This window comes from Plantactinospora sp. WMMC1484 (genome assembly GCF_049315195.1).
GTDB lineage: Bacteria > Actinomycetota > Actinomycetes > Mycobacteriales > Micromonosporaceae > Plantactinospora.
In genome coordinates, this window is the sequence record NZ_CP186055.1 from 1,433,501 (window position 1) to 1,664,186 (window position 230,686).

190 protein-coding genes, 4 tRNA genes and 3 pseudogenes (2 of these 197 cut by a window edge) are annotated in these 230,686 nt (G+C 72.0%); 101 read left to right on the plus strand and 96 right to left on the minus strand.

From position 1 onward, the window contains the following. Positions 1-487 carry the 5' portion of a cation:proton antiporter regulatory subunit gene (locus ACN28C_RS06305; protein ID WP_422772621.1) on the minus strand. 14 nt of this gene lie to the left of the window's left edge, so only the first 487 of its 501 coding nucleotides appear in the window; its start codon is at positions 485-487; its stop codon lies beyond the left edge, outside the window. A 246-nt stretch (positions 488-733) separates the two neighbouring features. On the opposite strand from ACN28C_RS06305, the gene clpB reads away from it, so the two are divergent. The 7 genes from clpB to ACN28C_RS06340 all read left to right on the plus strand — a co-directional run bounded on the left by clpB (position 734) and on the right by ACN28C_RS06340 (position 8,026). Continuing rightward, positions 734-3,325 carry an ATP-dependent chaperone ClpB gene (gene clpB, locus ACN28C_RS06310; protein WP_422772622.1) on the plus strand — a complete coding sequence of 864 codons (2,592 nt, stop codon included), beginning with the start codon at positions 734-736 and terminating at the stop codon, positions 3,323-3,325. Positions 3,326-3,483: 158 nt separating this feature from the next. Beyond that, a complete protein-coding gene (locus tag ACN28C_RS06315) occupies positions 3,484-3,861 on the plus strand; it encodes a hypothetical protein (protein ID WP_422772623.1) in 378 nt (125 codons plus the stop codon). 172 nt (positions 3,862-4,033) lie between these two features. Beyond that, positions 4,034-4,810: a hypothetical protein gene (locus ACN28C_RS06320; protein ID WP_422772624.1), complete on the plus strand. Its 777-nt coding sequence runs from the start codon at positions 4,034-4,036 to the stop codon at positions 4,808-4,810. Between the two features lie 231 nt (positions 4,811-5,041). Continuing rightward, complete coding sequence (locus tag ACN28C_RS06325; RefSeq protein WP_422772625.1) at positions 5,042-5,884, plus strand: SDR family NAD(P)-dependent oxidoreductase; 843 nt, start codon at positions 5,042-5,044, stop codon at positions 5,882-5,884. 182 nt (positions 5,885-6,066) lie between these two features. Next, a complete protein-coding gene (gene pyrE, locus ACN28C_RS06330; protein ID WP_422772626.1) occupies positions 6,067-6,606 on the plus strand; it encodes an orotate phosphoribosyltransferase in 540 nt (179 codons plus the stop codon). Positions 6,607-6,663: 57 nt separating this feature from the next. Then, on the plus strand, positions 6,664-7,041 hold the full coding sequence (locus ACN28C_RS06335; RefSeq protein ID WP_007073957.1) for an ArsR/SmtB family transcription factor: 378 nt from the start codon (positions 6,664-6,666) through the stop codon (positions 7,039-7,041). Between the two features lie 94 nt (positions 7,042-7,135). After that, entirely contained in the window at positions 7,136-8,026 is an 891-nt protein-coding gene (locus tag ACN28C_RS06340; RefSeq protein WP_422772627.1) for a class II aldolase/adducin family protein, read from the plus strand. Positions 8,027-8,089: 63 nt separating this feature from the next. On the opposite strand, the gene ACN28C_RS06345 is transcribed toward ACN28C_RS06340, so the two are convergent. The 3 genes from ACN28C_RS06345 to ACN28C_RS06355 form a co-directional block, all read right to left on the minus strand. Further along, on the minus strand, positions 8,090-8,803 hold the full coding sequence (locus ACN28C_RS06345; RefSeq protein WP_422772628.1) for a DedA family protein: 714 nt from the start codon (positions 8,801-8,803) through the stop codon (positions 8,090-8,092). 192 nt (positions 8,804-8,995) lie between these two features. Further along, positions 8,996-11,665 (minus strand): polynucleotide kinase-phosphatase, encoded by a 2,670-nt coding sequence (locus ACN28C_RS06350; protein ID WP_422772629.1) that lies wholly within the window; start codon positions 11,663-11,665, stop codon positions 8,996-8,998. After that, complete coding sequence (locus tag ACN28C_RS06355; protein WP_422772630.1) at positions 11,662-13,146, minus strand: 3' terminal RNA ribose 2'-O-methyltransferase Hen1; 1,485 nt, start codon at positions 13,144-13,146, stop codon at positions 11,662-11,664. The genes ACN28C_RS06350 and ACN28C_RS06355 overlap by 4 nt, the downstream gene beginning before the upstream one ends. A gap of 115 nt (positions 13,147-13,261) precedes the next feature. Here ACN28C_RS06355 and ACN28C_RS06360 point away from each other — a divergent pair, with 115 nt between their 5' ends. The 3 genes from ACN28C_RS06360 (at position 13,262) to ACN28C_RS06370 (ending at position 16,640) form a co-directional block, all read left to right on the plus strand. Next, on the plus strand, positions 13,262-13,747 hold the full coding sequence (locus ACN28C_RS06360) for a SigE family RNA polymerase sigma factor (protein WP_422774550.1): 486 nt from the start codon (positions 13,262-13,264) through the stop codon (positions 13,745-13,747). Further along, positions 13,744-14,841 (plus strand): LCP family protein, encoded by a 1,098-nt coding sequence (locus ACN28C_RS06365; RefSeq protein ID WP_422772631.1) that lies wholly within the window; start codon positions 13,744-13,746, stop codon positions 14,839-14,841. The genes ACN28C_RS06360 and ACN28C_RS06365 overlap by 4 nt, the downstream gene beginning before the upstream one ends. 203 nt (positions 14,842-15,044) lie before the next feature. Beyond that, positions 15,045-16,640: a glycosyltransferase family 4 protein gene (locus tag ACN28C_RS06370; protein WP_422774551.1), complete on the plus strand. Its 1,596-nt coding sequence runs from the start codon at positions 15,045-15,047 to the stop codon at positions 16,638-16,640. Positions 16,641-16,650: 10 nt separating this feature from the next. On the opposite strand, the gene ACN28C_RS06375 is transcribed toward ACN28C_RS06370, so the two are convergent. Further along, complete coding sequence (locus tag ACN28C_RS06375; protein ID WP_422772632.1) at positions 16,651-16,866, minus strand: hypothetical protein; 216 nt, start codon at positions 16,864-16,866, stop codon at positions 16,651-16,653. 136 nt (positions 16,867-17,002) lie between these two features. On the opposite strand from ACN28C_RS06375, the gene ACN28C_RS06380 reads away from it, so the two are divergent. Both ACN28C_RS06380 and fbaA read left to right on the plus strand, forming a co-directional pair. Then, a complete protein-coding gene (locus ACN28C_RS06380; RefSeq protein ID WP_422772633.1) occupies positions 17,003-17,383 on the plus strand; it encodes a phage holin family protein in 381 nt (126 codons plus the stop codon). 132 nt (positions 17,384-17,515) lie between these two features. Continuing rightward, positions 17,516-18,544 (plus strand): class II fructose-bisphosphate aldolase, encoded by a 1,029-nt coding sequence (gene fbaA / locus ACN28C_RS06385; RefSeq protein ID WP_422772634.1) that lies wholly within the window; start codon positions 17,516-17,518, stop codon positions 18,542-18,544. A gap of 221 nt (positions 18,545-18,765) precedes the next feature. Here the strand turns inward: fbaA and ACN28C_RS06390 are convergent, their stop codons facing one another. Continuing rightward, complete coding sequence (locus ACN28C_RS06390) at positions 18,766-19,989, minus strand: LOG family protein (RefSeq protein ID WP_422772635.1); 1,224 nt, start codon at positions 19,987-19,989, stop codon at positions 18,766-18,768. A 299-nt stretch (positions 19,990-20,288) separates the two neighbouring features. On the opposite strand from ACN28C_RS06390, the gene ACN28C_RS06395 reads away from it, so the two are divergent. Beyond that, complete coding sequence (locus ACN28C_RS06395) at positions 20,289-20,717, plus strand: DUF3151 domain-containing protein (RefSeq protein WP_422772636.1); 429 nt, start codon at positions 20,289-20,291, stop codon at positions 20,715-20,717. A 60-nt stretch (positions 20,718-20,777) separates the two neighbouring features. Here the strand turns inward: ACN28C_RS06395 and ACN28C_RS06400 are convergent, their stop codons facing one another. Together ACN28C_RS06400 and ACN28C_RS06405 are read right to left on the minus strand one after the other, a co-directional pair. Further along, positions 20,778-22,481 (minus strand): chromosome partitioning protein, encoded by a 1,704-nt coding sequence (locus ACN28C_RS06400; RefSeq protein ID WP_422774552.1) that lies wholly within the window; start codon positions 22,479-22,481, stop codon positions 20,778-20,780. Positions 22,482-23,349: 868 nt separating this feature from the next. Continuing rightward, positions 23,350-24,381 (minus strand): hypothetical protein, encoded by a 1,032-nt coding sequence (locus ACN28C_RS06405; RefSeq protein ID WP_422772637.1) that lies wholly within the window; start codon positions 24,379-24,381, stop codon positions 23,350-23,352. 126 nt (positions 24,382-24,507) lie between these two features. Between ACN28C_RS06405 and ACN28C_RS06410 the strand changes: the two genes are divergently transcribed. The 3 genes from ACN28C_RS06410 (at position 24,508) to ACN28C_RS06420 (ending at position 28,094) form a co-directional block, all read left to right on the plus strand. Beyond that, on the plus strand, positions 24,508-25,806 hold the full coding sequence (locus ACN28C_RS06410) for an adenylosuccinate synthase (RefSeq protein ID WP_422772638.1): 1,299 nt from the start codon (positions 24,508-24,510) through the stop codon (positions 25,804-25,806). Between the two features lie 105 nt (positions 25,807-25,911). Then, a complete protein-coding gene (gene purD, locus ACN28C_RS06415; protein ID WP_422772639.1) occupies positions 25,912-27,201 on the plus strand; it encodes a phosphoribosylamine--glycine ligase in 1,290 nt (429 codons plus the stop codon). 281 nt (positions 27,202-27,482) lie between these two features. After that, positions 27,483-28,094 carry a hypothetical protein gene (locus ACN28C_RS06420; protein ID WP_422772640.1) on the plus strand — a complete coding sequence of 204 codons (612 nt, stop codon included), beginning with the start codon at positions 27,483-27,485 and terminating at the stop codon, positions 28,092-28,094. 51 nt (positions 28,095-28,145) lie between these two features. Here ACN28C_RS06420 and ACN28C_RS06425 read toward each other — a convergent pair whose 3' ends face one another. The 3 genes from ACN28C_RS06425 to ACN28C_RS06435 form a co-directional block, all read right to left on the minus strand. Beyond that, the gene (locus ACN28C_RS06425; protein ID WP_422772641.1) at positions 28,146-29,798 is read right to left on the minus strand and encodes an AMP-binding protein; all 1,653 of its coding nucleotides are present in this window, start codon (positions 29,796-29,798) and stop codon (positions 28,146-28,148) included. A gap of 114 nt (positions 29,799-29,912) precedes the next feature. Next, positions 29,913-31,127, minus strand: a complete 1,215-nt coding sequence (locus tag ACN28C_RS06430; RefSeq protein WP_422772642.1) for an acyl-CoA dehydrogenase family protein — start codon at positions 31,125-31,127, stop codon at positions 29,913-29,915. A gap of 62 nt (positions 31,128-31,189) precedes the next feature. Next, a complete protein-coding gene (locus ACN28C_RS06435) occupies positions 31,190-31,642 on the minus strand; it encodes an SCP2 sterol-binding domain-containing protein (protein ID WP_422772643.1) in 453 nt (150 codons plus the stop codon). Between the two features lie 122 nt (positions 31,643-31,764). Between ACN28C_RS06435 and ACN28C_RS06440 the strand changes: the two genes are divergently transcribed. After that, entirely contained in the window at positions 31,765-32,388 is a 624-nt protein-coding gene (locus ACN28C_RS06440) for a TetR/AcrR family transcriptional regulator (RefSeq protein ID WP_422772644.1), read from the plus strand. 310 nt (positions 32,389-32,698) lie between these two features. Here the strand turns inward: ACN28C_RS06440 and ACN28C_RS06445 are convergent, their stop codons facing one another. From ACN28C_RS06445 to ACN28C_RS06455, 3 genes are all read right to left on the minus strand, one after another. Continuing rightward, on the minus strand, positions 32,699-33,676 hold the full coding sequence (locus ACN28C_RS06445; RefSeq protein WP_422772645.1) for a pectate lyase family protein: 978 nt from the start codon (positions 33,674-33,676) through the stop codon (positions 32,699-32,701). A 359-nt stretch (positions 33,677-34,035) separates the two neighbouring features. After that, positions 34,036-34,890, minus strand: a complete 855-nt coding sequence (locus tag ACN28C_RS06450; protein WP_422772646.1) for a MaoC/PaaZ C-terminal domain-containing protein — start codon at positions 34,888-34,890, stop codon at positions 34,036-34,038. A 95-nt stretch (positions 34,891-34,985) separates the two neighbouring features. Beyond that, positions 34,986-36,314 (minus strand): 3-oxoacyl-ACP reductase, encoded by a 1,329-nt coding sequence (locus ACN28C_RS06455; protein WP_422772647.1) that lies wholly within the window; start codon positions 36,312-36,314, stop codon positions 34,986-34,988. A gap of 57 nt (positions 36,315-36,371) precedes the next feature. Here ACN28C_RS06455 and ACN28C_RS06460 point away from each other — a divergent pair, with 57 nt between their 5' ends. The 5 genes from ACN28C_RS06460 to purB all read left to right on the plus strand — a co-directional run bounded on the left by ACN28C_RS06460 (position 36,372) and on the right by purB (position 43,264). After that, positions 36,372-37,664: an acetyl-CoA C-acetyltransferase gene (locus ACN28C_RS06460; RefSeq protein ID WP_422772648.1), complete on the plus strand. Its 1,293-nt coding sequence runs from the start codon at positions 36,372-36,374 to the stop codon at positions 37,662-37,664. 180 nt (positions 37,665-37,844) lie between these two features. After that, a complete protein-coding gene (locus ACN28C_RS06465) occupies positions 37,845-38,516 on the plus strand; it encodes an ArsR/SmtB family transcription factor (RefSeq protein WP_422772649.1) in 672 nt (223 codons plus the stop codon). A 5-nt stretch (positions 38,517-38,521) separates the two neighbouring features. Next, positions 38,522-39,859, plus strand: coding sequence for an MFS transporter (locus ACN28C_RS06470; protein WP_422772650.1), 1,338 nt, complete (start codon positions 38,522-38,524; stop codon positions 39,857-39,859). 127 nt (positions 39,860-39,986) lie between these two features. Then, a complete protein-coding gene (locus tag ACN28C_RS06475) occupies positions 39,987-41,777 on the plus strand; it encodes a sugar ABC transporter permease (RefSeq protein ID WP_422772651.1) in 1,791 nt (596 codons plus the stop codon). 62 nt (positions 41,778-41,839) lie between these two features. Next, positions 41,840-43,264 carry an adenylosuccinate lyase gene (gene purB, locus ACN28C_RS06480; protein WP_422772652.1) on the plus strand — a complete coding sequence of 475 codons (1,425 nt, stop codon included), beginning with the start codon at positions 41,840-41,842 and terminating at the stop codon, positions 43,262-43,264. A gap of 78 nt (positions 43,265-43,342) precedes the next feature. Here purB and ACN28C_RS06485 read toward each other — a convergent pair whose 3' ends face one another. Together ACN28C_RS06485 and ACN28C_RS06490 are read right to left on the minus strand one after the other, a co-directional pair. After that, positions 43,343-43,801, minus strand: coding sequence for a YbjQ family protein (locus ACN28C_RS06485; protein ID WP_422772653.1), 459 nt, complete (start codon positions 43,799-43,801; stop codon positions 43,343-43,345). 221 nt (positions 43,802-44,022) lie between these two features. Next, positions 44,023-44,679, minus strand: a complete 657-nt coding sequence (locus tag ACN28C_RS06490) for a S1 family peptidase (RefSeq protein WP_421497510.1) — start codon at positions 44,677-44,679, stop codon at positions 44,023-44,025. Positions 44,680-45,070: 391 nt separating this feature from the next. Here ACN28C_RS06490 and purS point away from each other — a divergent pair, with 391 nt between their 5' ends. The 4 genes from purS to ACN28C_RS06510 are packed head-to-tail and all read left to right on the plus strand — an operon-like array spanning position 45,071 to position 49,741. Then, a complete protein-coding gene (gene purS / locus ACN28C_RS06495; RefSeq protein WP_421496086.1) occupies positions 45,071-45,334 on the plus strand; it encodes a phosphoribosylformylglycinamidine synthase subunit PurS in 264 nt (87 codons plus the stop codon). Beyond that, the gene (gene purQ / locus ACN28C_RS06500) at positions 45,331-46,014 is read left to right on the plus strand and encodes a phosphoribosylformylglycinamidine synthase subunit PurQ (RefSeq protein WP_422772654.1); all 684 of its coding nucleotides are present in this window, start codon (positions 45,331-45,333) and stop codon (positions 46,012-46,014) included. The genes purS and purQ overlap by 4 nt, the downstream gene beginning before the upstream one ends. Then, entirely contained in the window at positions 46,011-48,890 is a 2,880-nt protein-coding gene (purL, locus tag ACN28C_RS06505) for a phosphoribosylformylglycinamidine synthase subunit PurL (RefSeq protein WP_422772655.1), read from the plus strand. Before purQ ends, purL begins: the two co-directional genes overlap by 4 nt. Before the next feature lie 56 nt (positions 48,891-48,946). Next, entirely contained in the window at positions 48,947-49,741 is a 795-nt protein-coding gene (locus ACN28C_RS06510; protein ID WP_422774553.1) for a 2-phosphosulfolactate phosphatase, read from the plus strand. 242 nt (positions 49,742-49,983) lie between these two features. Here the strand turns inward: ACN28C_RS06510 and ACN28C_RS06515 are convergent, their stop codons facing one another. Beyond that, positions 49,984-50,166 (minus strand): DUF397 domain-containing protein, encoded by a 183-nt coding sequence (locus ACN28C_RS06515; RefSeq protein ID WP_422772656.1) that lies wholly within the window; start codon positions 50,164-50,166, stop codon positions 49,984-49,986. Further along, positions 50,147-50,941: a helix-turn-helix domain-containing protein gene (locus ACN28C_RS06520; RefSeq protein WP_422772657.1), complete on the minus strand. Its 795-nt coding sequence runs from the start codon at positions 50,939-50,941 to the stop codon at positions 50,147-50,149. The genes ACN28C_RS06515 and ACN28C_RS06520 overlap by 20 nt, the downstream gene beginning before the upstream one ends. Before the next feature lie 387 nt (positions 50,942-51,328). On the opposite strand from ACN28C_RS06520, the gene ACN28C_RS06525 reads away from it, so the two are divergent. Together ACN28C_RS06525 and ACN28C_RS06530 are read left to right on the plus strand one after the other, a co-directional pair. Beyond that, positions 51,329-51,598 (plus strand): hypothetical protein, encoded by a 270-nt coding sequence (locus tag ACN28C_RS06525; RefSeq protein WP_422772658.1) that lies wholly within the window; start codon positions 51,329-51,331, stop codon positions 51,596-51,598. Positions 51,599-51,601: 3 nt separating this feature from the next. Next, complete coding sequence (locus tag ACN28C_RS06530; protein ID WP_422772659.1) at positions 51,602-51,886, plus strand: hypothetical protein; 285 nt, start codon at positions 51,602-51,604, stop codon at positions 51,884-51,886. 162 nt (positions 51,887-52,048) lie between these two features. Here the strand turns inward: ACN28C_RS06530 and ACN28C_RS06535 are convergent, their stop codons facing one another. Then, the gene (locus ACN28C_RS06535; RefSeq protein WP_422772660.1) at positions 52,049-54,040 is read right to left on the minus strand and encodes a carboxypeptidase regulatory-like domain-containing protein; all 1,992 of its coding nucleotides are present in this window, start codon (positions 54,038-54,040) and stop codon (positions 52,049-52,051) included. 153 nt (positions 54,041-54,193) lie between these two features. On the opposite strand from ACN28C_RS06535, the gene ACN28C_RS06540 reads away from it, so the two are divergent. The 5 genes from ACN28C_RS06540 to amcA all read left to right on the plus strand — a co-directional run bounded on the left by ACN28C_RS06540 (position 54,194) and on the right by amcA (position 59,152). Then, entirely contained in the window at positions 54,194-54,547 is a 354-nt protein-coding gene (locus ACN28C_RS06540) for a sterol carrier family protein (protein ID WP_422772661.1), read from the plus strand. Between the two features lie 147 nt (positions 54,548-54,694). Further along, positions 54,695-56,257: an amidophosphoribosyltransferase gene (gene purF / locus ACN28C_RS06545; RefSeq protein ID WP_422772662.1), complete on the plus strand. Its 1,563-nt coding sequence runs from the start codon at positions 54,695-54,697 to the stop codon at positions 56,255-56,257. Between the two features lie 147 nt (positions 56,258-56,404). Further along, a complete protein-coding gene (purM, locus tag ACN28C_RS06550) occupies positions 56,405-57,550 on the plus strand; it encodes a phosphoribosylformylglycinamidine cyclo-ligase (protein ID WP_422772663.1) in 1,146 nt (381 codons plus the stop codon). Positions 57,551-57,840: 290 nt separating this feature from the next. Beyond that, positions 57,841-58,944: a cyclophane-forming radical SAM peptide maturase AmcB gene (gene amcB, locus ACN28C_RS06555; protein WP_422774554.1), complete on the plus strand. Its 1,104-nt coding sequence runs from the start codon at positions 57,841-57,843 to the stop codon at positions 58,942-58,944. After that, complete coding sequence (gene amcA / locus ACN28C_RS06560) at positions 58,913-59,152, plus strand: multiple cyclophane-containing RiPP AmcA (protein ID WP_422772664.1); 240 nt, start codon at positions 58,913-58,915, stop codon at positions 59,150-59,152. The genes amcB and amcA overlap by 32 nt, the downstream gene beginning before the upstream one ends. Positions 59,153-59,308: 156 nt before the next feature. Here the strand turns inward: amcA and ACN28C_RS06565 are convergent, their stop codons facing one another. Together ACN28C_RS06565 and ACN28C_RS06570 are read right to left on the minus strand one after the other, a co-directional pair. Then, a complete protein-coding gene (locus ACN28C_RS06565; RefSeq protein WP_421496075.1) occupies positions 59,309-59,524 on the minus strand; it encodes a DUF3073 domain-containing protein in 216 nt (71 codons plus the stop codon). 352 nt (positions 59,525-59,876) lie between these two features. Then, the gene (locus tag ACN28C_RS06570) at positions 59,877-60,959 is read right to left on the minus strand and encodes a Leu/Phe/Val dehydrogenase (protein WP_422772665.1); all 1,083 of its coding nucleotides are present in this window, start codon (positions 60,957-60,959) and stop codon (positions 59,877-59,879) included. Positions 60,960-61,165: 206 nt separating this feature from the next. On the opposite strand from ACN28C_RS06570, the gene ACN28C_RS06575 reads away from it, so the two are divergent. Beyond that, a complete protein-coding gene (locus ACN28C_RS06575) occupies positions 61,166-62,005 on the plus strand; it encodes a hypothetical protein (protein WP_422772666.1) in 840 nt (279 codons plus the stop codon). Between the two features lie 265 nt (positions 62,006-62,270). Beyond that, positions 62,271-62,480 (plus strand): BldC family transcriptional regulator, encoded by a 210-nt coding sequence (locus ACN28C_RS06580; protein WP_007073996.1) that lies wholly within the window; start codon positions 62,271-62,273, stop codon positions 62,478-62,480. 102 nt (positions 62,481-62,582) lie between these two features. Here ACN28C_RS06580 and ACN28C_RS06585 read toward each other — a convergent pair whose 3' ends face one another. The 7 genes from ACN28C_RS06585 to ACN28C_RS06615 all read right to left on the minus strand — a co-directional run bounded on the left by ACN28C_RS06585 (position 62,583) and on the right by ACN28C_RS06615 (position 73,350). Next, the gene (locus ACN28C_RS06585; RefSeq protein ID WP_422772667.1) at positions 62,583-63,332 is read right to left on the minus strand and encodes an ABC transporter ATP-binding protein; all 750 of its coding nucleotides are present in this window, start codon (positions 63,330-63,332) and stop codon (positions 62,583-62,585) included. A 32-nt stretch (positions 63,333-63,364) separates the two neighbouring features. Next, positions 63,365-64,387, minus strand: coding sequence for an ABC transporter ATP-binding protein (locus ACN28C_RS06590; RefSeq protein ID WP_422772668.1), 1,023 nt, complete (start codon positions 64,385-64,387; stop codon positions 63,365-63,367). 38 nt (positions 64,388-64,425) lie between these two features. Further along, positions 64,426-67,239 (minus strand): ABC transporter permease, encoded by a 2,814-nt coding sequence (locus ACN28C_RS06595; RefSeq protein WP_422772669.1) that lies wholly within the window; start codon positions 67,237-67,239, stop codon positions 64,426-64,428. Continuing rightward, the gene (locus tag ACN28C_RS06600) at positions 67,236-70,466 is read right to left on the minus strand and encodes an FtsX-like permease family protein (RefSeq protein ID WP_422772670.1); all 3,231 of its coding nucleotides are present in this window, start codon (positions 70,464-70,466) and stop codon (positions 67,236-67,238) included. The genes ACN28C_RS06595 and ACN28C_RS06600 overlap by 4 nt, the downstream gene beginning before the upstream one ends. 321 nt (positions 70,467-70,787) lie before the next feature. Continuing rightward, positions 70,788-71,036 carry a hypothetical protein gene (locus ACN28C_RS06605; RefSeq protein ID WP_421496069.1) on the minus strand — a complete coding sequence of 83 codons (249 nt, stop codon included), beginning with the start codon at positions 71,034-71,036 and terminating at the stop codon, positions 70,788-70,790. Positions 71,037-71,207: 171 nt separating this feature from the next. Next, positions 71,208-71,834 (minus strand): hypothetical protein, encoded by a 627-nt coding sequence (locus tag ACN28C_RS06610; RefSeq protein WP_422772671.1) that lies wholly within the window; start codon positions 71,832-71,834, stop codon positions 71,208-71,210. A 154-nt stretch (positions 71,835-71,988) separates the two neighbouring features. After that, positions 71,989-73,350: an ABC transporter substrate-binding protein gene (locus tag ACN28C_RS06615; protein WP_422772672.1), complete on the minus strand. Its 1,362-nt coding sequence runs from the start codon at positions 73,348-73,350 to the stop codon at positions 71,989-71,991. 171 nt (positions 73,351-73,521) lie between these two features. Here ACN28C_RS06615 and ACN28C_RS06620 point away from each other — a divergent pair, with 171 nt between their 5' ends. The 3 genes from ACN28C_RS06620 (at position 73,522) to ACN28C_RS06630 (ending at position 77,263) form a co-directional block, all read left to right on the plus strand. Next, on the plus strand, positions 73,522-73,911 hold the full coding sequence (locus ACN28C_RS06620; RefSeq protein WP_421496066.1) for a hypothetical protein: 390 nt from the start codon (positions 73,522-73,524) through the stop codon (positions 73,909-73,911). Between the two features lie 189 nt (positions 73,912-74,100). Then, a complete protein-coding gene (locus ACN28C_RS06625; RefSeq protein ID WP_422772673.1) occupies positions 74,101-74,811 on the plus strand; it encodes a DUF2786 domain-containing protein in 711 nt (236 codons plus the stop codon). A gap of 256 nt (positions 74,812-75,067) precedes the next feature. Continuing rightward, complete coding sequence (locus ACN28C_RS06630; RefSeq protein WP_422772674.1) at positions 75,068-77,263, plus strand: FUSC family protein; 2,196 nt, start codon at positions 75,068-75,070, stop codon at positions 77,261-77,263. 82 nt (positions 77,264-77,345) lie between these two features. Here the strand turns inward: ACN28C_RS06630 and ACN28C_RS06635 are convergent, their stop codons facing one another. Next, positions 77,346-77,867 carry an SRPBCC family protein gene (locus ACN28C_RS06635; RefSeq protein ID WP_422772675.1) on the minus strand — a complete coding sequence of 174 codons (522 nt, stop codon included), beginning with the start codon at positions 77,865-77,867 and terminating at the stop codon, positions 77,346-77,348. 184 nt (positions 77,868-78,051) lie between these two features. On the opposite strand from ACN28C_RS06635, the gene ACN28C_RS06640 reads away from it, so the two are divergent. Then, a complete protein-coding gene (locus ACN28C_RS06640; RefSeq protein ID WP_422772676.1) occupies positions 78,052-78,585 on the plus strand; it encodes a hypothetical protein in 534 nt (177 codons plus the stop codon). Positions 78,586-78,769: 184 nt separating this feature from the next. Here ACN28C_RS06640 and ACN28C_RS06645 read toward each other — a convergent pair. The 7 genes and pseudogenes from ACN28C_RS06645 to crtI form a co-directional block, all read right to left on the minus strand. Next, positions 78,770-78,843 (minus strand) — tRNA-Phe (locus tag ACN28C_RS06645). Positions 78,844-78,946: 103 nt separating this feature from the next. After that, positions 78,947-79,023, minus strand: a tRNA-Asp gene (locus tag ACN28C_RS06650). 34 nt (positions 79,024-79,057) lie between these two features. Further along, a tRNA-Glu gene (locus ACN28C_RS06655) sits at positions 79,058-79,130 on the minus strand. Between the two features lie 138 nt (positions 79,131-79,268). After that, entirely contained in the window at positions 79,269-80,057 is a 789-nt protein-coding gene (locus ACN28C_RS06660) for a polysaccharide deacetylase family protein (RefSeq protein ID WP_422772677.1), read from the minus strand. A gap of 91 nt (positions 80,058-80,148) precedes the next feature. Beyond that, the gene (locus ACN28C_RS06665) at positions 80,149-81,075 is read right to left on the minus strand and encodes a MerR family transcriptional regulator (RefSeq protein WP_422774555.1); all 927 of its coding nucleotides are present in this window, start codon (positions 81,073-81,075) and stop codon (positions 80,149-80,151) included. Positions 81,076-81,330: 255 nt separating this feature from the next. Beyond that, positions 81,331-81,904 (minus strand): annotated as a pseudogene (idi, locus tag ACN28C_RS06670) (isopentenyl-diphosphate Delta-isomerase); the annotation flags it as partial. Positions 81,905-81,987: 83 nt separating this feature from the next. After that, positions 81,988-83,478: a phytoene desaturase family protein gene (gene crtI, locus ACN28C_RS06675; RefSeq protein WP_422772678.1), complete on the minus strand. Its 1,491-nt coding sequence runs from the start codon at positions 83,476-83,478 to the stop codon at positions 81,988-81,990. A gap of 164 nt (positions 83,479-83,642) precedes the next feature. Here crtI and ACN28C_RS06680 point away from each other — a divergent pair, with 164 nt between their 5' ends. Further along, entirely contained in the window at positions 83,643-84,581 is a 939-nt protein-coding gene (locus tag ACN28C_RS06680) for a phytoene/squalene synthase family protein (RefSeq protein ID WP_422772679.1), read from the plus strand. Positions 84,582-84,633: 52 nt separating this feature from the next. Here the strand turns inward: ACN28C_RS06680 and ACN28C_RS06685 are convergent, their stop codons facing one another. The 3 genes from ACN28C_RS06685 to ACN28C_RS06695 all read right to left on the minus strand — a co-directional run bounded on the left by ACN28C_RS06685 (position 84,634) and on the right by ACN28C_RS06695 (position 87,952). Then, positions 84,634-85,521, minus strand: a complete 888-nt coding sequence (locus ACN28C_RS06685; RefSeq protein ID WP_422772680.1) for a carbohydrate ABC transporter permease — start codon at positions 85,519-85,521, stop codon at positions 84,634-84,636. Positions 85,522-85,533: 12 nt separating this feature from the next. Beyond that, positions 85,534-86,487, minus strand: coding sequence for a carbohydrate ABC transporter permease (locus tag ACN28C_RS06690; RefSeq protein ID WP_422772681.1), 954 nt, complete (start codon positions 86,485-86,487; stop codon positions 85,534-85,536). 88 nt (positions 86,488-86,575) lie between these two features. Further along, a complete protein-coding gene (locus ACN28C_RS06695) occupies positions 86,576-87,952 on the minus strand; it encodes an ABC transporter substrate-binding protein (RefSeq protein ID WP_422772682.1) in 1,377 nt (458 codons plus the stop codon). A gap of 331 nt (positions 87,953-88,283) precedes the next feature. Between ACN28C_RS06695 and ACN28C_RS06700 the strand changes: the two genes are divergently transcribed. The 4 genes from ACN28C_RS06700 to ACN28C_RS06715 all read left to right on the plus strand — a co-directional run bounded on the left by ACN28C_RS06700 (position 88,284) and on the right by ACN28C_RS06715 (position 93,569). Next, entirely contained in the window at positions 88,284-89,768 is a 1,485-nt protein-coding gene (locus tag ACN28C_RS06700; protein ID WP_422772683.1) for a dihydrolipoyl dehydrogenase family protein, read from the plus strand. Positions 89,769-89,904: 136 nt separating this feature from the next. Continuing rightward, the gene (locus ACN28C_RS06705) at positions 89,905-90,906 is read left to right on the plus strand and encodes a LacI family DNA-binding transcriptional regulator (protein WP_422772684.1); all 1,002 of its coding nucleotides are present in this window, start codon (positions 89,905-89,907) and stop codon (positions 90,904-90,906) included. A 196-nt stretch (positions 90,907-91,102) separates the two neighbouring features. Beyond that, positions 91,103-92,737 carry an alpha-amylase family glycosyl hydrolase gene (locus ACN28C_RS06710; protein WP_422772685.1) on the plus strand — a complete coding sequence of 545 codons (1,635 nt, stop codon included), beginning with the start codon at positions 91,103-91,105 and terminating at the stop codon, positions 92,735-92,737. A gap of 247 nt (positions 92,738-92,984) precedes the next feature. Further along, positions 92,985-93,569: a pyridoxamine 5'-phosphate oxidase family protein gene (locus ACN28C_RS06715; protein WP_422772686.1), complete on the plus strand. Its 585-nt coding sequence runs from the start codon at positions 92,985-92,987 to the stop codon at positions 93,567-93,569. A gap of 59 nt (positions 93,570-93,628) precedes the next feature. Here ACN28C_RS06715 and ACN28C_RS06720 read toward each other — a convergent pair whose 3' ends face one another. The 4 genes from ACN28C_RS06720 to ACN28C_RS06735 all read right to left on the minus strand — a co-directional run bounded on the left by ACN28C_RS06720 (position 93,629) and on the right by ACN28C_RS06735 (position 96,614). Next, complete coding sequence (locus tag ACN28C_RS06720; protein ID WP_422772687.1) at positions 93,629-94,405, minus strand: crotonase/enoyl-CoA hydratase family protein; 777 nt, start codon at positions 94,403-94,405, stop codon at positions 93,629-93,631. A 57-nt stretch (positions 94,406-94,462) separates the two neighbouring features. Beyond that, complete coding sequence (locus ACN28C_RS06725) at positions 94,463-95,020, minus strand: DUF402 domain-containing protein (protein ID WP_422772688.1); 558 nt, start codon at positions 95,018-95,020, stop codon at positions 94,463-94,465. Between the two features lie 81 nt (positions 95,021-95,101). Further along, a complete protein-coding gene (locus tag ACN28C_RS06730) occupies positions 95,102-95,461 on the minus strand; it encodes a nuclear transport factor 2 family protein (RefSeq protein ID WP_422772689.1) in 360 nt (119 codons plus the stop codon). A gap of 91 nt (positions 95,462-95,552) precedes the next feature. Further along, a complete protein-coding gene (locus tag ACN28C_RS06735; protein WP_422772690.1) occupies positions 95,553-96,614 on the minus strand; it encodes an NAD-dependent epimerase/dehydratase family protein in 1,062 nt (353 codons plus the stop codon). Between the two features lie 158 nt (positions 96,615-96,772). On the opposite strand from ACN28C_RS06735, the gene ACN28C_RS06740 reads away from it, so the two are divergent. Then, positions 96,773-97,624 carry a Rieske 2Fe-2S domain-containing protein gene (locus ACN28C_RS06740; protein ID WP_422772691.1) on the plus strand — a complete coding sequence of 284 codons (852 nt, stop codon included), beginning with the start codon at positions 96,773-96,775 and terminating at the stop codon, positions 97,622-97,624. A 58-nt stretch (positions 97,625-97,682) separates the two neighbouring features. Here the strand turns inward: ACN28C_RS06740 and ACN28C_RS06745 are convergent, their stop codons facing one another. The 12 genes from ACN28C_RS06745 to ACN28C_RS06800 all read right to left on the minus strand — a co-directional run bounded on the left by ACN28C_RS06745 (position 97,683) and on the right by ACN28C_RS06800 (position 107,372). Next, positions 97,683-99,047 (minus strand): LysM peptidoglycan-binding domain-containing protein, encoded by a 1,365-nt coding sequence (locus tag ACN28C_RS06745; protein ID WP_422774556.1) that lies wholly within the window; start codon positions 99,045-99,047, stop codon positions 97,683-97,685. 9 nt (positions 99,048-99,056) lie between these two features. After that, positions 99,057-99,458 carry a pilus assembly protein TadG-related protein gene (locus ACN28C_RS06750; RefSeq protein WP_422772692.1) on the minus strand — a complete coding sequence of 134 codons (402 nt, stop codon included), beginning with the start codon at positions 99,456-99,458 and terminating at the stop codon, positions 99,057-99,059. Positions 99,459-99,565: 107 nt separating this feature from the next. Next, positions 99,566-100,168: a TadE/TadG family type IV pilus assembly protein gene (locus ACN28C_RS06755; protein ID WP_422772693.1), complete on the minus strand. Its 603-nt coding sequence runs from the start codon at positions 100,166-100,168 to the stop codon at positions 99,566-99,568. Next, positions 100,165-100,581 carry a TadE/TadG family type IV pilus assembly protein gene (locus ACN28C_RS06760; RefSeq protein WP_422772694.1) on the minus strand — a complete coding sequence of 139 codons (417 nt, stop codon included), beginning with the start codon at positions 100,579-100,581 and terminating at the stop codon, positions 100,165-100,167. The genes ACN28C_RS06755 and ACN28C_RS06760 overlap by 4 nt, the downstream gene beginning before the upstream one ends. A 4-nt stretch (positions 100,582-100,585) precedes the next feature. Further along, the gene (locus ACN28C_RS06765) at positions 100,586-100,813 is read right to left on the minus strand and encodes a hypothetical protein (protein WP_422772695.1); all 228 of its coding nucleotides are present in this window, start codon (positions 100,811-100,813) and stop codon (positions 100,586-100,588) included. 33 nt (positions 100,814-100,846) lie between these two features. Beyond that, positions 100,847-101,716, minus strand: a complete 870-nt coding sequence (locus ACN28C_RS06770; RefSeq protein ID WP_422774557.1) for a type II secretion system F family protein — start codon at positions 101,714-101,716, stop codon at positions 100,847-100,849. A gap of 25 nt (positions 101,717-101,741) precedes the next feature. Then, positions 101,742-102,644, minus strand: coding sequence for a type II secretion system F family protein (locus tag ACN28C_RS06775; protein ID WP_422772696.1), 903 nt, complete (start codon positions 102,642-102,644; stop codon positions 101,742-101,744). Beyond that, a complete protein-coding gene (locus ACN28C_RS06780) occupies positions 102,641-104,065 on the minus strand; it encodes a CpaF family protein (RefSeq protein ID WP_422774558.1) in 1,425 nt (474 codons plus the stop codon). Before ACN28C_RS06780 ends, ACN28C_RS06775 begins: the two co-directional genes overlap by 4 nt. A gap of 319 nt (positions 104,066-104,384) precedes the next feature. Continuing rightward, positions 104,385-105,188 (minus strand): ParA family protein, encoded by an 804-nt coding sequence (locus tag ACN28C_RS06785; RefSeq protein ID WP_422772697.1) that lies wholly within the window; start codon positions 105,186-105,188, stop codon positions 104,385-104,387. A gap of 2 nt (positions 105,189-105,190) precedes the next feature. Further along, positions 105,191-105,850, minus strand: coding sequence for an SAF domain-containing protein (locus ACN28C_RS06790; RefSeq protein ID WP_422772698.1), 660 nt, complete (start codon positions 105,848-105,850; stop codon positions 105,191-105,193). Then, positions 105,847-106,821: a hypothetical protein gene (locus tag ACN28C_RS06795; RefSeq protein WP_422772699.1), complete on the minus strand. Its 975-nt coding sequence runs from the start codon at positions 106,819-106,821 to the stop codon at positions 105,847-105,849. Before ACN28C_RS06795 ends, ACN28C_RS06790 begins: the two co-directional genes overlap by 4 nt. Then, on the minus strand, positions 106,815-107,372 hold the full coding sequence (locus ACN28C_RS06800) for a hypothetical protein (RefSeq protein ID WP_422774559.1): 558 nt from the start codon (positions 107,370-107,372) through the stop codon (positions 106,815-106,817). The genes ACN28C_RS06795 and ACN28C_RS06800 overlap by 7 nt, the downstream gene beginning before the upstream one ends. A 687-nt stretch (positions 107,373-108,059) precedes the next feature. Here ACN28C_RS06800 and ACN28C_RS06805 point away from each other — a divergent pair. Continuing rightward, complete coding sequence (locus ACN28C_RS06805; protein WP_422774560.1) at positions 108,060-108,755, plus strand: prepilin peptidase; 696 nt, start codon at positions 108,060-108,062, stop codon at positions 108,753-108,755. Positions 108,756-108,875: 120 nt separating this feature from the next. Here ACN28C_RS06805 and ACN28C_RS06810 read toward each other — a convergent pair whose 3' ends face one another. Further along, positions 108,876-109,463: a helix-turn-helix domain-containing protein gene (locus ACN28C_RS06810; protein ID WP_422772700.1), complete on the minus strand. Its 588-nt coding sequence runs from the start codon at positions 109,461-109,463 to the stop codon at positions 108,876-108,878. Positions 109,464-109,571: 108 nt separating this feature from the next. Here ACN28C_RS06810 and ACN28C_RS06815 point away from each other — a divergent pair, with 108 nt between their 5' ends. Continuing rightward, positions 109,572-110,174 (plus strand): class I SAM-dependent methyltransferase, encoded by a 603-nt coding sequence (locus ACN28C_RS06815; protein ID WP_422772701.1) that lies wholly within the window; start codon positions 109,572-109,574, stop codon positions 110,172-110,174. 24 nt (positions 110,175-110,198) lie between these two features. On the opposite strand, the gene ACN28C_RS06820 is transcribed toward ACN28C_RS06815, so the two are convergent. The 4 genes from ACN28C_RS06820 to ACN28C_RS06835 all read right to left on the minus strand — a co-directional run bounded on the left by ACN28C_RS06820 (position 110,199) and on the right by ACN28C_RS06835 (position 116,224). Next, positions 110,199-110,765, minus strand: a complete 567-nt coding sequence (locus tag ACN28C_RS06820) for a CGNR zinc finger domain-containing protein (RefSeq protein WP_422772702.1) — start codon at positions 110,763-110,765, stop codon at positions 110,199-110,201. 42 nt (positions 110,766-110,807) lie between these two features. After that, positions 110,808-112,742, minus strand: a complete 1,935-nt coding sequence (locus tag ACN28C_RS06825) for a sigma factor-like helix-turn-helix DNA-binding protein (protein WP_422772703.1) — start codon at positions 112,740-112,742, stop codon at positions 110,808-110,810. Further along, complete coding sequence (locus ACN28C_RS06830; RefSeq protein ID WP_422772704.1) at positions 112,739-113,677, minus strand: trypsin-like serine protease; 939 nt, start codon at positions 113,675-113,677, stop codon at positions 112,739-112,741. The genes ACN28C_RS06825 and ACN28C_RS06830 overlap by 4 nt, the downstream gene beginning before the upstream one ends. Positions 113,678-113,977: 300 nt before the next feature. Then, positions 113,978-116,224, minus strand: coding sequence for an ATP-dependent RecD-like DNA helicase (locus ACN28C_RS06835; RefSeq protein WP_422772705.1), 2,247 nt, complete (start codon positions 116,222-116,224; stop codon positions 113,978-113,980). A 127-nt stretch (positions 116,225-116,351) separates the two neighbouring features. Between ACN28C_RS06835 and ACN28C_RS06840 the strand changes: the two genes are divergently transcribed. After that, on the plus strand, positions 116,352-116,651 hold the full coding sequence (locus tag ACN28C_RS06840) for a hypothetical protein (protein WP_422772706.1): 300 nt from the start codon (positions 116,352-116,354) through the stop codon (positions 116,649-116,651). A 268-nt stretch (positions 116,652-116,919) separates the two neighbouring features. Here ACN28C_RS06840 and ACN28C_RS06845 read toward each other — a convergent pair whose 3' ends face one another. Continuing rightward, a complete protein-coding gene (locus tag ACN28C_RS06845; RefSeq protein WP_422772707.1) occupies positions 116,920-117,231 on the minus strand; it encodes a hypothetical protein in 312 nt (103 codons plus the stop codon). Next, complete coding sequence (locus ACN28C_RS06850) at positions 117,228-117,533, minus strand: hypothetical protein (protein ID WP_422772708.1); 306 nt, start codon at positions 117,531-117,533, stop codon at positions 117,228-117,230. Before ACN28C_RS06850 ends, ACN28C_RS06845 begins: the two co-directional genes overlap by 4 nt. A 225-nt stretch (positions 117,534-117,758) precedes the next feature. Between ACN28C_RS06850 and ACN28C_RS06855 the strand changes: the two genes are divergently transcribed. The 11 genes from ACN28C_RS06855 to ACN28C_RS06905 all read left to right on the plus strand — a co-directional run bounded on the left by ACN28C_RS06855 (position 117,759) and on the right by ACN28C_RS06905 (position 131,190). Next, positions 117,759-118,640 (plus strand): helix-turn-helix domain-containing protein, encoded by an 882-nt coding sequence (locus ACN28C_RS06855; protein WP_422772709.1) that lies wholly within the window; start codon positions 117,759-117,761, stop codon positions 118,638-118,640. 5 nt (positions 118,641-118,645) lie between these two features. Then, positions 118,646-118,885, plus strand: a complete 240-nt coding sequence (locus ACN28C_RS06860; protein WP_422772710.1) for a DUF397 domain-containing protein — start codon at positions 118,646-118,648, stop codon at positions 118,883-118,885. A gap of 167 nt (positions 118,886-119,052) precedes the next feature. Beyond that, a complete protein-coding gene (locus ACN28C_RS06865) occupies positions 119,053-120,057 on the plus strand; it encodes a fibronectin type III domain-containing protein (RefSeq protein ID WP_422772711.1) in 1,005 nt (334 codons plus the stop codon). A 339-nt stretch (positions 120,058-120,396) separates the two neighbouring features. After that, positions 120,397-121,428 (plus strand): LuxR C-terminal-related transcriptional regulator, encoded by a 1,032-nt coding sequence (locus ACN28C_RS06870; RefSeq protein WP_422772712.1) that lies wholly within the window; start codon positions 120,397-120,399, stop codon positions 121,426-121,428. After that, positions 121,425-122,519, plus strand: a complete 1,095-nt coding sequence (locus tag ACN28C_RS06875) for a hypothetical protein (protein WP_422772713.1) — start codon at positions 121,425-121,427, stop codon at positions 122,517-122,519. The genes ACN28C_RS06870 and ACN28C_RS06875 overlap by 4 nt, the downstream gene beginning before the upstream one ends. 99 nt (positions 122,520-122,618) lie before the next feature. Then, positions 122,619-124,961 carry an endopeptidase La gene (lon, locus tag ACN28C_RS06880; RefSeq protein WP_422772714.1) on the plus strand — a complete coding sequence of 781 codons (2,343 nt, stop codon included), beginning with the start codon at positions 122,619-122,621 and terminating at the stop codon, positions 124,959-124,961. A 222-nt stretch (positions 124,962-125,183) separates the two neighbouring features. Next, positions 125,184-127,061, plus strand: coding sequence for an ABC transporter ATP-binding protein (locus ACN28C_RS06885; protein WP_422774561.1), 1,878 nt, complete (start codon positions 125,184-125,186; stop codon positions 127,059-127,061). Positions 127,062-127,349: 288 nt separating this feature from the next. Then, positions 127,350-127,670 (plus strand): hypothetical protein, encoded by a 321-nt coding sequence (locus tag ACN28C_RS06890; protein WP_422772715.1) that lies wholly within the window; start codon positions 127,350-127,352, stop codon positions 127,668-127,670. Positions 127,671-127,889: 219 nt separating this feature from the next. Continuing rightward, a complete protein-coding gene (locus tag ACN28C_RS06895) occupies positions 127,890-129,059 on the plus strand; it encodes a MalY/PatB family protein (protein WP_422772716.1) in 1,170 nt (389 codons plus the stop codon). 307 nt (positions 129,060-129,366) lie between these two features. After that, positions 129,367-130,062, plus strand: a complete 696-nt coding sequence (locus ACN28C_RS06900) for a C39 family peptidase (protein WP_422772717.1) — start codon at positions 129,367-129,369, stop codon at positions 130,060-130,062. Between the two features lie 240 nt (positions 130,063-130,302). Beyond that, positions 130,303-131,190 carry an SMP-30/gluconolactonase/LRE family protein gene (locus ACN28C_RS06905; RefSeq protein WP_422772718.1) on the plus strand — a complete coding sequence of 296 codons (888 nt, stop codon included), beginning with the start codon at positions 130,303-130,305 and terminating at the stop codon, positions 131,188-131,190. A 49-nt stretch (positions 131,191-131,239) separates the two neighbouring features. Here the strand turns inward: ACN28C_RS06905 and ACN28C_RS06910 are convergent. Then, positions 131,240-132,522: pseudogene (locus ACN28C_RS06910) on the minus strand (low temperature requirement protein A). A gap of 261 nt (positions 132,523-132,783) precedes the next feature. Between ACN28C_RS06910 and ACN28C_RS06915 the strand changes: the two are divergent. After that, entirely contained in the window at positions 132,784-133,587 is an 804-nt protein-coding gene (locus tag ACN28C_RS06915; protein ID WP_422772719.1) for a SigB/SigF/SigG family RNA polymerase sigma factor, read from the plus strand. Positions 133,588-133,663: 76 nt separating this feature from the next. Here ACN28C_RS06915 and ACN28C_RS06920 read toward each other — a convergent pair whose 3' ends face one another. From ACN28C_RS06920 to ACN28C_RS06930, 3 genes are all read right to left on the minus strand, one after another. Beyond that, positions 133,664-134,554, minus strand: a complete 891-nt coding sequence (locus ACN28C_RS06920) for an NAD(P)H-binding protein (RefSeq protein WP_422772720.1) — start codon at positions 134,552-134,554, stop codon at positions 133,664-133,666. 117 nt (positions 134,555-134,671) lie between these two features. Beyond that, positions 134,672-135,391 (minus strand): ABC transporter permease, encoded by a 720-nt coding sequence (locus ACN28C_RS06925; RefSeq protein ID WP_422772721.1) that lies wholly within the window; start codon positions 135,389-135,391, stop codon positions 134,672-134,674. Between the two features lie 62 nt (positions 135,392-135,453). Next, a complete protein-coding gene (locus tag ACN28C_RS06930) occupies positions 135,454-136,335 on the minus strand; it encodes an ABC transporter ATP-binding protein (protein ID WP_422772722.1) in 882 nt (293 codons plus the stop codon). Between the two features lie 267 nt (positions 136,336-136,602). On the opposite strand from ACN28C_RS06930, the gene bla reads away from it, so the two are divergent. Then, positions 136,603-137,565, plus strand: coding sequence for a class A beta-lactamase (gene bla, locus ACN28C_RS06935; protein ID WP_422772723.1), 963 nt, complete (start codon positions 136,603-136,605; stop codon positions 137,563-137,565). A 74-nt stretch (positions 137,566-137,639) separates the two neighbouring features. On the opposite strand, the gene ACN28C_RS06940 is transcribed toward bla, so the two are convergent. The 3 genes from ACN28C_RS06940 to ACN28C_RS06950 all read right to left on the minus strand — a co-directional run bounded on the left by ACN28C_RS06940 (position 137,640) and on the right by ACN28C_RS06950 (position 139,774). Then, a complete protein-coding gene (locus ACN28C_RS06940) occupies positions 137,640-138,560 on the minus strand; it encodes a serine hydrolase (RefSeq protein WP_422772724.1) in 921 nt (306 codons plus the stop codon). Further along, positions 138,557-139,489 carry a LysR family transcriptional regulator gene (locus ACN28C_RS06945; protein WP_422772725.1) on the minus strand — a complete coding sequence of 311 codons (933 nt, stop codon included), beginning with the start codon at positions 139,487-139,489 and terminating at the stop codon, positions 138,557-138,559. The genes ACN28C_RS06940 and ACN28C_RS06945 overlap by 4 nt, the downstream gene beginning before the upstream one ends. Positions 139,490-139,698: 209 nt before the next feature. Continuing rightward, positions 139,699-139,774 (minus strand) — tRNA-Lys (locus ACN28C_RS06950). 493 nt (positions 139,775-140,267) lie between these two features. On the opposite strand from ACN28C_RS06950, the gene ACN28C_RS06955 reads away from it, so the two are divergent. The 3 genes from ACN28C_RS06955 (at position 140,268) to ACN28C_RS06965 (ending at position 154,137) form a co-directional block, all read left to right on the plus strand. After that, positions 140,268-146,870 carry a carboxypeptidase regulatory-like domain-containing protein gene (locus ACN28C_RS06955; RefSeq protein ID WP_422772726.1) on the plus strand — a complete coding sequence of 2,201 codons (6,603 nt, stop codon included), beginning with the start codon at positions 140,268-140,270 and terminating at the stop codon, positions 146,868-146,870. A 245-nt stretch (positions 146,871-147,115) separates the two neighbouring features. After that, positions 147,116-153,724 carry a polymorphic toxin-type HINT domain-containing protein gene (locus tag ACN28C_RS06960; protein ID WP_422772727.1) on the plus strand — a complete coding sequence of 2,203 codons (6,609 nt, stop codon included), beginning with the start codon at positions 147,116-147,118 and terminating at the stop codon, positions 153,722-153,724. Between the two features lie 131 nt (positions 153,725-153,855). After that, complete coding sequence (locus tag ACN28C_RS06965) at positions 153,856-154,137, plus strand: hypothetical protein (protein WP_422772728.1); 282 nt, start codon at positions 153,856-153,858, stop codon at positions 154,135-154,137. Positions 154,138-154,287: 150 nt separating this feature from the next. On the opposite strand, the gene ACN28C_RS06970 is transcribed toward ACN28C_RS06965, so the two are convergent. After that, positions 154,288-155,274, minus strand: a complete 987-nt coding sequence (locus tag ACN28C_RS06970) for a LacI family DNA-binding transcriptional regulator (protein WP_422772729.1) — start codon at positions 155,272-155,274, stop codon at positions 154,288-154,290. A 255-nt stretch (positions 155,275-155,529) separates the two neighbouring features. Here ACN28C_RS06970 and ACN28C_RS06975 point away from each other — a divergent pair, with 255 nt between their 5' ends. Continuing rightward, positions 155,530-156,957: a glycoside hydrolase family 43 protein gene (locus tag ACN28C_RS06975; protein WP_422772730.1), complete on the plus strand. Its 1,428-nt coding sequence runs from the start codon at positions 155,530-155,532 to the stop codon at positions 156,955-156,957. A gap of 89 nt (positions 156,958-157,046) precedes the next feature. Here the strand turns inward: ACN28C_RS06975 and ACN28C_RS06980 are convergent, their stop codons facing one another. From ACN28C_RS06980 to ACN28C_RS07005, 6 genes are all read right to left on the minus strand, one after another. Beyond that, entirely contained in the window at positions 157,047-157,214 is a 168-nt protein-coding gene (locus ACN28C_RS06980) for a hypothetical protein (RefSeq protein ID WP_422772731.1), read from the minus strand. 195 nt (positions 157,215-157,409) lie between these two features. After that, positions 157,410-160,283 carry an ATP-binding protein gene (locus ACN28C_RS06985; protein WP_422772732.1) on the minus strand — a complete coding sequence of 958 codons (2,874 nt, stop codon included), beginning with the start codon at positions 160,281-160,283 and terminating at the stop codon, positions 157,410-157,412. Between the two features lie 168 nt (positions 160,284-160,451). Further along, the gene (locus ACN28C_RS06990; RefSeq protein ID WP_422772733.1) at positions 160,452-162,572 is read right to left on the minus strand and encodes a xanthine dehydrogenase family protein molybdopterin-binding subunit; all 2,121 of its coding nucleotides are present in this window, start codon (positions 162,570-162,572) and stop codon (positions 160,452-160,454) included. Continuing rightward, positions 162,569-163,573, minus strand: a complete 1,005-nt coding sequence (locus ACN28C_RS06995) for an FAD binding domain-containing protein (RefSeq protein WP_422772734.1) — start codon at positions 163,571-163,573, stop codon at positions 162,569-162,571. Before ACN28C_RS06995 ends, ACN28C_RS06990 begins: the two co-directional genes overlap by 4 nt. Beyond that, positions 163,570-164,112, minus strand: coding sequence for a 2Fe-2S iron-sulfur cluster-binding protein (locus tag ACN28C_RS07000; protein WP_422772735.1), 543 nt, complete (start codon positions 164,110-164,112; stop codon positions 163,570-163,572). Before ACN28C_RS07000 ends, ACN28C_RS06995 begins: the two co-directional genes overlap by 4 nt. 93 nt (positions 164,113-164,205) lie before the next feature. Next, positions 164,206-164,952, minus strand: coding sequence for a PP2C family protein-serine/threonine phosphatase (locus ACN28C_RS07005; protein ID WP_422772736.1), 747 nt, complete (start codon positions 164,950-164,952; stop codon positions 164,206-164,208). A gap of 63 nt (positions 164,953-165,015) precedes the next feature. On the opposite strand from ACN28C_RS07005, the gene ACN28C_RS07010 reads away from it, so the two are divergent. The 4 genes from ACN28C_RS07010 (at position 165,016) to ACN28C_RS07025 (ending at position 170,003) form a co-directional block, all read left to right on the plus strand. Continuing rightward, complete coding sequence (locus ACN28C_RS07010) at positions 165,016-165,990, plus strand: AAA family ATPase (protein WP_422772737.1); 975 nt, start codon at positions 165,016-165,018, stop codon at positions 165,988-165,990. A 302-nt stretch (positions 165,991-166,292) separates the two neighbouring features. Next, the gene (locus ACN28C_RS07015) at positions 166,293-168,125 is read left to right on the plus strand and encodes an SCO2524 family protein (RefSeq protein ID WP_422772738.1); all 1,833 of its coding nucleotides are present in this window, start codon (positions 166,293-166,295) and stop codon (positions 168,123-168,125) included. Position 168,126: 1 nt separating this feature from the next. After that, on the plus strand, positions 168,127-169,044 hold the full coding sequence (locus ACN28C_RS07020) for an SCO2523 family variant P-loop protein (RefSeq protein ID WP_422772739.1): 918 nt from the start codon (positions 168,127-168,129) through the stop codon (positions 169,042-169,044). After that, positions 169,041-170,003: an SCO2522 family protein gene (locus tag ACN28C_RS07025; RefSeq protein ID WP_422772740.1), complete on the plus strand. Its 963-nt coding sequence runs from the start codon at positions 169,041-169,043 to the stop codon at positions 170,001-170,003. The genes ACN28C_RS07020 and ACN28C_RS07025 overlap by 4 nt, the downstream gene beginning before the upstream one ends. Positions 170,004-170,029: 26 nt before the next feature. On the opposite strand, the gene ACN28C_RS07030 is transcribed toward ACN28C_RS07025, so the two are convergent. Continuing rightward, positions 170,030-174,391 carry a HEAT repeat domain-containing protein gene (locus tag ACN28C_RS07030; RefSeq protein ID WP_422772741.1) on the minus strand — a complete coding sequence of 1,454 codons (4,362 nt, stop codon included), beginning with the start codon at positions 174,389-174,391 and terminating at the stop codon, positions 170,030-170,032. A 189-nt stretch (positions 174,392-174,580) separates the two neighbouring features. Here ACN28C_RS07030 and ACN28C_RS07035 point away from each other — a divergent pair, with 189 nt between their 5' ends. After that, on the plus strand, positions 174,581-175,510 hold the full coding sequence (locus tag ACN28C_RS07035; RefSeq protein WP_422772742.1) for an SCO2521 family protein: 930 nt from the start codon (positions 174,581-174,583) through the stop codon (positions 175,508-175,510). 55 nt (positions 175,511-175,565) lie between these two features. Here the strand turns inward: ACN28C_RS07035 and ACN28C_RS07040 are convergent, their stop codons facing one another. From ACN28C_RS07040 to ACN28C_RS07050, 3 genes are all read right to left on the minus strand, one after another. Further along, positions 175,566-175,802, minus strand: coding sequence for a hypothetical protein (locus tag ACN28C_RS07040; protein WP_422772743.1), 237 nt, complete (start codon positions 175,800-175,802; stop codon positions 175,566-175,568). A gap of 100 nt (positions 175,803-175,902) precedes the next feature. Beyond that, the gene (gene mscL, locus ACN28C_RS07045) at positions 175,903-176,364 is read right to left on the minus strand and encodes a large conductance mechanosensitive channel protein MscL (RefSeq protein ID WP_422774562.1); all 462 of its coding nucleotides are present in this window, start codon (positions 176,362-176,364) and stop codon (positions 175,903-175,905) included. 84 nt (positions 176,365-176,448) lie between these two features. Next, on the minus strand, positions 176,449-176,802 hold the full coding sequence (locus ACN28C_RS07050) for an STAS domain-containing protein (protein WP_422772744.1): 354 nt from the start codon (positions 176,800-176,802) through the stop codon (positions 176,449-176,451). Between the two features lie 178 nt (positions 176,803-176,980). On the opposite strand from ACN28C_RS07050, the gene ACN28C_RS07055 reads away from it, so the two are divergent. Beyond that, positions 176,981-177,979 carry an NAD-dependent epimerase/dehydratase family protein gene (locus ACN28C_RS07055; protein WP_422772745.1) on the plus strand — a complete coding sequence of 333 codons (999 nt, stop codon included), beginning with the start codon at positions 176,981-176,983 and terminating at the stop codon, positions 177,977-177,979. Between the two features lie 60 nt (positions 177,980-178,039). Here ACN28C_RS07055 and ACN28C_RS07060 read toward each other — a convergent pair whose 3' ends face one another. After that, positions 178,040-178,537, minus strand: a complete 498-nt coding sequence (locus ACN28C_RS07060) for a DUF4352 domain-containing protein (protein WP_422772746.1) — start codon at positions 178,535-178,537, stop codon at positions 178,040-178,042. 861 nt (positions 178,538-179,398) lie between these two features. On the opposite strand from ACN28C_RS07060, the gene ACN28C_RS07065 reads away from it, so the two are divergent. From ACN28C_RS07065 to ACN28C_RS07090, 6 genes are all read left to right on the plus strand, one after another. Further along, complete coding sequence (locus tag ACN28C_RS07065; protein ID WP_422772747.1) at positions 179,399-180,355, plus strand: threonine ammonia-lyase; 957 nt, start codon at positions 179,399-179,401, stop codon at positions 180,353-180,355. 105 nt (positions 180,356-180,460) lie between these two features. After that, positions 180,461-181,264, plus strand: coding sequence for an IclR family transcriptional regulator (locus ACN28C_RS07070; protein ID WP_422772748.1), 804 nt, complete (start codon positions 180,461-180,463; stop codon positions 181,262-181,264). A 66-nt stretch (positions 181,265-181,330) separates the two neighbouring features. Beyond that, positions 181,331-181,789 carry a hypothetical protein gene (locus ACN28C_RS07075; RefSeq protein ID WP_422772749.1) on the plus strand — a complete coding sequence of 153 codons (459 nt, stop codon included), beginning with the start codon at positions 181,331-181,333 and terminating at the stop codon, positions 181,787-181,789. A 155-nt stretch (positions 181,790-181,944) separates the two neighbouring features. Then, positions 181,945-183,291, plus strand: a complete 1,347-nt coding sequence (locus tag ACN28C_RS07080) for an Ldh family oxidoreductase (protein WP_422772750.1) — start codon at positions 181,945-181,947, stop codon at positions 183,289-183,291. Next, the gene (locus ACN28C_RS07085; protein ID WP_422772751.1) at positions 183,257-184,693 is read left to right on the plus strand and encodes an MFS transporter; all 1,437 of its coding nucleotides are present in this window, start codon (positions 183,257-183,259) and stop codon (positions 184,691-184,693) included. Before ACN28C_RS07080 ends, ACN28C_RS07085 begins: the two co-directional genes overlap by 35 nt. Continuing rightward, the gene (locus ACN28C_RS07090; protein WP_422772752.1) at positions 184,690-185,457 is read left to right on the plus strand and encodes an SDR family NAD(P)-dependent oxidoreductase; all 768 of its coding nucleotides are present in this window, start codon (positions 184,690-184,692) and stop codon (positions 185,455-185,457) included. The genes ACN28C_RS07085 and ACN28C_RS07090 overlap by 4 nt, the downstream gene beginning before the upstream one ends. A gap of 182 nt (positions 185,458-185,639) precedes the next feature. Here ACN28C_RS07090 and ACN28C_RS07095 read toward each other — a convergent pair whose 3' ends face one another. The 3 genes from ACN28C_RS07095 to ACN28C_RS07105 all read right to left on the minus strand — a co-directional run bounded on the left by ACN28C_RS07095 (position 185,640) and on the right by ACN28C_RS07105 (position 187,616). Beyond that, positions 185,640-186,056: a PIN domain nuclease gene (locus tag ACN28C_RS07095; RefSeq protein ID WP_422772753.1), complete on the minus strand. Its 417-nt coding sequence runs from the start codon at positions 186,054-186,056 to the stop codon at positions 185,640-185,642. Then, positions 186,047-186,271, minus strand: coding sequence for a hypothetical protein (locus ACN28C_RS07100; protein WP_422772754.1), 225 nt, complete (start codon positions 186,269-186,271; stop codon positions 186,047-186,049). The genes ACN28C_RS07095 and ACN28C_RS07100 overlap by 10 nt, the downstream gene beginning before the upstream one ends. A 127-nt stretch (positions 186,272-186,398) precedes the next feature. Further along, entirely contained in the window at positions 186,399-187,616 is a 1,218-nt protein-coding gene (locus ACN28C_RS07105; protein WP_422772755.1) for a family 16 glycosylhydrolase, read from the minus strand. A gap of 173 nt (positions 187,617-187,789) precedes the next feature. Here ACN28C_RS07105 and ACN28C_RS07110 point away from each other — a divergent pair, with 173 nt between their 5' ends. Both ACN28C_RS07110 and ACN28C_RS07115 read left to right on the plus strand, forming a co-directional pair. Continuing rightward, positions 187,790-187,933: a hypothetical protein gene (locus ACN28C_RS07110; RefSeq protein ID WP_422772756.1), complete on the plus strand. Its 144-nt coding sequence runs from the start codon at positions 187,790-187,792 to the stop codon at positions 187,931-187,933. Between the two features lie 61 nt (positions 187,934-187,994). Further along, a complete protein-coding gene (locus ACN28C_RS07115) occupies positions 187,995-188,276 on the plus strand; it encodes a hypothetical protein (RefSeq protein ID WP_422772757.1) in 282 nt (93 codons plus the stop codon). Between the two features lie 40 nt (positions 188,277-188,316). Here ACN28C_RS07115 and ACN28C_RS07120 read toward each other — a convergent pair whose 3' ends face one another. After that, entirely contained in the window at positions 188,317-190,404 is a 2,088-nt protein-coding gene (locus ACN28C_RS07120; protein ID WP_422772758.1) for a S9 family peptidase, read from the minus strand. Positions 190,405-190,495: 91 nt separating this feature from the next. Here ACN28C_RS07120 and ACN28C_RS07125 point away from each other — a divergent pair, with 91 nt between their 5' ends. Further along, the gene (locus tag ACN28C_RS07125; RefSeq protein ID WP_422772759.1) at positions 190,496-192,019 is read left to right on the plus strand and encodes an FAD-binding oxidoreductase; all 1,524 of its coding nucleotides are present in this window, start codon (positions 190,496-190,498) and stop codon (positions 192,017-192,019) included. 173 nt (positions 192,020-192,192) lie between these two features. Here the strand turns inward: ACN28C_RS07125 and ACN28C_RS07130 are convergent, their stop codons facing one another. Then, positions 192,193-194,292, minus strand: a complete 2,100-nt coding sequence (locus tag ACN28C_RS07130) for a SpoIIE family protein phosphatase (RefSeq protein ID WP_422772760.1) — start codon at positions 194,290-194,292, stop codon at positions 192,193-192,195. Between the two features lie 373 nt (positions 194,293-194,665). Here ACN28C_RS07130 and ACN28C_RS07135 point away from each other — a divergent pair, with 373 nt between their 5' ends. Both ACN28C_RS07135 and ACN28C_RS07140 read left to right on the plus strand, forming a co-directional pair. Further along, the gene (locus tag ACN28C_RS07135) at positions 194,666-199,036 is read left to right on the plus strand and encodes a HAMP domain-containing protein (RefSeq protein ID WP_422772761.1); all 4,371 of its coding nucleotides are present in this window, start codon (positions 194,666-194,668) and stop codon (positions 199,034-199,036) included. A 43-nt stretch (positions 199,037-199,079) separates the two neighbouring features. Then, positions 199,080-199,634 (plus strand): response regulator, encoded by a 555-nt coding sequence (locus ACN28C_RS07140; protein WP_422772762.1) that lies wholly within the window; start codon positions 199,080-199,082, stop codon positions 199,632-199,634. A 27-nt stretch (positions 199,635-199,661) separates the two neighbouring features. On the opposite strand, the gene ACN28C_RS07145 is transcribed toward ACN28C_RS07140, so the two are convergent. Beyond that, complete coding sequence (locus tag ACN28C_RS07145; protein ID WP_422772763.1) at positions 199,662-199,997, minus strand: STAS domain-containing protein; 336 nt, start codon at positions 199,995-199,997, stop codon at positions 199,662-199,664. 153 nt (positions 199,998-200,150) lie between these two features. Between ACN28C_RS07145 and hemL the strand changes: the two genes are divergently transcribed. From hemL to ACN28C_RS07195, 10 genes and pseudogenes are all read left to right on the plus strand, one after another. Further along, positions 200,151-201,488 (plus strand): glutamate-1-semialdehyde 2,1-aminomutase, encoded by a 1,338-nt coding sequence (hemL, locus tag ACN28C_RS07150; RefSeq protein ID WP_422772764.1) that lies wholly within the window; start codon positions 200,151-200,153, stop codon positions 201,486-201,488. After that, positions 201,485-202,144: a histidine phosphatase family protein gene (locus ACN28C_RS07155; RefSeq protein ID WP_421495776.1), complete on the plus strand. Its 660-nt coding sequence runs from the start codon at positions 201,485-201,487 to the stop codon at positions 202,142-202,144. Before hemL ends, ACN28C_RS07155 begins: the two co-directional genes overlap by 4 nt. Further along, positions 202,144-202,776: pseudogene (locus tag ACN28C_RS07160) on the plus strand (TlpA family protein disulfide reductase); the annotation flags it as partial. The gene ACN28C_RS07155 and the pseudogene ACN28C_RS07160, both read left to right, overlap by 1 nt. A 71-nt stretch (positions 202,777-202,847) precedes the next feature. Next, positions 202,848-203,750: a cytochrome c biogenesis CcdA family protein gene (locus ACN28C_RS07165; protein ID WP_422772765.1), complete on the plus strand. Its 903-nt coding sequence runs from the start codon at positions 202,848-202,850 to the stop codon at positions 203,748-203,750. Further along, positions 203,750-205,438, plus strand: a complete 1,689-nt coding sequence (gene resB, locus ACN28C_RS07170) for a cytochrome c biogenesis protein ResB (protein ID WP_422772766.1) — start codon at positions 203,750-203,752, stop codon at positions 205,436-205,438. Before ACN28C_RS07165 ends, resB begins: the two co-directional genes overlap by 1 nt. Next, complete coding sequence (gene ccsB / locus ACN28C_RS07175) at positions 205,438-206,457, plus strand: c-type cytochrome biogenesis protein CcsB (protein WP_422772767.1); 1,020 nt, start codon at positions 205,438-205,440, stop codon at positions 206,455-206,457. Before resB ends, ccsB begins: the two co-directional genes overlap by 1 nt. A gap of 456 nt (positions 206,458-206,913) precedes the next feature. Next, positions 206,914-207,102, plus strand: a complete 189-nt coding sequence (locus ACN28C_RS07180) for a DUF397 domain-containing protein (protein ID WP_421495769.1) — start codon at positions 206,914-206,916, stop codon at positions 207,100-207,102. Between the two features lie 206 nt (positions 207,103-207,308). Continuing rightward, positions 207,309-207,650: an ArsR/SmtB family transcription factor gene (locus ACN28C_RS07185; protein WP_421495768.1), complete on the plus strand. Its 342-nt coding sequence runs from the start codon at positions 207,309-207,311 to the stop codon at positions 207,648-207,650. A gap of 3 nt (positions 207,651-207,653) precedes the next feature. Then, a complete protein-coding gene (locus ACN28C_RS07190; RefSeq protein WP_422772768.1) occupies positions 207,654-208,217 on the plus strand; it encodes an SRPBCC family protein in 564 nt (187 codons plus the stop codon). Further along, on the plus strand, positions 208,217-208,882 hold the full coding sequence (locus tag ACN28C_RS07195) for a dihydrofolate reductase family protein (protein ID WP_422772769.1): 666 nt from the start codon (positions 208,217-208,219) through the stop codon (positions 208,880-208,882). Before ACN28C_RS07190 ends, ACN28C_RS07195 begins: the two co-directional genes overlap by 1 nt. 55 nt (positions 208,883-208,937) lie before the next feature. Here the strand turns inward: ACN28C_RS07195 and ACN28C_RS07200 are convergent, their stop codons facing one another. Beyond that, positions 208,938-210,638, minus strand: coding sequence for a glycoside hydrolase family 43 protein (locus ACN28C_RS07200; protein WP_422772770.1), 1,701 nt, complete (start codon positions 210,636-210,638; stop codon positions 208,938-208,940). A gap of 141 nt (positions 210,639-210,779) precedes the next feature. On the opposite strand from ACN28C_RS07200, the gene ACN28C_RS07205 reads away from it, so the two are divergent. The 6 genes from ACN28C_RS07205 to ACN28C_RS07230 all read left to right on the plus strand — a co-directional run bounded on the left by ACN28C_RS07205 (position 210,780) and on the right by ACN28C_RS07230 (position 219,561). After that, on the plus strand, positions 210,780-211,430 hold the full coding sequence (locus ACN28C_RS07205; protein ID WP_422772771.1) for a CGNR zinc finger domain-containing protein: 651 nt from the start codon (positions 210,780-210,782) through the stop codon (positions 211,428-211,430). Between the two features lie 121 nt (positions 211,431-211,551). Further along, positions 211,552-213,033: an ATP-binding protein gene (locus ACN28C_RS07210; protein WP_422772772.1), complete on the plus strand. Its 1,482-nt coding sequence runs from the start codon at positions 211,552-211,554 to the stop codon at positions 213,031-213,033. 337 nt (positions 213,034-213,370) lie between these two features. Further along, complete coding sequence (locus ACN28C_RS07215; RefSeq protein WP_422772773.1) at positions 213,371-213,775, plus strand: hypothetical protein; 405 nt, start codon at positions 213,371-213,373, stop codon at positions 213,773-213,775. Positions 213,776-213,866: 91 nt separating this feature from the next. Beyond that, positions 213,867-215,330: a menaquinone biosynthesis decarboxylase gene (locus ACN28C_RS07220; RefSeq protein ID WP_422772774.1), complete on the plus strand. Its 1,464-nt coding sequence runs from the start codon at positions 213,867-213,869 to the stop codon at positions 215,328-215,330. Positions 215,331-215,438: 108 nt separating this feature from the next. Further along, positions 215,439-216,341 (plus strand): menaquinone biosynthesis prenyltransferase MqnP, encoded by a 903-nt coding sequence (gene mqnP / locus ACN28C_RS07225; protein WP_422772775.1) that lies wholly within the window; start codon positions 215,439-215,441, stop codon positions 216,339-216,341. Positions 216,342-216,519: 178 nt separating this feature from the next. Further along, positions 216,520-219,561, plus strand: a complete 3,042-nt coding sequence (locus ACN28C_RS07230) for a hypothetical protein (RefSeq protein WP_422772776.1) — start codon at positions 216,520-216,522, stop codon at positions 219,559-219,561. Positions 219,562-219,675: 114 nt separating this feature from the next. On the opposite strand, the gene ACN28C_RS07235 is transcribed toward ACN28C_RS07230, so the two are convergent. The 4 genes from ACN28C_RS07235 to ACN28C_RS07250 all read right to left on the minus strand — a co-directional run bounded on the left by ACN28C_RS07235 (position 219,676) and on the right by ACN28C_RS07250 (position 223,239). Further along, on the minus strand, positions 219,676-220,323 hold the full coding sequence (locus ACN28C_RS07235; RefSeq protein WP_422772777.1) for a hypothetical protein: 648 nt from the start codon (positions 220,321-220,323) through the stop codon (positions 219,676-219,678). After that, positions 220,320-220,547: an anti-sigma factor family protein gene (locus tag ACN28C_RS07240; RefSeq protein ID WP_422772778.1), complete on the minus strand. Its 228-nt coding sequence runs from the start codon at positions 220,545-220,547 to the stop codon at positions 220,320-220,322. The genes ACN28C_RS07235 and ACN28C_RS07240 overlap by 4 nt, the downstream gene beginning before the upstream one ends. 8 nt (positions 220,548-220,555) lie before the next feature. Then, the gene (locus ACN28C_RS07245) at positions 220,556-221,800 is read right to left on the minus strand and encodes a GNAT family N-acetyltransferase (protein WP_422772779.1); all 1,245 of its coding nucleotides are present in this window, start codon (positions 221,798-221,800) and stop codon (positions 220,556-220,558) included. Between the two features lie 140 nt (positions 221,801-221,940). Continuing rightward, positions 221,941-223,239: a terpene synthase family protein gene (locus ACN28C_RS07250; RefSeq protein ID WP_422772780.1), complete on the minus strand. Its 1,299-nt coding sequence runs from the start codon at positions 223,237-223,239 to the stop codon at positions 221,941-221,943. Between the two features lie 272 nt (positions 223,240-223,511). Between ACN28C_RS07250 and ACN28C_RS07255 the strand changes: the two genes are divergently transcribed. After that, complete coding sequence (locus ACN28C_RS07255; RefSeq protein ID WP_422772781.1) at positions 223,512-224,141, plus strand: UbiX family flavin prenyltransferase; 630 nt, start codon at positions 223,512-223,514, stop codon at positions 224,139-224,141. Positions 224,142-224,379: 238 nt separating this feature from the next. Here ACN28C_RS07255 and ACN28C_RS07260 read toward each other — a convergent pair whose 3' ends face one another. Further along, complete coding sequence (locus ACN28C_RS07260; protein ID WP_101368527.1) at positions 224,380-224,661, minus strand: BldC family transcriptional regulator; 282 nt, start codon at positions 224,659-224,661, stop codon at positions 224,380-224,382. Positions 224,662-224,909: 248 nt separating this feature from the next. On the opposite strand from ACN28C_RS07260, the gene ACN28C_RS07265 reads away from it, so the two are divergent. Together ACN28C_RS07265 and ACN28C_RS07270 are read left to right on the plus strand one after the other, a co-directional pair. After that, on the plus strand, positions 224,910-225,374 hold the full coding sequence (locus tag ACN28C_RS07265) for an Lrp/AsnC family transcriptional regulator (protein WP_422772782.1): 465 nt from the start codon (positions 224,910-224,912) through the stop codon (positions 225,372-225,374). Positions 225,375-225,400: 26 nt separating this feature from the next. Next, positions 225,401-226,492 (plus strand): PLP-dependent cysteine synthase family protein, encoded by a 1,092-nt coding sequence (locus ACN28C_RS07270; protein WP_422772783.1) that lies wholly within the window; start codon positions 225,401-225,403, stop codon positions 226,490-226,492. Positions 226,493-226,523: 31 nt separating this feature from the next. Here ACN28C_RS07270 and ACN28C_RS07275 read toward each other — a convergent pair whose 3' ends face one another. The 3 genes from ACN28C_RS07275 to ACN28C_RS07285 all read right to left on the minus strand — a co-directional run. After that, positions 226,524-227,144: a putative glycolipid-binding domain-containing protein gene (locus ACN28C_RS07275; RefSeq protein ID WP_422772784.1), complete on the minus strand. Its 621-nt coding sequence runs from the start codon at positions 227,142-227,144 to the stop codon at positions 226,524-226,526. A 76-nt stretch (positions 227,145-227,220) separates the two neighbouring features. Next, positions 227,221-228,939, minus strand: a complete 1,719-nt coding sequence (locus tag ACN28C_RS07280) for a DEAD/DEAH box helicase (protein WP_422772785.1) — start codon at positions 228,937-228,939, stop codon at positions 227,221-227,223. Between the two features lie 226 nt (positions 228,940-229,165). Continuing rightward, positions 229,166-230,686, minus strand: partial view of a hypothetical protein gene (locus ACN28C_RS07285; RefSeq protein ID WP_422772786.1) — the 3' portion only. It continues 480 nt past the right edge of the window; the window shows 1,521 of its 2,001 coding nt (coding positions 481-2,001); the start codon falls outside the window, past its right edge; it ends in the stop codon at positions 229,166-229,168.

Here is a 230,686-nt window from a genome sequence, read left to right on the forward strand (position 1 = left end):
CGGTCTCGGCGAGGATCGCGGTGACACCGTCGAGTCCCTGGCGGGTGCCGACCACGACCACGACATCGCCGGTCTCGAACCGGAAGGTCGGATCGGGTGAGGCGATCACGTCGCGTTCCCGGAGGACCGCGACGATGGAAGCGCCGGTACGGGTGCGAGCCTGCGTGTCGCCGAGCCGCCGCCCGACGTACCGCGAGCCGGCCGGGATGGCGATCTGCTCGGTGAGCAGCCCGGCGGCCTGCTGGCGCAACCCGGAGAGCTGGCCGAGCATCAGCGAGGCGCCGAGGATGTCGGCCAGCGCCTCCGCCTCGTCGTCAGTCAGCGGGATGTCGGCGGTGCAGGAGTCCGGGTCGTCGGGGTCGTACAGGACCAGATCCCGCCGACCGTTGCGGTGCGTCACCACACCGAGCCGGCGCCCGGAGACGGTCACCACGTCGTGGCGTACGCCGATCCCGGGCAGGGCGGTCTGCTCCACACGTACTCGCACGTAACAACCGTACCGCTGTGGATCGAGGACCGGGGCGGGTGGGGCCGTGCCGGGTCGCCGGTGCCGGCGGTCGTCGTCACCGCAGCCAGGTGTGACCGACGTCACTGGCAAGGAGTTGAGTGGAATAGACTCAACTCTGGTTGTGTCGTCAGTACTGGAGGTGGTGTCGCCGGCCGGCGGCGTCACCGCCCGCCATGCTGCCGATGCCGGCCCCTACCACGGCCGGCGGACCGTATTGGGAGCCCCATGAACGCCGAACGCCTCACCACGAAGAGCCGCGAAGTCATCACCGGCGCCGTCGCGACCGCCAACCAGCGCGGACACGCCACGGTCGAGCCATGGCACCTGCTGCTGTCCCTGCTGGACACCGGCGGGTCGACGGCGGCCGGGCTGCTCCGGGCCGTCGGGGCGAACCCGGCCGACATCCGGCGGGCCGCCGCGCGCGCCGTCGAGAACCAGCCGGCCGCCCGGGGGTCCAGTGTCGCCGAGCCGAGCCTGTCCCGCGAGTTCGTCAACGCGATCGGCGCGGCGGAGCAGATCGCCCGGCCGCTCGGCGACGAGTACACCTCCACCGAGCACCTGCTGGCCGGGCTGGCCCGGGTCGGCGGCGCGGTCGCCGGCGTGTTGAAGCAGGCCGGTGCGACCGAGGAGAACCTGGTCGCCGCCTTCCCGGCGGTGCGTGGCGGGGACCGCCGGGTCACCACCGCCGACCCGGAGCAGACCTACCAGGCGCTGGAGAAGTACGGCGTCGACCTGACCGCGAGCGCCCGGGAGGGCAAGATCGACCCGGTGATCGGCCGGGACGCCGAGATCCGCCGGGTGGTGCAGGTGCTCTCCCGGCGTACCAAGAACAACCCGGTGCTGATCGGCGAGCCCGGCGTCGGCAAGACCGCGATCGTCGAAGGGCTGGCCCAGCGGATCGTCGCCGGTGACGTCCCGGAGTCGCTGCGGGACAAGAAGCTGGTCTCGCTCGACCTCGGCGCGATGGTCGCCGGTGCGCAGTACCGGGGCCAGTTCGAGGAGCGGCTCAAGTCGGTGCTGGAGGAGATCAAGAACTCCGACGGCCAGGTCATCACCTTCCTCGACGAGTTGCACACCGTGGTCGGCGCCGGCAAGGGCGAGGGCTCGATGGACGCCGGCAACATGCTCAAGCCGATGCTGGCCCGGGGCGAGCTGCGGATGGTCGGCGCGACCACGCTCGACGAATACCGCGAGCACATCGAGAAGGACCCGGCGCTGGAGCGGCGCTTCCAGCCGGTGCTGGTCGGCGAGCCGACCATCGAGGACACCATCGGCATCCTGCGCGGCCTCAAGGAGCGTTACGAGGTGCACCACGGGGTCCGGATCACCGACGCGGCCCTGGTCGCCGCCGCCGGTCTCTCCGACCGGTACATCACCGACCGGTTCCTGCCGGACAAGGCGATCGACCTGGTCGACGAGTCCGCCTCCCGGCTCCGGATGGAGATCGACTCCCGGCCGACCGAGGTCGACGAGATCGAGCGGGCGGTCCGCCGGCTGGAGATCGAGGAGATGGCGCTGGCCAAGGAGCCCGACCCGGCCTCGGCCGAGCGGCTGGAGCGGCTCCGCCGCGAGCTGGCCGACAAGCGCGAGCAACTCACCGCGCTCAGCGAGCGCTGGAAGCTGGAGAAGGAGCACATCACCCGGATCTCCACCGCCAAGGAGGAGCTGGAGCGGCTCGGCGGTGAGGCCGAGCGGGCCGAGCGGGACGGCGAGCTGGAACGCGCCGCCGAGCTGCGCTACGGCCGGATCCCGGAGCTGCAGGCCGCACTGGCCCGGGCCGAGGGCGAACTCGCCGGCCTGCAGGCCGACGGGGCGATGCTGAAGGAGGAGGTCGGCGCCGACGACATCGCCGCGGTGGTGGCCTCCTGGACCGGCATCCCGGCCGGCCGGCTGATGGAGGGCGAGACCGCCAAGCTGCTCCGGATGGAGGCGTCGCTCGGCGCCCGGGTGGTCGGCCAGGCCGAGGCGGTGGCCGCGGTCTCCGACGCCGTACGCCGGGCCCGTGCCGGGGTCGCCGACCCGGACCGCCCCACCGGCAGCTTCCTCTTCCTCGGCCCCACCGGCGTCGGCAAGACCGAGCTGGGCAAGGCGCTCGCCGAGTTCCTCTTCGACGACGAGCGGGCCATGGTCCGGATCGACATGAGCGAGTACGCCGAGAAGCACTCCGTGGCGCGGCTCGTCGGTGCCCCGCCCGGCTACGTCGGGTACGAGGAGGGCGGTCAGCTCACCGAGGCGGTGCGTCGCCGGCCGTACTCGGTGATCCTGCTGGACGAGGTCGAGAAGGCCCATTCGGACGTCTTCGACGTGCTGCTCCAGGTGCTCGACGACGGCCGGCTCACCGACGGCCAGGGGCGTACGGTCGACTTCCGCAACGCCATCCTGATCCTCACCTCGAACCTCGGCTCTTCGGTCGTCTCCGACCTGACGCTGAGCCAGGACGAGCGCCGGGAGGCGGTGCTCGCGGTGGTCCGGTCGCACTTCAAGCCGGAGTTCCTCAACCGGCTCGACGACATCGTGGTCTTCGCCTCGCTCACCGGGCAGGAGTTGCGTGGCATCGTCGACATCCAGCTCGACCGGCTGCGGCGGCGGCTCGCCGAACGGCGACTCGGCCTGGAGGTCAGCGACGACGCCCGGAGCTGGCTCGCCGAGCACGGGTACGATCCGATCTACGGTGCCCGGCCGCTGCGCCGGCTGGTCCAGTCGGCGATCGGCGACCGGCTGGCGAAGGCACTGCTCTCCGGCGAGGTCCGCGACGGGGACACCGTCCGGGTGGACCTGGCGGAGAACAAGGAGTCGCTGGCCGTGTCCCGGGCCTGAGCGTCACGCCGCGTCCCGGGCTGGGCGGCCCGCCGTGTCCCGGGGCCGACTACCACAGGGCCGGTCCGACCCGCTCTCCGGCGGGCCGGGCCGGCCTTTCCACGCAGTGCGCCGACCGCCGCCGAGCGATCCCGCTCGGCTCGGGTGACCATAGACGCATGGCGGAGTTTCCGGGACACGGCGACGACCTGGCGGCAGCGGTGCGTGAGTTGGCCGAGGCCGACGTCGTCGCGTTCGGCGGGGTGGGCCTGGCGGGGCAGGTGCTGCCGGCCACCGAGGCGTACCGCACCGTCGAGGCGGCGCTCCCCGAGCGGGCCGAGGAGGTCCGGCCCCGGCTGGCCTGGTTGCTGGCGAACGGATCGGCGGCCGGCAGGGCGTACGCGGCGGCCCTGCTCGACCGCCTGGATCCGGCGGCGGCCGGCGCGGCCTGGCAGGAGCTGCGCGACGATCCGGGTGAGCTGACCACCTTCAGTGGTTGCGTGATGGACCGGACCACCCTGGGGGAGTACGCCGCGAACCGTCTCGACCAGGACTGAGCGGCCCCCATCGGGCCCGGCGCCGCGCAACTGGCGGTGGTTCACCCACAATCGGCGGGATCGATACCGATACGGTGGTGCGGAATCTGGGAAGCCTGCTCCGGGAACACCCGATCCGCACCACCCGACCCCGGGAACCCACTTCGGGATCCCGAGCCAGGAAAGGAGAACCGTGTCGGAACCAGCGAACCCCGCGCCGACCGCGAGGCCGCGCCCGAGCACCGTCACCTACGCCAGTTACCTGCTATATCTGGCCGCTGCCCTGATCGTCGTCACGGCGGCGGTCAGCTTCGCCACGCTCGGTACCATCTCCACCATCTTCGAGGAGGAGTACGCCGGCACCTCCCTCGACGGTGCCGAGGGCTTCATCATCGCCGTCACCGTCTTCAGCACGGTGCTGCAGTTGCTGATCGCCATCGGCCTGGTGGTGCTCGGCCTGCTGAACGCACAGGGCCGCAACGGCGCCCGGATCGCCACCTGGGTGGTGGCCGGGCTCGGTGTCTGCTGTAGCGGGCTCGGTGTCGGTGGCAGCGCGTTCTCCGGGATGGGCGCCGGCACCGGCTCCGACGCAGACGTCCCGGACGCGGCGGAGGTGCAGCGACGGTTGGAGGAGGAACTGCCGTCCTGGACCGAACCGGTCAGCATGATCTGTTCGGTCATCGCGCTGCTGGCGCTGATCGCCGCGATCATCCTGCTCGCCCTGCCGGCGTCGAACGAGTTCTTCCGCAAGCAGCCGGCCGGTGCGGAACCGCCGCTGCCGGGTGGCGCCTACCCGGCCGGCGGCACCGACCCCGGCTACCCGGCCGGCGGCACCGATCCGGCCTATCCGTCCTACCCCCCGACCGGCACGCCGCCGGGCACCCCACCGTCGACGAACCCGCCGCCGGGCAACCCGCCCTCGGACGACCCGCCGACCAACCGGCCGCCGGGGAACCCTCCGGCGAGCTGACCGCCCATCCTGGATCCCCCGGCCGGCACCGGCCCGCCGGGGGATCCGGCGCATTCGGGGCTCGACGGGCGATGCAGGACCGATCGCGTGGTGAAGGACTGCTTCCGGCTCCTCGGGAGCGCTGGCGGTGGTCTTTTCCGGCTCCGGCCGCTCGACTAGGTTGTGGAAGCGGTACCGCTTCGGGCGGTATCGCACCGGTACGCCAGCGAAGTCGTCGAGGTGAGCAGATCCGTGGCAGCAGCCGACCCCACGCCCGATCCTGAACCCGGGACGAGTCGGAGCGCGCCGCGTCGCGCGCTGGTCACCGGCGCCACGGCCGGGATCGGTGCCGCCTTCACACGGCGGCTCGCGGCCGACGGATACGACCTGGTGCTGGTGGCCCGGGACGGCGAGCGGCTCGCGCACCGCGCCGCCGAGCTGGCCACCCGGCACGGCACCGTGGTCGACGTCATGCCGGCCGACCTCGCGACCGAGGAGGGGTGCGGTCTGGTCGAGAAGCGGCTCTCCGACGTGTCGGAGCCGATCGACCTGCTGGTCAACAGCGCCGGGATCAGCCTCAACCGGTCGTTCCTGCACTCGACGGTCCAGGACGAGTCCCGACTGCTCCGGCTCAACGTGCATGCGGTGCTGCGGTTGACCCTCGCCGCCCTGCCCGGGATGGTCCAGCGGCGGCACGGGGCAGTGATAAATGTCTCTTCCGTGGCCGGCTTCGGGCCGGTCATGCCGGGCTCGACGTACTCGGCCAGCAAGGCGTGGGTGACCAACTTCAGCGAGTCGGTGGCCCAGTCGGTGCGGCCGAAGGGCGTACGGGTGATGGCGCTCTGCCCCGGCTACACCCGTACGGAGTTCCACGACCGGGCCGGCATCGACATGTCGAAGACGCCCGGGTGGTTGTGGCTGCGCGCCGACGACGTGGTGCGGGACGCCCTGCGTGACCTGGATCGGGACCGCCTTGTGAGCGTCCCGGACTGGAAGTACAAGCTGGCCGTCTTCGGGATGCGACACGCGCCGGGGCGCCTCTGGCGGGCGGTGGCCCGGGATGCCCGGGGACGCACCGGTCGCGCGGAGTCGTGAGCCGGTAACCCTGCCGGACGGCCGGGCCGCTCACCGGAAACGGTGGCGTCGGGACGCGGGCAAGATTCAGTGCGGAGAGTAGCCGATTTTCCGCCCCATCGGCCACCGTCAGACCCCGGCGATCGGCTGTCCTGCCGGGTCGGCCATTCGGTTCTCACCTTGGCGCAGTACCCTTACCGGCCATGGGGGACCACGACGACCTGCGTAAATTCATCACTGACCTTGCCGTGGTGCACGGGCGGGTGGTGCTGTCCTCAGGTCGTGAGGCGGACTGGTACGTCGATCTGCGGCGCGTGACCCTGCATCACGCGGCGGCACCGTTGGTCGGCCGGGTCATGCTCGACCTCACGGCGGAATGGGCGTACGACGCGGTTGGCGGCCTGACGTTGGGTGCGGACCCGATCGCCGTGTCGATGTTGCACGCCGCCTCGGCGGCGCAGCGTCGACTCGACGCCTTCGTGGTTCGCAAGGCCGGCAAGACGCATGGTCTGCAGCGCCGGATCGAGGGTCCGGAGGTGAGTGGTCGCCGGGTGTTGGCAGTAGAGGACACCTCCACCACGGGAAGCAGCGTGCTGGCCGCAGTGGAGGCGTTACAGGAGGTCGGAGCCGAGGTGGTGGGCGTGGCCGTTATCGTTGATCGTGGGGCCGGCGACGCCGTACGAGCCGCCGGATTGCCGTACCGGGCAGCCTATACGTTGGCTGACCTCGGCCTTGTGGCCTAAAAGTTTGCCGATTCGGATCTGCTGATATGCAGGCGGGTCGATGCTGCTGGTGGAAGGATGGAATACGTGGGAACTGCGTTGGCCGAAATGACTATGCCTCAGATCTCGCCGCTTGCCGGCGAGCCGATCGAGCGTGCTGACGCCGAGCGTCTGGCCGGGGTCCTCAAGGCCCTGGCCGACCCCGCTCGGCTTCGGCTGCTCAGCCTGATCCAGTCGGCACCGGAGGGCGAAGCGTGCGTGTGTGACCTCACCGCGCCGCTTGGCCTCTCCCAGCCGACGGTCAGCCATCACCTCCGGATCCTCACCGAAGCCGGCTTGCTGGAGCGGGAGAAGCGGGGCGTGTGGGCCTACTACCGGTTGGTGCCGACGGCGATCGCGACGATCGCCGACCTGCTGACCCCGCCGCGTAAGCGAGCCACCAAGAAGGCTCGCTGACTCAGCGTCCGGCCCGTCTGGTGTCCGCCCCGTCCAGGACGGCGCCAGACGGTCGAGTCGCGGAGAGCGCGGTGCGGCGGGACGGGCCGTCGGCGTGAACTATCTCCGGGGAGACCTGCGGGATCAGCTCGCGTACGTCGGACAGGACGTCGTCCGGACCGGCCTCGTGGTCGGTTCCGGCGGCAACCTGTCCGCCCGGCTGCCCGACGGCGATTCCTGCTGGGTGACCGCCAAGGGCACCTGGTTGGACCGGCTTGACCGCACGTCGTTCGTCCGGGTGCGCATCTCGGACGGTTCGGTGCTCCCGGATCCTCCGAGCCGCTCGGACGATCCGCCACGCCCCGCCGGGGCGACCACCGCCACAGGTGGGCAGGGCACCGAGGGCGGATCGGGCGCCGCGCGCGGGCCGGCAGAGCCGGGCTTGTCGGACGGGCAGGGTCGTACCGTCCAGGACGGCGAAACCCTCCTGGGCGATGCGACGCTGCCCGCGCCACGGTTCGGGCCCGGCACGGAGACGGCCACCGGTCGGGCGATGGGCGGGACCCTGCCGACCCTGCCGACCAGCGAGGTCGAACTGCACCTTGCCGCCTATCGGGCCCGACCGGACGCCCGGGCGATCGTGCACCTGCATCCGCAGACCGTGTTGCTCCTCGACGCGCTCGGCGAACAGATTCGGCTCGTCACCACCGACCACGGGTTCTATCTGCGCCGGGTGACCCGGGTGCCGTTCCGGCTGCCGGGCACCACCGAGCTGGCCGAGCTGGCCGCCGAGGCGACCCGGAACGGCACCAACTGCCTGGTCCTGAGCCGGCACGGCTGCTCCGTGCTGGGTGAGAGCGTGGAACTGGCACACAAGCGGGCCGCCAATCTCGAAGAGGCGGCCCGGTTGACGTACCGGGCTCTCGCCGCAGGGCGGCTGACCGAACTGCCGGAGCTGCCCGCCGAGTTCGTCGACTGGCTGGCCGGCGGCGCAACCGGCGTGTGACGGAGAGGCCGCCCCGACGCGCCGCCGAGGAGTCCGTCCGTGGTCCGCCCCGGTGCCGCCGGCTCAGTAGCCCTGGCGGTGCCGCCGCGCCTCCTGGGCGGCGTGCTCCAGCTCGGCCCGTTCCGCCGGGGTGGTGCCGCGCTTGGCCGCCATCCGGGCCCGGATCAGCTCGATGATGATCGGGACGACCGAGACGAAGACGATGGCGATCAGGATCAGCTCGATGTTGGCCTTGACGAAAGGAACCTGGCCGAGGAAGAAGCCGAGGACCGTGACCCCGGTGCCCCAGAGGATGCCGCCGACCACGTTGTAGACGACGAACGTCCGGTAGCGCATCCCGCTCACCCCGGCGACGATCGGGGTGAAGGTGCGGACGATCGGCACGAACCGGGCCAGCACCACCGACCGGGGACCGTACTTCTCGAAGAAGTCGTGTGCCTTGAGCAGGTTCTCCTGCTTGAACAGCCGCGAGTTGGGCCGGCGGAACAGCGCGGGCCCGACCTTCTTGCCGAAGGCGTATCCGACCTGGTCACCGGCGATGGCCGCGATGGTGATCAGCAGGCACACCAGCCACAGCGGGTAGGTGATGTATTCACCGTCGGCGGTGAGCAGCCCGGCGGTGAAGAGCAGCGAGTCTCCGGGCAGGAAGAAGCCGATCAGCAGTCCGGACTCGGCGAAGACGATCGCCAGGATGCCGAGCAGCCCGAAGGTCGAGATCAACCACTCCGGATCCAGCCAGTCCGGACCCAGGGCCAGCGTGGTGGTGGGCGTCGGCACGAGGAGACCTCCGGAACTCTCGGCATGGCGCGGTGAAGGGACCGCCGGCATAGTGGCGGGTACCACAGCAGTCTAGGCACAGCGTCGCAGCGGTCGCCGCGCGATGTCGGCCCCGGCGGTACACCTCGGACCGGTTCCGGTCCGGGAGGGAGCCGGAATCGGCCCCGGACCGGCCCGAAGCCGTGGATCGGCCTAGAGTCGTGGATCGACCGGTTCCGACTCGCAGGCGAGGATCGCGAAGACCAGCTCGTGCCGCCGCCAGAGCGGCGCGCCCTCCGCCAGCCGGTCGAGCGCGGCCAGCCCCAGCCCGTGCTCTCGCAGGGCCAGCCCTCGCTTCCGCCCCAGCGACCGGTGCCGGAGAACGGCCAACTGCTCTGGTTCGGTGTACTCCGGGCCGTAGATGATCCGCAGGTAGTCCCGGCCCCGGCACTTCAGGCCCGGCTGGAGCAGCCGCCCCGAGGCGTCCCGGGCGCCGAGCCCGGCGTACGGCTTCACCACCATCCCCTCGCCGCCGGCCGCGGTCAGCTCCAGCCACCAGTCGGTCACCGCCGACACCGCAGGCTCGTCACCCAGGTCCACGACCCGGCGCCGGGTCGGGGTGAACAGCTCCGGATCGGCGGCGTGCAGCCGGTCGGCCAGTGCCAGATGCCAGCCGTGGTCCCGGGACGCGTGCGAAGCGCCCTCACTGGCGAGCACGGCGAACGGCGCAAGTGTCACCCCGTCGAGACCGTCGGTCGGCCGCACGTAGCCGCGGTACGCCCCGACGTACCGGTCGAGGTCGGTTGCGCGGCGCTCCATCCGGGCCCGCAGGTCGGCGACTGGCAGCTTTCGCCCGGCGGCCCGGTCGAGCACCTCCCGCACGGCCGGCAGCGCGGCCCGACCCGCCGCGCCGACCGGGGCGTACTGCTCGCGAATCAGGCCGCCGGCCTTGGCCGACCAGGGCAGCAGCTCGCAGTCGAGCAGTATCCAGTCGGTGCCGAGTTCGTCCCAGAGCCCGGCGCTGCCGGCAGCGGCGCGTACCCGTGCGAGCAGCGCCCGGTCCCGTGCCCCGCCGAAGAACGGCCGGCCGGTGCGGGTGTACACCACCCCGTCACCCGGGCCGAACCGTGCGGCAGCGCCCGGCGCGGCCGCACCGACCCGGCTGGCCCCGCCCGGCGTCGCCGGAGCGGCCCCGTCCCGGCAGACCAGGACCACCGCGCGGGAGCCCATGTGCTTCTCCTCGCAGACCACCCGGTCGACACCGGCCTTCCGGTAATCCTCGAACGCCGGTGCGGGATGCTCCAGGAACCCCTCGACGGTCGAGGTGGAGCAGGGTGCCATGGTCGGCGGGAGCCAGGGCAGCCAGCGCGGGTCGACGGCGAACCGGCTCATCACCTCCAGCGCGGCGGCGGCGTTCTCCGCCGCCACGGTCACCGTGCCGTAGCCGTAGTCGATGTGCCGGCGCCCGGTGACGTCCCGCAGGTCCAGCCCGAGACCGTCCCGCACGCCGGCACCGGGCGGTTCCGGCGACGTCGTGGCCGGCGACGTCGTGGCCGGCGACGTCGTGGCCGGCGACGTCGTGGCCGGCGACGATCCCGGCGTCGCGGCCAGCGGGCGGGCCGGCGGGTAGTACTCCCGCGCGGCCGGCACCGAGACGAGTTCCCGGTCGGGATAGCGCAGCGCCGTCAAGGTACCGCCGAAGACGCAGCCGGTGTCGATGCAGATGGTGTTGTTGACCCACTCCGGGGTCGGGGTGGGGGTGTGGCCGTAGACGACCATCGCCGCACCCCGGTAGTCCCGGGCCCACGGATAGCGCACCGGCAGGCCGTACTCGTCGGTCTCGCCCGTCGTCTCGCCGAAGAGCGCGAACGCCCGGACCCGGCCCGACGCCCGACCCTGGTATTCGGCCTTCAGCCCGGCGTGCGCGACCACCAGCCGGCCACCGTCCAGCACGTAGTGGCTGACCAGGCCGTCGACGAACGCGGAGATCTCGGCGACGAAGCTCGGCTCCTCGGCGTCGAGCTGGGCCAGCGTCTCGGCCAGGCCGTGCGACACCGTGACCTTGCGGCCGCGCAGCCTGCGCAGCAGCTTCTGCTCGTGGTTGCCGGGCACGCAGAGCGCGGTGCCGGCGCCGACCATCCCCATCACCAGCCGGAGTACGCCCGGCGAGTCCGGCCCCCGGTCGACCAGGTCACCGACGAAAATCGCGGTACGCCGCTGCGGATGCGTCGCGTTCACCGGCCGCCCGCGATCGTCGCGGTGCAGGGTCCAGCCGAGCCGGAGCAGCAGTGCCTCCAACTCGGCCCGGCAACCGTGCACGTCACCGACGATGTCGAAGGGGCCGGTCAGCTCCCTCCGGTCGTTGAAGAGCTTCTGGAGGCGGATCTCGGCGGCCTCGATCTCCTCGACGCCGCGCAGCACGTGCACCCTGCGGAAGCCCTCCCGCTCCAGCCGCCCGAGGCTGCGCCGCAGGTCCCGCTGCATCCGGCCGATCACCTGCCGCCCGAAGGTCCGCTCGGGCCGCGCCTGCGTACGCTCCCAGCAGAGCGGTTCGGGCACGTCCAGCACGATCGCCACCGGGAGCACGTCGTGTTCCCGGGCGACGGCGACCAGCCCGGCCCGGGCGTGCTGCTGGAGGTTGGTGGCGTCCACCACGGTCAGCCGGCCGGCGCGCAGCCGCTTGCCGGCGACGTGGTGCAGCACCTCGAAGGCGTCGCCCGAGGCGGACTGGTCGTTCTCGTCGTCGGCCACCATCGCCCGGAAGGTGTCCGAGGAGAGCACCTGGGTGGCGGCGAAGTGCCGGCGGGCGAAGGTGGACTTGCCCGAGCCGGAGACCCCGACCAGCGCCACCAGGGCCAGTTCGGGGATGTCGAGCGTACTCATCGGGAACCTCCCTCCCCACCACCGGTCCGGGCGAGGACCGCGAGCTGGGTCGGGCTGCCGACCTGCGGGTCGTCGGCGCCGACGCCGCTGATCGAGACGGTGTAGCCGTAGCTCGCGCCTACCGCGCCGGCCCACCGGGCGAACTCGGCCCGGGTCCACTCGAACCGGTGGTCGGGGTGCCGGAGGCCGCCGTCGGCCAGGCCGGGATAGCGCACGTTGTACTCGGCGTTCGGCGTCGTCACGATCACCGTCCCCGGCCGGGCGTGCCCGAAGACGGCCGCCTCCAGCGCCGGCAGGCGCGGCGGGTCGAGGTGCTCGACCACCTCCATCAGTACTGCGGCGTCGAACCCGCGCAACCGGTCGTCCCGGTAGGTCAGCGCGGACTGCCACAGCCTGATCCGGTCGCGCTGCCGGGGCGGCAGCCGGTCCAGCCGCAGACGCCGCTCCGCCACCGCCAGGCTCCGGGTCGAGACGTCGGTGCCGACGATCTCGGTGTAGCGGCGGTTCCTGACCAGGTCGGTGAGGAGCGCACCGCCGCCGCAGCCGAGGTCGAGGACCCGGGCGGCGCCGGAGCGGTCCAGCGCGTCGAGTACGGCCGCCCGGCGCAGCGCCGCGAGCGGCTGCCGGTCGACGCCGGCCGGCAGCCCCGCCTCCTCGTCCGCCCCGCCGTCGTAGCTCTCCACGACGGTGTCCGGGTCGGTCGGCTCGTCCGCGAGCCGCTGCTCGGCCAGCCGGGCGAGTGCGGCGCCGGCCAGGGCGCGGCGGTGCGCCAGGTAGCGCCGGGTGATCAGGCCACGCTCCGGGTGTGCGGCGAGCCATCCCGCGCCGGCCCGGATCAGCTTGTCGATCTCGTCCGGCGCGACCCAGTAGTGCTTGGCGTCGTCGAGCACCGGCAGCAGCACGTAGAGGTGGTTGAGCGCGTCGGCGAGCCGGAGCGTGCCGGCGAGGGTGAGGTCGACATAGCGGCTGTCGCCCCAGTCGGGACGCGTCGGGTCGAGCGGGATCGGGATGGCGGTCACCATCCAGCCCAGCGGGGCGAAGAGCCGGCCGGCCAGGTCGGCACCGCCCCGGCAGCGCAGCGCCGGCACCCGCAGCTCCAGTGGGATCGCCGTCGCGGCCAGCTCGGGGCGGTCCTTCGAGTCGCCGCGCATCGCCGACCGGAACGCCGTGGACAGTGCCGAGGAGAGCAGGCTGGAGGCGGCGTACCCGCGGTCGTTGACGTACCGGCCGAGGGTGAAGCCCTCCGGAGTGGAGCCGGAGCCCCGGGCCGGGCCGCCCCGCCGGGGCCGGTCGACGGCCAGGGCCAGCGGGTCGATGTCGAGGAGCAGGGCGGCGGTGCAGCGTTCGGCGCCGGCCTCCGGAAACACCACGTACGCCGTACCGGTGGGCACCCCGAAGGCATGCACCCGGTCGGGGTGCTTGACCAGCAGGTAGCCCAGGTCGGTGGCGGGTCGGTGGGTGGTGCTCACAGTGATCAACACGTCGACCATGCTGACAGCCCACCGACGGTTCCGTCGCGGCATTTGCCGCCCGCACCCGGCCGGCAAGCTTCCGCGTCCGTACTCCCGTCTATAGGAGGAGAGGCCGGAGGTGTCCGTGACGTACGAGGAGTTCGTCGACTCCAGACTCACCGCGCTGCTGCGCTACGCGGTGATGCTGACCGGCGATTCCCATCTCGCCCAGGATCTCGTGCAGGAGACGATGGTGCGGGTCCAACTCAACTGGCGGCGGGTGACCCGCGCCGACGCACCGGAACAGTACGTACGGCGGATGCTGACCAACCAGTACCTCGACTGGCAGCGCGGCTCCTGGGTGCGGCGGGTGCTGCTGCGTGCCGAGCCCGAGGAGGCGGTGGCCGTACACGCCGACCACGCCGAGGCGACGGTGGACCGGGACCAGGTCTGGAGCTGGCTGGCCCGGCTGCCCCGGCGGCAACGGGCGGCGCTGGTGCTGCGCTACTACGAGGACCTGCCGGACGCCGAGATCGCCGCGGTGCTCGGCTGCGCGGTCGGCACCGTCCGGTCGATCATCTCGCGCGCCCTCGCCACCCTTCGTGCCGAATTCGTGGGGGCCGGAACATGATCGACGACGACATCCGGCAGCCGATGGAGGACGAGCTGCGGGCCGCGTTCGCCCGGCACGTGTCGCTGGCCCCCGACACCGTCGGCGTGCGCGCGGAGATCGACCAGCGGGTGGCACGCCGACGTCGTCGGCGCCGGGTGGCCCAGGTCACCGCCGCCGCCCTGGCCGTGCTGGGCGTGCTCGCGGTGCCGACGCTCGGCCGTACGGTCCGGGAGTCGCCGCCCGCCGAGGTCGCCGCGCCGCCACCCCCACCCCGGGCGACCGGGGCGGCGGCGCCGCTGAACTTCCTCCTCCTCGGCCTCGACGGCGGGGACGGGCGGAGCAACGGCCACCGCGCCGACAGCGTGCTGCTGGTGCACGTGCCGGCGGACCGGAGCCGGCTCTACCTCGTATCGCTCCCCCGTGACCTCGGCGTCGAGGTGCCGGGCCACGGCTTCGGGAAGCTGGGCACCGCCTTCCACCTCGGCAGTCACCGACCGGGCGGCCGGCCGGACCTGGCGGCCGGGGCCGCGCTGACCGAGCAGACCGTCACGGCGCTGAGCGGAATCCGGTTCGACGCGACCGCGACGCTGACCTACCCGGGGCTGCGGGAGCTGACCGACGCCGTCGGCGGTGTCCGCGTCTGCCTGCCGGAGCAGGTGCGCTCCCACCACACCGCGCGGGTCTTCCCGGCCGGCTGCCAGCGGCTCGACGGCGCCGCCGCGCAGGACCTGCTCCGCCAGCGCTACCACCTCGACCAGGGTGCGCACGACCGCGACCGCAACGGGCAGCGGTTCACCGAGGCGCTGCTGCACGAGCTCACCGATCCGGCCAACGCCGTCGATCCGCTGCGGATCGCGGAGATCGTCGGCGCGCTCGGTCGCAACCTGACGCTCGACCTCGACGGAACGACACCGGCGGAGCTCTTCACCACGCTGCGGGCGGTGGCGGCGGCCGACGCGGTGGGAATCGGCTGGACCTACCATCCCGACCGGGGGCCGGCTGGCCGGGTCGAGACCCTCGATCCGTTGCTGGGTCGCACCCTCTTCGACGCGCTCCGGCAGGACGCACTGGCCGCCTGGGTGGCCCGGCACCCGGACCGGGTCACCGGCTGACAGCCCTGCCGGAATCCGTCGGGTAAGGCTTCGGCCCGACCCTCGCCACCCGGTGTTCACCTCGACGTCATCTCTTCCCGCCCCGGTCGCCGTGGTCGGGCCGTACACTCGCCGGGTCCATCAGGGGTGTGTGCGGGACGGAGACGGCAATGGCACCTGACGATGCCGGGGCGGCGGGTCGCCGCACGCCGGACCGGATCGTCATGCTGGTCGACAACGGCGTGCACGGCGACTCCCGGGTGCAGAAGCAGGCCCGGTCGGCGGCGGACGCCGGCTGGGACGTGATCCTGCTGGGCCGGTCGCCGACCGGGGCGCCGCAGAGCTGGCAGCTCGGTGGGGCGCAGGTCCGGCTCGTGCCGATGCCGGAGCCACTTTTCCGCAAGCGTCACCAGTACCGGCGCGCCTGGCTACGCTGGCCGTTCGCCTATCCGCCGAACGGGATCGCCGAATACCGGGCCCAGCAGGTAGCCGCCTGGCGGGCGGAGCTGCGGTTCCGGGGTGCCCAGCTCGCGCTCGCGGCCCGGGCCGGCCGGCGTGACCGGGCGGCGGAACGCTGGCTCCGGGTCCGGCGGGTCCTCGCCGACCTCGCCGGACACTGGGTCTGGGTCCGGACGAAGATGCACAACCGGGCGCTCTACGCCCGCCGCTACCGCAACCCCTGGGACCGGGCGGTCACGCTCTTCTGGCAGCTCACCAAGGGCGACGGGGCCTGGCGCCGGCTCGAACCGGGGCTCTGGGACTACGAGCTGGCGTTCGGCCCGGTCGTCGACGAGCTGGCTCCGGACCTGATCCACGCCAACGACTTCCGGATGCTCGGCGTCGGTGCCCGGGCCAAGGTCCGGGCGCTGGCCGCCGGGCGGCCGGTCAGGCTGGTCTGGGACGCCCACGAGTTCCTGCCGGGCATCCGCCCCTGGCAGCAGCACATCCGCTGGCTGCCCGCGATGCGGGCGCACGAGCGGGAGTACGCGCCGCACGCCGACGCCGTGGTCACCGTCTCCGAGGCACTTGCCGAGATGCTCCGGGCCGAGCACGACCTCGCCGAGCTGCCGGCGGTGGTGCTGAACGCGCCCGCCGTCGAACACGCCCCGGACGGGGCGGACGGCAGCGTCCCCGACCTGCGCCAGCTCTGCGGGATCGGTGCCGACGTGCCGCTGGTGGTCTACAGCGGCAGTGCCGCCGAGCCGCGCGGCCTGCGGACCATGGTCGACGCGCTGCCGGAGCTGTCGGCCGTGCACACCGCGCTGGTGGTCAACCCCGATCTTCCGTACGTCCGCAAGCTCGTCGCGCACGCCCGCCGGATCGGGGTCGCCGACCGGCTGCACGTGCTGCCGTACGTGGCGCACTGGCAGGTGGTGCCCTTCCTCGCCGGTGCGGACGTCGGGGTGATCCCGATCCACCACTGGCCCAACCACGAGATCGCCCTGATCACCAAGTTCTTCGAGTACGCGCACGCCCGGCTGCCCCTGGTGGTCAGCGACGTGCGGACGATGGCCCAGACCGTCCGGTCGACCGGGCAGGGTGAGGTCTTCCGGGCCAGAGACGTCGCCGACTACGTCCGAGCCGTCCGGGCCGTGCTCGCCGACCGCGAGCGGTACCGGGCCGCGTACGACCGGCCGGGCCTCCTCGCCGGCTGGACCTGGAGGGCCCAGGCGGACATCCTCACCGCCATCTACCGCCGCCTGCTCGACGACGGTGAAAGGAAGGGCCCCCGCTTATCGTTTTCTGTAGAAGCGGGGGCCCTTCCCAACACCTCGGCCGCCGGCGGCGAGCCGGTGCCGGCGGCGGTGGTTCAGCGGTAGTCGTCGTCGGTCAGCGGTAGTCGTCGTCCTGGAGGCCGACGACCCGGGCCTGTTCCATGGCGTCCCACTCGTCGACCTCCAGCCCGCGCTGGACACTCGGCTGGTCCTCGACGCTCGGGTCCGCGACGGTCGCCTGTTCCACGGCGTCCGCGGGCGGCGCCTCGGGGTCGCGCTCGTCGGGTGTGAGGTGGTCGCCGGGAGCGAAGTCCTCGTCGGGCTGGGCCATGTCCTACTCCTACCGGTCGGTGCTTCCTTACCACCGTACGGGCTCGCCGGGCGGCCCGTAGCGGGGAGCACGGTGCCCGGTCCCGGAGCGGGCTAAACCGCCGGTCCGGCCGCCGGCCGCGTGCCACGATGAGGCGGTGGGCTTCCTGGTCAGGCTGGTGATCGGTGCGCTGGCGCTGTGGATCACCACACTGGTGGTGCCCGGCATCGAGCTGACCGGCCGCTCCGCGCTGGAGAACGCGCTGACGGTGCTCGTCGTGGCGTTCATCTTCGGGGTGGTCAACGCGGTACTCAAGCCGATCATCCACGTCGTCGGCTGCATCTTCTACGTCCTGACGCTGGGGCTCTTCGCACTGCTGGTCAACGCCCTGCTCTTCCTGCTCACGGATTGGATCGCGCACCTGTTCGACCTGCCGTTCTCCATCGACGGCTTCTTCCCCGCCTTCTACGGGGCCATCCTGATGGCCGTGGTGAGTTGGTTGATCGGCGTCGTGTGGCCGGGCCGGCCCGAGCGGTGAGTCATGGGCGGGTGGGTTGAAGTGGCGCGAGCGGGCTGCGGGATACTTCGGTACGGAGGACAGCGCGGTCCGGGCGCACCCATCCAGACAGTGGCCGTGCAGGCCGAGAGCGGTTATTAAGGAGCGTTTCACATGCCCATCGCTTCCCCCGAGGTCTACGCCGAGATGCTGGACCGCGCCAAGGCGGGCCGGTACGCGTACCCCGCCATCAACGTGACCTCGTCGCAGACCCTGCACGCGGCGCTGCGCGGCTTCGCCGACGCGGAGAGCGACGGGATCGTGCAGGTTTCCACCGGCGGCGCGGAGTACCTCTCCGGCCCCACCGTCAAGGACATGGTGACCGGCGCGGCGGCGTTCGCCGCGTACGCCCGCGAGGTGGCCAGGAACTACCCGGTCAACATCGCGTTGCACACCGACCACTGCCCCAAGGACAAGCTCGACAAGTTCGTCCGTCCGCTGATGGCGATCTCCAAGGAGCGGGTGGCGCGCGGTGAGGAGCCGCTCTTCCAGTCCCACATGTGGGACGGCTCGGCGGTGCCGGTCGGGGAGAACCTCGAGATCGCGGCCCAGCTGCTCGACGAGGCGGCGGCCGGGCACATCGTGCTGGAGATCGAGGTCGGCGTGGTCGGCGGCGAGGAGGACGGCGTCGAGAACGCGATCAACGAGAAGCTCTACACGACGGTCGAGGACGGCATCGCGATGGTCGACGCGCTTGGCCTCGGCGAGAAGGGCCGCTACATGGCGGCATTGACTTTCGGCAACGTGCACGGCGTCTACAAGCCGGGCAACGTCAAGCTCCGGCCGGAGATCCTGAACGAGATTCAGCAGGCGGTCGGCGCCAAGTACAACAAGGGCGACAAGCCGCTCAGCCTGGTCTTCCACGGCGGCTCCGGCTCGCTGCTGGAGGAGATCCGCGAGGCGCTCGACTACGGCGTGGTGAAGATGAACATCGACACCGACACCCAGTACTGCTTCACCAGGCCGGTTGCGGACCACATGCTCCGCAACTACGACGGCGTGCTCAAGGTCGACGGCGAGGTCGGCAACAAGAAGATGTACGACCCGCGGGTCTGGGGCAAGGCGGCCGAGGCGGGGATGGCGCAGCGGGTCGTCGAGGCGTGCGAGCACCTCCGCTCGACCGGCACGACGCTGTCCAAGTAACCCAGGCGGGAGTACGCCCGGCGGCGGGTGCGCCAGCACGGTTCCGGGATCGACCGGAATCCCTCGGCGGGATCCGCCCCGGGCAGCGGCCCGCCCGCCCCGGGCAGCGGCCCGCCCGCCCCGGGCAGCGGCCCGCCCGCCCCGGGCAGCGCCGAGCCGGCCCTGCGGCGGTGAGGTCTCCGCGCTGATGGCGTGGCGTCTCCGCGCTGATGGCGTGGCGGCTACGCGGTGGTGAGCAGACGGACGGCCTCGTGCACGTCGTCGGTGATGTGCACCGAGCGGGCCAGGTCGCCCGCGGGCGCCAGGGCCAGCAGCGGGCGCAGCAGCGCCTCGATCGGCAGCGTCTGGGTCCAGAAGGCGCTGTCCAGGAAGACGTACGGGCCGCTGGCGCCGTCGGTGCCGTAGAACGTCTTGGTGGCCGCCTGGAACACCTCCTGCACGGTCCCGGCCCGGCCGGCGGCGAAGACGATCCCGCCTCGGGCCAGCCGGAGAATGGTGTCCTCGCGGATGGCGTTGGAGAAGTACTTGGCGATCCGGCCGGCGAAGAGGTTCGCCGGCTCGTGCCCGTACAGCCAGGTCGGGATGGCGAGCCCACCACGCCGGGCCCATCCGTCGGGCTCACCGTCCCGGTGACCGTTGCCGTCCCGGGGTTGCGGCACCACCGTCGCGAACCGGGCCCGGACCTCCAGCGCCGCTGCCGTGTAGGGATCGTGGTCGGTGAAGTCCGGCGCGGCGGCCAGCAGGTCGATCGCCGAGGTGAGGTCGGCCGCAGGGCGCTCGGCGAGGTAGGCGCCGAGGTTGGCAGCCTCCATCACTCCCGGCCCGCCGCCGGTCACCACCAGCCGGCCGGCCCGGGCCAGTTCCCAGCCCAGTGTCGCGGCCAGTCGGTATGCCGAGGTGCCGCGCGGCACCGCGTGCCCGCCCATCACCCCGACCACCGACGCCGGGCCGTGCCGGCTCAGCCAGGACCGGGTGGCGTCGGCCAGCGCATTGTCGATGGCGTGGTCGTGCAGCCGCTGGGCCAGCGCCTCCCGCAGCTCCGGCAACGCGCCACCGTGGTGGCGGAAGTGCTCGTAGACCACCGTGTCGTACATCCCGGCGAATCCGGCGGCGCCGAATCCGGCGGCCAGCTCGTCGGCGGTGTAGAGCCGGGACGGATGCGTCGGGTACGGCAGCTCCGCGAAGGCCGGCACCACGGTCGCGCCACGCCGAACCAGCTCCGCCTCCACCTCGCGGGACGCGAACCGGCATCCGACGAAGAGCGTGCCGGTCAGGTCGACTCCGGTCAGGTCCGGCACCGGTTCGAGGTCCAACCGGAGCCCCTGCACGGCGAGTCCGGCGAGACTGCCGCTCGGGAGGTGGAGATCCAGTTCCGCCCGCGACTCGATCTCGTGAAGGGTGTCGTCGTGCGGTTCGAGCACGTCGGCGGGGGGTGGGGTGGGCATCCCGCCATCTTGCCCCGGCCCGGCAACCTCCCGGCCGCCGGGTGCGAACGAACCGGAACGCCGGCCGCAGAAGGGGACGAAACCGGCGAGAGCCCGGCGACACCAGGTCGCCGGGCTCCCTTCTACCGGGTCCTGGGGAGGCTCCGGATCTTCATTTGTAGTCCAGTTCCGCCGGGACCGCACCGCCCGGCCGCCCGAACCGCACCGGCCGCACGCGTGACGGACGCCTCAGCCGTTCAGCCAGCACGCGTGACACACCCCGCTCGCCAGCGCCGGCGGCGGCCGGGTTGAATGGTCCGATGCAGAACCTCTTGCCCGAACCGCCGCCGACCCTCCTGCCCGGCGACGACGCGGCCGAGGCGGCGCTCGCCGCCGCGCGCAGCGCGGACACCGACGAGGCGTACGCCGCGGCGGCCGCGCAGCACCCGACGTTCAGCGCTGCCTGGGCGGCCCTGGCCGCACGGTCACTCGACTCCGGCGAGGTCGTCGCCGCCTACGCGTACGCCCGTACCGGCTACCACCGGGGTCTGGACCAGCTCCGCCGCAGCGGCTGGAAGGGGCACGGTCCGGTGCCCTGGGGCCACGTGCCGAACCAGGGCTTCCTGCGCTGCCTGCACGTGCTCTCCCGGGCCGCCGGCGAGATCGGCGAGTCCGACGAGGCGGCCCGGTGCGCCCAGTTCCTCCGGGACTGCGACCCGGCGGCCGGCGACGCCCTCTCCGGCACCTGAGCCGGCACCTGAGCCGGCACCTGAGCCGGCACCTGAGCCGGCACCTGAGCCGGGCCGGGTTCAGAGCCCCTCGGCCACGGCGGCGGCGATCTTGAGCCAGGCGTCGCGGGTCGCGGAGGAGAGCTGGGCGTACCGGATCGGTTCGCCGGTGTCGATCAGCCGCTCGTACGGCGCCAGCAGCACCGCCCTGGTGCGGGCGGCGAAGTGCCGCTGGATCGCCGGCAGGTCGATCTCCTTGCGGGACGGCGGCATGGAGACCACCGTGACCGCCTGCCGGACCAGCCGCTGGCGGCCGCTCTGCTCCAGGTGGTCCAGCATCCGGGCGGCGGTCTCGGCGGAGTCGTTCCGGGCCGACATGGTCACCACGAGCTGGTCGGTGGCGTCGATCGCCGCCTGCCAGTTCTGGGCCCGGACGTTGTTGCCGGTGTCCACGAAAATCAGCTTGTAGAACCTGCTGACCACCTCGCGGATCTCCGCGAAGGCGGCGGCGGTGAGCATCTCGCCACCGGTCGCCGACTCGTCGGAGGCGAGGACGTCGAACATCCCCTCGCTCTGCGACCGCACGTACTGCGACAGGTCACCGACCCGGCCGTGCGCCCCCTTGAACTGGTAGAGGTCGCGCAGCATGTCCCGGACCGTGCGGGAGTGGAAGTCCTGCTGCGCCCGCATGCCAAGGGTGCCCTGGGTCTCGTTGTTGTCCCAGGCCAGCACGTAGCCGCCGCGCTTCTGCCCGAAGGTCATCGCCAGCAGCAGGATCGCCACCGTCTTGCCGGCCCCGCCCTTGGGGTTGACGACGGTCACCTGCCGGAGCCCGCCGAAGTTCCGGCGGATCATCTCGATGTCCTGCTTGATCTCCTGCTCGTGCCGGCCGGGCGAGAGCTTCAGCAGGCCGAGGGTGGTTTTGTTCACCGCCGCGCGTACTCCCATCTGCGCCACTGGGTCGGCGGGGCGTGCGGCCCGGCGCCGAGCGAAGTCCTCGGCGGTCGGGGTGTTGCCCTCCGGCGTCCAGAGCGGGTCGGGATAGGGGCCCACCGGCGGGTGCGGCGGCATCCGCCGCACCCCGGCCGACTCGGCGTACGGCTGCTGCGGCACCTCGGTCACCCCGGGGTGCGGGGTCCCCGGGGGTGAACCCGGCACCGGCGGCGTCCCACCGGACTGCGGCCCGCCCGGGCCCGCTACCGGCGGAGGCGGATAGCTCGGATAGCCGGGCTGGCTGGGATAACCCGGCGGTCCGGGCTGGTTCGGCGTCGGCGGTGGGTAGGTGGGCTGGTCCGCCACCGGTGCCGGCGACATCTGCTGTGGCGGGCCCGGCTGATACGGCTGGGGCGACGTTCCCGGCGGGTAGCCCTGCCCTGGCTGTCCCGCCACCGAATACGGACCCGGTGACATCGTGGGCGGGTACGGACCGACCGGCGGCGCCGAGCCCGGACCGGTGCCGGCACCGGCACCGGAGTATGGCGCGACCGGCTGCGGGCTGCCGTGTTGCGGCGTGACCGGTTGCGGGCCGCCGGGGTGTGGCGTGATCGGCTGTGCGGCGCCGTGCTGCGTGCCGATCGGCCGCTGCGGCGGTTGCGCCCACGGTGACTCGGTGGCCGGCCGGGCCGGGCTGCCGCCGTCGGGCTGGGGCCGGCTGGTGGCGGGCAGGGTGGCCCTGCCCCGGGCAGGTTCGGGGGCCACGTCTGGTTGCCGCTGCTCGGCCGGACCGGCGTCGGCAGCGGCGGTCGGGCTGGTGCTTCCGGTACGCGGCGCCGCGCCGTTCGCCAGCCGGTCCGGAGATTCCGGTCGGTCCGGCGACTCGGGGCGGTCCGGGGACTCGGGGCGGTCTGGCGACTCTGGGCGGTCCGGAGACTCCGGGCCTCCCCGGCCGGCGGGCTCCGTTCCGGCGCCCTGCTCCGGTCGGCCGCCGGTGTCGGTGCGCCGGATCTCACCGGTACCCACCGTCGCCCGGCCCTGGTGCTGCGGGACGACAGTGGGCCAGACCCGAGTCGGTGAATGAATCGGGGTGACCGGGTCCGACGCCGGAGCGCCGGCCGTCCCGCCCTGGCCGGGCGCCGGCGGGACCGGGCCGGGGGGTGCCGGTGGCTGCACCGGCACCGCCGACGGTGGCGGACCCGTTGTCGCCCGCGGCATGGGCTGACCCTGCGGCATGGGCTGACCCTGCGGCATGGGCTGACCCTGCGGACCGGGTGGGCCCGGAGCAGTCGCCGGCCCGGACGGTCCGTGCTGGACCGGCGGCGGAGCGAACGAGGGCGGTGCGGACGCCACCGGTGGCGCCGGTGTCATCGGCGGCCCAACCGGGACGGCGGGTGGCGGAGTGGACTGGTAGGGCTGGTGCGCGACCGGTTGCGGAACTCCGGCGAGCTGGCCGGGCGGCGTCGGATCCGGAGGCGGTGGCGGCGTGGGGGCCCAACTGATCGGATTGGACTCGTCGCGAGGCTCGGCGACGATCTCGTCCGGCGGCCAGAGCGGCTCGGCCTCCTGTGGTGCCGCCGGCACCTGACCCGGCATGTACACCCGGTCTCCATGATTGTTCGCCACGGCCTACCTACCTCCCTCCTACTGCCCGAGGATATGCCGTCGATCGGCATCGGGCCGGGCGCGGAGGTCCCCGTCCACAGCCTTCCACAGCGGATCAGCGGTCGTACACCGCCCACGCCCCCGGCTCGATCCACCACGATCGCTTCCGGCTCAGCGTCCCGGGCACCCCGTCGTCCAGGAACGGCACCTCGGGGTCCCGGGGCGTGACCGCGACCGCGCGGCCGCGGGCCCGACGGACCTCGATCCGCATCGTCCGGCGGCCCCACCGGGACCGGGCGAGGACCGGGACGGCGACCGCGACCTCGACGGCACCGTCGGCCGGATCCGCAGTGGAGAGCAGGCGCACCCCGGTCAGCTCGGCGTAGCCGCCCGCGTTGCCGACGACGCACGCCAGCAGCGGATCGTCCCCGCCGGTGAGCACCGTGTCGTCGACCTCGACCCGCCCACGCCAGGCCAGCGGCGTACCGGCCTCGTTGGCGGCACCGAGCAGTGCGCCGTCCAGTGTGACCGAGCCGGCGTCGTTGCGGAGCAGGTCGAGGCGGCGGACGCGACCGTCGAGCAGCGCGGCGGCGACCGCCGCCGGATCGCGGGGTAGGCCGAGTTGTCCGGCGAGGTCACCCGGCGACTCCGGAGCGGACGGCAGACGGCTGCCGGTCGGCCGGCCGGGGTCGCCCGACCGGCTCGGGTCCAGCGGCAGTACCCCGATCGCCGGCAGGTCGGGCAGGGTGCGGTTGTCGGCGAGGTCGGCCGGGCGTCGGCTGGGCGGTGGGGCGTATCGGCGGACCAGCCGACGCATCACGGCACGTAGCTGGGCGTCACTGGCGGTAGCGACTACGAGGCGGGTCTTGCCGTCCGGGTCGGGCCAGTCGAGGCCGTCCAGCCGGGGCGGGCCGTCCAGCCGGGCCAGTACGGCGTCGATCTCCCGATCCGACCGGGCGGTCACGAACTCGACCCGGGCGCCCCGCGAGGTCAGGGCGTCCGCACAGGCCAGCACCGGTACGCGTGGGGTGTCCGCGCAGTCCGCCCGACCGGCCGGCGCAGTGGGCGAGCAGCAGTCGCCGCCCGCACCGCAGCCCGTCGAGTCCTCCTCACCCCGGGCCAGGGTGAGCATCACCACGTCGTACACCGGGAGTCGCCTCCTGCCGCCGTCCGGCCCCTGCCGGCCGGGTCGTCACTTTTTGTTAGCCTGACACCTCGGGCTCGCCACGCGGTCGCCACCTGGCACCCGAGCCCCCTGGAGGCGGGTTTAGAGATGCCGGCGATCGTGCTCATCGGAGCGCAGTGGGGCGACGAGGGCAAGGGCAAGGTTACCGACCTGCTGGGTGACCGGGTCGACTACGTGGTCCGTTACTCGGGCGGCAACAACGCCGGGCACACGGTGGTCACCCCGGACGGGCAGAAGTACGCCCTGCACCTGATGCCCTCCGGCGCGCTCTCGCCGAGCGCGGTGATCGTGATCGGCAACGGCGTCGTGGTCGACCCCAAGGTGCTGATCTCCGAGATCGACGGGCTGGCCGAGCGGGGTGTCGACGTCTCCCGGCTGCGGATATCCGGCGACGCGCACCTGATCATGCCCCATCACCGGGCACTGGACCGGGTCGTCGAGCGCTATCTCGGCTCGTCCCGGATCGGCACCACCGGCCGGGGCATCGGCCCCGCGTACGGCGACAAGGTGGCCCGGATGGGCATCCGGGTGCAGGACCTGCTCGATCCGGGCATCCTGCGCAAGAAGCTCGAACTCGCGCTGCGGGAGAAGAACCAGATCCTCTTCAAGGTCTACAACCGCAAGGCGCTGGACGTCGAGGCGGTGACCGAGGAATATCTCGGCTACGCGGAGCGGCTGCGGCCGTACATCGCGGAGACCCGGGTGATTCTCTGGGACGCCCTCGACCGGGGCGAGACGGTGCTGCTGGAGGGCGCCCAGGCGACCATGCTCGACATGGACCACGGCACGTATCCCTTCGTGACCTCGTCCAACCCGACCGTCGGCGGCGCCTGTGTCGGGTCCGGCATCCCACCGACCGCGATCACCCAGGTGATCGGGGTGACGAAGGCGTACACCACCCGGGTGGGCTCGGGTCCGTTCCCGACCGAGCTCTTCGACGACAACGGCGCGCACCTGCGCAAGGTCGGCGCCGAGTACGGCACCACCACCGGCCGGGAACGCCGGTGCGGCTGGTTCGACGCCGTCATCGCCCGGTACGCCGTCCGGCTCAACGGCATCACCGATCTGGTGGTCACCAAGCTCGACGTCCTCTCCGGACTGGCGAAGGTGCCGATCTGCGTCGGCTACGAGATCGACGGTGAGCGTTACGACGACATGCCGATGACGCAGACCGCGATCCACCACGCCAGGCCGGTCTACGAGGAGCTGGACGGCTGGTGGGAGGACATCTCCAAGGCACGCTCCGAGGCGGAGCTGCCGGAGAACGCCCGCCGCTACCTGGCCCGCATCGAGGAGCTGTGCCGGGCCCGGGTCAGCGTGGTCGGCGTCGGCCCCGGTCGGGAGGAGAACATCGTCCGGCACGAACTGATCCCACCCCGCCGGTAACCCTCGCCGCCGGCAGGGTGGGCAGCCGGCGGGAGATCCCGGCCGGGTGGGAAGGCGGCGGGCGGGCGGCGGGAGATCCCGGCCGGGTGCGTAGGATCGGTCGCCGTGCGCGTACTACTTCTCGGTGGCGGTGGGCGTGAGCATGCTCTCGCGCTCGGCCTGGCCGCCGACCCGGCCGTCGAAGAGCTGATCGCCGCACCGGGCAACCCGGGCATCGCCACGGTCGCGCGACTACGGCAGGTGCAGCCCACCGATCCGGCGTCGGTGGCGGCGCTCGCCGCCGAGGTCCGGGCCGACCTGGTGGTCGTCGGTCCGGAGGCGCCGCTGGTCGCCGGGGTCGCCGACGCGGTACGCGCCAGGGGCATCCCCTGCTTCGGCCCGTCCGGCGCGGCGGCCCGGATCGAGGGCTCCAAGGCGTTCGCCAAGGACGTGATGGCCGCGGCCGGCGTACCGACGGCTCGGGCCCGGGCGGTGCAGAACCCCGGTAGCGGGGTCGGCGCCGCGCTGGTGGCCCAGGCGCTCGACGAGTTCGGCCCGCCGTACGTGGTCAAGGACGACGGGCTGGCCGCCGGCAAGGGCGTGGTGGTGACCGGGGACCGGTCGGCGGCGATCGAGCACGCCGCGGGCTGCGGCCGGGTCGTCGTGGAGGAATACCTTGCCGGGCCCGAGGTCTCGCTCTTGGTGGTCACCGACGGCGAGGCCGCGCTGCCGTTGCTGCCGGCCCAGGACTTCAAGCGGGTCGGCGACGGCGACACCGGCCCGAACACCGGCGGGATGGGGGCGTACGCCCCACTGCCGTGGCTGCCGCCGGGCACGGTCGACGAGGTGATGGCGGCGGTGGTCCGGCCCACCCTGGCCGAGCTGCGGCACCGGGGTACCCCGTTCGCCGGGCTGCTCTACGTCGGGCTCGCCATCACCTCGCACGGGCCACGGGTGATCGAGTTCAACGCGCGGTTCGGCGATCCGGAGACGCAGGTCGTACTCCCGTTGCTGGAAACGCCGCTCGCCGGCCTGCTGCACGCGGCCGCGACCGGCACGCTGGCCGGGCATCCGCCGCTGCGCTGGCGCTCCGGCGCGGCGGTCACCGTCGTGGTCGCCTCGGCGGGATACCCGGGCACCCCGCGTACCGGCGACGTGATCACCGGTGCGGAGCGGACCGGGATCGTGCAGGCCGGCACCGCGCGCCGGGACCCGGACGGCGCGCTGGTCTCCGCCGGCGGCCGGGTCCTGTCGGGCACCGGCCTCGGCGCCGATCTCGACGCTGCCCGGACGGCCGCCTACGAGCTGGTCGCCGGCATCGGCCTGCCGGATTCGCACCACCGGAGCGACATTGCGGCGCTTGCCGCGGCCGGCCGGCTCGCCGCACCCGTACGCACCGCGCCTCCGGCGCACTGACTCATCGGCCTCGGCACCCCGCCGGCCCTATCCCGGCTGGCAACCAGGGCAACCAGATTGGCCGGCAACCAGATTGGCCGGCCCCGCTTCCGGTGGGCGACCAGACCGGGCTCGAGCCCGACCGGGACAACCAGACCGGGCTCGAGCCCGACGGGGCAACCAGACCCGGCCGGCCTGGTGCGGCTGGCACGAAATCGTGATTCGCCGGTCGCGCCGCATTCCTACCGTGGGATCACCCCCGGCCGTCGGCTCTCGGGGGATTCTGCGGCAGAGGAGCGACCATGCACAGGTACCTGACTCGGGCGGCCCTGGTCGCCCTCGGCGGTGTGATCGCCGTCGCGTCCACCGGTTGCGCGACGACCGATCCCGGCCGGACCCCGCCGGCCAGCTCGGCACCGGCCGGGGGTGACGCGGGCCTGGGCAGCGCCCCGGGCGACGGCTCGACCGGCCAGCCGGCCCCGACCGGCGGCCCGGCAGGTGACGGCGGCCAGACCGGCGGCGGCCAGACCGGTGGCGGCAACACCGGTGGCGGCAACAGCAGCGGCAGCGGCACCCACGGCAGGAAACCGAGTGGGCCGACGATCGACCACTACCGGATCAAGCAGAAGCCGCAGTGTGACCAGGGCACCAACGTCAACCGGGTCCAGGGCCTCCCGGTGATCCTGGAATGGAAGGTGACCGGCGCCGACCAGGTCACCATCTCCGTTGACGGATCCGGGGTCTACGACACCTATCCGGCGGTCGGCAGCGCGACGATCAACTTCTCGTGCGGCGACGGCGAACCGGGTGAGTATGTCACGCACACCTATCTGCTCCGTACCGTCGGCGGCGGCGAGGCGCGCTCCAAGACGCTGACCGCCTCGGCCCTGGTCCACGAGATCCCATCGGTCTAGCCCGTCCGGGCCTCGGGTCTCATCCGATCCACCGGGCCAGGCCGACGGCGGTCAGGCCCGGTGGTAGCGGCTCAGTTCCCGGGTCAGCACCTTCCCGGTCGCGTTGCGCGGCAACGCCGGTACGAAGAGCACGTCCCGCGGCACCGAGAACCGGGCGCGGTAGCGGCGGACGTACTCGCGTACCGCCTCCGGGTCGAGCACCTCGCCCGGATGCAGCACCAGGTATGCCGCCAGCCGCTGGCCGTAGGTCCGGTCGGGCACGCCGATCACCGCCACCTCGCGCACCTGGGGCAGCCCGGCGAGCAGGTTCTCCACCTCGGCCGGATAGACGTTCTCGCCACCGGAAACGATCATGTCGTCCGCGCGGCCGTCCACGAAGAGCAGTCCGTCGCCGTCCAGGTGGCCCAGGTCGCCGGTGTCCAACAACCGCCCGCCGGCCCGGTCATCCCGGTCACTCCGCTCTGCCCGATCGTCCCGCGCCTCCCGATCGTCCCCCGCCTCCCGCGCCTCCCGCGCCTCCCGCTCTCTGGCGTCCGCCGTGTATCCCTCGAAGAGCAGGTCGTTGCCGACCAGGATCCGGCCCACCTGGCCAACCGGCGCCGGCTCACCCCTCGCGTCCACTATGGCCAGCCGGGTACCGTGCGGCGCCCGCCCTGCCGTGGTCGGTGCCCGGCGCAGCTCGGCCGGGGTGGCGATGGCGGCCCAGGAGACCTCGGTCGAGCCGTACAGGTTGTAGAGGATCTCGCCGTAGCGGTCCATGAACCGGGTCGCCAGCCCGCCGGGCAGCGCCGCGCCGCTGGTCGCGACGACCTCCAGGGGCGGCCGCCGCGCCGGTGGCGGCGCATCCAACAGCCGCTGCACCATCACCGGTACGGCGAACAGCGCCGTGCACGAGTGCCGCTCCACCGCCTCCAGTGCGGCCAGCGGCTCGAACCTGCGGTGCAGCACGACCGTGCCCCGCAGGGCGAACGCCATCTGCAGCGCGGCATATCCCCAGGTGTGGAAGAGCGGAGCGGCGATCATCATCCGGGTGCCGTGGTGCAGCGGAATCCGGTCGATGATCGCGACGAGCGGGCCGAGGCCGCTCGGGGTGGGGCGGCGGGCGCCCTTCGGCGTACCGCTCGTGCCGGAGGTGAGCACGATGGTCCGGCCGTCCCGGGCCGGCCGGCGCAGCTCGCCCGGGACTGCCCCGGCGACCAGTTCCGAATATCCCCGCTCGTCGAGCCGCTCCACCTCCGCCGGTAACCCGACCACCCGGTCGAGGAACTCGGCGTCGTGTACCAGCAGGCGGAGCCGCTGCTCCTCGGCCACCGCCGCGAGCTGTGCTCCGGAGAGTCCGGTGTTGCCCAGGACGATGTCGGCGCCGAGCAGCCCGCCGGCGAGCGCCGTCTCCACCAGCCCGGCGTGGTTGCGGCAGAGTACGCCGATCCGGTCGCCCGGCCCGATGCCGTACCGGGTCCGCAGCGATCCGGCCAACCGTCCGGCCCGGTCCAGCAGCTCCCGGTAGCTGATCTCGCCCAGCTCCTCGTCGATGAGCGCGGTCCGGTCCGGATCCCGGGCGGCCGCCTGGCGCAGCTCTCCGGCGAGGCTGAAGCCCCAGTTTCGCAGCGCGCCGAGCTGTGCCGCGATCCGCCGTGGCGAACCGGGCTTCAGCAGGCCACGGCGGGTCAGGGTGGCAACCAGAAACGCAAGATCCGAAGGCAAGAAGGGCTCCGCTGTGTGTCGTTCCAGGTCCGGGAGGCGCAGCCTCCACCCGGTCGACCGGGAGGGGGACGGCGGCCGGAGGGACCGGGTGCCGGCGAGCCGGCGTACACCGAGTCAGCGGATCTGACGCCCGGAGATGGCCCGGGAGATCACCAGCCGCTGGATCTCCGAGGTGCCCTCGAAGATGGTGTAGATCTTGGCGTCCCGGTACCAGCGTTCCACCGGGTGCTCGCGCAGGAACCCGGCCCCGCCGAGGATCTGCACGGCCCGCTCGGTGACCGAGACCGCCACCTCGCCGGCCTTGAGCTTCGACATCGAGCCCTCCCCGGCGGTGAACGGGCGGTTGTTGCGCCCCATCCAGGCGGCCCGCCAGACCAGCAGCCGGGCGGCGTCGATCTCCATCCGCATGTCCGCGAGCTGGAACGCGATCGCCTGGTTGTCGATGATCGGGCGGCCGAACTGGACCCGCTCGGTCGCGTACGCCAGGGCGTACTCGTAGGCGGCCCGGGCGATTCCGATCGCCTGCGCCCCGACCGTGGGCCGGGAGAGTTCGAAGGTACGCATCGCCGCCTGGCCGCTGCCGCGCTGGCCGGAGCGGGCCCGGTCGAGCCGTTCACGCAGCGCGTCGTGCCCGCCGAGCAGGCAGCGCCCCGGCACGCGTACCTCGTCCAGGAAGACGTCGGCGGTGTGCGAGGCGCGCAGGCCCAGCTTGCGCAGCTTCTTCGTCGCGGCCAGCCCGGCGGTGCCGGGCGGGACCACGAAGGCGGCCTGGCCCCGGGCGCCGAGTTCCGGCTCCACCGAGGCGGTCACCACGTGCACGGCGGCGATCCCGCCGTTGGTGGCGTACGCCTTCTGCCCGGATAGCACCCACTCGTCGGTGGCGGCGTCGTAACGGGCCCGGGTGCGCATGGCGGCGACGTCGGATCCCGCCTCCGGCTCGGTGCTGCAGAACGCCGCGACGGCCGGCCGGTCGGGGTCGCCGAAGCACTGCGGCACCCACTCGACGAGCTGCTCGGGGGTGCCGGTGCCGTAGATCGCGGCCACCGCCAGGGTGGTGCCGAAGATCGACAGTCCGATCCCCGCGTCGCCCCAGAAGAGTTCCTCACTGGCGAGTGGCAGGGAGAGGCCGCTCGGGTCGGCCCAGCAGTTCGCGATGAACTCGAAACCGTATAGACCGACCTTCGCCGCCTCCTGGATCACCGGCCACGGGGTCTCCTCGCGGGCGTCCCACTCGGCGGCGGCCGGGCGCACGACCTCGGCGGCGAAGCCGTGCACCCAGTCGCGCAGATCCCGCTGCTCTTCGTTCAGGTCGAGCGAGAACTCGGTCACGCCGCCCTCTCTCGTTCGTCGGGGACCAGGTCTTGTCCGTACGGGAGATGCCGTACCGGAGGTCAGGCCTTCGGGATGTCGAAGAGGTTGGCGATGTTGGCCGCCAGCCCCAGGTCACCCTTTGCCTTCAGCTTGCCCGTCATGAACATCATCACCGGGTTTGCGCTGCCGGAGACGACCTTCAGAAACTCGACCGGCCCCATCGTCAGGGTCAGCTTCGGCTCCCGCTGCGGGGTGTCCGAGACCTGGCAGGTCCCGTTCTCGATCACGATCTCGTAGGTGTCGGAGCCGCCGTCCGGCCGGCCGGTGATGGTCCAGTGGATGACCGTGTTGGTGTTGCCGGCCCGGTCGGCCCGGAAGAGCGTCGGCATCCGGGTGAACGTCGCGTCGAGAACCTTGCCGCGCAGGTCGCTGCTCATCACCTCGGCCAGCTTGTCATCCGGGGTGGACTTCACGATCTGGGCGAACTGCTTGGGTTCGAGCGAGAAGAAGGTCGCCGGGTCGAAGTCGGTCATGGCGAGGGCCCTCCAGGCTGCTGGTGGTTGTCGCTGGTCGGTCGGCGTCCGGTCGACGACGACAGGTTCCCAGACAGGTTACTCACGCGTAACCCTACGTCGGAGTAGGTAAGCTGACAAGGGTGTCGACCACGCCCGCCTTCCGGCGGCTGCCCCGGGCTGTCCGGGTGCAGCAGATGCTCGACGCCGCCGTGAAGATCTTCTCCCGGCGCGGCTTCCACGCCGCGAGCATGGACGAGATCGCCGACGGGGCCGGCATCTCCAAGCCCATGGTCTACGCCTACCTGGGCTCCAAGGAGGAACTTTTCATCGCCTGCCTGCACCGCGAGGGGACCCGGCTGATGGAGGCGATCGTCGACGCCGTCGTGCCCGATCTGCCCTTCGAGGAGCGGCTCTACCGGGGCCTGCGGGCATTCTTCCGGTTCGTCGGGACCCACCGCGACGGGTGGGCGGTCCTCTACCGGCAGGCCCGGGGCGAGCGGCCCTTCGCCGGCGAGCTGGCGGCGATGCGCAACCGGATCATCGAGGTCGTGGCGGGCATGCTCGGCCGGGGGCTGGCCGCCGACGGCCGTGAGGTCGGGACGGCCGAGCTGGAGGTCATGGCGTACGCCCTGGTCGGTGCTGCGGAGTCGGTCGCCGACTGGCTGGCCGACCACCCCGACGCCGACCCCGACACTCTCGCCGCCCAGCTCTGCACGGAAGGACCACCCTTCGTCGTTTTCCGCCGAAGGGGGTCCCCGGCCTGACGCCTGCATGCGCTGCCGTGTCCGCTGCGCGTCCGCTGCGTGTCCGCTGCCGTGTCCGCTGCGTGTCCGCTGCCGTGTCCGCTGCGCGTCCGCTGCCGTGTCCGCCGCCGTGTCCGCCGCGTGTCCGCCGTCGGTACCGCCGGCCGGCCAAGCGGCCGGGCCACCAGATCCTCGGCTGAGGATCCCCGCCTTCTCGGTGCTGTGTCGGCGGGGTGCTCCGGTCCGGGAGGACCGGAGCACCCGGGACGTCACCGTGCCGTGGGCCCGGATCGGCTCTGGTCGGCCCGGCGGCGACCGTCCGTGCCGCGGCTCAGATCCGCCCGGTGCCGGCGCCGCCGGTGACGATCGACTTGACGTTGGCGGCCGGGTCGAGGCTGTAGCCGTACGGGATGCCGGCGACGCTGCCGCCGGTCTGGCCCGAGCCGGAGTTCACGAAGTGGTTGTTGCGGGCGACCAGGCCGCCGACCGGCGAGCTGCCCTCACCCCGGTGGTACGGGTCGTCGACGTTCTCGAAGTAGTTACCCTCGACGAGGACGCCCGCGTTGCAGGTCGAGGCGACCCCGTAGCCGCCGTTGCCCCGGTAGAAGTTGTTGTAGACGTGCACCGGGTTGCCGAACCGGACCCGGGGGTGCCGCTGGTTCGACCCGTCGAACCAGTTGTGGTGGTACGACACCCGCAGCCGCCCGACGTCCTCGCTGGAGTTGCTGTCGGAGTGGCCGAGCAGGAACGACTTGTCGTGGCTGAAGACCCGGTTCCAGGAGACGGTGGCGCAGTCGGAGCTGCGCTTGATGTCGACAGCACCGTCGGAGCCGTTGCTGAAGTTGTTGTGGTCGATCCAGACCCTGGTCGAGTACTGCACGTTGATCGCGTCGTCGCCCCAGTTCCGGAAGTTGATGTTCCGGATGATGACGTTGCTGACGCTGGCGACGTTGAGCCCGCCACCGGTGATGGTCGCGTTGGCGCCGACCCCGATGATCGTCTTGTTGGCGGCGACCTTCTGCATGCCGCTGAGCGAGATGGTGCCGGAGAACCGGATCACCCGGGCGCCGCTGGCCTGCATGTTGCTGATCAGACCGTTGGCGTCGCTGACCGTCACCGGGGAGGCGCTGCCGCCGCCGGTGGTGCCGCCGCACTGGGTGGCCCAACCCTCCAGGTTGAACGAGGCGGCCGAGGCGCTCGGCGTCGCGACCAGGCTACTGGCGGCGAGCGTGGCGGCGGTGGCTGCGGCGAGCAGCGGGACCCGGATGAGCCGCCGGGTGCCGCGGGTGGTGGCTTCGGTGCTGGACACAGGGAACCTCCGAGCGGAAGTGGTCCACCCCGGCGGCCGAGTCGCGGGTGGGACGCGGACGCCGCCAGCGGTGAGTGGACGGTGCGGCCGGGGCTGCCGGCCACACCGGGGACGGTCTGCTGGAAAGCGCTTTCCAACATCGAACGAAGACTATCGATACGGACTATCCGTGTCAATGACAAATCTCGATGCATGTTCCCTCTGTCGGGCTTGACCCGGGAGGGTGATCAGTCCGATTCGGTCCGGCGGTGACTCGGTCCGGCGGCTGGCCGGTCCGGCGGTGGCTCGGTCCGGCGGCTGGCTGGTCCGGCGGTGGATCGGTCCGGCGGCTGGCTGGTCCGGCGGCTGGCCGGGCCCGATCAGGGTGTCGCCGGGGTCGCCTCGCCGACCAGGTACGGGCGGCCGCGCGACGGGTCGTGCAGGCCGAAGGTCCAGCCCTCGGCGGCGGAGAAGGCGACCGTGCCGGGCAGCGGCAGCGGTGCCTTGAACGCCACGTCCACCGTGTACGCGTCGGGCAGCCGCCCCTCCAGCGCGGCGAGGCAGCGTGCCTTGCTCCACATGCCGTGCGCGATGGGACGGGCGAAGCCGAAGAGCCGGGCGGCGATCCGGGAGGTGTGGATCGGGTTGTGGTCTCCGGAGACCCTGGCGTAGTCCCGGCCCACCCCGGACGGCACCCGCCACAGTCCGGTCGGGGCCGGCGGTGCCGGACGCTCACCCGGGCCGCGCCCGGCACCCTCCCGCGTCGTACGTTCCCGCCGCAGGTACGTCGACAGCCCGCGCCACACCACATCCCCGCCCGACGAGGCGGTGCAGACGACGTCGAACTGCCGGCCCCGGTCGTGCGGGCGCAGGTCGACGGCGCGTACCGAGAGGTCCAGCGGCTCGGCGGCGTCCATCCGGCGGTACGTGGTGATCCGGTTGGCCACGTGGACCAGCCCGACCAGGGGCAGCGGGAATTCCGGCGCACTCATCAGGCGCAGGGCCAGCGGAAAGGCGAGCACGTGTGGATAGGTCGCCGGCAGCGCGTCGCGGAGCCGGAATCCGCACACCCCGTCGTACGCGGCCAGGTGGTCACGGTCGACGACGACCCCCCGGACCAGCAGTTCGGTCGCCGGGAGCCGGCCGGCGCGCCGGGCCGGGCCGAGCCCCGGAGCCAGCCCGATGGCCGCCCGGCGGTAGAGCGGCCCGACCGCCGGCACCGCCGCAAGCTCCACCTCGGACCCTTCCGGCACTTCGCCGGCTGCGCCCTCGGTGGCGGAGTCTGGCCTTCCGGTTACGCCATCGGTGGCGGGGTGCGGCTGCTCGTTCATCAGGCCCCCAGCATGCTCTGGCCGCAGACCCGGATCACGTTGCCGGTGATTCCGGCCGAGCCGGGCGAGGCCAGCCAGGCGATCGTCTGCGCAACGTCGACCGGCAGCCCGCCCTGCGCCATGCTGTTCATCCGCCGGCCCACCTCCCGGATCACCAGCGGAATCCGGGCGGTCAGCCGGGTCTCGATGAAGCCCGGCGCGACCGCGTTCACGGTGATGCCACGGTCGGCCAGCACCGGAGCCATCGACTGCACCAGGCCGATCACCCCCGCCTTTGAGGTGGCGTAGTTGGTCTGCCCGGGGTTGCCGGCGATCCCGGCGATCGAGGAGACCCCGATCAGCCGCCCACCGTGCGGGATCAGGGCACGGTCCAGCAGCACCTCGTTGATCCGTTCCTGGCTGGAAAGGTTGACCTCCAGAACCGAGTCCCACCGGTCCGGCGTCATCCGGCCGAGCGTCTTGTCGCGGGTGATTCCGGCGTTGTGCACGACGATGTCGACCCGGCCGTGCCGGTCGGCCAGGTGGTCGGCAAGCCTCAGTGGCGCGTCCGGCGCGGTCAGGTCGAGCTGCACCGCCGTACCGCCGACGGCGTTGGCCACTCCGGCGAGTGCGTCACCGGCGTCCGGCACGTCCAGCGCGACCACCCTGGCGCCGTCGGCCGCCAGGACCTCGGCGAGGGTCGCCCCGATCCCCCGGGCGGCCCCGGTGACCAGCGCTATCCGGCCGTCCAGCGGGCGGGTCCAGTCGACCTCCGGCACCTCGGCCGGGCCGATCCGGATCACCTGGCCGGAGACGTAGGCCGAGCGGCCGGAGAGCAGGAAGCGCACGGTCGACTCGACGGCCCGTTCGGCGCCGGGTGCGACGTAGACGAGCTGTGCGGTGGTGCCCCGGCGGAACTCCTTGCCGATGCTGCGGGTCAGCCCCTCCAGCGCGCGCTGGGCGGTCGCCTCACGGATCGACGCGCAGTCCTCCGGCGGGGTGCCGAAGACCACCACCCGGCCGGAGGGGTGCAGGGCCCGGGCCAGCGGGTGGAAGAAGTCGAAGAGGGCCCGCAGCCCGGACGAGTCGGTGATCCCGGTGGCGTCGAAGAGGAGGGCTGCCTGGCGCGGCGTGTTCGGATCGGAGATCTCGACGCCGGCAGAGGTGAGCAGCTTGGCCAGCGGTTCGACCAGGCGGCCGCCGGGAGCCGCGTCGACGCGTACCGGGCCGTGGGTCAGCGGGTCGCCGGGGTGGTACCGGCGCAGCCGGGGCGGGTCGGGCAGGCCGAGGCGCTTGACCAGCGCCCGGCCGGGTGCGGTATGGGCGAAGCTCGCGTACCTGTCACTCATGGTCGTAGCCTACCGGCGGGTAAGGTATGAACAACCCTGCGTTCTGGAGGTGTCACCATGACAGCCGTACGCCGTGTCGCGGTCATCGGAGGCAACCGGATCCCGTTCGCCCGATCGAACGGACGGTACGCCAAGGCGTCCAACCAGGACATGCTGGCGGCCGCCCTGGACGGGTTGATCGCCCGGTTCGGCCTGGCCGGTGAGCGGCTCGGCGAGGTGGTCGCCGGTGCGGTGCTCAAACACTCCAGGGACTTCAACCTCACCCGCGAGGTGGTACTCGGCTCGCGGCTCGACCCGCGCACCCCGGCGTACGACCTCCAGCAGGCCTGTGGCACCGGCCTGGAGGCGGCGATCCTGGTCGCCAACAAGATCGCGCTCGGCCAGCTGGAGGTGGGCATCGCGGGCGGGGTGGACACCACCTCGGACGCGCCGCTGGCGGTCAACGAGGACCTGCGGCGGACCCTGCTGGAGATGAACGCCGCCCGGACCCTCGGCGGGCGGCTGAAGGCCGCGGCCCGGCTGCGCCCGGCCCAGCCGTTCCGACCGGAGATCCCGCGCAACGCCGAGCCGCGTACCGGACTGTCGATGGGTGAGCACGCGGCGATCACCGCCCGGCGGTGGAACGTCGACCGGCAGGCCCAGGACGAGTTCGCGGTCCGCTCGCACCAGCGGCTCGCCGCCGCGTACGAGCGCGGCTTCTTCGACGATCTGCTCACGCCGTACCTGGGGTTGACCCGGGACCAGAACCTCCGGCCGGACACCGATGTGGAGAAGCTCGGCAGGCTGAAGCCGGTCTTCGGCAACCGTGGGCCCGACACCGAGCAGGCGACCATGACCGCCGGCAACTCCTCCCCGCTGACCGACGGGGCGTCGACCGTGCTGCTCGCCTCCGAGGAGTGGGCCGAGGCGCACAAGCTGCCGGTGCTGGCCTGGTTCGGCCCGTCTGCCACCGCCGCGGTCGACTTCGTGCACGGTGACGAGGGTCTGTTGATGGCTCCCGCGTACGCCGTCCCCCGGCTGCTCGCCCGGACCGGGCTGGCGTTGGCCGACTTCGACTATTACGAGATCCACGAGGCGTTCGCCTCACAGGTGCTGGCGACCCTCGCCGCCTGGGAGTCGCCGGAGTTCTGCAAGGAGAAGCTGGGGCTGGACGCCCCGCTGGGCACGATCGACCGGGCGAAGCTGAACGTCAACGGTTCGTCGCTGGCCGCCGGACACCCGTTCGCCGCGACCGGCGGCCGGATCGTCGCGACCCTGGCCAAGCTGCTCGCCGAGCGAGGCTCGGGACGCGGACTGATCTCGATCTGCGCGGCCGGCGGCCAGGGCGTCGTGGCGATCCTGGAACGCTGAGCCCTCGCCCACTGCCGGCTGATCCCCGATCCTCACCTGGACACCAGAGGCGTTATCGCCTGGCCATAACGCCTCTGGTGTCCAGGTGACCAGAAGCCGTCGTCCTGGTGGCGACGGGGGTCGAGCTGACCGCCCAACAAATGTTTGATAGTTGTGTGCGGCGCTCGTACACTCCCAAACATGTCTTTGGCAGTTGATGGTCCCGAGCCCTCGGAGCCACCGGAGTCACCGGAGCGAGAGCCGGGAAGCGACAGCCCTCGGCCTGGGCCGGGCGATCCGGCGGTGGACGCCACGGCCCGGCTCCGCGCACTGGCCCACCCAATCCGGCTGCGAATCCTGTCCCTGCTCACCGCGTCGGCGCTGACCGCCGCCGAGATCGCCCGTGAGCTGGACCTGACCCACGCCAACGCCAGCTACCACCTGCGGCACCTGCTGGCCGCCAACATGATCGAGGTAGCCGGCGAGGAACGGATCCGGGGCGGCACCGCGAAGCGTTACCGCTACGACGCGTCCCGCGACTTCGACTGGCGGCCGGGGCAGGCGGCCGAGACGGCCGAGACGGCCGGGACGGCCGGGACGCCCGAGGTCACGGCCGGCGAAGCAGCCCCCGACCCTCGACTGCTCTACGCCGCGCTCGCCGCCGAGTTGCGCCGTCGCGCCGCTCAAGTCCGCCGCGGGCCCGGCAACTTCCTCACCGACGCCGAGTTCTGGGTCGACGCCGAGACCTGGGCCGAGATCCGCGACACCATCGCCGAGGCGTCGGCCCGGCTGCACGCCGCCGCCAAGCCCCCGCGCACCCCCGGCACGTCCCGGGTGAGCGCCACCGTCGCACTGTTCCGGATGGAGGAGTGAGCTCCGTGCGTACCCGTGAAGCAGTCCTGGCGCCGCTGCGGCACCGGCCGTTCCGCTACCTGGCGATCGGCCGTGCCGCCACCATGCTCGGCAACGCGGTCGCGCCGATCGCGCTCGCCTTCGCCGTACTCGATCTCACCGGCAGCGTCCGCGACCTGGGCCTGGTGGTCGGCACCCGGTCGCTGACCCACGTTCTCTTCCTGCTCTTCGGCGGGGTACTGGCCGACCGGTTCCCCCGGCAGGCGGTGATGGTGGTCTCCTGCACATTCGCCGCCGCCACCCAGGGTGCGGTCGCGGCGCTGGTCCTCACCGGTACCGCGACGATCCCGGCGCTGGTCGCGCTCAGCGCGCTCAACGGCGTGCTGGCCGCCTTCGCCTGGCCGGCCGCCGCCGCCCTCGTCCCGCAGACCGTGCCGGCCGAGTTGCTCCAGTCGGCCAACGCGCTGAACCGGCTCGGTACCAACGCGGCCATGATCGGTGGCGCGTCGCTGGCCGGCGTGCTGGTCGCGGGCGTGGGGCCGGGCTGGGGCCTGCTCGTCGACGCCGCGACCTTCGCGCTGGCCGGGCTGGCGTTCGCCGGGGTACGAGTCGCCCCACTCGCCCGCCGGGCCGGGGAACGGGCCAACCCGTTCCGGGAGTTGCGCGAGGGCTGGACGGAGTTCGTCGCCCGGTCCTGGGTCTGGGTGGTGGTACTCGGCTTCCTCCTCTTCAACTTCGCCTACGCCAGCGCTGTCAACGTGCTCGGTCCGGCCGTCGCCGACGAGACCATCGGCCGCCCGGCCTGGGGCCTGGTACTCGCCGTCCAGACCGGCGGGATGGTGGTCGGCGCCCTTGTCGCGCTGCGGTTGCGGGTACGCCGGCTGCTGCTGGTCGGGGTGCTCTGCATGTTTGCCGACGTGCCACTGGTGGTCGGGCTGGCCTGGGCGCCCTCGATTGCCGTGCTGGTCGTCGCCGCCTTCGTCGCCGGGGTGGCCATGGAGCAGTTCGCGGTCGCCTGGGAGACCTCGATGCAGCAGAACATTCCCGCCGACCGGCTCGCCCGGGTCTACTCGTACGACGCACTCGGCTCGTTCCTGGCGATCCCGCTCGGGCAGATCGCGATCGGCCCGGTTGCCGAGGAGTTCGGATACGAGACGACCCTGCTGGTCGCGGCCGGGATCATCCTGGTCGCGGTGCTCGGCATGCTCGCCGATCCCGGCGTACGCCGGCTCTCCACCCAGCCCACCACCACCGCCGCACCCACCCAGCCACCGTCGTCCGCGGGCGCACCGTCGTCCGCGGGCTCACCGTCCTCGGCTGTTTCGTCCACACCGGGTGGGTCCTCGGTGTCGGTGGCACCGTAGGCGGCGCCGGCTGATCCGGGGTTGCCGGAATCGGCATCGACTGAGCGTTCGTCCGGGCCTTCTCGCGTGTCGGAGCGGAGATCGCTACGGTCTCGATGACCGGCGAGTCGAGCGGGGGTGGGCGGGAATGAGCTATCCGGAACAGCCGATCGGAACGGGGCAGGTTCCACCCGTAGGCCAGCATCCGCCGCAGCAGTACCGGCCCGAGCAGTACCCGCCCCATCAGCAACCGCCCCACCAGCAACCGCCCCACCAGCAACCGCCGCCGCAGTATCCGCCACGGCAGGCGGCCGCGGGTTCGGCAGGCCCGGCGCTGCTCGGCGTCGTGCTGCTGCTGCCGGCCCTGGTCGCACTGATTTTGTCGTACGTCGTACCGACCTTCTCCACGGTGCTGACCAGCTTCCGCCAGGAGGACCTGATCCGGACGCCGCGATCGGCCGGTGTCGACAACTACCGGACGATCTTCGAGGACGGCCTCCTGAGCCAGATCGGCCTGGTCGTGCTGCTCGCCCTGCTGCCACTGGCGTTCGCGCTGGTGCTCGCGCCGCTGCTGGCGCTCGTCGCCGACCGGGCCGGCCGGCGGGCCCGGCTGCTGACCCGGGCCGTACTCGCGCTGCCGGTCGCCGGCTACGCCCCGGTCGCGATGTTCCTGGGTTGGCGGCTGCACCGCAGCGAGCCCGAGTTCTCCGTGGCCGGCGCGCGGTTGGAGTTGACCTGGGTGGTCGCGGCGACATCGTTCGGACTGGTCGTCGCGGTCGCCGCGACGGCGTTCCTGAGCGCGCTGCGTCGACCGGAGTCGGGGCGGTGGCCGTTCCAGGCCGTGCTCACGGTCGCCGGGTTCGTCGGGCTGGCCGTCCTCGCCGCGGTGATCCAGATCTACACCGCCCCGGCGCTGCTCACCGGGGGCGGGCCGACCCGTTCCACCGTGACGCCCGTGCTGGGGGCGGTACAGGTCGGCTTCGTCACCTTCCGGCTGGGCGTGGGGGCCGCCACCTCCACGCTGCTGCTGGTCATGCTCGGCGTACTCGGACTCGTCGCGGCCGGACTGCTGGTGGTCACCCGTACCCGGATCGAGTTCGACGGGTGGCGGGACCGGCCCGGCCCGGCACCCGGCCCGGCACCCGGCCCGGCGGGTGGCCGGTCCGGCCTGTTGTTCGGGATCGTCGTCGCGGCGCTGGTCGTGCTGCTGGCCGTCTTCGCCTGGGCCGCCGCGCCCTGGCTGCGGTACGCCTTCAGCAGCCCGGACATGCCCGGCGGCCCTGGCCTGCCCGAGATTCTCGTCGACACCTGGCTGCCGCCGCTCGTCTCGGCGCTGGTGTCGGTCGGCCTGGCGGCGGTGGCCGGCTTCGGCATCGGCGCGCTGCGGCCACTGGGCCGGTGGAGCGAACTGCTGCTACTGCCGTTCGCGCCGTGGCTCTTCGTCGGCACCGGCCCGCTCGCCATCGCCAACTTCAAGTGGGTCAGCGAGAACGACCTGCTCAACACGTTTCTCGGGCTGATCCCGCCGGTCTGGCTCAGCGTGCCGGCGCTCTTCGTCTGCACCCTGCTGTTCCGGGGACTGGAGCCGAGGTGGCGGTCGGACGGCGACCCCGCCCGTACGGTGCTGTTGCCGGCGCTGCCCATGCTGGCCGCCGCCGTGCTGCTGACCTGGCTGTTCCACGCCCAGCAACTGCTCTGGCCCCTGCTGGTCGCACCCAGTCTGGAGAACGCGCCGGCCCCGTTGCTGGCGAACCTGTGGGCGCAGCAGTTCAGGTCGTCGAGCGGGGAGAGCCTGAGCCTGATACTTCCGCTCCCGTTCCTCGTCCTGTTCCTGCTGGCGTTCGTCGCGCTCCAGGTCGGCTACCTGGATCGGCTTGCCGTCCGGGCCGGCCGCTCGTCCGCAGAGCCGGTACCGCCCCCGCCGGGCGGGGCCGGATAACCGGAAACTCCGTCGACCCGCCCGCCGGGCCGGCACCGGTCGGGATGGTCGAGAATGGTGGGGTGACCGGCATCCCCAACGTCCTCGCCAACCGCTACGCCTCGGCCGAGTTGGCCGCCCTCTGGTCCCCGGAGGAGAAGATCCGGATGGAACGGCGGCTCTGGCTGGCCGTGCTCCGGGCGCAGCGTGATCTCGGCGTACCGGTGCCGGACGGGGTGGTCGAGGCGTACGAGCGGGTGCTGGACGACGTCGACCTCGCCTCGATCGCGGCCCGGGAGCGGGTCACCCGGCACGACGTGAAGGCCCGGATCGAGGAGTTCGGCGCGCTGGCCGGGCACGAGCACGTGCACAAGGGGATGACCTCGCGGGACCTGACCGAGAACGTCGAGCAGCTCCAGGTCCGGGCCTCGCTGGAACTGGTCCGGGACCGGACGGTCGCCGCCCTGGCCCGGCTGGCCCGGCTCGCCGTCGAGCACGCCGACCTGGTGATGACCGGCCGCTCGCACAACGTCGCCGCCCAGGCGACCACGCTGGGCAAGCGGTTCGCCAGCGCCGCCGAGGAACTGCTGATCGCCTACGAGCGGCTGACCGACCTGATCGAGCGCTATCCGCTGCGCGGCGTCAAGGGGCCGGTCGGCACCGCCGCCGACCAGCTCGACCTCTTCGACGGCGACCCGGCGAAGGTCGCCGAGCTGGAGCGCCGGGTCGCCGAACACCTCGGCTTCGCCCGGGTGCTGGACAGCGTCGGGCAGGTCTATCCACGTTCCCTCGACTTCGACGTGATCTCGGCATTGGCGCAGACCGCCGCCGCGCCGAGCAGCCTGGCCACCACGATCCGGCTGATGGTCGGCCAGGAGCTGGCCACCGAGGGGTTCCGGCCCGGCCAGGTCGGCTCCAGCGCGATGCCGCACAAGATGAACACCCGGTCCAGCGAGCGGGTCAACGGCTTCGCGGTGGTCATCCGGGGCTACCTGTCGATGGTCGGCGAGCTCGCCGGGGACCAGTGGAACGAGGGTGACGTCTCCTGCTCCGTCGTCCGGCGGGTGGCGCTGCCGGACGCGTTCTTCGCCGCCGACGGGCTGTTCCAGACCTTCCTCACCGTGCTTGACGAGTTCGGGGCGTACCCGGCGGTGATCGCCCGGGAACTCGACCGCTACCTGCCCTTCCTGGCGACCACGAAGATCCTGGTCGCGGCGGTACGGCGGGGTGTGGGGCGGGAGACCGCGCACGAGGTGATCAAGGAGCACGCGGTGGCGGTGGCCCTGGCGATGCGGGAGAAGGCTGCCGCCGACAACGATCTCTTCGACCGACTCGCCGCCGACGGTCGACTCGGACTGACCCGGGGCGAGATCGACGAGCTGGTCGCCGACCGTACCGGCTTCACCGGTGCGGCGTCCGCGCAGGTCCGGGCCGTCGCCGACCGGGTCGCCGCGGTGGTCGCGGCGCACCCCGAAGCCGCCGCGTACGACCCGGCCCCGATCCTCTGACGGCTCGCACGCGTGTCACGCGTTAGGAGGGGGCCCTTCTTCTACCGAAAGCGATATGCGGGGGCCCTTCCTTGCACGTCAGCTGCGGGGGGTGGGGGTGCCGGCGGCGCTGCCGAGGTCCGGGGCGCTGGGCGCCTCGGCGATGGCGCCGGAGTCCAGCGGTTCGGCCAGGTGGGCGGTTTCGGCGGCGACCTTCGGTTGGTCGGCCGGCGGCTTCTCCGGCGGCTGCCGTACGGCCACCACCGCCGTGCCGTACGCGCAGAGCTCCATCCACATCTCGCCGACCTCGCGGTGGTCGAAGCGCATCCCGATCACCGCATTGGCGCCGAGCCGGGTGGCCTCCTCGCCCAACTTCTGCACGGCGTCGGTACGCCAGCGGGTCAGGTTCTCGGGCGCCTTGGGATCGTAGGCGCCACCCCGAAGGTTCTTGACCCCTTCCCGATAGGGATTCCGGGTCCGGGCCTGGGAAGATACGACCTCGCCGAGTACTGCGCGGATCTCGTACCCCGGTAGATGATCCGTCGTCACGACCAGCACAGCTTCGATGCTGGCAGAGCATCCCCCACCCGTTTGCGAGGGCTGTTCACATCACCCCAGTTTGCGAAACGGCGCGCAGGCCCGGAAACAGCGCGGAGAACCGGATAACCGCAGCGACGCCCGGATACGGCGCGGAGGGCCGCCAACCGCGCGGCGCGGACGTCCCGGCCCAGCCGGGACGTCCGCGCCGAACCCCTGAGGAGGGTTTGGGTGGATCTGTACTAGACCCCGGCGACCGAGGTGATCCAGGACCGGTTGTAGGCGACGCTGCCGTAGTTCTGGATGCTCTGCCCGTCGGCGGTGGAGGCGACCCCCACCTGGGCGCCGTTGTAGACCTGCGGGCCACCGGAGTCGCCGCGCCAGGCGTTGCCGTTGATCCGACTGCTGCGGATCGCCCGCCCGCCGTACGCGTCGGTGACGCTGGTGCTGGTCACCCGCACGGTGGCGGTCTTGAGGGTGGTGGACGCCGAGCAGCCGCTGTAGCAGGTCATGCCCCAGCCGTAGATCGAGTTGGTGGAGTTGACCGGCGGATAGCTGCTGGACAGCGGCATGTAGCTGGTGCTGATCGAGGTGGAGAGGTTGAGCAGTGCCAGGTCGTAGCGGGCGTAGGCGCTCGAGACGCCGCTTGTCACGCCGCCGGAGGACCGGTTGACGCTGCCCACCCGGACCGACATCGTGCCGCTGACGCAGTGCCGGGCGGTGAGCACCCAACGCGCCGCGATGATGGTGCCCGAGCAGGTGAACGAGCCGTTGCTGAAGACGGCCGCGGCCCACGGGGCCGACGAGACGGTGCCGCCACCGATGATGTACGGGGTGACGGGGGCGGCGGAGACGGCGGACGGCGCGACGAGCGCGCCGGCCAGAGCGGTGGCGAACATCACCAGGGTTCGGCGAAGACGCACGGGGGGCTCCTTCCGGGGGGTTTACCCGGGGTCACCGGGTCGGTTGAGCCGCCGTCGGCGGAGGGATGTCCGCCGTACGGATCTGGACAGTCAACGTTCGGAGTGGAGAACCGGACGTTTGACGCCACACGCTAAGCCGTTCGTCACCTATTCACAAGGGTGAACCTCTGCGGCCGGTTTCGACCCCCCTCCGACCCCCCTCCGGCGGCACTCCGGTCCGCCCGGAGCCTCCCGGCGGGCACCCGGAGTCGACCGGTCCGTCGACCGGCTGGCCCGTGCGTCAAGTTGCTGGTCGGCCGGGTACGCTGGCTGCGCTCGCCCCTTTCGTGGGCCGGCACCCAACTGCGTACACAGTCAGGAGTGCCCAGTGCCTCGCGTCGTCGTCGACGTCATGCTCAAGCCGGAGATTCTCGATCCTCAGGGCCAGGCCGTCGCGAATGCGCTGCCGAGGCTCGGAGTCACGGACGTGTCCTCCGTGCGCATCGGCCGGCGGATCGAGATCGAGTTCACCGGCCAGCCGGACCTGGACCGGGCCCGGGAGATCGCGGACAAGCTGCTGGCCAACCCCGTGATCGAGGACTTCTCGATCCGGGTCGCCGACGCCGCGGGCGCCGGGGAGGGCAACCCGTGACCGCCCGGATCGGCGTGGTGACCTTCCCGGGCTCGCTCGACGACCACGACGCGGCCCGGGCGGCCCGGATCGCCGGCGCCGAGGCGATCCCGCTCTGGCACGACGACCCCGACCTGCACGGCGTCGACGCCGTCGTGCTGCCCGGCGGCTTTTCCTACGGCGACTACCTGCGCTGCGGCGCCATCGCCCGGTTCGCCCCGGTGATGGAATCGATCGCCGCCGCCGCCCGGGACGGCCTGCCGGTGCTCGGCATCTGCAACGGGTTCCAGATCCTCTGCGAGGCGCACCTCCTCCCCGGAGCCCTGACCCGTAACCAGCACCTGCACTTCCGCAACCGTGACCAGCTGCTGCGGATCGAGGCGCCCGGCACGGCCTGGACCAACGCCTTCCAGCCCGGACAGGAGATCCTGATCCCGGTGAAGAACGGCGAGGGCTGTTACGTCGCGGACGAGCGCACCCTCGACCAGTTGGAGGCGACAGGCCGGATTGTGGCGCGCTATCTGCACGGCAACCCGAACGGGTCGCAGCGGGACATCGCGGGCATCACGAACGAGGCAGGCAACGTGGTCGGGCTGATGCCGCACCCGGAGCACGCCGTGGAGGCGCTGACCGGCCCCTCCCTGGACGGGCTGGGCTTCTTCACGTCGGTCCTCAAGCACCTCACGGGAGTGCCCGCATGATCGAACAGAGTGAGGTCGTGGGCCAGCCGGCACCACCGGAGTCGTCCGTGCCCGGCCAGGCGGTGCCGGCGGGCGCGGCGGCGGAGCTGCCGGTGAACGGCTACCCGGGCGGCGTCGACACCGTCGCGCACGCCTCGGCCACCTCCGGCGACCTCCAGCCCTACGCCGAGCTGGGCCTCCGTGACGACGAGTACGACCGGATCCGGCAGATTCTCGGCCGCCGTCCCACCCAGTCCGAGCTGGCGATGTACTCGATCATGTGGAGCGAGCACTGCTCCTACAAGTCGAGCAAGGTCCACCTCCGGCAGTTCGGCGAGAAGGCGCCGCCGAGCGACCGGCTGCTCGCCGGGATCGGCGAGAACGCCGGGGTGATCCGGATTTCCGACCAGCTCGCCGTGACCTTCAAGGTCGAGTCGCACAACCACCCGAGTTTCGTCGAACCGCACCAGGGCGCGGCGACCGGCGTCGGTGGCATCGTCCGGGACATCCTGGCGATGGGAGCCCGGCCGGTGGCGGTGATGGACCCGCTGCGCTTCGGTGCCGCCGACCATCCGGACACGGCCCGGGTGCTGCCCGGCGTGGTCGCCGGAATCGGCACCTACGGCAACTCGCTCGGCCTGCCCAACATCGGCGGCGAGGTCGTCTTCGACCCCTGCTACCAGGGCAACCCGCTGGTCAATGCGCTCTGTCTCGGCGTACTGCCGGTGCAGCGCCTGCAGAACAAGGCCGCCGCCGGGCCGGGCAACGTCGTGGTGCTGCTCGGCGCCAAGACCGGCCGGGACGGCATCGGCGGGGTCTCCGTGCTCGCCAGCGCCACCTTCGACGACGGCAGCGAGCAGCGCCGCCCGTCGGTGCAGGTCGGCGACCCCTTCATGGAGAAGCTGCTCATCGAGGCCTGCCTGGAGATGTACGACGCGCAGCTCGTCGTCGGCATCCAGGACCTCGGCGGGGCCGGGCTGACCTGCGCGCTCACCGAGACCGCCGCCGCGGCCGGCACGGGGATGCGGGTCTGGCTGGAGCGGGTGCCGCTGCGCGAGGCGTCGATGCAGCCGCACGAGATCCTGGCCAGCGAGTCGCAGGAGCGGATGCTGCTGATCGTCGCCCCGGAGAAGCTCGACGCGGTGCTGCGGATCGCCGAAAAATGGGGCGTACCGGCGAGTGCGATCGGCGAGGTGACCCCGGCCCGACCGGCGGCCGACGGCACCCCGGAGCCGGGGCGACTGCTGGTGACCTGGCAGGACCGCCCCGTGGTCGACGTGCCGCCCGGGTCCCTTGTGGACGACGGCCCGGTCTACGCGCGGCCGATGCGGGAGCCGGCCGACCTGATCCTGTTGCAGGCGGACCGGGCCGAGACGCTGCCCCGACCGGCCAGCCCGGAGGCGCTCCGGGAGACCCTGCTGCGGATGATCGCCTCGCCCAACCTCTGCGACAAGACCTGGGTCACCGAGCAGTACGACCGGTACGTGCTCGGCAACACCGTGCTGGCGCAGCCGGAGGACGCCGGAATCATCCGGATCGACGAGCAGTCCGGGCTGGGCGTCGCCATCTCGGTCGACGGGAACGGCCGGTACACCCGGCTCGACCCGTACCACGGGGCGAAGCTGGCGCTCGCCGAGGCGTACCGGAACGTGGCGGTGACCGGCGCGAAGCCGGTCGCGGTGACCGACTGCCTCAACTTCGGCTCGCCCGAGGACCCGGGCGTGATGTGGCAGTTCGCCGAGGCCGTACGCGGGCTCGCCGACGGCTGCGCCGAGCTGGGCATCCCGGTTACCGGTGGCAACGTCAGCTTCTACAACCAGACGGGCGCGGCGGCGATCCACCCGACCCCGGTCGTCGGCGTGCTCGGCGTGCTGGACGACGTCGCCCAGCGGGTGCCGATGGGCTTCGCCCGGACCGCCGGCTCCGACCACGACCTGATCTTCCTGCTCGGCGAGACCCGCCTCGAGCTCTCCGGCTCGGAGTGGGCCTGGGTCGCCCACCAGCACCTCGGCGGGGTGCCGCCGCGGGTCGACCTGGCGGCCGAGCGCGCCCTAGCCGAGCTGATCGCCGAGGCGACCCGGGTCGGGCACCTCCGCTCCGCCCACGACATCTCGGACGGCGGCCTGGCCCAGGCCCTCGTCGAGTCGACCCTGCGGTACGGCGTCGGCGCCCGGATCGCCCTGCCGGAGGAGTTCAGCGCCGGCTCGATGCCGTTCGTCTTCCTCTTCAGCGAGTCGGCCGGGCGGGCGATGGTCGCGGTGCCGCTCGGGCACGAGAAGGCGTTCACCGCGCTCTGCGTCGAGCGGGGCGTGCCGTGGACCCTCATCGGGGTCACCGACACCGCCGGGGAAGAGCTGGAGATCCGCGACCAGTTCACGATCGGGCTGGCGGAGCTGCGCGCCGCGCACAGCACGACCCTGCCGGGCCTGTTCGGCGAGGCGGCGGCCGGCGCGACACAGCTTGCCGTCGAGCCGGACCCCGGGCCGGCTGCCGAGCCTGACGCCGAGGCGACTGTCGAGCCGGGTGTCGGGGCGGATGCGGCGCCGGACGCCGGACCGGCATCGGCTGTCGAACCGGTGACCGGGCCGAGCGCCGCCGACCCGTCCGGCCGTGCGCCGGCCGCCGAGACGGAGGCCGCTCCTGCCGGACCCGGACCCGGTCCCGTTCCGGCAGACGCTACTCCGGCAGATTCCGTTCCGGCAGACGCTACTCCGGCCGCCCCGGCCGCTGCGGCCGACGGTGCGTTGGCTGATGCTGCTCCCGCCGACGGTGCGTTGGCTGATGCTGCTGCGGCGGCTGACAGCGCGCCGGGTGCCGCCGCCGAGGCGGAGCAGGATCCGGCCGGGGCGGGTGCCGATCCGGGCCGAGCGGATGCCGGGGAGCGTTCGACGGGTTGACGCGACCGCGCGGCGCTGCGGCGCGTCCCCGGTGGAGGAACCGCATCGTGACCAAAGTGGACGGATTTTCGGGTGGGTCGGGTAGCCCCGGTCAGCCGGCCGAGTCGGTCCATGCCCAGCCCGGCAGCGGGGCCAGACTCGACTGGGGACTGGCCGGCGCGGCCGAGCTGAGCCGGGTCTGCGCGGTGCTGGTCGTCGTCGACGTGCTCTCCTTCACCACCTCCGTCGAGGTGGCCGTCGCCCGGGGGATGCGGGTGCATCCCTTCCCCTGGGGTGCCCAGGCGCCCGAGTACGCTGCCCGGATGGGCGCGGTCGCCGCAGTCGGCCGCCGCGCCGTGACGCCCGAGCATCCGTGGTCGCTTTCGCCGGCCGCCCTGCATGCCGCGCCCGTCGTACCGGAGTTGGTGCTGCCCTCCCCGAACGGCTCGGCGATCAGTGCCGCCGCCAGCGCCACCGGACTAACGGTGGTGGCGGCTTGCCTGCGCAACGCCCGCGCCGTCGGGCGCTGGCTCCTCGACCAGGGGTACGGCTCGACCAGCGCGCCGATCGGGGTCGTGGCGGCGGGTGAGCGCTGGCCGGACGACAGCCTCCGGCCCGCCGTCGAGGATCAGCTTGGTGCGGCGGCCGTCCTGGACGCACTCTCCACCGTGTCCGGTGGGCTCTCGGTCGAGGCGGCGCTTGCGCTGGCCGTGCTGAACAGCGTGCCGGACGTGCCGGCTGCGGTCCGGGGCAGCGTCTCGGGGCGGGAACTCGCCAGCCGGGGTTTCGGGCAGGACGTCGAGATCGCGGTCCAGGTCGGCGTCTCGGACGTGGTGCCGGTGCTCCGCAACGGCGTCTACTCGCCGGCCTGAGTAGCGACCATCCGAGCGGCGACGCTTCCGCTACTGCCCGTAGTGCCGGTATAGCGCAGTGCCGGCTCCGATGCCACCCCCCGACCGGCGGGCCGCTGGCAACGCGGCAAGCATCAAGATCTTCGGAAAGTTATGGTTCGCCACGAACCATGGGTGACCAAGATCTTGATGACTGTGTTCCATAACGTGGGAGGTGGAGGGTGGCGGGGCGGCGTTGCCGCGCGTGGGGACGCGGACCTGCGTCAGCCGTGCGTCTTCGCCAGGTCGACGAACGACCGCCACGCGGCCGGGCCGAAGGTCAGAGTTCCCCCGTCCCGGTCCTTGGTGTCCCGGACCAACACCCGACCGGGCAGGTTGTCGGCAACCTCGATGCAGTTGCCGGCGTTGCTGCTGCTGCGGGACGACTTACGCCACTCTGGAATCATGATTATCGATCGCTTTCAGGATGAGGTCGCGGGACATGTCACAGGGTAGCGCTCGCGCGTTGACCGACTCCCAGGTGACGACGGCATGCCGCACGTCCCGCACGTGGGAGCCCACGACCCCCTCCCCGAGGGCATCGAGGTAGACCACCGTGGTCCCGTCGGGAAGGGTAGCCACGGCGAATGTACCTGCCATCCCGGGATGAAGTCCGGCCGAAAAGGGCACCACCCGCACGTGGACGTTCGGGCGGCATCCGAGGTCCACAAGATGCTCGAGCTGGGCCTTCATGATCGCACCGCGGGGACAGAGAGCGCCCTCTCCGATGATCGCTGTCAGGATGGCCGGATCAGGCCGGTCAAGCACCGTGGCTTGCCGCGCCAGCCGGATCCTGACGGCCTCCTCGATCTGCTCAGGAGTGTGCTCCCCAACTCCGATGATTGCCCGTGCGTATGACTCCGTTTGGAGCAAGCCGGGGATGACGGAATGCTCGAAGGTACGGAGTGCGATCGCGCGACCTTCGTTGTCGGCCCATGAGCGTAGCCACGGAGCGACAGCCTCGCCCCGGGATCGGTCGGCAGCGGACCGAAGTTCGCCTCCGGCCCCAAGCGCCTGCTCCAATCGTTCGGCCATGTCATCGACGGGGACGCTCCGGCCTGACTCATAGTGGCCGATTTGAGAGCCACTGATATGCACTTCTGCGCCCAGGGCATCCTGAGACATCCCGCGTTCCGTTCGAAGCTTTCGCAACAGGTGGCGGAACTCGTTTGTGTCGGCCAACTACGCCTCCCGTCCGAGTGTGGGCCACTACTGGCCCTTCTTCCTGGTTGTAGCCTGCCACTGCCCTGCCGCATTCTTCCGTCACCGTGCCGTCACAGTCCAGGGTGGAATCAGACGGAGGAGCCATCACAGCGGCCCTGCCACATCGCCGGGGAGTGGTCGCGAAGATCCGTCCCGATGGCGGGTCGTCTTCCGTCAAACGGGGGCGGCGCATGTGGAGCGGAGCCATGGCGTCGCCCCTTTCCTATTCGTTTGCGAGAGGAAGGGCAAGAGATGAGACGAGCACGCAGGGACAGACCTCGGCACCGACGCGACTGGCGCCGTCTCTGGCGGTACTGCCGGTGCGGCTGGCGGTGGCCCTGCCCGGACGGGGTCGAGCTGGTGCCGATGCCCTACGCACCGAGGGTCCCGCCGCTTACCCGCGCCGAGTTCCGTGGCGCGGTCCGCCAGGCCGCGAGCGAGGCCAGGATCACCCGCGAGGCTGCCGCGCAGCGGTACGAGGAACCGACGTCCCCGCCCGCGCCGCGCCCCACGCGTCGTTACCGGCGCGATGGCTGGAACGGTCCGACCCGCAGCTATCCCGCGCTGCGCGACGGGCGTGCCGGTCACCTGACACCCGCACAGCAGCATCGCACCCGGCACGCCGAACGGGTGTAGACCGTGATCGGGCCGTGGGCGCGCTGGGCTCGCGCCGAACGCGCGGCGCGGCGCCGCCATCCGGTCGGTCGGCACATGCCGACCGAGACCTACTGCTGCCGGTACTGCGGCGATCCGTGGCCCTGCGGACCCGCACGTCTGGCGCTGTTGATCGGCTTCAAGGGTGACCGGGTGGGGCTGATGATGTACCTCGCGGTGCATCTGCAACGAGCCCTCGAGGCGCTGCCGCACCAGCACCCGACGCTGATCGTCGGCCAGATTCTCTACTGGGTGCCCCGGCGCCAGTGAAACGCCGGTGCGCGGAATCTCACCGGAACGGCGGCGCGACCCAGCCAGGCGTCGGACGTGGGAAGGCGACACGGGCCGGGTTCGCGACGGCGAACCCGGCCCCTGCCGGTGTACCTCGTGCACGTCGCCCGCCCGGACGATGCTCGGGACGAGCGGCCTGTCCTAGTCGTCGAGCCAGTCGAGGGAGCGGCGTTCCGAACGGCTGGGCTGCTGCGGCGCACCCGACCGGCTGTGCCCGGCCGGCGGTGCGTCGTCGTAGTAACCGCCCCCGCCGCCGTGCTGCTGCTCGTAGCCGGCCCGGTCGTCGTAGCTGTTCTGGTCGTCGTAGCTACCGCGCCTCGGCTCGTAGCCCCCGCCGGTGCTCGGCTGGTCGTAACCGCCCCGGCCCGCGTCGTAGCCCTGCTGGTCGTAGCCGCCGGCCCGGTCGTCGTAGCCGTAGCCGTCGTCCGGACGGTCGTAGCCGCCACCGGTCCTCGGCTCGTCGTTGTAACCGCCGCCCCGGGCGCCGTAGCCGCCTGCGGCGTCGTAGCCGTCGTCGTCCCGGCCGTACTGCTGGGTGGGCTCGTAGCCGCCGTGAGTGGCGCCGGGCGACGCGCCGTACGCCCCGGTTTCGTACGGATCCGCCGCCGGGCCGTAGTCGTCGGCGCCGCCCCGGCCGGTGTAGCGCCCGGTCGGCTCGTCGTAACCGCCGCCCTCGTAGCCGGCGGCTCCGTTGTGCGGCGGGTAGCCGGCGCCGGAGACCGGCGCGCCGTAGCCGGCGCCCGAGCCCGGTGCGTTGCCGTAGCCACCCGCACCGGAACCGGGCGCGTTGCCGTAGCCGGCACCGGAGATCGGCGCACCGCCGTAGCCGGCGCCCGAGGCGGGCATGTTGCCGTAGGCACCCGCGCCGGAACCGGGGCGGTCGCCGTAGCCGTTGCCGCCCCAACCCGGCTGCTGCCCGGCGCCGTAACCGGCGGTCTGCGGACCGGGCAGCGGCGCACCGTACGGGTCCGGGAACTCGTCGTCGACCAGTGGGGCGCTGTGCATCATGGTCGGCGCGTCGGCCAGGTTGCCCCCGCTGACCATGGTCGGGTCGGCGCCCGCTCCGGCCCGGGTCGTGATCCGGGTGGCGTCGTCGTCGCCCCGGTAACCGCCGCCGCGCGCGGCGGCGGTGCGTGGCCCCGGACCGTCCTCGTCGTCCTCGCCGTCGTCTTCCTTGCGCCGCATCAGCAGCAGCACGATCGCGCCGACGCCGAGCGCCACCAGCAGGCCGCCGGCGAGGATCAGCACCCACGAGCCGAGACCGCCGCCGGAGTCCTCGTTGGCGGCCGGGTCCTGGGCGGCGGGCTCGTCCTCCTCGGCGCCGGCCTCCTCGGTCGGCTCCTCCTCGGCGCCGGCCTCCTCGGTCGGCTCTGCGGAGGCGTCCGGGGTGGTGGTCGGCGCGCCGGCCAGGCTGAGCTCGATGTCCTGGTTGTTCAGGCGGGCGCCGTTGCCACCGTTGACGCTGATGGTGTCGGTGATGCCGTCCTTGGTGGCCCGGATCTGGAGCCTTCCGGGGGCGATGTCCCGGCTCTGCGACCCGGTGAACCGGTAGCTGCCGCTGCCGCTCGTGGTGGCGTTGAAGTCCCGGCCCTTCCCGTCGGTGAGCCGGATGCTGGCGCCGGAGATCCCGTCGCCGGTGTTCTCGTCGGTGACCCGCCCCGAGACCTCGGCGACGGTCTGCACCTCCGGCGGCGGCTCCGGGCCGCGCACCGTGATGTTGCGCTGGGCGGAGGCGCTGTCGTCGTCGACCTCGGCGGTGATCGTGACATTGCCCGACCGGTTCTGCCCGGCCGGAACGTTCCCGGCGCGGAGCGTCACACTGTATGACTTCGTCGCGCCCAGGTCGATGGTGTCGGTGAAGTCGCAGCGCCCCTGGCACTGCAACTCGTTGATGCCGCTGCGCACGACGATGTTGAACGAGGTCTCCCCGCCCAGCACTCCGCCGTTGTTGTTCTTGACGTTGAAGCTGAGCGTGGTGGTCTGCCCGGAGGTGAGGCTGGCGTTCACCCCGGTGATGGTGACCGTCGGGTCGTCGGCCACGGCTGGTGTGGTGGGGAGTGCGAATAGTGCGCTGGCTGCCAGCGCCACGACCACACCGGCCCGGGAAATCCAGGCGCGTCGGTGTGCTGTCACGTCCACCGCCTTCCGGGGCTCCGCCGCCGACCCGTGGCCGGCCGAGGATCAACCCATACGACTACACCGTCGGCAACTATGCCTTGTCTGACCGGATGAGCGCGACCCAGGGGCGCCGAAAAATGCCATGAAGCCGGGTCGTATCGTCCCGACGTGTCCTCTCCGCACAATAAGTCCGCAGCAGTCACGGCCGCGCTGGCGGACCTCGACGCCGGCCGTACGCCGGATCGAACGATCCTGCGGGACGCCGTTCGCGCCCTGCTGAGCGAGCTGGCGCGCCGCGCACCGGGGCGGGCGGTGGAGGTCCGGGTCCCACCCTACGGCGCGGTCCAGTGCGGTGCCGGGCCGCGACACACCCGTGGCACTCCGCCGAACGTGGTGGAGATGGGACCGGTGACCTGGATCAGGCTGGCGACCGGGCGGACGTCGTGGCCCGAGGCGGTGGCCCAGGACCTCGTAGAGACAAGCGGCATTCGTTCCGATATCTCCGCTTACCTACCGCTTTAACTGACTCTTCCATCACCATCTGTCACTTACGGGGGCCATTACGTGGCTCTCTGTATCGGCTCCGGTTCGCGTACACTGTCTGGGTCGACGGTTCTCCGACAACACCCGCGCGACAGGCGAGTCCGAGCAGATCAGAGGGAGCGGCAGGTGCCCCGAGGCGACGGCCGGTTGAGCCATGACCTCGACCCCCAACGACCCGGTCCGCAGGACGAGTGCGGCGTGTTCGGAGTCTGGGCGCCGGGCGAAGAGGTGGCGAAGCTCACCTACTTCGGCCTCTACGCACTCCAGCACCGTGGTCAGGAGGCTGCCGGCATCGCCGTCAGCGACGGGTCGGGCGTGGTGGTCTACAAGGATCTCGGCCTGGTCGCCCAGGTCTTCGACGAGCCCACGCTGGCGAGCCTGCGCGGTCACCTGGCGATCGGGCACACCCGATACTCCACGACCGGCGGCTCGACCTGGGAAAACGCCCAGCCGACCATCCGGGCCAACTCGGCGGGCACCACGATCGCGCTGGCGCACAACGGCAACCTGGTCAACACCGCCGAGCTCGCCCGGGACGCGATCGAGCGGGGCACGGACTCCGACGGCTCGACCTCCGACACCGCACTGGTGACCACGCTGCTGGCCAGCCGGCCCGACCTGTCGGTGGAGGCCGCCGCGCTGGAGGTGCTGCCGACGCTGCGCGGCGCGTTCAGCTTCGTCTTCATGGACGAGACCACCCTCTACGCGGCCCGTGACGCCTACGGGGTACGCCCGCTCGTGCTCGGCCGGCTCGAACGCGGCTGGGTGGTGGCGAGCGAGACTGCCGCGCTGGACATCGTCGGGGCGAGCGTGGTCCGGGAGGTCGAGCCCGGCGAGCTGATCGCCATCGACGAGCACGGCCTGCGGTCGGCCCGGTTCGCCGCGCCGGAGCCGAAGGGCTGCCTCTTCGAATACGTCTACATCGCCCGGCCGGACACCACGATCGCCGGCCGGAACATCCACGCCGCCAGGGTCGCCATCGGGCGGCAGCTCGCCCGGGAACACCCGGTCGAGGCCGACCTGGTGATCCCGGTTCCCGAGTCCGGCACCCCGGCCGCGATCGGCTACGCCGAGGAGTCCGGCATCACCTACGGCGCCGGCCTGATGAAGAACCCGTACGTCGGTCGCACCTTCATCCAGCCGTCGCAGACGCTCCGCCAGCTCGGCATCCGGCTCAAGCTCAACCCGCTGCGGGAGAACGTCCGGGGCAGGCGCCTGGTCGTGGTCGACGACTCGATCGTGCGCGGCAACACCCAGCGGGCGATCGTCCGGATGCTGCGCGAGGCCGGTGCGCTGGAGGTACACGTCCGGATCTCCTCGCCGCCGGTCAACTGGCCCTGCTTCTACGGCATCGACTTCGCCACCCGGGCGGAGCTGCTCGCCAACGGGCTGGACAACGAGGGCATCCGGCGGTCGATCGGGGCCGACACCCTGGGGTACGTATCCCTGGCCGGTCTCGTCGCCGCCACCGAACAGCCGAAGACCCGACTCTGCCGGGCCTGCTTCGACGGTGAATACCCGATCGAGCTGCCGGCGGGGAACCTGATCGGCAAGCACGTACTCGAAGGAGTTGACCGCCGGGTCGCCGGCGCCGGGGCGGAGGAGGCGGTCCAGGCCGCCACTCGTGGCACCGGCGGTCAGCCCTTCGTGGGCAGTTCCAGCGGCGGCGACGTGCCGTCGCACGCGTAGGCACCACGCCGGGCGCGGCTGATGGGCGGCGCCACAGGCGACCAGGACCGGCCCGACCGGGACCATCCGGCCGGGCGAGCACGACAGTCGAGCGATCCTCGACCGCTACCGACGCGGCCAGCCGCGAGAACCACAAAGGGGAGAACCGTGACGCACGTGACCGAGCGCAGTGGTGCAGGAAGCGGCCCGGCTGGCACCCATCAGCCCTGGACGGCGGGGACGGGGCGGTCCAACCGCAAGCGCACCGTGTCGTACGCGGACGCCGGCGTCTCGATCCAGGCCGGTGACCGCGCGGTCGAGCTGCTCCGGCCCAAGGTCCAGGGCACCCGGCGCCCCGAGGTGATGGGCGACATCGGCGGATTCGCCGGGCTGTTCCGGCTCGACGTGCAGAAATACCGCAACCCGATCCTGGCCTCGTCCACCGACGGGGTCGGCACCAAGCTGGTCATCGCGCAGCAGATGGAGATCCACGACACGGTCGGCATCGACCTGGTGGCGATGGTCGTGGACGACCTGGTCGCCTGCGGCGCCGAGCCGCTCTTCCTGCTCGACTACATCGCCTGCGGCGAGGTCGTCCCGGACAAGGTCGCCGAGATCGGCGCCGGGATCGCCGACGGATGCCGGTACGCCGGCTGCGCGCTGCTGGGCGGCGAGACCGCCGAGCACCCCGGCGTGCTCCGCCCGCACGAGTACGACGTCTCGGCCACCGGCGTCGGCGTGGTGGAGGAGAGCGAGATCCTCCGCCCGGAGCGGGTCGAGGTCGGCGACGTCGTGATCGCGATGGGCTCCTCCGGCCTGCACTCCAACGGCTACTCCCTGGTCCGGCACGTGCTGCTCGGCGCCGGCCGGATGCGGCTGGAGAGCGTCATCGAGGACTTCGGCAAGCAGCGCACCCTCGGTGAGGAGCTGCTGACCCCCACCAAGATCTACGCGCAGGACTGCCTCAAGCTGATCGCCGAGGCCGAGGTGCGCGCCCTGGCGCACGTCACCGGCGGCGGCATCCCCGGCAACCTGGTCCGGGTGCTTCCCGACCACGTCGACGCGGTGGTCGACCGGGCGACCTGGCGGCCGCAGCCCATCTTCGACCTGGTGCAGTCGAAGGGCCGGATCGAGGACCAGGACATGGAGTCCACCTTCAACATGGGCGTCGGGATGTTCGCCATCGTCTCGGCCGAGGACGCAGACCGGGCGCTGGCCTGCCTGACCGGGCGCGGTGTCGAGGCGTGGCAGGCCGGCGAAATCATCGAGGGCACCGGCGAGGTGCACATGATCGGCCAGCACACCCGGGGCTGATCTGGGCCGGTCCCGGCCGTCCCGCGCCCTTCGCCCGTAGCCCCCGCCGCTGGTCGGGGTGCTGCCGGCGATGCCGCCCGCCCGACCGGCGAACCGAACCGCCCGGTTGCCCGCCGTCGGCGCCGTATCGCCACCAAACCGCCAAAACCCACATCCGCGATATCTGCCCGTGATTCTCGGCATACCTGGTCAGGACTTCACCCGGGTGGTCACCGCCACCTAGCCTGAGTGGCACCTCACCAGACGGGGGAGGAGGGGCCATGGCTCTCCGTCAACAGGAGTTTTCCGGGATGCGGGGGATCGCCCCGGTCCCCGGCTACGTGGTCATGCAGCCGACGACACTCTGCAACCTTGACTGCGCGTACTGCTATCTCCCGTTCCGGGCGGCGGATCGCCGGATGGCGGTGCCGGTGGCCGGCGCGGTCGCCGGCGCGGTCAACGGCTGGGCCCGGCAGGGCCGGTTCTCGGTGGTCTGGCACGGCGGTGAGCCGCTCGCCGCCGGCCGGGAGCACCTGGCGGCGCTGCTGGCCCCCTTCGACGCCTCCGTCGAGCACCACGTGCAGACCAACGCCACGCTGATCGACGACGCCTGGTGCGAGTTTTTCGAGGCGTACCGGATCCGGGTCAGCGTCAGTGTCGACGGACCCCGGGAACGCAACCGGGAGCGGGTCGGCCGGGGCGGCCGGCCGTCGTACGACCGGATCATGGCCGGTGTCGACGCGCTGCGCCGGCACGGTATCCCGTACTCGGCGCTCTGCGTGGTGAGCCGGCCGGAGCCGGGGCTCGCCACCGAGCTCTACGGCTATTTTCTCGACCTCGGCTGCGAGGTGCTCGGCGTCAACATCGAGGAGACGGAGGGGGTCAACACCCGGCGCAACTCCCACCCGGCCGATCTGGTCAGCGGCTTCTGGGCAGAGCTGGTCGCCGCCTGGCGCCGGGACCCCCGGATCCACGTCCGTGAGATCGAGTGGTCGCTGCGGTACGCCGCAGCCGTCCTCGACGGAGCCGAGGACGATCTTTTGCCCCGCCGGCTCGACCCGATCCCGACCATCGGCCACGACGGCTCGGTGGTGCTGCTCTCTCCCGAGTTGGCAGGTTTCTCCGACCCGGATTACGGTGACTTCACCAGCGGAAACGTCCTGGAGACCCCATTGGGGGAGATCCTCGCCACGGCCGGGCGGACGCCCTGGGTGGCCGAGTTCCTGACCGGCGTGGAGGCATGTCGGGCGCGCTGCCCGTACTTCGGGTTCTGCGGGGGCGGGCACGCGGCCAACCGCTACTTCGAGCACGGGCGTTTTGACGGTACGGAGACCAACCACTGTCGTAACAGCAAGATTCGCCTACTAGAGGGAGTTCTGGACCATGCCCGAGACCACGAGCCGACGGCCGCCTGAGCCTGTCGAGGCGGGACAGCACGACCCGGTGGTCGCCCAGGTCCTGGGCGCTCGGGACGGGCTCACCAGCCTGCTGCGGGAGGCGGCGGAGGCACGGCGGCTCCGGGCCGAGGTGGCCACCGCCGGGGACGGTGCCAGCGCCGTCTGCGCCTGGAACCACTTCGAGAACATCCCGACCTTCTACAACTGGAACAACCGTCCCCGCTGACGGACTCCCGCCAACCGGTAAGGACCCGCCGACGGGGTCGGAGGCAGTCTCCGGCCCCGGCAGGTCCTTACCGGTTGACGTCCCGATCGGCGGCACGGCCCGCAGTAGTCGGACACGCGTGAGCACGCGGTGTCACCGCGTGCTCAGATGTGAAGGTCAGCGCCTTGACGGCCAGTTGCCCGGCTCGTCGTCCGCGTCGTGGTCCTCGTCATCGTCGTCGACATACTCTTTGTAGTCGTCGTCGAAGTCGTGGTCCGACTTGCGGCTGCCGCCGAGTTCTCGCTGCAAGGCGGCGAGGTCGGTGTTCGGGGAGTGATACTTCAGCTCCCGGGCGACCTTAGTCTGCTTGGCCTTAGCACGGCCGCGCCCCATGGCTCGACCCCCTCGCACAGAATTCGGGGCAGCCCGAAGGCGGGCCCCGATGACGTCAGGCATCTCTCGTGGCTCTTACGGTACATGGGGATGCCCCGGTTCGGCACCTCGGGTTACCACCGTCCGTGCGCGCGCGTCGCGCGGACATCGACGGTCGGTCCCATGCTACTCGGTAAGGAGTGCCTGCCCTGTCCGGCGGTGACTCGTTTGTGTCCCGACGGCTCGTCAGTCCTGTCCAGGCCGCTTTCCGCCTGATTATCCGGCAATCGGCCGGGACTCCGGTCAACCCGGGATACGGAGCGATCCCTCCCTACCCCCGGCGGCGCGGCGACCGGCGGCGCCGGTGCCGGCCTCAACGCAGGTGGATGGTGCGCAGCCGGCCGACCTCGGCCATCCGTCGCTCGGCGAGCCGGTCGGCGGCGACCGCCGGAGGCACCCCCTCGGCGTCGGCCAGCCGGAGGATCTCCCTGGTGGTGTCGTAGATCCCGGTCGCGCGCAGCTTGGCCCGGTCGAAGTTGAAGCCCTCGATCTCGTCCGCCACCTGGATGACCCCGCCCGCGTTCACCACGTAGTCCGGGGCGTAGAGCACGCCCCGGTCGGCGAGCAGCTTCTCGATGCCGGGGTGCGCGAGCTGGTTGTTGGCCGCGCCGACCACCACCGAGGCGCGCAGCGCCGGCACGGTGGCGTCGTCCAGCGCCCCACCGAGGGCGCAGGGTGCGTACACGTCGATGTCGGAGGTGATCAGAGCCTCGGTGTCGGCGACCACGTCGACCTGCGGGTACGCCTGCCGTACCCAGGCGATCGCCCGCTCGTTCACGTCGGTCGCCACCACCGCGGCCCCGTCGTCGATCAGGTGGCCGGTCAGCTGCTTGCCGACCTTGCCGAGCCCGGCCACCCCGACCCGGCGCCCGGCCAGGGTCGGTGAGCCCCAGGCGTGCTCGGCGGCGGCCCGCATGCCCTGGAAGACGCCCCAGGCGGTCAGCACGGACGAGTCGCCGGCGCCGCCGTGCTCGACGCTGCGGCCGGTCACGAAGCGGCTCTCCCGGGCGATCACGTCCATGTCGGCGACGTAGGTGCCGACGTCGCAGGCGGTGTAGTAGCGACCGTTGAGCGACTCGACGAAGCGGCCGTACGCCCGCAGCAGCGGCTCGGTCTTGATCCGCTCCGGGTCGCCCCAGATGACCGCCTTGCCGCCGCCGAGGTCCAATCCGGCCAGCGCGTTCTTGTATGCCATGCCACGGGAGAGGTCCAGCACGTCGTGCAGCGCCTCGGCCTCGCTGTCGTACGGGTAGCACCGGGTGCCGCCGAGCGCGGGGCCGAGCGCGGTCGAGTAGATGGCGATGATCGCCCTGAGCCCGGTCTGCTTGTCCTGGCAGAACACGACCTGCTCGTGGCCGTCGGATTCCGGACCGTCGGTACTGGCGAATACGTCCATGTCTCGCTCCTGATCTGGAGGTGGGCATCCTTGTGGGATGCGGCGGGAGGGGGCTCGGCGTGCCGGCGGGGATGGTGCCGGCCTGGTGTGAGCCTAATCGCGATCGCCTGGCCGGGTGGATCCGCGACCGGCGGGCGGGAAGGTTGCCGAAGGTTCGTCGGAGATGCTGGAGGCGGCCAGCTTCCGTTTCGTGGGAGGATCGCGCCGTGCCGTCGCTCTTCGCTTCCTACCTGCGGGTGTACGAGCCCCTGACCGCCTTCGACCGGGACCGGCAGATTTTCTGGCGCCGGTACGTGAGGGAGGGCAGGGCGGTGGGCCCCCTGGAGGGGCCGGTACGGCAGCGTACGGCGGTGATCGAGGCGCTGGGCGCCGGCTGGACCCGCCTGCCCGACCTGCCCGAGGAGGCGTACGTCCTGGAGGCGGACGACACGCTGCTGGTCTGCCCCTGGAACCTGCGGGTACGGGTCGCCGAGGCGGCGCTGAGCGCCCGGGACGGCGTGCCTCCGGTGCTGGCCGACGCCTTCGTCCCGCCGGTCCTGGCCGGCCAGGCGAAGGCGGTGGTGGAGGACTGGCGCAGCGGCGCGCGGGTGCTCGAGCACGGGGTGCCGAGGCTGCACGAGCAGATCGCCACCTGGGGGATACCGCTGCGGTGGTTCGTCTTCGTCGCCCCGGAGGAGCGCGAGCTGACCACCCGGCCGGAGCGGCGGGTGCTGCGCTACCGGACCGAGATCTCCAAGGCCCGGCGGCGGGCGTCGCGAGGGCTGTCGGTGCTGCGCAAGTCGGTCGGGGACGCGCCGATCACCGAGGCGGTCGAGGAGGGCGCCCGGTGGCTGGAGGAGTTCCATCCCCGGTCGGTGGTGGAGCTGGACTACGGTGGGCTGGTCGACCTGCTGCCGGACGAGGCGCTGGCCGGCGACGACTCGCCGGAGCTGGTCGCGGCCGGGCTCGCCGGACTCTCCCGGGGCGACGCCGAGGCGGCCACGGAGGCGTACGAGAAGCTCGTGGCGCGCTGGCGGGCGGTGCAGTTACTGGAGCGTTGCAATTAGCGAACGATACGGCTCGGAGGGTCGTGGGAGCGCGCACAGGTGAATGCCCCTCGTAATATCGACGTCACGAGGGGCAATTGGCCGTCCGGTTAAGTCTTTTTCTGGCATAAAAAAGGGCCATATTTCGGTCATTGTTCATCCGTCCATCCAGGGACCTTCGGCCGTTCGGCCCATGTCGGACATCGGGGACTAGCCGGACCATGGGAGACGCGTCGGCCGGCGGGACCCCGGCCGATGTCTATAGGCACCTGTGGAGGAGTGACCGATGGCATCGCGTACGCATGAACCTGAGCCGCTACTCACGCCGGCAGAGGTCGCGTCGATGTTCCGTGTCGACCCGAAGACCGTGACCCGGTGGGCGAAGGCGGGCAAGCTCAGTGCGATTCGAACGCTGGGTGGGCACCGCCGTTACCGTGAGTCGGAGGTTCGTGCCCTGCTGCAGGGCCAGATCCCCCAGCAGCGGCAGGGCGACTGAGACTCGTAGACCGCACGTCGGAATCAGGGGTGGGCTCGGTCGAGTCCCACCCCTGATACGTGCCGGTGCTGGCGTCGCCGGTCGCCGGTCAGCGATCGCCGGTCAGCCCTCGGCCGCGGCCGCCCCGACCAGGCCCGCGCCGTCCACCAGCCGGCCGTCCCGCAGCGTCAGCACGCGGTCGGCCAGGTCGATCAGGGCGGGATCGTGGGTGGCCACCAGCGCGGTCATCCCCCGGGCGTGCACCAGTGCACGGAGCAGATCCATGATCGAGCGACCCGTCTCCGAGTCGAGCTGCCCGGTCGGCTCGTCCGCGATGAGCAGCGCAGGATCGTTCGCCAGCGCCCGGGCCACCGCCACCCGCTGCTGCTGGCCACCGGAGAGTTCGTACGGGCGCTGCGCCGCCTGACCGCCGAGCCCGACCAGCTCCAGCAGCATCGTCACCCGCTCCTCCCGCTCGGCCCGGGGGCGCTTCGCCAGCCGCAGCGGCACGCCGACGTTCTCCGCCGCCGACAGGATCGGGATCAATCCGAAGGACTGGAAGACGAAGCCGACCGTACGGCGGCGCAGCTCCAGCAGCTCCTCGGTGCCGGCGGCGGTGACGTCGCGGCCGGCGACGTGGATCCGCCCGTGGCTGGGCCGGTCCAGGCCGCCGATCAGGTTCAGCAGGGTCGTCTTGCCCGCACCGGAGCGTCCCCGGATCGCCACCAGCTCGCCCCGGGCGGCGCTGAAGGAGACCTCCCGCACCGCGTGCACCACCCGGTCGCCGGTGGGGTAGTCCCGGCCGACCCCCTCGACCCGGACCAGCTCCTCGCCCCGGACCAGCTCCTCGCCCCGGACCAGCTCCTCGCCCATCGACCGCCTCCGTCCGTCGTCCCCGCCGCCGTTCACGCCCGTGTTCCGTCGGTGCCGGGCCGGACCTGCACGTGGTCCGGCTCCAGGTTCAGCCGTACCCGGTCGCGCAGGCTCAGCGCCGACACGAACGGGGCCGGCAACTGCATCCGGCCCGAGCGGTCCAGCAGCGCGTACTCCTCGGTGACCAGCTCCTCGACCCCGTCGGCGCCGAGTCGGGTGGAGCGGCGTACCTCGGAGGCGGTCCGCCCGTCGCGGATCGCGACCGTGCGGCGGACCTGGGCCGAGACGGCGTGGTCGTGCGTGACCACTACGATGGTGACGCCGAGCTCGGCGTTGATGGTGCGCAGCGCGCCGAAGACCTCGGCCGCGGTCGACTCGTCCAGCTCGCCGGTGGGCTCGTCGGCGAAGAGCACCTCCGGGTCGTTGGCGACCGCGACCGCAACCGCGCAGCGCTGCTGCTCGCCGCCGCTCATCTGGTCCGGTCGCCGGTCGGCGCAGTAGCCGACGCCGACCATGTCCAGCAACTCCGTCGCGCGCCGGCGGGCCGCCCGGCCGCGCGGGCCCCGGGCCAATCGCATCGGCAGCTCCACGTTCTCCACCGCCGTCAGGTACGGCAGCAGGTTCCGCGCGGTCTGCTGCCAGACGAAGCCGACGGTGTGCCGGCGGTACCGCAGCCGACGCTTCGGCGACATGGCCAGCAGGTCGAAATCGGCCACCCGGGCGATGCCGGCGGTCGGCACGTCCAGGCCGGAGAGGATGTTCAGTACCGTCGACTTGCCCGAGCCGGAGGCGCCGACGACGGCGAGCAGCTCGCCCCGGTCGACCACCAGGTCCAGCCCTTGCAGCGCAACCACCTCCACCCCCTCGGTCTTGAAGATCCGGACCAGCCCGTCGCAGACGATGTGGCCACGCAGCCGGTCCCGGCCACCGGCCCGGGCCGCCGCCCGTTCCGCCGCCCGGCGCTGGAGCACGGCGAGGTCGGGCAGCGCACCGGCGAGGGCCGGACCCGTCACCAGCTCTCCCGGACCCGTCACCAGCTCTCCCGGACCCGTCATCGACTCTCCCGGACCGGTTGTCAGGTCTCCCGGACCCGTCATCTGGTCTCCTCTCCGAGCCGGAGCACCTCGCCGAGGCGCATCCGGCGGTTGAACAGGCTCTCCACGCCGAGGGCGGCGACCAGGGCCACCACCGCCAGCAGCAGTACGCCGACCGCCAGCAGCGGGTCGAGATGGATCCGGGCCGGTACGCCGCCGGTGAAGCCGGCCAGTCCCAGCGCCGGCCCGAGCAGCCGGGGCAGCGCCGCGCCGACCAGCCCACCGGTCAGCACCGCGACGCCGAGCAGCGGCACCAGCTCGTAGACGAGCAGTCCCCGCCCCTGGCCCGCGGAGAGCCCCATGGTGCGCAGCCGGGAGAGCACCCGGCCCCGTCCCGGCGCCTCGGCGAGTACCGCGAAACCGACAGCGAGCAGCGCCAGCGCCGTCGCCCCGACCACCCCGGTGCCGAAGGCGAAGCTGAGCAGGGCGTTGACGCCACTGCGCTCCAGCGACCGGCGATGCTCCGGCCAGGTGCGCACGCTGACAGGCGTCTGCGGCCTGGCCTCCTCGACCGGCTGCCCCACCACCCCGGCCAGGTACTCCCGCTGGGCGGTATCCACCGTCTCCGTCAGCACGTCGACCGAGAACCCGTCGCCGGCCACCAGGAACTGGTTGGCCCGGATCGGCTGGAACTCCGGCACCGGCATCGCCTGCCAGGGCAGGACGACGAAGCGCCGGGAGTCGACCGCGACCCCCGGAAAGCCGGACGCCACCCGGTCGACCCGGAACTCGTACCGCCGGCCCTGCACCTCGGTGACCGCCCCGGCACCGACGGCGGCGGCCACCTCCGGGGAGACCAGCGCCGGCACCGGCCCGTCCAGCCGTCCCGGTCGGGTCAGTGCGGGCGGCAGGTCGACGTCGACGCCGCTCGACGTCACCACCCGGGCCAGCGACGGGCCGTCCACCACCAGCACCTGGACCTGCCCGAGGTCACGCCCACCGAGCAGGTTCGGGCTGGGCGAGCGGAGCGGCTGACCCACCTCGAACGCCAGCGGGCTGACCGCGCTCACCCCGGGCAGCGTGCCGAGCCGGTCGGCGGTCTCCTGCACCGAGTACGAGCCGATGATCCGGGCGTCGGCCCCGACCTCCTGGTCGGTGACCCGGTCCCGGGCCTCGGCGACGGTGCTGGTGACCACGCTGGTGAAGACCCCGGTGGCGATGGCGACGACGAGCACGGCCAGCGGGCCGACCGTCACCGGGGCGCTCCGGCCGGCCCGGGCCAGGCCGACGAAGGGCACCACCGTACGGGCCCGGGCGGCGAGCCGGCCGAGTTGGCGCAGCGGCCACGGCACCAGGCGCATCGCGACCAGGGCGGCGGCGACGGCGAGCAGCACCGGCACCGACACCAGGTAGGGATCGACCCCGCTGGCCTGGCTCAGGCCCCGCCGGTGCAGCAGCACCACGCCGAGCACCGCGAGCAGCAGTACGAAGAGTTCGGCGGTGAGCCGGCGCACCGACGGGCGGTGCCGGACCAGATCCTGCCGGTGCCCCACGAAACTGGTCCGGCGCTGGCCCAGCATCGCCAGCAGCGGGATGGCCAGGGTGGTGCCGGCGGCCACCAGCGCCACCCCGAGCAGTTCCGCCCCGGCCGGCCGGCCCGGCAACGCCCGGCCGAGCAGCCAGCCGGCGAGCACGGCGACCGGCAGCACGCCGACCGCCTCCCGCAGGGTGCGGGCGCCGACCTGCACCGCCGCCGCCCCCCTGGCGCGGAGCAGGGTGAACTCCTCCCGGCGGCGTTGCACCGCGAGGCCGGCGGCCAGCACGACCAAGCCGGAGAGGGTGGCCAGGATGCCGGCCTGCACCACGGCGAGCAGCGCCCGCACCGCCCGTAGCTGGGCGTCGAACCTCGCCACGGCCTTGTCCAGGCCGGTCGCCAGCACCAGGCCGCTCTCCGGCGGCGTCCGCCGGCTCGCCCCGACCGCCGCCAGTACCTCCGGGATGTCGGCGGTGGTCGTCCGCTCCTCGTCGACCCGGTAGCGCCACTCGTAGGTGACCCCGAGCCGCCGGGCCGCACGTGTCAACCCGGGCAGGTCGGTCAGCAGCGGCGCCCGGTGCGTGGTGCCGGCGGCCGGGTCCGGGCAGGGCACCTCGGCGATCCGGATCGCGTCCCAGCCCGGCGCGGCCGGGTCGATCGGCTCGTACAGCCCGACGACGCGGACCGGAACGGAGCCCCGGTCGACTCCTTCGCCGGTGAGGACGACGACGGTGCCGACGCCCAGCCCGAGGATGCCGGCAGCCTCCCGGGAGAGCGCCGCCTCGACCCCGCCCGTGGACGCCGGCCACCGTCCCTGCACCATCCGCAGCTCCCGCTCGATGCCGGCCTGGCCGCGCAGCGGCAGCTCCGGCCGGCACCCGCCACGCAGTGTCGGCGCGTCGCCGGAGACGTCCAGGTCCTTCGGGCCGATCCGGCCGGCGAACCACTGCTGGCCGACCAGTGACGGCAGCGGGCCGGGCAGCCGGGTCCGGAACCGGTCGAGCACCTCGGCCGCCGCCGTGGCGTCCGGCCCTTCGGTGGAGTGCACCGACGTGGTGAACGTCAGGTCACGCACCTGGTACGGCAGCGCGCGTACGTCGTGCCGGAGGCCGTCGTCGGCGTACCCGTTCGCCAGCCGGGGCGCACCGGTCACCAGCAGCGCGGCCACCAGCCCGAGTACGCCGAGCAGCCCGAGGTAGCCGGCGAAGACCCTCATCCGGCGCACCGGTACCGGCAGCAGCCCCGACCGGCCCGGTCCGCCGCGCGCCTGTCCGCGTACCTCCCCGTGCGCCTGTCCGCGTACCTCCCCGTGCGCCTGTCCGGGCGCCGTTCCGCTCACCGGTCCTCCCCGATCCGGAGCTGGGCCGCGGCCAGCCGCGACCGCATGGTGGCGGCGGTCAGCCCGCTGAGCGCGAGCGCCAGCGCCAGCAGTACGGCGGCGGTCCCGCCCGCCGGCAGCCAGGCGATATCGAGCAGCGGGGCCGGCACCGGCCGCTCCGCCGACGGGGTGAGGATGACCAACGGCGCCATCGTGGCCGCCACCGCGATCCCCACCCCGAGCCCGACCAGCACGCCAATACCGGCGAGGAATGCCTGCTCGACCAGGAGCGACCGGGCCAGCAGCCGGGGACCGGCGCCCAGGGTGTGCAGCACGGCCAGCTCGGTGACCCTGCGCCGGGCGTTGGCCCGGACGTCCACGGTGATGCCGACCGCCGCGAGCAGCAGGGCGCCGAGCGCGGCCGCGAAGAGGGCGGCGCGGGCGCCGACGCCGTACGGGTCGGTGCCGGAGCGCCCGGCCACCGCCACCCGGTCGGCGACCCGGAGCCCGCCGAGTCCCGCCGCCGCCTCGGCCGCCGCCCCGTGCCCGTCGGGCCGGGTCGCCAGCCACCACTCCTCGGGTGCGGCGACGATGCCCCGCTCGTGGAAGAGCACCGTGCTCAACGAGGGGAGGTCGACCAGGAGCCCGGCGGACTCCGGCGCGCCGGGCAGCGCGGCGACCGTCCCGGTGACCTGGACCTGGACGGCGCCGCCCCCGAGCACCAGCACGCTCTGCTCCCCGACACCCATCCGTAGCCCGGCCAGCGCCTCCGGAGTGGCCACCATCGGCACCGCCCCGGCGTGCCGGGCGGCGGCGACGGCGAACGACACCGGCGAGTTGACACCCGGCCACGACGACGCCGGGACCTGGTAGCGAACGTCCAGCCCGCTCCGGCCCGCCGTCGCCGGATCGCTGTTGCCGGAGCGGTCCACCGCCTGCCAGTGCCCTCCGCCGGCCAGCGGCACGGGCGTACCGGTGCCGTCGGCCGGGGCGGCGCGCAGGCCGCTGAGTCGCCAGTCGACGACGTATCCGGCCGGGCCGAGGGTGTCCACCACGAAGCCGGCGAGTGCCGGCGGTGGGCCGTCGCCGGGCAGCTCCACGTCGAAGCCGTCGTCGGGCAGCTCCACGTCGAAGCGGAGCGGCCTGCCGTCCTGGCTCGCGCCGAGCGCGACCCGGACGTGCCCGCCGTGCGGCTCGGCGAGGATCGCCGCGGTCCGCACCGCGCTCGGGGTGAAGCCGCCGGTGCCGACGGTGCTGATCGTGCCGGTGAGCCGCCGGGTGCCGGGCGGCAGCGCCACGATCGGGGCGCCGACCCGGGCGGCGGTCATGCCGGCGAAGAGCCCGGCGGCGTCGCCGTCGACGAGATCGTCGCGGAGCCGCACCACCCGGTCGGCGTCGGCGGTGTCCAGCGCGACCATGCCGGCCTGCACGCCCTCGGTGCCGAGTCGGGGAGCGTCCCGCCAGGCCGGCAGGATCCGTTCCGTGCCGGGCAGCCCGGCGAGCTGCCCGGCACGGGCCGGTGGCGCCACCCCGCTCGCCTCGACCAGCCGCAGGTCCGCGCCGACCTGGTGGTCGGCCTGGTCGCTCAGGGACCGCTCCGAGGTGGCGGCCAGGCACCAGGCGAGCGTGCCGACCGCCACCGCCAGGGCGAGCAGCAGCACCGGACCGGCGTGCGGCCGGCGGCCCGCCTGCCACATCCCGAGCATCGTGCCGGTCCAGGACCGGCGGTCGACGTACCGCTCGGCGAGGCGGGCCATCGGCGGCAGGCCGCGCAGCGCGAGGACGGCGCCGGCCAGTACCCCGACCGTCGGGGTCGCGGCCAGTAGCGGGTCGATGCCGAGGGCGCCGTCGGGGCGGGCACCGGCCAGCGGTGAGGAGTACTGCCGCAGTTGCAGCCAGCCCAGCACCGCCAGGGCGACCAGCGCCACGTCCATCCCGGCCCGCTGCGCGATCGTCCGCCGGCTCGGCCGGGACCGGCTGGCGAGTTCGGCGACGTAGCTGCCGCCCCGACGCAGCGCCGGGCCGAGCATCGCCAGCGCGCAGCCGAGCGCGGCGAGCGCGGCGACCAGCCAGGTCCGGGCGTCGAGCCGGGGGTTCAGGTGCAGGGCGGCGGCGGCCAGGACGGGCGTACGGTCGGCCAGCCGGACGAGTTCGGTGGCGAGCGGCGGCGAGAGGACGGCGGCCGGCAGGACGACGAGCAGCGCCTCCCGGCCGGCCAGGCCGGCGAGCTGACCCCGGCCGGCGCCCCGGGCCCGGAGCAGGGCCGCCTCGCCCCGGCGCTGCTCGGTCAGGAGGACGGCGACCAGCAGCAGCGCGTACCCGCCGAGGACCACCACCAGCAGCATCGGGGTGACCAGGGCCGACCGGCCGACCAGGCCGGCCCGGTCGAGCCGCTGCACGAGCTGGCCGAGTTCGGTGCTGACCAGGCCGGAGCTGCCGAGCCCGGTCTCGGCGGGCAGGCTGGCACCGACCCGGTCGGCGGCCTCGCCGAGCCGAGCCAGCGAGGCGATGGTGGCCGAGCTCAGGTCCGGCTCGACGACCCAGCCGGCGGAGGCGTTGCCGACGAAGTGGTCCAGGAAGTCGGCCCGGTCGACCACCAGCGGGCCGTAGGTGGCCGAGCCGCTGGCGACCCCGTCGGTCACCTCGGGCACCAACCGCCAGTACGGGTCCCCGGCGTCGCGGGGCTTCCAGATGCCGGTGACCCGTACCTCGGTGACCCGGTCCGTGACCCGGTCGGTGATCGGGATCAGGTCACCGACCCCGGCGCCCAGGATCCGCGCCACCGGCTCGGCGAGCGCGGCCTGCACCGGCCGCTCACCGGGGCGCGGCCACTCGCCGCCGGTCAGCCGGGCGTGCCCGGGAAGATCGTCGAGGAAGACCACCCGGGCGAAGACCAGGCCCTGCGCATCCGGCACGGCATTTCCGGTACGACCCGAGAACTGCCGCCCGGTGGCGTAGCCCGCCCCGGCGACGGTGACCGGCACCCGGCCGAGGCCGTCGGCGAACCGGGCCCGGACGGCGGTGTCCCGCGCGGTCAGCTCCGCCCTGGTGCCGCCGGCCGTGCCGCGTACCAGGATGGAGCGCTCCTCCTGGGAGGCGGCGGCGACGGCCCGCTCGGTGCCGGAGTCGACCACCTCCCGGCTGTAGCCGGCGAGGCCGGTGAGCAGGGCGGTGGCGATCAGGGTCGCCCCGGTCGCCGCGAGGAGCAGACTCTTCGCCGCCCGGGCACGCCGGAACACCAACCTCATCGTCTCGCATCTCCCCACGGCCGAGCCGGACGGCGCCGGTCGTCGTCGCCCTCATGGCTGCGAAGCGCCCGAGCGCGCGGGAAAGGTTGGCGGGAGAGGAAGTGAGTTGGCCTACAGGCGATTTCGTGACCCGGTCATGATCGAACCGATGTCGAGTTGTTGCGTGCCGGCCCTGGCGCACCCCTCCGGTCTGCCGACCGGCACGGGCAGGAAGTGGCGGCGGTCCGCCGACACCGGGGTACCGACAGGCGGTGGCGGCGGTCTTCCGGATCGTCGTGCCCGGAGAACCGCCGCCACGGCGTCGGTCGGAGTGGCCGCCGGTCAGGCGGTCGGCGGGTGCCCTCCGTCCCCGTCCACGACCTCGTCCGGCTTGCCGTCCTCGTCGGCGTCGACCATGGTGATGTCCACCTTGCCGTCGCCGTCGGTGTCGAACTGGAAGAGGTCTGCCTTACCGTCGCCGTCGGTGTCCACCACCCAGACATCGGTCTTGCCGTCCTGGTTGGCGTCCGCCCGGAGCAGTTCGATCCGCTCGTCACCACGGGTGTCGACGGTCTCCTGCGAGTCGCTCATCTGTTGCCCTTCCGTCAGCCTGCAGTTCTGGCCACGCCGAAACCGTCGGTCCGCGTGCCGCCCGGACACCCACGAGAACCTCCCGGACACGACGTCCCGACTGTGCCACCTGACGTACCCCGGCGTGACCCCGGCCATGCCCCGGCCGCCGTCGAGCCCGGAACGCAAGCCTCAGTTCGTGACGTACGGGTTGGTGTCCCGGTCCTGGTAGGTGACCTGGTCGATGGTGCCGTCGCCGTCGGTGTCCACCATCAGCCGGTCTGCCCGGCCGTCGGAGTCGGTGTCGACCCGGATCTCGTCCGGCCGGCCGTTGTAGTCGCTGTCCGTCATCCAGGTGTCGGTCCGGCCGTCGAAGTCGGCGTCCGCGACAACCCGGTCCACCAGGCCGTCCCCGTTGGTGTCGGTGACGACCGAGTCGATCCGGCCGTCACCGTTGTTGTCCTCCAGCACCTCGTCCACCCGACCGTCCAGGTCGGAGTCCCGTTCGATCGTGTCGAACCGACCGTCGGAGTCGGTGTCCTGGTAGCTGAGGTCGACGACCCGGTCCCCGTCGGTGTCGAACTGGAGCAGCTCGGCGTAGCCGTCGCCGTCGAGATCGGTGGCGACCTCGGTGACGCCGCCGGCGTACTGTGTGACGACGGTGGTGACCGGCGGCGGCGCCTCGACCTCCGGGTCCAGCGGGAGCGGGTCCGGCACGAGGTCGACCGCCGGTCCGAAGCCCTGCTCCTCGTCGACGCCGGGCAGCTCCTGCTCGGCGAGGACGTCGTCGGTCACGTTGGCGTCACCGTCGTAGCTCATGTCGTACCTCCCGGTCTCCCGATCGCCGGCGGGACCGCCGGACGGACACGGGACAACGCTAGGCGGACGGGCCGCCCGGTGACTCCCGGAAGTGTGCCACTCCGGCGCGAACGACCCGCCCGGCGCCGGATGCTCCGGGTCGGGGGCGGGTCGGCTACTGCTGTTGCTGGATGTTCACCCCGGCGGCGGCGAGCGCCTCGATGACCCTCGCCGACTCGCCGAAGCCGATGACCAGGATCGCGTCGGCACCGAACTGCTTGATCTCCTTGGCGCCCTGGCTGAAGTCGACCGGCGGGGCGTCGGGGGTGGCCGGCGGATCGTAGGTGAAGAGCCGCACGTCCGAGCCGTGCCCGGCCCGCTCCAGCTCGGCCCGGACGTTGCCCTGGAGGCCTTCGCCGTACGAGTCCTTCCGGGCGATCAGGGCGATCCGGCTCGGTCCGTCCCGCAGGATCATGTCGGCGAGCGCCCTGCCCTGGAGGATGTCCGAGGGCGCCGTGCGGAAATAGAGCCCGTTGTCCTCGATGGTGCTCAGCCCGGCGTCGGTGTTGCTCGGGGAGAAGAGCACCAGCCCGGCGGCGACCACGTCGGGGAGCACCGCCCGGGAGATGCCGGAGGCACCGGCCCCGATGATGACGTGTACGCCCGCGGTGACGTGCCGGGCGACGGTCGCCTTCGCGGTGTCCGGGTTGGTCCCGTCGTCGCCGTCGACCCACTCCACCGGCTCGCCGAGTACGCCCTCTGCCGCGTTGATGTCGTCGATCGCCAGAGCCGCGCCCGCGCCCATCGGCGGGTACGCCAGCGCCAGGTCACCGGTGCGGGGCAGCAGGCCGCCGAGCTTCAGCGGCGCGCCGCTCTCCTCCTCGACATCCCTGGTCTGGCGCTTGGCTGCCGGGGGCTTCTTGACGCTGGCCGTGGACTCGTCACCCGCACCGAGGAACTCGGTCTTGCCCTCGTCGAGCTGCTCGTCCGTGCCGAAGTGCAGGGTGGCGTAGCTGGCCGTGGAGGGCTCGCCGGCGTCGGTGAAGCCACCCCGGTTCAGCGAGACCCCCCGGTAGGCGATGTCCCTGCCGGCGCGGGCGAGATCCAGGCAGTCGGCGACCGAGTCGCACCGCTCGCCGCCGGTGGTGACCCCGACGATCTGCCTGGCGATCTGTGCCGGCTCGGTGGAGCCGGCGAGCTGGGCGGCGATTGCGCTGATCACGACGGCGTCGTACGTCTCGGCGGCGTAGAGGAAGTCGGAGAGCTTCGGGTCCTGCCTCCGCAGGCGGTTCTTGAAGTCCTCGGAGAGCGGGGTGAGCGGCGTCGTGCCCTTCATGCCCTTGAGCAGACCGGTCGGCTGCTCGAACTCCGCCTTGAAGGAGTTCTGCATGTTGCCGTCCGTGCCGTAGAGGTGGACCTGGGTCGGCTGGGCCTGTTCGGCCTCGCCTTCGCCGTCCGAACCGCAGCCGGTCAGCAGCAGCGCCGCGCACGCGGCGGCGGACAGAGCTGCGCGGCGGGTGCCGCGGAATACGAGCATGGGGTCGTCCTTCCTCCCCGGAGATCCGTTGCGCACATTAGCGCGCCCGCCACACGCGCGCGTCCGCGCCTCGACCCGCAACTTCCATCGGAGGGGCGGTATCATCCTGAATAACTCACACTCGGGCGGTTTGTCGGACGAGGCTTGACCTGTCGGCATACCCTTCCGCACGTGACGGACGTTCCGCAGGAGACGCTGGATGACGCCAGGGCGGTGCTCACCTCCGCGCTGGCCGGTGACAGCGACGGGGTGGTCGGCACGTTCGACGCGGTGGTGGACCGGTCCGGCGTGGCCGGGGCGTACGAGGTGGCCTGGTGCCTGGCGGCCACCATGGTCGGCCACGGTGTGCCCAGGGGTGCGTGGACGCTCGATTTCCCCGGCATCGACGAGGCCGGTTACGACGCCCGCTGGGTGGCCCGGTTCGTGAGTGCCTACGCCAACTCCGACGGCGACACCGGTGCCGCCCTCTTCGGCGCCGCGCTCGCGGACGGGCAGTTGCCGGAGTGCCTGCTCACCCTCGCCGGCTCCGCCGTCGCGACGCTGCGTCACCGCGCCGGATAGAGATGTCATCGACGCCCATCTTTGCACGTTCCTCGGTCGGTTTGTCCAGCGAGACCGGCTCCAGTTGCCCAGCGGGACCGGATCCCATTGTCCGCGCCGCCGCCGGCAGGGCTTGCCTGCCACCCGTCGGTCCGCGCATGTGGTAGCTCCGCCCGTGTGATAGCTCGGCGCGTGTGGTAGCTCTGGTGCATGTCCGACGCGATGCTCAGCAAGGTCCGCAAGTTGCTGGCCAAGGCGGAGGACCGAGCCTGCACCCCCGCCGAGGCCGAGGCGTTCACCGCCAAGGCGACCGAGCTGATCGCACGCTACGGCGTCGACCGGGCACTGCTCGCCGCCCGGGACCCGGACACCGATCTGGTCGGCGACCGGACCGTCGACGTCCCCGCTCCCTACGCCCTGGACAAGGCGGGCCTGCTGGCCGGGATCGCCGACGCGTTGCGGTGCCGATCCGTGCGCCGGCGGGGCGGCAAGGGCTTCGTCCTGCACCTCTTCGGCTTCGCCAGCGACCTGGAACGGGTGGAACTGCTCTTCACCTCGCTCCTGGTCCAGGCCGCGCACGGGGTCTCCGTCGCATCGGTACCGCCGGGTGACCATCCGGCCGCGTTCCGCCGCTCCTGGCTGGCCGGTTTCGCGGCGACCGTCGCCGAGCGGTTGCGTCGGGCCGAGGCAGCGGCCGCCACGGCAGAGCCGGAGAGCGGTCCCTCGGTGGCGCTGGTCCTCGCCGACCGGTCGGACCGGGTCGACCGGCGCCTCGCCGAGGCGTATCCACGGCTGCGCACGGCCGCACCCCGCCGGCTGCTCGGCGGCGGCCTGGAGCAGGGTGCGGCGGCGGGCCGGCGAGCGGACCTCGGCGGCACCGGACTGCACTCCGGCCGGTCCACCCCGCTCTCGCCCGCCTGATCGCTCTCGCCCGCCCGATCGCTCCGCCCGCCTGATCGCCCGGTTGGCACCCCTCGCCGCCTTCCCGGGCCACGGCCCGACGGGAGGCGCCGTCCGTACCTCCGGGGTCTGGCCTGGTCCGGAAGCGTCGGCGGGGCGCCGCCGGAGGTGAGAGGGTGAGGGCGGGCGGCCACGGGGGCCGCGTGACGCCGTCGCCCTGACCTCCGTCGGCGTCTCGCCCGGCGGCCGATCCGGGCGGGCACGGCGGAGGGCACCCATGACCAGGATCGGCGTCGCGGACCGGCTGCGTCGGCGGGACCCGGAGTACCGGGCGCTCCGCCGAGGCGTCCGGCTGGCCCTGGTCGCCTCCGCGGGAGTCTTCGGCGGCAAGTACGGCCTGGACAATCCGCTGCTCGGGCTCTACACCCTCTTCGGAGCCCTCGCCACCGGGTTCGTCTCGCAGGTGCCGGGCAGTCCCGGGCAGCGGGCCCGTACGCTGCTCGGCACGCTGCCGGCAGCCTGGATCCTGATCACGGTCGGGACGTTTCTCGCGTTCAACACCTGGGTGGCGGCGGCCGGCATGCTGGTGGTGGGATTCGTCATCCCGTTCGTCGGGGTGGGTGGACCGCGGATTCTCAGCCTCGCCACGGGGCTGCAACTCTTCTACATCGCGGCGTCGTTCCCGCCGTACCAGCCGGCGAGCCTGCCGTCCCGGCTCGGTGGTGTCACGCTCGGGGTCGGCCTGCTGATCGTCGCCGAACTGCTGCTCTGGCCCGATCCGGCGCCGCGGAGCTACCGGCAACTGCTGGGCGGGGCGGCCGTCGCGGTCTCCCGCTATCTCGACCTGCTGGCCGCGCTGGCCGCCGGTCGGCCGGTCGACCGCGCCGAGCTGTCCCGGCGGAAGGCGGAGGTGGGTCAGGCCATGGCGGAGGTGTGTCTGGCCCGGATCCCGCCGACCGAGCGGCCAGCCTCGGCGGGGCGGCGGGATCGGGCGCTGCGGCACGGCGACCGGCTGCTCCGGCAGATGCTCGGCCACGCGTACCGGATCGACGGCGACCTCGGCGACCTCCGCGGCGACCTCCGGGACGAGAAGCTCGCCGGGTTGCTGCGGCAGGCCGCCGTCGTCCTGCACGACGCCGGCCGGATGCTGCGGGACGGGGCGGGGCGCGTCGAGACGACCCTGCTGACCGGGCTGGAGGCCCGGATACGGGAGCTCTACGACGGGCCGCCGGAGGTGCCCACGACGGACTCGGCCCCGGCACAGCTACGCAGGGAGGCGGTGGGACTGCGCGCCGCCGACCACGTGCACGCGTTCGGGATCGCCGCCCGGATCGTCGCCGGACTGCGCGCGCCGGTCCGGCCGTCGGGCGGGCCCGGCCTGGACGAGTTCTGGTACGCCCACCGGCCCGCCCGGGCGCTCTACTGGCACCAGTTCCGGTTCCACCTCACGACCCGCTCGGTCTTCCTGCAGGGGGCCGTACGGGTAGCCGTGGCCCTGGCCAGCGCGCGGGTGATCGCCGGCTTCCTGCCGCTCAACCACGGCTTCTGGGTGCTGCTGGCGATCCTGACCCTGATGCGGACGTCGGCGGTCGACACTCGCAAGACGCTGCGGCCCGTGCTGCTGGGCACGATTCTCGGCGCAGCCGTCGGCACCCTGCTGCTCTTCGGCGCGGGTGAGACCCGGACGGTTCTGCTGGTGGCGCTGCCGCTGAGTATGGCGCTGACCTTCACGATCGCGCCGCTGCTGCCGCAGGCATGGGGGCAGGCGCTCCTGACCGTGCTGTTCGTGCTGGTCTTCGCCCAGACCGGGCCGGCGAACGTCGAGATCGTCGGAGAACGGTTGCTGGATGTCGTCGTCGGCGCCACCGTCGGCGTGCTGGCCGGCGTGCTGCTCTGGCCGAAGGGCGGCAGCGGGGAACTGCACCGGTCCATCGCGCACTATCTGGCCGTGAGCGCCGCCGCGGCCGAGGAGGCGACCGGGGCCCTGGCCGGCCGGCGGTCCCGGTCCGAGGCGGTCGGCGCGGCCCCGCAGGCGTGGATCCTGGCCGAGGCGTCGTTCCTGCAGTACCAGTTGGAGCGGGACGACCCCAGGCTGCCGGAAATCGACTGGCAGGCGGCGCTGACCGCGGGTCAGCACCTGCACATCGGCGCGATGTCGCGGTTGCGCCGTGCCGCGCATGCCCGGCTGACCGATGTGGAGGGCGCGGCCGAGCCGCTCGACGACCTCGCCGGCCGGCTACGGCGGCGCTACGACGACCTCGCCCGACAACTCTCCACCGGCCGGCTCGACCGGCCGGTGCCGCCGCCACCGGCACCGGAGGACTTCGACCGCCGGGTGCGCGGCGTGCTGGACGCGGGCGAACCGCGGTCCGCCGCCCTGAACCTGCTGGACGTCGAGGTGTGGCTGACCGGCGCCGGCGCAGACCTGGAACGGATCCAGCCGCCCCGCGCCGAGGCGACCGCCGGCCGGTAACGGCCCTTGCCAGCCCAATCCTGCCAGCGCCGGTCGTCTCCGGTCAGTCCTGGTCGTCCTGTCAGGTCCCGGTCGCCTCCGGTCAGTCCTGGTCGTCGCCGCTTCCGACAGCGGCGGCGTATCGGGAGAGCAGTTCGTGCCAGCCGGCGGTGAGCGCCTCGCGGTAGCCCTCGGCAGCCTCGCCGTGCCGGTCGAAGTCCCGGTGCTCCACCTCGACCAGGACGCCGCCGTCCGCCTGCGGGGAGAAGCGCGCCTCGACAACGCTGCTGCGGGCCGGGTCCGGCACCGGGGCCCGGTCCGGGCCGATCTGCCAGTTGAACACCAACCGCCGGGGCGGCTGCCAGTCGAGCACCCGGCCCCAGTCAGCGCGGAATCCGTGCGGGCCGATCTCGTACAACATCCCGCCGCTACCGGGCTCGATGCCGAGCTTCGCCAGTTTCTGCGGGCCGGACCAGGTGTATTCCTTCACCCACCAGTCGGCGATCCCCTCGGTAAAAATGCCGAACGCCCGGTCGGCGGGACCCGGGATACGGAGGCTACTGCGTACCGAGTATCTGGTGGTGGCCTGCTGGATATCGGAGGCGTTCGTAGTCTCCTGTCCCATAGGCCGGGACCATACCGGCTGCGGCTGAGCTGTGCACCTTTACAAGCGGTGGACGGTCGATCCCTGCGCCGAGCGGTAGATCGTCGATTGCCGTGTGCCGCCGCCGATTAGCATCGGCCGGGAGCGCTGTCCGAGTGCCCGTCCGGCCCTGCGGCGGGGCGACGGCGACCGGAGGAGGTGCGGATTGCCGCAGGTAGCCGCCACGTTCGACGCCGACCGCCGCCGACTCCGGCGCCGGCTGCTGGTGGTCGTCACCTCGTACCTGCTGGCGGTGCTCGTCTCCGCCCTGGTCGCCCGCGCGGGCCTGGCGGTGGCCCGCACCGATGCCGACCGGATCGGGCTGCCCTGGGCGCTCGTCGGCACCGCCGGGATGCTCGGCGCCGGCACGCTGGCCATCGCCGCCTGGTGGGCCCGACGCGGGCTCGACGCCGGGCGGGGGCTCGACGCGGGGCGGGGGCTCGACGCGGGCCGGGACATCCGGGCCCGGATGTCCCGGGCGGTGTTGCTGGCCCGGGTCGGCCGGATCGGGATGGGGCTGGCCGCGATCACGGCGGCGGTACTCGGAGTGGTGTCGGCGCCCGAGGGCGCCGAGCGCGGCTTCGCGATCCTGGTCAGTGTCGGCCTCGCCGCCCTGCTCGCTCTCTTCGCGCTGCTCGCCAACGACCTCGGCCGGCTCCGCCAGCAGTTGGGCCCACCGCCCGAGCGGTCCGTCCGGTGATCGGGTAGCGGCTGGCCCGTCCTGGCCGGCCGGACGCTACCCGATCACCGGCTACTCGCTCGCCGTGGTGGTTGGTTGAGGTGGCGGCCGTAGCCGGGAGGGCGGGGACGTTTACGCCGGAAATAGCAACAGCGCCGACCGGCGTCTGCTGGTCAGCGCTGTCATAGCCCGGCGAAAGGCTATGTGGCCAGGGGCGGGGTCGAACCGCCGACCTTCCGATTTTCAGTCGGACGCTCGTACCAACTGAGCTACCTGGCCGCGTTGCTCGGCTCATGTTACCTGCGCGACGAACCGATGTCGCGCTGGGTGACCTGCTCCGAAACGCCGACCGCCACACACGTGGTCGCATGGCGAGCAGCGCTGGCGGTCCTGACGGGACTTGAACCCGCGACCTCCGCCTTGACAGGGCGGCGAGCACTCCAACTGCTCCACAGGACCTTGCGACGTGCTGACCCGGCCTGAGCCGGGGTCGTGCCCCCAACGGGATTCGAACCCGTGCTACCGCCTTGAAAGGGCGGCGTCCTGGGCCGCTAGACGATGAGGGCGGCCCCGCCATCATTGCACATGACAACTTCAGCGGCTGTGCTCCCATCCGGCCCCGCCGGAGGCCTGGAAAGCATACGTGATGGCCAGCCGCACGGCCAAACCGGTATTGCCTCTAGGACAAAGTGCCTCAAACCACCTTACCGCAGCCGGGTGATCCCGTACTTGCGCTTCAGGGAGCTGATCACGGTGCGGCAGGCGCCGAGGGTGCGACTTCGGTCACCGCCGCCGTCGTGCAGCAGCACGATCGAACCCGGCCGGGCCTGCTGGGCCACCCGTTTGCTGATCTCCGGAGTGCTGGTGTCGTCCCAGTCGGCGGGGTCGACATCCCAGTGCAGCGGCTTCATCCCGAGTTCGCGGGAAACCTGGACGATGGCCGGGGTCCACTTGCCGCCGGGCTGGCGATAGTACGGGATCCGGACTCCGGGCACCGCCCGCTGGATCTCCTGGCTGGTCCGGCGCAGGTCGGCCCGGATCTGCGCGGTGCTCCGGGACCCCAGCTCCAGATCGTGCTGCCAGCTGTGGTTGCAGAGCGTGTGGCCCTCCCGCACCATCCGCCGCACCAGCGCCGGATAGCTCTTGACCTTCACCCCGAGTACGCAGAAGGTGGCCTTGACCTTCGCCTGGCGGAGCTGGTCGAGCAGCCTCGGGGTCCACTGTGGATGGGGCCCGTCGTCGAAGGTCAGCGCGACCGCGCGTACCCCGGTCATCCGCTGCGTGTTCAGCGGGCCGATCTTCGCTCGCGGGGCCGGCTTGCGGGCCGGCTTCGCGGCGGGCGGCGTGGTCGGTGCGGCCGATGGTGCGACGGAAACCAGCGGGATCGGTGGATAGGGCAGCGGTGAGCTGCTGGAGCTGGGCTTCCCGTTCGCGCAACCGGCGGACAGCAGCACCAGGACGAGACCGGCGACGACCGCAGTACGTCTTCTCACGCGGCGACTCCCGAGGGGCTTTCGGGTTACGGCTGCCCCACGTTAGCGGACGTGCGTGCGGGAGTGATGTCCCGAATGCTCGATACCCGGATCACCGTCCCGAAAAGTCGGGTACCTCCGCGAGCAGCGCAAGCGCCTCGGCGAGCGTCGCCGGGCTGCGTACCCCGACCGGCAGCAACTCCGGCGGCCAGCCGGGACCGGCGGCGGCCAGCAGCGGCGGCGGCCGGTGGGCCCTCCGCACCGCGATGAGCTGGCCCGGGTCCCCGGTCGCCGCCGTGTGCGACCAGAGCACCACGGCCGCCGGGGCGGTCCGGCCGACGGCGTCGAGCAGCGCGCTCACCGGCATCCGTGCGCCGAGTAGCCGGCAGTGCACGCCCGCCTGGGCGAGCGCGGCGGCCAGCGCCTCCAGCGGGAGGCTGTGCTGCTCCTCCTCGGCGCAGGAGAGCAGGATCCGGGGTGGCGCACGGTCGACCGGTGGCCGGGGCACCGCCGCGAGCGCCTCCGACACGCATCGGGACAGCAGGTGCTCCACCTCGACGTATCCGGCGGTGGTGGCGTGACGCTCGCCGATGCCGGCAAGGACCGGCCGGAGCATCCCCTCCCACGTGGCGACGACGCCCTCGGCCTCGATCGCGGCCGTGATGGTCGCGCGCATCGAGAGCGGGTCGAGTCGCATCGCGGCCCGGGCCAGGCCGTGCGCCGCCGGCCCGGCCCGCCCGACGGGGATCGTCGCACCGCCGCCGTGCCGGGCCGGCGGCAACCGTTCCGGATGCGGACGCTGCCCGGGTACGCCGCCCCGCCGTGCCCAGTGGGCGGCCTCGGCCGGGGTGATCCCCTCGGTGGTGAGCCGGCGCATCACGTCCAGCCGGGCGAGGTCCTCGGCGCTGTACCGCCGGTGCTGACCCGGCACGTGCCGGCTCGGGCCCAGCCCGTATCGCTGGTGCCAGCTCCGCAGCGTGGTGACGGCGATGCCGAGCCGGCGTGCGACGGCACCGGCGCTCAGCCCGTCGTCGGCCACCTGGTCGCGGGGACCGTGTGCGGCCAGCCGGTCGTCGGCCGCCCGGTTGCCGGGCCGGTCATCGGCCACCTGACCGCTCCGCCGGGTTGTCCTCCTGGCCTGCGGTGGCCGGGCCCTGCTGCCACCGACCGCGGTTGTTCGACCGGTGCGAGGCTGCCGGCGCCGCGCTGGCGGGGGCTGTGGACGGTGTGCCGGCGGGGGCTGTGGACGGTGCGGTCGACTGTGCCGGGGGCGGTGGCGGCGGTGCGGGGTCGGTGAGGCGGTCGAACACTCCGGCCAGCCACGGTGCGTACGCCTCCGGCTCGGCCTCCAGCCCGGCGCGCAGCTCGTCCGGATGCACCCAGCGCAGGTCGGCCACCTCGTCCGGGTTGGGCAGCACGGGCCGGTCGGCGGTGAAATCGCCCCGGAGCACGTGGTCGTACTCGTACTCCACCCGACCCGTTCCAGGGTCCTCGGCGCGGTAGAGGTACACGCCGAGCTCGGTCAGCGGGCCGGCGTCGATGCCGAGCTCCTCGCGCAGCCGCCGGGCGGCGGCCACACCGAGTGGCTGGCCGGGAGCCGGATGACCGCAGCAGGTGTTGGCCCAGCGCAACGGGAAGCGGGTCTTGACGGCTGCCCGCTGCTGGAGCAGGATCCGCCCAGCCGGGTCGATCAGCAGCACCGAGAAGGCCCGGTGCAGCTCGCCGGGCGGCCGGTGCGCCTCCTCGACGGTCCGCATCCCGACCGGCCTGCCGGCCTCGTCGACGAGTTCGACCAGGTGTGTCTCGCGGTCGCCGGGAAGCGCGTCGCCCTTCCCGGCCGGCAGGTTGCCGCCCTTCCCGGCCGGCATGCCGCCGTCGGCAGCACGCGGTATGTCGCGGTCGGCCGCACCCGGCATGCCGTCGTGGTCGGGCGGTGTGTGGTGGTCGGCTGTCATCGGCCACTCCCTCCAGTCACCCGGGCGGCGGCGAGCTTCCCGGAAATCAACACCATGGGTACGCCCACTCCCGGCTGGGTGCCGGAGCCCACGAAGACGACGTTGGGCAGTGTGCGGTGCAGGTTGCCCGGCCGGAACGGGCCGGTCTGCCACAGGTTGTGCGCAGCGGCGAACGGCGTACCGGCGGCCATCCCGGCGTCGGCCCAGTCGGCGGGGGTGACGATCCGGAGCACCTCGACGCTCTCGGTCAGCCCGACGTAGCCCCGGCGTTCCAGGGTGCGGAGCAGGTCGTCCGCGTACCGGCGGGGCAGGTCGCCGCGCCAGTCCAGCCCGGCGCCACTGTCGAGGTTGGGCACCGGGGCGAGCACGTAGTAGCCGTGCCGACCCGTCGGCGCGACCGACGGGTCGGTCCGGCTCGGGTTGGTGACCAGCAGCGACGGGTCCGACATCAGTTCGCCGCGCCGGATCACCTCGTCGAAGGTGCGCCGCCAGGCCCGCCCGAAGTGGATGTTGTGGTGGGCGATTCCCCGGTAGCCCTGCCCGGCCCCGACATGCAGCACCACGCAGGACGGCGAGTATCGCAGCCGCCGGGGTGGGGCGCCGTCGGGCAGCAGGTCGCGGTGGGCGACCGGCAGGTCCGGGTTGAGCACCACCACGTCGGCCGGCACCACGGCACCATCGGCCGTGCGTACTCCGGTCGCCCGGCCGGCCGACGTCTCGACCCGGGTGACCGGGGTGCCGTACCTGATTCGTACCCCGTGTTTCTCGGCGGCGCCGGCCATCGCCCGGGAGACCGCGTGGATGCCGCCGCGCGGAAAGTACACGCCGGCGACCGAGTCGAGGTAGGAGATGACGGTGTAGATGGCGAGCGCGTCGTGCGGGGCGAGGCCGGCGTACATCGCCTGGAAGGAGAAGATCCGGCGGGTCCGGGGGTCGGCGAAGAACTGGTCGACCTTGGTCTGTAGCCTCCGAAACGCCCCGGCGGCCAGCAGCCGGAGCAGGTTGGCGGTGAGCAGGTCCGCCGGGCCGTCGAGGTTGCGGTCGATGAAGTCGGCGCGTTCGAGCTGCCAGAGCCGGCGGGCGTAGTCGACGAACCGCAGGTAGCCGTCGGCCTCCCGGGGGCCGCAGACCCGGGCCACCTCGGCGGCCATCCGGGCGGTGTCCGGCAGGACGTCCAGAGTGGAGCCGTCCGGGTAGTGCGCCCGGTAGGTCGGGTCGAGCGGGACGAGGTCGAGCCAGTCGGTCAGTTCCTCGCCGACCGCGCCGAGCGCCTCGGCGAGCAGGTCGGGCATGGTCAGCACGGTCGGCCCGGTGTCGAACTCGTAGCCGTCGACGGAGAGCCGCCCGGCCCGCCCGCCGGGACCGGACTCGCGCTCCAGCACCGTGACCTGGCGTCCGGCGCCGGCCAGGTGCAGCGCGCAGGCGAGGCCGCCGAGCCCGGCACCGACCACCACCACCCGGTCGGTCCGCCCACGTACGGTTCGCACCTGATCACCTCCTGGAGCCGCAATCATCCTTGGTCCAAGGTCAGCAAGACAGCTTCTTAGCGCTTTTGTAACTAAAAGGTCCCTTGTTGACCCCGGACGGACCCGGAAACCGTGCCCCGGAAACCGGACGAGCGTACCCTGAGGGGTACGAGTTGCGTCGATTCATGCGTCGATTGGCCGGAGGAGGATCGGTGGACACGAGTCTCGAAAGCTCCTACGAACACTGTCGTGAGCTGCACCGACGGCACGGCCGGACCTACTATCTCGCGACCCGGCTGCTACCGGCGTGGAAACGGCGGCACGTGCACGCCCTCTACGGCTTCACCCGCTACGCCGACGAGATCGTGGATCGGACCGAGGAACTCCCGACCGCGCTCCGCTCCGCCCGGCTCGCCGACTGGTCCGAGCGGTTCCTGGCCGGGCTGCGCGGCGAGCCGGTGACCGATCCGCTGCTGCCGGCCGTACTGCACACCATCGCGGTCTTCGACCTGGACCGGGTCGACTTCGCGGCCTTTCTGCACAGCATGGCGATGGACCTGACCGTCACCAGCTATTCCCGCTACGCCGACCTGCTGGACTACATGGAGGGTTCGGCCGCGGCGATCGGCACGATGATGCTGCCGATCCTGGGTAGCGCCGATCCGGCCGCCGCCCGGGAGCCGGCCCGGCAGCTCGGCTTCGCCTTCCAGCTCACCAACTTCATCCGGGACGTCGCCGAGGACCTCGACCGGGGCCGCGTCTACCTGCCGGCCGAGGACCTGGCGAGGTTCGGGGTCACCCCGGCCGACCTGGCCGACGCCGCCGAGCGCCGACGGAGCAGCGCCGGCATCCGGGATCTCATCGAGTACGAGGTGAGCCGCGCCCGGCAGCACTATGCCGCGGCGGCGCCCGGGGTGGCCCTGCTCGCCCCCGGCTCGCAGTCCTGCATCCGCACCGCCTACGTGCTGTACGGCGGCATCCTCGACGAGGTCGTCGCCGGCGGCTACGAGGTCTTCGCCCGCCGGGCGGTGGTCCCGCGCCGGCGCCGGGCGGTGGAGGTCGCCCGAGCCCTGCTGGCCCCGGCCGGCGCCCCGCTGGTGGTACCGGGGACGGCCGTCCCCTGACGCCGTCGGCCGCAACGCCGTCGGCCCGTGACGCCGTCGGCCCGTGACGCAGTCAGCCCTTGATGCTGCCCGTGGTCAGGCCGGACATGATGTTCCGCTGGAAGATCAGGAAGATGATCACGGTCGGGATCGCGGCGATGACCGAGGCGGCGACCACCACGTTCATCGGCGTGCCGCCGGAGAAGGCGTAGATGCCGACGCTGACCGTTCGGGTCTCCGGCGACGGCATGACCAGCTTCGGCCAGAGGAAGTCCTTCCAGACCGCCGTCACCGCGAGGATCGAGACCACCCCGAGGATGGGGCGTGACATCGGCAGGATGATCGACCAGAGCGTGCGCAGCGGCGTCGCGCCGTCCATCACCGCCGCCGCCATCAGCTCCTCGGGAATCGAGTCGAAGAAGCGCTTCAGCAGGAAGATGTTGAACGCGTTCGCGACCAGGGGCAGCCAGATGGCGAACGGCGAGTCGAGCAGGTTGATGTGCAGGACCGGCAGGTCGATCACGGTCACGTACTGCGGGACGATGAGGACCATTGCCGGGATCATCAGCGTCGCCAGCATCATCCCGAGGAGCACGTTGCCGAAGACCGGGCGGAGCTTCGAGAAGGCGTACGCCGCCGCGGTGTCGAGGACGAGCTGGAACAGCAGCGCCCCGGTCGCGTAGTAGAACGTGTTGAAGAGCAGCTTGGCCAGATCCAGGTTGTTCCAGGCGTCGACGTAGTTCTGTGGCTGGGGATCGGCGGGAAAGAGTGACGGCGGCGTCTGGGCGAGCTCCTGGCCGGACTTGAGCGCCCCGGTGACCATCCAGTAGAGCGGCCCGAGGAAGACGAGCGTGAACACCAGCACGACGGCGGTGAGCAGCGTCCAGTAGACGACCCTGCCGCGCCCGCGCCGCAACTGCGCGTGCGAGATGAGGGTACGGGTGCCGGAGTCCTGTGCCATGTCTGGCCCGTCCTAGTCCTGTTTCGAGGTGAGCCGCAGGTAGACGGCGGAGAAGCCGGCCAGCACCACGAGCATGATCACGCCGAGTGCGGCGGCGCCGTTGAGGTCGTTCTGGAAGAAGCCGTGCTGGTAGATCAGGTACGCCACCGAGGTCGCCGAGTCTTCCGCACCCGCGCCGTTGGCCAGGATCAGCGGCTCGATGAAGAGCTGCATCGTGGCGATGATCTGCAGCATCGCCAGGAGCAGCAGGATCAGCCGGGTCTGCGGGATGGTCACGTGCAGGATCCGGCGCCAGATCCCGGCGCCGTCCAGTTCGGCGGCCTCGTAGAGATCACCGGGGATGTTCTGCAACGCCGCCAGGTAGATCAGCACCGCGCTGCCCATGTTCATCCATGTCGAGGCGATCACCATCGCCGGCATCGTCATCTCGGGCGACTGCATCCACTCCGACGTCGGCAGGTGCAGCGCCTTCAGGATCGCGTTGAAGAGTCCGGCGTCGCTGGGGTCGTACGCGTAGAACTTGAAGAGGAAGAGCGCCGACGCCGGCGGCAGCATCACCGGCAGGTAGACCAGGATCCGCAGGTAGCCCTTGGCGTGCCGGAACTCGTTGAGCAGGATGGCCACGAAGAACGGCACGGCGTAGCCGAGCACCAGCGCGAGGAGCGTGAAATAGAGGGTGTTCCTCCATGCGGTCCAGAAGCTGGGGTCGTCGAGGATGCGGGCGTAGTTGTCCCAGCCCACCCAGGTGGTCTCGCCGCGCCGGGTGCGCTGGAAGCTCATGACGACGCCGCGCACCATCGGATACCAGGAGAAGACGGCGAAGCACGCCACGGCTCCGATCAGGAAGGCGTGCCCGGTGAGGTTGTCCCGTACCTTCCGGCCGAGGCTCGCCCGCCGCGGCCCCGCCGCGGACGGCGGCGCGGGACGCCCGGCACTCCTGGTCTCCGGGACGGTGGTGGTCGCCAACGCAACTCCCTGCCTGAGATGTGACCGGACGGGCGGCGCGGACCGCAGGCGGTGGGGACCGGGCGCGCCGGCCCCCACCCCCACGCGGTCAGCTCTCGCTGGCGAGTAGCTGGTTGACCTTCTCCTCGGCGGTCCTGAGCAGCGCGTCGATGTCGGCGTTCGGGTTCGTCAGCACGCCGGACATGGCACCGTCGAGCACCGCGTAGATCGCCTGCGCGTTACGCGGCTCACCCTTGATCGGGATCGGGTTCGCCTCGAAGACGGCGAAGTTCGCGGTGTCGACGTTCGCGTTCGCCCTGCGCAGCTCCAGCTCCTGCTTCTGCGCCTCGGTGCCGTTCGCGAAGAGCAGCGGCTGGGGCAGGCCGACCGGATAGTTCTGCGGCTTGGCCCGGACGTAGTCGAACTGGCCCTTGCCCGGCGTCAGCTTCTGGTACGCGATCCACTTCAGGCCGGCCCGGACCTGCTCGGGGGTGAGGCCCTTCTTGAAGAAGTAGCCCTCGCCGCCGCCGAGGGTGGCCTTCGCCGGGCCGTCCTGGCCGGGCAGCGGGCCCATCGCCCAGTCCTGGAACCTGCCCTGGAACTGGCTGACGATCGCCTGGGTGGAGTCCGGCGCTCCGACGAACATGCCGACCTTGCCGGCGGCGGCGTTGGTCAGCAGGTCGCCCCATTGCAGCAGTTGGCGGGCGCCCATGCTGTCGTCGCCGTACCGCATGTCCTTGAGGTTCTGCAGCACCTGCCGGCCCATCGGGTTGTGGAAGTCGGCCTTCTTGCCGTCCGGGGTCAGGATCTGGCCGCCCTGTGAGTAGAGCAGGGCGGTGAAGTGCCAGCCACCGGTGTTGCCGGCGCTGTATTCGGCGTAGCCGGCGATGCCGTCGCCGAGCGCGGAGATCTTCCTGGCGGCGTCGCGGACCTCGGGCCACGTCTTGGGGGGGTTGTCCACGTCGAGCCCCGCCCGCTGGAAGAGGGCTTTGTTGTAGACCAGGCCCATCGAGTAGTTCTTCACGGGTACGGCGTAGAGCTTGCCGCCGTCGCTGAAGACCTCCTTGAGCGCCGGGTCGACGCTGTCCCAGGTCGGGACCGTCTCCTCGGTGGCGAACTCGGTGATCTCCATCGCCTGCCCGGAGTCGAGCACCTGTTGCATGTCGGTCATGTAGCCGTAGAAGACGTCGGTCACGGTGCCGCCGGCCAGCCGGGCGGTGAAGTCCGGCGGGTTGTTGCACTGCTCGCCGACGCTCACGCTCTTGACGACGATGTCGGGGTTCTGCCGCTGGAACTCGGCGACGTCGTCGTTCCAGTTCTGCAACAGCTCCTTCTGGGAGCCGACCGGCTGGCAGTCGACCGTGATGGTGACCTTGCCGCCGGCGTTGTCGTCGTCGCTGCTCTTCGTCGAACATGCCGTGAGGCTGAGCCCCAGGCCGGCCACGAGCGCCAGCGCCGCGGCCTTCCGGTGCTGCGGTACGGACATCTGTCCATCCCTTCGGGAACGGGGAGTCTCCATGACCTCTGCCGATCCGTTGGGTGACCAGGCCCTGGAGCTGCGTGGCGTCGAGTGTGTGAGTGGGGTCACTGTAGCGAGACCGACTCATTTCCGCAAGATCTCGATTGTGTTTTGAAAAGACACGACCTAGCTACCGCAGATAGTGGACAGAGTCGTGAGACCTTGTGCGAGATAGTATGATTCGAACCTTTCGGAGCACCGATCAGGGTCATTCCGGGGGCGTCCGGACCGGGAGCCGACCCCGCACGCCCCGGCGGTCCGCCTGGTCGCCCCGAGGCGGATCGGGAAAGCTGGCGGTATGGCTGAACAGGAACGGATGCGCGTGGCCGGTGACGGCGGCGCGCCCGCCGACGGACCGGTGGGACCGGACGTGACGGCGGACGTCGACGTGGTGGTGGTCGGGCTCGGCGTGGGCGGCGAGGAGGCGGCTGGCCGGCTCGCCGCCGCCGGCCTCTCGGTCGTCGGCATCGAACGCGACCTGGTCGGCGGCGAGTGCCCGTTCTGGGGGTGCGTGCCGAGCAAGATGATGATCCGGGCGGCCAACGCGCTCGCCGAGGCGCGCCGGGTCGACCAGGTGGCCGGCCGGGCCACGGTCGAGCCGGACTGGAGCACGGTGGCCAAGCGGATCCGCGAGGAGGCCACCGCCGGCTGGACCGACGACGCCGGGGTCGAACGGTTCACCGCCAAGGGCGGCCGGTTCGTCCGGGGCAGCGGCCGGCTGGTCGGCCCCGGTCTGGTCCAGGTCGGTGACGAGCTCTACCGGGCCCGGATCGGCGTGGTGCTGGGGACCGGCAGTACGCCGGTGATCCCGCCGCTGCCCGGGCTGGAAGGCACGCCGTACTGGACCAACCGGGAAGCGATGGAGCTGGCCGAGCTGCCCGAGTCGCTGGTGGTGCTGGGTGGCGGGGCGATCGGCGCCGAGCTGGCCCAGGTCTTCGCCCGGTTTGGTGTGCGGGTCGGCATGGTCGAGGCGGGCGGGCGGGTACTCGCGATGGAGGAGCCGGAGTCGTCGGAGCTGGTCGCCGCGGCGTTGCGCGCGGACGGGGTGACGGTGCACACCGGAGCCCGTGCCGAGCGGGTGGAGCACGACGGCAACGGCTTCACCCTGCACCTGACCGACGGCGCCCGCCTGCACGGCGAACGGCTGCTGGTGGCGACCGGCCGGCGGGCCGCCCTCGACGGGCTCGGCCTGGAGACGGTCGGGCTGGACCCGACCACGCGGTTCCTGGAGACCGACGACCGGATGCGGGTCGCCGACGGGATCTGGGCGGTCGGCGATCCGACCGGGCACGGCGCCTTCACCCACGTCGCGATGTATCAGGCGGCGATCGCGATCGACGACATCCTGCGCTGCGCCGGCGCGGGCGACGCTGCGGCGGGTGGCGCGGGCGGCGGCTCGGCCGGTGACGGGCGGCGGGCGGACTACCGCGCGCTGCCCCGGGTGACCTTCACCGATCCCGAGGTGGGCGCGGTCGGGCTCACCGAGCGGCAGGCCCGGGAGCAGGGCTACGACGTGCGGATCGGCTTCACTCCGCTCTCCGACTCCAGCCGGGGCTGGATCCACGGGGTGGGCGGTGAGGGCTTCGTCAAGCTGGTCGGTGACGCGGAGCGGGGCGTGCTGCTCGGCGCCACCTCGGCCGGTCCGGCCGGCGGCGAGGTGCTGAGCGCCCTGGCGGTCGCGGTGCACGCCGAGGTGCCGGTGACCACCCTTGCCGGAATGATCTACGCCTATCCCACCTTCCACCGCGCCATCGAGACGGCCGTCCGGGACCTGCTGTCGTGACCGTGCGACCCGTTGCCGCGCTCGCGCAACGGTGCGTCGTGAGCGCGGAAACGGTGCGGCGGCACTGGCGTCCGGCCGCCCGGTCACGGCTGACGATGGTTCGGTTTTTGCAGCCGGCTGACGTACGATCTCGGCCGTGACCAGAAGACTCACCGAGGTGGCCCGGAAGGCCGGGGTCAGCGAGGCCACGGTGAGCCGGGTGCTCAACGGCCGGGGCGGTGTCTCGGAGAGCACCCGGGTCGCCGTACTCACCGCCCTGGACGTGCTCGGCTACGAGCGCCCCAGCAAGCTGCGCGGCGAACGGGCCCGGCTGGTCGGGCTCGTCCTCCCGGAGTTGCAGAACCCGATCTTCCCGGCCCTGGCCGAGGTGGTCACCGGTTCGCTCGCCCAGCGCGGGCTCACCCCGGCGCTCTGCGCCCGTACGATCGGCGGGATCTCCGAACCGGACTACGTGGAGATGCTGCTCGACCACCAGGTCTCCGGGGTGATCTTCGCCGGTGGCTCGTACGCGTTGGCCGACGCCCCGCACGACCACTACCGGCGGCTCACCGACCGGGGCCTGCCGGTCGTACTGGTCAACGCCGGCGTGGACGAGCTCGGCTTCCCCTGCGTCTCCACGGACGACGCGGTCGCGGTCGAGCAGGCGTACGGGCACCTTCGGTCGCTCGGGCACGAGCGGGTCGGGCTGGTGCTGGGTCCGGCCGACCACGTGCCGTCCCGGCGGAAGTTGGCCGCGATGGCGAAGATCGCCGGCTGGGCCGAGGACGAGGAGTGCGTCGAGCGCTCCAGCTTCTCCATGGAGGGGGCCCGGGTCGCGGCGAGCAAACTGATCGAGCGCGGCGTGACCGGGATCATCTGCGCCAGCGACGTGATGGCGCTCGGCACCATCCGGGCTGCCCGCCGGCTGGGTCGCGCCGTACCGGCCGACATCTCGGTGGTCGGCTTCGACGACTCGGCGCTGATGACCTGCACCGATCCGCCGCTGACCACGGTCCGGCAGCCGATCGAGACGATGGGCCAGGCCGCGGTGGACCTGCTGGTGAACCAGATCGACGGGGTCGGGGTGCTCACCGACGAGCTGCTCTTCGAACCCGAACTGGTGGTACGCGGCTCCACCGCCCCGGCCCCCGGCCACTGATTCCCGGCAACCACTGCCCCGGCGTGCCTCCCCTGTCCAGGGGCGCTTTGGCCTGCCCAGCTTCGCAGGCAGGGTAGTCGCTATCTTTCAGACTTCTGTCGGATTATTGCGGTGGCGTACGCGAGTTTGTATCGTCATCGCCACGAAACGTGGCACACACCGGCGGTCGGCGGGCCGATCCAGAGAGCAGGTACTCGTGTCCAGTTCAGACAGCCGCCCGTGGTGGCGAGACGCGGTGATCTACCAGGTCTACCCGCGCAGCTTCGCCGACGGCAACGGCGACGGCATCGGCGACCTCGCCGGCATCCGCACCCGGCTGGACTACCTGTCCGGGCTGGGCGTCGACGCCATCTGGTTCGGTCCCTGGTATCCGTCCCCGATGGCCGACGCCGGCTACGACGTCTCCGACTTCCGCTCGGTGGAGCCGGTCTTCGGCACCCTCGCCGAGCTGGAGGAGCTGATCGCCGAGGCGCACCGGCAGGGCCTGAGGATCATCGCCGACCTGGTGCCGAACCACTGCTCCGACCGGCACCCGTGGTTCCAGGCCGCGCTGGCCGGCGGTCCCGGCGCGCCGGAGCGGGAGTTGTTCTGGTTCCGCCCCGGCCGCGGCCCGGACGGGGACCGGCCGCCGACCGACTGGGTCGGCGAGTTCGGTGGCCAGACCTGGACCCGGACCACCAACCCGGACGGCACCCCGGGCGACTGGTACCTGCACCTCTTCGCCGCCGAGCAGCCGGACTTCAACTGGGACCACCCCCGGGTACGCGCCGAGTTCGAGGAGATCCTCCGGTTCTGGTTCGACCGGGGAGTGGACGGCATCCGGATCGACTCGGCGGCGCTGCTGCTCAAGGACGCCACCCTGCCCGAGGTGGTGGAGGGGGCGCCGCACCCGTTCCACGACCTGGACGGGGTGCACGACATCTACCGGAGCTGGCGACGGATCGCCGACAGCTATCCCGAGCCCCGTGCCCTGATCGGCGAGGTGTGGCTGCCGGACCGGCAGCGGTTCACCAACTACCTCCGACCGGACGAGCTGCACACCGCGTTCAACTTCGACTTCCTCAGCTGCGCCTGGGACGCGGCCAAGCTGCGGGAGAGCATCGACGGGACGCTGGCCGAGCACGCCGCGATCGACGCCCCGGCCACCTGGGTGCTCTCCAACCACGACGTGACCCGGATCGTGACCCGGTACGGCCGGACGGACACCACGTTCAGCTTCGCCAGCAAGCGGGAGGGCACCTACACCGACCTGGAACTGGGTACGGTGCGGGCCCGGGCCGCCGCCCTGCTCTCCCTCGCCCTCCCCGGCGCCGCCTACGTCTATCAGGGCGAGGAGCTGGGGCTCTGGGAGGTCGAGGACATCCCGCCGGCTCTGCGCCAGGACCCGATGTTCCCGCGTTCCGGATTCGTCGACCCCGGACGCGACGGCTGCCGGGTGCCGCTGCCCTGGTCCGGCGACACGGCACCGTTCGGGTTCAGCCCCGACGGCGCCACCGCCGCACCCTGGCTGCCCCAACCGGCCGCCTGGAAGGACCAGACCGTACAGGCACAGACCAGCGACCCGCACTCCATGCTGGAGCTCTACCGCGAGGCGATCCGGATCCGGCGCGGCCTGCCGGCCCTCGGCGACGGGACACTGCGCTGGCTGCCGGCGCCGGACGGCGTCCTGGCCTTCGCCCGGGATCCCGGGTTCGCCTGCGTGGTGAACCTCTCCGGCACACCCGTGCCGCTCCCGCCGCACCAGAGCCGCCTACTGGCCAGCCGGCCGGTGGACGGTAATCTGCTGCCCTCCGACACCGCCGTCTGGATGCGTACCGCCGAGCAGGGCTGACGGTGCGCGAGCCGGTGGCGAGCCACCGCGCTCCGCGAGGTGGCCGCCGGCGCCGGTGAGTACGCCGATCTCACCGGTGCCGCGGTGGTGACGCCGGCGGCGGGGACGCCGACCCCGCCGCCGGCGGACCCACGCAAGGCAGGGCCCCCCGTTATCGTTTTTTGTATAGGAAGGGTCCCTTCCTAACCACGCTGACCCGGCGGCGGCCCGGCGGGTTCGGCGGCTCGGCGGATGGGGGAGGATGCGCATGGGCAAGACCTACGACCGGATCGACGGCAGGCTGCGGAGCTTCATCGAGAACCAGAAGGTCTTCTTCGTGGCGACGGCGCCGCTCGGTGCCGACGGACACGTCAACGTCTCGCCGAAGGGGCTCGCCGGCTCGCTCGCGGTGCTCGACGAGCAGACCGTGGCATATCTCGACTTCGGTGGCAGCGGCGCGGAGACCGTCGCGCACCTGCGGGAGAACGGCCGGATAACCCTGATGTGGTGCGCCTTCGATGGCCCGCCGACCATCGTCCGGGTGCACGGCCGGGGCGAGGCGGTCTTCCGGGACGACCCCCGGTGGCCGGAGCTCGTCCGGCACTTCCCACAGCAGGACGGCGCGCCGGGGCAGCGGGCGATCGTCGTGGTCAGTGCGCGCCGGATCAGCGACAGCTGCGGCTACGCGGTCCCGTTGCTGGACTACCGGGAGGAGCGGGCGCTGCACACCGACTACTTCGGCCGGAAGACCGACGAGGAGTTCGCGGCATACTGTGAGCGGAAGGACCACGTCGGCACCAGCCTCGACGGCCTGCCCGCACTGCCGCTGCCGCTCCCGTCGCTGCCGGCCTGAAACGTCCCCGGCGTCGGCCCGCGCCCGGGCAGCGGCCCGACGCCGGGGACGACGGCCCCCTATGGGGGACGGGAGGGCTGGTAGGAGCCGTGGCGGCCCGCGCCCGAGGTGAACCGGGCCACCCCCTCGGTCGCGTCGACGGCGAGCGAGTTCATCCCGTACGCCAGCTCGGTGCGCATCGCCTCCTCCTCGGTCCGGCCGGCGGCGGCCAGCGTGGAGAGCCGGTCGTTGCGCAGGCAGGTCTGCGGGAAGGCGGCGATCTCGGCGGCCAGCGCCTCGGCAGCGGCCCGCGACTCGCCCGGCCCGACGAGCCGGTTGACCAACCCCATCTCGTACGCCTCGGCGGCCGGCACCGGGCGGCCGGTGAGGATCAGGTCCATCGCCCGGCTCTGCCCGATCAGCCGGGCCAGCCGGACGGTGCCTCCGTCGATCAGCGGTACGCCCCAGCGCCGGCTGAAGACCCCGAAAACCGCGTCGGACTCGGCGACCCGCAGGTCGCACCAGAGCGCCAGCTCCAACCCGCCCGCGACGGCGTACCCGGCGACGGCGGCGATCACCGGTTTGCCGAGACGCATCCGGGTCGGGCCCATCGGGCCGTCGCCGTCCGGCTCGACCCGGTTGCCGCTCGGGGTGGTGATCGCCTTCAGGTCGGCGCCGGAGCAGAACGTGCCGCCCTCGCCCCAGAGCACCGCCACCGAGGCGTGCCGGTCGGCGTCGAAGGTCCGGAAGGCGTCCGCCAGGGCCCTCGCGGTCGGGCCGTCCACCGCGTTCCGGCTCTCTGGACGGGACAGCACGATCGTCTGCACCGGGCCGCTTTCCTCAACTCGTACGCCCACCGGATCAGGATGCCCGTCCGGATCGGCGCGCGCACCCCCTGACCACTCCCTGATCGGTCACGGCCGGGTGAGCGGGCCGAAGCCCTCGGCGGCGAGCGCGGCGAGTTCGTCGAGGGCCTGCCTGGCCCGGGCCGCCGCCTCCGGGTCGCGTTCCGCCAGGCCGCTGGCGAGGAACTCGTCCTCGTCGAGCCGGAGCACCTGACTCCGGTCCGCGGACGTCCACAGGTCGAGGTCCAGGTCCGGCACCACGACCACCCGGCCGGTGACGGTGGCCGGCCGGGTCACGTCGCAGTACCAGCCCTTCCGCGCGCCGCCGGCGTCGTATACCTCCTTGACCGAATACCACCGGTCCCGCCAGTAGTGCTCGATCCAGACGTCACCCGGTTCGAAGCGGACGAAACCCATGTCCCGGACCGCCGCCTTGCCCCACGGTGCGCGGACGACCAGGTGGATGCCGTCGTCGGCCAGCACCGACGCGGGGTAGTGGAGATCCGGCCGGGGCGCCTTGACCAGATGGATCGTCACCGCGTCCCCGGGAGCCAGTTGCCCACCACCGGCGCCGCTTCCGCCGGTCGCCACCGGCCCACCACCGGCACCGCTTCCGCCGGTCGCCACCGGCCCACCGCCGCCCATCGCCGAACCGCCTCTCCGGGCCGTCTCCTTGTCCCCGCCGTCCGTCGCTTGCGATGAGACGGGTCAGGCCGGCGGCGAGAAGGGCCACTCCTCGAACGCGGCGCACCGGCCGTCCCCCGCGAACGTCATGAGCCACAGGTCCCGGAACTCCTGGCCGGTGCCGTACCGGACCTCGAGCCGGGCCACCGCCACGTCGCCGTCCACCGCGATGATCTCACTGCTCATCCCGAACTCCTCGTTGTGGCCGTCCCGTTCGGCCTCCCACATCGTGCAGATGTCCCGCAGCCCCACCACCGGCTCGCGGTAGGGGCCCTGCAGGTAGGTCGCGTCGGAGGTGAAGAGCGTCGAGAGCGTCTCGGTGCCCGGCGTACGCCAGGCCCGCTCGTATCCATCGATCCACTCCTGCACCCGAATCCGATCCATGGTGTCCACTGTGCCAGCCCGAGTTGTCGGCCCGGGGGCGTACCCGCCGAAAGGTCACGCCGTCCGGGCCGGGTCACGCCGTCCGGGCCGGTCAGGCCGCCCGCCGGTCGGGGGTCTCGCGACCCGGCCGCAGCGGCGGGCCGCCGGTCCCCGCACCGGCGGCGATCCCGGCAACGAGATCGCGCAGCGCCTCCCGGGCGTTCCGCCGAGGCCGCCAGCCCAGCTCGCGGTCGGCCCGGGAGCAGTCCATCAGCGGAACGGCGGCCCCCATCTCCAGCCAGCGCTCGTCGGCCGGGACGAGCCGGCTCCGCCAGGCGGCCCGGTTCAACAGCCGCAGCAGGGCCAGCGGCAGCGGCGCCGCCCAGCCGCCCAGCTCCGCCGCGACCACCGTCCCGTCCAGCACGGGTTCGGCGGCGATGTTGAACGCTCCCGACCGGTCGCCGCGCACCGCCCGCAGGTACGCTTCGGCGGCGTCGTCGGCGTGCACCACCTGGACGCGCAGCCGCCGGTGTCGCGGCACCACCGGATGTCGGGGCACCACCGGCAGCCGCCCCGGGCGGAGCAGCGAGGCCGGGGCGAACCGGCCGAGAAAATACCGGGTGATCTCGGCCCCGGCGTCGTGCTGGAGCACCAGCGCCGTGCGTAGTCGGGTCACCCGGAGTACCGGATAGTCCCGCTCGGCGGCGGTGAGCATCGCCTCCACCGCCGCCTTGTCGGCGCTGTAGCCGGATCGCCCGATGCCGGTGACCGGCCAGTTCTCGTCCACCCGAGCATCCGTCGGCCCGGGCGCGTACGTGCCGACCGAGGAGGCGTAGACCAGCTTCGGCACCCCGGCCGCGAGCATCGCGTTGACGACGTGCCGACTGCCGTTGAGATTGGCCCGGCGCAGCTGCGCCCGGTGGTGGCTGGGCTGGACCTGCCAGGCCAGATGCACCACGGCGTCCGCCCCGGCCAGCTCCTCCGCAAGCGGGTGCAGGCAGGCCGGGTCGCCGAGGTCGGCGGCGTGCCAGCGCACCCGGTCGTACGGCGGCCCCGCCTCCGGCGCCGGACGGCGCCGCGCGATGCCGATCACCTCGATGTCCGGCTCGCCGGCCAACCGGCGCAGCAAGGCGGTGCCGACGTTGCCGGTGGCTCCGGTGATCGCGATCCGCATGTCGGGCGGTCTACCCCGGCCGGCCCCGGCCATGCCGGTCACCCGTCCGGACGGCAGCCACCCGCACCGGGCATGGCCGCCACCCGTCCGGGCGTATCGGCCTGGTGTTGGCGGGGTGCGGAGGTTTGCCCGGGCCCGGCGGCGGGAAGTTACCGCCGATGCGAGGCATTTTGACCAGACTCGAGCAGGCGACCGGCCTGGACCGTACGTCGGAACGCGTCCAGCAGGTGGTTGCGGCGGCGATCCGACCGCAGCGGCTCCGCGACGTCCTGCACGGGGTCGGGCTGGGGCATCCGTTGCACCCGGCGCTGGTGCAGCTGCCCATCGGGGCCTGGGTCAGCAGCGCCGTCCTCGACCTGATGCCCGGTCAGCGGCGCGCCGCCACCACGCTGGTGGCCGCCGGCACCGCCAGCGCGGTTCCGGCCATCGTCGCCGGATGGAACGACTGGGCCTCGCTCTCCCGGGAACAGCAGCGGGTGGGTCTGGTGCACGCGCTCGCCAACGGAGTCGGCCTGGCGATGTACGCCGGCTCACTTGCCGCCCGGCTGACCGGGCGGCACGGTCTCGGCCGTGCCCTCGGCCTCGTGGGCCTGACGGCGGTCGGCGGCGGCGGGTTCCTCGGGGGGCACCTCGCCTACAAACAGGGGGCGGGTGTCAACCATGGCGTTCCGGAACTGCGGCTGATCGAGGATGGCTGGCACGCGGTGGCGGACATGTCCGCCCTGCCGCAACACGAGCTGCTCACCCGTCGGGTCGACGACGTCGCGGTGGTGGTCTACCGGGACGGCGACGACGTCACCGTCATGCTGGAGCGGTGCGCCCACCAGAGCGGCCCGCTCGGCGCCGGCGAGGTGACCACCGTGAACGGGCGGACCTGTGTGCGGTGCCCCTGGCACGGCAGCACCTTCGACCTCGACAACGGCGAGGTGGTGCACGGCCCGGCCGGCACCGACCAGCAGGTCCTGCCCACCCGGGTGATCGGCGGCGTCCTACAGACCCGCCTGCCCTGACGCTGAGGACGCAGGAGCGGTCAGCCGGCGGTCATCCGGTCATCCGGTCATCCGGCGGTCATCCGGTCATCCGGCCGGTCGACCGGTGCCGGCCACCGCCGGGCAGCGATGGGCGGCGGGCGGAGCGGTTACGCAGCCCGAAGACCGCCCCGATCTGCGCACCGACGATGCCGGCCACCGCGAGCACCGCGGAGACCGCGAGTGGCCGGTTCAGCTCCTCCACCGCTCCGGCCCGGGACGCGCCGACCGCGTACGTGCCGCCGGCACCCTCCGTACCGCTGGCGGGGCCGAGCCCCTCAGCACCGCTGGAGGAGCCGCGCCCGTCGGCGCTACCGGAGGGCTGGGCGGGCGGCGTGCCGGCCGGCTGCCGCGCATCGGCGGACTGCCCCGGGTCGACCGCCGACTGCGGTGCCGATTGCGGTGCCGACTGCGGTGCCGACTGCGGTGCCGGCGGCTGCGGCTGCGCCGGTTGTGGTGCCGGCGGTTGCTCGCCCTGTGGCGCCGGAGCTGCGGGTGCGGCCTCCGGCCAACCGCCGGGCGGCGGCGGGACCGCGACCAGGCCGGTGGCGTGCTGTCGGGCGCCCCGATCCTCGGCGGCCGGCGGCAGGTGCAGCAGTTGGCCCGGCCGGATGCGGTCCGGGTCGCGGATCTCGTTGAGCCGGGCCAGCTCCGGATAGCGGTCGAAGTCACCGAGGTACCGGCCGGCGATGTGGCCCAGGTAGTCTCCCCGCTCCACCCGGTAGACCGGCTCCGGCACTGTCCCTCTCTCGTCCGGCGGCCCGACCAGCCACTCCGGCGCCGGTCCGGAAGCCGGCTCGCCCGTCAGCCACTCCGGCGCCGGTCCGGAGGCCGGCTCGCCGGTCAGCCAGTGCGGCGCCGGTCCGGAAGCCGGTCCCGGCCCGACCGGCCCGTCCGCGGTGACCGGCCGCCCCACCCCGACCACCAAACTCGCCCCAGCCAGCTGCCCGTTCCCAGTCAACTGCCGACCCCCAGCCACGTGTCCCACGCCGGCAGGGCTGGCCGCGCTGGCAGCGGTGGCGGCCGGCCCGAACGCCAGCACCATCGCCACCGAGCCGACCAGGGCGGCGGCCCAACGCTGCTGATGGCCGAGCCCGGGCAACCGGATCGCTGGCCGGCGCAGGACCCGGGCGGGTATCTCGACGAGCACCGAGAGGGCGAAGGTGGCCCAACCCGCCCAGCCGACGACGGCCAGCGCCCGCAGGAAGAGCTGGCCGTCGTCGCGGCTGGTCAGCGCGGTACCGATCTCGTCCAGCCCGGGCACGTGGTCCGGCAGTGGATTGCCGGCCAGGGCCAGCAGCGCCAGGGGCGCCCCGACGAGCAGTCCGATCAGGACGATCAACGCCCCGAGTCCGGTGCAGAACTGGCCGGCCCGGCGGGCCGCCCGGGATGCAGGCATGGCGATGCCCCCTATTCAGCGGTTCGTCGTGGTGAGGAGTGTCGCGGTGGCCGTACCCGGCACCGTGATGTTGTCGGCGAAGCCGAACAGGTCGAGGAAGACCGTGTCGTAGTCGAGTTCGAGGTTGACCGTCAGGGTGGAGTTGTCCCCGGCGAGCGCGAAGTCCACGTCCCATTCCGTGACGCCTTCGACGCCCGCCAGGTAGTTGTCGACCGCCGTCCGGGCGGCGGCCTCGTCCAGCAGCGTGGTCCCGTCGACCAGCAACTGCCCGAGGTCGATCGCCTGGCCGCCGGCCCGCGCCGCCTCGGCGGCCAGATTGTCGGCGCGTTGCATGGTGCGGAGCTGGCCGGCGCCGTCGTACGCCAGCCCGATGATCGCCAGCACACCCACCAGCGCCACCGCGAGAAAAAGACTCACCCGCCCGCCATCCCGGCAGCAGGGCGCCGTAGATCTTGACGATCTGTTGCTGCTGGAACGACAACAAGTCGTCAAGATCTCCGCGACGCCCCACCTTGGTGGGGTCATCAGGCACGGTCCGTGGTGGGGGGTGGCGTGGGGGTTGGGGGCGGCGTGGGGTGGGTGGGGGGCGGGGTGGGGGTGGGGGCGGGGGTGGGGGGCGGGGCGGGGCGGGTGGTGGCGAGCCCGAGGCTTCTGCTCCGGTAGCGGTCCAGGGGCGAGACGAAGGTCGCCTCGACGGTGCTGTACGTCCGCGCGCTCGGCAACAGCGGCATCCGCAGGTCGCGTACGGAGACGTCGCAGGTGACCGTCACCACCACCGAGGCGTCCGTGCCGAGGCCGGTGACGTAGGCGTCGTCGAAGTCGGCCGGCCGCCCGTTGACCGTACCGGCGAAGGTCAGCTCGGGATCGTCCGAACAGGACAGCCCCTCCGCCTCGAGGCGGCTCTGCACCGCCGCCCGCGCCGCGTCCCGGCCGTCGCCCGCCGTACGCGAGATCGACGCGGCCCGGGCGGCGTCGTGCGCCGCGGCCTCGATCGCCTCGTGCGCGACGGCGGTCCGGCCGGCGACCCCGGCCAGCGCCACCAGGGCGAGGAAGGCCGGGGCGAGGATCGCCGTCTCCACCGAGACCGACCCCCGGTCCCGGCTCCGCGTCCCCGGCCCGCCGCTCACGGCGCCCCCTCGTCGGTGAACCGCTCCACGGTCCCGAACGCGGTCTCGCTGATCGGCGGCAACGAGATCAGCGGTACGACCCGGAGTGGCTCGCCGGTGACGGTGGCACTCACCTGCGTGTCGTCCGGCTCCGGAACGGTCACCGTGACCTCCCAGCCGACCAGCCAGTCACCCGCCCGGTCGAGGAAGTCCTCGGCGCGCTGCTGCCCCACCCCGGGCTCGGCCTGGTACGCGCGCTGCGCGCTGACCGCCGACTGCGCCGCGTTCAGGGCGGTGGCGCGGGCGATGAACCAGGCGGCGGCCTGGATCGAGGCGAGCAACAGGATCAGGATGGCCGGCATCAGCACGGCAAGCTCGACCGGGTTGGCGCCCCGGTCCCACTCCGCACCGGCCGCCCGGCGCGGCCGTGACACGGGTTTACTCCGGGGCCGTGCCGGGTTCGGCACCGCCCGGCTCCGGGATGGCGTCCATCCAGTCCCCGACGCTCTGCGACACGGCGACCGTGACCGCCAGGGCGGCGGCCACCAGGCCGAAGATGATGACGGCGGTCGGGACCGGGCTGTCGCCCCGGTCCCGCTCACCGGCACGGCGAAGCTCGGCGATCCGTACGGTGAGCGCGACGTGCAGGTAGGCGATGATCGACATCACGGTCTCCCTCCTGTGGACGGTGGATCGAGGTCAGATCCGGGCGACGAACGGATAGAGGACGAACCCGACGAGGACGAAGACCAGCAGCGCCCCCGGGATGTCGAGCCGGCTGGTCACCCCCTCGGCTCGGGCGAGGTTGTCGGTCCGGATCTGGTCGCGCAGCGAGTCGGCCCGGCCCCGCAGCGAGTCGTGCACCTGGGCGCCCTCGGTGCCGGAGGACTGCATGATCGCCCCGACGTCGCCGAGTTCCGGGATGCCGATCTTCTCGGCCAGCTCCCGCAGCTCGTCCCAGGGTGAGTGCATCTGCAACTGGGCCAGCCGCAGCGCCTCCCGGATCCGCTCGAAGACCCAGCCGTCGCAGACCTCGGCCGCCCGCTCCAACGCCTGCACCGGCCCGTGCGCGGCCGACAGTTGCAGGGCGACCAGGTCCAGATAGGCACAGACCGCCTGCCGGAACTCGCGCCGGGCCCGCGCCGCCTTTCCCAGTACGCTGCGATGCGCCAGCAGTATGCAGAGCAGCGCGAAGCCGAGCGCACCCACGGTCGGCACCACGAACGGCAGCCGGATCCCGGCGACGAAGAGGATCGCGGTCGACACCGCCGGGGTGGCCAACCCGATCAGACCGGAGAGCAGCAGCGACAGCGTGTACTGCTCGGGTGACTGGCCGATCAGCGCGAGCTGGCGCTGCGGTGGGCGCAACCAGCGGGTCGCCCCGGCCAGCCACTCGAGGTTCGGGCCGGCAGCCCGGGACGGCCGGGTCAGCCCGGCCGGCTGGTGCAGCCGGCGCAATGCCGGGCCGAGCGCCGGAGTTGCCGGCAGTGCCTCCCAAACCAGCAGGAACAGGCCCATCCCGACGGCGGCGCCACCGAGCACGCCAATGGTGAGCTGCCAGTTGAGGATCACCTCGCGCTCCCATCCTCTCGCCTCATCGGAGCGCCTCCTCGCGGTCCGGCGGGGCGAGGAACCGGGCCGGCCGGGGCGGCAGGCTCATCGACCGCACCCAGGCGAGCAGGGCGACGAAGGCGGCGCCGAGCAGCACCATCACCAACTGCCCGTCCGAGGTGCCGTACGGCTCCATGTAGTCCGGGTTCACCAGCCCGTACGCCAGCACCAGCAGCGTCATTCCGGTCAGGAAGCGCACCGCGAACCGGGGCTGGGCCCGCTTCGCCTCCACCTCGCGCCGGGTCACCACCTCGGCGGCCGCCGCACCGGCGATCGCCCCGAGCACGTCGCCGAGGCGTTCTCCCCGGTCGGTCAGGTGCAGGATCAGCGCGGCCACCACCTGGTCGCAGACCGGGTCACCGATCTCCTCGGCAAAGGCCAGCAGCGCGGCCCGGGCCTGCCAGCCGGCGGCCAGCCTGGCGGCGAGCAGGCGTACCTCCTCGTCGATCTGCTCGGGTGCGGTCGAGACCGTGCCGATGATGGCCTGCTGGAGGCCCTGGCCGGTGCCGGAGACGTCCTTGAGACGGCGGGTCCACTCGCCGATCGCCTCGATCCGGTTGATCGCCCGCCGTTCGGCCCGGCCGCTGGTGAGCAGCCACGGCACGCCCGGCACCGCCACGGCGACCAGCAGGCCGATCACCGGCAGCCCGGTGAGCAGGAACGCGACCGCGCCGGCCAGGATCGCACCGACCAGCAGCGTCTGGTGGGCCCGCCGCTCCCGGGCGCTGGTGCCGTTTCCGTTCCAGAGCCGGCGCAGCACCGAGTCACGGCGTGGGCCGACCGGGCGACCCGTGCCGACCAGGGCGACGACCACCAGCACCAGCCCGGTGGCGCAGGCGACCCCGGAGAGTACGGCGATCAGCTCGATCTGCGACGGCAGTGTCATGCCGACCGCCCGAGCAGGCTGTGCCGTGGCCTCCGCCACGCACCCGTACCCGCCTCGATGTACCGGGTCAGCAGCCGGGCGTCGTACCCGACCCGGAGCAGCTGCTCGCGGACCCGTTCCGGCAGGTGGCGGGGGACCGCCCGGCCGTCCGGCCCCGGTCCGAAGACCGTCGTGGTGGTGATCCGGTTTCCGTCGCCGACCCCGACGACCTCCTCGACGTGCGAGACGAACCGGTGCTTGCGGCCGCCGATCGCCGTCTCGTCCTCGATGGTCACGTAGACGATCAGGTCCAGCGCGTTCCCGGCCATCCGCCGGGCCTGCTCGACGGTCATCTCCCGGCCGTGCGAGAGCGCCAGCTCGATGATCCGCTCGCTGACCCCGGCCGGGGTACGGGCGTGGATCGTGCACATCGAACCCCGGCTGGTGGTCATCGCCTGGAGCATCGGCACGATCTCCCGGGAGCGGACCTCGCCGACGATGATCCGGAGTACGCCCATCCGCAGCGCCAGCGGGATGAGATCGGCGATCGTCACCTCACCGGCCGGCCGCCCGTCCGGTCCACGGTCGCCGTGCCCCTCCCGGGACTCGAAGCTCATCACCGCCCGGTGCTTGCGACCGCGCCGGGCCGGCAGCAGCTCCCGGCTCTCCTCCAGCAGCACGTACGGCTCGTCGGTGGGGATCTCGTCCATCATGGCCCGGATCACGGTGGTCTTGCCGGCCCCGGCCAGCCCGGCGACCATGATGTTCAGTCCGGCCCGCATCGCCGCCCGCAGGAAGTCCCGGATCAGCACGTCGAGCATCTCGTCCAGGTCGGCCCGGCCACCGGCGATGTCGTCGAGGGTCACCTCGACGGTGTTGTGCTTGCGGATCACCGCGTACGGGCGGTGGCTGACCAGGAAGACGGCGGCCAGCCGGCTGCCGTCCGGCAGTTGCAGGTCCAGGGTGGGCTTGGAGGTCGAGAGCGACCGCTCGGTGGCACCCGCACGCCGGGCCGCCGCCTGGAGGATCTCCACCATCTCCTCGTCGCTGTCGGCGATCGGCTCGGCCCAGTCGACGCCGCCGCCCCGCCGGGTGATCCTGACGGAGTCGCAGCCGAGGATGTGCACCTCTTCGATCGAGTTGTCGACGAGCAGGGTCTGCAACCGGCCCAGCCCGACCAGTTCCGCGTTGACCTGGTCGAGCAGCATCCGTTCCTCGGCGGCGGACATCGGCGTACCGGCCCGGCGGGCGGAGTCGGCGTACTCGGAGACCACCGCGATGGCGAGCCGGGCGCGTTCGATGTCCTCCTCGGAGGTGCTGAACTCCCGGCCGCGCTGCCACTGGGTGAGCCGTTCACTGAGTTCGCGGCGGAGCTCCCGGACCACGCCGAAGTCGACCCGGGGCCGGGGCGGTGCGATCGGCGTCAGCGGCTGCGGCACCACCGCATACGGCGGCCCGGCATACGGTGGCCCGGCATACGGTGGCCCGGCCTGCGACGGCCCGGCCTGCGAGGCCGCTCCGTTGCCCGCCCCCGCCCTCGACGCCTGCCGGTGCCCGTTGTGCGGAACGATCTGCCAGACCGGCGTGTTGGCGCTGCCACCGCCCGGACCGGCACCACCCGGAACGGCACTGTTCGGACCGGCACCACCCGGAACGGCACTGTTCGGACCGGCACGACCCGGGCCGGTGCCGTTCGGGCCGGTGCCGTTCGGGTCATCTGCGGCGGGCGGATCGTGCGGGCGTGGGTCGAAGTAGACGGGCTCAAACCGCACCGGGCACCCCCTCGATCGCTGCTGGCCAGCCGAGCCGGGCACGGCGCCGGTCGAGGACCGCCCGGACCGGCACCTCCAGGGCGCTCGCCGCCCGCATCAGCGGCCGGTTGGCGCGTACCGTCCCGCCGTGGCTGAGCACGTCGGCGGTGCGCTGGTCGTCCGGCAGGTGCCCGACGACCGGCAGCCGGAGTGCCCTGCCCACCTCGCTGCGGCCGTGCTCCCCGCCGACGAGCAGCAGCCGCAGCGTGTCGCTGGGGACCCGGTGCTCGGCGAAGTCACGCTCGATCGCCCGGATCGTGGCCTGGGCGCTGGCGAGGTACGGCAGCCGGGCCCGGGCGACGATCAGCACCAGGTCGGCGGCACGGAGCAGCGGCCACGGCGGCCCGACCACCTGGAGCCGGCCGCAGTCGACGAGGACGTCGTACGCCGGGCGGCCGGCCGCCAGCCCGGTGAAGAAGTCGGCGAACCGCTGCCACAGCGGCGCCACGCTGCCGGCCTGCACCGGGTCGACGACGCCGGGCAGCAGCAGCCGTTCCCGCCGGGGTGCGTCGAGATCGACGAGCTGCGACCAGAACGCCTCCTCCAGGTTGCCGTCCCGCAGCTCGCCGACTGCCAGCTCACCGATCCCCCGGGGGCCGGGCAGCGCCCCGGCGAGGTAGCCGGCCAGCACCGACCCCCCGGACGGGTCGCATTCGGCGAGGATCACCCGGTGGTGCCAGGAGAGGGTGCAGGCCAGCGCGGTCGTGGTGACCCCCGGTGATCCCTTGGCCGAGACGAGCGCGACGATGGCCACGATCAGGCTGCCGCGCTCAGCACGACCGCGATCCGGTCGGCGGTGGCCAGCGCCACCACCGCTGGTACGTCCCTGGCCGCGAGCGCGAGGTAGAGGACGACGGTGTTGCTGGCCGGGGTCGCCATGTCGATGACCGTGGCCTGGAACCGGGTGGCGGGTGCGTTTCCGGCCCGCTCGTCGTCGCCTGCGGTGCTGAACAGCAGCACCTTGTCGCCGGGGCGGAGTCGCTTCGCCGGCACCTCGCTGGGGCGCAGCCCCACCGAGACCTGCTGCTGCCCCGGCCCGAGCAGCGGCTTGTCGGTCAGCTGTGCCATGGTCAGCAGGGTGCCCGGGGTCAGCGCCACGGTGGCCCGCTTGCCGACCACCTCGGCGAGCCGGTCGGCAGCCACCGGTTCGAGGCCCTGCCCGCCGGCCACCTGCACCGCCACCAGGTCGTCGGCGGTGAGTGCGGTGCCGACCGGTACGGCCCGGGCGACCGCGAGATAGCTGCCGGTGGCGCGTACCGACGTGATCGCGAAGGCCGCGCCGAGCCCGCCGAGCGCGATCAGCAGCGCGGCGAGGCCGAGCAGGCCGGGACGCATCCGGCGCTGCCGGACGATCCGGGGCGGTGTGATCGGCGCGTCGATCGGCGCGCCTGTGGACGGACTGGTCGCCACGGTCACCTGGTCACCACCTGGAGTTCGTCGATCTGGATCGAGGACGAGGCCTCGCGGCTGGTGGTGAGTTCGGTCTCGTCACCGTCGCTGGTACTGCTGCCCCACGGCACCCGCCAGTGCTTGACCGCGGTGATCTCGTAGCGGCCGCCGGGGCTGCCGCTGCTCGAGCGGGGATAGCCGGCGTAGACGCACGCGCCGGGGGGAGGCCGGCGCGGGTCGTGGGTGCCGGTCCGGAACGGGATGCCGGCCGAGTCGCACTCCAGCGTCTCGCCGTTGCCCATCTGCCAGACGATCTTCGTCGGGATGGCCTCGATCCAGACCGTCACGGGGCCCTGCCGGTCCGTCCTCCGCTCCTCGTCCCAACTTGACGCGTCGTGCAGCCAGACTGGTACCCCGACCAGCCCGGGCGCGCCGCTCGGCGCGGTCCGGATCCGTGGCGCCTCCAGCGTCAGGCTGGCGAAGAGGTCCAGCGCCATCTGCCGGGGATCGGGCGGGTCGAACCCGGCCGGCGGGGTGGCCAGATAGACGAGATCGGAGCTGCCCGCGTCGCTACAGGTCCGTAGATATGCGCTGGTCCCCGGCTCGACGTCCGGCGGCTGCGGCTCGGCCAGCTTGTAGTGGCAGTCGTCGGCGGCGTTGAACCAGCCGAGCACGTCGTCGTAGCAGGGGACGCGCGTGCCGTCGTCCTTCTCACAGACCCGGTTGCCGCCGCCGGAGCCGCCGCCGTCGCCCGAACCGGTCCCACCGTCGCCGTCGCCCGGATCGCCGGGCACGTTTTCCCAGACGTCGCAGTTGGCCTGCGTGGGCGGGCACTCCGCACCGGGGTCGGCCGCGGCCGGCCCGCCGCTGACCGCCAGCGCGGCGGTCAGCGTCAGCACGGCCCCGGCGCCGCCGGCCAGCAGCCGCCGGGTGAGCGGCTGCCGGGTGAGCGGCTGCCGGGTGAGCGGCTGCCGGGTGAGCGGCTGCCGGGTCAGCATGGCTGGTCCTGGTGGCTGGCGCCGGCGTTGATCAGCCAGCGGCCGTCGGGATAGCGGGTGGCGGTCGCGGTGGCGAGATGCCGGCCGCTGGAGGAACCCGGCACGACCTTGCGGTCCTTCCGGTAGACCAACCGGTAGCCGGTGGCGTCGATGCAGTCCTGGATCGAGACGGTGGCCGGATCGGAGCTCAGGTCCACCGCGGTGACCGTCGGACTGGAGACCAGCTTTCCGGTACGCATCGCGCCCCGCTCCTTCGCGTCGCGAATGGTGATCCTGACCCGGGTCAGTAGTGGATCGGCGAGATATTTCCGCAGTTGTGGATCGAGCGGGTCGCCGGCCTGCTCCGCTTTTCGGACGGCGGCGAGATAACCGGCGTAGGCGGCCAGCGCGGCTTCCTCCGCCTCGGCGGCCTCGGCGTCGGCGCTGGCGGCCGGCGCGGCGTCGACGGGCCGCGGCGCAGCGCTTCCCGGCCGGTTGCCGCAGGCGGTGCCGCCGAGCAGAAGCGTTCCCGCGAGCAGAGCGATCCAGAGGTACGCGGGCCGCGCCCGCAGTCGCTGCGCCGACAGTCGCTGCGTTCGGAGTCGCCGCGTCCGCAACGGTGCCTCCTCCTGCTCCGCCGCTGACCGCCCACCGCAGCAGAGCTGACCTGGTTGCTCCGGCCGATCCGATCCGCCGGCCGCGACGTGGGCACGGCCGCCCCGCCCCGGAGGCCCTCGGCCGGGCCCGGCGCCGCTGCATCCACATTCGGGTGAGTCGATCTAGATTCTGGGTGTCGGTATTGCTGGTAGATCTATTTGTTTCCTGATCGCCGACGGTTGCGCGTCGTCCAGATGGCGAGCATAGGCTGACCGTCGACGATACAACAGGGGCTATTTACGAGAATACGTACCGTTACGATCTTCGTTGTCGGTCGGCCTCGCCATCCGATGACGTCGACCGATGAATGTCATGTGATCAATAGGCGGTGGGTGGGGATCGTCCGCCACCCTTCCGGTCCCGATTGTGCCGGCTCGACGGAGTAAAATGCCATGGATGACGATGATCTGACAGCTTCTGTGCCGAGGGCTCCGGTGGGCGTGGTCGGCCCGGGCGACCCTTCCCGGCGGCCCGGTCCGGCGGCGGCTCGGCCTGTCGCGGCGGCGCTCGCCGAGCAGCGAAGATCAACAAGAAGCGATCATGAAGTTACCCAACGTGTCTGGACGCGTCACCGGCTCCGACGATGGCCGGCGCTTCTCGCCATCACCCCGGCCCTGCGCTGGATCATCGCTGCCGACTCGGTCCCGTACGGGCAGCCGCGCCGGACCGGCTGCGACCGCTGCACCACCCCGATCGGTCCATCCGGCCCACTGCGCGCCCTCTCGCCGGCGGCCCGCTGCGCCGGCTGCGGCAGCAGGGTCGGCGCACCGCCGTTGACCGTCGAGTTCGCCCTGATCCTCGCGGTGGCGGCGGTGGCCGTGGCAGCCCGGCCGCCGATCGAGTCGATCGCGTTCGCCTGGTGGGCGGCGTGCGCGTTGCCACTGCTCTTCGTGGACGTGGCCGTACACCGGCTGCCGGACCGGCTCAGCTACGCCAGCGCGGCCGGCACCCTGACCCTGCTCGGCGTGCAGGCGCTGGTTGCCGGCGACGCGGCGCCGTGGTGGCGGGCCCTGCTGGCCGGCCTCGGCGCGGCGCTGTTCCTTGCCACCACCACCCTCGTGCTGGGCCGCCGTGGCTTCGGGCTGGGCGACGCCAAACTGGCGCTGAGTGCGGTCGCGCTGCTCGGCTGGCTCGGCTGGCCGGCGGTGGTGGCCGGCGGGCTGCTCACCTTCGGCGCCTCGGCGCTCTGCGGCCTGGCTCTGCTGGTCACCCGCCGGATCGGCTGGGGCGGCCACCTGCCGTTCGGCCCCTTCCTCGTCCTGGGCACCCTCGGCACCCTGGCGCTGACCCGGCTGTGAGACGCGCGGCCGGGATCGTCCGCCCGGCTGGCTGAGCCCGCAACCAGGTCGGTAGCGGGCTCAGCCAGCCGGTAGCGGGCTCAGCCAGCCGGTAGCGGCCCGGCCGGCCCGGTAGCGGGCTCAGTCGGGTCGGTAGCTGGCCCTGATGTGGAAGCGTTCGCCCTGCGGACCGAGGATGCTCAGAAACTCCACCGCCGCCGCGTCGGCGTTGCCGAACCAGTGCGGGAGGTGGGTGTCGAACTCGGCGACCTCGCCGGCCCCGAGGACGAAGTCCTGGTCACCGAGGATCATCCGCAGCCGCCCGTTGAGGACGTACAGCCAGTGGTATCCCTCGTGCGTACGGGGGTCCGGTTCGAGACCGTCGGTCAGGCCCGCCGGCAGGATCTGCTTGAACACCTGCAGCCCGCCGGACCTGCGGGTCAGCGGAAACACGATCATGCCGTTGTGGCGCGACGGGCGTGGATACACCCGGGGATCGCCGGTCGGCGGCGCGCCGACGAGTTCGTCGAGTGGCACCTGGTAGACCCTGGCCAGGGGGAGCAGCAGTTCCAGGCCCGGCCTGCGCTGCCCGGACTCCAGCCGGGACAGGGTGCTGATTGGGATGCCGGTGGTCTCCGACAGCGCGGTGAGGGTGGCTCCGCTGCGGTGGCGCAACGCGCGTAGTCGTGGCCCGACCGCGGTCAGCACGCTCTCGAACTCCTCGTTCATGCTCCCATCGTGAACCCGAATTTTGCGGTTTTCCCAAAAACGTTTGTCGACTGGCGGCGGCCGGGCCAGGGTGGTCGTCGAGGTCAGGGGGTCACCGGAGGAGGGACGATGCACGCACGTTTCTGGGAGGAGACGTACCGCGCCCGCGACCAGCTCTTCAGCGGCAACCCCAACGGCGTGCTGGTCGCCGAGGTCTCCGGACTGCCGCCGGGGCGGGCGCTCGACGTCGGATGCGGCGAAGGCGCCGACGCGCTCTGGCTGGCCCGGAACGGCTGGCAGGTCACCGCGGTCGACATCTCCCGGACCGCACTCGACCGCGCTGCCGCAGCAGGCGCGGACGTCGCAGGGAGCGTGACGTGGACCTGTGCCGATCTGACCGCCACGCGCCCCCCGGCCGGCATGTTCGACCTGGTCTCCATCCACTACTTCCCGCTACCACGCCAGCCGGACCACGCCGCGCTGCGTAATCTACTGGCCGCCCTCGCGCCCGGCGGCACACTGCTCTTCGCCACCCACGAACTCGCGGACCTGCTTCCTCGTCCCGGTTTCGACCCGGACGACTACTACCAGCCGGAGGACATCGCCCGGCTCCTCGACGACAGCTGGGCCGTCGAGTTCGAGGAAACCCGTCCCCGAACGGGCCCCACCCCGGCAGGCACGCACCACACCCGCGACGCCGTCCTGCGAGCCCGACGTCTTGGGAATCCGTAACCGGAGCGGTGGGCGCGGGCCGCCCTACACCGATCGGGTTGCCCGGCCGGCGCGGTAGGCGCGCATCTTGGCCCGGCTGCCGCAGATGCTCATCGTGCACCAGCGGCTGCGCCCGCCCGGGCTGTGGTCGTAGTACACCCATTGGCAGCGATGCGCCGCGCAGGCCTTGAGCCGCGGCCACGTGCCGGTGGTCGCGGCGTCGACGATCGCGGCGGCCACCGTCGCGATGAGCGCCGCCGAGCCGCCGAGTCCGGCGGCCGGCACCGCCCGGGCCGATCCGGAATCGTCGATGGTGAGCAGGAGCGGAGAGGTGGCGAGCGTGTAGCGCAGGGCGGCGGCGGACGCGGCCGGCAGTGGGCTGCCGGCGTGTCCCCGGCAGGCGTCCCGTAGGGCCTCCCGGAATCGCCGGGTTTCGGTCACGTCGGAGTCGGTGAAGGTGAGTCCGGGCGAGCCGTGCGCGCCGGCGAACGCGGTGAGTTCGGCGATCGTACGCAGCCGGTCCCGGCCCGCCGCGATCTCGACCGTATTCAGCAGGTTCTGTACCAGCGCCAGCGATCCGGGTGCGGGGGCGCGGTCACCGGGCTGCCTCATGGCGCCACGGTACGCACCCGGCGCCAGATACGGAAACGTTCGTCAATATATTGCTGTCCACCGGGGGGCCGCTGCCGTGTCCCGGTTCCTGGTGCGGCGTCGTCGCCACCGCCTCCGGCCGCCGACATCGGCGAGCCGGTCGGTCACGGGGCGCACCGGTACGGCGATCCGGAGCCCGGGCTGACCGCCCCCGCTGGGCGTACCCGGCGCGGTGCCGGTGCCGGCAGCTCCGGGTCTGGGCATCGCCGCTACCGCGCCTCCCGCGATCGCCAGCAGCATGCTCCGCAGCCGGGCGTCGGAGTCCGGCCCGAGAAGCGCTTGGCTCGGAACCGCCCGGAGGCTGAGGCCGAGCACCATGAGTTGGCCGGTCGCGTCCAGGCACTCCGGACGTTCGACAGAGCGGGGGTTCTCGTCCTCGTCCCCCCGCAGGCGCGACGGACCGGGGCGGAACGCCTCGTGCAGCAGCTGCCTGAGCAGGTTCAGGTGCCGCCGTAACCTGGTCCGCAAGGGTGCCCGGGGCAGCAGCCGGGTAAGTGCCCGGAGGGCCCGGCGCCGCGCGGCCCGGACCCGGCCCTCGGTCCGCCCCATCACCTGCGCGATCTCCGCCACGGAGAGGCACAGGAGCGAGCTGAGGACGAGATGGTCCTGCTGCACGGGATCGAGCCGGCGGAGCGCGACCAGTACGGGATCGTGTACCAACTCCGTTCCCGTGTCCTGGCTCGAACGGTCCGGCGGTCGTGCCGATGCCATGGGGCGGTGACCGGTTGCCTGGTCCGCCAGCACGCCCCGAGCCGCATTGATCAGCCAGAGACCCAGGTCGCGGTCGGGGGACGGCCGGCGGCGTCCTAGCCGCCCGTCCGCTCTGCCGGCCGTTCGTCCGGCCGCTCCGCGGGCAGGGGTGTCGAGCCCGTGTAGCACGTCTCGAACGGCGGCCGAGGTCAGCTTCTCGGCGAGCCGCCGGTCACCGACGCGGTAGTAGACGAACCGGAAGACGGTGTCCAGGTACCGGTCGACGACCAGGTGGTACGCCGCCGGTAGCGCCACCCGCACCGGTGGGATGGCCGGGTGACCGGCGACGGTGGTGGTGGAGTTGGCGGTGGTGGTGGAGTCGGCGGCGGTGGTGGAGTTGGCGGCGGTGGTGGTGGTAGGGGTGGCGTTCGTCGCGCGCATTCCGGCGTACCGTTCCTCGGCGGTGGCCAGGCCCTCGCGCAGGCGTACGGCCTCCGGATGCCCGGCCGGCAACCTGGCGGTCAGGTGCTGGCTGGCCAGTTCCATCACCTCGATCGCCGACTCGACGAGGTCCAGGCGCCCGCGCCGCATCGCCAGCGCGAACTGTGTCTCGGCAAGGTCCCGCAACTCCTCGGCGGTCCGGGGCGGGTCGGTGGCCGATCGTTCGATCGCCAGCATGGCGCTGGACTCGGCACTCGCCAGCAGGTCCGGCGGCCACTCCGCAGGGCGGCCCGCGGTGACGCCGGCGGTCAGCGCGACGGTCGCGTGCCGGGCGGCCCGATCGGACTCGCCGGCCTCCAGGCAGAGGACGGCCAGGTTCGCGTGGAGCTTCGCGCTGGTGACCGAGAGCCGGTCGGTGGTACGCAGGGCCAGGTCGAGGAGGAGGGCCGCCCGGTCCCGGTCGCCCCGGGCCGCCGCGAGGATCGCCCGGACGTTCTCGCCGGCCAGCCAGGTGTCGCTGCCCCGGGTGGTGCGCCAGGCCGTCCAGTCGAGCAGCCGCTCGGCCTCGGTGTGCAGGTCGAGCCGGGTGAGCAGCATCGCGAGCCGGTGGACCCCGTCCGGGTTCCGCTTGCCGTCCAGAGTGGTCAGCGCGATCATCGCGCTCTGGAGAAGCCCGAGTTCGGCCGCGCCGCGGTGTGGCTTCCGCAGCGCCGCCTCAGCTCGGACGAGAGCCCAGGGCAGCAGTCCGTCGAGGACGAATTCCTCCGGTAGGGCGTCCGTCACGCCCTCGGGTACGGGTTCGGTCACGCGTTGCTCCTGGCCATCCAGTGCCGGAGGGTCCGGTCGAGGACCCGGTGCAGGAACCGCCGGGCCTTGCGCCGCCGCAGCAACCCCCGGCTGACCATCACGTCGAGTTCGTCGCCGATGACGCCGAGTTCCCGGATCTCGTGCGTCAGGCCGGTCGGGTCCGCGTCGAAGCCGCGTTGCAGTTCCCGGGTGTTCTCCTGGGCCAGCCGCTGGGCCTCCGCCAGGACGTCCAGTCTCTTCAGGGCGTCCTCGGCCTGCGCCGCGATCAGCACGTTCGCGGCCTCGCGGGAGCGGGTCCGCTTCATCGCCTGCGCGAGGAGTATGCCGACGACGGTCGGTGCGGCGTACCGGTCCTGCGAGGGCGGCACGCGCTCGATCGGGCCGCCGCTGTAGCCGCGGTAGTCGCCGAGAAGCTGGTCGACCCGGAGTTCGAGGGCCTGGATCTCGCCCCCGCCGGAGCAGCGGTGTCGCAGGTCGGCGTTGAGTACCGTGCCGCGCAACCGGTGGGCGCTGGTGGCCGGCCGGGCCGGTGCCAGCCACTCGTCGTCGTCCGCCGCCCTGGCCAGGACGGGCCGGACGACCGAGCGGGGCAGCGGGCCGGTGATGCAGACCAGGCCCAGGTCGTCCCGGTCGGCGATCCGGACCACCCGCCCGTCGACCGTCCGCCCGTCGACCGGCTGTCCGTCGACCGTCCGCCCGTCGACCGGCCCCCCGCCGGCGGTGTCGCCACCGACCGTGTCCGTGCGGGCCGTGTCCGTGCGGGCCGTCTCGCCGTCGACGAGGGCCACCGTCACCCGGTCGTCCACCCTGAGGTCGGCGAGGCAGTGTCCCGCGGTGACCAGCCAATGGCTGCTGATCAGGAACCCGGTGCTGTGGAGCACCTCGCGCTCGTCGCCGCGACGGATCCGGGCCAGGTAGGAGGTGCGCGAATTCACGACGACGACTCAGGCACGTTCGGTGGTCGGGGCGACCCCGCGGAGCCCCGCCGGCCAGATCTGGCGGAGATCGTTGCCGTCCGTCGCGGAGACCTCGACTCCGACCGGTGTATTGGGCATGTCTTCCATCCGTCGTCAGGGGGCATCGGGACCGTGCCCGACGGCGGATCGGACTCGGCATGAGTCCAAACGAGTCAGTTATCAGCCGGAGACGCCGGCTATTAAGGTATCCGCAGTTCTTATCGCCATTTTTAAGGCTCTATCGCTCATAGTCGGACTGGTGATCTCGGTCACAGGAGATCAGGGCAGGTCGAGCCGGTGGGTCAGTGCGGTGTGCCGGCGCCCGGTCCCGGCGGTGCGGACCGCGATGGCCAGCGCCTTGCGCGACCCGGCCAGCACCACCAGTTTCCGCGCCCGGGTCACCGCCGTATAGAGCAGGTTCCGCTGCAACATCGTGTAGGAACTCATCGTCACCGGCACCACCACCGCCGGATACTCGCTCCCCTGTGACCGGTGCACCGTGATGGCGTACGCGTGTTGCAGCTCGTCGAGCTCGTCGAAGTCGTACCCGATCTCCTCGGCCTCGTCGGTGCGGACGGTGAGTTTCCGGTCCTCCACCGAGAGGGCGGTGACCACCCCGACGGTGCCGTTGAAGACCCCGGCGGCGCCCTTGTCGTAGTTGTTCCTGATCTGGATGACCTTGTCACCGACCCGGAAGACCCGGGCACCGTGCCGGCGTTCCGGCCGGCCCTCCCGGTACGGCGATATCGCCTGTTGCAGCGCCACGTTCAGGTTGCCGGCACCGGCCGGCCCCCGGTGCATCGGGGTGAGCACCTGGATGTCCCGGGGATGCAGGCCGAACTTCCGGGGCACCCGGCGGGCCACGATCTCCACCACCAGCTCGGCGGTGGCCTCCGGCTCGTCGACGGGGAAGAGGAAGAAGTCGGGGTACTCGCCGAGTAGCGGCGCCTGCCCGGCGTTGATCCGGTGGGCGTTCACCACCACTCCGGACCTCTGCGCCTGCCGGAAGATCTTCGTCAGCCGGACCCGGGGGATGGACTCGGCACCGAGGATGTCCCGGAGCACCTCGCCGGCACCGACCGACGGCAACTGGTCGACGTCGCCGACCAGCAGCAGGTGCGCGCCGGGCGCGACCGCCCTGACCAGCTTGTTCGCCAGGATCAGGTCCAGCATGGACGCCTCGTCGACCACGATCAGGTCGGCGTCGATCGGGTTGTCCCGGTCGTGCGTCGGGTCGCCGCCGGGGCGCAGTTGCAGCAGCCGGTGCACTGTCGCGGCCGGATGCCCGGTCAGCTCGGTCATCCGCTTCGCGGCCCGCCCGGTCGGCGCGGCCAGCACGATCTTCGCGCCCTTGGCGGCGGCGAGCGTGATCACCGAGGAGACGGTGAATGACTTGCCGCAGCCGGGCCCGCCGGTCAGGACCGCGACCTTCGAGGTCAGCGCCAGCCTGACCGCGGCCTCCTGCTCGGGCGCCAGGTCGGCGCCGGTCCGGGTACGCAGCCAGGCCAGCGCCTTCGCCCAGTCCACCTCGGCGAAGGCGGCCATCCGGTCGGTCCGGTGCCGCAGCAGCCGGAGCAGGCTGGCCGCGAGCGCCGACTCGGCCCGGTGGAACGGCACCAGGTAGACGGCGGGGATCGTGCCGCCCTCGCTGCTCGGGTTCGGCACCGCCTCCCGGATCACGCCCTCGTCGGCGGCGAGCCCGGCCAGGCACTCCCGGACGAGTTCCGCCGGCACGCCCAGGATCTCGGCGGCGTCCGCGACCAGGTTCGGTTCGGGCAGATAGCAGTGCCCGGCGTCGGCGGCCTCGGAGAGGGTGTACTGGATGCCGGCCCGGACCCGCTGTGGGCTGTCGTGCGGGATGCCGACCCCCTTGGCGATGGTGTCGGCGGTCCTGAACCCGATCCCCCAGACGTCGGAGGCCAGCCGGTACGGCTCGTTGCGGACGATCGAGATCGAGCCGTCGCCGTACTTCTTGTAGATGCGCACCGCCAGCGAGGTGGAGACGCCGACGCCCTGGAGGAAGACCATCACCTCCTTGATGGACTGCTGCTCGGCCCAGGCCGTGGCGATCAGTTTCGTCCGCTTCGGGCCGAGCCCCGGCACCTCGACCAGCCGACCGGGCTCCTCCTCGATGACCCGCAGCGTGTCCACGCCGAAGTGCCCGACGATCCGCTCGGCCATCCTCGGCCCGATTCCCTTGATCAGCCCGGAGCCGAGATAGCGCTCGATCCCCTGGATCGTCGCCGGCAACACCGTCGTGTACGACCGCACCTCGAACTGCCGCCCGTACTTCGGGTGGGTGCCCCAGTGCCCGACCAGCCGTACGCTCTCGCCCGGTTGCACCCCGAGCAGCGAGCCGACCACGGTGAGCAGGTCGGGGCCGCTCCGCTCGGTGGCGAACCGGGCGATGGTGTAGCCGGTCTCCTCGTTGGCGTAGGTGATCCGCTCCAGCACCGCCTCCAGGACCACCCCGTCCGGCCGGCCCTCCGGGCGGCGCCCACCCGCGGGCGCCTCCTGTACGGTCATCCGAGCATCATGCAGCACCCCTGCGTCAGCCCTCGGCACACCGGCCACTTCTGCCCCGCCGGCCCCGCCCGTCGCCACCTCCGAGGATCCGCGCCCGGGACGGCGTGCTCCGGCCTAGCGTGAGGCCATGGACGAGGGGGAGCGGGCCCTGGTGATCGACGGCGAGCTGCACGACCTGCTGGTCATGCTCGCCACGAGCCGGAACGAGACGGTCGGGGAGACGGCGACCCGCCTGATCGAGGCGGAGTTCGACCGGATCAACCCGGGCATGCTCGACGACATCCGGCGCCCCGGCGCGGCGATCAAACGCCTCTACGCGGCCACCGGCCGACCGGTCCCGCCGGTCTTCGCCGAGATGGTCGAGCCGGAGTTCGGCGCCGCCGGTGTGCACGACTTCGACGAGACCGGGGAACTCCGGCGGGTGTGACCCGACTTGGGCCACGGTTGGCTGATTCTCCGGGCTGGTAGGACTGTGACCTGGGGTGTTGGGTCAGATGGCACGCACTGACGGGCGGTTCTGTCGGCGTAGGCGCGGGGGATGAAGATTTTCATAATCTTGGGAACCTGCGGTTCGCGGCGAACCACAAGTTACCGAGAATCTTGAGGGCTGTTCCAGATTGTGGGCGCTGCGAGGTGGTCAGGGGACAGTCAGGGATTCGTCACTTCAAGAAGTTGCGCCGCTACTGGTGTTGTTCTCATGGCTGAATCGTCGATCGCCTGGTGTCCGATCGGCGGCTCGCACCGTCTGGGGTGACGAGCAGGATGCCGTGCCAGAGGTCGAAGATGTCGGCGCGCGGCACCGGCAGGCGTACGCCGCAGGCTTCGAGCAGGGCGCGCAGGGCGGCCCGCCGGTGGGCGCAGGGATGCCGCGCACCGCAGGCGCAGCGGTCGCCGCCGGGGCGGTGGAGCCGGTGCAGGGCGTGGGCGATCCGCCACAGCGTGGGCATCGGGCAGCCCGGAGGCGGCTCGGCGGGCGGGTCCAGTGGATCGAAGGGCAGCGTCGTCATCGGCCACCGTCGCCGAGCACGAGCCGGAGGCGTCGGCGCCAGCCGACGGCGGGCACCGGCGCCGCCCGGAGCGGCGAAGCGGCGTACCCGAGCAACCGGCCGCGTCGCGCGCCTGGGGTGACCGGCGGCAGTACCGGCAGGTCCAGCTCGACCAGGCGGTTCGCCGCCGCGTTCGCCGGCTGGCACGGGGCGGCGACCAGGCAGATCGGACAGATTCCGGTCTCCCGATCGGGTACGTGCGCGGCGAGCACCTGATGCGCCACGCCCGCTTCGCGGCTCGTTCCGGAGTGGTACGTCGTCATCGGCTGCCCCTCAGTCCCGAGGGTCGGTGTGATCCGGGTAGGTGGGTGGGTGCCCGGCCGCCCGGCCCGCCGCCATCCGGGGGAGAGGCGGTCAGCCGAGCCGTGCCGTCGGCGTCCGAGCACCCACCCGGCATTCAGTGATCACCTGGTGTCACTGTTGCTGTACGTTGAGCATGCCCGAAGGAATCTCTCTACGCAATATTGCCAAGTGGGATTTCTTCTTGGATGCTGAAGTCGCTGAAGGGAGCGCCGATGGCCGACCATCGTGGACCGACGCTGCGCGCGCAGTGGTTGGGCAACGAGTTGCGAGAAATGCGTGAGCACGCGGGGCTCACGCTCAAGGAGGTGGCCGAGTACATCCGGCGCAACTCGTCCACGGTCAGTCGCTTCGAGTCCGGGACCCTGCCTGTCCGGGTTCCAGAGGTCCTCGCCTACCTCGACATCTGCGGAGTGGACGACCCGGATCGACGGGCCAAGCTCAAGACGATGAGCCAGGAGTTGTTCCGCAAGGGCTGGTGGGACGGCTATGCCGCCGATGTGGCTGGCTCCCTCATCGACCGGATCTGGTTGGAGAGCCGCGCTACCGAGATCCACTACTTCCAACCCGTGGCGGTGCCGGGACTGCTTCAGACCCGCGAGTACGCCGCTGCCATCATCCGATGTGCCAACTCGGCGGCTTCGTCGCAGCAGATAGACCGCTGGATCGAACTTCGGATGACCCGACAGCAACTCCTTGATCGCGAGGCACGGTTGCGGCTCACCGCAGTCATCGACGAGGGTGTCATCCGCCGCCTGGTCGGTGGTCCGGCGGTGATGCGGGCGCAACTCACACATCTGATCGCGCTCTCGGAGCGCCCTGACATCGAGATCCGGATCCTTCCGTTCGAGGCCGGCGCTCACGCCAGCCCCGATGGTCAGTTCGATCTCTTCCGAATGGCCGAGCCCTATCCGGACGTCGCCTGCATGCAAACGCCATCGGGTGCTGTCTACGTCGAAGCGACCGCCGCCGTCCCACTGGTCGCCGCGTACGATCGGCTTCGCGATGCGGCCTTGTCGACCAGCGACAGCATCGCGCACCTCGCTGATCTGGTGACGCGTATGGAGTGAGTGACATGACGGCACACGAGGGCGCGGCGGCCGTCGCGCTGCCCGAAGTGGCCTGGCATATCAGCAGCAGGAGCGATGCCGGCAGCGGCAACTGTGTGGAGGCCGGGCCGGTGTTGGACGGGAGTGGCCGGGTGGCGGTCCGGGACAGCAGGGACCGGGGCGGGCCGATGCTCGTCTACCGGGACGCCCGCTGGCTCGACTTCCTCGGTGCGATCCGGGCGGGTTCCTTCGACCCCGGCGTCTGACCGGCGCGCCAACGGGCCCACGCGCCCCGGCGTGCACGCGCGCTCGCACCGCTCGCTCGGCCAAGGACTGCCCGCGCGGTGGATCCGGGACGGCGGTACATCGCTCACGATGAATGTCTCGGTGTCGGTGCGCCCCGGCGCCGGCCGTCGAGAGCGAGGGGTTCGTCGTGCGCAGTCGTCCGTCCCGACCGGCCCGATGGTGGGCCCGTCCCCTGATTCTGCCCGTCCTCGTCGCCGCCCTCGGGGCCGGCGGCACCGCCGCGCACGCGTCGGTCGAGGACACCGAGCCGCCGAGTGCGCCCGGCCCGATCACCGTCGTCGGCACCACGGCCAACTCGGTGGAACTCACCTGGGCGGCCTCCACCGACAACGTGGGAGTGGCGGAGTACCACGTCACGCAGATCTTCACCGACGTCGCGATGCTGCACCGCACGCCGACCAACAGCATCGTGATCACCGGGATGTCGCCGTCCCGGACGTACACCTTCGGGGTCTCCGCGGTGGACGCGGCGGGCAACCGGTCGGCGGGGCCGCCGTCGCTGCGCTTCACCATGCCGCCAGGTGACGACCAGCCGCCGAGCACGCCGGCCGGGCTGACCGTGGACGCGGTCGGGGAGACCACAGTCGACCTGCGCTGGGGCGCGTCCCGCGACAACGTGCAGCTCTCCCGGTACGAGGTGCTGTCGCTCACCCCGACCGGCAGCACCGTGGTGGGATGGGTCTACCTGATGCCACCCGCCTATCCCCGTACCGCCACGACGGTCTCCGGGCTGGCGCCGCGCACGACCTACCGGTTGGCGGTGCGGGCGCTGGACGAGGCGGGAAACGCCTCGGCACTCTCCAACGTGGTCACGGTGACCACCGGGCCGGCGCCGGGCTGCGCCGCCCGGGTCCAGCGCCGGGGCGCGGAGGTCTGGATCACGGTGCGCAACCTCGCTTCCACCCCGGTCGAGGGATGGACGCTGAGCTGGGCGCTGCCGGACTCGCCTCGGATCGTCGCGATCTGGAACGCGGCACTGGTCAGCCACTCCGGCGGTACGGTCACGGCCCGGAACCTCGGCTGGAACGCGACGATCGCGCCGGGTGCGACGCTGGTCGTCGGGTATCTCGTCACCGGAACCCACCTGCCGACCGCCGTCGCGCTGAACGGTTGGACCTGCCAGCCCGAGTAGCCGAAGCCGACGACTCGCCCGGCGACGGCACAGCCGGGGAACGGATCGGCCGGGGAACGGATCGGCCGGGGTCGGGGCGGTATTCGGGTGGAGGGCGCGCCGGAGCGTGCGCGCCCTCCACGATCAGTGCGCCCGCAGGTTGCCTGTCCCGGCGCTCCCGTGAGGTTGCCTGCTCTGTCGCCCGGTGCCGCTTCCGGGCCCCGGGTTCGTCGCGTGTCCTGCGGTGCCGACCCGCGTTTACCTAGGTAATCGCACCTGTGCCGGTGCTGTCGATTGACAGGATTGCCGATATCCGAAGGAGCCGTCGACCGCATGCGCCGAGGGTCGGGATGCTGACAGGTGGGCGAGCTGCCACCGTACGCTGCGGAGATCGCCGCCCAGGTCGAGCGGCTGGCCTCGGCGCCGGCCGGCGTCGAGGAACGGGTGGCGGAGATTTTCGCGGTACTGCGTCGGCTGGTCCCGTACGAGGCGGGTGTGCTCCAGGTGCTGAACCCGGAGCGGCTCAGGTTCGAGACCCTCGGCGCCGTCGGCTACGGCGAGGCCACCATGGCGCACCTGCTCGGCCCCCGGCACTACGAGGAGGTGGAGTTGCTCGGACTCGACCGGGACGGTGAGCCGATCCGGGGCCGGGACGCCCCGATACCACCCTCGGAGATGTACTCCTGGACCGAGCATTTCGCGCCGGCCGGTTTCCGGGAGGGGATCGGTGTCGCGCTCTTCAACCCGGACGGCCGCCAGGTCGGGATCATGGCCCTGCACACCGGGTCGCCCGAGCACCCGACCGACGCGGCCCGCGACTTCCTCGGCCTGCTGGCGCCGGTGATCGCCGAGGCGGTCGACCCGCTGCGCTCCGTCGCCACCCTCTCGACCGTCGTCAGTGATGCGGTGGCGGGAGTGGTGCTGACCCGGTCCGGTGGGGTGCTCCCGCTCCCCGGGTTGCCGGAGCACCCGATACTCCGGTCCGGGGCGCCGGTGCTCGGCGCGGCGGCGGAGCGCCTGGTCGACGGTGAGCCGTACGGCGCGTTCCTCTGCCGCGACGACTCACACACACCGGACGGCAGGTACGTCCGGATCAGCGTGCTCACCTGCCCGGTGCAGAGCCCGGCCCACCTGCGCGCCGTGGTGCTGGTCTCACCCCCCGGCGACCTGCACGGACTGACCCGGCGAGAGCTGGAGATCCTCGGCCTGCTCATCGACGGCTGGTCCAACCAGCGGATAGCCAACCTACTAGTGATCGCCCCGCGCACGGTGGCGGCGCACGTGGAGCACATCCTGGCCAAGCTGGCCGCCCCGTCCCGCACCCTCGCCGCCGTACGGGCGCTCCGGCTGGGCCTGTACGTGCCGCGATCGCTGATCCGGAGCCGGCGATGACCCGTACCCCCTCGCTCTCCGACATCTTCCGGGAGGCGCGGGGAATCGGCGCGAGCCGGGTCGGCGCAGACCGCCCGGCGCAGTGGCTCGCCCTGCTGCACCGGGTCGTCCCGTTCGATGCGGCCTGGCTCTCCCTCTTCGACGACCGGCGCCATCGTTTCGCCGAGATGGTCAGCACCGGTTACGACGAGCGGATCCGGAACTACTTCGGCACCCGGGACGTGACGGAGCAGGCCGAAAAGGCAGGGCTGACCGAGTCGGCCGTGCCGCTGCGCGGCCGCGACCTGCCGATCCCCGCCGTCGAGTTCCCGATCTGGAGCGACTACTACTATCCGGCAGGCTTCCGGGAGGGGCTGGCGGTCGGACTCTTCGCACCGGACCGCAGGCACGTGGGCATGCTCGTGCTCAGCACCGAGGACCCGGAGCATCCCACCGACGCCCAGCGGGAGCTGATCGGCGTGCTGACCTCCCGGATCGCCGCCACCGTCGATCCGCTGCGCTCCCTGGGCGCGTTGGCGGGAATGGTCCACGACGCGGTCGCGGGGGCGGTACTGGTCCCCGGAGGCGGCCGTCCGCTGCCGTTGAGCGGGCTACCCGGGCATCCGTTGCTGGCAGAGGACTCGCCGCTGCTCGCCGTGATCGACCAGCAGGCGCCCCGGCGCGGGAGCGCCGGCTCGGTCTCGTTCCTCTGGCCCGTCCGACCGCTTCGGCCCTGCCGCCCCCGGCGGCCCACCGGCGATGCGGCGTACCGGCCCGTCGGCGGGTGGGGCGCCCGGGACGGACTGCTCCGGGTCGTGGTGCTTCGCTGTGTCGCCGGGGCCGTACCGCTGGTCGTTACGATGCTCGCCCCGCTGCCGCAGGGCCGGTGCGTCCTCAATCGGCGGGAACTGGTGGTGCTCGGGCTGCTTCTCGCGGGCTGGAGCGAGCAGCGGATCGCGGTCGGGCTCGACCTGCCGGTGCTGGCGGTCGCCGAGACCGTGGCGCGGGTCGTCGCCGTGCTGGCGGCCCCGGACCGGCACGTCGCACTGCTCCGGGCCGCCCGAAGGGGCTGGTTCATCCCGCACCGCGTCGGAACAGCCCCCCTGGGCTGATGAGCGGGGCCGGTCCCGTGTCGTGGGTCACATGCCGGAACATGGGGCACCGTTTGTTACTTGAGTCGTACAAGCTCAACTAACGATGGCAGGTGTGTGATGGCAACTCTTCCGGTTCTTCCCCTGACCGACGCTGTCCTGCTGCCCGGCATGGTCATCCCGGTGACCCTGGACGCGACCACCCAGGCAGCGGTGGACGCGGCCCGGGCCACGGGTGACAAGAAGCTTCTGGCCGTGCCCCGGGTGGACGGCGAGTACGGCTCCATCGGCGTCATCGCCACGATCGAGAAGGTCGGCCGGCTCCCCAGCGGCGAACCCGCCGCCGTGGTGCGCGGGCTGGCCCGGGCGCGGATCGGCTCCGGCGTGCCCGGACCCGGCGCAGCCCTCTGGGTCGAGACGATGGAGATCACCGAGCCGGCACCGGCCGGCCGGGCCAAGGAACTCGCCCGGGAGTACCGGGCACTTGTGACGTCGCTGCTGCAACAGCGCGGCGCCTGGCAGGTCGTCGACGCGGTCGAGCGGATGACCGACCTCGCCGAGCTGGCCGACTCGGCCGGCTACGCGCCGTGGCTCACCCTGGAACAGAAGATCGAACTGCTCGCCGCGCCGGATGTCACCGCCCGGCTCGACCTGCTGGTCGGCTGGGTCAAGGCGTACCTGGCCGAGCAGGAGGTCACCGAGCGGATCAACACCGACGTGCGGGAGGGGCTGGAGAAGTCCCAGCGTGAGTTCCTGCTCCGCCAGCAGCTCGCCGCGATCCGCAAGGAGCTGGGCGAGGACGAGCCGGACGGCTCGGCCGACTACCGCTCCCGGGTCGAGGCCGCCGAGCTGCCCGAGAAGGTACGCGAGGCGGCCCTGCGCGAGGTCGGCAAGCTGGAGCGGGCCAGCGACGCCTCTCCGGAGGCGGGCTGGATCCGTACCTGGCTGGACACGGTGCTGGAGATGCCGTGGAGCACGCGTACCGAGGACAACACCGACCTGGCGCAGGCCCGGGAGGTGCTCGACGCCGACCACGCCGGCCTGGCCGACGTGAAGGACCGGATCCTGGAGTACCTGGCGGTGCGCAACCGGCGCGCGGCCCGCAACCTGCAGGTCGTCGGCGGCCGCGGCTCGGGCGCGGTGCTGGCCCTGGGCGGCCCGCCCGGAGTCGGCAAGACCAGCCTCGGCGAGTCGGTCGCCCGTGCGCTCGGCCGGAAGTTCGTCCGGGTCTCCCTCGGCGGCATCCGGGACGAGGCCGAGGTCCGCGGCCACCGCCGGACGTACGTCGGCGCGCTGCCCGGCCGGATCGTCCGGGCACTGCGCGAGGCGGGCTCGATGAACCCGGTCGTGCTGCTCGACGAGGTCGACAAGATCTCGGCCGGGTACGCCGGTGACCCGGCCGCCGCCCTGCTGGAGGTGCTGGACCCGGCGCAGAACCACACCTTCCGGGACCATTACCTGGAGGTCGACCTCGACCTTTCCGACGTGCTCTTCCTGGCCACCGCCAACGTGGTGGAGGCGATCCCCGGGCCGCTGCTGGACAGGATGGAGCTGGTGACCCTGGACGGCTACACCGAGGAGGAGAAGGTCGCGATCGCCCGGGACCACCTGCTGCCCCGGCAGATCGAACGGGCCGGACTCACCGCCGAGGAGGTGAGCGTCTCGGACGAGGCGCTGGGCCGGATCGCGGCCGAGCACACCCGGGAGGCGGGCGTACGCCAGCTCGAACGGGCACTGGCGAAGATTCTCCGCAAGGTCGCGGTCGCCCTCGCCACGAGCGACGAACCGGTACGCGTCGACACCGACAACCTGACCAGCTACCTGGGCCGGCCGAAGTTCACGCCGGAGTCGGCGGAGCGGACGGCGGTGCCCGGGGTGGCGACCGGGCTGGCGGTGACCGGTGCCGGCGGTGACGTGCTCTTCATCGAGGCGACCAGCATGGAGGGGGAGCCGGGGCTGACCCTGACCGGGCAGCTCGGCGACGTGATGAAGGAGTCGGCGCACATCGCGCTCTCCTACCTCCGGTCGAACGGCCGGGCGCTGGGGCTGGACCCGAACGCGCTGGCCGGGCGGCGGATCCACCTGCACGTGCCGGCGGGTGCGGTGCCAAAGGACGGCCCGAGCGCCGGCATCACCATGGTCACCGCGCTGGCCTCGCTCGCCAGCGGCCGCCCGGTACGCCCCGAGTTCGGCATGACCGGCGAGGTGACCCTCTCCGGCCGGGTACTCCCGATCGGCGGGGTGAAGCAGAAGCTGCTCGCCGCGCACCGGGCGGGGCTGACCGAGGTGATCGTCCCGGCCCGGAACGAACCGGACCTGGACGACCTGCCGGCGGAGGTACGGGAGGCACTGACCGTGCACACCCTGGCCGACGTGGCGGACGTCCTGGCCCTGGCCCTGCGGCCGGCGGACGACCCGGCGGTGCCCGACACCGCCGACGGCCGGGCCCTGGCCGCCGCCTAGCCCGACACCGCCGTGCTACCGAATATCAGGGAGCGTCCGGCCCTGACGAGCCGGACGCTCCCTGATCAAGGGGCCTGTCCCGCCGGGGTTGCCGGATATTGACCTCGATGATGGTTGAGGTCCTACTGTCGGTGGGCCCCGGTATGGTCCCGGGGAGTCGACGGACAGGGGGGCCGGGCGATGGACATGGAAGTGACGGCGTGGAACTCGCTGTACCACGCGATGCACGCCCAGCAGGACAGGCGCCCGTTCTCGATGGCCACGCTCCGCCGCATCGCCGGCTTCGCCCGGCCGCATCGCCGGCGGCTGAGTTACTACCTGCTGCTCAGCGTGGTGATGGCGGTGCTCGCGGTGGCCACGCCGGTGCTGGCCGGCCGGGTGGTCGACGTGATCGTCGGTGGTGGTGACACCGACCTGGTGGTCGGGCTCGCCGTCCTGATCGGAGTCGTCGCGCTGGCCGAGGCCGGGTTGGCCCTGCTGAACCGCTATCTCTCGGCGAACATCGGCGAAGGGCTGATCCTCGACCTGCGTACCGCCGTCTTCGACCACGTGCAGCGGATGCCTGTCGCGTTCTTCACCCGGACCCGCACCGGCGCGCTGGTGAGCCGGCTCAACAACGACGTCATCGGCGCGCAGCGGGCATTCTCCGACACCCTCTCCGGGGTGGTCGGCAACCTGGTCACGCTGCTGCTGACCCTGGTCGTGATGGTCGGGATCTCCTGGCGGATCACGCTGCTCGCGCTCGTGCTGCTGCCGGTCTTCGTGCTGCCGGCCCGCCGGATGGGCACCCGGCTGGCCCGGCTGGAGCGCGAGGCGGCGGCGCACAACGCCACGATGGGCACCCAGATGACCGAGCGCTTCTCCGCGCCGGGCGCGACGCTGGTCAAGCTCTTCGGCCGCCCGGCCGAGGAGTCGGCCGAGTTCGCGTCGCGGGCCCGCCGGGTCCGGGACATCGGGGTACGCACCGCGATGGTCCAGTCGGTCTTCGTCACCGCGCTCACCCTGGTCTCGGCGTTGGCTCTCGCCCTGGTCTACGGCCTCGGCGGCTTCTACGCGCTTCGTGGCCAACTGGAGCCGGGTGCGGTGGTCGCGCTCGCTCTCCTGCTCACCCGCCTCTACGCCCCGCTGACCGCGCTGGCCAGCGCCCGGGTCGAGGTGATGAGCGCGCTGGTCAGCTTCGAGCGGGTCTTCGAGATCCTCGACCTGAAGCCGCTCATCACGGAGAAGCCGGAGGCGGAGCGGGTGCCGGGCGGTCCGGTCTCGGTCGAGCTGGCCGGGGTGACCTTCGGCTACCCGTCGGCGGAGAAGGTCTCGCTGGCGTCGCTCGAGGAGGTGGCGACCCTGGACACCCGGGGCGGCGTCGACGTGCTGCACGACGTCTCGTTCCGGGTCGAGCCGGGCCAACTGGTGGCCCTGGTCGGCTCCTCGGGCGCGGGAAAGTCCACCATCGCCCAGCTCGTGCCCCGGCTCTACGACACCGACTCGGGCGCCGTACGCCTCGCCGGGCGGGACGTGCGGGACCTCACCGCCGACTCGATCCGGGAAACGCTCGGCCTGGTCACCCAGGACGGGCACCTGTTCCACGACACCATCCGGGCGAACCTGCTGCTGGCCCGGCCCGAGGCGACCGAGGCGGAGCTGTGGGACTCGCTGTGCCGGGCTCGGCTCGCCGAGTTGGTGCAGAGCCTGCCCGACGGGCTCGACACGGTGGTCGGCGAGCGCGGCTACCGGCTATCCGGCGGCGAGCGGCAGCGGCTGACCATCGCCCGGCTGCTGCTGGCCCGCCCCCGGGTGGTGATCCTGGACGAGGCGACCGCACACCTGGACTCCACCTCGGAGGCGGCGGTGCAGGCGGCGCTCGGCGAGGCGCTGGCCGACCGTACGGCGCTGGTGATCGCGCACCGGCTCTCCACCGTACGGGCCGCCGACCAGATCCTGGTGGTCGAGGCGGGTCGGATCGTCGAGCGCGGCACCCACGAGGAACTGCTCGCCGCCGGTGGCCGCTACCAGGAGCTGTACCGCACGCAGTTCGAGCAGCAGGGGGAGCGACCGGGAGAGCAGCACAGGGCGGAGGAGGAGCCGGCGCTGGTCACCGGCTGATCCCCGGCTCGGTCGTCGGCCCGGATCACGGACTCGTCGCCGGGGCGGCGGATGGTGGCTGGGACGGCGTGGCGCAAGGGCCCGGCTCGGCCCGACAATGGCGAGGTGACAACCGAGTTTTCCGGAGTCGGGTCGTCTCGATCCGTCTCGTCCGCCGGAACCGTCCCCGCCCAGCCGGCGCCGCCGGAGCTTCCGGTCAGTCCGGAGACGCCGGAGGGGCCGCCCAGTCCGGAGACGCCGGAGGGGCCTGGGACAGGTGAGGCTCCGGCGCCGCATCCCCCGACGGCGGTGTCCCCGATCGCGGTGCCGGTACCGGCCGCAGCATCGACGGCCCCGGGACCGGCGGCGGAAAGGCCCTCGGGTGACTCGCCGGTCAGCCCGACCAAGGTCCGGATCGACACGCCGGGTGCCACCATCGAGATCGAGGCCAACGAGTCGCTGGCCGAGGTCGTGGCGACGGCGCTACGCCTCTTTCACGAGGCCGGTGGCTGGCCGCAGGTGAACAGCCGGGCCGCCGGGTTCGCCCAGACGGAGCGGCGGGACACCTATCCGGTGCAGCCGAGTTCGATGCCGTACGGCCCCGGGTCGTACCCCGTGCAGATGCCGTAGCCGCTCGTTGCTCCGTCCGGTCGCCGGGTTGGCGGCAGGTGTTCGTCTCGGGCGCTGTCGGGCTGCCCCACGTGGGTACCCCGCTTGCCGGGACTGCCGGCCGTCGGGTGTGCGGTGCCGAGAAGGTGTCCCGTTCGTGCACCCAGCTCGACAGGCCGCGTGGGTACGGCCCCGACCGTGGACCAACGGTCCGGCGACTCGGCCAAGTACCGTGGCTGCGTGGTCAACCCCTTGCAGACGCTCTCCCTCGCCGATCTGCGCCGCCGCACCAGTGAGAAGTGGCGGCGGTACCCGCCGGACGTGCTGCCGCTCTGGGTCGCCGAGATGGACGTGCCGCTGGCCGAGCCGGTCGCCCGGGCGCTGACCGAGGCGGTCGCGCTCGGCGACACCGGCTATCCGGTGAACGGTACGGACTACACCGCCGCGCTCGCCGGTTTCGCGCGGGAACGCTGGGGCTGGACGCCGCCGGTCGAGCAGAGTGCACTGGTGCCGGACGTGATGCTCGGGGTCGTCGAGATGCTGAAGCTGGTCACCGGCCCCGGTGACGCGGTGGTGATCAACCCGCCGGTCTACCCGCCCTTCTTCGGCTTCGTCTGGGGCGGCGAGCGGCGGATCGTGGAGGCGCGGCTGAGCGCGGAGTACCGGCTCGACCCGGACGCCCTGGAGCGCGCCTTCGCCGAGGCGGTCGCGGGCGGCCGACCCGCCGCCTACCTGCTGTGCAGCCCGCACAACCCGACCGGCACCGTACACACCGCGGACGAGCTGACCATGGTGATCGAGCTCGCCGACCGCTACGGCGTACGCGTCGTGGTGGACGAGATCCACGCGCCGCTGGTCTATCCGGGGGCGGTGTTCCGGCCGTACCTCTCGATGCCCGGCAGTGAACGCGGCCTCGTGCTCTTCTCCGCGTCCAAGGCGTGGAACCTGGCCGGGGTGAAGGCCGCGGTGGCGATGGCCGGGCCGGAGGCCGGAGCCGACCTGGCCCGGATGCCGAAGGTGGCCGGCGACGGGGCCAGCCACCTTGGCGTGATCGCACACACCGCCGCCCTGCGCCACGGCGGTCCGTGGCTCGACGAGGTGCTGGCCGGCCTCGACCGGAACCGCCGCCTCCTCGGTGACCTGCTCGCGGAACTGCTGCCGGAGGTGCGGTACCGGGTGCCGGAGGGCACCTATCTCGCCTGGCTGGACTGCCGGGAGCTGGCCCTGCCGGAGGGTGCGGCCGGTGGACCGGCCGATCCGGCCGAGGTGTTCCTGGAGCGTGGCCGGGTCGCCGTGGTCTCCGGATCGCTCTTCGGGACCGGAGGTGCCGGATATGTCCGGTTCAACCTGGCTGCCTCTCCGGAGCTGATCACCGAGGCCGTGCGTCGGATGGCTGCGGCCCTGCGCTGACCCAGGTCGGGGGCGCGGCGTCCGGTCTGTGGTGGGGTGTCCGGTCTTGGTGGTGATCGGGTGGTGGGTGGGGCCGGGTCGGTGGAACATCCGGGGGCCGGGGGTCGTTGTAACCGGCGTACGACCGCAGCAGCAGGCCCCCACCCCGGGGCTGTCGAGTGCCCGGGGGAATGTGCGGGCGGTGGCGGCGGTTGACCTCCCCCCGGAGACACGTTCCTGTGTTTCGTTCGGCACGCCATCACCGGTCTCCACCCTTGGTGGGGTGTGTGGTGGTGTGTCTCATCCCCGGAATGGAAGGCAGACCATCATGACGTTCGTCAGCCGATGGCTTCCCGCCATCACCGAGACCCCGATCCGTAGGACCGCGCTGGGTATCGCCGGGCTCGCCGTCGCCGGTGGCGCGATCGCCGCTCCGGCGATCGCCGCGGACACCCCGACGCCGATGTCGCCGACCTCGGCCGCGGTCACCACCGACGTGCGGGACATCGACAAGGGCAGCCCGTCGAAGGTCCTGGACTATCAGTACAAGGCGCAGGAGAACGGCTACTACTGCGCTCCGGCGGCGACCCGGATCGCGCTGACCGCGCAGGGCCACGCCCCGACCCAGGACGAGGTCGCCGGTAAGCTCGGCACGACCGAGGCCGGCACGAACTCGGCCGAGGACACCACCCGGGTACTCAACACCACCGGTGGTAAGGGCTACAGGACCGTGGCGATCCCGGACCCGACGGTCACGCCGGAGCAGATGGACCGGCTCCAGGTCGACATCGTCCGCGCCCTCGACGCGAAGCGTCCGGTCGTGATGAACATCAAGGGCACCGGCACCGACCTCGACGGGATGTCGCACTCGTACGCCGGTGGGCACTACCTGACCGTTGTCGGGTACGACGACCACGGCCGCAAGGTCAAGATCGCCGACCCGGCCAACCCGGACCAGGCCGAGTACTGGATGAGCACCATCGCCCTGGCCAACTGGGCCGCCGAACGCGGCTACTCCGCATAACCCGATCCGACACAGCACACCCGACAAGGGCCGGCCCCCGGAACATCATCCGGGGACCGGCCCTTTCGTCATGCCCGGATTCGTCGTACCCCGGCCGCGCGGTCGTGCACGGCGCGGCGGCCGGACTGCACCTCACGGTGACCTTTCCCGGTCCGCCGTACCGGCCTCGGGTGGTGGCACCCCGGGAGGGTGTCGGGCGGTGTGGCGGGGCAGGATCGAGGTTGTCGAGAGGAGCACGACGTGGTGGACGCGACGCAGGTGACGGATCCGTGCTGCCGGCACGGCGAGGGGCCGGTCTGGGACCCGCGCACGGACCGGCTGCTGTGGGTGGACATGCTCGACGGTGACGTACTGACGCTCTCGCCCGGGATGGGCGAAGGACCGGCGCTCTCGCCCGGGACGGAGCGGGTCAACCGGCATCACGTCGACACCGTGGCGGCGGTGGTCCGGCCCCGGGCCAGCGAGGGATACCTGGTCGCGGTCGAGCGCGGCTTCGTCCTCACCGACGCCGAGTTGCGGCCGGTCCGGCGGCTGCCCGAGCTCTGGACCGACCCGAACCTGCGGATGAACGAGGGCGGCTGCGACCCGGCCGGGCGCCTCTACTGCGGCTCGATGGCGTATGACGTCCGGCCCGGCGCCGCCGCGCTCTACCGGCTCGACGCCGACCTTGAGGCCCGGCGGGTACTCGACGACATCACCATCTCCAACGGCATCGCCTGGTCGCCCGACGGCAGCCTCGCGTACTACGTCGACACCCCGACCCAGCGCGTCGACGTCTTCGACTACGACCCGGAGACCGCCGTGTTGACCGGTCGCCGGCCGTTCGTGCGGATCGCGGAGTCGGACGGCTCTCCGGACGGGCTGACGCTGGACGCCGAGGGCGGGGTGTGGGTCGCGCTCTGGGGCGGCGGCGAGGTACGCCGCTACGCGCCGGACGGCCGGCTCGACGTACGGATAGCGCTGCCGGCCCGCCAGGTCACCGCCTGCACCTTCGGCGGCCCGGAGCTGCGCGACCTATACGTCACCACCTCGCGGCTGGGCCTGACGGATCCGGAGCCCGCCGCCGGGGCGCTGTTCCGGGCCAGTCCTGGAGTTGCCGGGCTCCCGGTCACCCCGTTTCGGGACTGACCGCGCAGCTTGGCAGCGGCCCGGACGACCGGCGCCCCGGCCGCGTCGGCTACGTCACGCGTCGGCTACGCCCGCGCCGGTTCTGTTGGATCCGGTCCTGACCGAACCGGCGGATGAGCCGGCTGGAGATGACGGCGTAGCCGATCATGAGCAGGGCGAGCAGCGGGATCACGGCGCTCGGCGGTGGCACCAGGGCGACGGCGGCGAGCAGTCCGATGGCGACCACCGCCATCAGCATCCGAACCGGCGGGATGGCGCCCAGGGCGATCCGTTGCAGGACGAGGCCGCCGACCATCCAGCTTGCCAGTGACACCGCCAGCAGCAGGCGCAGCATTGCGGGCAGGTCCTCGCTGCCGGTTTCCATCTCGTGGACCGCCTGTCCCAGGCACCAGCCGAGTAGCAGCAGCGCGGAGCCGATGACGCCGTGTAGGGCGGCGTAGCCGATTCCGGCGCTCAGCCGTGACGCGGTCAGCCCGACGTCAAGGAAGGTGGTGTAGATCCACCAGAGCGAGGCCGGAATGAGGAAGCCGGCGACCGCCACCAGAGCGACCGCCGGCGACGGCCGGGCCGACATCGCACCGATCAGGTCGGTGAGGCTGACCCCGAGCAGGATGATGGTGAACTGCCCGATCCGTTCGGGCAGGTGCGACGGGTGCACCGGATGGCGGGTCAGCCAACGCCGGCCCAGCCACGGAGTCACCAGTTCGACGGTGAGGCCGGTCAGCCAGAGCAGCGGCCGGGAGTCCGCCGGTACGCCGAGCGAGGCGGCCCAGAGCAGCCATCCCACGCCGAACCCGGTGAGGTACACCGTGGTCAGGTGGCGCGCGCGGTGGGGCTGATGGCGCGTACCCGGAGATAGAGGGCGAGCAGCGTGCCGCGGACCACGAGGTAGCCGATCGGCAGCAGTAGGGAGTCGGGGGCGTCTCGCACCCCGACCGTCATGGTGCCGGCCCCTACCATGCCGACCAGGACGGTCAGCCGGTGGCGGAGGTCGTCGGGGTCGAACCGGGTGTCGTAGAACGCCTGCCCGAGCCAGGCCCACCAGACGATCACGAAGAGCCCGGCGGTCCGGAGGATCTCGTCGACATCGGGTACGGCGTCGGTCAGCCGATCCTGCACGGCGGCGAGTGCCAGCACGAAGATCAGATCGAAGAAGAGCTCCAGCCAGGTGGCGTGGCGCGGCTCGGCGCCAGGTAATGCCGACGGGTCCAGGCGCCAGCGTCGGACGATCCGACGTGGCCGGATCACGCCGCCTCCCCGCCCTGGCGACCGGATCGGAGGATCCGGAGGGGGGTGCGCTGACAGCACCTCCAAGTCACATCCGGTAATCATCTCGCCGCGGTTCGATGTGCGGGTGGGTTCCGTGAATCCTGGTCGGCCGGCGCGACCGGTGGCCGGGTGGTCGCCCTGTTGGTGCTATGTCCGTAATGATGAAGATAAGATGCTTTTATACATCAGCCGTTCGGCTAGCCTAAGCCAATACCAACGGGCTAAGGTGATGCCTGAACAGCCAACCACCACACCACCACCACACGACGAACACGAACCCGAGACACCCATCCCCCGCCCACCCACAGCGCAGGGAGAACCACCATGACAACCGACACCATCCACACCACCACCCGCACCACCCCGGCACTCACCGACACCGCCACCGACCTCCTCCTCGCCATGACCGCCCTACCCACCCACCACCCCGACCGACCCACCCTCCGCGACAAAGCCATCGAAGCCTGGCTCCCCCTCGCCCACCACCTCGCCCACCGCTACAGCGGACGCGGCGAACCCACCGACGACCTCACCCAAACCGCCGCCGTCGGCCTCATCAAAGCCATCGACAAATACGACCCCACCCGCGGCGTCGACTTCGCCGGCTACGCCATCCCCACCATCATCGGCGAACTCAAACGACACTTCCGCGACCGCACCTGGGACATCCGCGTCCCCCGCCGCCTCCAAGAACTCCGCCTCGCCATCAGCGAAGCCAACAGCACCCTCCTGCAAACCCTCGGCCGCTCACCCACCATCACCGACATCGCCACCCACCTCAACCTCACCGAAGAAGAAATCCTCGAAGGACTCGAAGGCGCCCGCGCCTACAACGCCGTCTCCCTCTCCACCCCCACCGGCGACGGCGAACGCACCACCGAACTCGGCGACCTCCTCGGCAGCGACGACAACCAATACGAACTCGCCGAACTCCGCGTCGCCCTCGGCCCCGCCCTCGCCACCCTCGACGAACGCGAACAGAAAATCCTCACCCTCCGCTTCTACGGCAACCTCACCCAATCCCAGATCGCCGAACAGATCGGCGTCTCCCAAATGCACATCAGCCGCCTCCTCACCCGCGCCCTCACCAAACTCCGCGGCCAACTCGCCGACACCTACCGACACTGAATCCGCCGGGCCCGCGCTCGCGCCTTCATCGCCCTCGTGCCCAGGACACCCGCTTGGCGCCGTGACGAGCGCCTTGTCATCGGCCAACCCGCCGCAACGCCGGTCCGGCATCGGAGAGAAAGGTCCGCAGCGTTCGCGCCGGGTGCCCGGTGACGCGTTCGACGGTGTCGGTCACCTCCGCGAAGCTGCCGGCACGCACACGCTCGAACGTCAGCGTGGAGAGTTCCCGTGCGAAGCCCTCGGACCCCGCCACGGCCTCGTCGATGGTCACGTCGCGGTGGGTCACAGGACGGCCGGCCGCGGCCGAGAGCAACTCCGCGGTGCGCGGCAACGACAACGCCTCCGGACCGGAGATCTGGTATGTCCGACCGGTGTGCCCGTCCTCGAGCAGCGCCCGCTCGGCGACGGCCGCGATGTCCCGGGCGTCGATCCAGGCGACCGTGGCGCCGCCGCTGGGAAACGGCAGCTCCCCGGTGTCGACGATCTGGTCGCGGTAGAAGCGCGGGTCGGTGAACACCTGCATGAACCAACCCGGCCGCAGGATCGTCCAGGGGCGCCCGCTGTCGCGTACCGTGCGTTCGGCGCGCGGAGCCCAGCCGGCGCAGCCCGGGTGGTCGGGGTCCGGGTAGTCACCGTCCTTGTCGGACAGCAGGACGACGCGGGTCCGGGGTGACGTCCCGGCCAGCAACGCGCCGATGAGTTCCGGCGCGTCCGCGCGGTCCGGCCGGACCACGAAGATGGCGTCGACCCCGTCGGTCGCCGCCGCCCACCCGGACGGCTCGTCCCACGAAAAGGCGGTGGGCCGGACGCCCTCGATGCCGACGGTGGACGGATCGCTGCTGCCACCGCGCACCTCGACGCCGCGCCGTGCCACGAGCAGCTCCGCGAGCGGTTTGCCCGTCTTGCCGCGTACCCCGGTCACCAGCACCCGGGTCACGTCGACCTCGGCCGAGTTCGGATCCTGCACCCTGAACCATCCTCTGGTCTGGTCACTACAGCTTTCTCGACCATCGAAGCACCGATACCTCGTGTACGCCTGCGATCCGGCGTACGACCGGCGGCCGGGCCGACCGTGGTGCGGCGGTCATCGACGGGGTTCCCAGCGGAAGAGGCGGGTGGCCAGCGCGACGGCGATGACGACCCAGGAGAGTGTGGGCGCCAGCAGGAGGAGGGAGTCGGCCACGGCGACTCCGCCGTTCCAGGCGTTCATGGTCAGTTCGGTGGCTGCGCCGCCCGGCAGCAGCCGCTTGAGCAGGGTGAGGTGGTCGGTGCCGGTGATGCCCACCCAGGTGGCGATAAAGATCACGCCGAGGGTGACAGGGAGGGTGGTGACCTGGGCGTGTTCGGGGGAGTTCGTGAGCCCCGCCGTGGCCAGACCCAGGCCGATCATCATGGCCATGGTGGTGAGGACTGCGGCCGCCAGCAGGAGAATGTTGGCGGGTTCACCGGCGACCACGGCCAGTGCGGTCAGGATCGCGGCGACCTGCAGCAGGGCGAGGAGGGTGGCGGGCAGCAGTAGGCCGGTGAGGATGCCGGTGTCCCCGGCGGCGGTGGAGCGCAGCCGTTTGAGGAAGAGGTTCTGCCGCCGGGACGCCAGGGTGGTGACGGTCGTGGCGTAGAGGCCGAAGGCGGCCACGGTGAAGACGATGATGGCGGCGATGTAGCCGAGGCTGCCGACGGCGGTGAAGGCGTCGTGTCGGTGGACGAAGAACACGCTGACGCCCACCGGCATGACGAGGCTGGTGACCAGCACCAGCCGGTTGCGGAAGATCTGGATCAGCTCGCTGAGAGCGATGGCGAACACGGTTACCTTTCCTCTCGGAGAAACAGGTTGGTTGTCGGGGCCGAGTCGGCTGGCGGTGCCGGTCAGCCGCTGATGGCGCGGAAGACGTCGTCGAGCCGGGTGGGTCCGGCTTCCAGGTCCCGCAGTTCCACGGCGTGCTCATGTGCCCAGCCGAGCAGGAGGTGCAGATCCTTCTGGAGGGCGAAGGTCTCGATCACCGCCCTGCCGTTGCCGTCGACGGCGGCCTGCAGCGGCAGCGCCGGTGCTGGTGCCGGTAGCGAGAATCGGATGACGGCCGGCAGGGTGCGGGTCAGTTCGGAGACCGTGCCCTCCCGGCGCAGCGTGCCCTGGTGCATGAGCCCGATCCGGTCGGCGCGTTGTTGCGCCTCCTCGAGATAGTGGGTGGTGAGCACGACGGTCGCGCCGTTTTCACGGAGCCGCTCCACCGTCGTCCAGAGACCGTCGCGGGACTGGACGTCCAGGCCGGTGGTGGGTTCGTCGAGGAAGATCAGGTCTGGTGTGCCGTAGACGGCGGTGGCGAAGTCGAGTCGTCGTTTCTCCCCGCCGGAGAGCTGGGACACCTTCGTCGCGGCCTTGCCGGTGAGGTCGACGACATCGAGTATCCGGTCGACCCGGTCGGTGCGGCGGGTGAGCCGGCCGATCAGGCGGACCGACTCGGCGACCGTGAGGTCGGGGGAGAATCCGCTCTCCTGGAGCATCACACCCATCCGGGGACGTACCACCTGCCGGTCCCGTGGGCTGTGCCCGAAGACGCGTACGGTGCCGGAGGTCGGCGCCCGGTGTCCCTCGACGGTCTCCAGGGTCGAGGTCTTTCCCGCCCCGTTCGTGCCGAGCAGCGCGTAGAGCTCCCCGCGCCGCACCTCGAAGGAGAGATCCTGCACGGCCCGGAAGTCGCCGTACGTGACGTTGAGTCCTTCGACTTCGATAACTGGTGTGGTGGACATGTCACCAATGACAGCGCCGAACACGGAAACCCGTCAGTGCAACCACGTCATGAGTCGATGTGACGTGGTGTCATGGGCCACGGCCGGCGCCGGCGGATCACGAGGCGGAGGACCAAGATCACTGTGCCTCACCGTCCGCGTACATGCCGGATCGGCATGAACATCGCGACTTCGGTCTTCGACAGCATTCCGGACTCCTGGCAGGGTCGATCGTGCCCGACCGGGTGCTGTCCGAGGTCGGCGCTACGGCACGGACAAGGAGTGACGATGGCTTTTCCGACACGACGTCTGGTAGCGGCGGTGGCCGGGGCGTCCGTACTGGTTGCGCTGAGCGGGTGTGGCACCGCCGACGCGGCGGAGGAGCGGGTTCGGGACCGTGCGGTGACCGCCACTGCCTCAGCCGCGTCAGCCACCGCCGACCGGGAGCGCGAGTTCCAACGGCTGGAGGACAGGTTCGACGCGCGGCTGGGGATCTACGCGATCGACACCGGCACAGGTCGGACGGTGCGGTACCGCGCCGACGAGAGGTTCGCGTACGCCTCGACGTACAAGGCGTTGGCCGCCGCCGAGGTCCTCGACGAGACCACGGACGCCGAGCTGGACCGGGTGGTCCGGTACTCGGCGGACGACCTGGTGACCTACTCACCGATCACCGAACAGCACGTCGCCGAGGGCATGACGCTGCGCGCCCTCGCCGACGCCGCCGTCCGGTACAGCGACAACACGGCCGGCAACCTGCTCTTGCGCCACCTCGGTGGACCGCATCGGTTCGAGAGGGAGCTGCGGGAGATCGGTGACAGGGTCACCGAGGCGGTCCGCTACGAAACCGAACTCAACGAGGCGACGCCCGGCGACAAGCGGGACACCAGCACCCCGCGGGCCCTGGCCGAAGACCTGCGGGCGTACGCCGTCGCCGACGCCCTGCAACCCGCGGACCGCGACATTCTCAACGGTTGGCTGCGGGGCAACACCACCGGCGGCGGGCTGATCCGGGACGGCGTCCCCGACGGCTGGGCGGTCGGCGACAAGACCGGGGCCGGCGGCTACGGCACCCGCAACGACATCGCGGTGATCTGGCCGCCGGACCGCGCGCCGATCGTCGTCGCCGTCCTGTCCAGCCGCGACGAGAAGGACGCCAGCTACGACAACGCCCTCATCGCACAGGCGACGGAGGTGGTGATCGCCGTGTTGTGCCCGAGCCGCTGTGGCAGGACCGCGCCGGTCGGGTAGGCGGCAGGGACGGCCCGGACCAGATGCGGATCGGATTGGCGGGGAGACCCGCCGAGCCCGGGGCAGCCGTTGGCCTAACCCCACCAGGGCAGGGCGCCCGCCCGCAGATGGTCGTGCAGCGTTCGCGCGACATGCGCCATCGTCGCCTCACTGCCGGGCTGTGCGACGGCGGGCACCCGGGAGGCGGTGAGCGCGGCGACCGCGTACGACTGCCCGTCGGCATGGTCCACCACCCCCACCTCGTGCCGCAGGTGCAGCAGCGTGCCGGTCTTGGAGGACCAGCGGGAGGCGTCGGAGGTGAAATCGGGTGCGAGCCGCTGCCGCAGCAGGTTGTCGGCCAACAGGCCGCGTACCCGTGCCGCGGTGGCCTCCTGGATCACCGAGGGCCGCCAGAGGGCGTGCAGCAGGTCGACGAAGGCCCGGGCCGACCCGGCGTTGGCGCGGGCGACGTCGAGTTGGGCGACGGGGTGGCCCTGCCCGGGGGTCGCGGCGCCGATGGCGAGGGAGTGGGCCAGGTGCACCTCGTCGGGGTCGAGCCGCTCCGCCGGCGTGTCGGTGAGATCGCTGATCCTGTGCCGTACGGCGATGCCGTCGATGTGCAGTCGCCGCAGCTCGGCGGCGACCGCGGCAGGCGGGGTGAGGTCGAACAGCGCGTCGGCGGCCACCCCGTCGCTGATGGAGGTGCTCAGGTAGAGCAGGTCGTCCACGGTGACCCGCGCGGGGTGCCGGAATCGGCTCAGTCCGGTGGGACCGGGTGTGGTGATCCGACCAGGCACGACGTCGATCGGTGTCGCCGGGTCGAGCTCCCCGCGCGCGACCCGTTCCAGCACGGCGACCGCCAACGGAACCTTCACCAGCGACGCCACCGGATACGGGACGTCCGGATCGAAGCCGATCTCGGCGCCGGTGTCGAGGTTGCGGACCAGGAACGCCCCCTGCAACCCCGCCTCGTCGAGCAGTTCGCGCGCATTGCGTACCACCGCCGAGATGCTCACCCCGGATCCTCCGTCCGAGGATTGTCCGTTGTCCGCCCCTCGGTCGGCCTCCGGTGGCCGCCGGAAGCGCCCAGGCATCGCGCGATGTCCTGGTGGAGGGCCGTCCGTAGCTGTTCGAGGTCCTCGCGTGCGCCGGCGGCGATGTCGTATCCGCGGAGGAGCCGGGGACCGGCAAGGGGACACCAGTGCAGCCCGAAATCCTCGGCCTGCTGACGGGAGCAGAGCAACAGGTCAAGGGAGCTGAGGGCCTGCGCGGCGGCGTCGACGAGGGACGGCGTGACCGTCACCTGAGCCGGCGCCAGACCGACGGACTGGCCGGCGCGGGTCAACGGATCCCGCAGGTGCGCGACGTCGTCCTCGGGCTGGATCAGTATCCGCCGGCGTGCCTGCGCACCGGCTCTGCCGGTGCGGAGGGTCTCCAGGAACACCGTCGCCGCCGGGAAGGGGGTCCGGGCGGCCAGTCCGAGCGGGACCCACCAGGACGCCGTTCCGTCCGGAACCGCGACGATCCCGGCGCGGACCTCGAGGGTCCGGCAGAGCCGTTCGCGTTCCGCCGGACCGGCCGTCCGGACCTCCAGATGGATCCGCTGCCGCTGCCCGGCTGCCACCAGGGCGGCCAGGCGGTTCGGCGGGCAGATGTCGGGCACGGCGATCCGGAGCGGGCGCAACCGTGCCCGCTCGGCGTCGTCAGCCATGGCGTCGGCGAGGTCGACCAGCCGCCGCGCGGTCGGCAGCATGTCCCGCCCGAACGATGTCAACCGGACCGCTCGGGCCGATCGGTCGAACAGTCGGGCGCCGAAGTGCCTCTCCAGGGCGGCGATGCGGCGGCTGGCCACCGACTGAGGGATTCCTGCGGCGGCCGCACCGGAGGTGAAGCTGCCGTGGCCGCTGACGGCCACGAAGGCCCGACAGGCAGCCACCACATCCACCCGTCGAGCCTATAGCGGAAACGCATGACCGGACCGATGGGATCATGGATCGGCATCGATCTTCGTTGGCGGTGATGTGCGGAGCCGGCCCCGATCCACCTCCGGCCGCCTCGGGTCTCGCTCCACTCCACCACAGCTCGGAGGGCATCTGCGAGAACGGTTCGGGTACCGCCACAGCCGGTTTCGCGTTTTCCCAGCTCAGAGGCTATTGGTGGGTCGCCGGGGACTCGAACCCCGAACCTAAGGATTAAAAGTCCTCAGCTCTGCCAATTGAGCTAGCGACCCGTGTCCGGCAAGGCTACCGGATCGCTCACCGTACGTCCCGGGGGTATCTGTCGCGGCGGCTGGTCGTGTCCACGGTACGGCTCCGGCCGTGCCGGTGTGCAACACCAACGCGACCACGCCGCCGAGCACCACCGAACCCACCGCGTCGACCTGTTCGACCAACTCCTCACCCGCGTCGGCCGACACGCCTCAGAACATCAGCGCTCACGGCGTCGACCACCAGGCCGACCTGGTCAGACAATGCCTGCACGCCTGTCAGCAACAGACCGATCTCCTCGCCGGGCTCCACGCCAACACCGGTATGACCCTCGACCCAAGACCCGGCGTGACGATGCGAACCCTCAGCCCTTCAACGTGGTAGTTGATCTAGGTGCGGATTACTTGATGCCGACTTCTGACTATCGAGTGGTGCTCCATCGCCGAGTTCCTCTTGCTGATCAAACCTCCTAATTCGGTAGCGATTCGCCCGATCTCTGATTGACCCCTCGCTATATTGACCAAGATCCCACAACTCGATACAGTGATCGCGCCATTGCTGTGGGTTGTCTTGCGGGGGGTTCCCATGCATGCTGGCCATGTCCGTTTCTCGTCGATTTTTGGCTCTAGGCGGCTCTCGCGGCTACTGGCGACAATGGCGGTCGGGGCGGTGACTTCAGGTGTCGTTGTGGTTGCCGCATCTCCGGCTGTCGCCGATCCGCCACCGGCGGATACCCGGTCAGAGTGCGTCGATGAGCAAGCCGATGCCGAGGCGGCGCGGAGCATGGTCGCAGTGTGTGACCGACGGGTTGAGATCCTTTCCGACCGGACGGAGTACTCACAGACATTCCTGAACGTCGACGGTTCCCGCACGTTGGAGCAGGGGATCGAGCCGGTCCGGGTCCGGAAGGGCTCGTCATGGGTGCCGGTGGACACGACGTTGAAACGATCGGCGGAAGGGCTGGCGCCGAAGGCATCAGTGCTGCCCGTGGTCTTCTCGGCCGGTGGTGATGGACCGTTTGCCCGTCTGCGTGACGGTGATCGGGAGTTGGCGGTCTCGTGGCCGGGGCGGCTGCCGGAGCCCGTTGTGCAGGGCTCCACCGCCGTCTACCGAAATGTGCTGCCGGACGTGGATCTGCAGGTGACCGCACACGCTCTGGGGTTCTCCGAGGTGTTGGTGGTCCGATCGCGGGAGGCCGCGGCGAGTTCGAGGGTTGCGGAACTGAGGTTCGGCCTGACGACGAGGAACGTGACGGTCGCGACCGCGGATGGCGGGGGCCTGGCAGCCCGTGACGTGGCCGGTAGGACGGTGTTCACCGCGCCTGCGCCCCTGATGTGGGACTCCTCGACCACGGACGGCACGACAGCGGCTACGTCCTCCAAGCCCCAGGAGGACGAACAGGCGCAGCGCAAACCAGAGCGGACCCAGGGGACGAGGGAAGCTCCACGACCGGCGTGGCCCGCCGAGCGGGTACGGCGTGCGGCCATGCCGGTGCGCGTCGATGGTGACGGCCTGGTGATCGTGCCGGACCGCAGGATGCTCACCGATCCACGCACCGAGCTGCCGATCTTCATCGACCCGTCGTGGACCGGGGGTATCTCGTCCAACGCGTGGACGTCGGTGTGGAGTAAGCACAAGTCGAGTTCGTTCTGGCAGAACTCGTCGGCGTTGACCAACGGGTCGACCTACGGTTCTGCCGGTGCCGGGCGTACCGAGGACTGTTCCGGGTGTGCCGATCACATCATCCGGTCGCTGTTCCGGATGAACACCTCGGCCGTGCGGGGCAAGCGCATTTTGGGGGCGGAGTTCCGAATCGAGCAGCGACATGCCTGGACGTGTAGTCCGAAGTCGAACGCGAAATTGTGGATGACCGGGACAATCTCCTCTGGCACCACCTGGAACAAGCAGCCGAGCTGGTACAGCAACCTTACCGCGCAGACGCCGGGGAACCGGAAGTACGGGGCGGCGCACGGTTGCCTCGGAACGGGCACCATCGAGTTCAACGTGACCTCGATGGTGGCGAAGGTGGCGTCGAGCAACGCGTCCACGCTGACGGTGGGTCTGCGGGCGATCGACGAGGGGACGAAGAATCAGTGGAAGCGGTTCAACCATTCGTCGCCGAAGCTCGCGATCACCTACAACACTGACCCGAACGCCCTGGCGGACCGGAAGTCGGACGGGAAGGCCTGCGCGACGGGCGTCGCCAGGCCGTACGTGCTGACCACGACCCCGATTCTGGCCGGTAAGCATTCCGACCCGGACTCGTCGCAGCAGTCGCTGACCTCCTGGTTCTACTGGTGGCCGCTCGGCGGCTCGCGGAACGAGACGGACAAGGTGTCGCAGGCGTCGGGTAACCCGTCGGTGGTGTCGAAGGCGATCCCCGCCGGCAGGCTCGTCGATGGTGGCACGTACGTGTGGCAGTCCCGCACCTACGACGGCTCGCACTACGGGGGCTGGTCGGGTACGTGTGAGTTCACCGTCGACGCCACCCCGCCACCGACACCCGGCAGCGTCGGCTCGGTTGACTACCCGGCCGGGAGTACCCCACACGGAGCGGTCGGTCTGCCGGGTGTCTTCGAGATCGCACCGCCCCCCATACGCCCGCACGAGGTGAAGGAGTACGCGTGGACCCTCGATTCAGGCGTGTTGAACGCGGCGCAGACGGTACCGGCCCGCGCGACGGACTACGGAGCGTCGCTGACGGTCCGGCCGGCGCATGACGGAAGCAACGTCCTGCGGGTATGGGCGAAGGACCACGCCGGCAGGTTCTCCGCGACACCGCAGATCTACACGTTCAACGTGCGTGCGGGTTCGGGCCCGGCGGCCCAGTGGACGTTCGAGGAGGCCAGCGGCGACGCCGTCGATGTGAGCGGGCACGGCAACACCGCGACGCTCGGCGCTTCGGCGGCCCGGATACCGGGCCGGGCCGGTGTGGGTACGGCGCTGGGCCTCAACGGTGGTACGTCCGCGACCCGGACCGGGTCCGTCGTGACTGTGCACCCGGACACGGGTGCGTCGGTGCCGGTACGTACCGATGCGAGTTTCACGGTGAGTGCCTGGGCCAGGATCACCTCACCGACCGGCACCGCCCAGCAGATCGTGCTGGCCGCCAACGGGACGCGTACCTTTTCGTATGCGTTGAGCTATGCCGGCAGCGGCAACCGGTGGCGGTTCACGATGACAGGAGCCGATGCGGACAATCCGTCGCTGTACGCGGCGTCGTCCGACGCCGCTCCCGTGGCGGGGAAGTGGACCCACCTGGCCGGCGTGTACGAAGCGTCGACCCGCACGCTGACACTGTTCGTCAACGGCGTCGCACAGAGCACGACCGCCACGTTGACCGGCGGCTTCAACGCGACGAGCAATGTGACGGTCGGCAAGCGCCGGTGGAACGGTGGTGACGACAGCTTCTTCACCGGTGCGGTCGACGATGTCCGGGTCTACAACTACGCCGAAACCCCGGCGAAGATCGCCGAGATGGCGGTGCCGTTGCCACCGGCGGTCACCTTCCCCAACGGCACCGAGGCCCCGTCCGGTGGCCAACTCGCCGTCAGGTTCGACGCCGGCGGCGACGTGAACGTGACGAGGTTCCGCTACAGCGTCGGCGACACGAGTCTGGGCACCGAGGTGACGGTGCCTGCCCCGGGCGGCACGGTGACCGTGTCGGTCAACGTGGGAAGCGTGCTGGGGGACCGGTCGCTTCATGTGGTCGCGGTGGACGACGGTAACCGGGTCGGCAGTATGGCGCGGGCACAGTTCACGGTGACGGCGGCGGCGAGCCTCTCCGGGACCGTGATCGACGGGACGACGTTCGAGCCGGTGGTCGGGGCCACTGTGCGCCTCGAGCCGGGCGGGCGGCAGATGGTGACCGGTGTCAACGGCGGCTATACGTTCTCCGGGTTCCAGCCGGGAACCTATACGCTGTCCGGTAATCATGGTGGGCGCTGCGGCCTGTCCGGCAGTGTGACGGTCGACGTTTCCGGTCCGGACGTGTCCTGGGACCTCTACCTGTTCCCCTACACCGACGGGCAGGGCTACACCTGCGCCGAGCAGGTGAGTCCGTTCACCGCTGCCGGCACCGTCGTTCCGCTGACCGGCGACAACGCCGTGTACGAGGTGGGGCTGCCGTTCGCGTTCCCGTTCTACGGTCAGGCGTACCTGCGCGCCTGGGTGGACACCAACGGGCTGCTGTCGTTCGACGACCCGGGCGGCTCCCACCCGTACACCGGCGGTCAGCTGCCGGCACCGGCCAGCCCGAACGCCCTCGTCGCGCCGTTCTGGGACGACCTGGTCGTCGACGCCTCGGCCAGCGTCCGGACCACGACGAGCGGCTCCGGAGCCGACGAACGGTTCGTCATCGAGTGGCGCAACGTGCATCGCAAGGCCAACTCCAGCCAGCGGCTCTCCTTCGAGGTGATCCTGGCCCCCGACGGCACCGTGACCACCAACTACGACCAGCTCGACAACGACGCCGAACGGGGCGCGCACGCCGCGGTGGGCATCGAGGGACCAGCCGGTGAGGACGGCCTGTCCTACTCCGCGGGCGAGCCGGTGCTGGCCGCCGGCCGGGCGATCAGCTTCGACCACCCCGAGGTCGGTAGCCCGATCGAGGTGTACGACCTGTCCGGCACCCTGGTCAACGCGGCCGGCACCCCGGTCGTCGGTGCCACCGTGACCCTGGATCCCACCGGCTTGACGGCTACGACCGGCGCCGGTGGAGCGTGGCGGTTCGACGACCTGGTCGCGGACAGCTACACCGTCACCTCCAACACCACCGGGCGGTGCCCGCACGTCGCGCAAGCCCAGGTCGAACTCTCCGCTGACACCGTCCGCAACCTCCAGTACGGCCCGGACTACGGCGGCCTCGGCTACGCCTGCTCCACCGGCGGAGGCGGCTACGTGACCGCGACCAACCCGCTCGCGCTGAGCGGCGACGCCGCGACCACGACCGTCGGCTTCCCGTTCCCGGTGACCATGCACGGCGGTACCTTCTCGTCGGCGACGGTGAGCACCGAGGGCGTGGTCATCTTCGGCCCGGCCCCAGCGGCGGGCAGCCTGTGGAACAACATGGCCATGCCGAACCGGAACGCTCCGAACGCGGTCGTGGCACCGTTCTGGGACGACCTCTACATCGACGCCTCTGCCAGCATGTGGACCCAGACGTCGGGGACGGCGCCGAACCGCTCCTTTGTGATCGAGTGGCGGAACGCCCGGCTCTTCGACTTTCCCGCCGACCGGCTCAGCTTCGAGGTGATCTTTTACGAGGACGGTCGGATCGCCTTCCACTACGGCACCCTCGATACCACCTGGGAGCAGGGCGGCGCAGCCACCGTCGGGATCGAGAACGCCTCCGGCACCGTCGCGGCACAGTATTCCTCCCATACGGCGGCACTGACCTCGAACCTGTCGGTCACGTATACCCCCGCCCCGCGTGGCACCGTCAGCGGCACCCTGACCACGGCGGTCACCTCGAGCCCCGTGGCGGGAGCGACCGTGACGCTCAACCCGGGCGGCAGGACCGCCACCACCGGCACCGACGGCAGCTACCAGTTCACCAATCTGCCCGTCGGCGAATACACGATGACCGCCTCGACCGGCGACAACCGCTGCGCCGGCCAGTACGCCAAGGAGATCGTCAACCACCCGGGCGGCACGTCCGACGTCGACCTCTCCGTCATGGTCGATGGTGACGAAGGCGGCTACACGTGCACCACCGGCGCCCAGACGTTCATCCCCGGCGACATCGTCGAGGGCTGGTCCGGCACCGACACCGTATGGCAGAAGAACCCGCCGTTCCCGGTCAAGCTGTACGGGCAGACGTACACCTCGGCCTGGATCGCCTCCAGCGGCCTTGTGACGTTCAAGGACCCGTTGTACTTCGGCTGGATCGGCAGCACCTCCAGCCCCATCCCGTCTCCGGCCGCCGAAGGAGTGCCCAACGCCGCCGTCTACGTGCACTGGGACAAGTGGGTCGTCGACTCCCAGGCCCGGATCGCCACGAAGACCAGCGGCACCGCCCCCAACCGGCAATGGGTCGTCGAATGGCGCAACGTCCACCTCGCCGGCGACACCGCCGCCCGGACCACCTTCGAGGTGATCTTCCAGGAAAACGGGCAAATCACCTTCGCCTACGCCGACATCACCGCCGGCAACGCCCGCGAGCGCGGCTCCACAGCCACCGTCGGCATCGAGAACGGCGCCGGCAGCATCGCCTTCCAATACCTGCACCGCGAAGCCGCCCTCACCACCGGCCAGGGCATCACCTTCCGCCCCAGCCCGCCCGGACAGGGCACCATCACCGGCACCGTCACCTGCCAGGGAACCCCGACCGGCGGCGCCACGATCACCGCAGCCGGACTGACCGCCACCAGCGCCGCCAACGGCTCCTACCAAATCGCCAACGTGCCGGCCGGCACCTACGCCGTCGTTGCCACCACACCGATCGGCAGCTGCAAAGGATCGGCGGTCCAGCAGGTCACCATCGGCACCAACACCCAACACACCGTCGACTTCACCAACGCCGCCACCCCGCCCCACTCCGGCTACATTCTGGCCGAGCAACCGGTGCCCTACACCCCCGCCAACACCACCGTCCTGCCCCTCACCGGCGACGACGCCTACACCCAGACCAGCCTGCCGTTCCCGATCAATCTGTACGGGCAGGCGTACACCACCGGCTGGGTCGACACCAACGGCCTCGTCACCTTCGTCAACCCCGGCGAACCCTCACCCGACGCGTGGCCGATCCCGTCCCCGGACAACCCCGAGGAACCCAACGCCGCCGTCTACCCCTTCTGGCACGACTGGGTCGTCGACGCGAACGCCAGCGTCCGCACCACCACCCGAGGCAGCGCGCCCAACCGTGAGTACGTCGTCGAGTGGCGAAACGTCCACTCCTACGAGGACCCACTGACCCGGATCACCTTCCAGGCGATCTTCCACGAAACCGGCGGCTACAGCTTCGCCTACACCGACCACGACGGCACCTTCCTCGAACAGGGCGGCGGCGCCACGATCGGCATCGAAAACGCCACCGGCACCCACGCCCTGCAGTACACCTACCGGCAACCGGTCCTCCGACCCGGCCTCGGGGTGCGGATCACCCCACCCACCCCCTGACCAGCACCCCGACACCAGTCCATCCGCTGAAAGCCCGCACCCCGGAGGCCCCGGTGACGTCGACGCCGTCCACACAACCCCGACCACTGCCGACCCGAAAACTGGCACACGGGCCCCGAGCACGCCGGTCCGCAGTCGCGGCGGCGCTTGTCACCTCCCTCGCCGCAGGCATCCTGCACGCACCGCCCGCTCACGCCGAGCCAGCCGACGACCGGACGCCATGGTCGGCGACACCCGTACCAACGGTGCCCACCACCAAGGTCAAGCCCAACCCGGTACCCGCCTCCAAGCGAGGCCCGATGGCGGGCGACAAACCGGCACCTGCGTGGCCCTCCGCCGGCACCGCCGTTGTCGACCTGGCCACCGCCCGCCGAGTCGGTGAACCGCAACAGGCAGGCGGCCTGCCGATCCGCGTGGCGGCACCGGAAACGGCGCGTCAGGCCACCGCCGCAGTTCCTGAGAAGATCCGGGTCGAGGTCCTCGACCGGGCGGCGACCGACCGAGCATCGGTTCAGGGCCTGCTGATGCGTGTCGCCCGCGCCGACGGAGTCACCACCGTCGGACACGCCGACTTCACGGTCGACTACCGTCCGTTCGCGACCGCATTCGGCGGTGACTGGGCCAGCCGGCTGCGCCTTCTCTCCCTTCCTCCGTGCGCGCTGACCACACCCTGGGACAAGGGGTGTGTCGGTACGTCGCTGCCGTCGCGGAACAATGTCGCCGCCCGAACGGTGGCGGCGACCGTGCCGGTCACCGCCACCGACACCCTCCTCGCCCTCTCGGCGGCGCCGTCCGGTCCCGCCGGCGATTACTCCGCCACGTCTCTGCAAGCCTCCTCAACCTGGACGGCGGGAGGGAACTCCGGAGCGTTCACCTGGTCGTATCCGATGCGGACCCCGCCAGCACCCGGCGGCACCGCTCCGGTCGTCGCCCTGAGCTACTCGTCCCAGTCGGTCGACGGCCGGCACGCCGCCTCGAACAACCAGCCCTCCTGGATCGGAGAGGGATTCGAGATTGATTCGGGCGGCTTCATCGAGCGCCGTTACAAAGCCTGCGCCCAGGACATCAGGGACGTGTCGAACCCCTCGGCAAACAACGACCGTAAGACCGGCGACCTGTGCTGGGAGACCGACAACGCCATCCTCTCCCTCAACGGGGTTTCCGGCGAACTCATCTACAACGCAAGCGAGGGACGCTGGCACCTGCGCAGCGACGACGGATCCCGGATCCGGCGCGAGACCGGCGCCAGCAACGGCGACAACAACGGCGAACACTGGGTCGTCACCGCCCCCGACGGCGTGCAGTACTGGTTCGGCCTCAACCGGCTACCGGGCTGGACGACCGACAAGCCGGTGACGAACTCCACCCTGACCGTCCCCGTCTTCGGCAACGAGCCCAACGAGCCCTGCCACGCGAGCGCGTTCGCCGACTCGGACTGCGTGCAGGCCTGGCGGTGGAACCTGGACTACGTCGTCGACCCCTCCGGGAACTCGATTTCCTACTGGTACAAGCAGGAGTCGAACAAGTACGGACGCAACTTCGACCCCGACGACGACGCCACCTACCACCGCGGCGGGTGGCTCGACCGGATCGACTACGGCACTCGCCAGGTCAACGGCGTCGACTCCGTACACACCACCCCCGCTCCGCTGCGGGTCGACTTCCAGGAGGCCGACCGCTGCCTGAGCAGCTGCGGCACCCACAACGAGGTCCGCTGGCCGGATACTCCCTGGGACCAGGAATGCTCCGGCGCATCATGCACCGACGACCTGCAGCCCACCTTCTGGTCCACCAAGCGCCTGTCGACGGTGACCACCCAGGTCCGGCAGGGCAGCGGCTACACCAACGTCGAACGGTGGACCCTCACCCACTCGTTCCCCGACCCTGGTGACGGCACCCGAGCCGGCCTCTGGCTCGACAAGATCTCCCACGCCGGGCTCGTCGGCGGCACCACCACCGTGCCCGACATCGAGTTCACCTGGGTACAGCTGGCGAACCGGGTCGACGCCACCGGAGACTTCGCCGCCGCGATGAACTGGATGCGGATCACCAGGATCCGCAACGAAACCGGCGGGACGATCAGCGTCAACTACTCGGCCGAAGACTGCAAAGCCGGGCAACCCATGCCGACACCACACACCAACACCCGCCGCTGCTACCCCGTGATCTGGGAACCAGAGGGTTACCAGAGCCCGGTCACCGACGACTGGTTCCACAAATACGTCGTCACCAGCATCTACGAACAGGACAACACGGGCGGCACCCCACCCCAGGGCAGCCCTCGAGTCGTCTACCGGTACGACTATCTCGACGGCGCCGCCTGGCACTACACCGACGACGACGGCCTTATCGACAAGAAATACAAGACCTGGTCCGACTACCGGGGCTACGGCAAAGTCGCCGTCACCGTCGGCGATCCCGGCGAACAGACCTACACCGAAATCCGCTACTTCCGCGGCATGTACGGCGACCGCGCCGCACCCAGCGGCGGCACCCGTACGACCAAAATCGACGGCATCAACGACGAAGACTGGTACGCCGGCATGACCCGGGAGACCAAGGTCTTCAACGGCCCGACAGGCCCCGTCGTCTCACGCGAGACGAACGTCCCCTGGCCGTCACCGGCGACCGCCACCCGCACCATCAACGGCGACACCGTCACCGCCCGATACAACCGGGTCGCCACCGTACAGAAGTTCACCGTCCTGGACGCCGGACGTGGCGAACGATCCACCACGACCACCACCGGATACGACAGCTACGGCATGGCCACCAGCATCGACAACCTCGGCCAGGACGGCGTTCCCGGCGACGAACAATGCACCAAGTACGACTACACCCCCCGCAACACGGACAGCTGGATGATGGACCGCGTTCACCGCGTCCAGCTTTACGCGACCCAATGCTCCGCCACCACCGGCACCCTCAGCGACGACGACGTCATGGGCGAGGCCCGAACCTTCTACGACAACCACGAGTTCGAGGTGGCACCATCCCGGGGCCTGGTGACCCGTACCGACGAAATGACAGCCTGGAACGCTGGCGCACCAACCTTCGCCACCAAGGGCCGCGCCGTCCACGACGTCCACGGCCGGACGACCTCGTCATGGGACGCCATGAACTATGAGACGAAGACGGAGTACACCCCGGCAGCCGACGGCCCGGTCACCGCGACCAAGATCACCAACCCGATGGCGCACGCCACCACGACGACCATCAACCCGGCGTGGGGCCACTCGACAACGATCGTCGACCCGAACAGCAAGCGCACCGACTTCGCCTACGACGGCCTCGGCCGCCTCACCGCCGTCTGGCTGCCCGGCAGAACCAAGGGCACGGACAGCGCGAACGCCACCTTCGGCTATCACCTCAGTACTACCGCCGCCACCGCCGTGTCCACCTCACGGCTCAACGCCGCAGGCAACTACATCACCACATACAACCTCTACGACGGCCTGCTGCGGGCCCGGCAGACCCAGAACACCTCCCCGTCCGGCGGACGGCTGCTCACCGACACGTTCTACGACACCGCCGGCCGGGAAGTCCTCACCTACAGTCCTTACCACGCACTCGGGACCGCCGGCACAACGTTGGAGACGGCCACCGAAAACGACAAGGTGCCGACCCAGAACCGCAACGACTACGACGGTCTGAGCCGCGTCACCGCCGCGATCTTCCAGCCCTACGGTGTCGAACGGTGGCGCACCAGCACCTACCACGCCGGAGACCGTATCGACTCCACACCCCCTAACGGCGGCACCGCCCTTTCCATGATCGTCGATGTCCACGGCCGCACCAGCCACCTACGGCAATACCACGGCCCGACCCCGACCCCGGCCACCAACGGCAGTTGGGACACCACCGCCTACGCCTTCGACCGCAAGGGTCAACTCACCGAGGTCTCGGATCCCGCCGGCAACAAGTGGACCTACAAGTACGACATCCGCGGACGGCAAACGGAGATCAACGACCCCGACAAGGGTCGGACCACGCTCACCTACGACAACGCGGGCAGGATCACCACCAGCACTGACGCCGAGGGCAACAAGCTCGCCTACCTGTACGACCAACTCAACCGCAAGCGGGCGGTGTTCGAAAACCAGGTCGGCGGCCCGACACGCGCGCAATGGATCTACGACACCCTCGCCAAGGGACACCTCACACAGTCCACGAGACTGATCGGCTCCGCTCTCTACGCGGTCAAGGTCACCGGCTACACCGACACCTACGAGCCCGAGGGCACCCAGGTCGTCATCCCGGCAACGGAAACCGGCCTCGCCGGCACCTACACCTTCGACAACACCTGGAACATCGACGGCTCCCCGGCAGCACTCACCATGCCCGGCACCAACAGCGACCTACCCGCGGAAACCCTCAGCTACGGCTACACCGACCTGGGGCTGCCCAGCACCCTGCACACGCTCTACGGCAATCTCAACGCCAGCTACGTCACCCGCACCGACTACAACGCCCTCGGCCAGACCGACCAAGTCATCCTGCACACCGGAACCGGAGGCCGCGTCGAACAGGCCTTCAACCGCGAACTCGAAACCGGCCGGCTCACCGGAATCCTCACCAACCGCGACTCGGCGAGCCCACACGGACTGGCCGACGTCCGCTACAGCTACGATCCCGCGGGCAACATCACCCAGATCAAAGACACCACACCCGACCCGACCGACGACACCCAGTGCTTCCAGTACGACCACCACCGACGGCTACGCCACGCCTGGACACCAGCGAGCGGTACCTGCGCTACGCCGGACGCGAACACGCTCGGCGGCCCTGCCCCCTACTGGCACGAGTGGACCTACGACAAGGTCGGTAACCGGCAGACCCAGGTTGTGCACGGCCCGTCCGGAAACGCCACCACCACATACCACTACCCCCCAGCGGGCAGTCCACAACCACACACCCTCACCTCCACCAGCGGCGCCGCAACCGGCAGCTACACCTACGACGCCACCGGCAACACCCGCACACGACCCAGCTCTACGGGCGCTCAAACCCTGACGTGGGACCCGGAGGGCCACGTCGAGACCAGCACCGATGACACCGGCGAAACCCGCTACATCTACGACGCAGACGGCAACCGCCTCATCCGCCGGGATCCGACCGGCAAGACGCTCTACCTGCCCGGTCAGGAAATTCGCCACACCTATGCCACCAACGCCAATGTCTGCACCCGCTACTACACACACGGCGGCGCCATCGTCGCATCCCGTACCAACGGTGAACTCAGCTGGCTCACCTCAGACCCACAAGGCACCGCCCAGGTCGCGGTAACCGCGATCACCCAAACCCCGACAGTACGCCGACAGCTCCCATTCGGCTCGCCGCGAGGAGCAGACCCCGCCTGGCCGAACGACAAGGGATTCGTCGGTGGCACCCGCGACAACACCGGTCTGACCCACCTCGGCGCCCGAGAATACGACCCACAGATCGGCCGGTTCATCTCCGTCGACCCGATCATGGATCTCACCGACTCCCAGCAGATCCACGGCTACACCTACGCCAACAACAACCCCGTCACCCTGTCCGACCCCGACGGTCTCGACCCCGGCGGCGGTCAGGCCTGCGACAACGGCCACTGCTCACCCACCTGGGGAGCGGACGTCGGTCAGTCGACGGGCGGCGGCTCTACTGGATCCGGCGGAACAGCCAGCCAAGGCTCAAGCAGCATCTCCGGAGCCGACCGCAACATCGAAGAGATACGAGAGCGCAACAAGCAACTGTTCCTGGAAACCTTCAGTGGGGACAACCCCTTCTGCCAGGCCCCTGGCAAGGCGTCACGCTGCGCAACCGCCCGCAACGCGGTGAAGAGTGGAGTCGACCCGTACAACGAGTGGGTCAAACTGATGTGCGGTGACGGGCCCGGCAACACCATCTGCATGAACGAGCTCGGCTACCGGTGGAACTGCGGCATGTCCCCCTGCCCGGCTCTACTCACCGAAGGCGGCGAGATCCTGGCCGCCGTAGCCGGTGGCGTCGAGGCCATGGGAGGCCGTGGCCTTATCGGAGGACTGAAAAACCTTCCCAAAGGCGCCGCCATCCTCGCCCGTCTGAAAGCCCTCGCCGCAGGCCAGGGCAAGGGGGGAATCGGGGACGCCAACGCCTTCGGCTACAAGGCAGGCACCGCCTTCTGCAGCTTCAGCGGTGACACCCAAGTCCTCATGGCAGACGGCCGCACCAAACCAATCAGCGAGATCGAACTCGGCGACGAAGTCTTCGCGACCGATCCCGAAACCGGTGAGGAGGGCGCTCGGGAAGTCACGAAACTGTGGATTCACGATGACGACGTCGTCGGCCTTGAAGTGAGCGGCGCCACCCTCACCACGACCGAGGACCACCCCTTCTGGAACGAAACCGACCATGAGTGGCAACGAGCGGACGCCCTCGACCCTGGCGACCAGCTACTGGCGGCGGACGGAACCCCCGCCGTGGTCGGGCCAATAGCCGACCGCAACACGACCGAGACCGTCTACAACCTCACCGTAGCCGCCATACACACGTACTATGTACTCGCCGGCAACACGCCGGTACTCGTACACAACACAGGGTGCGGTCCGACGGCGCGGTTCGAGGTCGACTCAAGCGGTGTCGCAACCGATCTAAAGCCGCTCGGCCGGGGTTCTACTGGACGTACGACTCCGAATAACCTGACCGAGCAGATGGCGATGCACGAGGCGGTGTCCAACCCGGCGGCTGGTAGGCAGCTTCGCATTACCATGACTGATCCGCGATGGCTGTCTCAGGATGGTTGGGTGAAGATGTCGAACAATGTTAATGGTGTTGAGATTCACTATGTTAGGAATATGGTTACTGGGCAAGTAGATGACTTCAAGTTCAAGTGACGGGCAGTTGGATGATCGTCAGATGTCGCACCAACAAAGGATACTCGCTGCCCTCGGATTACCAGGGCCTCTACTTCACGGAGCGTACCCGATTTGACATAACGCCAGGTCAAAGCTATCGCGTCTACGAGATGGCGCTGTTCAACTCGGGGCTCACTGTGCTATTAGTGGACGACAAGCGGCAACCCAATTGGTATCCGATGGAGTTGTTCGAAGTGGAAGAGGGAGCCCTGCCTGCCAACTGGACTTTCGCCTTACGTAATGGGGGTCAAGCTGGAACTCAAGCCGTTTGGGGTCATCCTCGACTCGTAAACGACTCAGCCTTGGATGAGTCGCTTGCAGATCAGGATTCTGATGCACAGGTGATTTTCTGGCGGGATGTCGCTGTCCCTGAGGGCGTGGAGTCCGAATAGAGCAGCCGAAAGTCTGCTGTGCTGGCGCCGAAGGGTCCCATCAGGGGCGGCAGGCTCTTCGCGGCGGAGACGTGCGCCACGTAGCGCTGATTAATCGAGAGGGGTGCGGAGCCTCTCCGCTGGTCCGTTGCAGCGGGGCAGCGGGACGGGTCACCGGTCGGGCGGTGGGGCGGTGCTGGCCCGTACGACCAGCGTGGTCGGCAACTCGACGCGGGTGTGGTCGAGGGTCTCACTGGCGGCGAGCGCGAGTAGGAGCCTCGCCGCGGCGGCGCCCATCGCGTCGAACGGCTGCCGGACGGTGGTCATGGGCGGTCCGCACCAGGAGGTGAACTCCAGGTCGTCGAAGCCGATCACGCTCAGCTCGTCGGGAATGGCGATGCCGGCCCGCCGGGCGGCCTCGTAGACGCCGAGCGCCTGCAGGTCGTTGCCGCAGAGGATCGCGGTGGGCCGGTCCGCCGTGCGGAGCAGGTCCTGCCCGAGCGCCAGTCCCTTCTCGAAGAAGAATTCGCCGCTGCGGACGAGCCGGTCGTCGAGCGGTATGCCGGCGGCGTCCATCGCGGCCCGGCAGGCCTCCAGCCGGGCGCGTGCGACCAGGGACTTGAGTGGCCCGGCGATGACGGCGATGCGTCGGTGCCCCAGTTCGAGCAGATGGCGGGCGGCGGCGACCCCGCCGCTCCAGTTTGCCGCGCCCACCGACGGGACCGTGTCCGGGGGCATCCCGGCCGGGTCGAGCGCGACCATCGGGATGCCGCTGGCGGTGAGCAGGGCGTGTTCCTGCGGTGCGAAGGACGAGTGTGTCGCGATCATCCCGACCGGCCGGCGCTGTAGCAACTGTTCGGCCCAGGGGCGTTCGGTGGAGGCCCGACTCAGCACGTCGGTGAAGCCCACCACGAGGTCCTGCCGGCGGACGACGCTCTCCACGCCTCGCATGATCGAGATGGCGAGGTGGCCCTCCAGGCCGAAGAAGACGACCTCGACGCTGGCTGCCGGTGCGGCCGAGTTCGGCCGGCGGTAGCCGTGCTCGCGGAGCAGGGCCTCCACCTGACGCCGGGTCTCCGACGCCACGCCCGACCTGCCGTTGAGCACCCTCGACACCGTCGGTGTCGAGACCCCGGCAAGGCGGGCGATCGCGGCCATCGTCGGTCTGCCTGGGCGCCTGCCACGCCGGCCGCCATCCGGGGGCTTGCCCGTCACGGCCGCAGTCTACCTCCTGGGCGATCGAAGGTTCGCTATCGCTTCCCCGCGCGGCGGCGGGCCCGGCGCTCTCGAGTGGATCCGCGCGACCGAGACTTCTGCCCGCCTCCTCACCGTCGCCCTCTCCGCCTGGCGGCCGGGCCGGGACACGGGCTTGCGGAGACGTGCCGACGACGCTATGTTAGCGCTCACATAGACGTGCGTCTCCACGTCGACAAGAAGGGTCACACCACCATGGCGCTAACCCGTCGACAGTTCACCCTGGGCGCCCTCGCCTCCACCGCGTTCACCGCGACCGGCCTGGCAGCCAGCCCTCGATCCGCCCTGGCCGCGCCGAACACCGCATACGCCATGACCTACTTCACCGAGTCACCGGACTTCACCGGTGCCGACTACGGCCTGCACCTCGCGGTGAGCCGGGACGGTCTCAACTGGACACCGCTGAACCAGAACAACCCGGTCGTCACGCCGACGGCGGGTGAGCGGGGCCTGCGGGACCCGTTCGTGTTCCGCAAGCAGGACGGCACCTTCGTGGTGGTCGCCACGGACCTCTCCGGCACCGATTTCAGTCGCACCAGCCAGTACCTGCACGTGTACGACTCGACAAACCTGAGCAGCTTCACCGGCTACCGCCGCCTCCGGATGCACACCTACGGCGACGTGCACACCTGGGCGCCGACGGTCTTCTGGGACGCGGCGCGCGGGCAGTACGGCATCGTCTACTCCGCCAACACCACCACGGATCTCTTCCTCGTCAACTACACGACCGACTTCCGCACCGTCAGCTCGCCGCAGACCTATTTCAGCCCGGGCTTCCCGGTGCTCGACGCCGACATCCACGTCGACGGCGGAACGACGTACCTGTACTACAAGAACCTCTCCAACGGAAACCTCTACGGCGCGCGGTCCAGCACCGGCGCACCGAACAGCTTCTCCACCTACACCGCCGGGCTGCGGCAGGGCAACGCCATCGAGGGGGCGCACCTGGTGCGGCGCAACGACGGCGGCGCATGGTGGCTCTGGGGCGACTCCTTCAGCCCTGTCAACAACGACATGTACCTCTGGTCCACCGGAAGCGTCTCCGGCGGTTCCTGGTCGGTGCTGAACCAGCGCGACTACACCCCGCCGCTGAACTCCAAGCACGGCTCGGTCGTCGGCATCACCGACAGCGAGCACAATGCCATGGTCAGTCGCTGGGGGACACCGAACTGGGTCCGGCTGAAGTCCTCCAACTTCCCCGACCGATTCGTGCGGCACGCGAGCAACATCGGGCGGATCGACCCGTACCCGTTCGAGCCTTACCAGGACCAGATGTGGCGGATGGTCGCCGGCCTCGCCGACTCGGCCGGGGTCTCCTTCGAGTCGGTGAACCTCCCCGGCTTTTACCTGCGGCACGCCGACTACGCGATTCGGCTCGACCGCAACGACAGCAGCTCGACCTTCCGGGCCGACGCCACCTTCCATCGCACCGCCGGGCTCGCGGACTCGGCCTGGAGCTCGTTCCGCTCCCACAACTTCCCGGACCGCTACCTGCGGCACAGCGGCTACGTCCTGCGCATCGACCCGCTCGGCGCGAGTTCCAGCGCCGCGGACCGGCAGGACGCCACCTTCCGCGTCACGTCCTGACCGCCACCACCGGGCCGGGCGGCGCCGCGCCGTCCGGCCCGGGGCAAAGACGCCCGCAGGTACGCGGAGACGCCCGCAGGTACGTGTTCTCAGGCACACATCTCCGGGTGCGTCGCGCACGGCGGTGGCGTCGGAATGGTGCAGCAGGCGAGGTCGCTGCGGGCGAGGGTCGCGGGTGCGATGCCGAGCACCAGCCCGAGCGCGATGCCGGCCAGCGGGTAGGCGATCAGCCGCAGCCGGCTCGTCACGGCGGTCATTCGATGCCTCCTGGAGGGTCGGGTTCAACCGGCGAGGTCAGGATGGGTTCGACCGGCGACGCCCAGGGTCGCAGAGCCCGGGGCGCGGACGGATCCGTGAAAATACCGAACCGGCTACCGCAACCGGCCGCGACGGATGCCTGCGGCACGCGTCCGTCCCGACCGGGCCGGCTCAGTCTGTGCCCGTCCGGGCGGCTACTCATCCGGCCGGTCGGCGAGGCGACGGGCCATCGCCGTACGCGACCGGACCTCCAGCTTGGCGAAGACGCGGGCCAGGTGCGACTCGACGGTCCGGCGGCTGAGGAAGAGCCGGGCGGCGATCTCCTTGTTGCTCAGGCCCGCCGTCACCAGCTCCGCGATTTCCCGCTCCCGGGCGGTGAGCGGCGCGCCGGCCGGGGCGCCGGCAGCCGGTCGCGCGGCCGGGGTCGGGGCCTCCCCGCGATGGCCGGCGAGCACCGCCGACATCCAGCTGGCGCCGCAGCTCGCGTACCCGTCCTCGGCGCGGTCGAACGCCTCGCGGCCCGGCCGGGTCTCGCCCGCGCCGAGGTGCGCGGCGCCCGCGAGGTGGTGTGCCAGGGCGACCTCCACCGGCGCGCCGGCCGCCGCGAAGCCGTCGGCCGCGCCGGCCGCCAGCGACACCGCCTCGCCGCAGCATCCGCGCCGGTACGCCGTGAACGCCCGCGCGAATCCGGCGAGCGCGTCCTCGTAGTCCAGGCCGGTGGCGGCGGCCCGCGCCCGGTCGCCGGACTCCTCCGCGGTCACGAGGTCTCCCGAACGGGCGGCGGCGAGCGCGGTGATCGCGTGGCGTGCCACCAGGGTCGGCGGATGCGTGGAGTGCGGGGTCACCGGGTCGGCCAGCAGATCCAGACCGTCGCTCCGGTGGCCGAGTGCGGCATGGACGAGGGCGAGTTCGACCCGGCTGGTCCGCCACCAGGCCCTGGAGCGGGGCGGGTCGGCGCCCGCGTCCGCGACGGCGAGCGCCTCGGCCGGCCCGGCGGTCCAGAGCAGCGGGCGCAGCCGGACCGCCGTCGCCATCGCGCGCATCTCCGCGCTGCTGGCCCGTTCGGCGGCGGCGACCGCCTCGTCGGCCGCCTCGACGGCCCGGGGCAGCCGCCCCGTGCGGGTGTGCAGCGCGGTCTCCATGACGAGCAGGTACGCCGAGGCGCTGCTCGGGCCCAGCGCGTCGAGGATCCGTCGGGCCCGGGCCAGGTGCCGGGCGGCGTCGGCGAGGTGGCCGAGCTGGATCTCGGTCAGCGCCAGCGGCGACATGATCTCGACGTAGCGGCGCAGGTCGGCATCGCCGATCGCATCCACCGTGCCGACCGCGTCCGCGAGATACCGCCGGGCGAGCGCGGCGTCCCCGCCGTAGAGCGTGCCGAGGGCCAGCAACGTCTGCGCCGTGGCGACCAGCACCGACCGGTCCCGGTCCAGCAACTCCAGGGCCCGTCTCGCGTGGTGCACGGCGGCGGCCGGATCCTCCCGGAACGCGTCGACAGCCGACAGCTCGACCCGCAGCTTGGCCTCGCCGAGCGGGTCGAGCCCGCCCCGGGCGAGCTGTACGCGCAGCGTCGCCGCCGCCTCGGCGTAGTCACCGAGCTGTCGGGCGACCGCCACACTGAAGGCCTCGGCCTGGACGCGGACCGGGCCGGCGGCGGAGCGGAGCTGTTGCAGCAGCTCCCGGCTGCGCTCCAGTTGACCGCTGCGGCCGAGGGCTCGGGCGTACCAGAGCGTGACGGTGCTGCGCCGGTCGTCGGGGACCGCGTCGTGCGGCATGATCCGCAACGCGGTGCCGAGCCACCGGGCGGCCTGGTCCGGGGCCTCGTGCGCGAAGGCGATCCCGGCCTCGACCAGGATGGCGGCGGCCACCCCGTCGCCGTACCGGGCGGACTGTTCGGTGTGGTAGGCCACGACCTGCCGGGATGCCCGCTGGCCGCGCAGGTAGGCGGCGATTCGGGTGTGCGCCTCGAAGCGCCAGGCCGGGCCGGTCAGCGTGTACGCGGCGGCGCGCATCAGCGGATGCCGGTACGCCAGCCGGGCCCCGTCGGCCCCGATCAGGCCCATCCGGCCGAGCTGGTCGACGGCGCGGGCCACCTCGGGCATCGGCAGCTCCGCCACGTGTGCGACCAGGTCGATGGTGGTGTGGTCACCGACGACGGCGGTGACGTGGGCGACCCGCTGCACCGGCTGCTCCTGCGCGGTGATCTCGGCGGCGAGCCCGGCCAGGATGTGGCGCTGCGAGCCGGCGAGCCAGCCGGGGTCGACCGGGCTGTGCTGCCGGGCGAGCCTCGACAGCTCGTCGAGGGTGCGGTCGGGGAGCCGGGAGAGCGCCTTGATGTACAAGGGATTGCCGAGGCTGGCGCGCCGGATCAGCTCGCGCCGGCGCCGGGGTACGCCGGTCAGCAGCGCATCCAGGTCGGCCGGCTCCAGCGGTGGCAGGTCGATCGACATCGCCGCCGAGCCGAGTCGGCCGATGGCGTCCACCAGTCGTTCCGGCGCGCCCGTGCCCCGGAACGTTACCGCCAGCAGCAACGGGACCTGCGGCGGTTTCCGGACGAGCTGTTCGGTCAGTTCCAGGGAGGCCGAGTCGGCCCAGTGCACGTCGTCGAGGAGCAGCGCGACGCCGGGGGCGGTGGACCCGGCGAGCATCCGCCGGATGCCGGCGGCGACCCGAGGTCGGTCCACCGGCGACGCCCGGTCGCCGGATCCGGGCGAACCGGCGCCGATCGGCAGCGTGCCGGCGCCGATCGGCAGCGTGCCGGCGCCGATCGGCAGCGTGCCGGCGTTCGGCCGGGCGGTCAGCGGCTCCAGCATCTCCGCGTAGATTCCGAACGGCACCCCCTGCTCGAACTGGCTGGCCCGGCCGGAGCAGACCAGCAGTCCGGCGCCGGCCGCCCGGCGTTCGAGTTCCGCGAGTAGCCGGGTCTTGCCCAGCCCCGCCTCGCCGCAGATCTCGACGACCACGGACCGACCGTCCCGTAAGGTCGCCACCGCCGCGTCCAGCAATGCCAGCTCGGTGGCACGCCCCACCAGCTCCGGATCGTCGACACCGATCGCCCGGCCAGCCGTCATCCCCGCCTCCCCAGGAACCCGATCCCGCCGTTCCACCCGTCTTCGGGGCCGGCGGACCCGTGGATGGGCAGCGGTCGAGGATCTGTCGGGAAGCCGACCGGCCGGTGGGTGGCGGCTGCCGGAGGACTCCCCGGAAGGGAGTCTTCCAGCCGCAGCCATCGGCCACTGTCAACTAGTGGCCCGATCGGCCGGCAGCCGGTCCACCAGCTTGTCGAGCTGGATCGGCAGGGTGCGTAGCCGCAGCCCGGTGGCGTGGTGGACGGCGTTCGCCACCGCCGCCGCCGAGCCGACGATGCCGATCTCACCGAGCCCCTTCACCCCGAGCGGGTTGACCCGGTCGTCCTCCTCCGGCACCCAGTGCGCCTCGATCTGCTCCACGTCGGCGCAGGCGGTGATGTGGTAGGTGGCGAGGTCGTGGTTGACCCAGTCGCCGAACCGCTGGTCCAGCAGCCCTTCCTCGTGCAGCGCCATGGAGATTCCCATGGTCATCCCGCCGATCAACTGGGACCGGGCGGTGGTCGGGTTCACCACCCGGCCGGTGGCGAAGACCCCGAGCATCCGGCCGATCCGAATCTCGCCGGAGTCGATATCCACCCGAGCCTCCACGAAGTGCGCACCAAAGGCGTACCGGGCGAGCCGGGGGAGCGATCCGGCCTCCTCGGCGGTGTCCACCCGTACCGTCAGCCCGTCCGGCGGTGGGGTGCCGCCGTGCGCCTCCCGGAGCTGTCGGCGCAGGCTCCGGCAGGCCCGGTCCACCGCCAGACCCCAGCCGGCGGTGCCGGTCGAGCCGCCGGCGACGGCGGCCGGCGGGAGGTCGCTGTCCCCGATGCTGATTCCGACCCGGTCGCCCGGCACCTCCAGGGCCTCGGCGGCGATCTGCCAGAGCGCGGTCCGCGCGCCGGTCCCGATGTCGGTGGCGTTGATCCTCACCTGGTACGTCCCGTCCGGGCCGGCCGCCGCCTCGGCCGACGCGCCCGGGGTCCGGGCCGGGTAGACCGCGCTGGCCATCCCGGTGCCGACCAGCCAGCGCCCCTGCCGCCGGATTCCCGGCGCGGGATCGCGTTCCGCCCAGCCGAACCGCCGGGCCCCGTCCCGCAGGCAGGCCACCAGGTTCCGGCTGCTGAACGGGATGCCCTCCTCAGGCTCGACCTCGGTGTCGTTGCGGATCCGCAGCTCCACCGGGTCGACGCCGCAGGCCACCGCCAGCTCGTCCATCGCACACTCCAGTGCGAACGAGCCCGGGCACTCGCCCGGCGCCCGCATCCAGGACGGGGTCGGCACGTCGAGCCGGACCAGCCGGTGCGTGGTCCGGCGGTGCGGCGCCGAGTAGAGCGACCGGGTCAGCACGGCGGTCTGCTCGGCGAACTCGATCCGGGTGGAGGTCTGGCTGATCGCGTCGTGGCAGATCGCCGAGAGCCGGCCGTCGGCGTCGGCGCCGAGCCGGACCCGCTGGATGATCGGGGTGCGGTAGCCGATCGGCCCGAAGAGCTGCTGCCGGGTGAGCGCCAACCGCACCGGCCGGCCGACCTGCCGGGCGGCCATCGCGGCCAGCACCGGGGTGCAGCGCGGGCTGCCCTTGCTGCCGAAGCCGCCCCCGACGTGCTCGGCGGTGACCCGGACCGCCTCCGGCGGCAACGCGAAGAGCCGGCACAGGGCGGCCCGGACGTCGGTGGTGCCCTGGCTGGAGTCGTGTACCAGCAGCCGGCCCTCCGCCCACCACGCCGTCGCGGCGTGCGGCTCCATCGGGTTGTTGTGGTAGGCCGGCGTCCGGTACGTCTGGTCGAGCCGCACCTCGGCGGCGGCGTAACCGGCGTCGAAGTCGCCGACGCTGGTGTCGGTGGGGTACGCCGGGTTGACGTGGTCCGGCTTGTAGAGGCTCGGATGCCGCTCGGTCAGGACGCTGCTGTGCGGCTCGCTGTCGTAGTCGATCCGGAGCAGCCCGGCACCCTCCCGGGCCGCCTCCAGCGACTCGGCCACCACCAGCGCCACGATCTCGCCCCGGTAGCGCACCAGCGGCTGCTGGAGCAGCAGCAGTTCCGGGCTCTCCGCCGGGTCCAGCCGGGGCGCGTTCTCGTGCGTCAGCACCGCCAGCACCCCCGGCTCGGCCTCGGCCGCCCCGCTGTCGATCCGGACGATCCGCCCCTTCGCCACGCCGGCCTGCACCGCCCAGCCGTACGCGTGCGCCAGGCCGTCCGCCGGGTACTCGGCGGCGTACCGGGCGGCGCCGGTCACCTTCTCCCGGCCCTCCAGCCGGGGTCGTCCGCGGCCGACCGGCGCCGGTGCGCTCACCGGGCCTCCCCGGTGCTCGCCGACCCGACCAGCTCCACCAGGGTCCGCACGGTCAGGTTGCGGATCAGCGGCACCTTGAAGGCGTTGTGCGCCAGCGGCCGGGCGGCGGCGAGTTCCTCCTCGGCGGCGAGCCGGAACGTCTCCTCGGTGGCGGGCTGCCCGCGCAGCGCCGCCTCGGCGAGCCGGGGCCGCCAGGGCCGGTGCGCGACCGCGCCCCAGCCCAGCCGGACGTCCCGGACCAGCCTTCCGTCCAGGTCGATCGCTGCCGCGACCGAGCCGGCCGCGAAGGCGAACGAGGCCCGGTCCCGCGCCTTTCGGTACGCCGACCGGCGCGCGAAGGGCAGTCCCGGGATCCGTACCGCCGTGACCAGCCCACCCGGTGCCATCGTCGTCTCCTGGTCCGGCCGCTCCCCGGGCAGCCGGTGGAACCCGGCCAGCGGGATGTCCCGGGCGCCGGCCGGCTCCAGCACCTCCACCACGGCGTCGAGGGCGACCAGGGCGACCGCCATGTCCGACGGGTGGGTCGCCACGCACTGTGGCGACCAGCCGAGGATGGCGAGGTCCCGGTTCTGCCCCTCCAGCGCCGAGCAGCCGGCACCGGGGTCGCGCTTGTTGCAGGGCCGGCTGACGTCCTGGAAGTAGTAGCAGCGGGTCCGTTGCAGCAGGTTGCCGCCGACGGTGGCCATGTTGCGCAGTTGCCCGCTCGCCCCGGCCAGCAGCGCCCGGGAGAGCACCGGGAAGTCCCGCCGCACCGTCGGGTGCACGGCCAGGTCGCTGTTGCGGACGGTGGCGCCGATCCGCAGGCCGCCGTCGGGGAGCGACTCGACCGAGTCCAGCGGCAACCGGGTGACGTCGACCAGCAGGCCGGGCCGGGCCACCCCCAGTTTCATCAGGTCGACCAGGTTCGTCCCGCCGCCCAGGTACGCCGCGTCCGGCTCGGCGGTCACCAGCGCCACGGCCTGGTCGGGGTCGCTGCCGCGCTCGTACCGGAAGCTCCTCACGGGACCCGCTCCACGGCGGCGGCCTCCCGGATCGCCGAGACGATGTGCGGGTACGCGGCGCAGCGGCAGAGGTTGCCGCTCATCCGCTCCCGGATCTCCGGGTCGGTGAGCCCGTCCGGGCCGGCGGCGAGGTCGGCGGTGACCGCGCTCGGCCAGCCCCGGCGCACCTCGTCGAGCATGCCGAGGGCCGAGCAGAGTTGTCCGGAGGTGCAGTAGCCGCACTGGAAGGCGTCGTGCTGGACGAAGCAGCTCTGCAACGGGTGCAACTCGTCGTCGCCGTCGCCGGTCAGGCCCTCGATGCTGACCAGGCTGGAGCCGTCCGCCGCCACGGCGAGGACGAGGCAGCTCTTCACCCGCCGGCCGTCGAGCAGCACCGTGCAGGATCCGCACTGGCCGTGGTCGCAGCCCTTCTTCGCGCCGGTCAGCCCCAGGTGTTCTCGGAGGGTGTCGAGCAGGGTTGTCCGGTTGTCGAGGTCGAGTTCGTACGGTCTGCCGTTGACCGACAGCCGCACGGGTGACCGGTGTGGTGCTGCCGTCACCACGGCCCCACCATGGGTGCGATTTGCGCCATATGTCGAGGTTACCGATCGCCGCCCCGGCTGCGGGCCCAATCGAGCCTTCCGGCAGTCCGCTCAACCCGCCGAGGTTGGCAACTCCGGTCCGGCCGCCGGGACGACGTCGGCCACCACCAGCGTGACGTTGTCCGGGGCGCCGGCCTGGTGCGCCAGCTTGACCAGTTGCTCCGCGCACTCCGGTCGGTCCGGATAACCGGCCAGTACCCCGGCGATGGCGTCGTCGTCCACCACGTCGGAGAGGCCGTCGCTGCAGACCAGCAGCCGGTCGCCGGCCTCGGCGATCAGCGCGACGGTGGCCGGCTCGATTGGGCCGCCCTGCACCGCGCGGGTGACCAGTGACCGCTGCGGGTGCCGTCGCGCCTCCTCGCGGGTCAGCCCGCCCTGGTCGACCAGGGCCTGTACGAAGGTGTCGTCCCTGGTGATCTGCGTCAACCTGCCGGCGCGGAACAGGTAGCCCCGGGAGTCGCCCACGTGCGCGACCCCGAGCCGGCGGCCGGTGAGCAGCATCGCGGTGACCGTGGTGCCCATCCCCTCCGTGGCCTGGTCGTCGTCGGTGACCGCCCGGATCCGGGCATTGGCGGTGGTGATCGCCGCCACCAGGGCGGCCAGCGGATCCGTCTCCGCCGACCGCTCCACCGGGGCCAGTCCGCTGATCACGATCTCGCTGGCCACCTCGCCGGCCGGCGCGCCGCCCATGCCGTCGGCGACGGCCACCAGCCGGCTTCCGGCGAACGCCACGTCCTCGTTGTTGGGCCGGACCAGACCCGGGTCGCTGACCGCCAGGCTGCGCAAGACAAAGCTCATACCGTGCAGCTTGCCCGGAGATCCACGCCTACGTCACTACGCACTACTGCGTAGGGTTGGCTCATGATGCCGGTCTCCATGGTCGGGCGCACCGGCGAGTTGGCCGAGTTCGCCACCGCCTGGGCCAGGGTGGCCGGCGGGCGTCCCCGCACCGGCCGGGTGGTGGTCACCGGTGGCGCCGGGGTGGGCAAGAGCCTGTTGATCAGTGCCGCCCTGGCCGACCTGGCGCCCCGGCCGGTGACCGTCCTCACCGGCACGGCCCGGGTGCACACCCCGGCACCGTACGACTGGCTGGCCGCGGTGCTCAGCGGCCGGGACACCGCCGGCCTGCCGTTGCCGCCGGACGCGCTGGCCTGGCTGGCGCAGCACCCGAACACCCCCCGGGAGCGGTACGCCCCCGACGCGCTGCTCCGGCTCGCCGTGCGTACCGTGCGGGCCCTGGTCGGTGCCGGCCCGGCGGTGCTGGTGGTGGAGGACCTGCACGCGCTCGACCCGGCCAGCCTCAACCTGGTCGGCGAACTCGCCGCCGCACCGGAGTTGCCGGCGCTGCTGGTGGTGGCGAGCCGGCCGGCGGAGACGGCGATCTCGCCGGGGCTGGTCGCCGCCACCCTGGCCCGGCTCTCCGGTGCGCCGGGCGCGGTCCGGCAGCATCTCGGCCCGCTGGGCCGGCCGGAGGTCGCCGCCGTGCTGGGTCAGGTCTATCCAGGACGCCCGGTGGCGCCGGAGGCCGTGGACGCGGTGTGGCGGCGAACCGGCGGCAACCCCTACCAGCTGGTCGAGTTGCTGGTCGCGGAGCACGGCGAGCACCTGTTCGACGAGGCGCCGGCCGCCGAGCTGACCGGACGGGAGATCGAGGTGCTCTCCTGCCTGGCCGCCGGCATGTCCAACAAGCAGGTGGCCCGCTCGCTCGGCATCTCGGTGCGTACGGTCACGGTGCACGTCTCCAACCTGCTCCGCAAAACCGGCTCGGCGTCGCGCACCGAGGCGGCGCTCTGGGCGGTACGCCGGCAGCTCGCCAGCCCGGTCCGGCCCGGCTGATCCGGGCGCCCACCGGTCGACGGTTCCGCCCGCCTTGACGCGTGCGCCATCATTGACAGATAGGCCCGGGACGCGAAGGGGGTGGCTGCGGTGAAACCTGTCGCCACTGTGGAAAGCCGAGCAGTCCGGCGTTGACCAGCATCTTCCTCTGATTCGCGGCCGGTCGTGAAGGCGGCTCACCACAACCGGTCGATCGCGTATCTATCATCGAACGCGCGCGGGAGCCGCGAGGCCTTCCCCGACACACAACAGAAGTGCCGCTCGACCTAACCGGTGTTTTCGCGGATGGTGGTGCACGATAGATGAGGATCCAGCCCCGTCAGGAGCTCCTGGAGATCTGGACGGCCACCGTCCGGTCGAGCTGGCAGGACGGAAAGTGGCAGTGGGGCGGGCGGGACGGCCCAAACTCGATCAGTGACGCCGAGCAGCTCCTCTGCATCCTGCTCCCGGCCACCCAGGCGAGCTTCGGACTGGACCGTCCGGACGAGACCGCAGAGGAAATGATCAGGGCCCTGCGCCCGCTCGGCACCGCCACCCAGATTCCACGGGTCATCATCCAGGTGCTCACGGAGTATTACCAGCGCTACACCGACAAATCCGGGACACCCGTATTCTCCGGCCGGACCTATTTCCAGACCGACGGCGAAGAGCCCTCGGAGCAGCAACTCGATCTCGACATCGTCGACTCGTTCGCCATGTCGATCACACTTTCCCTGGCCGCGATCGGTTTCGCCAAGGTCTTCCGCTCGGCGGTGCGCCGCGAGGAGATCCTGCGGGAGATCGACGATCTGGAGACCATGGCGAGCGTACGGCTCACCGCCGCCATGGTCGGGCTGTTGCGCAGCTTCGCGGTGAACGTCTTCGACGCCGACTCCGACGAGGGCCAGGCGCTCATCCGCACCCTCAACCAGGGCGACCTGCCACAGCGGCAGGTCGTCTCCCAGCTCCGCCGCCGGCTGCGGCAGACGATCGCGAGCTTCCGCGAGGTCATGATCGGTTCTGGGCAGGTGGCCGATCTGGACAGTCCGAACCGGCTCTTCGAGTGCGGCTGGTCCTGGGGCGTCGTCCGGGACGCCCCCGAGGTGGAGACGACCGAGCCGATCGGCCACCAGGTGTCGGGAATCGCGCCGGAGGAGCCCTACCTCTACTTCACCGTGATCGCCATCGACGCGATCGAGGAACTTTTCACCGAGCGGACCCGGATCCTGGGCCTGCTCAACGAGGAGCAGCAGCGGCTGTCCCGGGCACTCCAACTGCGGTGGGACCTGACCCGCGGCTACTGGGCCACCGTCGCCACCTTCGGCGACGGGCACCGCTGGCCGCTGGAGGACATCCCCTGGCGGACCACCGACCGGGACGCCTCCGACTACTACACCCTGCTGGTGACCTCGCTGGCGGTCAAGGGCCTGGTGATGGAGCGGGGCGCGGACGCCGAACTCAGCAGGGTCGGTGCGGTCCTGGAGGAGCTGGCCAACCGGGCACGGATCACCCGCCGTCCGTTCGACGTGGACCCGGCGCTCGCGCTGCACGCCCCCGGCGTACGGCTGACACTGCAGAACAGCGACAAGCTGGGCGGCCCGAGGCTGCGTTGGGCGGTCACCGAGTTCTCCGCCCTGCTGTTGCAGCGCACCGCGCTGATAGCCGGCCTGCTCAGCGACGCGGACCAGCGGGCGAAGCTGCTCGACCTGGCCGACCGGGTCTGGGACCATCTGGTCCTCCGCCGCCTCGAGCGCGGCAACGGCCGCAGCCTCTGGGACCAGCCGGCCCGGGCGTTCCGGCAGTTCGACGAATATCACGACTCGCCCTCGTGGTACTACACCGAACGCGTGGTGCAGTCCCTCGTCACCACCGCACGCATCCTGCGCCGACCGCCGGTGCCGAGCGAGCGGCTCACCCTGCACGCGCAGGACCTGCTCAACGAGGCCGAGCACCTCTACGACATGGAGCTGTTGACCGGGGCGGCCGAAGGGGGGCCGAGGATGCAGCAGACCCTCCAGGTGGTCCGGGTCAACCTGCGCCGCGCCCGGGACATCGTGCACGAGCGCCCCGGCACCGCGGCGGCGCTGACCAGCGCGGTGCTGCGCCAGTTGGACGAGCTGAGCGCGGCCCGCCGCGACGTCGCGGAGGCGGGCTGACATGCTGATCTTCGCGGCCTCCGACAAGGGCGGCACCGGGCGCTCGGTCACCAGCAGCAACATGCTCTACCGCAGCGCGTTGCAGGGCAGCGACGTCTGCTATCTCGACTTCGACTTCGGGTCGCCGACGGCCGGCGCGATCTTCCACATCAACTCCGCCGTGCACGGCACCACCCGGGGGGGCCTGCACGACTATCTGGACGGCGCCCTGGCCGAGCCGCAGCGGATCGAGGTGTGGACCGAGTCCGACCGGCCCAGCCTGCGCAGCCGGCCACCCGGCGCCGGCCGGCTGGTGCTGCTCCCCGGTGACAGCGGCGGCGGGGAGTTCCCGGCCACCCGCGAGCGGATCGAACGCTGCGCCCGGCTCTTCCTGCGGCTCGAGGAGGAGTTCGACCTCTGCCTCGTCGACCTGAGCGCCGGCCGGTCGTACGCTACCCAGATGGTGCTGGCCGCCACCGCGATGCCGGAGCTGAAGTCGGTCCGGTCGCGGTGGCTGGTCTTCCACCGCTGGACCCGGCAGCACGTCCTCGCCGCCTCCGGGCTGGTCTACGGCACCCGGGGCATCCTGGACGCCGGCACCCGGGTCGGGCACGACCACGACGACCTCATGAACCGGCTTCGGTTCGTCCGCACCGCCGTGGTCGACCCGGACTCGCCGGAGCTGGAGGGGCTGCGGCCGGCGCAGGTCGCCTGGCTGCGGGAGTGCAACCAGGACCTGCTGGAGCTGGCCAGCAACCACCGGGTCGGCCGGACGATGCTGATCGGGTCGGTGCCGCTGGACCCGGTGCTGCAGTGGCGGGAGCAGCTCATCTCCGACAACGACGTGTACGCGCGCAAGATAGCGAACCTGGAGACCGTGGAGGCCTTCTCGGCGCTGGCAAAACTGATCGTGGACGACGCGGCCTGGGAGATGCTATGAGACGACCGGATGTGACATTCGAGGAGACGGCGGCCAGACGCGGCGTCGAGTCCGTTCCGCTCGCCCACCTCTCCATCGAGTTGGGACACCTCTACATCGAGGAGTTCGCCGGCGGCATCGACCAGCTCCGCCGGCACTTCGCCCGGGTCGCGCCCTGGGCGGCGGCGGCCCGGCAGGCCATCGCCGAGCGGACACCGAGCGGCCGGCCACGGGTCAGTACCTGCTTCCTGATCGACGACTACTTCACCCGGTTCAGCACGCCGAGGCTGGTGATGGAGCAGGTCCGTGAGGCGGCCGAGGGTACCGGGCTGGTGATCGACTACTTCGCCCGGGAGGCCGGCTGCGCCCAGGCCGACGACGTCCCGCTCGCCGAACTGGTGCTCACCCAGCTCGTCTCCGACCCGGTCCCGGAGACCACCGGAGACCGGCCGCCGACCTCCGAGACCGGCTGGCTCTGCAACGGCAGGCGATCGCCGGTCTCCGGGCCGGGGCAGGCGATGAGCGCCGGGCGGGCCTGGCAGCCGCCGGTGCAGAACGCGGCGAACCGGCACTCCATCTTCATGGACGTCGAGCTCTGGGACTACGAGGACGACGGCAAGCGGCGCTGGTCCTGCCCGTTCCTGGCGGCGGTCTGGCAACTTCTCCGGCTCGGCCTGCTGCGGCACGAGGGCGAGGGCGTGACAAATCCCTACCAGCTCGAGGACTGGCCGGACGACTGGGACGAGATGCCGGCGGTGGTGAAGCTCAACCCGTACGCCGCACCGTTCAGCGCGTACCGGACCTTCTCGGTGCTCGGCAACCGCTTCCTGCCGGTCGAACACGCCGTCCGGACCATCCTCAGCCAGGTCTCGATCAGCCCGGCCGTGCTGGACCAGATCCAGACCCGCAGCCGCAACGAGCACATCGACCTGCCCAAGGACCTGGTCGAGCGGGCGGAGTACGCCTTCATCGGCGACTGACCCGGGCCGCACCACCCGCACCGCGCTCACCGCCGCACGTCCGGCAGGTGGTCGGGATCCGCGTGGGGCAGCCAGGTGAGCACCTGACCGGCCCGGCGCCGGAAGCCGGGATCCGGGTCGTCCCGGGCCAGCTCGGTCAGGAGTTCCCGGGTCTGGTGGTCGGCGCCGAAGTGGGTGCCGAGGGCGAGCACGGTGGCGGCGCGCACCGACCAGTCCTGGTCGCGGAGCCGCTCGACGAAGAGGGTACGCACCTCGGGGTGTTCGGCCAGGCGTTCGCCGAGCACCCGGAGCGCCTCCCGGCGTACCTGCACGTCCCGGTCGGTGCCGGCCCGGTCGATCAGCAGCTCGCGTACCGCCCGGTCGGCGCCGTAGTGCTCGCCGAGGATGCGCACCGCGACCGTGCGGATCTGCGGGTCCTCGCCGGTGGCCCGTACCATCAGCAACTCGCACTGTTCGACGTCGGTGCCGAGCCGGGTGGCGAGTTCGACGGCGGCCTCGTGCACGAGTTCGGGGTCGGGGTCGTGCCGGATCCGCTCCAGCAGCGCCTCCCGGACGTCGGCGTCGATGCCGACCCGCTGCACGAGCAGGCGTACGGCGGCGAGCCGGACCCGGGCGTTGCCGTCCCCGTGCACCCGCCCGGCGAGCAGTTCCTGCACGTCGTCCCGGGAGCTGCCCCGTTCCACCACGGCGGTGGCGGCGAGCGCGAAGACGGCGGCGTCGGGGTCGTGGTGCGCCCGGTCGACCAGCACCTGGTAGACCTCGTCGGGGACCCGCGGCTCCCGGGTGAGCGCCCGCAGCGCGGCGAGCCGGACCTCGGCGTCGGGATCGGTGCGGGCCCGGTCGAGCACCACCTGCCGGACGGCAGGTTCCCGGCGGGCGGTGTCGGCGAGCGCGTTGACGGCGGCGAGGCGTACGTCGGCGTCGTCGTCGCCGCCGGCCAGCCCGGCGAGCACCTCGGAGACGGCGGAGTCCATCCCGACCCGTTCGATCAGGGCCCGGGCGGCGACCAGCCGGATCCGGGCGTCCGGGTCGCGCAGCGCCAGCTCGCCGAGCGCGGCGCCGACCGAGGCCTCGGCGCCGATCTCGTCGGTCAGCGCCTCGGCGGCGAGCAGCCGTACGTCGGCGTCCCGGTCGGTGCGGACGGCGGTGACCAGCAGGTCGATAAGCGCGGTGTCCCGCTCGAAGTGCTCGACCAGCATCCGCAGCGCGGCCCGCCGGACGACCTCGTCGGCGTCCCCGCCGGCCCGGCTGACCAGCAGGTCCCGGGTGGTGGTGTCCGGGCCGTCCCGGTCGATCAGGGCGCGGGCGGCGGCGCGCAGCACCCCCGGGTCGCGGTCGGCGCGCGCCCGGTCGATGAGCAGGGCGCGGACCGTGGCGTCGGAGGCCAGCCGCTCGCCGAGCACCCGGACGCTGGTGCGCCGGGTGACCGGGTCGGTGTCGTCGCGGGCGCGCTCGACGAGCAGGTCGCGGACGTGCCGGCTGGCGGCGAAGCGCTCGACCAGGACGTGCGCGGCGGTACGGGTCACCTCCGCGTCGGTGTCGGTGCGGAGGCACTCGACGAGCACGTCCCGGAGTTCGTCGTCGCCGCCGTACCGGTCGCCGAGGGTCTGGATGGCGGTACGCCGGACGCTGGCGTGCTCGTCCGCGCGGGCGCGTTCCCGGAGCAGGTCGCGGACGTGCGGCTCGTCCCGGAACCGCTCGCCGAGCGCCTGCACGGCGGCGAGCCGCACCCCCGCGTAGCCGTCGGCCCGGACCCGTTCGATCAGCAGGTCGCGGGCCTCCGGGTCGGTGCCGAACCGCTCGCCGAGCGCCTCGACGGCGGCGAGCCGGACCCCGGCGTGGCCGTCGTCGCGGGCGCGCTTGATCAGCCGGGTCCGGGCGCGGGCGGCGGCGGCCTGGTGCGCGGGACTGTCGGCGGCGCTGGTGGCGAGCTGCGCCAGCTCGGCGAGGCCGGCGACCGAGGCGTAGCAGGCGGGGCTCTCGTCCATGGTGGCGAGGACGTCGTCGAAGAGGTCGTCGATCCGCTCGGCGGGGGTGGAGAGCATCGCGGCCAGCCGGGCGGCGTGGATGGAGACCGGGTTCCAGACGACCCGGACGCCCCGGCGGCGGTACCAGGAGAGGTAGACCCTGCGGCCCGGCCAGTTCGGGCCGATCGCCTTGGCGGCGGGCAGGATCTCCTCGTCGATGAGCCGGGCGGTCTCCCGGTCGTCGATCGAGACGCAGTGCTCCAGCAGCAGGATGAGCTGCCGCAGCAGGGTCTCGGCGGGCTTGGCGGCGGCGCTGTGCAGGTTGCGCACCTCGGCCAGGCACTGCACGGCGAGGGCCAGGTTCCACGGTGGCGGTGCGAAGTCGGCCGGCGGCCAGGGCTGGTTGACCTCGGTGGTGAGCAGGTGGATGAGCTGCGCGGTGTGGTTCTGGTGCAGGGCGCCGGCGAGCAGCCGCAGCACCTCCCGCCAGGACAGGTCGGCCCAGTGCTGTCGGAACAGCTCCTTGAGCTGCTCGAAGGAGAGGACCTGGTCGTGCTGGAACTTGGCCAGGATGGCGTCGGCGCAGAAGAACTCCAGAAAGGTGCGGTGCACGAAGCCGTAGACGTGCGGGCCGTACCGGCTGAGGATGAAGTTCCGCTCCCGGAACTGGTCGATCATCGCCAGCGCGATGACCCGGGCGGTGACGGCGTCCCGCCGGTAGCGCTCGATCAGGTACTGCTCGAAGACGTCGCTCAGCTCGACCCGGTCGATGTAGTTGACGGTCAGCCCACGGTCGGCGGACTGCATCCGGTATGCCAACCGGCGCAGCAGCTCCTTCTTGTCCTCGGTGTCCAGGAAGTCGGCGACCTGGGACTGCTCGCGCAGGTGCCGGTCGGTGTCCCACTGCGCCACCAGCACCGTCGCGGCGTGGTCGTAGAGCTTCCAGCGTTCCCGGGGCAGCGGCTGGTGCTTGCCGATGATCGCCAGGATGGTCAGCAGCAGCGGGTTGCCGGCCAGCTCCCGGATCGCGTGCGAGTGCCGCATCGCGTCGAGCAGCCGGGCCCGCTGGGCCTGGACGTCCTCCGGACGGTCCCCGACCGCCAGCCGGTACCAGCTCGACAGGAACTCCCCGGTCTGTCTCTCGTCGAGATCCTGCAACGTGTAGTGGACGAAGCCGACGCTGGTCAGGATCCGGCGCGAGTAGCCGATGATCCGGGAGGTGACGATCATCCGTACCTGCGGGTGGTTGGCGGCGAAGCCGGCGATCTGCCGGGCGACCTCCTCCCGCCGGTGCCGGTCGAAGACCTCGTCGAGGCCGTCCAGGATCATCACCGCCCGACCACCGACGCCGAGGTGCCGCAGCAGCGTCGTCCGGTCGATGCCGAGCCCGTCGGTGCCGGCGCGGTGGTCGAGATAGTCGACGAAGTTGTCGCACCTGCCCTCGGCGGCCAGGGTGACGAACGAGCGGAGCTCGATCAGCAGCGGCAGGTGGTCGGCGAGCGCGGTCAGCCGGTCGTCGACCGGCCCGCCGGTGAGGCTGAGCGTCACGTAGCGGGCCGCGGTCGACTTGCCCGAGCCCGGGTCGCCGAGCAGCACGACCGCCCGCTGGTCCGGCGCGCCGAGCACGTCGAAGAGCCGCTGCAACGGTTTCGCCCGGTACGACTCGTGCAACTGCACCAGCTCCCGGGGATCCACCTCCTCGGGCACGTCCTCGGTGCCGATCCGGCCCTCCGACTGCATCCGCCGCAGCCACTCCCGGGGCAGCTCGGCCGGGGGCGGGTCCTCGCGTACCCACTGCTCCACGAAGACCGACGTCAACTGGATCCCGAGATAGTCCTCGGTCTGTTCCGGCGTCACCGCGTCGAGATCCAGCACGCCGTAGTGCTGCCGGAGCCGGAGCAGGTACTGCTTGAGCGCGTCCCGGCCCAGCGTCTGCATCCCGCCGCCGGTCGGCACCCCGGTGTCGGTGAGGTAGTTGGCCACCGCCGCGGTGACCATCGCGGCGAGGTCGGCCGGATCGCGGAACGCGCTGCACATGTGCCGGTCCGCCAGCTCCGCCCGGAGCGCCTCGATCTTGTCGGCGTCCGCGCCCCGGTCCACGAAACTGCGTGGCCAGGGCGCCTCCTCGTCGAGCAGGAAGATGAGGCAGGGTTTGCCGCCGGTCAGCGCCTCCCGGTATTCGAGCTCGGTGATGGAGCGGTCGTAGCCGGCCGGGACGAACCCGTAGCGCCAGGCGAAGATGCCGACGTAGACGTCGCATTCGGCGACGTCGGCCAGGCAGCGTTCCAGCGGGCGCCGGTCCTCGGCCACGTAGGACTCCATGGCCACGTCCTCGACCCGCAGCCGGCGCAGTGCCAACTGCACGGCGGCCCGGCACTCCTGCAGATCGCGGAAGGTGGCCGAGACGTAGACCTTGGTCACGGCAGCTCCTATGGGGGCGGCGGCGTGAGCGGCGCGTGACGCCACCGTACCAATGTGCTGCAAGAACGCGTTTCCGCTGATCGGATGTGGTCACCGGGCCGTGGCGGAATGTCGGCTACTGTGACGCTGTTACGGCGCCCCAGTTCCGGCGATTCGGTCGCGGTGCGCACGAGGTTGCGGAGGAGCGCGATGCTGACCTTGGGCGAGGTCCACACCGGACTACTGCAGAACTCCAGCTCGCTCTCGCTGGAGAACACCGCCCAACTCCTCGACCTCCTGGTCGGCCAGCGGGTCCGCCGGTCGGAGCGCCCGATCGCGTACGCGGTCTCGCCCGACCAGCTCACCGGGATCGACTGCCGGCTGCCGACCAGGTCGGGTAGCCGGACCCGGGGGGTCGGGACGGTGGTGTCGCGCGCCGCGGTGACCGGTGGGCACGTGTTGCAGGGCTCCACGTACACCCGGCTGGACCGGGCCGCCAGCAACCGCCGGCTGACCTGGTCGCACTACCTGGCCCGGCCGGGCTGGGTGGAGACGATCGGCAAGGTCGACGTCCGGGACGTCTCCGCGGGCTTCCTCGGTGCCCACCAGTCGCAGACGCTCAACCTCGGCGCGATCAGCGCCCGGCTGATCGACGCGGTGCAGAGCTCGGCCCGGCTGGACCGGCGGCCCCCGTTCCGGACCAAGCGCACCCGGCTGCGCTGGTCCGTCCTGCCGGCGGCCGACGCCACGGGCGAGGCGCGCGGGAAGTTGCGGATCGAGTCCGACACCCTGCGCACCCTGGAGTTGACCGCACCGCCGGAGGGCGTACCCGCCCTGGTGGAGTTCTGCGAGGATCTCGCCCTGCACGACTGGCTGCTCACCACGCTGCTCTCGCTCATCGAGTTCAGCCTCACCGGGCCGGGCACCCGGACCCAGAAGGTGCACCGTCTCCGCCCGGCGATCGACTGCCTGTTGCACCTCTGGATGCCGGCGGCCCGGCTCGACGAGTCGGTGCTGCCGGTCTGGCGCGACCTCGAACACCGGCCCGGCTTCACCCGGCAGTGGCAGACCTCGGTGACCCGGATCCGCGACCAGGTCACGCTCAGCACCATCGCGCTGCTGGAGGCGCCGACCCGCTGAGCCGGCCGGTCACTTCCGGGCGCCGCATGGCCCGGTGCCGGCGGGCGCGGGCCGGTCAGCCGGCGCCGGGCGGGCGGGCCGAGAGTTCCCGCCAGGTGTCCGAGCCGGCCAGCAGGGTGCGGATCATGTCGTACGCCGCCTCCTCGCTGTCGAACTCGTAGAACCGGGAGATCCCCTCGGCGCCGCCGGCCCGCTGCTCCACGTGCCACTGGTCGGCGTCGGCCCGCAGGTAGACGTCGCGCCGTGCGAGGCGCCCCCACTTGCCGTTCCACCAGTGCTTTCGCTGTTCCATGCCGGGACCTTATCGAACGCGTGTTCGAGAAGATCATCCGGTGCCCGGTCCGCCACCCGGGTGGGTGACGCCCCGCTCGGGCGCCCGCTCGGGCGGTTGCTCAGGGGCGGCGCGGAGCCGGCGGATGCTGCTGACCGAACCGATCGTCCGGGCCCTCCGGGTGCAGGTTCGGGGCCCGGCCCGCCGCGACCAGCGAGTCACGGATCTCGGTGAGCAGCTTGATCTCCTCGCTCGGTGCGGCCGGCGGCGGCTCCTCACCCCGCTGGCGGCGCTCGGCGAGCTTGTTCATCGGGAAGACGACCAGGAAATAGAGGACCGCCGCGGTCATCAGGAAGGTGATGGTGGCGTTGACGAAGGCGGCCCAGTCGACCTCGGCGCCGTTGGGCAGCTTCGTTACGCCGGCCTCGAGGCCCTCGCCGCCACCGAACATCGTGATCAGCGGCTTCAGGAAGGAGTTGGTGAACTGGGTGACCAGGCCGGTGAAGGCCGCGCCGATGACCACACCGACGGCAAGGTCGACGACGTTGCCGCGCATGATGAAGTCTTTGAAGCCCTTGAGCATTGGCATCTCCAGGTTGCCGTGATCGTGTCGGTCGACAACCTAATGCCCCGCCCGGTGCGGCCGGAAAAGCGGCCGGGATCCGGCTCAGCCCGCGCTGGGCGGGGCGCCCGCCACCGCCTCCTCGACCGTGGCGTGCGTCTGGAGCACCTCCACCAGGCCACTGACCTCCAGAATGCGCAGCACTCCCCGGCGCGGTGCGGCCAGCCGTACCAGGCCGCCGGCCTCGTCGGCGCTGTTACGGGTGCGGACGAAGACCGAGAGACCGGTGGAGTCACAGAACGTGAGATCGGAGAGGTCGAAGACGAGCTTCGTGCGCCCCTTCTCCAGCAGATCCGTGATCTGATCCTGAAGTTGCGGCGCGGTGGCCATGTCGAGTTCGCCCGCGACCGACACGACGACGACGTCGGCCCGCTCCTCGGTGTGCACCGTCAGGGACATTCGCAACCTCCTGGGATATCGGTCGAACCGTACTCCACAACCGGCCCGCTACGCATGGCAGGCGCCGGGAAGTCGGCCGGCGGTCCGGGTCGGGCCGGCCGGATCTGGCGGCGGCCCCTGCTCCGCTCTCCGCGAACAGGGGTTACCGGCCGCCCTCCGGTCCCGGCACGATCGCCGGATGCGAATCCTCGTCCTCGGCGGCACCGTCTTTCTCGGCCGGGCCGTCGCCCGGCGGGCGCTCGCCGCCGGCCACGACGTCACCTGCGCCGCCCGGGGCACCTCCGGGAAGCCGGTGGAAGGCGTCCGCTTCGTCCGGGTGGACCGCGACGACCCGGCCGGTCTCCGCGCGATCGGCGGCGAGTTCGACGCGGTGGTGGACGTGGCCCGGCATCCCGATCACGTCCGGCACGCGGCGGCTGCGCTGGCCGGCCGGGTGGGGCACGTCACCTTCGTCTCGTCCGGTTCGGTGTACGCGGACACCGATATCGCCGGCCAGCGGGCCGGGACCGCTCGGGTGCTGGCACCCCCGCACCGGGACGCGGAGGATCCGTGGCGCGACGCGGAGGCGTACGGCGCCTGCAAGGTGGCCTGCGAGCAGATCGTGACGGAGGCGTTCGGGGCCGACCGGGTCTTCGTCTGCCGGGCCGGGCTGCTGGTCGGTCCCGAGGATCCGAGCGGGCGTTTCGAATACTGGGTCGGGCGGGCGGCCCGGGGCGGCGAGGTCCTCGCGCCCGGCGCGCCGGACGAGCTGGTGCAGCTGGTGGACGTACGCGACCTGGCCGACTGGATCGTCGCGGCGGGTGAGCGCGGGCAGACCGGCACGTACGACGGCACGGGCGCGCCGATGACCCGGGCCGCCTTCCTCGCCGACGTGCTCCCCGCCGGGGCCACCCCGAGCTGGGTGCCGCAGGAATTCCTGGTCGAGCAGGGGGTGCAGCCGTGGTCCGGGCCCCGGTCGCTGCCGCTCTGGCTGCCCCTGCCCGAGTACGCCGGCTTCATGGCCCGGGACGTGACCCCGAGTCTGGCGGCCGGGCTGTGTACCCGGCCGCTGACCGAGACGGTCCGGGACACCGCCGAGTGGCTGGCCGGAGCTGGACCCGAGGAGGGCCAGCGGATCGGGCTCACCGACGCCGAGGAGGCCGACCTGCTCGCCGCCTGGCATGCCGCCACCCGGTAGCCCGGCCGCATCCGCCCGGTCGGGCGGACCGGCGTCGAGCGGACCGGCGTCGAGCGGGTGCTAACCGGTCCGCACCTGCACCCCCGGTGAGCTGGCGGCGCCTCGCAGCCGAAGCCGCACGATCCGGGCGTCCGGCGGGATGTCGTAGACGATCGTCCCGGTGACCCGGTTCCCCGGGTTGATCTCGCTGAGGAAGCCGAGCTGGTCGGCGTTGGCGAGGAGCCCTGCCGAGCTGTCCGCCCCGAAACGCTGCCCCGCCGGCCCGTAGGCGACCTGCAGGTCGTCGTGGAACAGCGCGGGCCGGGCACCGAGGTTGCGGACCGCCAGGTCGACCATGCAGAACTGGCCGACCGCGCGCTGGCTGATCAGCGGGTCGCCGACCTCGGCGAGCCCGCAGCGCAGCCCGTGCACCCGGAATTCCAGGTCGCCGTCCCGGGCCGGCTGGTCGAGGCCGACCACCCGGGGCTTCCGGTCGCGCAGGCCGGTGTAGAAATCCGGTCCCCAGGTCAGCACGATCACCGCGGCGGCCACGCAGCAGCAGGAGAGCAGGGCGGCCACGATTCCGAGTACGAACCACCAACGCCGGTCGGTCGGTTGGGCGAACTCCGGGAGCGGGCCGGTGCGGCGCGGCTCCGAAACCGGCCCGGTGCCGCCCGACGGCGGGGCGCCGGACTCCGCGCCGCCCGCCGGTCCGCCCGGCCGGGGTCCCCAGGGCGGCGCCGGCTCTGGACGAGCCGCCGGATGACCGCTCAGCGGTGGTGCGGCGGCCGGCGTCTCCGGAGTGGACCAGTCCGGCGGCGGTGTGAGAATGCCCGGCCGTTCCGGGTGTGGTGGTGGGGGCGTGCCCGGCCGTTCCGGGTGTGGCGGGGACGGGGGACCCGCGCCGGGGGCGATCGTGTCCGGGAAGCGGTCGGTCGGCGGAATCGGTTCCGAGATCTCGTCGACCGACGGACCGGCCGACGGGTCCGGCGTCGGCTCGCGGCTCGGCCCGCCCGGCGGCGGCGGATCGATCGCCCAGTCCCACGGCCGGGGTTCCGGTCCTGTGGGTTCCGGTCCTGTGGGTTCCGGTCCTGTGGGTTCCGGTCCTGTGGGTTCCGGTCCTGTGGGCTCCGGTTCCGTGGGTTCCGGTCCCGTGGGTTCCGGTTCCGTGGACTCCGCCGGCCGCTCCCCGCCCGGCGACGGCACGCCGGCACCGGGCCGGAACGGCTGCTCGCCGGGCTCGTCGGAGCTGGTCATCACGATCCTCGTATCATCCGCCGCCTTCCTGGAATAGTAGGCTTTGAGGCTATTCATCCCGTGGCGATCGTGATTCTTCGCCGCCACGGTCCCGCCGGTCCGGCAGGCGGGCCCGGCCCACCGGCCGGAGCGCAGGTGGAACCGTCGCCGAACCGGGGTACGGCCCGGTGGCAGGATGATCAGGTGGATCTCGTTACCGTCGATGACGTCCGGACCGCGGCGGACGATCTTGCCGGCGTGGTGCTGCGTACGCCGCTGCTGCCCAGCCGCTGGGACGACCAGCTCTGGCTCAAGCCGGAGAGCCTGCAACCGGTCGGCTCGTTCAAGCTGCGCGGCGCGACCCACGCGGTGGCCCGGCTCGACACCCAACAGCGGGCCCGGGGCGTGGTCACGCACTCCTCCGGCAACCACGGACAGGCACTCGCCTACGCCGCCCGGGTCCACGGAGTGCCGTGCACGGTGGTGATCCCCGAGGGCGCCCCGGCGGCAAAGGTCGACCAGGTACGCGCCCTCGGCGCCGAGGTGCGCATGGTCGCTCCGGCCGACCGGCTGCCGGCCGCCCAGGCGGTCGCCACCGAGCAGGGACGTACCCTCATCCCGCCCTTCGACGACCGGCGGATCATCGCCGGCCAGGGCACCGTCGGGCTGGAGGTCGTCGAGGACCTGCCCGACGTCGAGGTGCTGCTGGTGCCGGTCGGCGGCGGCGGACTCGCCTCCGGGGTCGCCACGGCGCTCCGGGCGCTGCGCCCGCAGACCCGGGTCGTCGGGGTCGAGCCGGCGCTCGCCGCCGACGCCGCCGAGTCGCTGCGGTCCGGCGAGTTGCGGCAATGGGAGCCGGCCCGCACCTATCGGACCAGTGCGGACGGGCTGCGGACCAACCTCTCCGCGCTGACCTTCGCGCACCTGCGCGCCCGGTTGGACGGGATCGTGACGGTCAGCGAGGAGGAGATCGCCGCCGCCACCACCCGGTTGGTCCGGGGAGCCCGGCTGGTGGTGGAGCCGAGCGGTGCGGTGGCCACCGCTGCCCGGATGTTCCACGCCGCCGAGCTGCCCGCCGGGCGTACGGTGGCGGTGGTGACCGGGGGCAACGTCGACCCGGCGGTGCTGGCGGCGGCCGCCACCCGTCCCGATCCGCACTGATTCCGATCGCACTGATTCCGATCGCACTGAGCACCGGGCATTCGCACGTCGACCGCCGGAGAGCCGGCGGGTCGGGTCACCGGTGGCGTTCCCTACATTGGAAGCATGGCTGACCGGATCGGTGCGAGCGCCTCGGACAAGACGTTTGCGGTGTTGGAGGCGCTGGTCGAGCAGAGCCGGCTGACCGACATCGCGGCGGCGGCGAAGCTGCCGAAGGCGACCGTGCACCGGATCCTTCAGGTGATGGTCGAACGCGGGCTGGCCCGGCCGGGCGGTAACGGGGACTACTTCACCGGGCCCCGGATGCTCGCGCTCGCCGGCCGGGTGATGCACCGGCTGGACCTGCCCGCCCGGGTCCGTCCGGAGCTGGAGGAGCTGCAGCGGCGTACCGGCCGTACGGTGCATCTGGCGCTGCTGCACGGAGACGAGGCGGTCTATGTGGCGAAGGTGGAGGCGGGCAAGCCGTACCAGCTCGCCTCCCGGGTGGGGATGAGCCTGGATCTGCACAGCACGTCGATCGGCAAGGCGGTCCTCGCCTCCATGGACGACGACCGGGTGGCCGCACTCGCCGGGCGGACAGGGCTGCGCCGGCACACCCCGGAGACGATCGTCGAGGTCGAGCCGCTGCTGGCTGAGCTCGCCACCGTCCGGACCCGGGGCTGGGCCGAGGACCACGAGGAGAACGAGCCGGGGGTCTGCGCGGCCGGTGCGGCGGTGTACGACCACACCGGACACGTGATCGGCGGGGTGAGCGCGGCGGCGCTGCGCTACGAGGCGGCGGACCAGCCGACGGAGGAGGTGGGCCGGCAGGTGGTCGAGGCGGCCGGGCGGGTCTCCCGGGCGCTGGGTGCCCGTGCCGCCCCCGGCCCGCCCGGGGCGGTGGGCCCTCGACCGGGCGGCGGGGGTTGACCGGGGTGGATAGGGTGCCGACCACGCCGATGCGCAGCCGGACAGACCACGGGAGGACCACGGGGCATGTTGCAGGACCACCCAGCCGACCGTCTCGCCGCCGAGCAGTCCCGGCGGCGGCTGCTCGGCACGCGAATCGTCGGGCTGCTGGTCGCAGCGGTCATGGTCGGGATCATCCTGAGCGCAGTCAATCGCGACTACGACGAGTCGGAGGTGTATGCGGTCGCCAACAACGCCGCGTACGAACTGGAACGCACCCCCGTGCAGGGTCTCGGCGTCACCGTCTTCGACGTCGAGAAGGCGGTCTCGGTGGGCAACCGCGGTGACGGCGGGCGGTTTCCCCGGGATGTCTGGGCGAAGGTGCGGCTGAGGGACGCCGGCAGTGACCCGCGCGGCGCCGACCGCTACGAACTCACCAACTCCGACGGCGACCATCCGGTCTGCATGGTGGTGTGGTTCGACCGGGACCTCTCCGACGAGTCCGCCCAGTTCGCCAGCGTTTCCGTCGAGCGGGGCGCATGTTGAGCCGGTGACCGCCGCCCGTTGCGGCGACCGCCCCGCACCCCATCGGGTGCGGGGCTGATTTGTTTCCAGCAGGTTGCGGAGACCGATCGGATGAGCGAGACTGTGACGAAGATTACCATGGAATGGCGTTCCGCACGACGGAATGAGGTGGGACCGTGCGCCCCGACGACCGGGTCCGGAGTGCCGAGAGCGACGACGACCGGGCCCCGGATGCCGGCAACCGCTCAGCGCCGTCCTCGCCCGCCAAGCCGTCTTCGCCCGCCAAGCCGTCCTCCTCCGCCAAGCCGTCTTCGCCCGCCTGGTCGACGGCGCCGGCCCGCCGGGCGCCGGGCGGGGCGGTGACGACGGCCTCCGACGCAGGGGAGGGCGACGATCCCATCCCGGTCGCCGTACCCGCCGACGAGCTGGTGGAGATCGCCGCCCGGATCCTCGGCACCGCCGGCACCCCGGAGCCGACCGCCCGGGCCGTCGCGACCTCGCTTGTCGAGTCCGACCTGGTCGGCCACGACTCGCACGGGGTACGCCGGCTCGTCCCCTACCTCGACGCGGTGCGGAGCGGGACGATCGACCCCTCGGCCGAACCGGTGCTACGACACCGGCACCGGGCGACGGCGGTCGTCGACGGCCGGCACGGCTTCGGCCAGCTCGCCGCCGGACTGGCCGTGACCGAGGCCCGGCGGCTCGCCCGGAGGCACGGCGTCGGCGTGGTGACGATCGGCAACTGCAACCACATCGGCCGGCTCGGCGAGTACGTGCAGGTACTCGCCGAGGCGGACGCGGTCGGACTCGCCTTCTGCAACATCGATCCGACGGTCGCCCCCTACGGCGGCCGGGAGCGCCGGCTCGGCACGAACCCACTGGCCTGGTCGGCGCCCCGGGCCCCCGGTCGGCTCCCGGTGGTCGTCGACTTCGCCACCTCGGCGATCGCCGAGGGCAAGCTGGCGCTGTCGCTGGCCCGGCGGGAGCGGGTCGGCACCGGCCTGCTGGTCGACGCGGAGGGCCGCGACTCCACCGACCCCGGCGACTTCTACGCCGGCGGCGCGCTGCTCCCGTTCGGCCAGCACAAGGGCTACGGCCTCAGCGTGATGATCGAGATCGTCGGCGGGCTGCTCTCCGGCGCCGGAGTCTCCAGCCTGCCCGGCTACGACAACACCAACGGCACGGTACTTATCGCCATCGACATCGGGACCTTCCTGCCGGTCCCGGACTTCCGGGCCCGCTCGGAGGAGTTCTGCCGGCTGCTCGGCGAGACCGCACCCGCCGTCGACAGCGCCCCGGGGCCGGAGGGCGTGCTGGTGCCCGGCGAGAAGGAGGCGCGCACCCGCGCCGTCCGGCTCGCCGAGGGGATCAGCCTCGCCGCCTCCACCTGGCGCGAGCTGACCGAGCTGCCGGGCGGCCCGACCTCACCCGTACCCCCACCCCCGCGCCGCGCCGACCGCGCGGCCCCCTCGGCAGAGGAGGACCCTGATGACATCGCCGGTGGACCCCGTACCCCCGCCTGAGCCCGAGACCGCCCCCACCGCGTCCACCGAGGAGGTTCCGGAGGCCACGCCCCCCGCCGAGCTGCGCCGCGTCGTCTCGGCGTCGCTCGTCGGCACCGCCCTGGAGTGGTACGACTTCTTCATCTACGGCACCGCCGCCGCGCTCGTCTTCGACAAGATCTTCTTCCCCGATGCCGATCCGGCGGTCGGCACGCTCGTCGCCTTCGCGACCTTCGGGGTGGCGTTCCTGTTCCGGCCGGTCGGCGGCTTCTTCTTCGGCCGGCTCGGTGACCGGATCGGCCGCCGTTCCACACTGATCATCACCACCCTGGTGATGGGCATCGCGACCGGGCTGATCGGCCTGCTGCCGACGTACGACCAGATCGGGGTCTGGGCGCCGATCCTGCTGGTGTTGATGCGGATCTGCCAGGGGCTCGGCGCCGGAGCCGAGTTCGGCGGCGCCTCGACGCTGCTCGCCGAGCACGCCCCACCGGACCGGCGCGGCTACTACGCCTCGTACGCCCAGACCGGGGTGCAGATCGGTCTGGTCCTCGGCACCGTCTCGTTCCTGCTGGTCGGGATGCTCCCCGACGACCAGCTCGAATCCTGGGGCTGGCGGGTCCCGTTCCTGGCCAGCTTCCTGATGATCTTCGTGACCATCTACGTGCGGCTCCGGGTCACCGAGTCGCCGGTGTTCCGCCGGATGGAGCGCAGCCGGACCGTGGTCCGGACGCCCGTGCTGGACACCCTGAAGATGTACCCGCGCAGCTTCCTGGTCGGCATCGGCGCGCACATCTGCGACACCGCGATCGTCTACATCTTCGCCACCTTCAGCGTCGCCTACCTGACGAACGAGCTCGACCAGCCGCGCTGGATCGCCCTGACCGGCGTGATCCTGATGGGCCTGGTGGTGATCGCGGTGCAGCCGGTCTACGGGGCGCTGTCGGACCGGATCGGCCGCAAGCCGCTCAACGTCTTCAGCGTGCTCTTCACCGCCGCCTTCGCGTTCCCGTACTTCTGGCTGCTCAACACCGAGGTGCCGGCGCTGATCTGGCTGGCCCTGGTCATCGCCGGTGGTATCGGCTTCGCGCCGATGATCGCCGTACAGCCGGCGTTCTACGCCGAACTCTTCGGTGCCGGGGTCCGGTACACCGGCTTCGCCGCCTCCCGGGAGATCGGTGCCGCGATCTCCGGCTTCTCCCCGCTGGTCGCGGCGGCACTGTTGAGCACCGCGGGCGGCTCGCCCTGGCTGGTGTCGCTCTGGATCATCCTCACCGCGGCCGTCTCGCTTGTGGCGTTCCTCGCCGCCCGGGAGACCCGGACGATGGACATCGGCGCCGTGCACGCGTACCAGAAGGGGCCGGAGGAGGGTCCTCCGTCGGCGCCGCCGACGGCCTCGACCCCGGTGGAGACGGCGCGATGAAACTGGAGAAGAGCGTCGCCGTGGTCACCGGCGGCGGCACCGGGATCGGCCGCGCGGTCAGCCTGGCGCTGGCCCGCGCCGGTGCCGGGGCGGTGGTGGTGACCTACAGCCGGTCGCGGACGGAGGCGGAACAGACCGCCGACCAGGCCCGGGAGTGGGCGGGCGGATCCCGGGCGATCGCCGCCGACGTCACCGACGACGCCCAGGTGCGCGCCCTGGCCGACCAGGTGCTCGCCGCGTACGGCCGGATCGACGTGCTGGTCAACAATGCCGGCGGCACCCGGGCGGTGCCGCACCCGGACCTTGCCGGGCTGACCGACGAGATCTGGCGGGACGTCCTCGACGTCAACCTGCTCGGCGCCTTCCGTTGCGTCCGCGCCTTCGCCGACGCGCTGCGGGAGTCCGGGGGCGCGGTGGTCAACGTCTCGTCGATCTCCGCCTACCGGGCCGGCGGCTCCTCGATCGCGTACGGGGTGAGCAAGGCGGCGATGCTCCAGCTCACCCGGGGCCTGGCCGTGGCCCTGGCCCCGGAGGTACGGGTCAACGCGGTCGCCCCGGGCACGGTGCAGCACACCCGCTGGCAACCCGGCCTGCACGGCGAACAGGGCTTCGCCGAGCGGGCCGCCCGGGAGCGGGAGGTGGTGCCGCTGCGCCGGACCGCCGAGCCGGAACACGTGGCGCAGGCGGTGCTCGGGCTGCTCGGCATGGACATGGTCACCGGCGAGACGGTCATCGTCGACGGCGGCAAGCACGTCGTCTACTGATGACGGGCGCTCGGGGGGCGGGGCGACGTACGTAGCAGCCGCGCCCCCTATCGCTGCTCCGCACGGATTTCATCCAGATCTTTCCGAGCATATTTTCCCCAGAGCCGTCGCTGGCGCGGGATACGGCCGGGTCCACCGTCTGACGTCGCGCCGTGCGAATCGGTCCCGTTACGCCCGATCCGTCAGCCGGCCAGGAATTCGATCGGCTGGCCCGTGACCGCCGCGATGAGGTCGAAGTCCTTGTCGGCGGCGAGGACGGTCAGCCCGGTCTTTTCGGCGGTCGCCGCGATCAGGAGGTCGGGAATCGACGGGGCGCGGTGCTGACCACGGTCGGCGAGCAGCATCTGGACCTCCAGGGCCCGGTCCTCGATACCAGGTGTGAGGTGCTCGACCGGCATCAAGGACAGCGGTGGGGCGGCGAACTGCCGACGTCCCGTTTCTCCGGAGCGCGCCGAGTAGCCGAGTTCGAGTCGGGTGATCGAGGAGAGCCGGACGAGTCCGCGGCTGATGCGTGTGCTCCACTCGTCGCGGTGTGCCGCCTGGCCGAGCTGGAGCCGAATGTACGCAGACTTGTCGATCAGCCAGCTCGTCACCGCCACGCGGCCTCCATCACCACGGGATCGGCCAGATCCGCGAATGCCTCTGCGGACCGTTGCCAGTCCTCGGCGGTGACCGCCCGCTCCCCGGCCCGGCTGGCGTTCTCCTCGAACTTGCGGCGCAGGAATTCGTTGCGGGAGAGTCCGAGGTTGGCGGCTGCGGCGTCGATGCGGTCGACGGCTTCTTGACTGAGACCGCGGATGAGGATGTTGGGCATGTCGCACCTCCGATCCGCGACGATGATATCACGATATCGCGCACGAAGAGTGACAGCCGGCCCCGCACCGTTCTCGGTGCGGGGCCGGGTCGCGGCGGGTCGGCGTACCGCCGCGCGTCCGAAGGGATCAGCCGCGGCGCCACTTCTGGTTGGCGGCGCCGGTGCACTCCCAGAGCTGGAGCTTCGCGCCGTTGGCGGTGCTCCGGTCGCGTACGTCGACGCACTTGTTGGCCTGCGGGTTGACCAGGTCACCGGCCGCACTCAGCACGAACTGCTGTGCCGGGTTGCCGTTGCAGCCGACTATCTGGATGTTGGCGCCGTTGGCCGTGGAGCCGTTGGCCACGTCCATGCACTTGCCCATCGCCCGGACGGTGCCGCCGGTGAAGGTCCAGCTCTGGGCGGCGGTGCCGTTGCAGTCCCAGATCTGCAACTGGGTGCCGTCGGCCGGGTTCGCGCCGGGGATGTCGATGCACTTGTTGGCCAACCCGATGATCCGGTTGCCGGTGCCCGGGTTGCCGCCGCCGGTGTTCCAGCCCCAGACCCGGACGTAGTCGATCAGCATCTGCTGCGGGAACGTGGTGCTGCCGTCCGGGTAGCCGGGCCAGTGGCCGCCGACCGCAACGTTCATGATCATGAAGAACGGGTGGTCGAAGACCCAGGAGTTGCCGTTCAGCTCGCCCGGGGTCTTTCGGCCGTACTGGATGCCGTCGACGTACCAGGTGATCGAGTCCGGTGCCCAGTCCACGGTGAAGGTGTGGAAGGCGTTGGCGAAGGCCTGGCCGCCGGGGAGCGTGTAGCGGTGGCTGATCGCACTTCCGCCGGAGTAACCGGGGCCGTGCAGCGTGCCGTAGACGTTGCCCGGCTCGCGGCCGATGTTCTCCATGATGTCGATCTCGCCCCGGTCCGGCCAGGGCATGCCGCCGAGCATCCAGAACGCCGGCCAGATGCCCTGACCGCGTGGCACCTTGATCCGGGCCTCGAACCGGCCGTACGTCTGGGTGAAGCGGTCGGCGGTGAGCAGCCGCGCCGAGGTGTACTCGCAGCGGCCGTAGTGGCACTGGTAGTTGGCCGGGTTCTCCCGGCGGGCGGTGATCACCATGTTGCCGTTGCCGTCGTGCGCGGCGTTGCTGGTGCTGTTGGTGTAGTACTGCTGCTCGTTGTTGCCCCAGCCGCCGCCACCGATGTCGTGCTTCCACTTGCTGCCGTCGGGCGGGGTGCCGGCTGGTGCGTTGAACTCGTCGCTCCAGGTGAGCGCGCCCGGCTCTGCTACGGCCGGGCTGGGCGGGGTGACCACAAGCGTCGCGGCGAGCAGGGCCAGGACGAGAGTGGCTCGGCGTGTACGCATGTAAATGTTTGTACGGCAGAGAGCGCTTTCTTGCAAGGTTGTTAACTAAAAGAGGGTCTGCCGAGTACGCTGTGCGTCGCCCGCGACGTCGTGCGGGACCGGCGAGCGGGGTCTTCCCGGCCCTGGTCAGGGATGGGGGCGGGACGGAGCCCGGCGCTCCGAGGACCCGCAGGATGCTGTCCAGGAACGCCGCACGGGCGGCCCTGCTCTCCATCCGCCCCGCGGCGACCTCCTGTCCTGCGGCGTGCCCCAGGCCGATGGCGGCGGCCACCATCCAGTCCGGCGGCAACCGGGCGTCGAACTCCCCGTTGCGCTGACCGCGCCGGACGAGTTCGTGCAGGCGCTCCATGATCGGTAGGTGCCGCTCGTGATCCTGCTGTGGCGGAGTTCGAGATGTTCACCGACGGCGTACGGCTGGATCGGCAGCGCATGCTCGACCACGTCCGGCCGGCCCGCAAGAGGGCCGCCAGCGTGCGGGTGGACGTCCACGAGGCACTGGTCGCCGGCGACCGGGTCGCCGCCGCCTACACCCTGACCGCGACGATGCGGCGGGGACAGGTCGTGACGACCGAGATCTACATGTTCGGCCAGGTCGCCCAGGACGGGCGGCTGCGGCGCGTCGACCAGCTCACCCGGACCGTGCCCGAGCCGCCGACCTGACGGCCGGCACGTCACGCCTGAGCCGACCGTGACCGGCGGCTCAGGCCGCGATGCCGAACCGGTCGAGGATCCAGGCGGTAACGAACGCCTCCTCCTTCCAGGAGTCGTAGCGCCCGCTCGGGCCGCCGTGCCCGGCCCCCATCTCCGTCTTGAGCAGGTACGACCCCTGTGGCGCGACGTGCCGCAGCCGGGCGATCCACTTCGCCGGCTCGTGATAGAGCACCCGGGTGTCGTTGAGGCTGGTGACGGCGAGGATCGGCGGATAGTCCTGGGCGGTCACGTTCTCGTACGGCGAGTAGGACTTCATGTACGCGTACACCTCGGGATCGGCCAGCGGGTTGCCCCACTCCTCCCACTCGGTGACGGTGAGCGGCAGCGACGGGTCGAGGATCGAGGTGAGCGGGTCGACGAAGGGCACCTGCGCGACGACCCCGGCGAAGGCATCCGGAGCCAGGTTGGCCACCGCGCCCATCAGCAGCCCGCCGGCCGAGCCGCCCCGGGCCACCAGCCGGTCCGCCGAGGTCCAGCCGGACTTCGCCAGGTGCCGGGCGCTGGCCACGAAGTCGGTGAAGGTGTTCTTCTTGGCCAGTAGCTTGCCGGTCTCGTACCACCGGCGGCCCAGCTCGCCGCCGCCGCGCACGTGCGCCACGGCGAAGATCACACCACGGTCCAGCAGCGAGAGCCGGGGGATGGAGAACCACGGGTCCATGCTCGCCTCGTACGAGCCGTAGCCGTAGAGCACGCACGGTGCCGAGCCGTCCCGGGGCGTGCCGGCCCGGCAGACCAGCGAGATCGGCACCCTCGTCCCGTCGTCGGCGAGCGCCCACTCCCGGTGCTGCTCGTAGCCGGCCGGGTCGAAGCCACCGAGCACCGGCTTCTGTTTGCGCAGCACCATCTCCCGGGTGACCAGGTCGTAGTCGTAGACCGAATCCGGGGTGATCAGCGAGGCGTAGTGCAGCCGGATGGTGGTGGTCTGGTATTCGGGGTTGCTGCCCAGCCCCACGCTGTAGAGCGGCTCGGGGAAGTCCACGTCGAACGACTCGGTGCTGCCGACCGGCAGCACCCGGATCCCGGTCAGCCCTCCGGTGCGCAGCGACACCACGACGTGGTTGGCGAAGGCGTCCACCGCCTCCAGCCGGGTGCCGGGGGTGTGTTCGACCATCGGCACCCAGTCGCCGGGAGCGTCCGCCGAGGTGTACGCGAGGGCGAAGTCCTCCGCGCCGTCGTTGTGCAGGATCAGGAACCGGTGCCCGTGGTGCTCGATCGAGTATTCGACGCCCTGCCGGCGGGGTGCGACCACCGCCGGCTCGCCGGTCGGGTTGCCGGCCGGGATGACCCGCACCTCGCTGGTCACCTTGCTGTGCGCGTCGATGACGACGAAGTGCTCCGAGCGGGTCAGTCCGACGCCGACCCAGAACCGCTCGTCGTCCTCCTGGTAGACGATCCCGTCGGCCTCCGCCGGGGTGCCCACGACGTGCCGCCACACCCGGTACGGCCGCCAGCTCTCGTCGACGGTGAGATAGAACAATGTGGAGCCGTCGGCCGACCAGGCGCTGCCGTAGAAGGTGTCCGGCACCTCGTCGGCGAGCACCTCTCCGGTGGAGAGGTCCTTGACCCGCAGAGTGAACCGCTCGTCGCCGGCGAAGTCGGTGGAGTAGGCGAGCCAGCGCCCGTCCGGGCTGACGTCGAAGGTGCCAAGCGCGAAGAAGTCGTGCCCCTGCGCCAGCGCGTTGCCGTCGAGCAGGATCTCCTCGCCTGGCAGCGGTGCGCCGTCGTCCGGCATCGGCGGGGCGGTCTCGCCGTCGCGCACCGCCCGGCGGCAGTGGATGCCGTACTGCTCACCCTCGACCGTCCGGGTGTAGTACCAGTAGCCGTTCTTGCGGGCCGGCACGGATAGATCGGTCTCTTTGGTCCGCCGCTTCGTCTCGTTGAACAGCGTCTCCCGCAGCGCGCCGAGCCGGGCCGTGCTCTGCTCGGTGTGGGCGTTCTCCGCCGTCAGGTAGGCGATCGTCTCCGGGTCGTCCTTCGTGGCGAGCCAGGCGTACTCGTCGATCACCGTGTCGCCGTGGTGGGTGCGCTCGGTCGGCACCCGCTTGGCGACGGGGGTGGCGGTCGTCTCAGAGGTCACCCGGTCACGTTACCCGTCCGGCTCCGGGCCAGGGTGGCTCGCCCCGGCCCCCGGCGTTGCCGAAAATTAGTACATGTGTACGATGGCCAAGATGGGGGAGATCTCGACGGAACAACGCGGGGGCGCAGACATCGCGCGGCGGCTGGCGGACATCTGTGGTGCCCGCTTCGCCCGGCCCGCCGGGGCGGCCGACGGAGTGGCCGGTGCGGTGGCCCGCTGGGTTGCCGTGCCGGGCAGCCCGGAGGCGGTCACCGAGGTGGTCCGGCTGGCCGCCGCACACGACCTCTCGGTGGTCCCGAGGGGGGCCGGGACCAAACTCGACTGGGGGGTGCCCCCGTCGCAGCTCGACATCGTGCTGGACACCGGCCGGCTCGCCGGCGTCTGGCGGCAGCCCGAGGGCGAGCTGGTGGCCGAGATCGGCGCCGGCACGCCGGTGCGGGCTGCCGGGGCGATCCTGGAGCGGACCGGCCGGCGGCTCCCGATCGACGTGCCGTCGGCGGGCGCCACCGTCGGCGGGGTGGTGGCGGCCAACGAGAGCGGCCCGCTGCGCCACCTGCACGGCACGCCCTGCGACCAGATCGTCGGGGTGAGCTACGTCGACGCCTCCGGCGTGCTCACGCAGACCTGGCCGGGGCCGGTGACGGCGGATCCGGACGTGGCCCGGCTGCTCTGCGGCTCGCAGGGTGCGCTTGGCGTGCTCGTCTCGGCGACCCTGCGGGTGCAGCCCATTCCCGCGAGCCGGGCCTGGGTGACCCGGTCGGTCTGGACGCCGCTGGAGGTGCACGACCTGGTCCGGGCCGTTCTCGACGCCGACCTGCGCCCGACCGCCATCGAGGTGGACCTGCCCGGGGGCCGCGTGCCGGCGGCCGGCTCCCGGGACCGGGGCGTCGGCTCCGGCGGGCACCTCCCGCCGGTCGGTCCGGACGGCACGGGGGTGTCCGGCCCGACCGGCGGGTCGGGTGCCCGGGGTTGGTTCGAGGCCCCGGGCGGCCCCGCCGCGTCCGGTCGTCCTGCCGCTTCCGGTCATCCCGCCGGCCGGGGTCGTGGCGCCGGTGGGCAGGGGCGAGCCGGACCGGCGCGCGGCACTGGCGCGCGGGGCCGGCCGGGCGAGCCCGGTGCCGGCACCCTCGCGGTGCTGCTGGAGGGCGGTCCGGCCGAGGTGGCCGAGCGGGCGGCCCGGTTGACCGCACTGCTCGGTGGGGACGCCGGGACCGCCGGGGCGGCGCCGGGCTGGTGGCGCCGCTACCCGTTCCAGCCCGACGAGGTGGCGCTGCGTATCGAGGTGCCGATCGGTGACCTGCACGCCGCTGTCTACGCGCTGCGGGACGCCGTCGGGGCGCCGGTGCCGGTGCGTGGCTCGGCCGGGCTGGGTGTGGTGCACGCCGCCCTGCCGGGCGGCACGTCACCGGAGCGGGTCGGCGCCATCCTGGACGGCGTACGCGCGGTGCTGCGTGCCCGGTCCGGTCGCTGCCTGGTGGTGGCCGCGCCGGCCCGGATCCGCGACGCCGTCGACCTCTGGGGCGAGGTGCCCGACCTGCCGCTGCGGCGCCGGATCAAGGAGCGGTTCGACCCGGCACACCGGCTTGCCCCCGGACGCTATCCGGGCGGCATCTGACCCCTGGGCGGGGGTGCGCCCGGCCCGGTCGGTTCCCCCGGCCGGGCCGGGCCTGGGATCGGCCCCACCACCAGCCTTGACGGACGGCCCTGCCTCAGATGGACGGCCCTGCCTCAGATGGACGATCCGGACTCAAAGGACGATCCGGTGAGGGAGTCCGTTCCCGGCGGCGGTCAGCCGGTGGCGTCGTTGCGCAGTACCAGGATGGCGATGTCGTCCCGGGGCGACTCGACCGAGAAGTTGATCGCCGCCGCGCGCAGCCGGGCGGCCACCACCTCGGCCGAGTAGCCGGCCAGCGGCGCCGCCGCGTCCCGCAGCCGCTCGATGCCGAAGAGTTCCCGGCCGCGCCGCCGCTCGGTCACCCCGTCGGTGTAGAAGACCAGCGCGTCACCGGGGTTGAGCCGCACCTCGGCGACGGGCGAGGCGATCGAGTCGAGCAGGCCGAGCGCGGTGCCGCCGGAGCCCACGAAGGACGCCCGCCCGTCGCTGCGGACCAGCACCGGCCGGTCGTGCCCGGCCAGATAGAGCGACACGGTCAGGCGCCCGACCGGGTCCCGGTCCACGGCAGCCAGTGCCAGGGTGCAGTACCGGCCGCCGCCCCGCTCGACAAGGGTGCCGTTGAGCCGGGAGAGCGCCTCCGGCAGCGGCTTGCCGTCCCCGACCAGCACCCGGATCACGTCTCGGACCAGCCCGGTCACCGCCGCCGCCTGCACGCCCTTGCCGGAGACGTCGCCGACCACCACCAGCCAGCGGTCCTCGGTCAGCGGCACGACGTCGTAGAAGTCGCCGCCGACCTCGGCCGCGTCCCCGGTCGGCACGTACTCGGCGGCGAACCCGATCCCGTCGACCACCGGCAGCACCGGCGGCAGCAGCGACTGCTGGAGGGTGTGCGCCACCTTGCGCCGCTCGTCGTGGATCCGAGCGTTCTCGATCGCCAGCGCCGCCCGCCGGGCCACATCCTCCAGTACGGCGATCTCGTCCGGGTCGTGCCGGTGCCGCTGGTGCCGCCCGACCGCCAGGGTGCCGAGCCGCTGCCCCCGGGCGACCAGCGGGATGGCGAAGCCGTCCAGCGGCGGGCCGATCGGCACCTGTCCCTGGCTGCGGGACGCCTCGCGGAGCCGGGCCTGCACCGACTCGGGACCCTCCTCGGAGAGGAGCTTGTGCACCTGCGGCAGCACCGCCTCGTCGGCGTGGGTGGCGGCGGCCAACTTCAGTCGGCCCCACTCGTCGGTGATGTGCACCGCGCACCACTGCCCGAGCCGGGGCACCACGAGCTGCGGAATCAGTGCCATCGTCAGCTCGACGTCGAGCGACTGGGCGAGCAGTTCGCTCGCCTCGGCGAGAAAGGTCAGCCAGGTCTGCCGGCGTACGTCGGCGCGGCGTAGCCGGTCGTTCTCCAGGTGCAGCGAGAGCCGTTCGGCGACGAGTGCGGCGAGCGGGCGGGCGTAGCCGGAGGGCGCGGCGTCCAGTTCCAGCTCCCCGGCGTACGGGCGGTGCACGGTCAGCGGCACCCGCAGCAACTCGTCGCCGGGGCGGGGCTGCCGGCCGTACCGGGCCAGCAGTTGCCGGCCCGCGCCGTCGCCCCGGTCCAGGCGTACCGCGCCACCGGCGGCGCCGACCATGTCGCCGACCCGCACCAGCAGGTCGGCCGCGAAGGTGGGGAGCGGGTCGTCGGCGTACGGGTCGGGGGCGGTCTGCATCAGTGCGCTCATCGCCCCGGCGCTCGGCGCGAACGGTGCCGGCGGGCTGGCGACACCGCTGTTCAGGATCAGGCGGGGCGGTGACTCCAGCAACTGCTGCACCGTGCCGGCCGGGCGCTTACGGTCCAGCCGGAACCAGACGCCCTTGCCGGCGGCCTGGTGGGTGGTGCCCCAGCGGCTGGCGAAGTGGTCGACCAGGAGCAGGCCACGGCCGCGTTCCGACACCTGCGAGATGTCCGTCAGGTCGTTGCGCGGTCGCGCCGTCACGTCGTCGATCGGTCCGGCCGCGAAGTCCGAAACCGTCACGGTCAGGCCGGTGTCGTCCGCGACGACCTCGATGTCCAGTTCGGTGCGGGCGTGCTCGACGGCGTTGGTGGAGAGCTCGGTGGTGAGGAGCAGCGCCTCGTTGAGGAGTTCCTCGAGCCCCGCCTCGTCGAGGACGGAGCGGACGAGGGCGCGCGCCGCCGCCGGGGTACGCCGGTCGGCCGGCAGCCGTACCCTGCGCTGTTGCTCGCCCGTGCCCCCGGTAGCCGTCCCGCCGGTGCCCGTGCCGCCGCCCGCCTCCGCTGACACCCTTCGTATCCTCCACCGATCCGAGATCCAGGCCACCCTATCCGGGGTACGTACCTCCGCGCCCCCGCTCGGGTGCCGGACTCGTGCCGGTCGGGCCGTCGGGACACTCCCGCGCTACCCTGGACCCTGCCCAACTTGACCCTTCTGCCTGCTTTGCCGCCTCGTCCATCCGGGTGGCTGCCGTTACCGGACGGCTGCCGTTGCCGGACGCCGACGGACGACGAGGGTGGCATCCGACGGACGAAAGGCACAATGATGGGTGAGGTCGCGGCCTGTGCGGCAGCGCACGGGCGCGGCGGAGCGGACCCGCCGACCACCTGGCGGCGCCGGCCGGCCGGGTCGGCCCACCTCCTTCCAACCCGAGCGAGGAACGATGACCACGGCGAAACAGATCTCTGCCGAGGAGCGGTCCGCCGCCGAGCACGCGGTGCTGCTCAGCGAGCTCGCCGAAGCGCTGCGGCGGGTCGGCCGCGGCGATCTGAAGGTACGGCTGCCACGCCGGGCCGGTGCGGCCGGCGAGGTGGCGGACGCCTTCAACGACGTCGTCTCCCTCCAGGAACGGCAGCATCTCGACCTGCGGCGAATCAGCCGGATCGTCGGCCGGGACGGCCGGCTCACCGAACGGCTGGACGAGGAAGGGCTGGAGGGCTCCTGGGCCGACGGGCAGCGGGCGATCAACTCGCTCATCGACGACCTCGGCCGGCCGACCACCGAGATCGCCCGGGTAATCGTGGCGGTGGCCGACGGCGACCTCTCGCAGCACATGGCGCTGGAGATGGACGGCCGCCCGCTGCGCGGTGAATACCTGCGGATCGGCCGCACCGTGAACACGATGGTGGACCAGCTCTCGTCCTTCTCCAACGAGGTGACCCGGGTCGCCCGGGAGGTCGGCATCGAGGGCGAGCTGGGCGGCCAGGCCGACGTACGCGGCGTCGCCGGCACCTGGAAGGACCTCACCGATTCGGTGAACACCATGGCGTCGAACCTGACGCACCAGGTGCGGTCGATCTCCCAGGTGACCACGGCGATGGCCCGGGGCGACCTCTCGCAGAAGATCACGGTCTCCGCCAAGGGCGAGGTCGCCGAGCTGGCGCACACCATCAACGGGCTCACCGACACGCTCCGGCTCTTCGCCGAGCAGGTGACCCGGGTGGCCCGGGAGGTCGGCACCGAGGGAAAGCTCGGCGGCCAGGCCGAGGTGCCGAACGTCGCCGGGACCTGGAAGGACCTGACCGACAGCGTCAACTCGATGGCGTCGAACCTCACCGCCCAGGTGCGGAACATCGCCCAGGTCTCGACCGCGGTCGCCCGGGGCGACCTGAGTCAGAAGATCACTGTGGCCGCGCAGGGCGAGATCCTGGAGTTGAAGGACACCGTCAACACGATGGTGGACCAGTTGTCGTCGTTCGCCGACGAGGTGACCCGGGTGGCCCGGGAGGTGGGCATCGAGGGGAAGCTCGGCGGCCAGGCCCAGGTACGCGGTGTCGCCGGCACCTGGCGGGCGCTCACCGAGAACGTCAACCAGCTCGCCGGCAACCTCACCTCGCAGGTCCGGAACATCTCCCAGGTCTCCACGGCGGTGGCCAAGGGCGACCTGAGCCAGAAGATCACCGTCGACGCCCGGGGCGAGATCCTGGAGTTGAAGTCGACGGTGAACACGATGGTGGATCAGCTCTCGTCGTTCGCCGACGAGGTGACCCGGGTGGCCCGGGAGGTGGGCACCGAGGGCAAGCTCGGCGGTCAGGCCGAGGTGAAGGGGGTCTCCGGTACCTGGCGGGACCTGACCGACAACGTGAACTCGATGGCGTCGAACCTCACCTCGCAGGTCCGGAACATCGCCTCGGTGACCACCGCGGTGGCCCGGGGTGACCTGGGTCAGAAGATCACGGTCGACGCCCGGGGCGAGATCCTGGAGTTGAAGTCGACGGTGAACACGATGGTGGACCAGTTGTCGTCGTTCGCCGACGAGGTGACCCGGGTGGCCCGGGAGGTGGGCACCGAGGGCAAGCTCGGCGGCCAGGCCCAGGTACGCGGCGTCGCCGGCACCTGGCGGGACCTGACCGACAACGTGAACTCGATGGCGTCGAACCTCACCGCCCAGGTCCGGAACATCGCCCAGGTCTCCACGGCGGTGGCCAAGGGCGACCTGTCGCAGAAAATCACGGTCGACGCCCAGGGGGAGATCCTGGAGTTGAAGTCGACGGTGAACACGATGGTGGATCAGCTCTCGTCGTTCGCCGACGAGGTGACCCGGGTGGCCCGGGAGGTGGGCACCGAGGGGAAGCTCGGCGGTCAGGCGCAGGTGAAGGGCGTTTCCGGTACCTGGCGGGACCTGACCGACAACGTGAACTCGATGGCGTCGAACCTCACCTCGCAGGTCCGGAACATCGCCTCGGTGACCACCGCGGTGGCCCGGGGTGACCTGGGTCAGAAGATCACCGTCGACGCGCAGGGCGAGATCCTGGAGCTGAAGGACACCGTCAACACGATGGTCGACCAGCTCTCGTCCTTCGCCGACGAGGTGACCCGGGTGGCCCGGGAGGTCGGCACCGAGGGCAAACTCGGCGGTCAGGCGCAGGTGAAGGGGGTCTCCGGCACCTGGCGGGATCTGACCGAAAACGTCAATCAGCTCGCCTCCACGCTGACCACCCAGCTCCGGGCGATCGCCCAGGTCTCCACGGCGGTGACCACCGGTGACCTGACACAGCGGATCACCGTGCAGGCCCAGGGCGAGGTCGCGGAGCTGAAGGACAACATCAACCAGATGATCGTCACGCTCCGCGAGACCACCAAGAAGAACGCGGAGCAGGGCTGGCTCGACTCCAACCTGGCCCGGATCGGCGGCCTGCTCCAGGGGCAGCGCGATCTCGTCGAGGTCTGCCGCATGATCATGACCGAGGTGACCCCGCTTGTCGACGCGCAGCTCGGCGCGTTCTTCCTCGCCGACAACGAAGAGGCGGTGATGCGGCTGCGGCTCACCGCCTCGTACGGCTACGTGGCCCGGCACCACGACGTCACCTTCGGCCCCGGTGAAGGGCTGGTCGGGCAGGCAGCGCTCTCCCGGCGGACGATCCGGGTCGGCGCACCGCCGAACGGCAACCTAACGGTCCGCTCCGGACTCGCCGCCACGCCCCCGGCCGACCTGGTGGTGCTGCCGGTGCTCTTCGAGGGGGAGCTGCTCGGCGTCATCGAGTTCGCCAGCGTCTCGCCCTTCTCCGACCTGCACCTGGCGTTCCTGGAGCGGCTGGTGCTCACCATCGGCATCGCGGTGAACACCATCCAGGCCAACCGGCGGACCGAGGAACTGCTCTCCCAGTCCCAGCGGCTCGCGCACGAGCTCCAGGAGCAGTCCGCCGAACTCCAGCGCACCAACGCCGAGCTGGAGGACAAGGCGCAGCTCCTCTCCGAGCAGAAGGGCAACATCGAGACGAAGAACCGGGAGATCGAACTGGCCCGGATCGGTCTGGAGGACAAGGCGCAGCAGCTGGCCCGGGCGTCGGCGTACAAGTCGGAGTTCCTGGCCAACATGAGCCACGAGCTGCGTACGCCGCTCAACTCGCTGCTGCTGCTGGCCCGGCTGCTGGCGGACAACTCCGAGAGCAACCTGACCGAGAAGCAGATCGAGTTCGCCCGCACGATCCACAGCGCCGGCTCCGACCTGCTCTCCCTGATCGACGACATCCTCGACCTGTCGAAGATCGAGGCGGGCCGGATGGACGTCGAGCCGACCGAGGTGCGGTTCTCCGAGATCCGCGCCTATGTCGAGCAGGCGTTCGCGCCGCAGGCCGAGGAGCAGGGCCTGGACTTCCAGGTCCGGATCTCCAAGGAGTTGTCACCGACCCTGGTCACCGATGCCCAGCGGTTGCAGCAGATCCTGCGCAACCTGCTCTCCAACGCCGTCAAGTTCACCGACAACGGCGCGGTGACGCTGCGGATCGGGCCGGCGCCGGAGGGGGCCTTCTTCGACGTGCCGGCGCTGGCCACGGCGCGCCAGGTGGTGGCGTTCACGGTCATCGACACCGGGATCGGGATCTCGGACGACAAGCTCGGGCTGATCTTCGAGGCGTTCCAGCAGGCCGACGGCACCACCAGCCGGCGGTACGGCGGAACCGGCCTCGGGCTCTCGATCAGCCGTGACCTGGCCCGGCTGATCGGCGGCACCATCACGGTGTCGTCGGCACCGGGGCAGGGCTCGACGTTCACCCTCTTCGTGCCGGACGTGCTGGCCCCGGACGCGGTGGTCGCGCCGACACCGGTGCCGCCGCTACAGACCAACCGGGGCGGGCTGCCGGCCATGCTGCGCACCTCGCCGGAGGTGGACCGGCCGGTGACGCCGGCGGTCCGCCAGCTCGACGGCGCCACGGTGTTGATCATCGACGACGACGTACGTAACGTCTTCGCCCTGACCAGCGCGTTGGAGCTGCACGGCATGACCGTGCTCTACTCGGACAACGGCGTGGACGGGGTACGCCTGCTCGCCGAGCATCCGGAGGTGGACATCGTGTTGATGGACGCGATGATGCCCGACCAGGACGGTTACGAGACGACCCGGGCGATCCGCCGCAACCACCGCTTCACGGACCTGCCGGTGGTGTTCCTGACCGCCAAGGCGATGCCCGGCGACCGGGAGTCGGCGCTGGGTGCCGGGGCGAGCGACTACATCACCAAGCCGGTGGACCTGGACGAGTTGATCGAGCTGATGGCCTCCTGGGTCAACGGAGATGGGCGGGAGGTCGAGGAGTGACCGTGTCCGAGGCGGGGACGATCCGGAGCGGGGGGACGATCCAGTGAGCGAGGTTGCCAAAGCCCTGCTGGTCGACGACCGGCGGGAGAACCTGATGGCGCTCGAGGCGATCCTCCAGGGGTTGCCGGTGCAGTCGGTCGCGGTGGAGAGCGGCGAGGCGGCGCTCAAGCAGCTTCTGGTGGAGGACTTCGCGGTCATCCTGCTGGACGCCCAGATGCCGGAGATGGACGGCTTCGAGACCGCGAGTCACATCAAGCGGCGGGAACGCACCCGGCACGTACCGATCATCTTCCTCACCGCCGCCGACCGGGACGCCCAGCTCGCGCTCCGCGGGTACGCGGTCGGCGCCGTCGACTACCTGACCAAGCCGTTCGACCCGTGGGTGCTCCGGGCCAAGGTCTCGGTCTTCGTCGAACTCTGGGTGAAGACCCGGCAGCTCGCCGCGCAGTCGGAGCTGGTCCGGGAGCGGGACAACCAGTGGCGGTCGATGACCGAGGCGGTCGACGACGCCGTCGCGCTGCTGCGCTCGGACGATCCCGAGAGCCGGGAGCGGGCGGTGGAGATGCTGGAGCAGGCACGCTGGGGAGCCGTGGCCTGACGGCCGTCGCCGAGCCGACGGCGTGGGTCAGCCGGTTGCCTGCTCGTTGCGGATCATCAGGGCGGAGCGGAGACCGGTGATGTCCAGCACCCGGAGCAGGAACTCGCCGACATTGGTCAGTAGCAGCAGGCTCTGCGCGTGGCTGGCCTTGCGGCTGAGCACCACCAGCGTGCCGAGGCCCTGTGAGTCGCAGAACGTCACATCCGCCAGATCCAGCACGATCCGGGGCGGTGCGTCGGTGAGCATCTCGTTGACGACACTGGACAGCCTGGCGGCGGTGAGCATGTCGATCTCGCCGGCGAGGCGAAGGATCGCCTCGTCGGTCGTCCGCTGCACGCCGATGGTCAGCTCCGCCCGGTTCACCCGATCAGCCTATCGCGACCCACCCGAACCGGCCTGTCGATGGCACACCGCCCCGCCGGAGGGCGTTCCCGCGCCGACGGCAGTCGTGACGTGGGCGACGGCGGAAGGGGTGGGTGCCGGGCGCACAGGTAGCGCTGACAGAATGGCGGGACCGTGACTGAGACGTACCCCGCCGGCCCCGGTCGCTATCCGGCCGAGGCACCGGCCTCCGAGGCCCTGTTCGACCGCGCCCGCACACTCGTGCCGGGCGGGGTGAACTCTCCCGTACGCGCCTTCCTGGCCGTCGGCGGCACGCCCCGGTTCATGGCCCGGGGCGAGGGGGCGTGGCTGGTCGACGCCGACGGGCGGCGCTACGTCGACCTGGTCTGCTCCTGGGGGCCGCTGATCCACGGGCACGCCCACCCCGAGGTGGTCGAGGCGGTGCGGGCCGCCGCCGCCCTCGGCACCAGCTTCGGCACCCCGACCGAGGGCGAGGTCGAGCTGGCCGCCGAGATCGTCGCGCGTACCCGGGTCGAGCAGGTCCGGCTGGTCAACTCGGGGACCGAGGCGACCATGTCGGCGATCCGGCTGGCCCGGGGCTTCACCGGGCGGGGCACGGTCGTCAAGTTCGCCGGCTGCTACCACGGGCACGTCGACGCGCTGCTCGCCTCGGCCGGCTCGGGGGTCGCCACCCTCGGCCTGCCCGACTCGCCCGGGGTCACCGGCGCGGCGGCGAGCGAGACCATCGTGCTCCCCTACAACGACGTGGCCGCGGTCGAGGCGGCCTTCGCGGCACGCGGGCCGGAGATCGCCGCGGTCATCACCGAGGCCGCGCCCGGCAACATGGGCGTGGTGGCGCCCCGGGACGGGTTCAACCAGGCGCTGGCCCGGATCGCCCACGCGCACGGCGCGCTGCTGATCGTGGACGAGGTGATGACCGGGTTCCGGGTCTCGGCGGGCGGCTGGGCCGGGCTCGATCCGGTCGACGCCGACCTCTACACCTTCGGCAAGGTGATGGGCGGCGGGCTGCCGGCGGCGGCGTTCGGCGGGCGGGCCGAGGTGATGGGGCGGCTCGCCCCGGCCGGCCCGGTCTACCAGGCCGGCACGCTCTCCGGTAACCCGCTGGCCACCGCCGCCGGGCTCGCCACGCTACGGCTGGCCGACGCGGCGACGTACCGACGGCTGGACGACACGGCCGCCACCGTGGGCAGGCTGGCCGGCGACGCGCTGGCCGCCGCCGGGGCGCCGCACCGGCTCTCGTACGCCGGGAACATGTTCTCGATCTTCTTCACCGACGCGGACGTGTACGACTACGACACCGCGCGGACCCAGGACGTGGCGGCGTTCCGGGCGTTCTTTCACGCGATGCTGGCCGGCGGGGTCTACCTGCCGCCCAGCTCCTTCGAATCGTGGTTCGTCTCGACGGCGCTGGACGACGCCGCGCTGGAGCAGGTCGCGGCGGTCGTGCCGGTCGCGGCGCAGGCTGCGGCGGCGGCCGGTCACGGGGGGTGACAAACGTGGGCAGCAGGACGGTCGTGCACGTGCTCCGGCACGGTGAGGTCTACAACCCGGACAGGATCCTCTACGGCCGGCTGCCAGGCTACCGCCTCTCCGAGCTCGGGGTGCAGATGGCGAAGGCCGCCGCGCAGGCACTCGCCGACCGGAACGTCACGCACGTGGTGGCGAGTCCGCTGGAGCGGGCCCAGCAGACCGCCGAGCCGATCGCCGGGCAGTTCGGGCTGCCGGTCGGGGTGGACGAGCGGCTGATCGAGAGCACCAACTGGTTCGAGGGCAAGCGCGTCTCGCCCGGCGACGGCTCGTTCCGGGACCCGCGCAACTGGTGGGTGCTGCGCGACCCGGTCACCCCGTCCTGGGGCGAGGCGTACACGGCGATCGCGGAGCGGATGTTCGGGGCACTGCACGCGGCCCGGATCGCCGCCGAGGGGCGGGAGGCGGTCTGCGTCTCGCACCAGCTTCCGATCTGGACCCTGCGCCGCTACGCCGAGCGCAAGCGTCTCTGGCACGACCCCCGCAAGCGGCAGTGCGGGCTGGCCAGCCTGACGTCCTTCCACTTCGACGGTGCCAAGATCGTCGGGATCGGCTACACCGAGCCGGCCGCGCACCTGATCGCCATGTCGCCGACGGCCCGGACAGCCAAGGGGGCATGATGAGCCGCCCCCGGCGGGCCGCCGGCCCCGGTGCGCTCGTCGCGTTCGCGGTCGCCGTCTCCGCCACCGTCGCCGCCGTGACGCTGGCCCTGGCCGGCTGCTCGGGCGGCGGTGCCGGAGGCGCGGGCGGCGGCGACTGGCGGGACGACTGCCCGACGGAGGGCGGCATCGTCGAGTGCGCGCCCGAGCACCGTCCGCCGGCTCCGGCGGTCGCCGGTGAGCTGCTGACCGGCGAGGCGTACGACCTGACCCGGGATCGCGGCCACGTGGTGGTGGTCAACTTCTGGGGCTCCTGGTGCGCGCCGTGCCGCGCCGAGGCCGACGACCTGGAGGCGACCTACCAGGCGACGAGGGACCGGGGCGTACGGTTCCTCGGAATCAACATCCAGGACGGGCGGGACAAGGCGAAGGCGTTCGAGGCGGCGTACAAGGTCGATTATCCGAGCCTCTTCGACCCGCCGAGCCGGCTCGCGCTGGCCTTCGACATCCCGCCGAACTCGATCCCGGCCACCATCGTGCTCGATCGGGAGCACCGGATCGCGGTGGTGATCCGGGCCGGGACGACCCGGGCCACCCTGGAGCCGATCGTCACCCGGATCGCGGGCGAGGCCCCGCCACCGGCCGGCCCGGCGGGTGGATCGACCGCGCCGGGTCCGGATGCCTCGGGCGGGCCGGGTCCGGATGCCTCGGGCGGGCCGGGCTGATGGGCGAGACCTTCGCCGAGCTTGCCCGGAGCGGGCCGGTGCTGCTGGCGATCGGGGCGGCTGCGCTGGCCGGTCTGGTGAGCTTCCTGTCCCCGTGCGTGCTGCCGCTGGTGCCCGGATACCTGTCGTACGTGACCGGGCTGGCCGGCAGCGACCTGGAGCGGCGCCGCACCGCGACCGACCCTGCCCCCGTGGGCACCCTCGGAGCGCCGGCCGGTGGCGGAGAGCCGGCCGGTGGCGGGGAGTCGGTGGGGAGCGGGGAGTCGGTGGGGAGCGGGGTGGCGGTGGTCGCCGGGCCGGCGATCCGGAGCACGCCCGGGATGGTCCGGGGCCGGGTGCTCGCCGGCACGCTGCTCTTCATTGCCGGCTTCACCGCCGTCTTCACCCTGACTGCCGTGCTGGTCACCGCCGCCGGCCAGGCGCTCTTCGCGCAGAAGCGACCCCTGGAGATCGGCATCGGGCTCGTGATCATCGTGCTCGGCTTTGCCTACCTGGGGCTGGTCCCCGGGATGCAGCGGGAGTTCCGGATCCGGCGACTGCCCAACGCCGGGCTGCTCGGCGCCCCGGTCTTCGGCGCGGTCTTCGCGCTCTCCTGGGTGCCCTGCGTCGGCCCGACCCTCAGTGCCGTGGTCGGGATGGGGACGGCGAGCGGCCAGGCCGACCGGGCCGCCGTGCTCGCCGTCGCGTACTGCCTGGGGCTTGGGCTGCCCTTCGTCGCCTTCGGGCTCGGCTTCGACCGGCTGCTCGGGCTCTTCCGGGCGGTGCGCCGCAACAGCCGCTGGGTCACCCGGGTCGGCGGCGCCTTGCTGATTCTCATCGGGCTGGCCCTGGTCACCGGCGGTTGGCAGGACCTGGTGATCTGGTTGCAGACCACGGTCGGGGTCGGCGAGGTGAGCATCTGATGCCGGGCCGGGAGCCGGAGCGGGCGACCGGAGCCGGTGCCGGCGCGCCGGCCGGGGTGGTCGATCCGGCGCCGCCGGCCGCCGGCGGCCCGGCCGGAGGTGTCGAACCGCCCCGGGGAGGCCGGGTGCCGCGCCCGCTGGCACTGCTGCGCAACTCGTGGCGGCAGCTCACCAGCATGCGTACGGCGCTGATCCTGCTCTTCCTGCTCGCGGTGGCCGCCATCCCCGGCTCGGTGCTGCCGCAGCGCAACATCAACATCGAGAACGTCGACCGGTACGCCGTCGAGCATCCCGACCTCTACCCGATCCTGGACCGGATCGGCGGCTTCGACGTCTACGCCTCGCCGTGGTTCTCCGCGATCTACGTACTCCTCTTCACCTCGCTGGTCGGCTGCATCGTGCCGAGGCTGCGCGACCATTTCCGCGCGCTGCGCGCCGTGCCGCCGCCCGCCCCGAAGCGGCTGGACCGGCTGCCGCAGCACGCGGTGCTGGCCGACCACGACGGTGACCTGGCGGCGATCGCGGCGATGCTGCGGAAACGGCGCTGGCGGGTGGCGGTCCGGGGCGACACGGTCTCGGCGGAGAAGGGATATCTCAAGGAGACCGGCAACCTGCTCTTCCACTTCTCGCTGATCGGGGTGCTGCTCGGGATCGGGCTCGGGTCCTGGTACGGCTGGCACGGCAACCGGCTGCTGGTCGCCGGCCCGGAGAACGCCTTCTGCAACACCCTCCAGCAGTATGCCGAGTCGAAGCTGGGGCACCGGGTGGACGGCGGTGACCTGCCGCCGTTCTGCCTGGAGCTGGCGGACTTCACGGCGACGTTCCTGCCAACCGGGCAGCCGGAGTCGTTCCGGGCCGAGGCGATCGTGGAGCAGGGGGACCGGGAGCCGTACCGGGCGGGTTTCTCGGTCAACGATCCGTTGCGGCTGGACGGGGCCAGTGTCTACCTGCTCGGGCACGGCTACGCGCCGATCCTCCGCTACACCGACCGCAATGGCGAGACGCAGACAAGCGACGACGCGTTCCTCACCATCGACGGCAACCTGACCAGCGAGGGAGTGGCGGCCTTCCCGGACGTCAACCTGGATCCGGTGACCGGTGCGCGCAACCCCGACCTCCAGGTCGCCTTCGAAGGGCTGTACCTCCCGACCGCACCGGACTCGCCGCCCTTCGTCCGCTCGACCTACCCGGCGGAGCGTTCCCCGGCGGTGATGCTCTTCGCCTACCGGGGCAACCTGGGGCTGGACGCCGGGGTGCCCGGTTCGGTCTACCGCCTCGACCAGCGCCAGGTGAGCAGTGGCAGGCTCACGCAGGTCGGCGACGCCAAGCTGTTGCGCCCCGGTGAGAAGTGGACGCTGGACGACGGCACGTCGGTGGAGTTCCTCGGCACCCGCCAGTACGTCACCATCTCCGTCCGCTACGACCCGGGCGAGCGGATCGTGCTGATCAGCTCGGTGCTGCTGCTGGTCGGGCTGATGCCGTCGCTGTTCGGGCGCCGCCGCCGGGTCTGGTTCCGGCGCACGACGGGTCGTAGTAGTTTGGTGGAGGTCGGTGGCCTGCCGCGTACCGAGTACGCCGGGTTCGCCGACGAGTTCGCCCGGCTCGTCGCCGAGACGCGACCCGGGCGCCCGGGAGACGACGACGAGCCGCGACCCGGCGGAGTGCGACCCGACGAGGAGACCGACTGATGGCTGCGCTGTCCGACCAACTTCTGGTGGTCGCGGTCCTCGCCTACCTGCTGGCGATGATCTGCCACGCCGTCGAGTACGCCTTCGGCACCCGCAGCGTCATCGGCCGCGCGGCGACCCGACCGGAGCGCGAGCGGGTTCTTGTCGGTGCCGGTGCTGGTGCTGGTGCTGGTGGCGGCATCGGCATCGGTGGCAGCATCGGTGGTGGTCCGGTCGACGTGGACGACGTGGTGGCGCCGGGGGGTGGGACGCCGGCCTCCCGGGCGGTGCTGGCCGGGCGGGCCGCCGTCGCGCTCACCGTGCTCGCCGCCCTGGCCCACCTCGCCGTACTTGTCACCCGGGGCGTCGCCGCCGAGCGCATGCCGTGGGGCAACATGTACGAGTACCTGCTCTCGGTCACCTTCGTCGGGGTGGTCGGCTGGCTGGTGCTGCTCCAGCGGCGTACGACACTGCGCCACCTCGGGCTCTTCGTCACGCTGACCATGGTGCTGCTGCTGGCGGTCGCCGGGATGGTGCTCTACGTGCCGATCGTGCCGCTGGTGCCCGCACTCGACTCCTACTGGTTCGTCGTGCACGTGGCGACGATCGCCACCTCCTCCGGCATCCTGCTGCTCGGCGCGGTGCCGGCGGTGATGTACCTGATCCGGGACGGCTACGACCGGGGCAGGCGGAGTTTCCCGTACAGCCTCGGTGCACGGTTGCCGGCCGCCGACACGCTGGAGCGGCTGACCTTCCGGCTGCACGCCTTCGCCTTCCCGCTCTTCACCTTCGGGGTGATGGCCGGCGCCGTCTGGGCCGAGGCGGCCTGGGGGCGGTACTGGGGCTGGGACCCGAAGGAGGTCTGGGCCTTCATCTCCTGGGTGGTCTACGCCGGCTACCTGCACGCCCGCGCGACACCGAGCGTGAAGCGCCCGGCGGCGACCTGGATCGCCGTGCTCGGCTTCCTGACCATGCAGATGAACCTCTACGGCGTCAACATCTTCTTCGAGGGCCTCCACTCCTACGCCGGCCTAGACTGACCCCCTCTCCCCCCCTCTCTCTCTGTAGGTCGAAGATCGCGGATCTTGGAACCGGATGGTCGCCATAGCGACTCTCCCGTTCCAAGATCCGGGATCTTTTTGTTTCGACGTGGTGGTGGGGGGAGCCAGGCGAGGAAGCGGGTGGTGAGGGTGGCGGTGTCGGTGTGGGGCTGGTCGGCCAGGGCGGTGAGCAGCTTGCGGGCGAGGTGTAGTCGCAGCCCCTGCCGGTCGTCCTGAAACATCGCCAGCAGGGCGAGCCGGGCCGGTTGGCAGGGCCACTTCCCTCCGCAGGTGCGGCAGAGGAAGAGTGGGCGGATCGGCAGGTGCGGGCGGAAGCCGGCGAAGAACAGATAGGTCATCGCCGGGCCCGCTCGGCCGCCCGTGCCCGGATCGCCCGTGAGAAGCGGCTGTTGGTGGTCCTGGCGCGGGCCGGTTGATACGGGAAGTGGCGGAGAGATGGATCTGACCGGCGCGGTGTGGGTCAAGAGCACGCGGAGCAGCGGCAACGGCGGTAACTGCGTGGAGGTGGCGGGCAACCTGCCCGGGGTGGTGGGGGTGCGGGACAGCAAGGACCGGCCGGGGCCGGCGCTGCTCTTCGCCCCGGCGGCCTGGCGCGCCTTCGTCCGGGCCCTTCCGCCCCGCTGACGCCCCGCCAATCCCTCCCACCGCCAACCCCTCCCACCCGGCACCCCACACCCGGCACGATCTGTCGGCGATCTCGGGCCGCCGCCAACCCGGCGGCGGCCCGGATGCTCTTCGCGTGGTTGAGCGGGGTCCTGTCGTAGCGCAGGGCGGCCCGTGGCGTCCCCGTCCCGCTTGACGCTTTCCGATATCGGAAGATGATGGCTGCCGTGGCACGAGCAGCGACGACGTCGGACGCGTTCAACGCGATCGCCGAGCCGCAGCGCCGGGACATCCTGGCGCTGCTGCGGGCGGGTGAGTGGCCGGTGACCGACCTCGCCCAGGAGCTGGGGATGAGCCAGTCGCAGGCTTCCAAGCACCTGCGGGTGCTCCGGGAGGTGGGGCTGGTGCGGGTCCGCGAGGCGGGCAAGCAGCGCCTCTACGGCCTGGACGCCCGAGGTCTGCGGCCCGTCCACGAGTGGGTGGGCGGGTTCGAGCGGTTCTGGAACGAGAGCTTCGACCGGCTGGACACCTACGTGCAGGAACTCAAGCAGACACGTCAGGAGGACTGACCGATGGCAGGCACAGGCACAGGGACAGGGCGGGAGACGCGGGCGGAGTCGGCGACGGCCGACCGGGAGATCACGATCTCCCGGGTGATCGACGCCCCACGGGAGCTGGTCTTCGAGGCGTTCACCGAGGTCCGGCACCTGTCGCGGTGGTGGGGGCCGGACGGCTTCACCACCACGACCCGGTCCTTCGAGTTCCGGGTCGGCGGGGAGTGGGACTTCGTGATGCACGGGCCGGACGGGACCGACTACTCCGAGTGGATCACCTGGACCGAGATCGTCCCGCCGGAGCGGATCGCGCTGCTGCACGGCGAGTCCCGCGACGACCCGAACGCCTTCGAGTCGACCCTGACCTTCACGCCGGACGACGCCGCGCCGACCGTCGGGCCGGAGGGTGCGGCTACCCGGATCGTGATGCGCACGGTGTTTCCCAGCAGGCAACTGCGCGACGACGCGGTCGAGAAGTACCACGCGATCGAGGGCGGCCAGCAGACCCTGCGCAACCTGGCGACCTACGTCGGCGAGATCGCCGGAAAGAATGAGATCGCCGCAAAGAAAGAGAGCCGTTGATGGCCGGGAAGGTGTTCTTCAGCGTGTCGATGTCGCTGGACGGCTTCAGCGCTCCCGAGTCGATGGAAGGCCCCCTCGCCACGCCCGAGCAGCGGAAGCAGGACCCGAGGCTGGAGCGCTGGATGGCGCAGTGGATGGAACTGCAGGCGTGGATCTTCCCACAGCGGTTCTTCCGGGAGAACCTCAAACTGGGCGAGGGCGGCGAGGAGGGGCGCGACAACGACATCGCCCGGGAGACGTTCGCGCGCACCGGCTCAAGCGTCATGGGCAAGCGCATGTTCGACGGCGGCGAGCAGGCATGGCCGGAGGAGGCGCCCTTCCACACCCCCGTCTTCGTCGTCACCCACCAGCGGCGCGACCCCTGGGAACGGCCGGGCGGGACCACCTTCCACTTCGTCAACGACGGCATCCACAGCGCGCTGGGTCAGGCCCGCGACGCCGCCGGCGAGCGGGACATCCGCATCGCCGGCGGCAGCGAGACGATCGTGCAGTACCTCAACGCCGGCCTGGTCGACGAGTTCTCGATCGCGCTCTCACCCGTGCTGTTCGGCGCCGGCACCCGCCTGTTCGACGGCGTGGACGCGTCCAGGATCGCGCTGGAGCCGATCCGGTCGGAGTCGTCGTCACGGGCGACCCATCTGAGCTATGCCGTGCACCCTCGGTAACCGACCATGCCCCCGCGGTTGTCCGGGGCGAGGGTGGCCAGCCGGGCGAGGGTGGCTAGCCACGGTGCGGGGGCTGCGGCCGGTTGATCTCGTAGGTCGCCGAGTCGAAGTCGGCGAAGCCGCCGTCGGCGCCGAGATCCTGCACCCAGAGGCCGACGAAGGCGCCGGTGAAGCCCCACGCCTCCGGCTCGCCCTCCACCCGGCGTACCGCGTGCTCGTCGGAGAGGATTGTCGCGTCCAGCTCGACGGGAAGCTCCCGCCAGTCGTCGTCGACCCCGTCCACCGCCGCCGACGTGCCGGGCGCGTAGCCGAAGGTGAGGACCGGACCGGCGAGGCGGACACGCAGGCGTACCCGGTCGAGGTTGCCGGCGTCGACCCGGCAGCTGGCGTGCTGGACGCGGTGGCCGCCGTCGCAGGACATCACCTCGAGCACGCGCCGGCCGTCGTCGTCCGCCGTCAGGTAGAGGTAGTGCCAGTTCTGGCTGTTGTAGTACGCGGTGATGCCGGCGAGCTGCCGGTAGCTGTCCGGGCGGAACTCCATCGTCGCGGTCAGCGTGCAGTGCGTGCCGGTGACGCGCCGGGCCACCAGGCTGGGGCGCTGCCGCCCGACCGGCGACTGCCCGCCGTAGACCCGCAGGTAGGAGGGGCGGGCCGTGAGCTGGACCCAGTCCGGCGTGGCCGGGCGGCGCAGCGTCGACCAGTCGGGGCCGAGCTCCGGCGCGTCGAAGTCGTCGTGGTCGAACCCGGGATCGGCGCCGGCCGCGCTGATCGAGGAGGAGGTGCCGGCCGGCGCCGGCACCGTCACGGCGGGGACGCCGCCGTCGACGCGCGGCCAGCCGTCCTGGTCCCAGGTCACCCGCTGGATCGCGGTCTCCCGGCCGAGCACGCAGCGGCCGAGTGGCGAGTAGGGTCGCGCCACGAGATGCGCCATGTACCACTGGTCGTCCGGGGTGCGGACCAGGCTGCCGTGCCCGGCCTTCTGCAACTCGAGCTCGGGCCGCCCGGCCGAGGTCAGCATCGGGCCGTCGGGGTCGACCTCGTAGGGGCCGAACAGCTCGCGCGACCGTGCCACCGTGACCTGGTGTGGCCAACTGGTTCCGCCCTCGGCGGTGACGAGGTAATACCAGCCGTCCCGACGGTAGATCCGGGGTGCCTCGGTCAACCCCACCGGGGTCCCCTCGAAGATGATCCGCTCCGCGCCGACCAGCTTGCGGGCCGCCCGGTCGTACCGCTGGATCTGGATGCCGGCAAACCGGTTGCGGCCCTCGCGCCAGTCGGCGGTCATCGACAGCAGCCAGCTCGTGCCGTCGTCGTCGTGGAAGAGCGACGGGTCGAACCCGCGGGCGTGCAGCGGCACCGGATCGCTCCACGGCCCGGCAAGGTCGGCGGCGGTGACCAGGTAGTTCTGGGAGTCCCAGTAACCCATGGCAAAGCTGGAGACGTCGGTGTAGACGAGGTGGAACAGGCCGTCGGCGTAGCTCAGGTCCGGGGCCCAGACCCCGGCCGAGTCGGCGGCGCCGCGCAGGTCGAGCAGCCGCCGCTCGGTGAGGATGCCGCCGAGCGGCCGCCAGTGCGCCAGGTCCGTCGAGTGGTGCAGGCGTACGCCCGGACACCACTCGAAGGTCGACGTGGCGATGTAGTAGTCGGTGCCGACCCGCAGGATGACCGGGTCCGGGTGGAAGCCGGGCAGCACCGGGTTGTGAATCAGCCCGCCCTCGCTCGGGGTCGTCGCGGCGCCTCGTGTCGCGGCTGTCATGTCGTCCTTTCCAGGATCGTCCCACCGGTCGGCGCCTCGTCGGGCGGGAGCGGGCGCAGCCGATTGTTACCGCCAAATAGACTTACGGAGGGAACGGTAGCGGGGTAGGCTCGATTGTCGCAACAGGTAAATTGCGCTCTGATGGAAACGGCGGACGACGTGACCCGGATGCGGGACGTGACCCGGATGCGGATCGTCGGAGGAAGCCTGGCGCTCGACTACGTCAACACGCGCAGTGGACCGCCGGACGGTCCCCCCGGCGACGACATCCTGCACCGCTACGACGACCTGGTGGCCTGGGCCGGTGGGATCGGCCTGCTCGACCATGCGGAGGTGGCGGCGCTGCGCCGGCAGGCGGCTGAGCAGCCGGCTCGGGCCCGTGCCGCGTACCGGCGTGCCCTGGAGGTCCGGGAACTCCTCGACGGCCTGTTCCGGGCGGCGGCCATGGGCGGGCAGCCCGCCGCCGCCGACCTGACCAGGCTCCGCGACGGCGCGGCGGAGGCGTACGCCCACGCGCGGCTCGTCCCCGGTGCGGCCGGCTTCCGGTGGGGCTGGCCCGGCCAGGCCGAGCTCGCCGGTCCGCTGTGGCCGATCGTCCACGCCGCCGTCGAGCTGCTGACGACCGGCCCGCTCGACCGGATCAAGGCGTGCGGGGGCTGCCGCTTCCTCTTCGTCGACGAGAGCAAGAACCGCAGCCGTCGCTGGTGCAGCATGGAGGACTGCGGCACCGCCGCCAAGATCCGACGGTACGTCGCCCGCCGCGCCGCCACCCGCGCCGGCGCCGGCGGCTGACGCGTCCGGCGGCTGACGCGTCCGGCGGCTGACGCGTCCGGCGGCTGACGCGTCCGGCGGCCAGGCATCCGAGTTAGAAGTACGATTCTTAGAAGTGTACTTCTAATGGAGGGCGGCGCTGGTGGGGGTTCCGAAGCCGGCGGAGATCTTCGATCGGGACACCGAGTGGGCCGAGTTGTCCCGCTTCGTCGCCGACGACCGGGCGGGTGCGACGCTGGGCGTGGTCAGCGGGCGGCGGCGACAGGGCAAGACGCTCCTTCTCTACGAGCTCGCCCGCGCCACCGGCGGCTTCTACTTCGGCGCCACCGAGGCCACGCCGGCCGACTCGTTGCGCCGGCTCGGGGTGGCGCTCGGGCAGCACACCGATGCCCCGGGTCCGGTCGAGCTGCCCGACTGGGAGCACGCGGTCGACGCCCTGCTCGCGCTCGGGCGCAGCCGCCCGACCACCGTCGTGCTCGACGAGTTTCCCTACCTGGCCCGGTCCAGCCGGAACCTGCCCTCCGTCCTGCAGCACGCGCTGACGCCGGGGCGCGGCGAGCGCACCGGATCGCGTACCCGGATCCTGCTCTGCGGGTCGGCGCTCTCGTTCATGGGCGGGCTGCTCGCCGGCTCGGCCCCACTGCGCGGCCGGGCCGGCCTGGAACTGCCGATCCAGCCGCTGGACTACCGTGCCGCGGCGCGGTTCTGGGGACTCGCCGACCCGGCACTGGCCGTCCGGGTCTTCGCGATCGTCGGGGGCACGCCGGCCTACCGGCGGGAGTACGTCTCCGACGACGCCCCCGCAGACCTGGCCGACTTCGACGACTGGGTGGCACGTGCCGTGCTCAACCCGGCCCGGCCGCTCTTCCGGGAGGCGCGCTATCTGCTCGCGGAAGATCCGGACCTGCGGGAGACGGCCCTCTACCACTCCGTGCTCGCCGCCGTCGCCGAGGGCAACGCCACCCGGGGCGGGATCGCCGGATACATCGGGCGCAAGGCGACCGACCTGCAACATCCGCTGACGGTGCTGGAGGACGTCGGCCTGCTCGTCCGCGCTCCTGACCCGTTCCGGCCCGGCCGGAGCAGTTACCGGATCACCGAACCGCTTGTGACGTTCTATCAGGCGGTGATGCGCCCGGCCTGGACCGCGCTGGAACAGCGTCGCGGGGCGGACGTTTGGCGACGCTCCCAGCGCCGGTACGCGAGCGCCGTGCTCGGCCCCTGCTTCGAGGGGCTGGTCCGGGAGTGGGTGCTGCGGTTCGCCGCTCCGGAGACCCTGGGTGGCCCGGTCGCCGACGTCGGCTCGGCCGTGCTCAGCGACCCGGCCGGCCGGACGAGCCACGAACTCGACCTCGTCGCGGTCGGCGAGCCGCCGCTCGGCGACGGACCACGCCCGCTCCTGGCGATCGGCGAGGTCAAGTGGGGTCGCCGGCTCGGCGAGCCCGATCTCGACCGGCTACACCGGATCCGTACGCTGCTGCGCGGCCGTGCCGGTCACGACACCCGCGACGTACGGCTGGTGCTGGCCAGTGCCGAGGGCTTCACCGAGCAGCTCGCGGCGGCCTCGTCCGGGCGCCCGGACGTCGTCCTGGTCGACCCGCACCGCCTCTACACCGGCGACTGACCGAGCGCCGGTAACCGGCGGCGGCCCTGATCCCGCACCCGGCTCTCCGGGTGCGGGACATTCTTGTAGATCTTGACGACTTGTTGTCGTCGGAGCGACAACAAGTCGTCAAGATCTATTGAAGGGTCTCCGCTGCTGGCGGAGTCTCGGGGTTGGTGGAGCGGGTTCGCCGGGGTGGAGGGCCGGGGGGTGGAGGGGCGGGGCGGACGGCCGGAGGACCTCTCGTTGGTGGCGGTGCGGCCTGTCGTGGGCGAATCTTGCTATTGACAAGATGCTCGTCGTCCCGGAATCTTGACGATGACAAGTTGAGTATCGTGCCACCACCGGGGAGACCGCCATGTCGTCCGCGACCCAGACCACCGCCGCCGTCCTGCTGATCACCGTCTCGACCATCGCGTTCGGCGGATTGTCTCTGCTCATGCAGCTCGTCCGGCGGATACCCGGCTATCTGGACAATCCCGTCCGGCGGGCGCTCTGGACCGCCGGGCACGCGCACGCGGGCGTACTGGTGCTCTTCGCCCTCGTCGCGCTCCTCTACCTGGACCGGAGTGACTACGGAGACGGGATGCGGATGCTGATCCGTACCCTCCTGGTCGCCGCCCCGATCCTGATGCCGCTCGGCTTCTTCCTCTCCGTCGTCCGCCCCTCGGACACCCGGCCCAACCGGCTGATCTGGCTGGCGGTGGCCGGCGGGATCGGCCTGGTGGCCGGCACCCTGCTGCTCGGCATCGGTCTGCTCTGAGGCACCGGCCCGCTCCGTGCCGGCGGGAGGCCGGTCACGCCGGGGGACCCGGCCGTGCCGCGCCGGTCGGCGGTGCGACAGACTAGCCAGCATGGCGGCTCGTGGCTTCCCGTACACCGATCTCCGGGAGTTCCTCACCGCGCTGGAGGGCGCCGGAGAGTTGCGCCGGGTCCCGGTGCCGGTCGACCCGACGCTGGAGATCAGCGAGGTGGTAACCCGGACCGTTCGGGCGAACGGCCCGGCCCTGCTCTTCGAGCGCCCGACCCGGGGCGAGATGCCGGTGGCGATCAACCTCTTCGGCACCGAGCGCCGGATGGCGATGGCGCTCGGCGTCGACCGGCTCGACGAGATCGGCGACCGGATCGGTGCGCTGGTCAAGCCGGAGCTGCCGGTCGGCTGGTCCGGCATTCGCGAGGGCCTGGGCAAGGTGATGCAGCTCAAGTCCGTACCGCCGAGGAAGGTCAGGACCGCTCCCTGCCAGCAGATCGTCTACCGGGGTGACGACGTCGACCTGAACCGGCTCCCCGGTCTCCAGGTCTGGCCCGGCGATGGCGGGATCTTCCACAACTACGGGCTGACCCACACCAAGCACCCGGAGACCGGCAAGCGCAACCTCGGGCTCTACCGGCTGCAGCAGCACTCCCAGAACACCCTCGGCATGCACTGGCAGATCCACAAGGACTCCACCGCGCACCACGCCGTCGCGGAACGCCTCGGTCAGCGGTTGCCGGTGGCGATCGCCATCGGTTGCGACCCGGTGGTTTCCTACGCCGCCTCGGCCCCGCTCCCCGGCGACATCGACGAATATCTCTTCGCGGGCTTCCTCCGGGGCGAGCGGGTCGAGATGGTCGACTGCCTGACCGTGCCGCTCCAGGTGCCGGCGCACGCCCAGATCGTGCTGGAGGGCTACCTGGAGCCGGGCGAGCGGCTGCCCGAGGGGCCCTTCGGCGACCACACCGGCTTCTACACCCCGGTCGAGCCGTTTCCGGTACTGCACATCGAGTGCATGACCACGCAGCGGGAGCCGGTCTACCACTCGATCATCACCTCCAAGCCGCCGCAGGAGGACCACGGCCTCGGCAAGGCCACCGAGCGGATCTTCCAGCCGCTGCTCAAGCTGCTGATCCCGGACATCGTCGACTACGACCTGCCGGCCGCCGGCGTCTTCCACAACTGCGCGATCATCTCGATCCGCAAGCGCTACCCGAAGCACGCACAGAAGGTGATGAACGCGATCTGGGGCGCCCACCTGATGTCGCTGACCAAGCTGATCGTGATCGTCGACGAGGACTGCGACGTGCACGACTACGCCGAGGTCGCCTGGCGGGCCTTCGGCAACGTCGACTACGCCCGCGACCTGCTGCTCACCGATGGGCCGGTGGACCACCTGGACCACTCGTCGTACCAGCAGTTCTGGGGCGGCAAGGCCGGGGTGGACGCGACCCGCAAGCTGCCGACCGAGGGCTACACCCGAGGCTGGCCGGAGGAGATGACCATGTCGCCGGAGATCCGGTCGCTGGTCGACAAGCGCTGGAAGGAGTACGGGATCTCGTGAGCGCGAGGAGTGAGCTTGCGAGCCCCGCAGTCGCGAACGGAAGGTGGCTCGGGTGAGCGCGAGGAGTGAGCTTGCGAGCCCCGCAGTCGCGAACGGAAGGTGGTACAGGTGACGGCGGTCGCGGAGTCGCCGGGGCGGGTGAAATCCTTCCTCCGGCTGGTGGCGATCGAGCACTCGGTCTTCGCGCTGCCGTTCGCCTATCTCTCGGCGCTGACCGCGATGCAGCGGCACGGTGGGCAGGTGCGCTGGCTCGACCTGCTGCTGATCACCATCGCCATGGTCGGGGCGCGGACCTTCGCCATGGCGGCGAACCGGATCATCGACCGGCGGATCGACGCACGCAACCCGCGTACCGCCGGCCGGGAGTTGGTGACCGGGGCGGTGAGCGTCCGGACGGCCTGGACCGGCGCACTCGTCGCGCTGGCGGTCTTCCTCGCCGCCGCCGCCGCGCTCAACCCGCTCTGCCTGGCCCTGGCCCCGCTCGCCGCGATCCCGCTGGTCGTCTACCCGTACGGCAAGCGGTTCACCGACTGGCCGCACGCGATCCTGGCGATCGCCCAGATGGTCGGCCCGGTCGGCGCCTGGCTCGCGGTCACCGGCACCTTCGCCGACTCCGGGCCGGCCTGGCTGCTCGGCGCGACGGTCGGGCTCTGGATCGGCGGCTTCGACCTGATCTACGCCTGCCAGGACACCGATGTCGACCGGCGGATCGGGGTACGCAGCGTCCCCGCCCGGTACGGCCTCCGGTTCGCTCTGCACGCCTCGACCGTGGCCCACGTGGTGACGTTCGTCCTCTTCATCTGGTACGGCGAACTGGTCGGGCTGGGCTGGCTCTGGTGGGTCGGGCTGGCGCTGACCGCGCTCGCCTTCGGCTACCAGCACGTGGTGGTCACCCCGAACGACCTGTCCCGGGTCAACCGGGCGTTTTTCACCGCCAACGGGTTCGTCGGGATCGCCCTCTTCGTCTTCGCCGTGCTCGATCTGGTGGTCCGGCTCGACCTCGCCGGGTAGCGAGGTACGACGGTACGGACACGACTGTCGTCGGTCGACCGCGGCGTATGGGGCGGTACCCGGAGGCGTATGGGGCGTACCAGGCGGCGTATCGGACGTGTCCGGCGGCGTATCGGGCGATACCAACCACGCGCTAGGACTATCGACAGTCCTTCCTGTACAAATTGACAATGACGCCGTGACAAAGAGTGAGCGCAAGGTCTGGGTTGTCGGCGGCTCCGTGTCGGCGGCGGTGCTGGTGGTCATCGCGGTCGTCGGATGGCTCCTCGGTGCCGAGGCGGTCGGTTCGGTCGTCGGTGTCGGCGGCCTCCTCGTGGCGATCATCAGTCTCGCCCCGCTACTGACCGGAAGGTCCGCGCCGGCGGCGGATGCCCCGCCGGGGTCCGTCACCGTGATCCGGGCCGGGCTGCTCGGCCGGGTGCGCCGGGTGCTGGTCCGGGCCGCCGGCGGGAGCCGGAGCGAGGTCTTGGCCGGCCCGGGCGGCATCGTCGAGGACGCCAACGTCGACCACCACTCCGCACCGCCCTTGCAGGCGGCGCCGAGTGAGCCGGCGGCACCGGCAGCACAGGCGACACCGGCCGCACCGGCGGCACCGGCCGTACCGGTCCGTACCCGGGTGTCTGAGCCTGGCGGCGACCTGCCGCCGTCGTTGCCGGCCCCGGTCGTGTCGCCGGCTCGTGCGGTCGTGTCGAGGGCCCGATCGTCCGAAGTGGAGTTGGAAGTCCGGTTGGTCGACGGAATGGTCAGCCGCGATGCACAGCTCGACCGGATTCTCCAGAAAATCCACAGTGGCGCGACCGGGATATTCGCGGTGCTCGGCGGGCACGGCATGGGCAAGTCCGCGTTCCTGCGGCAACTGCACGACCGAATCGACCGCGACGCACCGGACGTGCTGCGAATGCCCGCGAACGGTGCGATGCTCGTCGACAGGTACGGCCTCTCCGAGGCGCTCAGCGGCCAGTACGGTGACGGCCTCACCCCGACCGCAGCCGGCCTGCTGCTGGAGCGGTCGTCGAACCTGCTCGGTGATCTGGTCAGCACCTTCGCGTCGCCGTCCGGGCTCGGCCGGCCGGGCGGCAGTCGGTGGTTCGGAGAGCTGATCCTCGCGATCGCCGCGGCGAAATCGGTCGCCGACCGCCCGATCCAGGTCAACAACGAGTTCTCCACGATCGGCGGGGGCCGGGTGGAGGACAACCGGGTCAACGTGACCATCGCGGAGACGGCGGCCGCCATCGTGGAGCGTGCCCGGAAGACGCAGTGGCGGATCGACGAGGCGTTCGTCGCGGACTGGAGAGCCTGGCTGAGAGAGCGGCGCGCCGTGGTTATCCTGGACGGCTTCGAGACTCTCATCGACGACGCCGTGGGGCAGTGGCTGGTCGGGCTCGCCCGGCGGCTGCCGAACACCCTCGTCGTCGTCCCGCTCGTCCCCGGCGACTACGCGGAACACGTCCGGAGCCTGGTGGACCCGGATCGCTCGCAGGGTCTCCCGTTCCTCTCCGTCGCCGAGGTACGGCAGTACCTGCGGCACCACCTGGGCGGTGGCGCGACAGCGGAGCTGGCCGAGGCGGTGCACGACTTCACCGGCGGACATCCGTCCGCCGTCGGGCTCGTCCACCGCCTCATCCAGGAGCGCGGTGACGAGGTCCGGCAGCCCGACCGGCTGCGCGGCGTGCTGACGCGCCTCTCCGCCGACGGCGAGTTGAACGTCGCCAACCTGGTTGAGGCAGTCCTGGGCCGGCGACGGGGACTGCTGCGGGCGGTCGAGGCGGCAGCCCTGCTGAACTCCTTCGACGCGCCGTTGCTGCAACGACTCCTGGACACCGACGCGGAACTCGACGGAGCGAAGGGCCAGGTGGGACGGGGTGCGCCGGTTGCCGGCACCGTCATCGCGGAGTGCCGGCGGCTCGGCCTGCTCGACCGGGCCACCGACGGGACACGGTTCCGGGTGCACGAGTTCATCCGTCCGGCTCTGGCCGCGCAGATGGCCCAGCTCTATCCGGAGCGGTGGACTCCGATGCACCGGGCCGCCGCGACGCACTACTTCGAGCTGATCAGCAAGTTCGAGGACAGGACCGACAAGGCGTACGGCTCCTGGTACAAGTACGAGGACCCGGTCTGGCAGGCGTACGAGACCGAGTGGCTCTATCACTGTGCCCAACTGCCGGACGATCGCTACCTGACCCGGACCCGGTTCGTGCTCATCTTCATGGAGGCGTTCTGGTGGTGGGGTCTCTACGTCGATTTTCCCTTCTGCCACCATCTCCTGGAGAGCTGGGAGTCGGCGACCCAGGACGACGACGACCGGAAGTTGCTGGGACAACTGCACCGGTTCCTGCTCAACTACCTGCCCGGACCCGACAAGCCGCCGGGTCCACACTGGACCGAAGTGCGGCGGGCGCTGCGGGCCGTCCGCGAGGTCTGTGGTTTGCACAGCGGCCAGCGGGACCGGCGCCTGCCGGCCGGGGTCCAGGAGAGTCAGTTCCGCACCTCGCTCTACCTGCGACTCTTCCACGCGCACGCGCTCTGGTACGACGGCAGCCTGGCAAAGGCGGACGAGGAGTACCGCAAGCTCGAAGCGGACTTTCTCGAACTCGGCGACGACGTGATGACCGCCTGGCTCTACTACGAATGGGGTGACATAGCGATCGCCGCCGGCGACCGGGCCGGGGCCGCCGCCCACGTCGGTCGGGCCCTGCGGCTCAGCCAGGAGATGGCCGACGGGCCGGACGGCGAGGTCGACTCCGAGCTGCTGGCAAACCTGCACCGCTGCCTCGGCGACCTGTGCTGGCCGCACGACCCGGTCACCGCCGCCACCGAGTACGGGCTCGCGGTCCGGAACGCCTTCCTGTTCCAGCGCTCCGCAGACGCCCTCGACCACAGCGTCAACCCGCCGGACGAGTACACCCAGCGCTTCTACCAGGAGATGTCGGACCGGGCGACCGGCCGGGCCCGCGAATCGGCGTCCCGGGCCGATCGGGACGGGATTCTCGCCGCCCTGGTGGCGCCTACCGGCGGTGCGGTGCCGGGTGACCTCCGGCCAGGGGTGCTGACCGGACTCTTCCCGCGCAACGTACTCGAAGGGGAGTTGCATCGCCGCGAGTCGGAGTTCGCCGACTACTGGGGTGATCTGGTAGAGGGATGGGACCTCGACGTCCTCGCGGAGATGGAACGGGCGATCGCCCTCGCGGACCGGATCGGCACGGAAACGCCGGCCGGATAGGCAGACCGGGCCGCGTCGGCCGGATGGTGCCGCGGCCGGCCGGATGGTGTCGCGCTCAGCCGGATGGTGTCGCGCTCAGCCGGATGGTGTCGCGCTCAGCCGGATGGTGCGCGCTCAGCCGGTGGCGAGCCCGAGCCGCCTGGTCAGCCACTCCGCCTGCCAGGCTCGCTCCAGCAGGTAGCGATCGACGCCGTCGTCACCGGTCCGCGCATCGGCGGCCCGCGCCGCCACGTAGCCGAGCGCGGCCACGGGATAGCTCTCCACCATCTCGACCGCGTCCGCGAGATAGCCACAGACCCACGCCGCGACGCTCCGGCCGCGCAGCGCGGCGCGTTCCTGACGGGCCATAGCGAGGTCGGCGACCTCACCGAGGTCGACCGGCCCAACCGTGGCCAGCCGCTCGGCGGCCGCGACGAGTGAGCCGTCGTCCAGCGCGTCACCGCACTCCTCGGCGGCATGCCCGGCGATCCGGGTCAGGCAGGCACGGACGAACTCCTGCCGCGCCTGCGCGTTCCACTCGCCGACCTGTTCCCGCAGGTGGCCACGCCCGGCGATCACCTGGCGCTCCATCGCCAGCACCGGCCCCTCGACCTCCACCTCCCACAACTCGTCGTGCAACCAGTACGGCAGATCGTCGACCCGGCAGACGTGCAAACCCTGCCGGCACGGCACGATCGCCGGCTCCGATCGCCACGCCGTCGACCAGGTCTGGCGGGAGAAGGGTCCGATCCGGCCGGCGGCAAGGAACTTGTAATACCTCACGGCGCATCCCCCTGGAGCCGCGCGAGGAGGCGTCCCGGGGTCTGCGGTCCCGCCAGCTCCAGGAGCGCCGCACGCAGGTCGGTGACCTTGCCGACGTACTCCAGGCACGGTGGGCAGACCAGCAGGTGCAACTCGACCAGCTCCCGCTGCGCGGGGTCGAGGGCGCCGTCGATCCAGCTTCCGACCAGCCGGACGGTCTGGTCGCAGCGGAGGTAGCCGTCCATCCGCCCTCCTACCGGGCGTCGTCGTTCAGGAAGGAGACGACCTCCATGCGGGCCGCCTCCAGGATCGCGAGGTAGTGCTCCGGCGCCTGCCCGGCGAGTTCGGCCGCCTCCGGCAGGGTCAGATCGACCACGTCGGAGAGGAGCAGGAGCAGTCGGGGCAGCGGCGGCAGCCGGCGGATCGCCCGTTCGACCCGCTCCGGGGCCAGCACCTCGGCATCCCAGCTGGGAGGCGTCTCCCGCCACCAGCCCGCCCACGGGTCGGCGTCACCCGCGAACCAGTCGGCCAGCACCGAGGCGTCGCCCGGGTCGGGGGAGACGAAGACGAGCCCGGCGCCGGAGAGCCGGTCCAGGAACTCGGCGACGACGGTGCGGCGGGGCCGGGGAAGCTCCTCACCCGTCGCCATCCGGGCGAGCACCCGCTCCCACACCTCGTCCAGCAGTGCCGCGCCCCGCTCGTCGACGGCGAGCAGCCGGGCGGCGACCGCCGTGCCGGGATAGTCGCGCCGCAACAGCTCGCCGGTGACCAGCAACGGCGGCACCTCGGCGTACTGCTCCGGTGACAGCAGGACCAGCGGGTCGGGCTCGCGGTCGACCCGGGCCAGCAGCCCGGCGTACGCCATGTCGGCGGACTCGTCGGCCCCCTCCGAATCCGTGTAGTACTCGCTGACGAAGCCGCGCAGTGTCTGCCGGGGGAGCGTCTCGTCCCCGGCGGCGGCGAGCAGCAGCATGCCGCCCACCCGGTCGGCGCCCGGCCGGACCCGGGGTTGCACGAACGGGCTCGGCAGCAGCCGGAAACCGGCCCGGGCGTAGAAGCGGAGCCGCTTGACCGGGTCACCGTGCGGCCCCGCCGGGTGGAAGCGGGGATCCTCGACCTCGGCGACCGAGACGACGGCGTCCGCCCGCTCCCGCCAGGTCGGCAGCACGTCGTGCAGGAGCGTCGAGCCGATCCGGCCGCCGCGCTGACCCGGATGGACGGCAAGGTAGCTGAGGAGCAGTACCCGGGAGGCGGGAAAGCAGTCGGCGACCATCACGCCGACCGGTGCGCCGTCCGTGAGGGCGACGGCGCCGAACGTCGACGGGTCCCCGGCCGCCATCCGGCCGGCGAGACTCTCCAGGGTCTCCAACTCGTCCGGGGGGAAGCTCGGTTCGAGGATCTCCTCGTACGCCCGGCGGAGCAGGTCGGGATCGTACGCCGTCACAAGGTCATGGACCTGGACGTGGCCGCGGGGAGAGCCGACTGCCGGGGCGTTCACCCGGTCATCCTCCAAGCCGGCTCGGGCACCCCGCAAGCCGACGAACGGTCCGACCCGGGTTGCCGGCCGGACCCCCGGCCACGGCCCCGGGTTGCCGGGCCGGACCCCGGCCCGGGTGTTGAGGCGGTGGGGGTTGTCCACTACGAACGGTAGCGGGCGCTCTCCATGGACCAGTCCATGGTGCCGCGCACCGAGTTGGCCAGGCCGTCCAGGTAGTGCCGCAGCGGCCCGTCCAGCGCCGGCCCGAAGGACGGCACCGCGTCGCGCAGTTCGACGAACCGCCGCATGCTCTGCTGCCACCGCCGGACGACGACCTTAATCGCCGACTCGACCGGGATCCTCTGCTCCCGGGCCACCGCCAGCACCAGGTTGTGCCCGCCGGAGGTGGCCGCGTCCCGCTCCAGCGACAGCAGGTCGTTGAACCAGGAGAGCAAATCGTTGGCGGTGTCGGCGACGGCGCGTACCGCCGGGTGGTGGTAGACCGCGTCCGGCACCGGTTGCCCGGTCGCGAACTCGATCAGCGCGTACGAGACGTACGCCGCGGACGTCGCCCGGCGCAGCGGCACGTACTCGGCGACGCCGGGCAGCCGCCCGCTGGCCTTGTTCGTCGCCTCGGTGACGACGCCGTCCAGGTGGTGCGCCACGGCGTCGACGAAACGGTCCCGCCAGGCTGCCGACATCCGGTGGTACGGCAGCCGCCAGGCGTCGGCCAGCATCCGCCGCAGCGGTCCGTCGAACGCCTCTGCCCTGGCCGCAGGCTGGTTCCCCGCCCGGCTCTGCGCGGGGCCGATCAGCCGGGCTGTCGGTTGGTTGGCGGCTCGGGCGCTCGGTGTCGCGGCCGAGCCATGCTGCCCGGCGCGGGACTGCGGGGAGGCCGTCGCCGGTGGGGAGGAGGCCGCCACCTGCTGGTGTGCCGCCACCTGCTGGTGTGCCGTTGTCTGCTGGTGTGCCGTTGTCTGCTGGTGTGCCGGCCGGGGCTGCGGAGGGCCCGGGTTCCCGGTCCGGTGTGCCGGGCCGGCACCGGCGCCGGCCGGCGCCGGCGGACCCGTGCCGAGATGCGGCCCGGGTGCTCCGGACCGGGGTACCGGTACGGCCGGCGGCAGCTCGGCCCGGAGCAACCGCAACACGCCGTCGCAGAGCGCCGCCACCTCCGCCGGGCGGGGCCGCCGGGCCGCGTCGCAGGCGTCGTCGAGCAGGAAGAACCAGGTGAACAGGGCGGCGAGCACCCGTAGGTCGGCTTCGGTGGCCTCCGGGTAGAGCCGGCCCGCGTAGCGTGCGATACCGCCCCGGGCCATACGCTTCCGCGCAGCCGCGTCGAGCGGACCACCGACCCGGTCCGCCCAGTCGACCAGCCACTCCTGCACGGCGTCGGCGTGTGGGCAGAGGCGTGGCGGTATCGGACAGCGAAGCTCGGCAGCCCACGAGCTGACCAGGGACATGCCCGGCCCTCCTTCGATTCCCGTATGCGCGGACAGGATTGCCGTACGCGCGGGCGGACGTGAGCAGCATTGCAGTTTCCGGCCTGTTTGTGATCGCCGTCGGGTAGGTCCCATCTCGCAGAACGTGGTGATCCGGTCACCTGTCACCGCCCCGCGCTGCACGCTCCCGCCGCTGCGGGCCGACCGGCACGCTGCCCGGTCCTGGGGCCGGCGCCCGGGCTCGCGGCGGGGGCGCCCGGCGCCCGGTCCGGCGTGTGGGGCAGGCTGGTGGCATGAGAAGGCCGTGGGTGGTCGGCGTCTCCGGGGCCTCGGGGACGCCGTATCCGGCCGCCGTGCTCGGCGGGCTGATCGACGCGGGCGAGCCGGTGGACCTGGTCGTCTCCCGGGCGGCCCGGCTGACGATCCTCGACGAGACGGGGCACCCGTTCCGGGACGCGCACTGGAAGGACGATCTCGCCGCCTGGCTGGGGCGGGACCCCACCGGCGCGGACGTCGCGTACTGGCCTGCCGGAGATCTCGCGGCGGGGCCGAGCAGCGGTTCGTATCCGACCCGGGGCATGGTGGTGGTGCCGGCGAGTACGGCGGCGTGCGCCGGGATCGCGATCGGCCTTTCCAAGGACCTGCTACAGCGAGCGGCCGAGGTCAACCTGAAGGAGCGCCGGCCGGTCGTGGTGGTGCCCCGAGAGACACCGGTCACCCGCAGCCACCTGGAGCACCTGATCGCCCTGCACGATGCCGGGGCGGTGGTGCTGCCGGCGAGTCCGGGCTTCTACGGTGCCGGGGCCGCCGCCTCGGCGCGGCAGCTTGTGGACTTCGTGGCCGGAAAGGTGCTCGACGCACTCGGTGTGCCACATTCGCTGTTTCGGCGCTGGTCCGGCGAGCTGGGAGCCGATCGCGGTTGACCGCCGCCGGTCGACTCCCGCCCGCCGTGTGTCGGCACCTGCTCAGGCCCGTCGCCCGAGGCCCGTCGCCCGAGGTTCGTAGCCCGAGGTTCGTAGCCCGAGGTTCGTAGCCCGAGGTTCGTAGCCCGAGGTTCGTAGCCCGAGGTTCGTAGCCCGAGGCCCGTTTTCGAGGCCCGTTTTCGAGGTCCGGCCCGGAGGCTGGGCCCTGGCCCGGGAGGTGGGCCCGGCACGGAAGGGCTCAGTGCAGGCCGACGTTTCCGGCGCCGGCCGGCCCGGGTCCACTCGGGGTGGCGGGGCCGGCGTTTCGCGGCCGGTTCGCGATGCCCTCGTCGACCTCGTCGAGCATGCCCTCACCCTCGAGCAGCGCCCGCACCTCCGACTCCCGGAAGCGGCGGTGCCCACCCGGTGTTCGGATGCTGCCGATACGCCCGGCCGCGGCCCAGCGTGTGACGGTCTTCGGATCGACGCGGAAGAGCGCTGCCACCTCGCCCGGCGTCAGCAGACGATCTCCAGTGTCCACAGCCCCCTCCTCGCGTCTACGAAGCCCCCGGACTGGTAGGACCGCCCCCAGAACACATGCTTGCCAGAGCCTTCGTTTAAGGGACGTACGGCAATTACAACACCGCCGGAGTGTCGTGTCCGGCAAACGCGAAAACGTACTGTCTGTGAGGTTAGCCGGGACGATTTACGGTATTCAAGCGCTTTGTCCGCAACAATGCCGCCGCCCCGGGCGGTCGCTCCGTCCGCCGCGACTAGGGTCTGAAGACCGTGGACGCCATCGACCTGAGCCTCGTCGACCTGCTGCGCGGCAATGCCCGCCTTTCCTACGCCGAACTGGCCCGGCAGGTCGGCCTCTCCGCACCGGCGGTGCACGAGCGGGTGGGGAAGCTGGAGGCGGCCGGCGTGATCCGGGGCTATCGGGCCGACGTCGAGCCGGAGGCGATCGGGCTCGGCGTGACGGCGCTGATCGGCATCGTCCAGGACTCGGGCGGGGACACCGACGACGTGATCGGGGCACTGCGGGACATGCCGGAAATCGAGTCCTGCTACTTCATGGCCGGAGTGGAATCGTTCCTGCTCAAGGCGCGTGTCGGCACAATTGCCGAGTTGGAGCAGCTCATCCTGCGGCTGAACCGTACCGCCGGAGTGGCCTCGACCCGTACGGCGGTGGCGCTCTCGACGAAATGGGAGAACCGCACCCAGCCGGTCACCCGTGCTGACCCGGCCGCCTAGCCGACCGGTTGCTAGGTTTCCTGGTCATGGACGAGCTCGACCGGTGCGACGACGCCGAACGCGCCTGGGTCACCGACGCGATCGCGGCGGTGGAGGCGGACGCGAACCGTTCCGCCGACACCCACCTGCTCTGCTTCCCGCTCCCGCGCGAGTGGGGGATCGACCTCTATCTCAAGGACGAGTCGGTGCACCCGACCGGGTCGCTGAAACACCGGCTGGCCCGATCGCTCTTCCTCTACGGACTCTGCAACGGCTGGATCGGCCCGAACACCACAATCGTGGAGGCGTCGTCGGGCTCGACGGCGGTCTCCGAGGCGTACTTCGCCCGCATGCTGGGGGTGGAGTTCATCGCCGTGATGCCGGCCAGCACCTCGCCGGAGAAGATCGCCCTCATCGAGTTCCAGGGCGGGAAGTGCCATCTGGTCGAGGATCCGGCCGCCGTCGTGCTCGAGGCCCGCTGGCTCGCCGAGGACCTGGGCGGGCACTTCATGGACCAGTTCACGTACGCCGAACGGGCCACCGACTGGCGGGGCAACAACAACATCGCCGAATCCGTCTACGCCCAGCTCGCGCTGGAACGGCATCCCGTTCCCGAGTGGATCGTGGTCGGGGCCGGCACCGGCGGCACCAGCGCGACCATCGGCCGCTATCTCCGCTACCGGCGCCTACCGAGCCGGCTCTGCGTGGTCGATCCGGAGAACTCCGCGTTCTACCCCGCCTGGACCTCCGCCGACTGGTCGACCACCACCGACACCGGTTCGCGGATCGAGGGGATCGGCCGGCAACGCGTCGAGGCGTCATTCCAGCCGAGCGTCGTCGACCGGATGGTGCTGGTGCCCGACGCGGCCTCGCTGGCCGCCATGCGGGTCGCCTCGACGGTGCTCGGCCGGCGCGTGGGCGGCTCGACCGGCACCAACCTGTGGGGCGCGTTCGGCCTGATCGCGCAGATGCGGGCCGCCGGTCGGACCGGTTCGGTGGTGACGTTGCTCTGTGACGGCGGAGAACGCTACGCCGACACGTACTACTCGGACGAGTGGGTCGCCGAGCGAGGGCTCGACCTGGCGCCGTACCGGTCGACGGTCCAGCACTTCCTGGCTACCGGCGAATGGCGTGGCTGACGCTCCGCCCGGACGTCCTGCGCGGCGCGGATCAGTGGCGCTGCGCCAGTCCGGGATAGTGCCGCACGAAACCGTCGGCGTCGAGGGTCAGGTCGGCGGTGAAGCCCTGGCTGGCGAAGCGCACGTTACCCTCCGCCAGCACGGTGTAGACCTGCTCGGCCGGCACCACCTGGAGGCTGGGCACCAGCACCCGGACCGCGACTATCCGGTGCGAGCTGCCCGGCGCGGCGTCGCGTAGCCCGAGTCGACGTACCGGGAGGGTGTTGAAGAGCGGTGAGGCGCTCAGGTCGACGTCGACGGCCTCGGCGAGCCGCTCCGGCTCCTCGGTGCCGGGCAGCCCGGCACCCGGCCTGCCGGCGGCGGTCAGCGCGGCGTCCAGGTCGCCCTGCTCGGCCGTGCTGGCCCGCCAGCGTCCGGCGGCCCGCTCCAGCCGCAGCGTACGCAGCCAGCCCGCCCCCTCGCAGCTGACCTCCAGCCCTGCCGTCGCCCAGTGCTCGTCGGTGCGCAACTCGTAACGACAGGTGAACGGGATCGGGTCGACGGCGAGCGCGGTGCCCCGGGCGGTGAGCCCACGGCGGTCGGCGGCGAATGCGTGGTCGGCGCCGGGCACGTCGGTCCGGCTCCAGAACAGGGTCTTCGGCATGGTCGACATGCCCATGGACGTTACCTTCGCCCGCCGCCGACCGCTTTCGCTCCGGACCAGGACCGGCCGGCCCGGCGTCGCCCGGTCAGCGGGTCGACGTCGGGCGGCGGCCGTCGAAGCGGTGGTCGCGGCGGCCCCGCCGCTCGTCCGGACGCTCGCCGCCACGGTCGTCACGCGGACGGTCGTCCCGGGAACGGTCCCAGACCGGCCGGTCGGCGCGCGGCCGGCCCTCGTGCCGGAAGCCGCCGTGCCGCCCACCGGAGCGCCATTCGCCGCCCCGGTCGCCACGGCCACCCTGCTGCACACCACCACCGTCGCCGTGGCGGCGCTCGCCCTGGCCGCGTTCGCCGTGGCGGCGCTCGCCCCGTGGGCGGTCACCGTAGCGTCGGTCGGTGCGGGACCGGTCGAGGCGTCCTCCGGCGACGCGGCGCGGTGCCGGCGGATCGTCGGCAACCGGTACGCCGCTGGGCTGCCGGGCTCCGGTCACCTCGGCCAGCGCAGCATCGCCGGAACGGACCCGGGTCTGCGCCGGCTCGACGCCGGCCTTCTGCAGCATGGCAAGGGTGGACCTGCGCTGCTTGGGCAGCACCAGGGTGGCGACCGCCCCGGACTCGCCGGCCCGCGCCGTACGGCCGGCCCGGTGCAGATAGTCCTTCGGGTCCGTCGGCGGGTCCACGTGCACCACCAGCGATACGCCGTCGACGTGGATGCCCCGGGCCGCCACGTCGGTGGCGACCAGGACGTTCATCCGGCCCTCGCGGAACTCGGCGAGGGTGCGGGTACGTACCCGCTGGGTCTTGCCGCCGTGCAACGCGCCGGCCCGGACGCCGACCGCCGCCAACTGCCCCACCAGTCGGTCGACACCCAGCTGGGTCCGGGCGAACATCATGGTGCGGCCCGGCCGGGCCGCGATGGAGGCCGCCACCGCGAACTTGTCGTGCGGTGGGATCAACAGCAGGTGATGGTCCATCGTGGACACGGCGGCGGTCGGCGGTGCCGTCGAGTGCGTGACCGGGTCGGTCATGAACCGCTTGACGAGGGCATCGACGTCGCCGTCGAGCGTGGCGGAGAAGAGCAGTCGCTGTGCACCGGCCGGCGTCTTGGCGAGCAGGTCGGTGACGTCGGGCAGGAAGCCCATGTCGGCCATCTGGTCGGCCTCGTCCAGCACGGTGACCTCGATGTCGTCGAGGTTGCAGACGCCCCGCGCGATCAGGTCGGCCAGCCGGCCCGGCGTCGCCACGACGACCTCGACCCCCCGGCGCAGCGAGTCGATCTGGCGGTCGTACGGCACGCCCCCGACGGCGGTCTTGAGGAACACCCCGAGTGCCCGGCCGAGCGGCATGAGCGCGTCGTTCACCTGCATCGCGAGTTCCCGCGTCGGCACCAGGACCAGCGCCCTCGGATGGTGCGCCCGGGCCCGGGGACCGGCCGCCATCCGGGCCAGTACGGGCAGCCCGAAGGCGAGCGTCTTGCCCGAGCCGGTCTGCCCCCGACCGAGCACGTCCCGCCCGGCGAGCGCGTCCGGCACGGTGGCCCGCTGGATCTCGAACGGCGTGTCGATGCCCTCGCGGCTCAGCGCACGGACGAGCTGGCGGGGCAGCCCGAGCGCGGCGAAATCGGCCGGCCCGACGCCAACGGCCTCCCGAGTGGCGGTCTCCTCCTGGCCGGCGGTGGTCACTTCCTGGCCGGCGGTGGTCACTTCCTGGCCGGCGGTGGTCACTTCCTGGCCGGCGGTGGTCACTTCCTGGCCGGCGGCGATGTCCTGCCCCGCGCCGGACCGTGCGTCGAAGACGGATGGAAACATGCTGGGATCAGCAAAGGTCGTCAAAGATACCTCTCAAGCGGGGCGCATCTTCGCGATGGCCCGCCACGACGGAGGTCGCTGGCGATTCGCCCGCAAGATCGCCCAGAGGCGCGCGGCGCGCGCCAGGTCAATAATCCCACCAAGTGTACGGCGACCTGCCGCCGCTGCCACTTCGCCGCGCTCGCCAGTGGGCAGGCTCACCAGCGCCAACCGCTGCCGGGCGCGGTCAGCTGCTGAGCAGACCGTCGAAGAGGCTGCTGAACGCGTCGCCCGCCAGCAGCACCACGAGCAGCCCGACCGCCAATAGGATGCCCAGCCCGATCAGGAGCACCAGCACCACCCTGGCGGTGTTCGTCTTCTGCGACGGGGTGTCCGTCCACCCCTGGGCCAGGATGTGCCCCGTCAACGAGCCGGAGTTCTCCACCTGGTTGCTGGGGATCGAGACGGTGACGTGCCCCTCCGGGCCGCCGTACACGGTGCCCTCGGTCCGCTGGTTCCGCGCCCACTCCCGGTAGCCCGGAGAGTGCGGCGACATCCTGTCGTTCGGCGGCGGGGGTGGCGAGGCGGGGCCGGCGGCCGGCGGGCGGGGACCGGCCGGTGCCGGGGCGGCGGGTTCGGGGGCGACAGCCGGACCCGGGGCGGCGTCGGGCAACGAGTAGCCGGACGCATCGCCACGCGCCGCACTGACCGAGGACATCGGGTTCGTCGGCGGCGGCCATGCGGGCAGGGCGGGCGCCGGTACCACGAACGCGGCCGGAGACGGCGCAGCGTCCGGCCGCCCACCCGGCCCACCGGAGGTGGGCGTCGCCGGGTACGCCGGCGCGGCCGATGTCGGCGGAAACGGCACCGGACCGGGCGGGGTCGGCCCAGGATCGGGCGGCCTGGGTGGGTAGGGCCCGGGACCCGGGGGCACCGGGCTCGGCCCCGGACTCGGGGAGGGCGGCACCGGCCGGGGCGGTGCGGGCGGGAACGGCGGCGGCATCGGCGGCACCGGTGCGGGTTCCGGCGTCGGCTCGGGCGTGGGTTCGGGCGTCGGTGCCGGGAGCGGTACGGGCGCCGGGCTCGGATCCGGTGCGGGTTCGGGGACCCGCGGCGTCGGCGGTCGAGGCGGCTCGGACTCCCCGGCGGACCCCGGTGGGCGGAGCTGCGCCGGCGGGTTCCCCTGCTCCGGCTCGCTGCTGCGATAGACCTTCGCCACCCCTGGTATCGCCGCGACGGCGGCGACCTCGGTCGGCAGTACCGGCGACAACCCCGGCACCGAGGCACTGGCCCGGGTGACAGCGGCGCCGGCAGCACGTGGCGCCTTGCGCTGCGGCGGCACCGTGTATCCGGGCGTGCTGGTGGCGGCGGGTCCAGCCGTGTTCCGGGACGGCTGGTCGGATGGTGCCCGTGGTGCCGGCGGAGTGGCAGCGGGAGGAGTCGTGAAGTGCACCGCCTCGGGCCGTTCCCGTGCCTCTTCCACCGGCTCGGCCTGACCCGATCCGGGACGGTCGGTGGCGGCAGGTGGGACGGAAGCCGACGCCGCCGGCGGCGACTTGACGGCGTTGGCAAACGCCGACCACGGTGAATCCAGCGCCGGAGTCTGCGGCCGGCGCCGTTGCAGTGGCGGCACGGGCGTCGCGGGAGTTGCCGGCGTCAGCGGATTGAAGGATTCCGGCGATGGCGTCGAGGTGGCCGAGTCGGCCAGCTCACCGGCCCGGTAGGTGCGGCTGCCGGAGGAAGCGGCGGGCATGGCGGCGATCTCGGC

What these genes read in the sequence shown, in the direction of transcription:
- clpB (WP_422772622.1), top strand. Translation starts at nt 734, where the DNA reads ATGAACGCCGAACGCCTCACCACGAAGAGCCGCGAAGTCATCACCGGC.
- ACN28C_RS06315 (WP_422772623.1), top strand. Translation starts at nt 3,484, where the DNA reads ATGGCGGAGTTTCCGGGACACGGCGACGACCTGGCGGCAGCGGTGCGT.
- pyrE (WP_422772626.1), top strand. Translation starts at nt 6,067, where the DNA reads ATGGGGGACCACGACGACCTGCGTAAATTCATCACTGACCTTGCCGTG.
- ACN28C_RS06335 (WP_007073957.1), top strand. Translation starts at nt 6,664, where the DNA reads ATGGAATACGTGGGAACTGCGTTGGCCGAAATGACTATGCCTCAGATC.
- ACN28C_RS06350 (WP_422772629.1), bottom strand. Translation starts at nt 11,665, where the DNA reads ATGAGTACGCTCGACATCCCCGAACTGGCCCTGGTGGCGCTGGTCGGG.
- ACN28C_RS06365 (WP_422772631.1), top strand. Translation starts at nt 13,744, where the DNA reads ATGATCGACGACGACATCCGGCAGCCGATGGAGGACGAGCTGCGGGCC.
- ACN28C_RS06370 (WP_422774551.1), top strand. Translation starts at nt 15,045, where the DNA reads ATGCTGGTCGACAACGGCGTGCACGGCGACTCCCGGGTGCAGAAGCAG.
- ACN28C_RS06375 (WP_422772632.1), bottom strand. Translation starts at nt 16,866, where the DNA reads ATGGCCCAGCCCGACGAGGACTTCGCTCCCGGCGACCACCTCACACCC.
- fbaA (WP_422772634.1), top strand. Translation starts at nt 17,516, where the DNA reads ATGCCCATCGCTTCCCCCGAGGTCTACGCCGAGATGCTGGACCGCGCC.
- ACN28C_RS06390 (WP_422772635.1), bottom strand. Translation starts at nt 19,989, where the DNA reads ATGCCCACCCCACCCCCCGCCGACGTGCTCGAACCGCACGACGACACC.
- ACN28C_RS06395 (WP_422772636.1), top strand. Translation starts at nt 20,289, where the DNA reads ATGCAGAACCTCTTGCCCGAACCGCCGCCGACCCTCCTGCCCGGCGAC.
- ACN28C_RS06410 (WP_422772638.1), top strand. Translation starts at nt 24,508, where the DNA reads ATGCCGGCGATCGTGCTCATCGGAGCGCAGTGGGGCGACGAGGGCAAG.
- ACN28C_RS06420 (WP_422772640.1), top strand. Translation starts at nt 27,483, where the DNA reads ATGCACAGGTACCTGACTCGGGCGGCCCTGGTCGCCCTCGGCGGTGTG.
- ACN28C_RS06435 (WP_422772643.1), bottom strand. Translation starts at nt 31,642, where the DNA reads ATGACCGACTTCGACCCGGCGACCTTCTTCTCGCTCGAACCCAAGCAG.
- ACN28C_RS06455 (WP_422772647.1), bottom strand. Translation starts at nt 36,314, where the DNA reads ATGAGTGACAGGTACGCGAGCTTCGCCCATACCGCACCCGGCCGGGCG.
- ACN28C_RS06460 (WP_422772648.1), top strand. Translation starts at nt 36,372, where the DNA reads ATGACAGCCGTACGCCGTGTCGCGGTCATCGGAGGCAACCGGATCCCG.
- ACN28C_RS06465 (WP_422772649.1), top strand. Translation starts at nt 37,845, where the DNA reads ATGTCTTTGGCAGTTGATGGTCCCGAGCCCTCGGAGCCACCGGAGTCA.
- ACN28C_RS06475 (WP_422772651.1), top strand. Translation starts at nt 39,987, where the DNA reads ATGAGCTATCCGGAACAGCCGATCGGAACGGGGCAGGTTCCACCCGTA.
- ACN28C_RS06490 (WP_421497510.1), bottom strand. Translation starts at nt 44,679, where the DNA reads ATGTTCGCCACCGCTCTGGCCGGCGCGCTCGTCGCGCCGTCCGCCGTC.
- purL (WP_422772655.1), top strand. Translation starts at nt 46,011, where the DNA reads ATGATCGAACAGAGTGAGGTCGTGGGCCAGCCGGCACCACCGGAGTCG.
- ACN28C_RS06515 (WP_422772656.1), bottom strand. Translation starts at nt 50,166, where the DNA reads ATGATTCCAGAGTGGCGTAAGTCGTCCCGCAGCAGCAGCAACGCCGGC.
- ACN28C_RS06525 (WP_422772658.1), top strand. Translation starts at nt 51,329, where the DNA reads ATGCCCTACGCACCGAGGGTCCCGCCGCTTACCCGCGCCGAGTTCCGT.
- amcB (WP_422774554.1), top strand. Translation starts at nt 57,841, where the DNA reads ATGCGGGGGATCGCCCCGGTCCCCGGCTACGTGGTCATGCAGCCGACG.
- amcA (WP_422772664.1), top strand. Translation starts at nt 58,913, where the DNA reads ATGCCCGAGACCACGAGCCGACGGCCGCCTGAGCCTGTCGAGGCGGGA.
- ACN28C_RS06565 (WP_421496075.1), bottom strand. Translation starts at nt 59,524, where the DNA reads ATGGGGCGCGGCCGTGCTAAGGCCAAGCAGACTAAGGTCGCCCGGGAG.
- ACN28C_RS06570 (WP_422772665.1), bottom strand. Translation starts at nt 60,959, where the DNA reads ATGGACGTATTCGCCAGTACCGACGGTCCGGAATCCGACGGCCACGAG.
- ACN28C_RS06580 (WP_007073996.1), top strand. Translation starts at nt 62,271, where the DNA reads ATGGCATCGCGTACGCATGAACCTGAGCCGCTACTCACGCCGGCAGAG.
- ACN28C_RS06585 (WP_422772667.1), bottom strand. Translation starts at nt 63,332, where the DNA reads ATGGGCGAGGAGCTGGTCCGGGGCGAGGAGCTGGTCCGGGGCGAGGAG.
- ACN28C_RS06590 (WP_422772668.1), bottom strand. Translation starts at nt 64,387, where the DNA reads ATGACGGGTCCGGGAGAGCTGGTGACGGGTCCGGGAGAGCTGGTGACG.
- ACN28C_RS06600 (WP_422772670.1), bottom strand. Translation starts at nt 70,466, where the DNA reads ATGAGGTTGGTGTTCCGGCGTGCCCGGGCGGCGAAGAGTCTGCTCCTC.
- ACN28C_RS06605 (WP_421496069.1), bottom strand. Translation starts at nt 71,036, where the DNA reads ATGAGCGACTCGCAGGAGACCGTCGACACCCGTGGTGACGAGCGGATC.
- ACN28C_RS06610 (WP_422772671.1), bottom strand. Translation starts at nt 71,834, where the DNA reads ATGAGCTACGACGGTGACGCCAACGTGACCGACGACGTCCTCGCCGAG.
- ACN28C_RS06615 (WP_422772672.1), bottom strand. Translation starts at nt 73,350, where the DNA reads ATGCTCGTATTCCGCGGCACCCGCCGCGCAGCTCTGTCCGCCGCCGCG.
- ACN28C_RS06625 (WP_422772673.1), top strand. Translation starts at nt 74,101, where the DNA reads ATGTCCGACGCGATGCTCAGCAAGGTCCGCAAGTTGCTGGCCAAGGCG.
- ACN28C_RS06630 (WP_422772674.1), top strand. Translation starts at nt 75,068, where the DNA reads ATGACCAGGATCGGCGTCGCGGACCGGCTGCGTCGGCGGGACCCGGAG.
- ACN28C_RS06635 (WP_422772675.1), bottom strand. Translation starts at nt 77,867, where the DNA reads ATGGGACAGGAGACTACGAACGCCTCCGATATCCAGCAGGCCACCACC.
- ACN28C_RS06680 (WP_422772679.1), top strand. Translation starts at nt 83,643, where the DNA reads ATGCGTCGATTGGCCGGAGGAGGATCGGTGGACACGAGTCTCGAAAGC.
- ACN28C_RS06685 (WP_422772680.1), bottom strand. Translation starts at nt 85,521, where the DNA reads ATGGCACAGGACTCCGGCACCCGTACCCTCATCTCGCACGCGCAGTTG.
- ACN28C_RS06695 (WP_422772682.1), bottom strand. Translation starts at nt 87,952, where the DNA reads ATGTCCGTACCGCAGCACCGGAAGGCCGCGGCGCTGGCGCTCGTGGCC.
- ACN28C_RS06700 (WP_422772683.1), top strand. Translation starts at nt 88,284, where the DNA reads ATGGCTGAACAGGAACGGATGCGCGTGGCCGGTGACGGCGGCGCGCCC.
- ACN28C_RS06715 (WP_422772686.1), top strand. Translation starts at nt 92,985, where the DNA reads ATGGGCAAGACCTACGACCGGATCGACGGCAGGCTGCGGAGCTTCATC.
- ACN28C_RS06730 (WP_422772689.1), bottom strand. Translation starts at nt 95,461, where the DNA reads ATGGATCGGATTCGGGTGCAGGAGTGGATCGATGGATACGAGCGGGCC.
- ACN28C_RS06735 (WP_422772690.1), bottom strand. Translation starts at nt 96,614, where the DNA reads ATGCGGATCGCGATCACCGGAGCCACCGGCAACGTCGGCACCGCCTTG.
- ACN28C_RS06740 (WP_422772691.1), top strand. Translation starts at nt 96,773, where the DNA reads ATGCGAGGCATTTTGACCAGACTCGAGCAGGCGACCGGCCTGGACCGT.
- ACN28C_RS06765 (WP_422772695.1), bottom strand. Translation starts at nt 100,813, where the DNA reads ATGTCGATCATCGCCTACCTGCACGTCGCGCTCACCGTACGGATCGCC.
- ACN28C_RS06775 (WP_422772696.1), bottom strand. Translation starts at nt 102,644, where the DNA reads ATGACACTGCCGTCGCAGATCGAGCTGATCGCCGTACTCTCCGGGGTC.
- ACN28C_RS06795 (WP_422772699.1), bottom strand. Translation starts at nt 106,821, where the DNA reads ATGCTGACCCGGCAGCCGCTCACCCGGCAGCCGCTCACCCGGCAGCCG.
- ACN28C_RS06810 (WP_422772700.1), bottom strand. Translation starts at nt 109,463, where the DNA reads ATGAACGAGGAGTTCGAGAGCGTGCTGACCGCGGTCGGGCCACGACTA.
- ACN28C_RS06815 (WP_422772701.1), top strand. Translation starts at nt 109,572, where the DNA reads ATGCACGCACGTTTCTGGGAGGAGACGTACCGCGCCCGCGACCAGCTC.
- ACN28C_RS06820 (WP_422772702.1), bottom strand. Translation starts at nt 110,765, where the DNA reads ATGAGGCAGCCCGGTGACCGCGCCCCCGCACCCGGATCGCTGGCGCTG.
- ACN28C_RS06835 (WP_422772705.1), bottom strand. Translation starts at nt 116,224, where the DNA reads ATGACCGTACAGGAGGCGCCCGCGGGTGGGCGCCGCCCGGAGGGCCGG.
- ACN28C_RS06840 (WP_422772706.1), top strand. Translation starts at nt 116,352, where the DNA reads ATGGACGAGGGGGAGCGGGCCCTGGTGATCGACGGCGAGCTGCACGAC.
- ACN28C_RS06845 (WP_422772707.1), bottom strand. Translation starts at nt 117,231, where the DNA reads ATGACGACGCTGCCCTTCGATCCACTGGACCCGCCCGCCGAGCCGCCT.
- ACN28C_RS06850 (WP_422772708.1), bottom strand. Translation starts at nt 117,533, where the DNA reads ATGACGACGTACCACTCCGGAACGAGCCGCGAAGCGGGCGTGGCGCAT.
- ACN28C_RS06855 (WP_422772709.1), top strand. Translation starts at nt 117,759, where the DNA reads ATGCTGAAGTCGCTGAAGGGAGCGCCGATGGCCGACCATCGTGGACCG.
- ACN28C_RS06860 (WP_422772710.1), top strand. Translation starts at nt 118,646, where the DNA reads ATGACGGCACACGAGGGCGCGGCGGCCGTCGCGCTGCCCGAAGTGGCC.
- ACN28C_RS06875 (WP_422772713.1), top strand. Translation starts at nt 121,425, where the DNA reads ATGACCCGTACCCCCTCGCTCTCCGACATCTTCCGGGAGGCGCGGGGA.
- lon (WP_422772714.1), top strand. Translation starts at nt 122,619, where the DNA reads ATGGCAACTCTTCCGGTTCTTCCCCTGACCGACGCTGTCCTGCTGCCC.
- ACN28C_RS06885 (WP_422774561.1), top strand. Translation starts at nt 125,184, where the DNA reads ATGCACGCCCAGCAGGACAGGCGCCCGTTCTCGATGGCCACGCTCCGC.
- ACN28C_RS06900 (WP_422772717.1), top strand. Translation starts at nt 129,367, where the DNA reads ATGACGTTCGTCAGCCGATGGCTTCCCGCCATCACCGAGACCCCGATC.
- ACN28C_RS06915 (WP_422772719.1), top strand. Translation starts at nt 132,784, where the DNA reads ATGACAACCGACACCATCCACACCACCACCCGCACCACCCCGGCACTC.
- ACN28C_RS06930 (WP_422772722.1), bottom strand. Translation starts at nt 136,335, where the DNA reads ATGTCCACCACACCAGTTATCGAAGTCGAAGGACTCAACGTCACGTAC.
- bla (WP_422772723.1), top strand. Translation starts at nt 136,603, where the DNA reads ATGGCTTTTCCGACACGACGTCTGGTAGCGGCGGTGGCCGGGGCGTCC.
- ACN28C_RS06965 (WP_422772728.1), top strand. Translation starts at nt 153,856, where the DNA reads ATGGCGCTGTTCAACTCGGGGCTCACTGTGCTATTAGTGGACGACAAG.
- ACN28C_RS06970 (WP_422772729.1), bottom strand. Translation starts at nt 155,274, where the DNA reads ATGGCCGCGATCGCCCGCCTTGCCGGGGTCTCGACACCGACGGTGTCG.
- ACN28C_RS06980 (WP_422772731.1), bottom strand. Translation starts at nt 157,214, where the DNA reads ATGACCGCCGTGACGAGCCGGCTGCGGCTGATCGCCTACCCGCTGGCC.
- ACN28C_RS06985 (WP_422772732.1), bottom strand. Translation starts at nt 160,283, where the DNA reads ATGACGGCTGGCCGGGCGATCGGTGTCGACGATCCGGAGCTGGTGGGG.
- ACN28C_RS07005 (WP_422772736.1), bottom strand. Translation starts at nt 164,952, where the DNA reads ATGAGCTTTGTCTTGCGCAGCCTGGCGGTCAGCGACCCGGGTCTGGTC.
- ACN28C_RS07010 (WP_422772737.1), top strand. Translation starts at nt 165,016, where the DNA reads ATGATGCCGGTCTCCATGGTCGGGCGCACCGGCGAGTTGGCCGAGTTC.
- ACN28C_RS07015 (WP_422772738.1), top strand. Translation starts at nt 166,293, where the DNA reads ATGAGGATCCAGCCCCGTCAGGAGCTCCTGGAGATCTGGACGGCCACC.
- ACN28C_RS07020 (WP_422772739.1), top strand. Translation starts at nt 168,127, where the DNA reads ATGCTGATCTTCGCGGCCTCCGACAAGGGCGGCACCGGGCGCTCGGTC.
- ACN28C_RS07025 (WP_422772740.1), top strand. Translation starts at nt 169,041, where the DNA reads ATGAGACGACCGGATGTGACATTCGAGGAGACGGCGGCCAGACGCGGC.
- ACN28C_RS07035 (WP_422772742.1), top strand. Translation starts at nt 174,581, where the DNA reads ATGCTGACCTTGGGCGAGGTCCACACCGGACTACTGCAGAACTCCAGC.
- ACN28C_RS07040 (WP_422772743.1), bottom strand. Translation starts at nt 175,802, where the DNA reads ATGGAACAGCGAAAGCACTGGTGGAACGGCAAGTGGGGGCGCCTCGCA.
- mscL (WP_422774562.1), bottom strand. Translation starts at nt 176,364, where the DNA reads ATGCTCAAGGGCTTCAAAGACTTCATCATGCGCGGCAACGTCGTCGAC.
- ACN28C_RS07050 (WP_422772744.1), bottom strand. Translation starts at nt 176,802, where the DNA reads ATGTCCCTGACGGTGCACACCGAGGAGCGGGCCGACGTCGTCGTCGTG.
- ACN28C_RS07055 (WP_422772745.1), top strand. Translation starts at nt 176,981, where the DNA reads ATGCGAATCCTCGTCCTCGGCGGCACCGTCTTTCTCGGCCGGGCCGTC.
- ACN28C_RS07070 (WP_422772748.1), top strand. Translation starts at nt 180,461, where the DNA reads ATGGCTGACCGGATCGGTGCGAGCGCCTCGGACAAGACGTTTGCGGTG.
- ACN28C_RS07075 (WP_422772749.1), top strand. Translation starts at nt 181,331, where the DNA reads ATGTTGCAGGACCACCCAGCCGACCGTCTCGCCGCCGAGCAGTCCCGG.
- ACN28C_RS07085 (WP_422772751.1), top strand. Translation starts at nt 183,257, where the DNA reads ATGACATCGCCGGTGGACCCCGTACCCCCGCCTGAGCCCGAGACCGCC.
- ACN28C_RS07090 (WP_422772752.1), top strand. Translation starts at nt 184,690, where the DNA reads ATGAAACTGGAGAAGAGCGTCGCCGTGGTCACCGGCGGCGGCACCGGG.
- ACN28C_RS07100 (WP_422772754.1), bottom strand. Translation starts at nt 186,271, where the DNA reads ATGCCCAACATCCTCATCCGCGGTCTCAGTCAAGAAGCCGTCGACCGC.
- ACN28C_RS07105 (WP_422772755.1), bottom strand. Translation starts at nt 187,616, where the DNA reads ATGCGTACACGCCGAGCCACTCTCGTCCTGGCCCTGCTCGCCGCGACG.
- ACN28C_RS07110 (WP_422772756.1), top strand. Translation starts at nt 187,790, where the DNA reads ATGCTGTCCAGGAACGCCGCACGGGCGGCCCTGCTCTCCATCCGCCCC.
- ACN28C_RS07125 (WP_422772759.1), top strand. Translation starts at nt 190,496, where the DNA reads ATGGGGGAGATCTCGACGGAACAACGCGGGGGCGCAGACATCGCGCGG.
- ACN28C_RS07135 (WP_422772761.1), top strand. Translation starts at nt 194,666, where the DNA reads ATGACCACGGCGAAACAGATCTCTGCCGAGGAGCGGTCCGCCGCCGAG.
- ACN28C_RS07165 (WP_422772765.1), top strand. Translation starts at nt 202,848, where the DNA reads ATGGGCGAGACCTTCGCCGAGCTTGCCCGGAGCGGGCCGGTGCTGCTG.
- resB (WP_422772766.1), top strand. Translation starts at nt 203,750, where the DNA reads ATGCCGGGCCGGGAGCCGGAGCGGGCGACCGGAGCCGGTGCCGGCGCG.
- ccsB (WP_422772767.1), top strand. Translation starts at nt 205,438, where the DNA reads ATGGCTGCGCTGTCCGACCAACTTCTGGTGGTCGCGGTCCTCGCCTAC.
- ACN28C_RS07180 (WP_421495769.1), top strand. Translation starts at nt 206,914, where the DNA reads ATGGATCTGACCGGCGCGGTGTGGGTCAAGAGCACGCGGAGCAGCGGC.
- ACN28C_RS07190 (WP_422772768.1), top strand. Translation starts at nt 207,654, where the DNA reads ATGGCAGGCACAGGCACAGGGACAGGGCGGGAGACGCGGGCGGAGTCG.
- ACN28C_RS07195 (WP_422772769.1), top strand. Translation starts at nt 208,217, where the DNA reads ATGGCCGGGAAGGTGTTCTTCAGCGTGTCGATGTCGCTGGACGGCTTC.
- ACN28C_RS07200 (WP_422772770.1), bottom strand. Translation starts at nt 210,638, where the DNA reads ATGACAGCCGCGACACGAGGCGCCGCGACGACCCCGAGCGAGGGCGGG.
- ACN28C_RS07205 (WP_422772771.1), top strand. Translation starts at nt 210,780, where the DNA reads ATGGAAACGGCGGACGACGTGACCCGGATGCGGGACGTGACCCGGATG.
- ACN28C_RS07215 (WP_422772773.1), top strand. Translation starts at nt 213,371, where the DNA reads ATGTCGTCCGCGACCCAGACCACCGCCGCCGTCCTGCTGATCACCGTC.
- ACN28C_RS07220 (WP_422772774.1), top strand. Translation starts at nt 213,867, where the DNA reads ATGGCGGCTCGTGGCTTCCCGTACACCGATCTCCGGGAGTTCCTCACC.
- ACN28C_RS07240 (WP_422772778.1), bottom strand. Translation starts at nt 220,547, where the DNA reads ATGGACGGCTACCTCCGCTGCGACCAGACCGTCCGGCTGGTCGGAAGC.
- ACN28C_RS07250 (WP_422772780.1), bottom strand. Translation starts at nt 223,239, where the DNA reads ATGTCCCTGGTCAGCTCGTGGGCTGCCGAGCTTCGCTGTCCGATACCG.
- ACN28C_RS07255 (WP_422772781.1), top strand. Translation starts at nt 223,512, where the DNA reads ATGAGAAGGCCGTGGGTGGTCGGCGTCTCCGGGGCCTCGGGGACGCCG.
- ACN28C_RS07270 (WP_422772783.1), top strand. Translation starts at nt 225,401, where the DNA reads ATGGACGAGCTCGACCGGTGCGACGACGCCGAACGCGCCTGGGTCACC.
- ACN28C_RS07275 (WP_422772784.1), bottom strand. Translation starts at nt 227,144, where the DNA reads ATGTCGACCATGCCGAAGACCCTGTTCTGGAGCCGGACCGACGTGCCC.
- ACN28C_RS07280 (WP_422772785.1), bottom strand. Translation starts at nt 228,939, where the DNA reads ATGTTTCCATCCGTCTTCGACGCACGGTCCGGCGCGGGGCAGGACATC.